Below are 228,040 nucleotides of genomic sequence, written 5' to 3'. Positions count from 1 at the left end.
AGAGTGCCGCTGCTGGCGGCGATCCTGGCGGTCATGCGCCGCGGGGCCCACTTCCTGCCGGTCGACCCCACCCACCCGGCGGGCCGGGTGGCCGGACTCCTCCGGGACGCGCAGCCGCGCCTCATCGTGACGGACACCGACGGCAGCGGCTGCCTCGCCCCGTCCGACCACTCGCGGGCGCTGTTGCTGGACACCCTGCCGGCGGTGACCGGCACCGACGACGCCCCGGCCGGCGTGAGGCCGGAGGACCTCGCCTACCTGATCCACACCTCCGGCTCGACGGGCCGCCCCAAAGGGGTGCCGATCACGCACGCCTCCCTCCTGAACTATCTGCGGTGGGCTTCACACCACTACGGCACCGACCGCGGCGGCGGCACCCTCGTCCACTCCTCGATCGCCGTCGACATGACGATCACCAGCCTGTTCCTGCCGCTCCTGAGCGGGGGAACGGTCACCCTGCTGCCCTCCGACGAGCCCCACGCACTGGCCGAGGCCGTGTCCCGCGCGCACGCGCTCAGCCCGCTGAAAGTCACGCCCAGCGGCCTGAGGCTCCTGACCACGCTCCTTCCCGGCCGGCGGATCGCGCACGCCGTCCGGCACCTCGTCGTGGGCGGCGAGCAGCTGACCGCCGCCGCGTTGGAAGGACTCGCCCCCGACGCGGCCGGACTCACCGTCACCAACGAGTACGGACCCACCGAGGCCACCGTCGGCTGCTGTGCCCACACCATCCGGATCGGCGACGTCGTCCCGGAGGTCGTCCCCATCGGGCGTCCCATCTGGAACACCGCGATCGAACTGCGCAACCCCGGCGGCGCCGCCGCCCTGCCCGGCACCGCCGGGGAGATCGTGGTCTCCGGGGCGGGCGTCGCGACCGGCTACCTCGATCGCCCGGAGGAGACCGCGGCCCGCTTCACGGCCGATCCGTCCGGCGGCGGGCACGCCTACCGCACCGGCGACCTGGCGGTCCTGCGCGACGACGGGACCCTGGAGATGCTCGGGCGGATCGACCGGCAGGTGAAGGTCCACGGATACCGGGTCGAGCCGGGCGAGATCGAAGGCGTCCTCACCGGTGACCCCCGCATCGCCGCCGCGGCCGTGATCCCGGTGTCCTCCCGGGAGGTGACCACCCTCAGCGCCTTCCTCGTCCCCGCCGACCCCGCCGACGGGCCGGCGCTGCCTGAGTGGGCCAGGTCGCTGGCCGGGACACGCCTGCCGTTCTACGCCCGCCCCGACACCTTCCACGTCCTGCCCGAGCTGCCGGTGCAGGGCAACGGCAAGGTCGACCGCCAGCGCCTGGCCGCGCTGTCCCGCGACACCGCCGGCGCCGGGCCGCTCGATCCGGGTGACCCGCACGTCACCACCCTCGCCCGCCTGTGGCGGCAGGTCCTCGGCTCCCCGCCGCCGGGCATGGAGGCCAACTTCTTCACCGAGGGCGGCGACTCGGTCAAGGCCGTCCTGCTGACCACCCACGCGCGGCGCGCCGGCCTGCTGCTCGGCGTGCACGACATCATGGAAGGACGCGTCTTCCGCCGCATCTGCGCGGCGGCGCGCACCGGGCGGTCCGGCGGCGGACCCGTCCGGTACGGGCCGATCCCGCTGACGCCGAACCAGGCGGGTTTCTTCGCCACCCGCCCGGCGCAGCCGCGGCGCTGGAGCCTGCGCTGGATCACCGAGACGCCCGGCGACGTCGACACCGGCCGCCTGCGGTCGGCCCTGGAGACCACGGTCCACCGGCATCCCGCGCTGTGGTCCGTCTTCACCCACACCGGGCGGGGCTGGTCCGGCCGGCTGGTCCCGCCCGCACCGGCGCAGGTCCACGTCCTCGACCTGGCGGACACGCCGCCGGCCGCCCGCGACGGCGCCGTACGGGACTTCCTGGCACGGAGGGAACAGGAGCTCGATCTCGACTCGGCCGTCTTCCGCCTGTGCCTGATCCGGAACGACGGCACCCGCCGGGACCGCGTCGTCTGGATCGTCCACCACCTGGTGGCCGACGTGGTGTCGCTCCAGATCCTCACCGACGACCTGTGGCACGCCTACGCCCGTCCCACCGGCGACCCGGCAGGCCCGACGTCCGACGGCTACCCGGACCTACTGGACGAGGCCGGCCGCCCCGCCGTGGTCTTCCCCGCCGAGCACCGGGCGACCGGCGCGCCGCGCACCCTCGCGACCAGCCTGGACGCGTCCATCCGGGAGCTCCTGCTCGCCGCGCAACGCGCCGAGCCCCGCCGGGGCGTCGCCGCGCTCGCGGCCGCCCTGCTCACCGCGCTGGCCGACGTCCGCCCCGACCTGCCCACCGTCGTCTGCGTGGAGGGCCACGGCCGGGACCTGCCCGGCGGCGACCGGGCGTCCGTGGTGGGGTGGCTCACCACCTTCCACTCGCTGGTCGCCGACCGCGCGCTGCTGACCGACCCGCAGGCGCTCATCGCCTCCCTGCACCGCCGGCTCGGCCACGACACGCGGCGTGACGGGCCGCTTCCCCCGGTGGCGCTGAACTACCTGGGCGAGCTTCCCGGCGGCGCCGACCCCGGCCTCACGCCGGAGACCGGACCGGAGAGCGGAGCGGAGACCGGACCGGAGAGCGGGGCGGACGAACCCATCCTGTTCCCCCTGGAGGTCATCTGCTGGACACGGCCCGGCAGCCTGGAGGTGAGGTGGCGCCACTGCCCGTCCTGGGTGGCCGAGGCGACCGTCGCCCGCCTCGCGGAGGCCTTCGCTCGCCGGCTCGTCCTCATGCTCGCCGACCCCGTCCCGCCCGCACGCGGCACCGTGCGGCACCCGGGCAGCCTCGACCCCGCAGACCTGCGGCGGATCACCGCCATCTTTGAGGGATCATGACCGGACAGACCATCACCGCCCTCTACCCGGCGACGCCCGCGCAGCAGGGGTTCCTCCTCGGCACGCTCACCAGCCCGGACGACGGCCTGTTCGTCGAGCAGGCGGCCTTCCCCTTACGCGGCGTCCTCGACCTCGCCCGCCTCCGGCACGCCTGCGCCACGATGATCGCCGACCACGAGATCCTGCGCACGGGCTTCGCCTGGGACCTGGCGGCCGACCCGCAGCAGGTGGTGCTCGACCGGGCCGAGGTGACCATCGACATGGTGGACGGCACCGGGCTGGACCCCGGCCGCCAGGAGGAAAACCTCCGTGAACTCCTGCGCACGCAGCGGCGTGAACCCTTCGACCTGACCCGGCCACCGCTGCTGCGCCTGGCCGTGCACCGGCTGGCCTCCGCCCACCACCAGCTCGTGTGGACCCACCACCACGGCATCCTGGACGGCTGGGCCCACCTGATGCTCGTGCGGGAGCTGCTGCTGCGCTACAACACGGGCGCCGCGTCCGACCCGGACCCGCAGCCGTTCGGCCGCTACGCCCTCTGGCTCGCCGAGCGGCCCGGCGACCACCAGCGGGCACACTGGCGCGAACACCTCGACGGCTACGTCCCCCCGCCGCCGCTCGCGTCGCGGCCCGCTCCCGCCGAGCGGTTCGGGCAGCACGGCGTCACCCTGCCCGGCGACGAGGCCGCGGCCCTGCGCTCCTTCGCCCGCGCACGCGGCGTCACCCCCGCGGCGGCGCTCCTCGCGTGCTGGGGCGTCATCGCGGCGCGTCAGCGTGGCCGTGACGACATCGCCGTCGGCGTCACCGTCTCCGGGCGCTCCCATCCGTTTCCCGGCGCCGCGACCCTCGCCGGGCCGCTCGCGACGACCGTCCCCCTCCGCCTGGCCCGCCCGCCGCACGGCCGCGCGGGCGACTGGATCGGCCACGTCCAGGACCTGCTCGCCCGCGCCGACCGCGACAGCGCCTGCTCCACCGCCGACATCCACGCCTGGGCCGGACTGCCCGAGGACCGCGCGCTGTACGACAGCGTCGTCTCCATCGCCGACTACCCGCACCCGGACCCGGGCGACGGCCGCCCGCACCCGCCCGGCGCCCTCCGGCTCGACCCCACGGGCATCCGCTCCGACGGGGGCCGTACGCGGCACCCCCTCGTGCTCGTCGTTGAGACCTTCGCCGGTCTGCGCCTGCGCCTGGTCAACGACCGCTCCCGGGTCGACGACACCCACGCGCGTGCCACGCTGGCCTGCCTGCGCAGGATGCTGAGCCTGCTCCGGCCGGAGACCGACCCTCCGATCGCGGACCTGGCCGCGCAGACCGCCGGCCTCGCCGCCTTCGACACACGGTCACCGGAGCCCCCGCCGTCCCCGTCCCCGCAGTCCCCGCCGTCCCCGTCCCCGCAGTCCCCGCCGTCCCCGTCCCCGCAGTCCCCGCCGTCCCCGTCCCCGCAGTTCCCGCTGTCCCCGCCGTCGCCGCCGAGTCCGTCTCCCGGGCCGGCGACCGGTGCCGTCACCGGCGACGGCACGCTCCCGCAGGTCGTGACCGACGCGTTCGCCGCCGTCCTGGGACGCCCGGTGAGCGCCGACACCGACTTCCTGGCGGCCGGCGGGCACTCCCTGCTGGCCCTGCGCCTCATCGCCCGGCTGCGTGCGGCGCTCGCCGTCGACCTCACCCTCGGCGACCTGCTCAGGTCGAGCACCCCGCGGACGCTGTCCTCGCGGGTGCGGGAGCTCCTGCTGACCGACGCCGCACCCCCCGACCCGCTTCCGCCGCTGACCCCCGGCCCCGGCGAGACGGACCGGCCGTTCCCGCTGACCGGCATCCAGCAGGCGTACTGGGCCGGCCGCGACGACGGCTTCGACCTCGGCGGCGTCGACTCCCACCTGTACACCGAGGCCGACATCCCCGGCCTCGACCTCGAACGCCTCGCCGCCGTCTGGCGGGCCCTCATCGACCGCCACGCCATGCTCCGCGCCGTGATCACCGAGGACGGCAGGCAGCGGATCCTGCCGAGCGTCCCGCCCTACCGGATCCGCACCTTCGACCTGCGGACCGCGGCCGACGCCGACGCCCGGCTCGCCGGCATCCGCGAACGCCTGTCCCACGCCCGCCGCGACACCGCCGTCTGGCCGCTGTTCACCGTCGAGGCGGCCCTGCTGCCCGGTGGCGTCACCCGCCTGTTCCTGAGCTTCGACCTCCTCATCGGCGACGCGCTGAGCTGGCAGATCCTGTACCGCGAAGCCCACCGCCTCTACCGCGACCCCGGCGTCCGGCTCCCCGCCCTGCCCCTCACCTTCGCCGACTACGTGGCCCACCTGCCCGCCGTCACGGCCGGCGGCCGTTACGACCGCGACCGCCGCTACTGGCGCGGACGTCTGGCCGACCTGCCCGCGCCGCCCGCGCTGCCGGTCGTCCCGAGAATGCGGTCCGCGGCCCGCCCCCGTTTCACCCGCCTGCAGGCCACCCTGCCCGGCGCCGACCTCGGCGCGCTGCGCGACGTGGCCGCCGCCCACGGCAGCACCCTCTCGACCCTGTTGCTGGCCGCGTTCGGCGAAACCCTCGGCCGCTTCACCAACACCACCGCCTTCCTGGTCAACGTCACCGTCTACAACCGGCTCGACGTGCACCCGCGGATCAACGCCGTCGTCGGCGACTTCACCTCGACCGTGCTGACCGCCGTGGACCTGACCGGGCCCACGTTCGCCGACCGGCTGCGCACCCTGCAACGCCGGCTCTGGGACGACCTCGACCACAGCCTCTACAGCGGTGTGGAGGTGCTGCGCGACCTGCGGGAGAGGACCGCGGACTCCACCGCGGCGGCCGCACCCGTCGTGTTCACCAGCACCCTCGACCTCGAAACCCCCGCCGACGAAGCGCCGGACCCCTTTCCCGGCACCATCGGGTACGGGATCGGGCAGACCCCGCAGGTCCTGTTCGACTACCAGACCTACGAAGTGGCCGGGCGGCTGGTCGTCAACTTCGACACCGTCGCCGGGCTGCTGCCCGAAGGCTTCGTCCAGGACATGCTCGACGACCACACGGCCGGCCTGCGCGCCTTGATCGACCACGCCGACGCCCCGCAGCGTCCTCGCCTGACCGTCCCGCCGGCCCCGCCGCCGCTGCCACCGCCGCTCGGCGGCGAACGCCTGCTGCACGAGCCCTTCCTGGAACAGGCCCGCCGGCACCCCGGCAGGACCGCCGTCGTGTCCGACGGGCGGCGCGTCACCTACGCCGAACTGCGCGAACGAGCCCGGCTCCTGGCGGCCCGCATCGCGGCGGCGCACCCCGGCGGCGAGCTCGTCGCGCTGCTCTGCGAACCCGGCCCCGACCAGGCGGCCGCCGCGCTCGGCGTACTGATCGCCGGCCACGCCTTCGTGCCGGTCGATCCGGCCTGGCCACGGCAGCGGGTCCTCGAACTCCTCTCCGCCGCCGGTGCGTCGGTGGTGGTGACCCAGCGGGCGGTGGCGGCCCGTACCGGCGTCCCCGACGGCGTCCACGTGATCCTGGCCGATGAGGAGGAACACCCCGGCACCGGGCCGGCGGCGCCTGCGCATCGGCCGCGGACCGCCGGCGACCTGGCCTACGTGATCTACACCTCGGGGTCCACCGGCCGGCCCAAGGGCGTCATGATCCCCCACCGGGGAGCCCTGAACACGATCCTCGACGTCAACCAGCGGTTCGGCGTCGGCCCTGACGACACACTGCTGGCCGTTTCCCCGTTCACCTTCGACCTGGCGGTCTACGACCTGTTCGGCGCGCTCGCGGCCGGGGCCACCGTCGTCGTCCCCACCCGCGACCAGCGCACCGACCCCTCCGCCTGGATCAGGCTGGCCCGCGACGAGAACGTCACGGTGTGGAACTCGGTGCCGGTGCTGATGGAGCTCCTCCTGGACGCCCTGCCCGACGGCGACGCCCTCCCGGGGAACCTGCGCCTCTGCCTGCTCAGCGGCGACTGGATCCCGCTGGAGCTGCCCGGACGCGTCCGCGCGCGGGCCCGCGACTGCCGGGTGATCAGCCTCGGCGGCGCGACCGAAGGCTCGATCTGGTCGATCCTCCACGAGGTGGAGCACGTGGACCCCGGCTGGGCGAGCATCCCCTACGGCACCCCGATGACCGGTCAGAGCGTGGAGATCCTCGACGACCGGCTCCTGCCGTGCCCGGTGTGGACGCCGGGGCAGATCCACATCGGCGGCCACGGCACCGCGCTGGGCTACTGGGACGCCCCCGACCTCACCCGGGAGGCGTTCGTCTTCGACGGCCGCACCGGCCGGCGGCTGTACCGGACGGGCGACTGGGGGCGCCGGCGGGCGGACGGCGAACTGGAGTTCCTCGGCCGCCGCGACGCCCAGGTCAAGATCGGCGGGTACCGGGTCGAACTGCGCGAGGTCGAGGCCGCCCTGGCCGCGATCGCCGGGGTCGACCAGGCCGCGGTGGTCGTCACCGGTGAACGCGCCGACCGGCGTCTCGCGGGTTTCGTCGTCACCTCCCGCCCCGTCCCCGGCATCCGCACCGAACTCGCCCGGCTCCTGCCCGGCCACATGCTTCCCGCGACCCTCGTCGCCCTCCCGGAGCTGCCGCTCAACTCCACCAGCAAGATCGACCGGGCGGCGCTGGCCCGGACCGCCGCCGCCACCGCCGCCACCGCCGTCGCGGACGCCGGCACCACCACGGACGCCGCCACGGACCCCACGGACACCGGCACGGACGCCGCCATGCCGCCGGAGGCCGCCACTCCGGAAACCACCACGGCCGAGCCCCGGCCCCGGACCTGGGAACGGCGGCTGCTGGACGCTCTGGAAGACCTCCTCCCCGGTCGTCCCGGCCTCGACGACGACCTGCTGGCCCTGGGGCTGACCTCCGTCGACGTCATCCGCCTGGCCAACGCCGTGCAGAGACACAGCGGCCGCAGGCCCGACCTCGCCGCGTTCTACGACGCCCCGACGCTGCGCACCATCGTCGAGCAGGCCGGGCCCGCCGCCGTCCCGGCCCCCGGCGGAAGCCCGGCCACCCCCTGGACCGGCTGGACACCGCTCACCGACCCCGACGACCGGGCGGCCTTCCGCTCCACCCGGCCCGCCTACCCGCCGGCCCCGGCCACCCGCGTCCTGCCGGGCAACCCGCCGCGGCGCATGGCCGCCCGTGCCCGGCGGGCCACCCCGCGATCCTTCACCGGCGAGACGGTGCCCGCGACCGCCCTCGCCGACCTCCTCGACAGCATGCGCCGCACCGACGCCGGCGGCCGGCCCGCCTTCCTCTACCCGTCCGCGGGCGGCCTCTACGCCACCCAGGTCCACGTCCACCTGCGTCCCGGCCGGGTCGAAGGCATCACCGGCGGCCTGTACACCTACCACCCCGACGCCCACGACCTGATCCTCCAGGTCCCCGACGTCGACCTGGACACCGGCATCCACGTGGGGCCCGTCAACCGGCCGGTGGCCCGCACTGCGGCGTTCACCCTGTTCCTGACGACCGATCCCGCCGACTCCGCCCCCCTCTACGGTGCCGAGGCCGAACCCCTGGCCCTGCTCACCGCCGGTTACATGGGGCAGTTGCTCTGCCAGACCGCGGTGACCGCCGGACTGGGGCTGTGCCCGGTGCACGGGATCGACTTCGACGCGGTGCGCTGGCTGTTCCCGCACGGCGACCGCCTCGTCCTGCTGCACACCCTCCTCGGCGGCGTGCCCGCCCGGTCCGGCCCGCCGCCGGTGTTCCCGGAGGACAGCGCATGAGCGGCCACCGCCCCGGCCCGAACCCCACGGTGATCGTGGAGGCGGCACCCCTGTCCCCGGGGCAGGAGCGCCTCATCGACGCCGAGTTCGCCCTGGCCGACGGCACCTGGCCGGCCCCGGGCGACACGACGCGGCTGCGGCCGATCGACACCGGCGCCGTCCTGGTCGACGGGCCGCTGGACGCCGGGGCCCTCCAGCGTGCGGTCAGCGCGCTCGTCGTCCGGCAGTCGGCGCTGCGCACCACCTTCCGGCAGCTGCCGGACGCCACCCCGGTGCAACTCGTCGCCGCCCGCATCCCCGACCGCGTGACCCGCAGCGCGATCACCGCCCCGCCGGGCACCCCGCCCGGCGCCGGCGAACTGCTGCGCCAGCCGCCGGCCATGGACCTCGACCCCCGGCGCGGCCCCCTCTTCCGCGTCCACCTCGTCGAACTCGGCACCGACCGGCACGTCGTCCTCCTGCAGATCCACCATCTGGTGAGCGACGGCTGGTCCATCGGCGTGCTCTACCGCGAGCTGTCGGCGCTCTACGACGCCGCGGTGCTCGACCGGCCCGCCGGCCTGCCCGCGCTGCCCCGCAGCTTCGCCGACGTCTGCCGCCGGATGCGCCGCGAGCGCGGCGGCCCCGAGGAGCAGCGGCAACTGCGCTTCTGGCGGGAGCGGCTGACCGGGCCGTGGCCCGCGATGACCTTCACCGAACGTCCCGCACCACCGGCGGAGGCGCTGACGCCCGTCGACGTCGAACGGGTCCACATCCCGGCCGCGCTGGTCCGGGACCTGCGCGAGACCGCCCGCGGTGGTCTCGCGGGCCCCTTCCTCGCCGCTCTCGCGCTCGTCCTGCACCACCGGACGGCCGCCGCGGACATCCGGATCGGCATGATGATCGCAAACCGGGCACGCCCGGACGTGGAGCACCTGATCGGCTACTTCGTGAACACCGCCGTCATCCGGCTGCGGATCGACCCGGCGTCGACGGCGGCGCGACTGGTCGCGGAGGCCGGCGTCGCGGTCACCGAGGCGATCGAGCATCAGGCCCTCCCGATCCAGGACCTCCGGGAGGACCTGTGCGAACACGCCGGTCTCGGCTCGGATCCCCTGTACCAGGTGACCGTCGCGCTCAACACGATGCGTCCCGAGTCGCTCACGCTGACCGGCGCGCACTGCCAGGACATCGAGGCGGAGGACCTCGGTCCCCGGCTCGCGCCGACCGGCATCGAACAGCGCTGGGTGCTCGACGAGCGGGCAGGAGCACTGGTGGGGACGCTCACGTACAAGACCGGGACCTTCACCGAGACGGAGATCAAGGACTGCCTGGGTGACCTCGACCGCGTGCTGCGCGCGATCACCGACCCCGGCGCCACCGTTGCCGACATCATGAGATCGGCCATGTCCGGGCCGGGGGAGCACCGGTGACGGCTGGCCGTCCGGCGGCCCGGCGGACTCCGGAGACGGACGTGGCCCTGCTGATGGCCGCCTACGGCCTGGACGTCCTGCGGGCACGGCCGTTGGCCGGCGGCGTGGAGAACTCACACGTGCGGGTGGAGACGCAGGCCGGGCCGGTCGTGCTGACGGTGCTGCGCAAGAGGTCCCCGGAGTCGGCCCGGCAGTACGCCCGCCTCCTGCGGCACCTGTTCCTGACCGGTGCCCCGGTGCCGCGGATACACGCCTCACGCGACGGCGACTGGGTGACCTCCCACCTGGGGTCGCCGGCCATCGTCTGCGACTTCGTCGAAGGCCGCACGCTGCCCCGGCTTCCGCCGCCCGGCCTCGTCGAGCAGGCGGGCATGCTCCTGGGGCGGGTCCACCGCACCGCGGCCGGGTTCCGCAGCCCGCTGCGTCCGCACCTGCGCCTCGGTGACGCCGAGGCCGATCTCCTGGAATCGCTGCCGGACGGCGCCTTCAGCCGGTGGGCGACCGCCACGCTGCGGGCCACCCGGTACGCGATGGAGCACCCGGGCCCCCGCGTGCCCGTCCACGCCGACCTGTTCCCGGACAACATCATCCTCAAGGACGACGGCACCCTGGTCTTCATCGACTGGGAGGACGGCTCGCTGGACGTCCCCGAGGTGGACGTGGGGATGGCCGTGCTGGGCCTGTGCTGCCGCCGGAGCCTGTCCGTGCGGCGGGCCCGGTGCCTGCTGCGCGGCTACCGCGCCGGCCGCGAGGCCGAGCCGGACACCCGCCTGATCCGGGACGCCGCCCGTCACGCGGCGGTGATCGTCGCGCTGCGCCGCTGCCTGTGGCGGCGTGAGGGCCGCCTCCCCGCGGACCCGCTCCGTTCGCCCGCCGTCATGCACGGGATCGAGCGGTCCGTGACGGAACGCTGGCGGCAGGTCGAGCCGTGAGCGGCCGGGGGAGGGCCTCCCGCGGGCGTCCCGGCACCCGCGGAGCACCGCCCCGCCCGCCGTCGAGGCGCACCGTCCCCACCCCTGCGGCAGAGAGCGACAGCCATGCAGCGTGATGAAGTCCTCGTCATCGTCCCCCCCAACTCCAACACCGTCATCACCGGGCGGCTGCTGACCGTGACCCGGCCCGAGGAGCACAGCGACTGGTCGGACTTCCTGTGCCTGGGAGCGCTGTCCCTGGTGTCCGCCCTCAAGGAGAACGCGGCGTTGAAGCCGCTCTACGTGGACGGCACCGTCGTCGCGCTGGACGACGTGCTGCGCTACATCACCGACAACGCCGGTCGCATCCTGGCGGTCTGCCTCGGCGTGCTGACCGCCAACTACGAGGCGGGCCTGCTCATCGCGCGGCACGCCAAGGACGCCGACCCGCGCATCACCACCGTCGTCGGCAACGACCATTTCAGCGCGCTGCCGCGCACCTGCATGGACGCCGCCCCCTGCCTCGACTACGGGTTCGTCGGCAACGAGGTCGTGGGTCCCTTCACCCGCCTGATCGCGGCCCTGAGGGAGCGGGCGGAGGTGGACCCCGCGGCCTACCCGGGCCTGGTGCACCGCGACGGGGGCGGAGTGCGCGTCACGGCGCCGTACCGCGAGCCCGTCTTCGCGAACTACGACTACACCCTGGTGGACCACGGCTTCCCGCAGACCCCGCTGTACACCAAGCACTTCCAGACGCGCATCGCACCGCGAATCCGGGAGCTGCTCGGCCGGAGCGTCACCGCCGGCGTCCCCGTGGAGATCGGGCGGGGCTGCGTGAAGTTCGCGGGCGACGACGCGTGCAGCTTCTGCTCCATCCAGCCCGGTCACCTGTGGCGGAACCAGCTCTCCCCGGCGCAGGCGTGGTCCGCCCTGGAGGCCGCCTGGACGAGCGGCCACGACTACCTGTACCTGACCGCCGACGAGCTGCCGCTGACGTTCGCGACGCTGCTGTCCGGCATGTCCCGCGACGTTCCCGGCTGGTGGTCCGCCCTGTCGCCGGAGGAACGGCCCGTCCTGGTGGGCTACGGCCGCGCCGACGGCATCGCCGACGCCCGCAGGACGGCGCTGCTCACCTCGCTCGGCGTCCGCCAGATCATGATCGGTATGGACGCGGGCACACCGCTCTCCCTGGCGGCGATGAACAAGCCGGTCGGCGGACGGCGCCGCGACGTGCTGGCGGAGGCCGAGCGGCTGTACCGCCTCAACTCCGACGCCATCACCGTCGCCCGCGACCACGGCCTGCTCATCCGCGCCGGTTTCGTCGTCGGCCACCTCGGCATGACGAAGGAGCTGCTGGCGGAGAACGTGGAGCGGATCCTGGCCCTCATCACCGAGGGGGGCAGGAGCGGCGTCTTCTCCGCGGTCGACGTGGAGGTGCTGTCACCGCAGCCCGGCGCGCGTGACTACACCTATCTCACCTCTCCCGCGGCGGCCAGGCAGGCGGCCGACCGGCTGGGGCTGAGCGTCGCCGACGACCGCACCCTCACCGAGGTCGCGCGCACCTGGCTCCGGCGGGACGTCGTCTCGCCGGAGGACGCCATGCGGGACTACACCCGTGCCCTGATGCCCGACCTCACTTTCGACGACCTGGCCGGGGCCCGCGCGGCGATCCGTGCCCACGCCAAGCGGTGCGGCGTCGTCATCGGAGAGTGACCCCCACCGGCGGAGACCCCCAGGAGCCCCCATGCGACTGACCCCAGCGGAGAACGACCGGCTGCTGCTCTACCTGGCCACGCTGCTCGCCCGGGAACGACTGGCCAGAGGGGTGCGGCTGAACGTCCCCGAGGCCACGGCGATGATCGCTCATGCCGCCTGCGAGGCCGCGCGGGACGGAGCCCGGCTCGCCGAGGCCGTCGCCGCCGCCCGCGGCGTGCTCACCGTGGACGACGTCATGCCCGAGGTCCCCGGCATCCTGACCGAGGTGCAGGTCGAGGCGGTCTTCGCGGACGGCACGAAACTCATCGTCGTCACCGACCCCATCCCCGGCGCCGGTGACGCCGCCCGTGAGGCACCCGGGGCCGTCCTGCCGGCGGCCGGTCCGCGGCCGGAGCCCACCGGCCAGGTGCGCCTGAGTGTCACCAACACCTCCGGCGTGCCCGTCAGCGTCACCTCTCACTTCCACTTCTTCGAGACGAACCGGGCACTGGCCTTCGACCGCGCCGCCGCCTACGGCCACCGCCTGGCCCTGCCGGTGGGCACGACCGTCTGCTTCGACCCCGGAAGCACCCGGACCGTGGAGCTGACGCCGCTGGGCGGCGACCGCCGGGCGATCGGTTTCGCAGGACTGGTCGACGGCCCGCTCGACGCCCCGGGTGCACGGGAGGCCGCCCTGGCCCGTGCCCGTGCCGCCGGTTATCTCTTCGCACCCCAGGAAGGCACCCCATGAGCGACGCTCTCCGGTACGCGCGACTGCACGGCCCCACCACCGGCGACCGGGTCCGCCTGGCGGACACGGGGCTGGTCATCCGGGTCGAGTCCGACGCGCAGCGCTCCGGCGAGGAGTTCGTGACCGGTTACGGCAAGACCGCCCGGGACGGCATGCACCTGCAGGCCGAGCCCACCCCGGCCACCTGCGACGTGATCGTCAGCAACGTCGTCCTGATCGACCCTCTCCTCGGCGTCCGCAAGGCGTCCATCGGCATCAGGGACGGCCGCGTCCACGCCGTCGGCCGCGCCGGCAACCCCGACACCCTCGACGGCGTCGACGTCGTCGCCGGAACCGGGACCACCGTCATCGCCGGTGAAGGTCTCATCGCCACGCCCGGCGTCGTCGACACCCACGTCCACCTGGTCTCCCCGCGGATCATGAACGCCGCGCTGGCGGCCGGCGTGACCACCGTGGTCAGCCAGAACTTCGGGCCGACCTGGGGCTGCGGGGTCACCAGTCCGGTCGAGTCGCGGCACGCGTTCCGCGCCTTCGACGCCTGGCCCGTCAACATCGCCATCCTGGCCCGCGGCTCGACGTCCCACCCCGGGACCCTCGTCCGAGCCCTGGCCGAGGGGGGAGCGTCCGGGTTCAAGGTCCACGAGGACATGGGTGCGCACGCGCGTGCCCTCGACACCGCCCTGACCGTGGCCGACGAGCACGACGTCCAGGTGGCGCTGCACAGCGACACCCTCAACGAGGCCCTCTTCGTCCAGGACACCCTCGCCGTCGCCGGCGGCCGGACCCTGCACGCCTTCCACGTCGAAGGATGCGGCGGCGGCCACGCGCCGGACGTCCTGCGGCTGGCGGGGGTGCCGAACATCATCGGGTCCTCCACCAACCCCGGGCTGCCCTTCACCCGCGACACGATGGACGAGCACCTGCACATGATCGCGACGGTCCACCGGCTCGACCCCGGCGATCCAGGGGCCCTGCGGCTCGCGCACGACCGGATCCGCGCCGGGACGCTGGGGGCCGAGGACGTCCTGCACGACCTCGGAGTCATCCCGATCACCTCCTCCGACTCGCAGGCCATGGGACGGATCGGGGAAACCGTCCGCCGTACCTTCGCCGTCGCCGCCAAGATGAAGGCCGGCGACGCCGAACCCGGCGGCGACGACAACGAACGGGTGCTGCGCTACATCGCCAAGCTCACCATCAACCCGGCCCTCGCCCACGGGATGGCCCACGAGATCGGGGCGCTCACCCCCGGCCGCCTGGCCGACATCGTCCTGTGGGACCCGCGCTACTTCGGTGCCAAACCCCAGCTCGTCCTCAAGGCCGGCTATCCCGCCTACGGCGTGACCGGAGACCCCAACGCCTCCACCGAGACCAGCGAGCCCCTCGTCCTCGGACCGCAGTTCGGGGCGTACGGCGAGACGGCGGCCGACCTCTCGGTCGCCTTCGTCAGCCGGGCCGCGCACGACGGCGGCGACGGCATCCCGACGCGCCGGCGTCGCGTGGCCGTCCGCGGCACCCGCGCCGTCGGTCTGGCCGACATGATCCGCAACGACCGGCGGGGATCGGTCCGGGTGGACGCCGCCACCGGAGCCGTGACACTCGACGGTTCCCCCATCAGCTCCGTGCCCGCCGAGCGCACCCCGCTGAGCCAGCTGTACTTCCTGTGACCCGAGAACCCGTCAGTGAGCCGTGACCCGAGAACCCGTCAGCGAAGGAACGTGCATGACCCGTACCAGCCCGGCCGGTGAGATCCTCCGCAGAGGCCACGCGACGATTCCCCTCACGGCGGCGGAGGCCGGCGTTCTCGCCACGTTGCGGGCCGAGGCCGCCCGGTTCTTCACCCTGGACGAGGCGGTCAAACGCCGTCACGGCAGCGATGACTTCAACTTCGGCTTCCGCCCCTTCGGCCGCCAGTACTCGGTCAGCCCCGACCGGCCGGACATGAACGAGTCCTTCACCTACTGGGCGGACGCTCCGGGCACCGTCCCCAACGGGGAGGACATCGCGCCGTTCCTCACCGCCCTCGGCGCGTACTGGGCGGTCGCCGCCCGGGCCGCCGACGACATCCTCACCGGGCTGGCCGCCCACTACGGTCATCCGGAACCCGCGCTGGACTTCCGCGACTCCTCCTACCTGGAGGTCAACTGGTATCTCCGGGACGACGAGCGGGACCTGCTGCAGGACCGCCACGAGGACGGCCACCTGCTCACGCTGGCCAACTCGGACGGGCCCGGCCTGGAGACGGAGTCCGCCGGCCGGATGCGGCCCGTCGCGGTCCCGGACGGGCACCTGCTGGCGATGCCGGGGAGCCTGCTGACGTCGATGACCGACGGCCAGGTGCGGCCGTTGTACCACCAGGTCCGCAACCACCGGCTCCGGCGGCGCGTCACCGTGCTCTTCCTAGTCAATCCGCGGTTCGACCGGCCGGTCCGCCCGTACGTCACCGGTCGCTCGGGGGAGGTGGACATCGCCGCGATGGCGCGCACCGGCGGATCGATGTTCGGGCTGCCTCCCGCGCCGATCCTGAAAGCCTCTCCGCGGCGGTGACGGGTCCGGATTCCCGGGCGGTCGTGGTCCTCGATCCGCTTCCCCAAGCTGCGCAAGGCGGCCCGCACGATGGCCTCGGTGATGGAGGTGCTGATCGCCGCGCCGGAGTGAGGAGCCCTATGTTTTCCGGACACCGGAGTAAATGAACTCTATCAAGCCGCCGTACTGTTCGCGAGCCATTCGTCGAGCACCTCAACGGGAGGCCGGTATTCCAACGCCGAATGCAGCCTCCGAGAATTGTAGAAGCCCTCAATGTACTGAATGACAGCACGTCGCGCTTCCGCACGAGTGGCGAACGACCGGTGATGAACCAGTTCCGTCTTCAGCTTCCCGAAGAACGACTCGGCCATCGCGTTATCGAAACATACCCCGGTCCTGCCGACCGACCCCCGGATCCCATGCTTCTCGAGCACCTGGCCGAACTCGGCCGAAGTATATTGACTTCCCCGATCGGAGTGGAAGACCGCACCGGCCGGAGGCGGAACACGCCGCACAGCCATCTCGATCGCCGCACACACCAATGCCGCCGGATACCGCACATCGATCGACCATCCGATAACCGATTTGGAGAAGCAGTCGATGACCGTGGCCAAAAACAACGGTCCCTCGCCGGTGTCGATCTGCGTGATGTCGCCGACCATCTTGGCTCCGGGCACCGGCGCGGTGAAGTCCCGCCCGAGCAGGTCGGCGATCGGACCGGCCTGCGCATCGGCGACGGTGAGCCCCCGGCGCCGCTTGACCTGTACGGGTACCAGCCCCATCTGCCGCATGAGCCGGCGCACCAGCTCGTCGTCGACCGCCCGGCCCGACCGCAGCAGCTCGGCGTGCACCCGCCGGTAGCCGTAGGTGCGGCCCGAGTCGTCGAATATCTCTGCGATCCTTTCCATGAGCTCGTACCGGCGCCTTTCGGCGGCCGACGGCGGACGGTCCTTCCATTCGTAGTATCCCGAGGTGGACACGTGAAGAAGGCGGCACATCATGGCCACGGGAAAATCGGCCTCCTCCGCGAGGACGAGCGCGTACCGCTCGCTTACCGCTGCTCTTTCGCGAAGAAGGCGGCACATTTTTTTAGGAGGGCATTCTCCTGCTCCAGTTCGGCGATCCGGCGTTCCATCTCGCGGACCCGCGCCCGTTCCGCGGCGTCCCGCGCCTGCTCGGTGTTGCCGGACCGGCGGCGCTTTTCCTTGGCCACCCAGTTCCGGATGGTTTCCCGGGAGGCTCCGAAGTCTTTCGCGGCCTGCCCGATCGATATCTGATCATCCAGGACGGCTCTGACGACTTCGTCCTTGAACTCCTGGGAGTAGTTCTTTCCCGCCACGCGCTCTTTCCTTCCAGACCTGTCAGCACCCTACTGGGCACCGTGTCCGGAAGACGTGGAGCACCTCACGGCGAGTACCGCACATGGCCGGGCACCCGGCCGGGCACATGGACGGGCCCACCGCCGGGCACCCGGTCGCCGGTGAACGTCCAGCGGCAGGGCTCCAACGCCTTCCAGGCCACCCAGGCCACCACCCCTGGCGGTAGAACCCCTTTCGCCCCCGGCGACCACATGGTGCTGACGCTGGAGAACGTCACCCTCGCCGCCACCGCCGGGCTGGCCGTGCTGGCGGTGACCGAGAAGGCCGGCAGAACCAAGACCGGGGGCCTGAGCACCAGCCACGCGGCGGTGGCGCTGGCGAAGACCGCGCCACAGGAGCTCCCGGCGCCGCACAGCTTCCATCCGGACAAGGCCATGGTGAACCCCGGTGACACGCTCACGCTGAGCTGGCAGGGGTCCACCGGCTTCCGCTACGCGATCATGTACCCGGGCGCGCCGCAGTTCGTCCCCGTCTCCGGGGGCAGTTGGTCACCGCCCACCGTCCCGAAGCGGGCCACCACCTACATCCTCAGGGCCACCGACCCCACCACGCAGCAACAGCACTTCCTCACCACGACCGTTCAGGTGCGCGATCTCGAACTCGACACGCTCACCGCCACCACCGAGATCAAGACCCCCAGGGTTCAGGGGACCACGACCAACTGGGGCCTCACCATCACCGGCACAGGGGCGGAGATCTCCGACAGCTCCGGCGTGAAGGGGACGTTGACGGCCGGCAAGGCCGTGTTCGACGGCGTGCTCACCGGGTATGTGGAGGGGCCCAACAGCGGTGAGGGAGTCATCACCTTCCCCCAGGGCGGGGTGAAAGTCTGGAGCACAGGCGGTTCCAACGATCCGGGCACCCTGTACGTCAGTGGCGTCAGGACCGATTACGTGAGCGGGCCTAATGACGGTGATGGAGACATCAGGTTCCTCCCGGGCGGAATGAAAGTCTGGAGCGCACTCGGCTCCAACGATCCGGGCACCCTGTACGTCAGTGGCGTCAGGACCGATTACGTGAGCGGGCCTAATGACGGTGATGGAGACATCAGGTTCCTCCCGGGCGGAATGAAAGTCTGGAGCGCACTCGGCTCCAACGATCCGGGCACCCTGTACGTCAGCGGTATCAGGACCGATTACGTGAGCGGGCCTAATGACGGTGATGGAGACATCAGGTTCCTCCCGGGCGGAATGAAAGTCTGGAGCGCACTCGGCTCCAACGATCCGGGCACCCTGTACGCCCGCAACGTCAACGGAGTGGCCTCAGGACGGAGCACCCCTAGGTATGGCTGGAGGCCGACAGGAGGGTATTACTACGACATCACCGTCGATACCTCCGCGGCCGGGTTCACCAGCTGCCCCATTTACCTCATCGCTCTCGGAGGTGACTTTTACGGCGAGCATGACCTCCGCACCACTGCCATCTACAACGCCACTGCCACCGGCTTCAGGGTTGTCCTCAGATGGCGCGACGGCGTACCCATGACGCTCGACGAGGCCGAGCGGCTCGGCTGGCACATCGACTGGGTCGGCTACGAAACTTCCTGACTTCACCACCGCTCGGGCAAACAACCCCTGCATACGACATGGTCCCGGAGGATGCTCCGGGACCATGTCGTCGTGGAGCTGGTGCAGGTAAGGCGCGTTGATCACCAGTGCCCTGGCAAGCGCGTCGCGTCTGGCCCGCTCCAGCGGCTCGTGCGCCCCCTCACCGGACCCAGGAGGGGAGAACCGCCCCGGCCGCGACCGACGGTGATCATGGACATGGGACGCCGTCGGCCAAAAATGGCACCGGCGGCGAGCCCTCCCGGGGTGGAGGAACGGCGAAACAGCGGTGGCGGCGGTAAGCCGCTCCATCCGCGAAAGGCCTGTGCGCGGCGACGGCGGGCAGGAGTGAGCGTCAGTGCCTCGCCTGATCGACGTGGCGCGGCCGGGTGAGGGGGTTGCTCGCGGCCCTGATGTATGCCGACGACCCGCAGCCGGTGAGCGCGGCCGAAGGCGCTGTCGGGCGCCTGGGATCAGGCGATGGTGAGCGGCCCGTCGACCAGGTACGCCGCCAGCGGACCGGTCATCTGGTCCCGTGCCGGCGGATGCGAGTCCAGCCCATTGGCGTAGGTGGCGAGGTGGCCGACCTCTTCCGAGGCCGTGGAGTCGAGGTGGCCGAGCAGGTCGACCGCGCGGGACCACCCGGGAGAGGCTGTCCTGCACGCATTACCGGGCGTACAGCGAGTCGGCGAGCGTCGACTCGTCCGGGCTGCCGTCGTCGATCCGGCGGGCGACGCTCTCCGCGGCCGACATCGCGCCCTCGACCTCCACCAGCAGCCCGACCCGCTCCGACTCGGGCACCCGGTCGTCGAGCGGCACCCGCTCGACCAGCGCGCTGACCGCCCCGAGATAGCTGCCGGTCATCGCCCTCGACAAGCATCGACCTCTGGTCATCGTCGGTGGTGGCCAGACCGACCAGGATGGCCATCGACACGTGGTGCAAGGCGGTGGCCACGGCCGGCGACGGTGTCCTGCTGCCCAGCGCGCGCTGCACTCGCAGAGCGTCCAGGGCGGTGGCTCCCCGCCCACCCGGCGCGACAGTCGGGCCGGCATGCTGACCGCAGCACGCATTCCACCTTCAGCCGAACCGTTCAACCGATCACGCCAAGATCACGAAAGATCGAGGCTAACAGGCAAAGAAGGCCAGGTCGCTACCGCCAATTTCTGTACTCAGCCTCCTCGAAGGCCTGTCAAGCGGACGGATGCCTGGCATAACCGGCCTCGGGGAACATCGGTACAGCCGTCGGCGCTGAGAACGATCATGGTTGTTCGGGTCCTCCACTCGGGAAGCTGCGACGGGATCCCGAGCAACCCCGCGTAGTAATCACCACGGCCTGTGACCGGCGTTCGGTGTGGAATTCGGCGCGGGCGGCCCCGGGGTTTCCATGACCGCCCTCCGGAGCTTGTGCGTGCAAATCACAAATCGACGGCGGTGCTAAGAACGGATTTTGTTTCCAGGTCGAATGCCAAGTAATCTCGCCTCACTGACGCGTCGTGATGTTGCTCGTGCGAATTGCACATCGGTGTCACCGGTGATAGCGGCGGTTGCAAAGCGTGAGGAGATGGTGTGACCGGGCGCGAGGGGCCGGCGATGACGCCGGAGTGCACATCGAGCGGTTCGACGCGCTGATCACGGCGGCTCGGGACCCGAAGATCACCATCCGGGTCAACGTGATGGTTTCCCGTTTCATCTCCGATTCTTCGCCCTTCACCATGCGACGAAAGGTTCCCCGGATGTCAACCTCCACCGACGGATCGCAGGCGAGCGCGGCCGGTATCTACAACTACATGCTCGGCGGAACGGAAAACTCCGCCGCCGACCGGGCGGCCGTCGCCATGCTCACCTCCATGTTTCCGAGCGTGCGCGACGTCTCCCGTGCCAACCGCGGATTCCTCCTCCGGGCGGTGCGCGAAATGGCCAACGCCGGCATCACCCAGTTCTTGGACCTCGGGAGCGGTCTGCCTGTCGCCCCGAACGTCCACGACGTCGCACGCGAGATCCAGCCCGGTGCCCGGGTGGTCTACGTCGACAACGCCCCCGCGGTGGTCGCGTACAACCGGGCGACGGTCGACGGGCCCGGGGTGGTGACGATCGCCGGCGACCTCACCGACCCGAAGTCGATCCTCGACGACCCCCGGGTGCGAGCCACCCTCGACTTCGACCGGCCGATCGGCCTGATCACCGTCGCGGTCCTGCACTTCGTGCCGGAAGACGCGCGTCCTCTCCTTGCCACCCTACGCGGTGCTCTCGCGCCCGGCAGCTACCTGGCTCTGACGCATGCGTGCTCGGACACGATGCCGCCGGAAGAGGCGGCTGCCGGGCTCGCGATCTACCAGCGGACCAGCAACCCGGTGAATCTCCGCACCCGCGCCGAGATCCACGACCTGTTCGACGGGTTCGAGATCCAGGACCCCGGGGTCGTCCTGGTCGCCGACTGGCGTCCCGTCGCCGGCGACATCTACCCCGAGCGTGCCCATGAGTCTCTCGGTGGTCTTGGCAGGCTCCTGCCGTGAGCGTGGGGGCGGACACGGAAATCGGCATCGACAGCCCTTTCCGGTGCCGCCGTGGCCGCCCCTACAGTCGGAGGTAGTGGAACTCGTACTCGCCCATGTCCGAAGCGCCGGCCACCGCGCGTATCCGCCGGTTGCCGGTCGGCTCCATCGGGCCGCGACCCCGGCGGAAAGGAATCTCCATGAACCACGACCCGGCCGCACCCGGCGCCTATTCCGGAGACGACGGCGCGCAGCATGTGTCCATGTCCCCGTTCCTTCGGGACCGGCTCGACGCCGCCACCACCGCGGCCCGCGCCGAGTTGATCAGCGTCAGTGAGAAGAGGGCCGGCCTGCTGCTGTCGTGGGCGGGCATCGCCTACGGCGCGATGGTCACTCTCATCCTCACCGGCCCGGCCCGCTTCCCGGGAATCGGGCGCTTCGGCGTCATCGTGGCGCTGATCCTGCTGTCCGTGGCGGTCCTGCTGATCCTGATCACCATCCGCCCGCTGTCTGCCGAACGCGGCGGGCAGAGGATCCTCTCCTACGCCGATGAGCCCACACCCCAGGCCCTGATCGCGCGGATGAACGCCGAGACCAAGGACTATGAGCTGTTCCTGGCCACCGACGCCTTGAAGTTCGCCCGGGTCGCGCGGGCCAAACACCGCCATCTGCGCTGGTCCGTCGACCTGATCGTCACCGGCATCACGATCATGACGGTCACGGTCTTCCTGGAGCGCCTGCTCTGACAACACCGGGACGGCCCTTTGTCCGGGCTCGTTTCCCCAGTCCGGGTCCAGCCTGTATGACGGGAAGCCGGCCATGAGCCGATCTCGAAACGACGCCGACGGCCCTCCGCCCGCCGGGTCGCGCGTGGGCCTCTGCCGCCGGCGGGCGGTCTTGGACGATCCGCTTCGTCCGCGACACCGTGAAACGCCGCACCGAGGGAGGCACACATAAAATCCCGGCCCCGATGCTTTTGGAGAAACCTGGACCAGGTATTTTTGGTGCAATTTTCGGACCCAATCTTTATGTTCGCCCCGTCGTTGCAACAAAATGAGACAGATATGGTAAAACGCAAGGTCGGGAGGCATCTGAAAAGTTCAGATCCGTGAATATGGCCAACTGGGCGTGGGTACGGTGCGTATGGCTCTTACGAAACGGTGCGCGCACCGCAAACGCTGAAAAGGGGAAGCCATATGACGACGACCACGGAGCGCCCTGCACCCACCGAGGCACCCGAGCGCGAGGGCGGAGAACGGGCCCTCGGAGCGCTTCTGCTCGCCGCGCTCATGCGTCGCCGCGAGGAGGGCGAGGAGAGTGGTATCGAGCACCCGCTTCTGCTCGCGGCGCTCATGCGCCGCCGCGAAGGGGGTGAGGAGAGCATCATCGAGCACCCGCTCCTGCTCGCCGCGCTCATGCGCCGCCGCGAGGAGAGTGAGGAGAGTGGTATCGAGCACCCGCTTCTGCTCGCGGCGCTCATGCGCCGCCGGAGGCAACGCGGTCGGAGTCTGGTCGACCATCCCCTCATGCTCGCCGCGCTCATGCGCCGCCGCGAGGAGGGCGAGGAGAGCATCATCGAGCACCCGCTCCTGCTCGCCGCCCTCGCGGGCCGGTAGCGGCCACAGGCAAGGACATCGTCCCTCGGCCGCCGGCGAAACCAGCGGTTGGGGGACGGTTCACATCAACCGCAAAGGAGCACACACCGTGGTGACGGAGGACGCTGACAAACCAGCCGGACATGAGCCGGTGGAGTCATTGATCGACGACCTCATCCGCGACATATTCAGCGAGGCCGGCCAGTCCACGAAGGCCCGCGCGCGCGGCGGAGACCCCATGGCGACCCTGATCGAAACGGCCATCGCGTCGGCGCCGCGCACAACGCCGATGGCATCGATCGTCGAAAAACTCCTGGTCACCCAGGCCCTCGCGTCCGCCTTGGCCGATGCTCTGGCGCCCGCGCTGGCAGAGGCGCTGGCTCCTGAGATCATGAAGGCTTTGGAGCACTATCCCGCCGGGGAGCGAACCAGCGGTGAGACGGCCTCGGCGAGCAGGCAGGCCCAGCCAAGAGGCGGTAGAAGAAAGGCGTGAAGAACATTCATCGTGCGAGGTCTGGAACTCCTGGAAGGCCCTGCGCATGGAGGCCGTCGGCGCCATGGCGGACGCGCGCCACGGCACTCGTCCCGTCCGGGAAGGGGCCTTCGAAGAAAGGGAGCCGGCGGTTGATCCGTCGGCTCCCGTTCAGGCGGTGCTACCACCACCACCTCCTACGCCAACCGCATCCGCCGCCGCAGCCGCCCCACCTGCGACGCCAGCCGCAGCCTCCGCCCCAGCCCCAGTCGTGGTTGGTCGGGAAGAGCTTCGTGAAAGTCATGATTCCCCCTTGCCGACTTGCCGAGCCCCCTTGGTTGCGAGTCCTTCCGTACTCATCAATCCCGACATTAGCATCTAGAACATGACAAACAGCGAAATAAACTACCCCTTGCGCATGTTTTAACCCGCCATTCCCTGGGGGAGCGTAAACGCGACATCGGTAAAGCCTGACCCACCTCCACTGCACACTTCCTTCAGTTCGGGGGGCCGAGTTCACGTTCAGCACCGCATGTCGTCGAGGTCTTGGAGGCCGCGTGCCCGGAGGCGCGGCGTATTTGGACGAAGTCCGTGACGACATTGCGGCGTTCACCGCTTTCCCCGAGACCGTGTGGTGTCGAACGTGGAGCGGCACCCCTCAAGAGCGGCTGAACAAGGATCCGCCGCCTGGCCGACGTGGTGGGCATCTTCCCCAGCCGGGAGGTGATCGAGCTTGGCCGGGCATGGCCGTCATCGGCCGCCGGCGGTGACGCCGGTCAGGAGCGAAGGGGTGGACCGGACACCCGTCCCCGACCGTCAACCTACCGTCGTCGCACCGGGGTCTCCGCTGGATCGCGCCGCCACCCGCCCGGTGACATGGCGCCGGCCTGCCGGTTCAGCGGGGCAGCGGCAAGATCTCCCGCCGGGATATCCGGATCCCCAGCGGGAACAGGGACCTCATGCGGGATAGGGGTGAACCGTCGGCGAAAGCGCTACCGTCGGCGAAGGCGCTGCGGACGCCACGCGCCGCGGGAGCGGCCGGGATCCTGGCCGCCCTGCTGCTGGGCGGCGCCATGATCCTGGTGCGCAGGGCGATACCCGAGCACCCGCTCGGGGCGACCGCCTACCTCGCCGACATCTCCGGCCACAACGCCCTGCGGCTGGCGCTGATCCTGCTGCCGTTCGGAGGGGTCTTCTTCCTGTGGTTCATGGGCGCGCTGCGCGACTGCATCGGCGTGCGGGAGGACAGGTTCTTCGCGACGGTGTTCCTCGGCGCCGGCCTGCTGTATGTGGCGATCCTCTTCGTCTTCGGCGCGACGGCCAGAGCCTTCGTGGTCACGATCGACGCGATGAAGGGCACGATCCCACCGGCCGGACTGTCGCACTACGGGCGTTACCTCACGATCACCCTGCTCACCGAGTACGCACCACGCATGGCGGGCGTGTTCACGCTGACCACCACGACCATCGTGGCCCGCCTCGGCCTGTTCCCCCGCTGGCTGGTCCTGGCCGGTTACCTCGTCGGGCTGGTGCAGTTGCTGCTCGTCAGCAGGGTCGCCTGGTCGGAGATCGTCTTTCCCGTCTGGGTCATGGTCGTCGGCTTCGTGCTGCTCACCCTGCCGGCCGATCGCATCGATGCCCGGAACACGCCCGAACGATGACCTCTCTTCGCCGGTGTCGTCTCACGCCCGTACCACGGCGGGGACGTCGGAAGACTGACAGGGCTGGTCGGAGCCTTGCCCGCAAGCGGAGCCCGACTTCCGGGGAAGCCGGCCAGGCAGCCGCGGTGGTCGTGTCCGGACGGCGCCGGGCCGTTCGTCAATCCGTGAGGTCACCGAGCCAGCGCAGGGCACTCAGCGAGGGCAGGAAGCAGTACTCGCCGCCGCGTGTGACGACGAACCGCGGCAGCGAGAGCAGGCGCCGCCGTAGCGGCCGGCGGGGGATGGTGAAGTCAGCGGGGCCGTCACCGGATCCGACGATGGGATCTGCCGCGTCGCCCGCGCCGAAGAAGACGCCGTCGTTCATCCATTCGGACTGGACGAACTCGAACTGCCGCCCCAGGTGCGCGCCGATGAAGGCGAACATCAGCCCGCGGTCGGCCCCGTCGTCCTCCAGGACGCCGTCGGGCAGCGGCGGGCCGTAGACGGTGCCGCGTCTGATCATCCGGTGCAGCCTCGGCACGCCGGCCACCGCCGCGTCCCGGGGGTTGCCCCGGCGGATGTGGCTGCCGCCGGGGGTGAGGAATCCCGCCGGGTCGTCCTGCCGGTAGAGGAAGCTGTTGCGATACGGGTCGGCGTCGAGGCCGGGATCGTCGCGGTCCGGGCTGAGGGCCAGGGGTGCGCCGCTGCGCCAGCGGCCCATGATCTTCGCCGCCAGCAGTTCCTCGTCCGCCGGATCGGTGGCGTTGTCGCGCAGGTAGCGGCGGAAGGCGCCGACGCGCTGGTGGAGTTTCCTGAACGCCGCGTAGCTGCCGTTGCGTCCTAGCACCTCGGGCTGGGTGTTCTGGACGCCGCCGAGCTCGTCGGGGTAGCCGAGCACGAATTCGCCGGCCTTGAGCGGGGCCTCCAGCGTGTTGGATCCGGCGATGCCGCTGCCCTCGACGGCCGGGTGGCTGATGCCGTCGCGGTAGCCGAACGGTTCGGTCTCGGTGGGCAGCGCGTGGCAGTCCTGCCGCCAGATCGCCGTCACCCCGGGCAGTGCGTGGTAGGCCGGACGGGCACGGTCGATGGCCGCCTGCAGACGGGCGTTGTCGGGGGCGAGGGCCACCAGCACCACGTGGACGTCGGGCATGCCGAGCGGGGACTCCCAATGCTCCGGTGCGCTGTCGCCGACGTCGCCCAGCGCCGTGGCCCGCGCGGCCATGCCTTGGCGGAACTCCCAGGCGAACGTCTCCAGCGACTCCTGCGGCACTCCGAGCGCTCTGAGGCCGTGGTAGGTGAGCGCGACGCTGACCCAGGTCTCGCCCAGCGGGCTGGTCGTGTCGGCGGCCGAGGTGACCACCGCGCTGACGCGCCGCATCAGCTCCCGCCCGTGATGACGGTCGTCGACGCGGAACAGGAGGTAGGTCGCCGCGTACGGTGTCGGCCGCGGGCTGAGAACCCCGCGCTGGATGTCGTCGAGCTCCAGCTTGACCTGAGTGTCGTCGCTCACCTGAACCCCCGGGTGCTACTTCGCTGAGATGATGTTGTTCCAGAAGATGCGCAGGCTCTCGTCGATCCCGAACAGAGAGCTGAAGATCGTGGTGTCGGCGAAGATCACATCCCCGGCCCGGTCCCCGCCCGGGGGCATCCACAGGAACATGTTGAACTCGGTGTTGCCGGCCTCGGTGAACGGGTGCGGCGGCCGGGACATGTCGATCGGCTGCCGGCCCAGCACATGGACGACGTCGGGGTCGTCGGTGGTCACGGCGTAGTGGGGCAGGTGCATGTGGAAGTTGAAGCCGGACACGCCGTCCAGCCACCCCTTGGTGTCCAGGTCCCTGGCGATCGACAGCGGGGCGCTCCCGCCCTCCGCTGTCACCGCGGGACGCAGGCCGTAACGGTTCTCCACCGGTATGCCCAGCCCCGCCATCAGCGACCGGGTGTACCTGCCGAAGCGCTGCCGGCGGGGCACCAGCGCGTCCCCGTGATGGCGGTACTCCGCATCGCGCACCGCCAGGTCGTCCGAGGCGCCGACGTCGTGGTGCGGCCCCAGGGCCAGGCAGGTTCCCTCACGGGTGAGCCAGTCGCGCACCGCCTCGATCTCGCCGGGAGTGGCGTCCTGCCCGGTGATCATGTGGTCCAGTCCCCACACGAACAGGGTGTCGGTGTCGGCCAGCACCCGCTCGTCCAGGGGGGTGTGGAACCCGGCCTGGTCGACGCGCTGGTAGACGGGCACGACGTGCCCGGTGCTCTCCTGGACGAACTGCTGGAAGGGCAGCCAGCCCCAGAAGAACAGCTCCAGCCCGCCCGCGATGCCCTGCTGGAACCGCAGCGGATCGGACCATTTCGGGTCCTCGTAGGCCGGCCAGGCCACGCGCCGCACCTCGGTCATCGTGGAGAACCGGTCGTCGAGTTCGGCCACGTTCCTGCCGGCCTCGGCCGGATAGCTCCAGGCGACGTAGATGCTCAGCCGCCGCCGGCCGGGAGTGTACGGGCGTGGGATGTGGTGCTGGTTGTAGGTGCGCGCGGTTGGGGACGCGCTCATCTGGCTCATCTCGTCTCCGATCGGCGGCGAAGCACGCGGGTGGTGTCCCGGCCTCACTGCATCTGGTCGAGCATCTCCGACAGGGCGTTCTTGATCCGCAGCGCCTTCTTGATCTCGTCGGCGGTGACGTACGGATACTCGCCGTACTCGATGAAGCTCGGGCAGTGGTGATCGCGGACGAATCTGACGAACGCTTCGGGGTTGGTCCTCCAGTCTTCGGGGAACCCTTCGAGGTTCTCGAACGCCGTGCTGACTCCCGCTTTGGTGAACAGTGCGACGGCGTCCTCGGTGTACTTGTCGAAGTCGGTGTCGAAGATCCCCTGATACATGAACCGTGTGTCGTCGTCGAAGAGCACCCAGCGCAGGTAGTGCAGCTTCAGCGGCGCCAGGAGATACGGATCGCCCTCCAGTGCCCTGGCCAGCGTGGAGCCGTACTCGCGCATGGCGCCGGCCCGGCCGGGTTTGACGTCGGCGACGATGGTGAACCCGTAACACGCCGGAGTCTTCGGAAAGACGGGGCCGTACTTGCCCTGTTCCAGGTGGTCGGTCTCCTTGGGCAGGACGACCGCCTGCGGTCTGATCTCCATGTCGGCTTCCCCCTTTTTTTCACCCGGTCAGGGGGGAAACGGGCCGAAGGCCGCCTGACCTCAGGATTATCCCACGTCTCGATGCCGGAGAACGGGCGAGGGGGACAAGCGGGCCGGCGTGTTGACTCAACGCTTCGCCTCAGCCCGCGAGGCCATCCCGGCGAACACCCCGTAGGCGGTGACCTGCTCACCGGACAGAGACTCGACCGGCCTCTTGCCCTACCTATCGAATATCAATATATTTCTATCGTTGTTCGATCGAAGGGGAGATGATGGGGAAGCTGACAGTGCTCGCGCTGCGCGCCGTGCTCGTGGCGCTGCTCGCCGGCTCGGTGTTCGTGCAGGTGGTGATGGTGCCGTTGCTGGCCGTCGACCTGGAGGAGCTCGGCGCGGAGTTCGCGTACCTGCGCACCCCGTTCCTGGTGATCACGGTCCTGGGCGTCGTGGCGGTCCAGGTCGTCCTGGTCTGCGTGTGGCGGCTGGTGACCATGGTGCGCCGCGGAACGGTGTTCTCCCACGCCGCCTTCCGGTACGTGCACATCGTGATCGGCGCGATCGTGGCGGCCGCCGTCCTGGTGTTCGCGCTCGGCTTCATCCTGGCGCCGGGCGACCCCGTCCCCCCGGGCGTGGTCCTCCTGATAGGCGGGGGCGGCCTGGCGATCCTGGGGGTAGCGCTCGTCGTGCTCGTGCTGCGGATGCTGCTCGCCCAGGCCGTCGCGCGCGACGTCGAGGCGGCGCGGATGCGGGCCGAGCTGGAAGAGGTGATCTGATGCCGATCACCGTCGACATCGACGTGATGCTGGCCAAGCGGAAGATGTCCGTGGGTGAGCTCGCGGACCGCGTCGGGATCACCCCCGCCAACCTGGCGGTGCTCAAGAACGGTCGTGCCAAGGCGGTGCGCTTCACGACGCTCGCCGCGCTCTGTGAGGTGCTCGAGTGCCAGCCGGGAGACCTGCTGCGCTGGGAGGCCGGGGACGCCGCGGACGGGTGAGGGGCGGGCATCCCGCGGTGCCGCGAGGAGCGGAAGGGCGGGACTTCCAGGTCGGCTGGGTGGCTGGGCCGTGCCTGATGGATCGGGGGTGTGGGCTTGTCTGCCTTGCCGGGCGAGTGGTGCCCGTTTCTCCACTTCTTTCCGGTTCGCAGGTTGATTCCCACGATCCGGGCCGCCTCGCGCGTACTGAAGCCCTGATCCATGAGCCGGAAGTATTCCTCCCGCTCACGGACCAGGGCTCGTGGCCCCTGCGGTCTTCGGTCCTTCCGGATCTCGAAGTCCATCGCACCCCTTCATGCTGGGGTGTTGCGACGAACACTAGAACGGAAGATGACGGCGGGGGCTTTTGCGTATATCGGTTAGGCAGCGACCTGCGAAGTGATCGGCGCGCGGGCGGCGAAGTCCGCGACCCGGGACTGTAGATCGGCGATCTCGGGGGTGTGGTAGCGGGTCGCAGCGGACAGAAGGGTGTTGATCCTGGACGCTACGAGAGCCGACTGCAGACCGGCACTCTCCATGGCCTGGTGACCCACAGCGGCGGCTCGTTCCAGTTCACCCTCGTCGAGCAATGCGGCAGCCAGGCCGATCCGGTCCATCGCCCGCACCCGGTCGAACCCCGGCCTGCGCAGCCGTAGCGCGGCTTCAAAGTGAGGGCTGGCGGGGTGCCCGCGATGGCCAAGATGAGCGAGATCGCGGGCGCTGACGGCGCGGGCGCCGGCGTGCTCGGCAGCGTCGAAGTAAGCGACCCACTCGGGCCTATCCGTGACCTGAGCGAGAAGCTCATCGGCGTGGTCGAGGTGACGGGCAGCGTCGCGGGGCTGCCCCAGGCCCGCGTGGACGCGACCGGTCTGGGACTGCACGAGCGCCTGCACCGCTACCTGACCGTCGCGCTGGGCACGGGCTGCTGCGAGGTCAAGCAACGCGAGCGCGTCACGCAAACGACCGAAGTAGATCATCTGATGTGACATTCGGGTGACGATCTCTGCACTGCGACCGGGGATGCCCGCTTCGTTGGCGGCGTAGATGGCGTAGGACCAATATCGCTGCGCGACGGCGTAATGGCCGGCGTCGTGACTGGTCCACCCGGCAAGCGCGGCCAGGTCAGCGGTGGCGGCGAAGACACGATGGCGAAGGCCGTCCGGGACGCCAGCCTGGATACGGCGGGTGACCTCGGCGAGCTGGCCGATGATCGAGGTGCGGTACAGGGCGCCGCCGTGCGCGGACTCCAAGCGCGCGAAAACAGCGGTGACTTCCTCCAGGGCGGCGACGGTGTCGGCGCCGAAGCCACCCTGCCGGCGGCTGAGCGGACCGCCAACCGTGTCGAGCAGGTGTGAGGTGGTGGCGATCAGCGGAGTTCCGACAACGAGTTTGAGGACTTCACGGCGATCGAACATCAACAGGTCCATCCGAGTCCATCGGGCCAAGGTCTCCGCGGCGGGTTCTCTCAGCAGTGGTAGCTCGATTTTATCCAGGGGTAAAGCGACGGCCATCAAACCAAGATCACCGGGTGTCAGGGGGCGGCGTAGTTCATCGGACAGTACCTGCGCGAGCAGTTCAGGTACCGGGGGGCGGGGCTGCTCCCCGTTCAACCACCGCCGCACCCGCGTAGTGTCTGGGGAGATCTGCCGGTGTCCACGATGTTTGGCGAGCACCCCGACCCTGCGACTGACCTCCCCGAGGGATAAGCCGCTGGCTTGGACCCACGCCTGTAGTTGGAGGTTCACGGCGTTCTCGGCCATCGGTGCTCCTCAGCCGTAGTGACTCAGGATGAGATTTTCGCCACTTTCCGCGACCCTCACGCTACTGGCCCGGACCCCCGTTCGCAGCGGATTCTTTACCCGCGGCAGAGTAATTGGCTACCGGGAACGCTCTGGGGTCAGCCATCCGCGGTCTGCCGCTCTTACTCACGCTGCGCGGTCACGCAAACGGCCGTTCCCTGAAGGGTTCCTGCCATGGACACTCCCCTATCCGATCTTCATCGGATGCCTGATCCCCATCTGGACTGCCTTGATGGGGCTCGCGTGCTCGTCACCGGCGGCGGAGGGCTCGTCGGTAGCCGTATCGTGCGGCTGCTCGCCGGCGTCGGCGCCGAACCGGTGGTGCTGGACCGTATGGACGCCTACCCGTACCCGGTCCGCGACCTGTTCGGCCTGAGCGAGACGGACATGGTCCTGGGTGACGTCCGCGACGCGGCCACCGTCCGCACACTGACCACGGACGCGGACTACGTGATCCACGCCGCCGCGTACGCCGACGTGGCCGCCTGCACCAGACGGCCGGAAGTCGCGTTCGCCGCCAACGTCGCCGGCACGCAGACCGTCCTACAGGAGGTCCTGGCCGCCCCTGCGGTCAGACGGCTGGTGTTCATCTCCTCCGCGTCGGTCTACGGAGATCCGGCCCGCGCCGGCGGCGCCGCCGAGTTCACCGAAGACCAGCCCACGCATCCGATCTCGGTGTACGCCAACAGCAAGCTGTGGGGTGAGCACCAGGTCCGGCTCATGCTCACCGGCGCCGCCACCGAGTACACGGTGCTGCGGTACTTCTCCGTCTACGGCGACCCGCAGGTGCCCAAGCCGGGCTCCCACTCATGGATGGTCGCCTGCCTGGCCATGCGCGCCCACCTGGGGATGCCACTTCAGCTGAACGGCGGCGGACACCAGGTGCGGGACATGGTGCACGTGGACGACATCGCCCGCGCCACCGTGCTGGCACTGATCGCGGAGCGGGCCGCCAGCGAGACCATCAACGTCGGCAGCGGCATCGCGACGTCCGTCCGCCAGATCGCGGAACGCGTCGCCACCCACTACCCGTCGGCGCAGCTGATCGACACCCCTCGTCCGGAGGGCGACCCGCTCGGCGGTTACGCCTCGACCACCCGCAGCCAGGATCTGCTCGGCTGGCAGCCGCGCATCACCGTGGATGACGGTATCGACCGGTACGTGAACTGGCTGCAGGCCACACCGGAGGCGATTCCGCCGTGGCTCGGGGCTGGCACGGTCGCGGACGTCGCCTGACAGCCCTTATCGCTCACCCTCGGCCTCCGCCGTGGTGGTCCCGCACGGCGGAGGCGACCATCCCTGTCCCCGGCTTGACGATCACCGACATTGGGAGGGCACCTTGACCTCGCGACTGCTCAAGGACCTCGCCGCGCAGGGGCTCCTGCCGGCCCATCAGGTCATGGATCAGGCCACGCTCACCTGGATCGTCCGGCATCGCCCCGCCGTGGGAGTCCCCCCGGCCGTCCTGCCGCACCGGCCTGTCCTGCTGATGCCGGAGGTCACCTGGTTCGCGAACACGGAACTCGCCGATTCCATCCACGGCATCGGGCATGGCGCTCGTGTCTGCGTGCTCGCGTCGCTGCTCGCCCAAGAACACGAGCTGAGCCGCGTTCACACCACAGCCCTGTGCGTGGCCGCGGCGGTGCACGACTGCCGGCGGCACGACGACCACGCCGACCCCGGGCATGGAAAGCGGGCCGCTCACTGGCTCACGAGCAACGGCGACACCATCATGGCTGCGCTCGGCCAGCGCTTACCCGCGTACGCCGTGGCGTGGGCAGCTACAGCCATCGGCCTGCACGACATCTCCTACGAGGCATTCACGCCGGCGGACACCCGCGCTTACGAACGGGTCCCGCTGCTGATCGACCTGTTGAAGGGCGCCGACTGTTTGGACCGCTACCGATTGCCGTTGCAGCGCTGGTGGCCCGACCTGTCACACCTGCGTGTTCCCATCCCCGGTTGGCTCCAGCCGGTCGCCTTCGACCTCATGGCCCGCAGCGCGCAGGCCCGCCTCAACGGTGTCGCGCACCACGAAGCACTCACCCACGCCCTGCAGACCTTCACCTTCGGACAGTAGGACCACCATGTACGCCACCGAATGGGACTACGCCCACACCGACTACACCACCCCCACCGTGTGGCCCGGCCCGGCCGGACTCGTCGACAGCGAGTCCGACTGGCGCCACCACCTCCAGTTCGAGACGCCCAACGGCTGGCTGCTGGGACAGAACTCCATGCTGGCGACACTGGCCAGCGGACAGCCGATCTACCTGATGCACGTCACCCCGGCCCTGGACGCGATCCGCGCCAGCGGGCAGTTGTGCGCCTCCGCCGGCTGCCTGGTGGGGGCGCTCTACTGCGCTTTGCTCACCAAAGAGCCCGCCGGTCTGCGCCCCCACAACCTGGGCTCCTACCTGCTGGAGACCAAACCCGACACCCGCCCCCTGGTCATCGAGATCATCCCGGGTGCTCCGGTGCCCGCCAAAGGGCTCGACTACCTGCGACTGGGCGGTATCCACCTGCGTACGTACTTCACCCACCGCGGCGTCCTCACCGACGACGAGGACGCTCGTCTTCGGCAGGCGGCGGTGGCACGGATACACGCGGCGGCTGGCTTCCTCGACGTCCTGCTGGCCAACGCCTGCGGCCAGCGCACGCCGGACGCCGAGTTCATCAACCACCTCGCCTCCGCCGTACCGAACCTCCCGTTCCTGGGCTACCTGTACTTCGAGGTGGTGTCGGAGTACCTGATGCTCCACTCGACGAGCCCCGAAACCAAGGCGTCGGTACCTGTCAAACCTGTTGAGACATCAAGCCACGTTCGGTGTCTGTGCTGAGGCCGCGGCTTCGCCGACTTCAAGACCCGTCGACGGCTTGTTGATCCACACCCGGGAGGGCAGCGGAGGCGGACTCGGCCGCCGACCACGGAACCGCTCGGGATGCGCCAGGAACGCCGCGTTCAGGGTCGCTGCTCGCCGGGCCTGGATCTCGAGTGCCGAGCCGTCGTGCACCGACCCCGGGGTGTGCATCCCGATCCCGGAATGGCGGTGCTCGGTGTTGTAGTACCGGAAGAACTGCCCGCAGAAGACGTTCGCGTCCTCGATGGACCCGAACCCGCCCGGGAACGCCGGACAGAACTTGAGCGTCTTGAACTGCGCTTCGGAATACGGGTTGTCGTTGGACACACGCGGCCGGGAATGGGACTGGTCGATGCCCAGCAGCGCCAGCAGCCCGGAGACGGTGTTCGACGTCATCGCGGTGCCGCGGTCGGCGTGGATCGCCTCCGGCGCGATCCCGTCGTTGGCGGCGATCGCGTGCTCGATGAACTCCTTGGCGAGAACGCCGGTCTCGGTGGGCCAGATCTCCCACCAGATGACTTTCCGCGAGAAGATGTCGAGGATGACGTACAGCAGGTAATAGACCCCGCGCGTCGGGCCTTTCAGTTTCGTGATGTCCCATGACCACACCTGGTTCGGGCCGTCGGCGGTCAGCTCGGGTTTCTTGCGGGCCGGGTGGACGGCCTGGGCACGGCGCTCACCCGAGGTGCCGCGCATCCGCAGCAACCGGTACATGGTGGCCTGCGAGCACAGGTAGACGCCCTCGTCCAGCAGGGTGGCCCACACCTGGCCCGGGGACTTGTCGGCGAAGCGGGGCGAGTCCAGCACCGCCAGCGCCTGGGCGCGCTCCTGCTCGGTCAACTCGGCCGGGTGGTGAAACGGTCGGCGCGGCCCCAGCCGGGGCGGGGCGGGGTTGCGGTGCCGATGCAGCGTGGCCCGGGATGTGCCGAAGACCGCACATGCTCTAGCCGTACCGAGCGACTTCTCCAGATCGGGGAAGTATTCATCGAGGACCCGGTTCAGCTCTTGTCGGAGTCCGCGCTGCTTGAGATGTCCTGCAGCAGCGCGAATGCTTTTCCCGCGATGTCCAGGGCCGTTCTGGTCTTTCCGAGTTCGCCGGCGAGTTTCTCGTTGCGGGCTTCGAGCTTGGCAGCCTCGGCCTTGAGCTTCTTGTTCTCGGCCCGCAGCAGGGTCATCTCCTCGGCCTCGGCGCTGCGGGCCGGTTTTCCCGTCGAGGCGGCCAGGGTGCCGTTTTCGGCCTGCTTGCGCCAGTGCTCGATGTGGGAGTGGTACAGCCGTTCCTTGCGCAGCAGGGCGCCGCGCTCGGCGCTGCCCTCGGGCAGGGCGTCGAAGGCCGCCAGGATCCGCGCCTTGTAGGCCTTGGTGAAGGTGCGCCGCTTGGGCCGGCCCGGCTGCTGTTCGGTCACGCGACCATCCTGCCCGGTCATGGCGGTCTGGTCGGCGAGGGTCATCGTCACTGTCTTGATCGTCCTGTCTCGCCCTGCTTCACATCAGAAGGACTCATGCGTCCCCTGTCTCACAGGAGACTGACAGAGAGGGCGTACGCCGAGGTCTCCGGGGAGATGAACAACCGCCTCTACAAACGGCTGGCGTTCTCAGCCGTTGCCAGCATGGGCCGCCTGTTCAACCCGGCGCTTTTCGGCCCGGACCATAACTGGCTGGTGTACCTCATCCGGCAGGTCGAGCCCGGCTTGGCATCCAGCGTGGCCGCCTACGTGCGGCGCCGCCTGTCGCACCTGTTCGCCTGCCTCGCGCTCGCTCCTTCCCAGGACGCGGCAGCCGTGACGTTCCAGGGCTGCGACTTCAACACGCTCACCGCGATCGCACCTCACCTGCTCGGACAGGGCCTTTTCCGGGAGATGCGCAGTAGCGGACGCTACCCGCAGTTGTTCGCCGTCTTTGAGCAGTCCAAGGCCCTAGAGGTGTACAGCTACTGGGGCACCCACAAGATCCCGACTCCGTTCAACGGAACTCTCCCGAAGGGGGAGATCGGCGTTAACCCGGCGGCCTACCCGGTGGCCGGGGCACGAGTGTGGGTGGCGGAGACCTGCGAGCGGGGCCTACTCCACCCGACGGAACACCTCGACGTGGTCTTCGTTCCGCGTCTCACCGACCTGCACATGACCGCCCTGGGCAAGGCCGCTTTCTCCCGCAACCGCTGAATGACTGTGGTCCCGACCGGGCGGCGGTCCCTAAGCCCCAGCCGCCCTCACCCTCACAATCCCAACCACCTTGGAAAGGATCTCCATTGCATATCGTCCTGCTCGGCGGTGCCGGCTACCTCGGCACCGCCGCCACCCGCCACCTGACCGCTCTCGGCCACCACGTCACCGCCGTCGACGGCCTGATCTACCAGCGCGACGACGACCCTCACCGTCTGCTGCCCACCGTCACGAACTTCGTCCACGCCGATCTGCGTGACCCTGCGGCGCTACGCCGCGCGATGACCGGCGCGGACGCGGTCGTGCACCTCGGCGGCCTGGTGGGTGAACCCGCCTGCGCCGTCGATGAGCGGTTGGCCGTCGAGCTCAACTACGCCTCCCCCGTCATCGCAGCCGAGGCCGTAGCCACCGCCGGCATCGCCCACTACGTGCTGTTCTCCTCGTGCAGCGTCTACGGCAGCCGTGACGGCACTGTCGATGAGGACACCGCCCCCAACCCGCTGGGCATCTACGCCCGCACCAAGATCCTGGCCGAGCAGCGCCTGGGCACCCTGCTGGAGGGCCGCGCCGACCTGACGGTGCTGCGGCTGGCGACGGTGCACGGCCGTTCCCCGCGTCAACGCCTGGACTCGGTCGTCAACCGCATGACCGCGCAGGCCGTCGCGACCGGCCGGATCCCGCTCAACGGCGGATCGCAGCGGCGCCCGCTGGTGCATGTCACCGACGTCGCCGAGATCCTCGCCGCCGTTCTCAACACTCCCGCGGGGCAACGGACCTTCAACGTGGGCTCCGACCGGGAGAACTTCACCATCGCGGAGATCGCCGAAACCGTCGAACGGATGGTGCCCGGGTCGCGGATCGACCGCGGCCTTGAGCGGGACGAGGCGGACGCGCGTGACTACCGGACGTCCTTCGCCCGGCTCGCAGCTGCTTTCCCCGGCTCATGCCCGACCCGGCTGCGTGACGGTGTGCGTGAGATCGCCGAAGCGGTGACGGCCAAGGAACTGGGAGACCCGGACCTGCCCGAGTACGACAACTACCGGGGCTTGGTGGCCTCCCGCGACGCGGGGCACATCAGCGTGCTGCGGTCCGCCGCATGCGAACGTCTGCACGCCGAGTACATGTCCGCTGATTGGAGCGCGCAGTGACCCAGTTCATTGACACGCCGCCCCTGCCGTGGAACCGCCCGTCGATCGGGGCCGAAGAGATCGCCGAGGTCGTCGACACCCTCGCTTCCGGATGGCTGACCCACGGCCCCAAGGCGACCCGATTCGAGCAAGCTGTGCGCGACGCACTCGGCGTCGAGGACACCTTCGCGGTGTCCTCCTGCACCGCGGCCCTCCACCTCGCCGCCCTCGCCGCCGGCATCAGCCCCGGTGACGAGGTGATCACCCCGAGCCTGACCTTCTGCGCTGCCCCGAACGTGTTGACGCAGGTCGGAGCCCGACCGGTGTTCGTCGATGTTGAACCGGTCACCTTCAACGTCTGCCCGAAAGCCGCTGAAGCGGCGATCACCGACCGCACGAAGGCGATCGTCGTCATGCACTACGGCGGGCACCCCTGCGACCTACGCGCGTTCCGCAAGCTGGCCGACGAGCACGGGCTCCTGCTGATCGAGGACGCCGCCCATGCCCTGCACGCCAGCCGCGACGGGCAACGCGCCGGCAGCGTCGGTGACCTCGCGGTCTTCAGCTTCTACGCGAACAAGGTCATGACGACCGGTGAGGGCGGCATGCTGGCCGGGCGGAGCGAACTCGTCCAGCGGGCCCGCCTGCTGGGACGGCACGGCATCGACTCGTCGGTGTGGCAGCGGCACGGCACCCGCAGCACCGCCGACTACGAGGTGGTCGTCCCCGGCCTGAAGTACGTGATGCCCGACGTCACAGCAGCCATCGGCCTCCAGCAGTTCGCCAAGCTACCGGCCTTCACTGCCCGCCGCGCCGAGATCGCCGCCACCTACACTCAGGCCCTGACCGGTCTGCCCGGCCTGGCCACGCCGACCGTCCTGCCCGGCGTTGAGCACGGCTGGTTCCTCTACTCGATCTTCGTTGATCCGGACAGCGCACCGCTCACTCGCGACGAAACTGCCCACCGCCTGCTGGCCGACCATGGGATCGCGACGAGCAGGCACTTTAAGCCTGTCCACACCTTGCAGCTCTACGACGGTGCCGTCACGCACCCGCTGCCGGTCACCGAGACCGCTACGGCCCGTCAGCTCTCCCTGCCCTGCTACCCCAGCATGACCTCCCAGGACGTGGATCGAGTCGTCACCGCCATCCACGCTCTGTGGAACCGCTGACTGCGGGGGTGCCTGCTTGTGAGCTGCGCAGTTCGCAAGCAGGCACCACGCCGAATGTCATTTGAGAGACGTTACGCCGATGCGACGCTAGGGTGAACCGGGCACAACAAGACCGCCTCGCCCGTCCCTCCAGCAGGTGGCGCCGCTCTGCGCGCCGAGCGCTTCACCGTCCGGGAGACGTGATGACTCCGACGATCATCGACGTGGTGGTCCTCACCATGAACGACCGGCCCGCCGAGTTCCGACAGGCGATGGCGTCCCTCCTCGCCCAGCGGGACGTTGAGTTACGCGTGGTCATCGTGGGCAATGGGGTCGAGCCGGACCATGTGCCAGCTGGTGTGCGCACCGTTACCCTTCCCGCCAACGTAGGTATCCCTGAAGGCCGCAACGTCGGCGCTGAAGCTCTAGCCGGATCAGGCTGTGGCGAGTTCGTGTTCTTCTTCGACAACGACGCCATCTTGCCCGCCGACGACGTCCTGGCCCGGCTCGTCACCGAAGCCCGCAGCCGTCCAGAAGCCGCCTACGTGCAGCCGCGCATCGCCGACCCCGGCACCGGGGTTACCTTGCGCCGCTGGGTACCGCGGCTACGCGCCGGAGACGCCACCCGGCCCGGCACCATCACCGTCATGGCCGAGGGAGTGGTCCTCGTACGTCGTGCTGACTACGAGGCGGCTGGAGGTTGGCCCGGCCACTTCTTCCTCTTCCACGAAGGCATCGACTTGTCCTGGCGGCTGTGGGACCTGGGGCGCACCGGCTGGTACGCGCCCGACATTGTCATCAACCATCCGGCTAGTAACCCCGCCCGGCACGCCGGCTACTACCGCCTGGTCGCCCGCAACCGCGTCTGGATTGCCTACCGTCGCCTGCCCGCCCCCCTGATCCCCCTGTACCTGGCGGTCTGGACGGCGCTCAGCCTCGTCCGAATCCGCTCCCGCGCGAACCTCGCTGTCTGGTTCGCCGGTCTGCGCGAAGGCTTCAAGGGTGGGCACGGCCAGCGCCGTCCGATGTCCTGGGCCACCGTGCTGCGGTTGACCCGTGCTGGCCGCCCTCCGATCGTTTGAACGTTTTGGGAAGGCCAGGGGGATTCATGCACAGCACACCCGACGTCACGCACCTGTACACGGCCCCCGATGAGGAGCTCGTCGCGATCCTGGCGGCGGCCGACGCTGCGGACATCGCCATGCACTGCCCTGGGGGAGCCAGAGCACCGCACCTGACCCGGCCGGCATCCGGTACGTGCGAGGTGCTGCTGCTGGGGGCGCTGGGGTGCCGGTATGGGATGCTCTCCGGTGGCGCCGGCGGCCACCTGGTCCGCACCGCCGCCACTACCGTGCTCGTCGATCCCGGCCCAGCCGCCCTGGGCATGATGCTCCAGCTCACCGAGCACGGGCTGTTCTCTTGGTCGGAGCTGGACGCCATCGCGGTCACGCATCTGCATCCGGACCACTACGCAGGCCTGATCCCGTGCCTGGAGGGCATGGTCAGCTACGCGGCCACCGGCGACCGCAAACTGTTACTGGCCAACCCCACCGCAACCGAGCGGTTCGCCGCGTTCTCCCCCTACCACCTGGGCCCGGGCGGGTTGGTGGACTTGGTCACGCTCGCGCACCCGGCGACCGACGGCCGCGGCAGAACCTCGGTCAGGGTCGGCGACATCACTCTCCACGCGGTACCGGCGTTGCACACCGAGGAAGCCGGACGAACCCGCTCGGCGATCGGCCTGATCTACGAGAGCACGGCCGGGCACATCTGGTACACCTCCGACACCAACCTCACCGATGCCCTGCTGGGGCAGGTGGCGGCGATTTGCCCGACCCCGACCATGGTGATCGCCCACGCCGATGCGTCCAACATCGACCAGACACCGGGCCGAACTGAAGCCTGCCACCTGGAGACCCGGGACGTGCCTATCATCGCCGCGGCCCTACAGTCTCCCTACGTGCTCATCCAACACTACGACGCCGCCTACTCCGCCACCGAGTACCGCATCGCTCAGGCGGTGTGGCTCCAGCGGCAGCTTGACCGAAGCGACCTCCCCACGCGGGTCTTACCGTCGGCCAGCGGCCTGCGCCTGACGCTGGCTGTCGAGGGGATCATCGACTACAGCATCGTTCTGGGCAGCGACGCGGCATCCGCCGTTGCCGACTACCTCCAGAAGCAGGCACGTCTCTGAACAAATCGCCTCGTATATATCCGGCCCACGCAGCGTTGGTTAGGACGGTCTGAACTGGCCCCACCCGGACGGGGTGAATTCCAGCGATCTTCGCAACACGGGGTCAATCGACTGTTGCGACGAGCTTAGCGAAGAGCTCGGTGGGGGTCTGCCAGTCGAGGATCTTGCGGGGGCGGTTGTTGAGTTCAGCAGCGACAGCGGCCAACTGCTCGGGGCTGTGGGCGGACAGGTCGGTGCCCTTGGGGAAGTACTGGCGCAGCAGGCCGTTGGTGTTCTCGTTGGAACCACGCTGCCACGGGCTGGCCGGGTTGCAGAAGTAGACGGGGATGTCGGTGGCCGTCGTGAAGCTTTGGTAGGCGGCGTCGTAGTGCTGGATGAGCACGTAGGGAGACTGTAGGGCCGCGGCGATGATAGGCACGTCCCGGGTCTCCAGGTGGCAGGCTTCAGTTCGGCCCGGTGTCTGGTCGATGTTGGACGCATCGGCGTGGGCGATCACCATGGTCGGGGTCGGGCAAATCGCCGCCACCTGCCCCAGCAGCGCCTTGTGAGGTGCTGCTGGATGAAGTCCCGCAGCTCGGCGTTGTGGCCGATCTTGCCGTGCTTGGGCCGGGCCCGGCGCCGCTCGGCACGCCGCTGGGCGTGAAACGGCTGGTAGGCGAAGCCGCCCCTGGGCATGGGCCGCCCGGTTGCGGCGGATCTCCCGGCTCACGGTCGACGGGCTACGGCCCAGCTCGGCGGCGACGGCCCGGATGGAGGCGCCCTCACGGATCCGGTCGGCGATGTGAACGCGCTCGTTCTCGTTCAGGTATCGCGAAGAGCGGAAGGGCGGGACTTCCAGGTCGGCTGGGTGGCTGGGCCGTGCCTGATGGATCGGGGGTGTGGGCTTGCCTGCCTTGCCGGGCGAGTGGTGCCCGTTTCTCCACTTCTTTCCGGTTCGCAGGTTGATTCCCATGATCCGGGCCGCCTCGCGCGTACTGAAGCCCTGATCCATGAGCCGGAAGTATTCCTCCCGCTCACGGACCAGGGCTCGTGGCCCCTGCGGTCTTCGGTCCTTCCGGATCTCGAAGTCCATCGCACCCCTTCATGCTGGGGTGTTGCGACGAACACTAGAACGGAAGACGACGGCGGGGGCCTTCTCATGGGCTGTGCCGATAGCGGTCAGGGTGTCCGGACAAGGGAGAAGGTGACGTCGTCGAAGTCGAGGCGGGTGAAGCCGTCGGTGTAGAACCCGACCTTGCCGGAGGGGTTGTGCGTCGGGTTCTCACCCTCGATGACGAGTTCGTCGTCGACGTGGACGCTGATGGACGGGCCTCGGACGACCATCCGGAGGTTGTGAACCGTGTCCGGTCGCAGGCCCCGCTCCGCCGGCAGGACGACCTGGCGCAACGTCCGCCATTGCGAGTCGTACAGGGTCCAGGTCGGTCCCGACGCCGTGTGCCGGTAGCGGACGTAGCCGCCGGGGGTCGGGCCCTGGCGGTCGTACATGAGCAGGACGGCGCCGTCAGGCACCTGAGCGGGAGTCTTCAGCCGGTAGGTCAGCGCGTAGTCGGTGAAGGTGCGGTCGAGCAGCCCGTTGGCACCCTTGACCAGGCGGTACCAGTGGTTGCCGGTGCCGTCGTCGACGATGCTGCGGTTGGAGTCGACGGGCCAGCCGTTGCCGCCGGACTCGAAATCGGTGCGGTGCATGACGCCGTCACCCTCGCTCACGGTGACGGTGACCGTGTCGGTGAGCTTCGGGTCGGCGTTCGCGACGACCGAGACGGTGGTCTTGCCCGGCGCCAGCGCGGTGATCGATCCGGAGCCGTCGACGGTGGCGATCGAGGTGTCGCCGCTGGTGTACGTCACCGCCCGGTTCGTCGCGTTCCACGGAACCGGTTCGGCGGGGAAGGACACGGTCCTGCCCAGCGGCACGGTGAGCTCGTCGTCGGGAAGGTGGAGGCCCGTCAGCTCGATCTCGCCGGGTCCGTGCGGCAGCCCGACCTTGCCCTGGGTGCCGATCCGGCCGAACGGAACGGCCTTGAAGCCGGGAATGCGTTTGAAGACCTCGGCGTCCGCCGTCAGGGAGAAGTCTCCGGCCTTCCAGTCGACGAATCCGGGGTTCTGGTCCGCGACCCAGTTGCCGGCGTAGTTGAGCAGGTTCTTGACGTCCCGCGCACCGTGCTCGTTCACGCCGGGGCCCCTTTTGAGCTCGGGGTTCCAGACGAGGTTGTTCTCGAAGAAGTTCTTCGCGGGGTAGTAGTGGTTCTCCTCGAAGAAGGTCAGCAGTTCGGGGTACTTCCTGGCGTACGGCGTGCCGACGAACCCGTTGTTCTCCTCGAACAGCTTCTTCCAGGCCGGCATGTAGTGCTTGTCGACCGTGTTGCCCGGCTGGTCGCCCATCCACATCTCGTAGTTGTCGTAAGGGACGTGAGTGTCGACGAAGATGTTGTTCCTGGCTTTGATGCGGTCACCGGAGCCGCTCTTGATGGCGTCGTTGCCCATCCGGTAGAAGACGTTCTCGTCGATGGTCAGGCCCATCGTGAGGTTGTCGGGGTAGACGCCCTCGACGCCGGCCCGCCCTTCGCCGATGTGGTGGAAGTAGTTGCGCCGGATCACGGTGCCCCGCTCGTGCGGCGTCATGCCGGCGTTCATGTAGATGGCGCCGAGGTCCTGGAAGGTCTGGCAGATGTCGTAGATGTCGTTGTACTCGATCAGATGATCGTTCCCGTGGACGATGATGCCGGGATGCGGCGCGTCGTGGATCTCGTTGCCGCGGGCCTGGTTCCCCACGCCGTCGAACATCACGCCGGGGTTGTACGCCTTGTGGTAGTAGGCGAAGTCGTGGATGTGTGAGTTCTCCACGCGGTTGCGGCCCGGCGCCAGGGTCTTGTCGTCGCCGCCGTTGAGGACGACGCCCACGCCGCCGACGTGCCGGATGGTGGAGGACACCACGGCATGGTTGCGGCCTTTCGACTTGTCCGGAATGCCGTCATAGACGTAGCGGCCCGCCGAGTTGATGTACACGCCGCCGTCGGCGAAGTTCTGGATGTCGCTCCGCTCGATGGTGACGTCGCTGCCGCCGAGGATGACGGCGGGCAGGCTCCGCCCGTATTCCATCACCAGTTCCCGGAAGGAGACGTGTGAGGCGTTGGCGGTCCGGATCATCGGCTCCTTGAGCATGGTGACCGTGACATCGCCCTGCTTGCCGCGGAAGGCGGCGTTGGGCACCAGGTACAGCACGCCCTTCTTCCGGTCGATGTAGTACTCGCCCGGGGCGTCGAGTTCCTCCAGGAGGTTCTCGGCGAAATGGAAGTCCGGATACCAGGTCTTCATGAGACCGGACATCTCGCCGTACCGCAGGGTGATCCTCTTGGCCTGGGTGTCGATCGACGCGATCTTGTTGTACGACCATTCCCAGCTGTGACCGAAGATGCCGTCCAGCCAGATGTCCTCGGCCTGGGTCCAGTGCCGCGGCCGGTCGTGGGTGTAGCCGAACGTCCCTCCGCGATTCTGCAGGTCGGGGTCCTTCACGGTGGGGCCGGCATCGACGATCTGGCCCATCTGGACCGTGCCGCCGTTCGGCCACCGGGCGAGGGTCATGCCCTGGCCCGCCACGTACAGCTCCATGGGGGGAACGAGGCTGACGTCGTTGGCCTTCCAGTAGCCGTGGCGGCTGAGCTGCCCGTAGTCGGTGATGCCCAGGGCCGCCAGGTCGACCTGGCGGACCTTGCCGCGCGCCGGCTCGTCGACGATGCGCCGCAGCACGGCGTCGTCGGTCACCGCGGTGAAGCTGTCGTGATCCAACTGCCGTCCGCCGGTGAGTCGTGCCGTCTCACCGGGGTAGGAGCGGTAGACGATCGGCGCCTTCGCCGTACCGGAGTCCTGCTGGTCGAGGGTGAAGGACGCACTACGTTCGTAGGTCCCTTCCCGCAGGTAGACGGTCACGCCTTTGGGAGGCAGACCCCGGCGGGCCTTCAGCTTCCTGATCGCGTCCCTGGCCCCTTCGAGGGTGCGAAGGGGGCGACCTTTCGTCCCGTTGTTCGAGTCGTTCCCGTCAGGCGCGACGTAGAGCGCCGTTCCGGGGTGCCGTGACGCGGTCTCGGCCTGCGCCACGGCGGGTATCGCCGCGAAGAGAAGGCAAGCCACCAATGTGGCTCGCAGCCGTCGTTTCATGGAGACGATTCCCGCCTTTCCGGGTTGGGGGGAGGGATGAGCCATGCGGGAGGTCGCCGTTCGGCGCCTCAGCCCTTGAGGGCACCGGCCGTCGAACCGCAGGTGAGCGTTTCCGCGCTCATCGCCGCGGCGCGGAGGTGGCGGCGCCGGCTGCCGGTGGCAGGGGGGCAGGGTGGTCGGATTCGGGACTCGGTGCGAGCGGCCGCACGCGGTCCGTGCTCAGCCCTGCGAGTCCCACCACTGATCCAGCTTCGCCGCGACGTCACCGGCCGAGGCGCCGGTGAACAGGGACTGGATCCGTGTGTTCAGCTCCTCGGGGTAGCCCTGAACCGGCTGGCGCTCGCCCTGCTTGACGATCACGGACGGGGCCTCGTCGAGAATCGCTTGCCCATCGCCTCCTCGAACTGGGGGATGGTGCGGATCTTCTTGGCGTCCAGGCCGGCCTCGGCGAACGCCTTCCTGTTGTAGAAGACCAGCGACTGGATCTGCTCGCCGACGCCGACGACGTAGTGCTTGCCGCCGATGGCGTAGTCCTCGAACAGGGGTGTCCCGGCTGCCCACGCCTGGCCGGACAGGTCGACGAAGAGCTCGGCCGTCTCCGGGGTGGGCACCACGTGCTGCGCGATGTCGGGCGGGTCGCCCGTGGCCAGGTCCTGCCGCAGCTTGGCTTCGGCCTTGATCGTGCCGGTGAGCTCCAGTTGTACCGCCACCCCCGGGTTCTTGGCCTCGTAGATGTCGAACAGCTTGTTCCAGAACTGTTCGGTGAGGTTGGGGGTGATGTTGACGATCATGCGCAGCGTGGTCCTCCCGGATGCGCCGCCTGTATCGCCGCCGCACGCCGACGTCGCCGTCAACGCGACGGCCGTCGCCGCGGCCGCCAGTAATCGCCACCTGTCCATGTGCCTCTTTTTCGTTCTTCGATGGGGTCGTCGCTCTCGGATTCCCCGGTCCGTACCGGCTCGGGCCTCGCCGTCGGGCAGGGGGCGGTGGTCCGGCCACCCGTCGCCGGCGTCGGATGGCCGTCGTGTGAAGTCCTGCTCGTCGTGATGAGCCGGTGCCCCGCCGGCGATCGAAATGCCACCGGACCAGGCGTGAAAGCTGATCACTAAACGCCTATCGATAGGTGATGTTATTTCGCCTGTCTCACTAGTTCAAGAGTCATTCAGTGCGGACCTGTGCCGTGACGTCAGGCCCGCCCCCTCACCCGGTCGCCTATCCGCGCGGGGCGTACATGATGACCGCCACCCCGGCCAGGCAGATCACGGCGCCGATCACGTCCCAGCGGTCCGGGCGGAATCCGTCCACGACGATTCCCCACGCCAGGGACCCGGCGACGAACACCCCGCCGTAGGCGGCCAGGATCCGGCCGAAGTGCGCGTCCGGCTGGAAGGTGGCGGCGAACCCGTAGGCGGCCAGGGCGAGGATCCCGGCGGCGATCCACGCCGGGCCGCGGTGCTCGCGCCAGCCCTGCCACACCAGCCAGGCGCCGCCGATCTCGAACACGGCGGCCAGGGCGAACAACACCAGCGAACGGACGATCGTCATGGCTGGTAGTGCAGCACATGCCACCGGCCGGGTCGCCGCCGGGCCGCCACCGGGCCGGGGCCACGGCGCGCCGGCGCCCGTTCACGGCCGCGTCTCCGAAGGGCGAAGGTCCCCGCCGAGGCCCCGCCGGAACCCCGAGGACCTGCCGTAGCCCTGAGGCCCCGCCGGAACCCCGAGGCCCCGCCGGAACCCCGAGGCCCCGGCGGAGGCCCGGGGTCCGGGTCAGGGACGGGTGCGCGGCCGGGTACGGGCGGGCGGGAGCGGTACCGGCGTGGCTCCGGGGACGACCGTGTTGGAGACGGTGCCGACGCCCTCGACGGTGAGGGTGACGGTGTCGCCCGGCTTCAGCGGCGGCGGGTCCTGGCGGCCGCGCAGGCCCCACAGCTCGGCGAGGCAGCCGCCGTTGCCGCAGGTGCCGGAGCCGAGCACGTCGCCGGGCAGCACCCGGGTGCCCCGGGAGGCGTAGGCGACCAGTTCCTCGAACGGCCAGCCCATGTTGGACAGCAGGTCCCGGCCCACCTCGACTCCGTTGACCTCGGCGGTCAGCGCGAGCCGCAGGAAGCCGTCGGCGTCGCGGTAGGGTTCCAGCTCGTCGGCGGTGACCAGCCACGGGCCGAGGGTGGTGGCGGAGTCCTTGCCCTTGCAGGGGCCGAGGCCGACCTGCATCTCCCTGGACTGCAGGTCGCGGGCCGACCAGTCGTTGAAGATCGTGTAGCCGAAGATGTGGTCGCGGGCCTGTCCGGGGGAGAGGTCGCGGCCCTCGCGGCCGATGACCGCGGCCACCTCGAGTTCGAAGTCCAGGACGTTGGAGCCGGGCGGTACCGGGACGTCGTCGTGGGCGCCGATCATCGCGTGGGGGTTGGCGAAGTAGAAGGTCGGCGCGTCGTACCAGGCGCCGGGGACGCCCGCCGCGCCGCTCACGCTGCGCCGGACGCCCTCGACGTGTTCCTCGAAGGTGACGAAGTCGCGGACCGAGGGCGGCTCGATCGGCGGGAGCAGCCGCACCCCGGCCAGTGATACGGCCGCTCCGGTGGCCGGGACGGAACCGGTGCGGACGACGTCGAGGAGCTCGGTCCCCTCCGGGAAGGGCAGGACCGAGTCGCCGTCGACGATGCCGCAGCGGCGCAGATTCCGGTGCCGGTAGGTGGCCAGACGCATGATGCTCTCCGGAGGGCTGGGGTCAGACCGGCGGGGCGACGAACACGCCGCGGTCGACGTCGTTGAACGACTCCTTGGCGACCAGTTCGTTCATCGGGTTGGCGGTGCCCCACTGGTCGGTGACGTCGGGCTGGGAGAAGTCGTGGACGTGCGGGTGCCAGGTGTCCTCGTCCAGTTCCTCCAGCTCGGTGGTGTACTCCACGGTGTTGCCGTGCGGGTCGAGGAAGTAGGCGAAGGTGTTGTCCCCGGCGAGGTGACGGCCGGGACCCCAGATCATCCGCGTACCGGAGCGCAGCAGCCGCCCGGTGCCGTACATGTACTCGTCCAGGCCGCGCAGTTCGAAGCTGATGTGGTGCAGCGAGGCGTGCGGGCCGCGGGCGATGGCCACGCTGTGGTGCTGCGGGTTGCAGCGCATGAAGTGCATGACCCGGCCCATCCGCGGGTGGGCGAGGGTGTCGGACAGCGCGAAACCCAGGTGGGTCTCGTACCAGGTGCGGGTGGCGTCGATGTCGGGGGAGTTGAGCACGACGTGGGAGAGCCGCACCGGGACCGACTCCTTGGGCTCCAGCCTGCGGTGGACGCGGACGGCGACGTCGGCGGAGACCTCGACGGTGCGGCCGTCGAGGTCGAAGAAGCGGAAGCCGTACCCGCCGCCGGGGGTGTCGATCCTCCCCGGCTCGGAGATCAGCCGGACCCGCGCCGCGCGCAGCCGCTCGGCCAGGGCGTCGACGTCGGCGGGGGTGGCCGCGCCGAAGGCGACCAGGTCGAGCCGCTTCTCCTCGGCCTGGCGCAACCGGATGACGTACTGCTCGGGTGAGCCCTCGGCGGCCAGGAACGAGATCCCGGTGTCGGAGGCGACCTCGGTCAGGCCCCAGACGCCGGAGTAGAACTCCCGTTGCCTGGCGTGGTCGGGCACGGCCAGGTCGACGTGGCGCAGGTGGGTGATGAGACGGTCGGGCACGGCGGGTGCTCCTTACAGGTCGAAGAGGGCGGCGGCGTTGCGTCCGCGGATCGCGTCGAAGGCGTCCGGATCGAGCCCGGCGGCGCGCAGCCGGTCCACGGGGTCGGTGACGCCCATGTCGAAGGGATGGTCGGAGCCGAGCACCACCCGGGAGGGCCCGGCGACCTCGACGAGAGCGCGCAGGGCGGCGGGCTCGTAGACGAGGGAGTCGAACCAGACGCGTCGCAGGTAGGCGCTGGGCGGTTCGGCGCAGCCGCGCGCTTCGGGCCGTACCCGCCAGCCGTGGTCGGCCCGGCCCAGGTAGGTGGGCAGGTAGCCGCCGCCGTGCGCAGCCAGGACCTTCAGCGCGGGGTGGCGGTCCAGCACCCCGGAGAAGATCAGGTGGGAGAGGGCGACGGCGTTCTCGGCCGGTTGCCCGACGATGTTGGACAGGTAGAAGCGGTCCAGCCGCTCGTCCAGGGTGCACCCGAACGGGTGCAGGAAGACCACCGCGCCGGTGCGGGCCGCGTGGGCCCAGAAGGGCTCGTAGGCCCGGTCCGACAGCTCCCGGCCGGGGGCGTGCGAGGAGATCTCCACACCTTTGAGCCCCAGGCCGAGGGCGTGGTCCAGCAGCCTCACCATCAGCGGGGGGTGCTGGAGCGGGACCAGGCCGAGGCCGTGGAGCCGGTCGGGGGCCTGCGCGCAGTGCTCGGCCACGCCCTCGCCCGCCAGCCGGCAGACCTGCTCGGCGAGCTCCTCGCCGGCCCAGTAGTGGTAGTGCGAGGGCGACGGGCTGACGATCTGGACGTCCACCCCGGCGGCGTCCATGTCGGCCAGCCGCGCCGGCACCCGGGTGAGCCGGGGGACGCGCTCGCCGACCATCCGGCCGGAGACCGCCAGGGACTCGGGCCCGTTGCGGCGCGCGTCCAGCTCCCGGTGCGCGTCCAGTCCGGGCTGCCCGGCCACGGCCTGCTCGACCCGCGGCAGGATCACGTGCGCGTGCACGTCGACGGTCCGTACGGGTGCGCCGTCCGCGGGTGTGGCGTTCGGGAGCGCGATGCTCATGGGCGTTCCGTCTCTCATGGGTGCTGCGTCACCATCGCGGCGGTGCGGCCCATCAGGCCGGGCACGTCGGCGCCCGGTACGGGGTTCAGCTGCCAGTCGGCCAGTTGCAGGGACGCCTCCACCACGGCCCTGACCCGCTCGTACCGGCGGTCGGTGAAGGCGTCGAACAGCGACCGGTCGAGCCGGTCGGCGGCCAGCAGCAGTTCGGCGAGGACGGCGGCGTCCTCCAGGCACTGGGCGGCCCCCTGGGCCAGGGTGGGCGGGCAGGCGTGCGCGGCGTCACCGATCAGGACGGTGCGGCCGCGGTTCCAGGGGCGGTCCACCAGCAGCGACTCGAACCAGGTGTAGTTGATCCGGCCCGGGTCGGTGATGTCCGCGCGGATCTCGTCCCAGGTTCCGCCGTAGCCCTGCGCGAGGGCCAGCATGTGGGCGGGTTTGTCGGCGTCGGCGACCGACTCGCGGGGCCGGGCCCTCTCCACCAGGTAGGCGTACATGCTCTGCGGGCCGGTCGGGCAGTATCCGGCGATGAAGCACGGGCCGCCGTAGATCAGGTCGGTGCGTTCGACGTGCTCGGGGCGGCGGGTGTGGACGCGCCAGATGCCCATGCCGGTCGGGCGGGGGGCGACGTCGACGCCGATCATCCCGCGGACCTTCGAGCGGATGCCGTCGGCGCCGACGACCAGGTCGTAGGTGCCGGAGGTCCCGTCGGACAGCTCCGCCCGCACGCCGTCGCCGGTGTCGGTGAGGGCGTTCACGGTCAGGCCGAGCCTGATCCGGGCCCCGGCGTCGCGTACGGCGTCGGCGAGGATCGCGGCCAGCTCGGGACGGTTCATGCCGAGCGTCGCCGGCAGGTCGGGGCCGCCGGTGCGGGCGTCGGGGATCTCGGCGATGAGGTCTCCGCCGGGGGTGCGGAGCCCGAGGGAGTCGAAGGCGAAGCCCGCGGCGCCGACCCGGTCCCAGACGCCGAGGTCGCGCAGCACCCGCAGCGCGTTGCCCTGCAGCGTGATGCCCGAGCCGAGCGCGGTGAGCTCCGGCTTGATCTCCGCGATGTCCACGGCGACGCCGCCGCGGGCGAGCAGGATCGCCAGGGCCGATCCGGCGGTGCCGCCGCCGACGATGAGGACGTTCCCTACTGCTGCCATGGCGGCCTCACTTGATGGCGATGGGGTTGACGGGGGAGCCGACCGCGCCGGTGACGGGCAGCGGGGCGGCGGTCAGGAAGAACTCGTGGACGCCGTCGGCGGCGCAGTGCCCGGCGAGGGCGTCCAGGTCCCACATCTCGCCGATGAGCAGGCCGATGTGCGGGATGACCACCTGGTGCAGCGGCTGGAAGGCGTGGTCGAACTCGTTGGGCCGCACCTCGAAGCCCCAGGTGTCGGTGGCGACGGCGGCGATCTCGGTGCGGTGCAGCCAGCCGGCGGTGGTGAAGGACAGGCCGGGGGCCGGGCCGCCGGCGTAGTCGCCCCAGCCGTCGCGGCGGGCCCGGGTGAGCTGCCCGGTGCGCACGCACACGATGTCGCCGCGGCCGACCGTGACGCCGTGCGCTCGCGCGGTGGCGGTCAGGTGCTCCTCGGTGATGGCGAAGCCGTCCGGCAGTTCTCCGCCGTCCCCGACGACGCGGCCGACGTCGAGCAGGACGCCGCGGCCCGCGACGGACGCGGCCAGGTGTTCGATGCCGGTGACCAGGTCGCCGGCGGAGGTGACGACCTGGTCGGCGGGGCGGCCGTTCCAGGCCCTGCCGTGGTCGAAGATGTGGCCCAGGCCGTCCCACTGGGTGGAGCACTGCAGCGGCATGGCGATGACGTCGTCCGCGCCGCCGAATCCGTGCGGGAACCCCTGGCCGCCGTGGACGGCGTCCAGGCCGGTGTCGGTCATGGTGTGCACCGGGTTGGTGCGGCGGCGCCAGCCCTTCTGCGGCCCGTCGGCGTCGAAACGCTGGGAGAGCGAGAAGGACACGCCGTGCCGGACGAGTGCCGCGCCTTCGCGGCGCTTGGCCTCGTCGATGAAGTTGACGGTTCCCAGCACGTCGTCGTCCCCCCAGCGGCCCCAGTTGGAGCAGCGGGCGGCGGCCTCGGCGATGGCCCCCTCGGGGTCGGTGCGGTCGGGCATCACGCGTCCCCCCGCGGGACCGGCCGCGCGGACTCGGCCACGCACCGGTTGCGCTGGAGGCCCAGGCCGGTGATCGTCCCCTCCATCACGTCGCCCGGCTCCAGCAGCCGGCCCCAGTGCATGCCGTTGCCGGCCGGGCTGCCGGTGAGCACGAGATCGCCGGGGAGCAGTTCCACGGTCTGCGAGACGTAGGAGACCAGCCGCGCCACGTCGAAGATCATGTCCTTGGTGGACTCGTCCTGCATGATCTCGCCGTTGAGCCTCAACGTCACCTGCAGGTCGCCGGGGTCGGCGACGAAGGCGGACGGCACCAGGTAGGGGCCGAGCGGGGTGAACGTCGGGGCGTTCTTGGCCCGCAGCCAGTCGGTGCCGATCTCCGGCATGTCACGGCGGAACACCAGCTCGCGGGCCGTGAGGTCGTTGGCGATGGTGTAGGCGGCGACGTGGTCCGCTGCGCGCTCGACCGGCACACGGAAGGCCGGACGGCCGATCACCGCCGCCAGCTCCAGCTCCCAGTCCGGCTTGGCGCACCAGGCCGGGATCACCACGTCGTCGTAGGGGCCGGTGACCGCCGACGGCAGGCCGACGAACACGTACGGCTGGTCCTCGGCCGCGCGGCGGTCCATCATCGCCGCGACCTCGGCCCGCACCTGTTCGGCGGGGCGGCCGCCCTCGGGCTCGTGTGCCACCGCCAGGTCGATGACGTGGGTGCGGTAGTTGGCGCCGGACTGCAGGATCTGCCGGGGCTCGACCGGGGCGTGCACCCGCAGGCCGGCCGACGGCAGCCACCGGCCGTCCGCCGACCCCCCGGCGGCGTGCAGCAGCGGCAGCGCGTCGTCCCAGCGCTCCAGCAGCGTGCGGGTGGTGAGCCCGCCGTCGTCCGGCGGCGCGCCGAGCGCGGGGACGGTGCGCAAGTCCAGGACGCGATCGCCGGTGACCAGGCCGGGAAAGGCGGGGCCGTTCCCGGAGGAGAAGGTGCCGAGCGCGAACGGACCGGCCAGGGGGGGATATGTTTCCACGAGGTTTCCTCCCGGTGTGGTGGCCCTAACCCTGGGCCATCAGAGAGGATCTGGGAAATCGATTCCTCGGATTAAAATCATCCACTGCACAGATAGCGTGGGGGAACGCGTGAACCTCGCCAGCCTGGACCTCAACCTGGTCGTCGCCCTGCGAGCGCTGCTGGAGGAGCGCAACGTCACCCGGGCCGGCGCGCGGATCGGGCTCAGTCAGCCGGCGACCAGCGCCGCACTGGCCAGGCTCCGCCACCACTTCTCCGACGAGCTGCTGGTCAGGAAGGGCAACCGCTACGAGCTGACTCCTCTGGGCACCGCGTTGCAGGTGCCCGCGACGAACGCCTGCGCCATGCTGGAGCGGCTGTTCACCAGCCGGGCGGACTTCCACCCGGCCACCGAGCAGCGTGACTTCGTCCTGCTCGCCTCCGACTACGCGATCGCGGTGTTCGGCGCCGAACTCGCCCGGATCCTGCACGCCGAGGCGCCCGGCGTCCGGCTGCACTTCCGGCACGTGGACCCCGGGATCGTGGAGGCCACCGGCACGGTGCTCAGCGGCGTCGACGGCGTGCTGATGCCGCACGGCGTGATCAGCGGGTTCCCCGCGGTGGAGCTGTACCGCGACGAGTGGGTCTGCCTGGTCGCCGCCGACCACCCCGGCATCGGCGACCGCATCACCCTGGACGACCTCGCCCGGCTGCCCTGGGTGGTCTACCAGCGGACGTTCGACGCGCCGGTCACCCGGCAGCTGAGCATGCTGGGCCTGGAACCGCGGGTGGAGGTGTCCGTGCAGAACTTCCACCTGCTGCCCAACCTGGTGGCCGGAACCGGCAGGGTCGCCCTGATCCAGCGGCGCCTGGCCCGGCTGCTGCGCGGGCTCGCGCCGGTCCGCGTGCTGCCCTGCCCTTTCGAGGCCATGCCCCTCCAGGAGGCCCTGTGGTGGCATCCCGTGCACAGCCAGGACGCGGCGCACATCTGGCTGCGCGAGATGGCGGCCCGGGTGGCGAACAAGATCATTGAACCTGATGGCAGCCGGGACGCCTCGGTGTAGCCGCGTCAGTGGACTCCCGGTCCAAGCCCTGTGACGGGGTTCGAAAGGGTACGGATCATGCTGTGCACGCCCACGCCTGGAGGTGGGAGAGCGATACAACACCATCCACGTGATGGATTCACCCATCTTGATTATCTATTTGTCAAATCCAAAGGGATCCTCCAGAGTGAGGTGAGTCACAAGGGCCGGTCGCCGGGAGAAGCCTCCCCTCCTCCGGTCACTCCTCAGCTCGGATGCTTCCCGGTCACCCGTCCACGCCGCCGGCTCTGAGCCCTGACCTGCGCACGAAAGGAGACTGGTGATGAACGCGCTTCCCGCATGCTCTTCCGGTGAGGCGGATCCGCTCTCCGGAGAGCTCCTTCCGGCCACCACGGATTCCGCGGCGGGCGCCTGCTCCGGGCACGATGATCCCGTGAGCGGCGGGCGTCCGGTCACCTCACCTGCGCGCCACCGGGTGGCTCCGCACCGGATCCGTGGCAGGAGCGCCCGGACGGCCTGCCCGGAAACCGGCATGCGCGATCTCCGGATCGGCCGCTTCCGACCCGGACCCGCGGCGGGGTCCGCGCACGCGCATCCCCTGGCTGAGATCGCCGTCGTCACGGCGGGCGAAGCGGTCCACCGCATGCCTGCCGGACCGCGCCGAGTCAGGCCGGGCAGCGTCATCCTCCTGCCCGCCGGCACGCGGCACGCCTATGAGGAGCGCGATCGGCTGGAGCTGTACGGCTGTGGCCTGCGGCCCGGCCTGCTCCTGCGCGAGCTGGCCTGGATCAGGGAGGATCCGCTTCTGTGCCGGCTGTTCGGCGACGGTGACGGGCACGATGGGCCGTGCCGGGCGGAATCGGATGTTCCCCCATTCGGCCCGCGTGCAACGGTCCCGGGCCGCCGGGAGCCGGTTCTCGACCCTCGGGCGCTGGCCGACTGCGTCGCGCATCTCGACATCCTGCGCGAGCTGGCCACCGAATCCGCGACCACTCATCGCGCCGATCTCGTCGGGCGGCTCCTGTTGTTCCTCAGCGCGCTCACCCGCGCCGGGACCGGTCCGCACAGCACGGCCGAACCGGTGCTTCCCCCTGCGGTGACCGAGGTCATCCGGCTGATGAAGAGCGATCTCGGACATGGCTGGTCGCTCGGAGAACTGGCCGACGCGTCCTTCCTGACCCCGGGCTACCTGATACGCCTGTTCAAGGCGAGCGTCGGCATGCCGCCCATCGCCTACCTCACGCACCTGCGGGCCGAGACCGCGGCGATGCTGCTCACGCAGACCGACCACCCGATCTCCCGCGTCGGGCACCTGGTCGGCTGGCCGGACCAGAACCACTTCGCCCGCCGCTTCAGGGCACACTTCGGCATGAGCGCCACGAGCTTCCGCGAGAGCTGCGCCCGCTGACCCGGACGCGGGTTTGCGGAGCACCGGCACGAGGCCGCCTCTTCGAGATCCGGATCCTGAACGCTTCCCCGGCCGTCAACCGCGTCGCGTCCGCCGGCACCGCGATGCCCGTGCCGGCCTGGGCGGCATCGGCGACGTTTCAACCAGGTAGAACGGCGACCGGAGCCGGCACACACCGTAGGGAAATCCACGGGATGAATGGCTGGTATCAGAAAGTTCCGTCTTCCGCATACGGGGTCCAATGCCCACAGTGATGTGTGCCACATCCCCCGTAACTTAGCGAGGCCGCATGTCCCCGCCGGTCACCTCCCGCCAGGCAGGATTCCCCCAGCTCGTCCTGCTGCTCGTCGGCAGCTGCATGCCTGTGCTCGGCGCCGTCCTGCTGTCACCGGTTCTGCCCCGGATGAGCCAACACTTCGCCACCACACCGGGCGCCGACGTCCTGGTCCCGGTGATCCTGACCATCCCCGCGCTGTTCATCGCGCTCGGCGCGCCCTTCGCCGGCGCCATCGCCGACAGGTTCGACCGCAAGCGACTGCTGATCGTCACCATGGTCGCCTACTCGATCTTCGGCACCGCTCCCCTCTACCTGGACTCGATCCAGGCCATTTTGATCAGCCGCATGCTGGTCGGCATATGCGAAGCGGCCATCATGACATGCTGCACCACCCTGATCGCCGACTACTGGTCCGGTCCACGTCGCATCCGCTACCTGGGCCTGCAGACTCTGGTCACCACAATCGCCGCGACCGTCTTCTTCGCGCTCGGCGGCCTGCTCGGAGCCGACGGCTGGCGCACGCCCTTCTGGCTGTACGGCGCCGCCGCGCTGGCCGCGATCCCCATGGGGATCTTCCTGTGGCAGCCCGCCGTAGCACGGCACGAAACGCGGCAGCCATGGCCCTGGCGCATCATGGCCGTCCCCAGCCTGGTGACCGTGGGCGGAGGCGTCGTCTTCTACACGTTGATCGTCCAGCTCGCCTTCGTCCTGGACGGTGTGGGTGTCACCGATACCGCTGCCATCGGCGGTATCACCGCGTTGATGTCGCTGGCGACCGCCGCCGGCGCCGGGCTGTTCGCCAAGGTCGCCACTCATGGAGCGAAGGTGCTGCTCGTCGTGGAGTTCGTCCTCTCCGGGCTTGGCCTGCTCCTGATCTTCGCCACCGAGGCTGTCCCTGTGATCGTGGTGGGGTCCGTGCTCACCGGCTTCGCCACCGGTCTGCTGCTGCCGACCCTGGTCACCTGGGCGGTCAACAGGCTGCCGTTCGCGCAGCGCGGCCGCGGTACCGGCCTGTGGACCGCCGCCCTGTTCCTCGGGGAGTTCCTATCCCCCCTGCTCGTCAGCGCACTGACCGCGGCGACCGGAGGGCTCGGCACGTCGCTGGCCATCATCGGCGTGGCGACGCTGGTACTGGCCGGTCTCGTCGCCACGCTCCTGGCCGTCCCGACGTCGCCGCTCAACACCGTCCCGGCCGAATAGATACAACGACGAGCACGTCGCCCACCTGCACTCGGTGATCGAGGCCAGGCTCCCTACGGCCTCGATCGCCGGCGGATCGTCGAAGCGCTTCATGGATGCGGTCAGGGAGATCCGGAGGCTCCCTGCCGCCTTCCGTCGCCTCTCCAGCGCCATGGGGGTCAACAGTCCACCGAGACGCATCACCAGGGTTCTCGACATCCGCTGTCGGCAGGATCGTCGCCGTCGATGTCAATTCCGTGCTGCAAGAGGTTCATCTCGGCCTATCTCCATGTTCACCCGGCGGTTGATGATCCGTGCAGAGTGCGAAACCTGGCGGAAACCCCCAGATGCCGGTTTCGTGGTTATCCCTGCCGGGGCCCACGGCCCCTTTCAGCTCCGGAGGACCAGGTGCACCACCGAACACGACGCGGGAGACGGATCGCGCTCGCCCTCTGCCTCGCCGTCCCCGCCACCGTCCTGCACGTCACGACGGCGTCGACCGCCGCGTCGACCGCAGCCCCACCCGCCTGCCCGTGGATGGACACGGCCAAGTCCGCCGACGCGCGCGCACGCGCGCTGCTCGACGCCTCCACCCTGGAGCAGAAGATGCGCTGGCTGGTGGAGCAGCCCGCAGCGGAACCGCAGCGGACGGAATTCCCCGACGGCGTCGTCTATCCCGCGCAGGTCGCCTGCACCCCCACCCTCACCTACACCGACGGGCCTTTCGGGATTCGCGGCGACACCGGGGTGACCGCCTTCCCGGCGCCCATCGCACAGGCGGCGAGCTGGAACACGGCCCTGAGCACCGCCAAAGGCCGGACGCTCGCCGACGAGGCGTTCCGCAAACGACGCAACGTTCTCCTCGGCCCGAGCATCGCCGGCGGGCGCACGCCGCTCAACGGCCGCACCTCCGAGTACCTCGGCGAGGACCCCCTGCTGAGCGGCACTCTCGCCGCGGCCGAGATCCAGGGCATCCAGAAGGGCAGCCCGCAGGCCCCGGTGCTGTCCGTCCTCAAACACTTCGTCGGCAACGAACAGGAGACCGACCGCACGCTCAGCTCGTCGAACATCGACGAGAGGACGCTCCACGAGATCTACAACCTCCCCTTCGAGATCGCCGTGAGGAAAGGCTCGCCCGGCGGGGTGATGTGCGCCTACAACCAGGTCAACGGCGTCCACTCGTGCGAGAACCCGACCCTGTTGACCGATCACCTGCACAAGGAGATGGGGTTCGGCGGCTTCGTCGTCTCCGACTTCTGGGCGGTCACCTCAACCGCCCCGTCCCTGCGCGCCGGCCTCGACCAGGAACTGAACAAACCGTCCTTCTGGACACCGGAGAAGCTCAAGGCCGCGCTCGCGGCCGGTCAGATCACCGCGGTCCAGATCGACACCGCCGCCTTCCGCGTCGTGCGGGCACTGATCACCGCGGGGCTCTTCGACCGGCCCTTGCCCACCACGGCGACCGCCGACGTGTCCACACCTGCCAACCAGGCCGTGGCGCGCCAGGTGGCCGAAGAGGGCAGCGTCCTGCTGAAGAATGAGGACGCCGCCCTCCCGCTCGGTGGACGTGGGCAGACGATCGCGGTGATCGGCCCGACCGCCTCACGCAACCCGACGAACGGCGTCAGCGCGAGCACCGTCTGCTCGGCCACCTGGTTCCTGCCGCCGGGCGGGACCTACGTCGACTGTCCGGCACCCGTCGCGCCGCTCGACGCGATCACTGCACGGGCGGCCCGAGACGGCAGCCGCGTCGTCTTCGACGACGGAAGCGACCCGGCCAAGGCGGCCAGGACCGCAGCGGACGCGGACGTGGCCGTCGTCTTCGGCTACTACACCGAGGGCGAGTTCACCGACCTGGCCGACCTGTCGCTGGACGGCGACGGCGACGCGCTCATCTCGGCCGTGGCCGCGGCCAACCCGCGCACCGTCGCCGTCCTGGAGACGGGCGGGCCGGTCCTGATGCCGTGGGTGGACGAGGTCGAGGCCGTCCTGCAGGCGTGGTATCCCGGTGTCCAGCAGGGCAACGCGATCACCGCCCTGCTGTGGGGCGACGTCAACCCCTCGGGCAAGCTGCCGCAGACCTTCCCCGCCTCACTGGAAGATCTGCCGACCGCCGGATCCCCCCGGCGGTACCCCGGAGTGCTGCCCGGCGGCGGCACGGAGCGGCCCGAGGGCGACCAGAGCATCCGGCAGGTGGACTACTCCGAAGGCCTCAAGGTGGGCTACCGCTGGTACGACGACCAGGGCATCGAGCCGCTGTTCCCCTTCGGGCACGGGCTGTCGTACACCACGTTCTCCTACAGCACGCTCAGCGTCACCCCGCCTTTGCCGGACGGGCGTCGGCCGATCAAGGTCAGGTTCCAGGTGACCAACACGGGAACGCGCTCCGGTACCGAGGTGGCCCAGGTTTACCTGGGACTCCCGGCCCGGGCCGGCGAGCCGCCGCAGCGGCTGGCCGGGTGGACCCGGGTGAGCCTGGCGCCGGGCGCCTCCCGGATGGTGGAGGTCGTCCTGGACCCGGCGGCGCCGAATCGCCCGCTGTCCTACTGGGACGCGGCGGCGGACCGGTGGGTCACGCCGTCCGGACAGTACACGGTACGGATCGGCACCTCCTCGCGGGGCATCTCGCTCACCGGTACGTTCCGCATCTCCTGAGCCGGGTGACCGGGCGGCCCGGAGTTCCGGAAGCGGGTGGAGCGGCTCAGCGCCGCTCCACCCGCTTCCCGACGTCGACGAGGACCTCGCGCAGCCAGCGGTGCCCGGCGTCGGCCTGGTTGACCGTGTGGTACCAGAACGCCTCGATCACCGGCACCGCCTCGTACGGGCAGGGCAGCACCTGGAAGTCGGCCAGCCCCTCCAGGCGCCGGGCCAGCCGCTCCTGGATCAGTGCGATGCGCCGGGTGCCGGGGACGAGGAACGGCAGCGACTGGAAGTTCTCCACGACGACCTCGACCCGCGGCTCCACGCCGAGCATGGTGAGCTGCCGGGCGGCCGAGGCGATGCCCGTCGGACTGTGGAAGGTCACCGCCCACGGGAGCTCCCGCAGGTGGTCCATGGTGATGCCGCGGCGCAGTTCGGGGTGGTCCCGGTCGGCGATGATGACCCACCGGTCGGTGTAGACGTCCACCGCCGGATGGGTGGAGATGAAGCCGTGCGGCATCAGCAGCCCGTCGACCGAGCGCAGGGTGGTGTCGATGTCGTCGACCCGCGGGATGTTGATCTGCAGGAAGCGCAGGCGGACGCCGGGGGCCTCGCGCTCCAGGGTGCGCGTGAGCTCTCCGCCGATGAGGGCCAGCGCGTAGTCGGAGCTGACCAGGACGAACTCGCGGTCGGAGGTGGCCGGGTCGAAGTCGGGCTTGGCGGAGAAGACCCGGTCGACGACGTTGACCGCGAGCGCCGTGGCGTCGACGAGCGAGGCGGCGAGCGGTGTGAGCTCGAAGCCGTTGCCGACGCGCAGGAGCAGTTCGTCGTCGAAGTGTCGCCGCAGGCGGGCCAGGGCGGCGCTGGTGGCGGGCTGGCTGAGCCCGATCCGCTGACCGGCGCGGGTGACGTTGCGTTCCTCCAGCAGCGCGTGCAGCGTGACCAGCAGATTCAGGTCCAGGTCTTTCAGGCCCACAGACCCTCCCGAATTCACAGAATGAATGGGTCCGTGCAGCTTATCTGTTTCTCAAATCCATCACAGTGCTCCACAGCGAGCGCGGTCGTCTGAGAGGCGGCGGAGGCCGGTCAGCAACGTGCTTCTCATCTCACTCGGGACGTTCTCCGGGTGTGATGACATCTCTCCATCCGGAGAGAGATCAAATGATGAGGCGCCACGTTCGCCCGGGACGTCACCGGCCACTGGAAAGCCGATCCGCCACAGCTCGATCTGCTACAGCAGACCGGCTCGCACGTCGAGCGCGCGGCTGAGCGCCATCCCGGTGATCTGCAGCGACCGGACCAATGACCAGGCGTGCTCATCGTTGGGCACCACCAAGCCGAGGGCGGCGACCACACGCCCGGCCACCCGCACCGGTACGGAGATCCCGGTGGCGTTCGGGCGGATGTGACCCGGGCAGAAGGCGAATCCGTTCCGGCGTACCTCGGCGAGGGCCGTGCGCAGGGCTCGCTGGTCGGTGATCGTATGCGGGGTGTAGGTCTGCAGCGGTCCGCGCAGCACCCGGTCCCTGACGTCGGCTGGCGCATGCGCCAACAGGACCAGGCCCGCTGATGAGGCGTGCAGCGGTAGTCGCCCGCCGATCTGGGTGACGGTGACGACCGCGCCGGGTGCGATGAGTCGCTCGATGAACAGCACCTCCTCGCCATCGAGGATGCCGAGCTGCGCGGAGTGGCCGACCACGCCGTGCAGGTCGCCCATGAACTGCATCGCGGTCTCCCGCAGCGTGCGCATCGGCGAGGCCCGCTGGGCCAGCTCCCACAGCCGGTTCCCGATCCGCACCCGGCGCTGTTCGTCCCGGGCCAGCAGCCCGTGCCGGGTCAGCTCTTCCACCAGGCGGACGGCGGTGGCCAGCGGCAGCGCGGCCCTGCGGCTGATCTGGCTCACCGTCAGCACCGGCTCCTGAGGGCTGAACGCCTCAAGGATGCGCACGGCGCGTGTCAGCACCGACTCGCCGCTGGATGACCTGGCCATGTCTCACATCATCGCTGGTCACCGACCGTTCTGGCACGGCGTCGTCCATTGAATGGATGCACCGTGGAAGGGCGTCGGTAACCGGCTCATCATCGACTGCTAACCCACCCCCCGAAAGGCCGGTTAGATGCACTCTCCTCCCGCGGTGCTGCGTGCCCGCATAGACGAGGCCCCGATGTCGCGCCTGCAATGGTCAGCGATCGCCGTATGCGTCCTGCTGAACGTGCTGGACGGCTTCGACGTCCTGGTCATGTCCTTCACCTCCGCCGCGGTGTCGGCCGAGTGGTCCCTGTCGGGCTCGCAACTGGGACTGCTGCTCAGCGCGGGCCTGGTCGGAATGGCGCTGGGGTCGCTGTTGCTGGCGCCGCTGGCCGACCGGATCGGCCGACGCGCGCTGATCCTGGCCTGCCTGGGGGTGGCCGCGGCCGGGATGCTGCTCTCGGCCGTCAGCCAGAACGCCGTCCAGTTGGGCCTGCTGCGCGTCCTCACCGGCATCGGCATCGGCGGCATCCTGGCCAGCAGTAACGTCATCGCCGCCGAGTACGCCAACCGGCGCTGGCGCGGTCTGGCCGTCAGTCTCAACTCCACCGGCTACGCCGTCGGCGCCACGGCGGGCGGCGTCATCGCGGTGGCGTTGCAGGACTCCTCGGGGTGGCGGTCGGTGTTCGCCTTCGGCGGCGTCGCCACTGCTCTGCTCGTCGGCGCGGTGCTGTGGCGGCTGCCCGAATCTCTGGACTTCCTGCTCACCCAGCGCTCGCCGCGCGCGCTCGACCGGTTGAACGCCCTGCTGGCCATGATGAGCCAGCCCGCACTGGGATCGATGCCCGAGCAGTCGGCCACCGCCGAACCCGTGCCCCGGATCCGGCAGATCCTCTCCCGCACCCAGCGCCGTAACACCCTGCTGGTCTGGGCGGGCTTCTTCACCGTCATGTTCGGCTTCTACTTCGTCACGAGCTGGACCCCCAAACTGCTGGTGGAGGCCGGGATGTCGGCCACCCAGGGCATCACCGGGGGCGTGCTGCTCAACCTCGGCGGCATCTTCGGCACCACCCTGCTCGGCCTGCTGGCCGCCCGATTCGCCCTCAAACACGTACTGCTCGGCTACGCGCTCGCCACGGCGGCGCTGCTGGCCGCGTTCGTGCCCGCCACCTCGGCGTACGCCCTGGTCCTCACGCTGGGCGTACTGATCGGACTGTTCGTCAACGGCTGCGTCGCCGGCCTGTACGCCCTGACCCCCTCCATCTACCCGCCCGAGGTGCGCGCGACCGGCGTCGGCTGGGGCATCGGTGTCGGCAGGATCGGCGCGATCGTGTCCCCACTGGTGGCCGGGTGGCTGCTGGACGCCGGATGGGGACCCGGGCTGCTCTACCTGCTGGTGGCCGTGGTCCTGGTCACCGGCGGGCTGGCGGTGCGCGCCTTCCGCATCCCGACCGAGGAGAACCGATGACCTCGCTGGACCTGAGAATCGCGACGAAGACGCAGGTGGCCGATGGCGTAGTGGCCCTGACCCTGGAGCACCCGCACGGCGGGCGGCTGCCGGACTGGACGCCCGGCGCGCACATCGACCTCATCCTGCCGAACGGGTTGACCCGCCAGTACTCGCTGTGCGGCGACCGCTGGGACCCGCACACCTATCGGATCGGCGTGCTGCGCGAGCTGGACGGCCGGGGCGGATCGGCCTACGTCCACGACGTGCTGGCCGAGGGCGACACGGTCGCGATCGGCGGACCGCGCAACAACTTCCCCCTCGCGCCGTCCGAGCGGTACCTGTTCATCGCCGGCGGCATCGGCGTCACGCCGCTGCTGCCCATGATCTACCAGGCCGAACTGCTGGACGCGGACTGGCACCTGCTGTACGGCGGGCGGACCCGGGCGTCGATGGCGTTCACCGGCGAGCTGGCCCGCTACGGCGAGCGGGTCACCCTCGCCCCGCAGGACGAATGCGGTCTGCTCGACCTGCCCGATCGGCTACCGCAGGGCACCAGGGTCTACTGCTGCGGTCCTGCGGGGTTGCTGGAGGCGCTGGAGCGACGGGCCGCGGACTGGCCCGCCGGATCGCTGCGCACCGAACGGTTCGTGGCCAAGGACCTGGGCACACCCGCCCGCGACGAGCCGTTCGAGGTGGAGTTGCGCCGTTCGGGGTTGTCGGTGACGGTCGCCCCCGGCCAGTCCGTCCTGCAAGCGATCAATGATGCCGGGGTTGGCGTGCTGTCCTCCTGCCGGCACGGCCTGTGCGGCACCTGCGAGACCGGCGTGCTGGAGGGAGAGCCGGACCACCGCGACGCGCTGCTGGACGACGCCGAGCGGGCGGCTGGGGACTGCATGTTCGTCTGCGTCTCCCGCTCCCGCTCCGACCGCCTTGTCCTCGACCTGTGAAGGATCCCGCCATGACCACCCTGCCCGTGCTGGACGCAGATCCGTTCGCCCATGACGTGCTGGAAGATCCCGTACCACTGCACACCGCCCTGCTGGCGGCCGGCCCGGTGGTCCACCTGCCCCGCTACGACGTCTACGCCCTCGCCCGCCACGAGCACGTGCACGCCGCGCTGGCCGACTGGCAGAGCTTCCCGTCCGGGGCCGGGGTGGGACTGAGCAACTTCCGCCATGAGAAGCCGTGGCGCCCGCCCAGTCTGCTGCTGGAGGCCGACCCGCCCCGGCATGACGCCCCGCGTGCCGTCCTGACCAGGATTCTCGGCCCGCGAGCACTGCGCAGGCTGCGCGAGCGATGGTCCGCCGAGGCCGAGGACCTGGTGGAGAAGGTACTGGCCGAGCACGAATTCGACGCGGTCACGTCGCTCGCCGAGGCCTTCCCGCTGCGAGTGTTCCCCGACGCGGTCGGCATCCCCCGCGAGGGCCGGGAGAACCTGCTGCCCTACGGTGACCACCTCTTCAACGCCTTCGGCCCGGCCAACGACCTGGTGGCCAAGGGCGATCCCCGGGTGAGCGAGCTGACGGCCTGGGTCGACGCCCAGTGCCGGCGCGAGGTTCTGGCCGATGGCGGATTCGGCGCGCAGATCTGGGCGGCGGCGGATCGCGGCGACATCACCTGCGAGCAGGCGCCGCTGGTCGTGCGCTCCCTGTTGTCGGCCGGGGTCGACACTACCGTGCACGGCCTGGCCGCCGTGCTGTACGCCTTCGCCACCCATCCCGAGCAGTGGAGGCGACTGCGCGAGGACCCCGGCCTGGCGCGGGTCGCGTTCGACGAGGCCGTGCGCTGGCAATCGCCCGTACAGACCTTCTTCCGCACCGCGGACCGTGACGTCCCGATCGGCAATGAGATCATCCCCGAGGGCAAGAAGATCCTGATGTTCCTCGCCGCGGCCAACCGCGATCCGCGCCGCTGGGACGACCCCGACGCCTTCGACCTGTCCCGTGACCCCTCCGGGCACGTCGGCTTCGGCATGGGCATCCACCAGTGCGTCGGCCAGCACGTCGCCCGCCTGGAGGCCGAGGCACTGCTGATCGCGCTGGCACGCCGCGTCGACCGCTTCGAGCTCGCCGGGACGCCCCGGCGCCACCACAACAACACCCTGCGCGCCTGGGAATCGCTCCCCATCCGCGTCCACCTGGAACAGAGGATCCGATGACATACAAAGCTCAGGCAGTGATCGCCCGCGCCAAGGGCGGACCGGTGTCCGTCGAGACCATCCTGATACCCGCCCCGGGTCCAGGTGAGGCGGTGGTCACCGTGCAGGCGTGCGGGGTCTGCCACACCGACCTGCACTACCGCGAGGGCGGGATCAACGACGACTTCCCGTTCCTGCTCGGCCACGAGGCCGCCGGGGTGGTCGAGGCGGTCGGCGAGGGCGTCACCGAGGTCGCCCCCGGCGACTTCGTGATCCTGAACTGGCGGGCGGTGTGCGGCCGGTGCCGCGCCTGCCTGCGCGGGCGCCCGTGGTACTGCTTCAACACCCACAACGCCACGCAGAAGATGACCCTGGAGGACGGCACCGAGCTGTCTGCGGCGCTGGGCATCGGTGCGTTCGCCGAGAAGACCCTGGTCGCGGCCGGACAGTGCACCAAGGTCGACCAGGCGGCGGCCGCGACGGTGGCCGGGCTGCTGGGCTGCGGGGTGATGGCGGGCATCGGCGCGGCGATCAACACCGGCGGCGTGACCCGCGGCGACAGTGTGGCCGTGATCGGCTGCGGCGGGGTCGGTGACGCGGCGATCCTGGGGGCGTCGCTGGCCGGCGCCTCGAAGATCATCGCGGTGGACGTGGACGACCGCAAGCTCGGCTGGGCCACGGACTTCGGCGCCACCCACACGGTCAACTCCCGCCAGAGCGATCCGGTGGAGGCGATCCGGGAGCTGACCGGTGGGTTCGGCGCGGACGTGGTCATCGAGGCGGTCGGCCGCCCGGAGACCTACAAGCAGGCCTTCTACGCCCGCGACCTGGCCGGGACCGTGGTGCTGGTCGGCGTGCCCACCCCGGAGATGACGCTGGAGCTGCCGCTGCTGGACGTCTTCGGCCGCGGCGGCGCGCTGAAGTCCTCCTGGTACGGCGACTGCCTGCCCAGCCGCGACTTCCCGATGCTCATCGACCTGTACCTGCAGGGCCGCCTGGATCTGGACCGGTTCGTCTCCGAGACGATCGGCCTGGGCGACGTCGAGGACGCCTTCGCCAAGATGCACCGCGGCGAGGTGCTGCGCTCGGTGGTGGTCCTGTGAGCACCGGAGCCGTCGCCGGCGGTCCTGCGGCGGGTACCCGAATCGACCGTACCGTCACCTCCGGCACCTTCAGTCTGGACGGCCAGACCTTCGACGTCGACAACAACGCCTGGGTCCTCGGCGACGACACCGAGCGCGTGGTCTTCGACGCCCGCACGACGTGGCGGCCGTCACCGAGCTGATCGCGGGCCGGAGGGGCGGTCCTCGACGCGTTCGGTGACCGGATGGTGAGCGTCCTGGTACGGCTCGGCGGCTGTCATGCCGGTGGTGTCTCCTGCTCTCGGTGTTCTCGGGTCCGCCTCAGGCGCCTTCGACGACCGGGTTCGCGGCGTCGTCCGGCTGCGGGCTCGGCGGGCCGAAGAAGGCGGGCCGCTCGGCGACCGGGTCGTCGGCGGCGTCGCGGAAGGCGCACTCGAAGTGGTGGCGTCCCGCGCCGATCTCGATCGGCCGGTCGGGCTCGGCGGGCAGGACGACCGTGGCCGTCGCCCCCGCGGGGACGGCGATCTCGACGCGGAGGCGACCGCCGGCGCGTTCCCAGCGCACCTCCGCCTTCCCGTACGGGGTCAGGTGCGTGGCGCGGGCGTGGCGCAGGCCCCCGCCGGGCACCGGACGCACCAGGATGCGCCGGTATCCGGGGGCGGCGGGGGCCAGCCCGGCGACGGTGCGGTGCAGCCAGTCGGCGACCGCGCCGAGCGCGTAGTGGTTGAAGGAGGTCATGTCGCCGGGGTTGACCGAACCGTCGGGCAGCAGGCTGTCCCAGCGCTCCCAGACCGTGGTGGCCCCCATGGTCACCGGGTAGAGCCAGGACGGGCACTCGCGCTGCATGAGCAGGTGGTAGGCGTCGTCGGGGGCACCGGCGGCGACCAGGGCGTCGCAGATCAGCGGGGTGCCGACGAAACCGGTGCCGATACGGTGGCCGCTCTCGCGGACGAGCTCGACCAGGCGCCGGCCCGCCCGGTCGCGGCGGTCGGCCCCGGCGACGAGGTCGAACCGCAGGGCGAGCGCGTAGGCGGTCTGGGAGTCGCCGACCAGGCGGCCGGAGGGCGAGACGTACTCGGCGTCGAAGGCGGCGCGCACCCGGTCGGCGAGGTCGCCGTAACGCCGACGCCCCTCCTCGTCGCCCAGCACGGCGGCGGCCCGCGACAGCAGGCGGGCCGAACGGGCCAGGTAGGCGGTGGCGACGAGGGCACGGTCGGTGCGCGCCTCGAAGGGGCGGTCCGGGGGAGCGGCGGGGTCGAGCCAGTCGCCCAGCTGGAAGCCCTCGTTCCACAGGTGGCCGTCCCCGGCACGCCCGGCGCACTGGTCCACCCAGGCCCTCATGCTCGGGTACTGCCTGCGCAGCGGCTCCGGGTCGCCGTAGCGCTCGTACAGCGTCCACGGCACGATGACGGCCGCGTCGCCCCACGCGGCGACGGGCTCGATCGGGAACAGCAGCTGGATCCACGGCACGTAGACCGGGACCGTGCCGAGCTCGGCCTGCTCGGCCGCCAGGTCGGCCAGCCAGGATCCCAGCATGCCCGCGCAGCCGTACAGGAACGCCGCGGTGGGGGCGAAGACCTGGATGTCGCCGGTCCAGCCCAGCCGCTCGTCACGCTGCGGGCAGTCGGTGGGGAGGTCGACGAAGTTGCCGCGCATGCTCCACAGCACGTTGTCGTGCAGCCGGTTCAGGGCGTCGTCGGAGCTGTCGAACCAGCCGGTCCGCTCCATGTCGGTGTGGCAGACGACCGCCCGCACGTCGGCCGGGTCCAGCTCGCCGGGCCAGCCGTCGATCTCGGCGTAGCGGAAGCCGTGGATGGTGAAACGCGGCTCCCACTCCTCGACGTCGCCGCCGCGCAAGGTGTAGGCGTCGACGGAGTGGGCGGCGCGCAGCGGCCGCACGCACAGCTCCCCGTCCTGGAGGACCTCCGCGTGGCGCAGGGTGACGGTGCGGCCCGCCTCGCCGCGGACCCGGATGCGCAACCGCCCGGCGATGTTCTGCCCGAAGTCGAGGATCGTCCGCCCGGAGGGGGAGGTGAGCACCTCGGCGGGGCCGAGTGTCTCCACCCGGCGTACCGGCTCACCGGTGGGTGCCACGAGCAGGGCCGGGTCGTGGGGCAGCGGGTCGGCGGGCAGCCAGCCGCCGTCGTCGAAGCCCGGGGCCGACCAGCCGTGGCGTTCCAGCCGGGCGTCGTGGCGTTCGCCCTCGTACAGGCCGGTGGCGGTGACGGGACCGGACGCGCAGCGCCAGTTCTCGTCGGTGACCACCAGGTCGGTCGTGCCGTCGGCGTAGGTGATCTCCAGTTGGGCGATCAGGGCGGTGCGGTCGCCGTACAGCCGGGTCCTGCCGCCCTCGAAGCCGACCTTGCCGCGGAACCAGCCGTCGGCCAGGGTGGCGCCGAGGGCGTTGCCGCCCTCGGCCAGCAGGCCGGTGACGTCGTGGGTGCGGTAGCGCAACCGGTGGGAGTAGCTGCTCCAGCCGGGGGCGAGCACGTCGTCGCCGACCACGCGGCCGTTGAGTTCGATCTCGTACAGGCCGTGCGCGGTGACGTAGAGACGGGCCCTGGACACCGGGGAACGCACGGTGAACTCGCGCCGCAGCAGCAGCGCCGGGCCGTCGGGCGGGCCCAGCAGCTCCGCCAGCGGCGCGACCGCGGCCGCCCGCCAGTCGGCCGCCTCCAGCAGCCCCGTCTCCACCCAGGACCAGGGGCTCCAGTCGCTGGCCGAGCCGTCACGTCCGTGCACGCGCACCCGTGCCCCGCGCCGCTCGCGTGAGGCCAGCGCCGTTCCCGGCCAGCCGACCAGTGCCGACTGCCCGGATTCGATCGGGCCGGTCGCGGTCCCGTCGCTGAGTTCGATCTCGTACGCCCGCTGGACCCAGCCGAGCAGGCCGGTGCCGACCGTCCACGACAGGCGCGGGGAGGGTTCGCCGATGCCCAGGGGGTGGCGGTGGTGCTCGTAGCGGGGTGCGGCGACGTTGAGGAAAGTCACGGGCGCGGTGCTCCTTGCGCTCAGCCCTTGACGGCGCCGGCGGTCATGCCGGCGACGATCTTGCGGTTGAAGAAGACGAAGGCCAGCAGCGGCGGGATGGTGATCAGGACGATGTCCATGAAGAGCAGGTTCCACTGCGTGCTGTACTGGCTCTGGAAGTTGTAGAGGGTGACCTGCACGGTGGCGTTCTCGTCGCCGGGCAGGAAGTACAACGGGTTGACGAAGTCGTTGAAGATCGCCACCGACTGGGTCAGGATCACGGTGATCGTCACCGGCTTGAGCAGCGGGAAGATCACCCTGAAGAACAGGGTGAACCCGCCGCAGCCGTCGAGCATCGCGGCCTCGTCCAGGTCGCGCGGGATGGCCGCGACGAACGCGCGGAACAGCAGCACCGCGTACGACAGGCCGAAGGCGACCTCGACCAGGATGAGCCCGGGCAGCGTCTTGAACAGTCCCAGCGCCTGCAGCAGCCAGATGGTCGGCACGACGGCGGGCGGGATGATCAGCCCGGACAGCACCAGGAAGTTGGCCAGCGCGCCGATCCTCCCGGCCCGGCGCTGCAGGACGTAGCCGGCCATCGCCGCGAACACCACGATCAGGGCCACCGACGCCACGGTGAGGATCGTGCTGTTGACATAGGCGCGCAGCAGCACGTAGTCCCGTGCCGAGATCACCTCGACGAGGTTCTCCACGACCGGCCAGCTGGTCGGCCAGGAGAAGTCCAGGTCGGCGGCCTGCTTGTCGTCCTTGACGGCCGTCAGCAGCATGAAGGAGAAGGGGACGAGGAAGACGACGGCGGCCACGACGAACGCGGCGGCCTCGGCGCTGGCCCTGCGCAGGCCTCCCACGGAGCCTCTCGCCGGACCTTTCACGGGGCGGCCTCTCACGGGGCGACCTGCCTTCTGCCCAGGAACCAGTTGAGCGGGATCACGATGGCGGTGACGACGACGAACAGCAGCACGTTGCCCGCGGTGGACAGGCCGAAGAAGCCGGCCTGGTACTGCTTGTAGATGATCGAGGCGATGACGTCGCTGGTGAAGCCGGGACCGCCGCGGGTCATCGTCCAGATGAGGTCGAACGAGCGCAGGCCCCCGATGAACGACAGGATGATCACCGAGTAGGTCGCCGGCCAGGACAGCGGCAGCGTGACGTGCCGGAACCGGTGCCAGGCGCCGCCGCCGTCCACCGCGACGGCCTGGTAGTAGTCCTGCGGGATGGACAGGATGCCGGCGATGTAGATGACGGTGGCCAGGCCCACGCCCTTCCACACGTCCACCAGCGCCACCGACAGCAGCGCGGTGCTCGCGTCGCCGAGCCAGTCCGGGCCGGAGATCCCCACCAGGGCCAGGACCTTGTCGACCAGGCCGGTGTCGGGCTTGAGCAGCACGCTGAAGGTGATGCCGACCGCGACCGTGGAGACCAGCACCGGGAAGAACACCACCGAGCGCAGGAAAGCGCGCAGCCGCAGCTTCGAGGTCAGCAGCACGCCCAGGCCCAGCCCGATCACGACCTTCAGTCCGCTGGTGACCACCGCGTAGACGACGGTGTTGCGGAAGCCGATGCTCAGGTTCTGCTCGGCCAGGAAGTCGCGGAAGTTGTCCAGGCCCACGAACTCGCTGTCGAACAGCGTCCAGCGGGTCAGCGCGAAGTAGAAGGCCATCACCGTCGGGATCAGGAAGATCACGGTGTAGACGACGGCGGCCGGCAGGTAGAGGGCGTACGGGTAGGCGGGACCGGTCCTCCGCCGGACGCCGCGGGGGTGCGCGCGCCGCGCCGGGAGGCCGGCCACCGTGGCGGCGCGGGAACCGGCCTCCCCGGTGTCCGGCCGGTGCCTGGTCACCACCCTTCGAGTCCCAGCTGCTTGGCCTGCTTGGCCACGTCCTTGTCGTACTGGGCCGCGCCTTCGGCGGGCGGGGTCAGGCCGGAGCCGACCGCGACGGTGATCTGCTCCAGGGCCGGGCCCTTGACGGGGGACAGGAACTCCAGCGCGGGCGTCGTGGCACCCTTGTCGATGTAGGCCTGCAGGTCCTTGGCCACCTGGATGGCGTCGTCCGGGAGCTCGGCACCCTCGACCCGGTACGGCCCGGCGGGCTGGACGACCTTGCCGACCGCCTCGGCCGCGGCGGGCGAGGCGACGAAGGCCAGGAACTTCTTGGCGGCCTCCAGCTTCTCGGTGCTCTTGGCGATGTAGATGCCCGGCGGCTCCCAGACGGTGGCGCCGTGCCTGGCCGGGTCGGTGCCCGGGACGCCGAAGAAGCCGATGTCGGTGGCGACCTGGGGGGTGTCCTTCAGCATGGGCGGCAGCATGGCGCTGAGCATCGGGTAGTGCGCACCCGTGCCCTCCACCAGCATCTTGAGCCCTTCCTCGGCGGTGGCCGAGCCGAAGCCCTTGTTGGCGTAGCCCTTGGTGTGCACCTCGGCCAGGTGCTCGAAGCCCGCCAGGGCGGCCGGGGTGGCGGCGAACTTCGCCTTGTTGGCCGTGTAGTCCCGCGCGAAGTCCGGCACCTGGGCCTGGACGTTGTGGAAGTCGCCGAGCACGAACAGCTGCGAGGTCCAGGTGTCCTTGAAGGTGGTGATCACCGGGGTGATCCCGGCGGCCTTGACCTTCTCGTTGTTGGCCATGAACTCGGCCCAGGTCGTGGGCGTCTTCAGGCCGAGCGTGTCGTAGACCTTGCGGTTGTACAGGATGCCGCCGCCCATGCCGGCGCCGGCCGGCACGCCGTAGACCTTGCCGCCCTGGCTGACCACCGGCAGGAAGTCCTTGTGCACGTTCGCCAGCACCGGGTCGCCGGTGAGGTCGACCATGGTCTGGGCCGGGTTGAGCGTCTGGAGCAGCGACCCGGAGTTGTACCAGAACACATCCGACATGTCGCCTGTCGAGAGCCTGGTCTTGACGATGTTGTCGCCCTCGGTGCCTCCCGGCCGCGTCTCCACCTCGACCTTGACGGTGGAGTCGGTCTTCATGAAGGCGTCGGCGAGCGCCTTGGCCCCGTCGAGGGTCAGCTTGTCCTTGTCCACGAGGAAGGACAGGGTGACCGGGCCGCCGGCGGCGGGCTCGGCCGAGCCGCCGCCGCAGGCGGTCAGCAGGAGGGACGCCGAGATCAGCGTCAGCGATGCCTTGAGTCTCACTTCATCTCCCTGGGGTTCTGCGTGGACTGGCTGGACGGCCGCAGCGGCGAAGGCCGCGCACGTGAGCCGCCGAACCCCCGAACGCCTCCCGCCGGGAGGAACCCGCACGGCGTTCCGTGCGGTCCCGACGGTGGAACGTTTTAATCGGCTGCGCGAGCCAGCAGTCCGGCACCGGATGTTTCCGGCAGGTTTCTCAGTGCTTGCAGTGGATGGTGCCCTCTGGAGGGGCAGGGCGGATAGGCCGCTATTCGCCAGTCGGTAGCACGAAATTAACCTCGGCTGGTGAGGCGGGGGAGGGGTAGGGTGCGCGCATGCATGACGATCCGGTGGCGGAGGCGGAGGGTCTGCTCTACTTCACCGACGGCTCACTCGCCTACGCCGGCCGCTACCTCCACCAAGGCTCCTTCCACACGCACACCCACAGCTTCGTCGAGGTGGCGGTGGTCACCGGTGGCGGCGCCGTCCACCACACGACGACGGGGCGGGAACCGCTGGGCCGCGGCGACGTCGTCCTGCTGCGGCCCGGCGCCTGGCACGGGTACGAGGAGTGCGACCGGCTGGAGCTGTACAACTGCTGCTTCAGCGTCGAGCTGCTGCACCGGGAGCTCGCCTGGAGCAGGGAGGACGCGCTGCTGGGATACCTGCTGTGGACCGGCCCGTACTCGATGGGCCGCAGGGGGACGCTTTCCCTCAGGCTCTCCGGCGACGCCCTGGACGCGTGTCTGACCCACCTGGACGGGCTGGAGCGGCTGCGCGCGCTTCCGGTCTCCCACCACCGCGGCGACATCATCGGCCACCTGTCGGTGTTCCTCGGCAACCTCGCGCGGGCCGCCGCGGAGACGAGGCAGGACGCCGAGGAACCGGCCGGGCCCGCGCATCCGGCCGTCGTGCGGGCGATGCGGCTGATGGAGGGCAGGGTGGCCCACGACTGGACGCTGACGGAGCTCGCCGGCCACCTGCACCTGACGCCGGGATACCTGGTGCGCCTGTTCAAGGCCGCGACCGGGCTGCCGCCGATGGCCTACCTGGCCAGGCAGCGGGTGGAGGTCGCCGCGACCCTGCTGCTGCTCGGCGAGGAGCCGATCGCCCAGATCGGCGAGCAGGTGGGCTGGGGGGATCCGAACTACTTCGCCAGGAGGTTCAAGGCCCACTTCGGAATGAACCCCTCCAGCTACCGCAGGAAGTTCACCCACAGGTCCGTCACGATATCCGGCGAGCTCCGCCGCGAACCCCGGCCTGCGGGACTGCCTTACGTGATCGGCGGGTGACCGCCTCCCTACCTGGACATGATTATGTAGATCGGTCTATTCTTCTGTCATGGCGGTCAAGGGAGATCGAACCCGGGCACGGCTGATCGACGCCGCGTGCTCGCTGGTCGAGGCGCGGGGCTACTTCGGCGCGGGGCTCAACGAGATGCTCCAGGCGGGCGGGGCCCCCCGGGGTTCGCTGTACCACCATTTCCCCGGCGGCAAGGATCAGCTGATCGCGGAGGCCCTCGCCGTCTCCGGCCGGGAGATCGAGGACCTGATCAGGAACGTGGCCGAAGGCGTCCCCGACACCGGGGCCCTGGTCGAGGCGGTGCTGGACGCGCTGGCCGACCGGATGCAGGAGGCCGGGTACGCCAAGGGCTGCCCGATCACCACGGTCGCCCTGGAGACGGCGGCCACCAACGACTCGTTGCAGCGGGTCTGCGCGGACGTCTACGACGGCTGGCAGCGGGCGCTCGTCGACCGCCTGGTCGCCGACGGCCACGCGCCGGGCCACGCCGAGGATCTGGCCTGCTCCCTGCTCGCCCTGATCGAGGGGGCACTCGTGCTGGCCCGCGCCGGACGCAGCCGGACGCCGATCGAGCGGGCACGGCGTTCGGTGAGGGCACTGCTCGGCACCTGACGGGCCGCACGGCCCCGTTCCGGCCAGTACGGGAAGACGGCCCCGGCGCGCGATCGTCGCGGTGACCGGCACCCCGTTCCGGCCGGAACGGGGAAGACCCTCGCGTCCGCCGGTTCGCCTGCGCCAAGAATATGTAGATCGATCTATTAGGAGAAGACAGTGATCGAGGAACCCCAGACCCTGGTCGCCGGTGCGACCGGACTCATCGGCCGGTGGCTGACGGCGGAACTGCTCACCCGGGGACGGCCGGTCGCGGTGACCGTCCGGGGCGGACCCGCCCGCGGCGCCGACCTGCGCGCCTGGCTGCGCGGACACGGCGTCGACGATCAGGCGCTCACCGTCGTCCCGGCCGACATCACCCGCCCCGGGCTCGGACTCACCCCGGGCGAGGAGGACCGGCTCCGTTCCGTGCGGGACGTGTTCAACGCCGCCGCGCTGTTCCGCTTCGGCCTGGGCCGCGACGAGGCCCGGCGGGCCAACGTCGACGGCGCGGTGAACGTGGTGCGCTGGGCCGGTGCCCGGCCACGCCTGCGGCGCCTGGTCCACATCTCCGGATACCGCGTCGGGGCCGAGACGCTCCCCTACCCCGCCCCCGAGGACCGGCTGGCCGAGGTGTACCGGCGTCACGGCGCGTACGAGGGGTCGAAGCGCGAGGGGGACGCGGCGGTCCGGACCGTCGCGGCGCGGGAAGGGATTCCGCTGACCGTGGTCAATCCCGCCACCGTGATCGGGCACTCGGTCACCGGTGAGGCCGGGCAGTACCTCGGGCTGGCCGACATGGTCCGGCGACTGTGGACGGGACGGCTCCCGGTGCTCGCCGGCACCCGGCGTACGTTCGTCCCTGTGGTCACCGTCGACCACCTCGCCCGCTTCCTGGCCGCCGTCCCCGAGCACGACCATGAGCCCTACCGCGCGCACTGGGTGCTGGACGACGCCACTCCCCACCTGCCCGACCTGGTCACGCTCCTGGCGCGGCACCTGGGCGTGCGCGCGCCGCGCGCGGTCGTGCCGGTCGGCCTGGTGCGACGGCTGCCCCGCGCGCTCACCGGGGTCGACCCCGAGACGCTGACCTTCCTGTCCGAAGACCGCTACGACACCTCGTCGGCCGACGCGCTGGCCGACGCCGCCGGGCTCAGCCACCCGCCGGTGGACGACGCTCTGCGCCGCTGGGCCGACCGGCTCGTCGCCGAACGGTTCGGCGACACCCGGCCGCCCCTGAGCGGAGGATTCCACCCGGTCGCCGGCGCCCCGGCCTATCTCGCCGGTGATCGCCTCTCTCCGGGGTACGTCCTGCTCCACGGCCTGCCGCTGACCGCCGAAACCTGGCAGGGCGTGCTGGGCGAGCTGGACGGCACGGCCCTGGTGGCCGACCTGCCCGGCCTCGGCCGCTCCGCCCGTTCCACGGCCGGCCCGGCGGACTGGCTCGCCGGGCTGCTCACGCCCCTGCGGACCCGGCCGGTGCTCATCGCGCACTCGGCGGCCACCGCGCCCGCCCTGCGCTACGCGCACGCCCACCCCGGACGGCTCGCCGCCCTGGTCCTCGTCTCGCCCTACTTCCTCCAGCGGCGCCCCCGCCGGCACCTGCGCACACCGGCGCTGGTCGGCCCCCTGCTGCGGACCGCGCCGGCCCGGCGGCTCGGCACGGCGCTGCTCGGCCCCGGCGTCACCGACGTCGCCGCGCTGCGCGCCGTGGACGACGCGGTCGCGCAGTTGCGGCGGCCGGGTGTCGCGCGGCGCACCGCGCGATGGCTCCACCGTGCGCAACACCCGGCCGAACGCGCCGAACTGAGGGCACTGACGGCCACCTGCCCCGTACCGGTCCACCTCGTCACCGGCGAGCGCGCCCCGCTCATCAACGGCATACCCGGCGTCCCGGTGACCGTTGTCCCCGGAGCCGGCCACCACCCGCAGCTCACCCATCCCGCGCACGTGGCCGCCGCCGCGAGGACCGGCGTCCGGACCGGCTGAGCCCGTGTCGATCTGTCTCCTGTGGGCTCGGGGTGAGGTGGCGGTGGCCGGCTCGGCGAGGTCGAAGACCTGTGGGGCGGCCTCGCCGGAGCGGAAGACGGGACTCGCCCGGATCGACCGGCGAACCGCACCGCCGGCACCGTCACGGCAGGCGGGTGTGTTCGGCTCGGCTGGTGGCGATGCGCTGAGTCGCGAGCGCGCGGGCCCGCTCGTCGTCGTGGCCGGTGAGCCGGGCGAGGATCGCCGCGAGCGGCCTGATCTGACCGTACCCGCCCCAGTGGCCCTCGGGAATCTCGGTGGGGAACACCCAGATCCGGCCGGGGTCGCGTGGCCAGGCACCGTTCTCGGCGTCCAGGATCGCCTCGGTGACGTCGGCGACGACGCCCGCCCGTTTCTCCTCGTCGAGCTGTCCCTCGGGTACGGACGGGACGACCTTGTAGCGCGGTGCCTCTGCGAGCGCTCCACCGACGTAGACGGCGGCCGGACGGTGTACGAACACCCAGGAGACGGACCTGGTCACCGGATCGGCGGGGTCGAATCCCTCGTGGCGGATCAGGATCTCGGTGATCCGGTTCACCAGGGCCGCTTCGGCTTCTTGCCGGAGCGCGCCGTCGGGGATGTACACGTCGAGCATGGGCATGGCCCGTCCTCCTGATTTTATTTTTTAAACTCAGAGCGGTGAACCTACGGAGGCTGAGTAGAGATTGTCAACTTAGGTGGGTACGATCGAGCGGTGCGGACGCAACGTATCGACCCGGTGAACTGTTCGGTGGCACGTGCCCTGGCGGTGGTGGGGGAACGCTGGTCGCTGCTGATCGTGCGTGAGGCGCTGGACGGCGCGCGCCGCTTCGGGGAGTTCCGGGCCCGCCTCGGTATCGCGAGCAACCTCCTGTCCGCCCGGCTCGACACCCTCGTGGCGGCGGGAGTGATGCGGCGCGTCCCCTACCGGGAACCGGGTGACCGGCAGCGCTTGGAGTACCGGCTCACCGACCGGGGGCTCGATCTGCGGCCCACGCTGGTCGCGTTGCTGGAATGGGGTGACAAGCACCTCGCCGACGCGCAAGGGCCGTCGGTCATCGTCCGGCACCGGCCCACCGATGACCGGACCACCTGCGGGGAGCCGGTCAGGGTCACTCTCGAATGCGCCGCGGGGCACACCCGCCTGCCGCCGGAAGCGATCTACCGTGCGCCTGGCCCGGGTGCCCGCTTCCGTGACGGCGCCTGACCGGGCGCGGATCCTCAGCGGGTCCGCCACGGGAGGACCGGGGCAGGTGGTCGTCCATGCCGGGTTCGCCGCGCCCGGACAACGTGCTCAGTCGCTGACGTACCGGTGATGGGTGGTAAGCCGTCCCTCGTCGTCCAGGATGTGGAAGGCGAGCGCGGGCGGCTGGTCGAGGTGGACGTGGTGCCCGGGGTGGGCTCGGTGCTCCCAGGGGAGCCGGAGGGTGGAGACGACTCCCGGCGCCACCAGCAGCGGCCGTCCGGCGAAGGTGGTCGCCGCCGAGGTGTGGGCGTGCCCGCACAGGAAGGCCGTGAGGTTGGGGTGGCGGTCCGCGATCGCGGCGAGCCGTTCCGCTCCGAACTGGCGGATGCCGTCGATGAAGGGGACGTGCAGCGGGACCGGCGGGTGGTGGAAGCCGACCAGGACGGGCACCCCGGCCGGGGCTCGGACCAGGATGTCCTCCAGCCACGCCAGCGTCTCGTCCGCGAGGAAGCCCTTGTCCTCGCCCGGCACGGAGGAGTCGCACAGGGCGACGACGAAGCCGGCCGCGTGGTGTGCCTGGTTGATCGGGGCCGTCGTCGCCGGCTGCCCGAGCAGATGCTGCCGGAACGCGGCGCGCTCGTCGTGGTTGCCGGGGCAGATCACGACCGGATGCCGGGAGGTCAGCAGCTGGCGGGCCTGTTCGTACTCGGCCGGTAGGGCGTTGTCGGTGATGTCACCGGTGACCAGGACGGCGTCCAGGTCGTAGGGGAGGTCCTCGAGGTAGTCCATGACAGCCCGGGTGCGCCTGATGCTGCGCTGCCCGCTGTCGATGTGGGTGTCGCTGAGGTGGGCGATCACGATCATCGGAGGGTCCCTTCGGTCCGGTGGCGGGATGTGAGCCAGGACGGCCGGACGGCGTCTGGCGGGACGTGGGGCTGCTGGAGCGGAGCGGCGCGACCGTGGGCCGGTTGGGCGGGGACGGTGTTCAGGTTGCGAGCAGGGCGGCCAGGTCGGCGGGCACGGGCATCGGCCGGGTGAGGCCGACGCGGGCGCGGCCGGTGTTGCCTTCGGGGTAACGGCCCAGAGCCGAGCCGGGCGCGGCGACGATGATCCGGATCACCTGGCCGAGGGCTTCACGCCGGTCGCGCCGGGCCACCGCCAGGGCGAACATCGCGATGTGGTTGGCCGTGTGCGGCCAGGGCCAGGGCTGCGACAGGATGTGGGCCCGTTCCAGGTGGCGCCACCGGGCGGCGAGGTCGGCGGCGGTGCGGGCGGCGGCCATCTCCGTGGCGTAGGCGGCACGCACGGCCGCCGGCATGGTGCGGCGCTTCACCGCGTGTTCTCCCCGGTCCTCATGCTCGGTGCGGTCTGTTCGTCCCGGCAGCAGGCGTCGGCGCAGCCCGGCGCGCAACCGCAGCCGGTCGCCGGTTTCCCGCCGGCGGCGGGCAGAGCGCAGTCGTCGCACTGTTCACCCTTCCACGCCTCGATACCTTCGCGTACGGCGACGGCGGCGATGACCAGGGCGGCGATCGGGTCGGCCCACGACCAGCCGAACGCGGCGTTGAGCGCCAGGCCGGCCAGCAGCACCGCCGACAGGTAGGTGCACAGCATCGTCTGGGTGGAGTCGGCCACCACGGTGGCCGAGCCGAGCTCGCGGCCGGTGCGTCGCTTGGCCGCGACCAGCAGCGGCATCACCACCACCGAGACCGCGGCCAGGGCGATGCCGGCGGGGGAGGACGCGGCTTCGCCGCCGGCCGACAGCGAGCGTACGGCGTCGATGCTCACCCAGGCGGCCAGCGCGAAGAACGAGACCGCGATCAGGCGCAGCGCCGTGCGCTCGCGATCCTCCGGGACACGGGAGCGGAACTGCCAGATGACCACGGCGGCCGAGGAGACTTCGATGAAGGAGTCCAGCCCGAAGCCGAGCAGCGCGGCCGAGGAGGCCGCGGCTCCGGCGGTGAGCGCGACGACGCCTTCGAGCAGGTTGTATCCGGCGGTGGCGTAGGCCAGGTGCAGGCTGCGCCGACCCAGCGCCGCGCGCCGCTCGGCGGTCAGGACGGGGGGCGTCATGCGATCACCGGGGGTTCGGTCGCCGGGACGGCGGGGCCGGAGACCGGGCACAGGGCGACCGCGTGGCCGGTGGCGGCCAGCAGGGCCTCGGTGGCGGCGAGCATGTCCATCAGTTCCGGGCGGGTCAGGGTGTAGAACGACTGGCGTCCCTCGGCGCGGTAGTCGACCAGGCCGCAGTCACGCAGGCACGCCAGGTGCTTGGACACCGTGGACTGGGCCAGGCCGAGCTCGGCGGTCAGGTCCACCACCCGGGCCTCACCACGCGCCAGGCGGGCCACGATGCGCAACCGGGTCTCGTCGGACAGGGAGTGGAACAGCGCGGCCGCCGGAGTGATGCCGGCGGCGATGTCGGCTTGGACGCACCGCCCGCCACTATTCATCGCCATATGGCGATGATAGTCATGCTGGGCGATTATTTTCCAGTGCCGGAAGCCGGCCTCATCCGGCGGGCCGGTCCATCAACGCTCGGCGGATGCGGGGGTGGGGGATCACGGTTCCCGGCCGGGCGTCGGTGCGGGGGTGGGCGGCAGGTGAACGGTCATGATCAGGTGGCAGGTTTCGGTGCCCGCTCCGCGGTAGGTGTGGGGGGCGTCGCCGTTGAACGTGGCGGTATGGCCGGCCCCGAGGGAGTGTTCGGTGCCGTCGACGACGAGGGTCATCCGGCCGGAGGTGACGCTGACGGTCTCGACGACCCCGGCCTGGTGGGGGTGGCTGGGGTAGTCCTCGCCGGGCTCCAGTCGCCAGCGCCACACTTCGACGGGGCCGGGGGTGGAGGTCGTCAGCATGAGCCGGGCCTCGCTGCCCCGCTCGCCGGTCCACAGGGGTGCGACGGTGTCGGCGGCGACGATGCGGACGCGGCCTTCGGGCGGTCCCTGCATGAGGTCGGACACCGAGACGCCGAGGGTGTCGGCGAGCCGGACCAGGGTGGCGAGGTTGGGGTTGCCCTGGGCTTTCTCCAGGGCGACGAGGGCCCCCTTGCTGACCTGGGCACGTCGGCCCAGCTCCTCCAGGGACAGGCCGGCGCGCTGCCGGGCCGCTCGGACGTTGTTCGCCACCGTCCGTAGGGCCGCGGTCGGTTCTGTCATGTGATCACCCTCCCACCTGGAACGGTCTGTTGCACCGACCGGTCGTTCGATTGGCCTCTTCCGGTCGTTCTGGCATACATTGTAGTCGTTTCATTGTACTTTCAGGGAGGTGCCGTGATCGCTCTGCTGCTGGCTCTGGGCAGCTCGCTCGCCTATGGATGCGCTGATTTCCTCGGCGGGCTGGGTGCGCGGAAGGCCCATGTGCTGCGCACGGTGATGGTCGCGGCTCCGGCCAGTCTGGTGGTCGAACTGCTGCTATGGCCGCTGCTGGGAGCCTCCTTCAGCGCCGGGGCGGTCGGCTGGGGTGCCGCCTCGGGTGTCGCCTCGGCCGCCGCGTTCGCCCTGCTCTACCGCACCCTGGCGATCGGTCCGATGAACGTGCTGTCGCCCGTGACCGCGCTGGTGTCCGCCGCACTGCCCGTCGGTGTGGGGCTGGTGCAGGGCGAGCACCTGGCCGCCGCCGGGCTGATCGGCCTGCCGCTCGCGCTGGTGGCGGTGGTGCTGGTCAGCGCCGGTCCCGGCGTGCGCTCAGCGCGGCCTTCGCGGGCCGCGCTGCTGCTGGCGTCCGGTGCGGGCACCGCCATCGCCCTCCAGCTCGTCTTCCTGCACCAGGCGCCGTCCGACAGCGGGGTGGCTCCGCTGATCGTGGGCCGGGCGGTCGCCTCGGCCGTCACCCTGGCCGCGGCCGGGCTGATGCACCGCAAGCTGGGCTCCGAGCGGCCCGCATACGCGCTGTCGGCGGCCGCGGGCGTGCTGGACTCGGTGGCGAACCTGCTGTTCCTGCTCGCCGCCCGCAGCGGGGACCTCACCGTCGTCGCCGTGATCACCGCCCTCTACCCGGCCGGCACGGTCCTGCTCGCCCGTGGCGTGCTCGCCGAACGCATCGGCCGTGGCCAGCTCGTCGGCCTGGGCACCGCCGCCGTCGCCGTCAGCCTCCTCGCCCTGACCTGAGCAGGCCCGTAATCCACCGCACCGCCGAACACTCAAGGAGACCAGCATGTTCATCCAGCCCTGGGACGTCGGCCTGGACGACGCCGAATGGCGGACCTGGATCGCCGAAGGCCACGATTTCGGACAGCTGAGCGTCAACGGCCTGCCCGGCCACCCGCCCATCGCCGTCCCCACCCATTTCACCTGTGACCGGGACCACCTGCTGATCCACCTCGCCCGGCCCAACCCGGTCTGGAAGGCGATCGAGCACGATCCGAACGTCATCTTCACCGTCATCGGCGACTACGCCTTCGTCCCCGGCCCCTGGCGCGCCAAGGCCGGCACCCCGCCCCACGACGGCGTCCCCACCAGCTACTACACGGCCGTCCAGTTCACCTGCCGTGCCCACATCATCGACGACCCCGAGGCCAAGGCCGAGCTGCTGCGCCGCCAGCTCGCCCACTTCCAGCCCGACGGCGACCACGCCCCGGTCGCCGTCGACCAGCCCCCCTACGGCCGGATGCTGCCCGGCATCCGCGGTCTGCGCCTGGAGGTCACCGACGTGCTGGCCAAGTTCAAATACGACGACCACAAGTCCGTCGGGCACCGCGCCGCCGTCGCCGACCACCTCACCGAACGCGGCCAGGGCCTCGACGTGTCCACCGCGCGCCAGCAGCGCCGCCGCCTGGACCGCATCGGCCTCTGGAAGTCCTGACCCGCGACCGTGCTCGTCCCCCCGCCGCGGCCACCGGATCGCTGCCGGGCCGTCCGGTGCCCGGCACGGACGAGGCCCTGGAAGCGGTGCGGATTGGCGGCATCTCACCGCCGATCGCGCTCGGCCTGCTGCTGACAGGGGCGTCCGAGCGCGCCGTTCTCGATCGGGCGGGTGAGGCGGACGGCTCACCCGCGGCGACGATCGTCCGGGTCGTCGTGCCGGTGACGACCCGGGCGATCGAAGCCCTCTGCCCACTCTTCCGGCTCGGCCCGGTGGCCGGTGCCCGGAACCGTTCCCGAACCTCCGGCCGGTCCTACGGCCGTCGCGCCACCAGGAGCAGCCGGGGGCTGCCGAACCGGAACGGCGTGCCGTCGGCGTCGCCGTACAGCTCGACGCCGGTGAACCCGGCCTCGGTGACCAGCCGGACGACCTCCGCCGCGGTGTAGACGTGCTGCACGGAGGTCCCGCGGTGCTCCTGTGTGCCCCGGCGGAAGGTGAAGGAGGTGAGCCAGCGGCTGTTCACCGCGTCGTACTCGTTGACCGAGACGGCCTCGACTCCGCCGAACGTCATCGGCGGCTCCTCCAGCGCCAGGTTCGGCAGCAGCGACTCGGCCACGAATCCGTAGTCCAGGATGAGCGTGCCTCCTGGCACGACGATCCCGGCGAGGCCCGCGAGGAACCGCTGTGTGCCGGCGTGCTCCAGGTAGCCGAAGGCGTTGCCCATGCACATCGCCGCGTCGGCCCGGACGTCGGTGGGAAGCGTGCGCATGTCGCCCCGGCGCAGGTCGAGGTCGAGCCGTTCGCCCGCGGCGACGGCGCGGGCATGGGCGACGGCCTCGGCCGAGACGTCCAGGCCGGTGACCCGGCAGCCGCGCCGGGCGAGTTCGAGGGCGTGCCGGCCGCTGCCGCAGGCCACGTCCAGCACCCGGGAACCGGGACGGAGCCCGGCCAGGCGGATGACGAAACCGACCTCGGCGGCGGTCATCTCCTCGGGTACGGCCGCGCGCCAGAAAGCGTTGGGCAGTTCAGTGAAGAAGTCCGCGTACCACGCGGACAGGGAGTCGTGCGACATTCCATGTGCTCCGGATCAGGTGCGCGGCAACCGGTGCCACGCGGACGAGAGGATCTCTGTGAGACCGGGGCACAACGAACGGGAGCGTTCACACGCACCGCGCCGGCCGTTGGAACGGCCGTCTCGTCATCCGCCCCGGAGTGACCGGGCGGTGACCATGGCATCGCCTTCTCATGATCGGCCGGGCCTGACCCGGCGGGAGCAAGTACGGCCAGCGTACGATCCACCCCGGGGCTTTTCAACGGGATAACCGGCCGTTCTCCGCCCGGGGGACGCGGTGGTGCCGGTTGTCGGTGCCCGGGTGCCTGAGCGGCCCCCGGACCGTGGCCGGATGTGCTCACCTCTGCGGGCGGGAGGCGGCACGGTGCCAGGCGGCGTCGCGCAGCAGGCGCAGCCCGTTGAGGGCGACGATGACGGTGGAGCCCTCGTGCCCGGCCACGCCGAGCGGCAGCGGCAGGTCGCCGAACAGGTCCCAGGTGACCAGGACGGCGATGAAGGCGGCGGCGATGACGAGGTTGGCGATCACGAGGCGGCGGGCGCGCCGGGCCAGCGCGAGGACGGCGGGGACGGTGCCCAGTTCGTCACGGGTGATGACCGCGTCGGCGGTGTCCAGGGCCAGGTCGGACCCGGCGCGACCCATCGCGATGCCGACGTGCGCGGTCGCCAGGGCGGGGGCGTCGTTGACGCCGTCGCCGACCAGTGCCACCCGTGCGCCGCGGCGCTGCAGGTCGGTCACGGCGCTCACCTTGTCCTCGGGAAGCAACTCGGCGCGCACGTCGTCGATGCGGGCCCGGTGCGCCAGCCGGGCGGCGGCCGGCGCGTTGTCGCCGGTCAGCAGCACGGGCGCGGCACCGGTCAGCGTGGTCAGGCGGTCGACGGTGTCGGCGGCGCCGGGACGGATCCGATCCGCCAGTGCCAGCACGCCGGCCGGTGTGCCGCCGATGCGGACCACGACAGCGGTGTACCCGCCGCTCTGCAGGCCGGCGACCACCTCGTGTGCGGTCCGGTCGCGGTCGGGGTGCAGGAGGTGGGCCGGGCCCGCCACCTCGACGAGCAGGCCGTCGACGCGGGCGCGCACGCCCCGGCCGGGCTCGGAGCCGAACTCGTCCACCGGCGCGATCGCCAGGCCGGCCGTGCGGGCGGCCTGCACCACGGCGCGGCCCAGAGGATGCTCCGACGGCTGCTCGGCGGCTGCCGCCAGCGCCAGCAGCCGCTCCTCGGTGAGGTCCGCGGCACCGGGCAGCAGGTGGATCTCGGCCAGGTGCGGACGCCCCTCGGTCAGCGTGCCGGTCTTGTCGAAGGCCACCTGGGTGACGGTGCCGAGCCGTTCCATCACGACCGCGGACTTGACCAGTACCCCGTGCCGGCCTGCGGTGGCGATCGCGGCCAGCAGCGGCGGCATGGTGGCCAGGACCACCGCGCACGGCGAGGCGACGATCATGAAGGTCATCGCGCGCAGCAGGCTGTCCCGCACGTCCACGCCCCACAGCAGCGGCAGCGTGAACAGCGCCACCGTGGCGGCGACCATGACGACGGAGTAGCGCTGCTCGACCTTCTCGATGAACAACTGTGTGCGTGCCTTGGTGGCGCTGGCCTGTTCCACCAGGGCCACGATCCGGGCGATCACGCTCTCGCCGGCCGGGCGTGTCACCCGCACGTGCAGCGCGCCGGTGCCGTTCAGGGTTCCCGCGAACACCTCGTCGCCGGCCTGCTTGTCGACCGGCAGGCCCTCGCCGGTGATGCTCGCCTGGTCGACGTCACCGTGCCCGGCGATGACGCGGCCGTCGGCCCCGATCCGCTCTCCCGGGCGTACCAGGATCACCTCGCCGACCTGCAGCGTGGACGCCTCCACCACCTCCTCCGTCATCTGGTCGCCGTCGGAGCCGATCCGGGTGGCCCGTGCGGGGGCCAGGTCCAGCAGCGCGCGTACCGAGTCGGCGGTGCGCTTGGTGGCCACAGCCTCCAGCGCGCCGGAGGTGGCGAAGATCACGATCAGCAGCGCACCGTCGAAGACCTGCCCGATCGCGGCGGCGCCGATCGCCGCGGTGACCATCAGCAGGTCCACGTCCAGTGTCCGTTCGCGTAGCGCCTGTAGCCCGGCGAGTCCCGGCTCCCAGCCGCCGGCGGCGTAGCAGGCCAGATACAGGCCCCACCACAGCCACGGCGGAGCCCCGGCCAACTGGCAGAGGCCGCCGGCGGCGAACAGCGCGGTGGCGGCCGTCGCCCAGCGCACCTCGGGCAACGACCACATGTCCGACCACCGCCAGGTCACGCCCCGCGCCGCCGGGGCGGTCGCGGTCTCGGGTCCGGGGGGCGGAGGGGTTCTCAGCTCGGTCACCGAAGCATCGTATATGCGCATTCACGCAGATACGCAAGTAGCGGGTCTCGGGGCTATGCTGTCGCCATGCACAGCTCGCTGCCCGACTTCGAGATGCCCAACGAGGAGCAGGTGCACCTGGCGGCCGAGTCGTTCCGGTTGCTGTCCGACCCCACCCGCATCAAGATCCTCTGGGCGTTGCTGCAGGGCGAGTCGTCCGTCGCCTGCCTGGCCGAGCTCGCCGACGCCGCCCCCACCGCGGTCAGCCAGCACCTGGCCAAACTCCGCCTCGCCGGGCTGGTCAAGGGTCGGCGCGAGGGCACGTTCGTCTACTACAGCGCCGCCGACGAGCACGTACGCCGGCTGCTCACCCAGGGCCTCTATCACGCCGACCACATCGACCGGGGCGACTCGTCCACCGCCCCTGGCCAGGTGAACGGCACCCACCCCGCCCGCGACGCCTCCTGAGCGCCGGAGGGCTCGGGGGAGGTCCGGGGGCGGGGATCTCTTCCTGTCGTCAGGGAGTGTTCTCGCGGCGGACCCTCATCGGCAGGATGCCATCATGTAATAAATCTACATTGTAAAGGAACTGTCCGAATTTCGAACACCACTTCCGGAAAGACCAGCAGCTGATCGACGAAGACAACCCCGAGGCGTCCGAGTAGGGTCACCCCGTCCATGCGGGTGCGCACCATTGGGAGAGGGGATCAGCCGCTCTGTGCTCGGGTGTCCAGGCCGGTGTCCACGGTCATGGTCCCGGCCGCGAGACCAGGACCATGACCCGCTGACTCGCGGGCGGGAGTCGACGAGTTCCGTAGTGGTCGGTCAGCGCAGGTTCTTCTGCATCACGTCCCACTCGGTGCCGCACAGCCCGCAGCCGGGGCCGACGAACCAGGCTTTGGCGGCGGTGTCGCCTTTGAGCTGCCACTTGAGCCAGGCGGAGCCTACCCGGCCGAACTCGCCGCCGTTCGGCTGGGAGAAGGTGCCCATGTGGCCGACGTCGAGGTTGCCCATGAAGGCGGGCAGGCCGGCGGGGAGGCGGTTCCAGTCGTCCATGGCGTTGGGGTGGGCGATGTCGTCCGGGCCGCCGATGACATAGATGATCGGGGCGTGGAGCCGGGCGAGCTGGTAGTTGTCGGAGTCGTCGAGCATGCCGCTGTTGAAGATGCCCGTGGTGGTGACCCGCGGGTCGTCGGACACCTCGTAGGCCTCGAGACCGCCACAGGACTGCCCCATCACCGCGATCTTCGTGGTGTCGATCCTGCCTCGGTACTTGCTGGTGTACCGGGTGTTCTCGGCGATGGCCCAGTCGATGGCCTCGGTGAGCATCTCGGGATCGGTCTGGCCGAAGCCGCCGGGCCGGCCGTTGGCGATGACCAGGAAGCCGTGTGAGGCGAACTCCTTGAGGATGTTCTCGAACCAGGTCCCGTCGGCGCGGCACGCCCCGTTGCCCCACACCACGATCGGGAGCTTGAGCCCGGCGGGGATCGTCTGGGGCCGGTAGATGGTGTGGTCGCGCAGCCTGATGGTGGTCTCGTAGTCGGCGGGGTAGGGGCCCGAACCGCCGACGGCGGCGTGGACGGGGCCGGCCGGCAGGTGGAGCAGAGCACCGGCCAGGACGAAGGCGGCACCTGCGGTGACCGTCCGCCGGATGAGCCGTCTGAGGTTCATGGGGTCTCCTCGATGGGGCGGGGGGTGGATCCGGGGGGAGAGGTTTCTCCGGGCGTGTCGCCCGCCGGAGCGGGGCTCTCATTGGACAGATCAGGCGTCGCCCGTAATGGAAATATAGAAAGACGAGCGGGGCCCCTCAACGGACCGGTCGTGAGACCGGTGATATCACCGATACCACCGACGATGTCTCCGCGATGGCCGGGGACGCCAGGCGGGGTCACACGGCCTGCGAGACACGCCGCTGAAATGCTGCATGTTCGTCATCGATCGTGAATATGTATGTCATCCGTAAACTGGGCTTATGACGAGTACGAGTGCGGTGACCGCCGGCCCGGGTGATGGCTCCGAGGGGGAGTTCAGGCTGCCGCGGACGCAGAGTGGCCCTCAGCCGCAGCATCTGCTCGTCACCCTGCTCGGGGACTACTGGCACGGCCGGACGGAGCATTTGCCGTCGGCCGCGCTCGTCGCGTTGCTCGGGGAGTTCGGCATCTCGCCGGCCGCCGCCCGTGCGGCGCTGAGCCGGTTGGCGCGCAGAGGCGTACTGGAGTCGTCGAGGACGGGCAGGCGGACCGGTTACGGGTTCACGAGCCGGGCGTCGGCGGCGGCGCTGCTCGACCAGGGGATGCGGCGCGTCGTGTCGTTCGGGGCCGTCTCACGTCCCTGGGACGGGCAGTGGCGCATGGTGATCTTCTCGGTGCCGGAGGAACGGCGCGACGTCCGGCACGCGGCCCGCGCGCGGCTGCGGTGGCTCGGTTTCGCGCCACTGTACGACGGTGTCTGGATCTCCCCCCGTGACGCGGGGGGAGAGGCCGCGCAGGCTCTGGCCGGACTGGGGGTGCGCAACTACGTCGTCATGACCGCGCAGGTCCTGCCGGGGGCTCCCCAGGGTGCCGCCCCGATCGAGGCGTGGGATCTCGACGAGGTCCGGTCGCGTTACGACGGGTTCGTGACCGCCTGGGGACCGTGGCTGGGGCGTGCGCGAGAAGGCGCCGTCGGCGCGGCGGAGGCCCTGGCGGCCCGTACCGAGCTCATGTACGCCTGGCTGCACTTCCCCAGCCTCGACCCCGAACTTCCCGCGGAACTGCTTGCGGCGGACTGGCCGCGCGAGCGCGCCTACGCGATCTTCGCCGAACTGTACGACTGCCTGGGGCCGCTCGCCGAGATACGCGTGCGGCAGGTGGTCGCGCGCTTCTCCCCGGAGCTGGCCCCGCTCGTCCGGCACCACACGCATCGGGGAAGGCGACCGGCCCGGCCCGCGGCGCCGTGAGACGCGGGAGGTCCCAGGCCGTCAGCCGGTCCGGTGGGAAAGTCTCCGTGATCTCCGGGGGAGCCCGGTGTGAGAAACTTTACCGATCTTGGAGTCGAGTTGTGGAGTCGTCCATGCGTCCCCGTGTCATCGCCTGCCTTCCGGTGCTGCTGCTCTCCCTGAGCGCCTGTGGGGGGAGCCCCGAGCTGAAGACCGCGCCTGCCGCTGCGGGGGCGGGGGCCCCGGCGGCGTCCGTCTCCTCGGCGCCGCCCGTGTACGGGAAGTCCGCGCCGTGGACGAACGTACAGGTGGCCTGGTCCTCACCCAAGCGAGTGTTCACCGGATCCGGCGCCGCGTGCGGCAAGATCCGGCTGCCCCAGGGCACCAAGGCGTCGATCAAAGTCGTCGCGGGTCGTGTCTCCTGCGGAACGGCTCTGCGGGTCTTCCGTACCTACTACCGCCCGAGCACTCCCAAGCAGGGCAGCGGCGCGGCCGCGGTCGTCGCCGGATGGTACTGCTCCAGCGCCTCGGCCGCGGAGGCGAGCGCCGGCGGCCGGCTCTCCACGTGCCAGAAGGGCGGGGTGAGAATCGTGGCGAACGCCGTCCGGTGACCACCGGTCGTCCGTCACCGGTGGTCACCGGACGGGTGGTGCGTCGGCCGTAGCCGGCCGGGGGAGGTGACCCGCCGACGAAGCACTACTGGGCGGGGGTCACGATCTGGATCAGGTTCCCGCAGGTGTCGTCGAAGACCGCCATGGTCACCGGCCCCGCCGTCATCGGCTCCTGCGTGAACGTCACCCCCAGCCCACGCAGCCGCTCGTACTCCGCCTGTGCGTCCGCCACCTGGAACGAGGCGGCCGGGATGCCGTCGGCGACCAGCCCATCCTTGTACGGCTTGACCGCGGGGTGCCCGTCCGGTTCCAGGAGCAGCTCCGTGCCCTCGGGGTCCTCCGGTGAGACGACCGTCAACCATCGGGCCTCGCCCATCGGGATGTCGTGTTTCTTGGCGAAGCCGAGCACCCCGGTGTAGAAGTCGAGGGCCTTCTGCTGGTCGTCCACGAACACGCTGGTGACGTAGATCTTCACGGCGCTTGTCCTTTCCTGGTGACCGGCCACCGCTCGAGGATGGCGGCCAGGGGAGTGGTGTCGAGGTGGTGGAACTTGTATCGCCCCTGCCTGCGCGTCGTGATCAGCCCGGCCTCCTCCAGCACCGCCAGATGCTGGGACACGGCCTGCCGGGTCAGGCTCAGCTGATGTCGACTCGTCAGGCGGACACAGATCTCGAACAGGGTCTGGCCGTCTTGCTCGGTCAGCTCGTCGAGAATGATCCGCCGGGTGGGGTCGGCGAGGGCCTTGAAGACATCGCCCATACGGCAATGATAGGCAAGTCTTCACTTGCCTGTCAATGCGGCGATGTCGCCTTACCGCCCCAGGGCCCGGCGTCGCATCGGCGGGGCGGGGGCGTGTTCGTCGGAGACTTCGCCCCCCTCCCCGCCGGAGGTGCGCTCCGCGCCTCCGGCGGGGAGCCGGTGAAACCACCATGATCATTAAGGGTGGATCACGCGCGGGGGAAGAAGCCGTAGTCGAGCTGCTCGGCGAGGAGGGTCATGCGTTCGACGGTGCGGGCGTTGATCAGCGGCCCGGCGTCGACGTAGCGGAAGGGGGTCGCCGTGCCGAGCCGCATCACCTCCTGCTTCGCTTCGTGATCATCCGAGATGACGAGGACGTCGCTGACCGTCGTGTCGAAGTCGGGCCTGTCGAAGGTGTTCCACCAGACGTTCTTGAAGGCGCCGACCACGCGCGTCCGGGGCAGTGCCTCGGCGATCTGCTCGGCACTGCTGACATCCCAGGGGGTGGTGAAGTCGGAGTAGTCGGCGTTGAACGGGTTGGTGATGTCGATGAGGATCTTCCCCTCCAGGGTCGGGCCGAGCCGCTCCAGCAGGGCGAGCAGGCCGTCTCGCATGAAGATCGCAGGCAGGACGATCGGCGCGGCCAGGGCCTGGTCGTAATCTCCGGCGGTCAGTGTCTTCAGGCCCAGATCGGCGACCAGTGAACGAGCCTTCTCAAGGTCACGTGAGCCGAGGGTCACCTCGTGCCCGGCCCTGGCGTACATCGCCGCCAGGCGTGAGCCCATTCGCCCCGTCCCAAGGATTCCTACCTTCATCGCTTGCTTCCTCCGGTGGTCGATGTCGTCGGCATGGTCGAGCGGAGCCGCGGCGGCGGTCCGCCTGTCCGACGCTGGAGGATGCTATATCGCAATATTTAAATATTCAATCCTGTGTTAGGGTGTGAACGTGAATCCGGATGAGCAGTGGACGGCCGCCGCGCTTCGAGCCCTGTCCAACGATGCGCGGCTGGACATCATGCGCTGGTTGAAAGATCCGACTGCGCACTTCACCCCGCAGTCCGTGGGTTCGTTCGAGGTCGAGGGGGTGTGCGCCTCGACGATCCAGGAGCGCCTGGGGCTCGCCCAGCCGACCGTGTCGGCCCATCTGCGGACGCTGCACCAGGCAGGGCTCGTCGTCCGTACCAAGGTCGGCGCATGGCAGTTCTACAAGCGTGACGAACAGGCTGTCCGGCGCCTCCTCGACACGCTTGCAGCGGAGTTGTAGCGCCGCCCGCCCGATCTCGCCGCTCCGGCCGGTCTTCCCCCGAGTCCGCGTGGGAGGGCTCCGGCCGTCCCCATCGACCCGGAGCCGCGCCGACGGGATTTCCGGCCTGCGCCGGGCTCCGGCCGCGGCGCAGGCCGGGAATCCCGGTCCCCGCCGATCGCCCCGCTGCCGGTGTCCCGCGGGTGCTCGCCGGCGTCACGGACGCCTCGGCCCGCCGCCCTTGCGGTAGAGAATGAGGAGGACGACCGCGACCAGCGGCTGGAGGATGTCGGTGGGGATCGTCCAGACGTTGTTGGGCGCCGTGTTGCCGTGCGCGGCCCACTGCATGATGTGGCCGGCGGCGTCGCCCCAGTAGAGGATGGCGACGGCGATGACCGCGGCGGTCATGAACGACCCCCTGTTCCAGATGCTCAGCAGGCCGATGGTGCCGATCGCGATGTCGGCCCACCCGACCTCCCACTGGAACGGGCTGTGCGCGAACCCGATGCTGTCGGCGATCTGCGGCGCGTACGGGCCGATGTGCGTCAGCCCGCCGAAGGCCGACAGCGCGCCGCCCCCGGCCACGAACCACAGCAGCCAGATCTCGACCACGCGGTACCGGGTGCGCCGCGCCGGCGCCCGGTCGACGAGCGTGTGCACCAGTGCGGCGGCCACCAGCCCCAGGAAGGCGACGACAACGAAGACCATGGCAGCAGGGTAGGGACAACCCCGGTGATCGGATCGCAGGTCGCGGGGCGTGTCCCGGATCAGTTGGCCGCGTGGGAGGGTCCGGATCAGGGGCTGGGAATCGGTGCTGAGCTGGAGCGGCGGGGAAGGGGCCTCCTGACGTGACCGAGGGCATGCGCGTCACGAGGCGGTGACATCCCCATGCCCCGGACGGCCTGCGGATGGGCCGGCCGCGGTCACCCGCCCGCTCCCGCTCGCTCCCGGGCGGGTGACCGCGGCTCAGCGGCGAGTGATCGGGAGCTGCAGCTCGGTGACCCAGTTCTCCTGCGGATCCGGTTCGGCCACGAGGTAGAACTCGCGACACACCTCGTCCGGCCCGTAGCCCTGTTCGGCGGTCCACTGGTGGAGCGCCTCCCAGGTGCCGCCGATGGTGGCCATCGAGCCGCGGTGGACGGTCGTCGCGGCCGATTCGACGGCCGGGAGCTCGACGACCTCGAAACCGTCCCCGGAGACGACGTCCGGGCCGACGGGGAACCCGGCGGTCACGATCACCCCGGAGCCGTCGCCGGCCGTGTCCGCCCCGTAGGTGGCGACCGACGTCGGCCCGACGTGCACGCCGGCGTCGGCGACACTGCGGTACAACCGGTCGAACAGCGGCCCGATGACCGGGGAGATGGCGGCCGGCCCGAAGCCTCCCGCGGTCGCCGTGGCGCGGGCGACGCGCAGGGGCGGCAGCGACTTGACCTCGACCGTGAGTGCGGCGAGTCGCCGGCTCTGTTCGGACATGGGTGATTCTCCTTCGAGTTGTCGAAGACGGGCATCGAGGCGGCGCAGGCACGCGGTCTCACGCTCGATCTGCGCCGCGAGCTCCGCTCGCCTGGCGGCCAGCAGCTCGTACAGCTCCTCGCCGTCGACCTCGCCGCGGACGACCCGCGTGATGGCCTCGAGCCGCAACCCGAGGTCCTTGAGCGCCAGGATGTGGTCGAGCGCGGCGAACTGCGAGTCGTCGTAGAAGCGGTACCCGCTTGACGGGTCGACCCGCGCCGGGGTCAGCAGGCCGATGCTGTCGTAGTGCCTGAGCATCCGGATCGACACTCTGCCGATCGATGCGAACTCTCCAATGGATAGCATGACGTCCCCCACGATGCCGTCTCACACAGTGTGAGGGTCAAACCCCCCACTTTCAGGCCGGTCCGAGCTGCCGGGTGATCGTCGGGTCTGTGATCGCCGTGTCGTCGGCCAGGAGGAACGCCTTCGAAAGGATCACCGACAAGGTGCCTCCGTCGTCCTCGAACGGCAGGAACATCGATCCGGCCGCGTGCCCGTTCGCCGGGACGATGCACAGGTAGGCGTCGTTGGGCTCCATCAGAATGTTCGTCGACCCTAGATGGATCTTGTATGTTTTCAGGTCACCCCGTACAAGAAGGAATCTGTCGGTCAGTTCCGTCCGGGAGGCGATCTTCAATTTCGGCAGCAGCCGCGCCAGCACCTCGCGCCGGGTCTTGGCCGTCTGCGTCAGCTCGCCGAAGCCGTGGGAGCGCCAATGGTGTTCGTGGCCGATCGGCGCCTGGTCGTCGCGGGCGACCGAGGCCACGCCCACGGCGAGGTCGGCCTCGCGGAGGATTTCCGACAGCACCAGCGGCGGCAGGTCGGCCATCGACGCCGGTTGCCCGTCGCGGTGGAAGGTGATGCCCTCGGTGGCGCACAGCATGGTGGTCTCGGCCTCGGGGGCGGGGACGATGTGCATGGCCCAGTGCGCCTGCCAGCCCGCCAGATCGCGCACCACCTCGCCCTGGTCGCCGCCGCCCCCGTAGTCCCAGTCGCCGATCGACCGGCCGGTCCAGCCGCGCTGGCCCAGCAGGGTCCGGGCTTGGCCGTAGCGCAGAATGTGACCGGCGAAACGGTTGGAGAAGGTGCCGGTCCGCTCCTCGGCGGGGGCGGCAGGTAGAGCTCGCGGAAGACCTGCTTGAACGGCTGGCGTACATCGTTCTCGAGGAGATGGTCGCGCCATGCCGCCACCTCGTCGGCGGTCGCGTGGATCGGGTACCACAGGCCTGCCACGGTATCGGGGGCAGGACGGTGGCCGGCCAGTTCCCAGCCGTCGGCGGTCTTGACCGGCAGGGCCGCCGGGCCGCCGGCGATCTGCCAGACCAGGGTGCGGGCGTAGGGGCCGGTGACGGGATGGTCGAGGAGCGGACCGGCACCTTCGCCTGAATTCTGGACAGCGGGACGATCACGTCGGGGCCGCCCTTGCGGGCCAGGACGCCGACGGCGGCGTTGGTGACGGGTTCGCAGCGGCACGTGGAGCCCATCCCGTTGCTGCCGGTGCCGCAGGTCATCGCGACGTCGGTGACGAGCGAGGTCACCCAGCGCTCGTCGATGACCTGGCAGGTCCACAGGATGCCGCGTACCACGACGATGGTGTGCTCCTTGAGGAAGACCTTGTCCCGCCACTCCTCGTCGTCATGGCGGACGACCCGGTCTCCGCCCCGGTAGGCCACCAGCCGTGTGAGCAGCTCACGGACCAGGGCGATCGCACCGGGGGTGAGCATCCGCGCGGCGTTCCTGAGCCACCGGACGCTGGGCCTGGTCGAGCGGGCGGTGTTCCAGTGGCGGAACAGCGGCAGCACCTCGACCAGGCGCGGGCCGTACTCCTCGGCCGGCATGCGGGCGAAGTGGTCGGTGTCTCCGATCGCAGCACCCGGACGCCGCGGAGTGAGATCGGGCAACACAAAGGCAGACAAACAGTGCTTTCCATGACGCGCTGACATGTTTCTTACCGACACCCCTTTAGGTCAGAGGCGAGCTCCTGGTGACGGTGCTGCAGGAAGGCGCGCTCGGTCGCGTTCTGCGTGCGGACCGCCGCCGCCTCGTAAGCCCGCGCCGCCTCCGCACCGCGGCCCAGGCGACGCAGCAGGTCGGCGCGGATGGCGTGGTACAGGTGGTAGCGGTCCATGGCCCGCTCCGCGGCCAGGGCGTCGACCAGGAGCAGCGCGGCCTGTGGCCCCTCGACCTCGGCGACGGCGACCGCGCGGTTGAGCGCCACGACAGGGTTCGGGTTCTGGGCCAGGAGCAGGTCGTACAGCTGCAGGATTTGCCGCCAGTCGGTGGCGGCGGCGTTCGGGGCGTCGCTGTGGACGGCGTTGATCGCCGCCTGGACTTGGTACGGGCCAGGGCGGCCGCGTCGCAGGCACGCCCGTACCAGGACTCGGCCCTCGGTGATGAGGTCGTGGTCCCAGCGGGTGCGGTCCTGGTCGGCCAGCGGCATCAGGTGGCCGTCCGGGCCGGTACGGGCGGCCCGCCGGGACTCGGTGAGCAGCAGGAGCGCCAGCAGCCCCAGGACCTCCGGTTCGTCGGGCATGAGCTCGGCCAGTAGCCGGGCCAGGCGGATCGCCTCGGTGCACAGGTCCTCGCGGCCCAACCGCTCGCCCGAACTGGCCGTGTGCCCCTCGGTGAAGATCAGGTAGACCACGGCCAGCACCGAGCGCAGACGCTCCGGCAGGTCGGCCTCACGGGGGAGGCGGTAAGGGATCCGAGCGTCGCGAATCTTGTTCTTGGCCCGGACCAGCCGCTGGGCCATCGTCGGCTCGGGCACCAGGAACGCGTGCGCGATCTGCGCCGTGGTGAGCCCGCCCAGCAACCGCAGCGTCAGCGCGACGCGGGCGGCGGGGGCCAGTGCCGGATGGCAGCAGATGAACAGCAGGCGCAGCTGGTCGTCGCGCACGGGCCCCTCCTCGGCCGGTTCGTCACGGGTGTTCAGCAGGACGGCCTGGGCATACCGGTCGTCGCGCGAGGCCTCCCGGCGGTGGCGGTCGACGGCCCGGTTGACGGCAGTGGTGATGATCCAGCCCGCCGGGCTCGGCGGTGCCCCTTCGACCGGCCAGCGTCGCAGCGCCGCGGCGAACGCCTCCTGGACCGCCTCCTCAGCGGTGTCGATCTCACCGAAACGGCGGACCAGGACGGCGACGGCACGGCCGTACTCCTCGCGGAAGACACGCTCGATCTCCGCGGTGGACGGGCTCGACGCGCCGGGCGTCATCGCGGCCCCCACCGGTACGGTGCCGGCGGTCGCGGGTGCGACCACCGGCGTCCGGGGAAGGCGGCCTCGCAACGGATGCACGTGTGATCCCTACGCCAGGTGGTCATCCGGCTCCCCTTGGAACGGGCGCACCTCCACCGGAAGCGTGGTCACCCGGGCGAGCTTGCCTCCCCACTCCAGTGCGGCGTCCAGGTCGGGTGCCGCGATGATGGACATGCCGCCGACGTGCTCCTTGCCCTCGGCGTACGGGCCGTCGGTGATGAGCACCTCCTCGTCGCGGACCCGCACCACGGTGGCCGTGGCCGGGTCGTGCAGCCCGCCGGCGAAGACCCACGCGCCGGCGGCCCGCAGTTCGTCGTTGAAGGCCTTCACGTTCCGCATGATCGGTTCCAGGACCTCGGGCGCGGGCGGGCCGCCGTCGGGCTGCTGGATGCTGAGCAGGTAGTGCTTCATCTTCCGGGCCTCCTTGATGTGTCGAACGTCGCGGCCGGCGTTCGCCGGCCTCTCACCCTCTATACGAACGGCCTTGCGCCGGATCGACACGGTACGCTGAGAAAGCCTGCGGGTCGTGATCATGCGCGGGTACCGCTCACGCCCCGGGGGGAGCCCCAGTGGAAGCCGAGAGCGTCGGTGATGATTGGGGCAGGGCTGCCTCGGACGTGCTGGCGGATGGCGGCTCCGCGGGCGGGAAGGGTCAGGACGCCGAGGACGTGACGTGCGTTCTGTCGCGGTCGCCGCCCTCTAACCGCTGTTGCGCGGGCTGACCGATTGGGTCACCGGCAGCCGCGTCGTACGGTGGGAGGAGGCCATGGCCGCAGTACCGGTCGGACATGTACGTGCGGTGACCGCGTACCGTTCCGCGATGACCGCGGCGGATCCGATTGTGCTCGCCGGAGACCACCTGGGCTTTCCCTGGACGGACTCGGCCGCTTTCAATGGCCGGTAGGCCGCCGACCGGCTGCTCGCCCACGGCCTTCTCCCAGGAGGCCGACCGGCTCAGCCGCCCTGGCTCAAGACCTGCTAGGAGCTTTCTAGGAGGCGGCTAGGAGTCGGCTGAAAAGGCCTTGATCTCATGGCGAGAGAGGAACGACTGGGCGGCCTGCCGACGTTGCGGAACGTCTTGTTCGTGGTGCACGTCGGCATTGCTTGAGAGCCACGGCGGAATCAACGTCCTAGTCCGGCCCAAGAAAACGCCAACCCCCCCTGCCATAGTGGTACCCATGAGGGCAAAGGCAAACAAAACCATGATGCGGTCTAACGTCAGGCGTATAGTCGCGGTGGCCGTCGTCGCCACTGCGGGAGTCGTCTGCTCGATCGCCCCGGCCGCAGCCATGGGCGAAAGTCGGGTGACTGTTTGGAATTTCAACTCGATCGGCCCCGGGGCAACCGCGGATGTCAGTAAGGACTGTCCGTCGGGGGCTCCGTACGTCGTCGGCGTGACCGCCGAAGGATCGGGCCAGGGAATGGAAAAGGAACCAGACGGCGACCCCATCGCGACCACGAGGGTCAAAATCGAAGCGATCACCTTGGCGAACTATCCGGCGAGCTCGTCCATCAAATTCTCCAACACCACCAAGGGTGATGAGAACCCGGTGGTCAAGGTCTCGATGAAGATCACCCTAGAATGCTCGAACGTTAATCCGGGAAAGTTCCCGAAGAAGATCACCGTTTTGACCGTCGCACGCACGCCGCAACCTCCCGGCGATAACAGGTACGGGCCCAGACTAACGGTGAGGACCTATTGCCCTGGTGGCACCCGCATCGACGATGGGGCCTGGGCGGAATACGACTGGAACTTCGCATACCTCGTGAACGGATCGGTGGCCTTCACGGATCGTGACGTGAGGTCGTCCTTCGACGGACATGGCGGCAAGTCCACCGAGATCAAGCAGTTCGCGGAATGCCTATTTAATTAACGCGAAGACAAAGACCTCTAAAGGGGCCCCGGCAGTGATCGCTGCAAAAGCAACGGAAATGCTGGTCAGAGCCTCGGCGGACGGTCTTCCAGGGCCAACCTTGGAAGGGCTTCTGACCTGCGTATCCGTTGGAAATTTCACCGATACTACCGGGACTTCGACCTCAAGCGCGGCCAGATGCACCCCTACCACATCCCCGGCGACCGCGGCCGGCCCGTCGTCGCCCCGCCGCTTGCCGCCGTGGTGGTGGGCCTTTCCTGAATACCGCAGATCGATGCTGTCGCCTTTGACGCTGGTGGTCTTCTCGCGGCAGCGGTCGGTGCGATGATGGTGCCATCCAAGATCAGGTGGGGTAGTCCCTGGGTTTGGGCGTGGCGCAGGCACTGGTGCAGGTCGGGTGCCTGATCGACCAGGATCTCGATGGCCTCGTCCAGGTAGCGGTAGGCGGTGGCACGGGAGATGTGGTGGTCGCGGGCCAGGGCGGTGGGGTTGGTGCGGTCGTGAAACCAGTGCAGGACCAGGACAGCTTGGCCGAAGCAGGTCAGTGCCCGGGTGTCGGCGCGGGTGCCGCGCCGACGGCGTTCGGCGGCCAGGAGGGTGGCGACATGGCGAACCAGGTCCCGGGAGACGTCGAGCGTGGCACGATAGGTGATCACGTGGAGCTTTCCGGTTGAGGATCTTGTGGTGAGACCTCTTCTGCCGGGGGCTCCACGCTCATTTCAGGGACATCGCGACCTATCCCGGTTCGTGCGCGTCAATGACGCTTGGCGGCATAACACCGCAGATGCTTGACCTGTTCTCGCTGAGATCACCTCACTCTTCACCATTCAACTTTCTCGTCATCTCGCCATGGTGAATCGTTCACCTGTCATACACCGAATCGCATTCTGGTGGCGATTGTATGCGCGATTAGAAGAGACGCCATATGAGCGTCCCGACTTGGAACGAGGAAGAATGCCTTCTACCGGTAGCAACCGTAACGGCGCCGCTTACGCGCATCGTGGAACAGCGGCCGCTACCAGCCGGTGGAACTTCGACGCGTAGGCACATACCGGCGGCGCTCTCGCGTGAGGCGAGCTGAATCGTGCGGCAGGAAGACCTGATGACTACGGCCTCGTCGGCCAGTGGATCGCACCTGCATCTTTCATCTTTCCAAACGCCCCACGACAACCAACCGGCGGAACCGGCCGCGTGGTCGCAGTTGGTCCTCACCCCATCCGGCATCATCCTCCGCCGGTTCAGACAGCCGATGTCCCGACCCCATCGGTGACCGCAACCCGCCGATCCCCGGACGGGCTTCCCCATCGCCGGTAGCCGCCGACCCTGTGTGTTCCGGCGACGCGCGGCGCATCCGGCGCATCGCACCTCAGCATCTTTGCTCGGTCCTATCCGCGAATCACGGAGCTGCGATTCTCGTGACAACTTCCCATTCCCGTGGCCCGCTGGGTCGCCCTGCCTCCTCCTGCCCTTCACCCCCCCGGTGGCGGCAGCCCGATGTGACCGACACGGCTTCCGGCAGGCCGCCAGTGGGCCGCCCGCTCGTACACGTGGAGGGACAGTGCCGGTGATCGGCAGGAAGATCCGAAGAAGGGGCAGGGTCGTGACGTCCCTGCTCGTCACCCTGTGCCTGCTTCTTCAGGTCGGCTTTCAGCCGGCGGCGAGCGCCGCGACCACGGTCACGCTGAACTTCGCGATGCCCGAGGGGTTCGATCGGGCCGAACTGACCGCGTGGGCGAACGAGTTCAACAACCGCAACGACCTCCTCAGCGAGACCATCCAGGAGGAGATCGCGGCGCATCCCGCCAACTTCCCTGGGGCGCGTGACCTGGAACCGCGCGAGTTCGACGGCGCCTTCACCGTGACGTCCACCGGCGTGTCGGTCACGGTGGAATCGGACGTGCACACCAGCAACCTGTCCTGGTGGGAGGAGGCGCTGATGTGGGTCAGCGTCACCGCCGGTGGACTCGTGTTCCGGGTGGTGTGCGTCATCGGCCTGGTCCCCGCGATGCCGGCGACTCCGAGCCTCGCCAAGGGGATTTGCGCTAGCCTGCAGGTGATCATCAGCAAGGGCATCGTCCTGTTGATCACGGTTCTCGAAGACGGGCCGGCAAGGGACTGGGCCTTCTGGGAGAGGGCGCTGGGATCCCTCATCGTCGACGCCGTCTCCGCGTTGGTCTGGGAGGTCTGGCTCGGCCCGTTCGCCATGAGCAAGGTCGAGAGCGGCTACTCGCTCAGCTCCGCCTTCGAGAAGATCCGCGACGGGTTCCTGTCGGTCGCGAACACGATCGAACGCTGGTGGGGCTCATCGGCCGGCTTCTTCAGGACGCTGGCCAATGTGGTGGGCGGACGCGGCCCCGGGACCGCGGAAAGTCTGCTCGAGCTGGCCACCGCACGAGGTTGGATGCCCCGCACGGCCAACCTGCGGGTGATGCCGATGGGCGATTCGATCACCGTGGGCTACGGAGGGATCGGCGACAGCACCGAGAAATACGTCGGTTACCGGCGCGAACTGCTGAGCGGGTTGCAGACGGCCGGCCACTCGGTGGACTTCGTCGGCTCCCAGGACTCGGGCGCGGGCTCCATCTCCGACTCCGACCACGAAGGCCACGGCGGCTGGCGGATCGACCAGATCGACGACATCGCCGAATGCACCGTACGCCGCAACCGGCCCAACGTCGTCCTGCTGCACATCGGGACCAACGACATGAACCGGAACTTCGACGTCGGGAACGCCCACCATCGGCTCGCCGCCCTGATCCGCAAGATCACCAATGCCGCTCCGGAGACCACGGTACTGGTCAGCGGGCTCGTACCGTCGCAGGACGACGCGATCAACGCGCGGATCGCCGCGTATAACTCCCGGATCCCGGACATGGCCAGGAATCTCGCCGCCGAGGGCCGGCGCGTGCGGGCCCTCAGCATGGGCGCCGTCACCGAGGCCGATCTGAGGGACAAGCTCCACCCCGGCCAGCGCGGCTACGACAAGATGGGGAGAGTCTTCCACAGCGCGATCAGCGCGGCGCTCCGTGAGCGTGTCATCGCCAGCCCGGTCGCCGGCAACCCGTCGGCGTGCCAGATGCCCCAGCCCGCCGACCCCGCCGAAGGCTGGAACGCCGTCGAGCAGATCTCCGCGGGATACGGCTACCTCCGTGACTGGGTGCGGTTCGCCGACATGGACGGTGACAACCGGGACGACTACGTGGTCCTCCAGGACCTGGGGCAGGTCCGAGCCTGGTTGAACGGCGGCGACGGCCGCAGCTGGACATGGAAGGGCGAGCTCAACGCCGGCTACGGCTACCCCCGTGACTGGGTGCGGTTCGCCGACATGGACGGCGACAACCGGGACGACTACGTGGTCCTCCAGGACCTGGGGCAGGTCCGAGCCTGGTTGAACAACGGCGTCGGCCAGAGCTGGACATGGAAGGGCGAACTCGCGGGCTATGGCTACCCGCGCGACTGGGTGCGCTTGGAGGATGTCAACGGCGACGGCCTCGACGACTACGTGGTCATCCAGGACCGCGGCGAGCTCCGGGCCTGGATCAACAACGGCCCGGGCAAGGGCTTCACGTGGCAGGGCGAGATCAACCCCGGCTACGGCTACCCCCGCGACTGGGTCCGCCTGGAGGACATCAACGCCGACAAGAAGGTCGACTACCTCGTCGTCCAGGACAACGGACAGGTCCGCGCCTGGCTCAACGACCTCGGCGGCAAGGGGTGGGTCTGGCAGGGCGCCATCATCGGCGACGTCGGAGTCGACCGGAACAACGTGAGACTCGCCGACGTCAACGGCGACCGGAAGGCCGACTACCTCGGGATCGGCCCCCTGGGCCAGATCGGCGCCTGGTTCAACGACCGCTACCCCGGTGGCCCCACCCCCGGCAACCCGGCGCCGGTCGACCCCGGCCCCCCGCCCGCCAGTCCCGGGGAGGGCTGGAACCACATCGTCCAGATCTCCGCGGGCTACAGCTATCCGCGTGACTGGGTGCGCTTCGCCGACATGAACGGCGACAACCGGGACGACTACGTCATCCTCCAGGACCTGGGCCAGGTCCGGGCCTGGCAGAACGACGGCACCGGTCAGAGCTGGACATGGAAGGGCGAACTCAACCCCGGCTACGGCTACCCCCGCGACTGGGTCCGCCTGGCCGACATGAACGGCGACAACCGGGACGACTACGTCATCCTCCAGGACCTGGGCCAGGTCCGGGCCTGGCAGAACGACGGCGACGGCCAGAGCTGGACATGGAAGGGCGAACTCAACCCGGGCTACGGCTACCCCCGTGACTGGGTGCGCTTGGAGGATGTCAACGGCGACGGCCTCGACGACTACCTGGTCCTCCAGGACGAGGGCGAGCTCCGCGCCTGGATCAACAACGGCCCCGGCAAGGGCTGGACGTGGAAGGGTGAGATCAACCCGGGCTACGGCTATCCGCGCGACTGGGTGCGCCTGGAGGACGTCAACGGCGACCGGAAGGTCGACTACCTCGTCGTCCAGGACAACGGACAGGTCCGCGCCTGGCTCAACGACCTCGGCGGCAAGGGATGGATCTGGCAGGGCCAGATCATCGGCGACGTCGGAGTCGACCGCGACAATGTGCGGCTCCACGACGTCAACGGCGACCGGAAGGCCGACTACCTCGGGATCGGCCCCCTGGGCCAGATCGGCGCCTGGTTCAACGACCGCTACCCCGGCACCCCGGACAACCCACCGCCCGCGGCCCCCATCCCACCCGACGGGTGGCCTCCGCTCTGCGTCGCCAACCGCTGCCCGTGACGCCTGCCTGAACGACCGCCAACCGGCCCGTGAGGAGGCCGACCACCTCCTCACGGGCCTCTCCGCAGCACGAAGAACGGCGAGAGGCCACGGCCCTTCCGCCCTCGCCGTCACGCCACCTGATCACGGCCCGCAATAGCGCATCTTGGACGAGGCGCATCGTTAGCGCTTGACTTTCACGCGTGGAAAACGTCATCGGAGTACCGAAATCTTCGGCCCTTGATTGCCGCGGAATACACGCGATCTGATTACCGGTCACGGCTACGACATGGCTGGCAGCCAATTGATTCCGGATCTCTGATCTTGTTCTTTAACCTCCGGATTGTTGTAGGGCGGCGAAGGTGCGGCCGCGTTTGATGGTCTTTCCCACGTCGTAGTGGGGTGCGGGGCGGCGATTGGGGATCGCGGGTGGACGTCCTGGGCCGGGCCGAGCGGGTTTGGGTGCACCGGCCGGTTGAGCGAGTGCAGGGTGCAGGTTCCGAAACCCGCGTCGGACCCGGGCGGGAGTGAGCTGGCCCCGTGCAGCCGCCTTCTCCCACGGGTGACGCAGGTCCTCGGTCAGACGGCGAGCCAGGCGCAGCTGGGTGTGAACGATGATGAGCAGCCAGGTTGTCAATCCCCTGAAAGCGTGGAGACGGTCCTATGCCACAGCGGCCCTCACCAGGGCCGATGACACTTGCCTCTTCTCGATCACCTGACGCTCGAATGTGACCGGCGGCAGCCCGTCGTTGGGGTGCCACCGGAATACGGCTGATATGGGCCGCCGAACCGCAGGGACTTCTCAGACACAGGTTTTCGGACGGCGTTTGCGCAGGCGGGCTCGCCGTCCGAGAACGCGTATGTTTCTGGACGGCGAGCGGCTGGCCTGGTAACGCCACAGGTCAGAGACCCGGCGGCCCGTTTCTGCCGTATTCGTGAACCGCCGCATATTGCATCAGATGCGAATTGGCGACGCCTTGCGCCCGATGGCTCGAACTCGACGAAGGGGCTGCTGTGTGCGCGTTTCGGCCGACTGCACTCTACCCATCCGAGCGCGGTCTGAGACAAGTGAGATGGATGGGAACCATACGCTGGCCTGGGACGCTAGACAGCCGTTCGCGTTGGATGCGAAACATTCGCATCCAACGCGAACGACGGAGAGTGACGGTGCCGAGGACGAACGACCGGCCCGGGTGCCGCTCGGCTGCAGCTGGCCGATGGGGTGGCATTGCTGCACCCCCAGGAGCAGGTGTTCGAAGCGATGGTGGACGGCTGGCGCAATCAGCAGCCGGCCAGGAATCTCGCCCTCTCGACGATCGACAAACGGACCGGCCGCCTTGGCGTCTTTCTCCGGCATGCCGAGGCATTCCCGTGGCAGCGGACGGCCCAGCACGCCGACGAATGGTTCGCCGACCTGCGCTCGGTGCACGGCTGCGCGCACTCGACGCTGCGCTCCTACCAGGACGCACTGCGTTCCTTCTGCCAGTACGTCATCGATCCGGCCTACGGCTGGGCAGAGGTCTGCCAGGAGCGCTTCGGCACGCATCCGATCCAGATCGTGCATGAGGGCAACTCCGCGACCCATGTCCAAGAAGTCGAGTCCCGGCCCAAGAAGCGGGCCTTCACCATCGATGAGCTGCAGGACTTCTTCGACTACGCCGACGAGCAGGTGACCACGGCCCGCGACCGGGGCCGCAAGGGCTGGCTGCCGGCCCCGGGACGCCACCTTGTTCAAGGTCGCCTACCGCGAGGCCCTCGGCCTGGATCCTGGCCTGGACTTCCATGGGCTGCGCCGTTCCTATGTCACCCACCTCATCGAGGCGGGCCGCGATCCGATGTTCGTCCAGTTCCAGTGCGGTCACGAGCACGCCAGCACCACGTCTCTCTACACCTGCGTCTCCTCCGACTTCCGCACCCGCACCCTGCGCCGGGCCTTGGATGAGACCCTGGCCGCCGCTCTCGAACCGCCCAGAAGGAAGACACGATGAAACGCCAGGTCAGCTACCGATGGCGGCTGTGCGAGGTCATGGCAGCCCACGGCATGTTCACCATCAGCGACCTCGTCCCACTGCTGGTCGAGCGCGGCATCGACCTGTCGGTCTCCCAGATCCACCGGCTGGCCACCGGCGTCCCGGAGCGCCTCTCACTTCCCGTTCTCGCCGCGCTCTGCGACATCTTCACCTGCACCCCGACCGACCTGATCGCCACCAAAGCCGAGAACGCCGTCGTTCGCAAGACCGCCACCGACGATGGGTCGGTCAACCTCAATGCACAGCGTCCTCCCGCCCGCAGACCGGCACCTGATGCTGTTCCAGCGGTGGCTGCGCGACACCCTCAACCAGATCACCGAACCCGATCGCCGGCAGATGGTGGCCAGATTCGCTACCTGGCGCTGCCTCCGCCGACTCCGGCGGTTCGCCGAAAAGAAACCGATCACCGAGAAGCAAACCCAGCAGGCCCGAGGTGAGATCCTGCAGGCCATTGCGTTCCTGAGCTGGATGGACCAGCGCGGCCGCACTCTCGCCACCTGCGGCCAGACCGACATCGACAGCTGGTATGCGGGTGCCTACACCGCCCGACGCCTTACCCACGCCTTCTCAGGTGGGCCATGCGGACCAAGCTCCTGCCCCGGCTGGCACTCCCGCACCACCCCACCACCAACCCCGCGCCCATCAGCCGGCAGCAGCGCCTGGCCGCCCTGCGCCGTCTCCTCGACGACGAACAGATCCCCCTGCTCACCCGGACCGCCGCCGTCATAGTGCTGCTCTATGCCCAGCCTTTGACTCGGATCCTGCGCCTGACGATCGATGATGTCCTTCATCACGACGGCCAGGTCAGCCTCCGCCTCGGGGACCCACCCACACCCGTCCCAGAGCCCTTCGCCACCCTGCTACTGGACCATCTCGGCCAGCGCCTCAACCTGACGACCGCGACCAATCAGAACTCCCGCCGGCTCTTCCCGGGCCGCCGCGGCGGCCAGCCCATGACCACCGACGCCATCGAACAACGACTGCGAACCCACCAGATCGTCACCCTCAACAGCCGGGCCGCCGCACTGCGGCACCTCGTTCTTCAGGCACCGGCACCGGTCATCGCCCGGATGCTCGGCTACACCGACCAGCAGACCAGACGCATCGCTACCGCCGCCGGCAGCCCCTGGAGCCGCTACGCCCCAGGCGACGACCACTCCCGTGACGACCACGAGCTCCACCACAGCCAAATAGGCGACAGTTGATTACGCGAGGTCGCCAGAGTGGCACCCCAGTCCGGGGGGCGTCAGGTCCGGGCCGGTGGCCAGACGCGCATCCGGCAGCCGCCGACCGGGCACAGCAGCGCCGGGTCGGCCTGGTCGACGGGGACGGCGCGGCCGGGGTCGAGGCGTCCGCCGCGGCGGGCGGTGGTCAGCGCGCAGGCGGCCTCGGAGACTCCGGCGTGCCGGACGACGGCGCGGTGCAGCCGGTCCAGGCGGGTCATGGGTCCGGCGTCGGCGGCGAGCGGCGGGGTGACGACGGGCCGGCCGCGGTCGCCGGGGATGCGGTAGGGGTGCATCTGGCCGCGCTTGAGGTCGGTCACGGCGTCACCGGGGGCCGGTCAGCTCGGCCAGGCGGGCGCGTGCGCCGGCCAGGAACCTCCAGGGTCTGGGGGGCGTCGGGCAGCTCGGTCAGCATCCGCTCATACAGCTCGACCTTGCGGCGGGCCAGGCCGATCTCCAGCATCCGGCACCGGTAGGGGTCGGTGGGCCGGTCGTTCCCGGTGAGCGGGCCGGCGGCCACTCGCCGTCCGGGCCCTCTGACCAGCGCGGACGCTCTACTTTGCGTCTGGTGACACCGGCCTGGGCGCCGGGCCCCAATGGCTGTTCCTGGGTTCCCCACCCCCGGTGGACAAGGCCTGTTCCTCCTCCAAGGCCGATTGTGCTCCGCCGCCACCGCCGGGCAAAGGAACGTTTGCCGGAGATGGGCCGCCTTGACGGCCGAACCGTCCCGGCCACGGGTCGGCAGGGGTAGGGCTCATACCGGTTGTGACAGCGACCGGGAGGTGACAGACATGCGAGCAACGCTCATGTACGGGGCGGGTGATGTGCGGATCGAGACGGTCCCGGACCCGGTGCTGCGGGAGCCGACCGACGCACTGGTACGGGTGGTGCGGGCCTGCGTCTGCGGGTCGGACCTGCACCCGTACCACACCATGCCGGCCACGACCGAGGGCACTCCGATGGGCCACGAGTTCGTCGGCGTCGTGGAGGAGACCGGCCCCGAGGTCACCACCGTGAGCAGGGGCGATCTGGTGATCGCACCGTTCGCGTGGTCGGACGGCACGTGCGAGTTCTGCCGGGAAGGCTTGCAGACCTCCTGCCTGCACGGCGGTTTCTGGGGTGCGGACGGGATCGGCGGGGGCCAGGCCGAGGCCGTCCGCGTCCCCCTGGCGGACGGGACGCTGGTCAAGGCGCCCGTCGGCGAGGACTCCGAACTCCTCCCCGGCCTGCTGACCCTGTCGGACGTGTACGGCACGGGCTATCACGCCGCCAAGAGCGCGGGCGTCGGCCCCGGCGATTCGGTCGTGGTGATCGGCGACGGCGCGGTCGGCCTGCTGGCGGTGCTGTCGGCCAGGCAGCTGGGCGCCGAGCAGATCATCCTGATGGGCCGCCACAAGGACCGTACCGGCCTGGGGGTGGAGTTCGGCGCCACCGACGTGATCGCCGAACGCGGGGACGAGGGGATCGCGAAGGTCCGCGAGCTGACCGGCGGTCACGGCGCGGCCAAAGTGCTGGAGGCGGTCGGCCACATGCCCGCCTACACCCAGGCCGTCGGCGTGGTCCGGCCCGGCGGGGTGATCTCCCGGGTCGGGGTGCCGCAGTACGACGACGCCCCGGTCGGATTCACCACCCTGTTCGGCCCGAACATCACCCTGACCGGCGGGCCGGCCCCGGCCCGCGCCTACATCGAGCGGCTGATGCCGGGTGTGCTGGACGGGACCGTCCAGCCCGGCAGGGTCTTCGACCGCACCATCGGCCTGGAGCAGGTGTCCGACGGCTACCGCGCCATGGACCGGCGCGAATCCCTCAAGGTCCTCATCCGGCCGTAGGAGCCGTACCGGGCCCGTGCCGCTGTTCTCAGGGTGCCCCGACGCTGTGGTTCGGCGCGGCGTGTCACCCACCCCGTGCGACGCCCCCGTCCGGCAGGGGGTCGGGGCGGTGATCCCCGAGTCCGCAGACCGGACCGGCGTCGTTCGTCGCGATCGGTCCTGGAGTGAGGGGGAGCAGGTGATCCGTCCACTCCGGCGGCTCCGTGGATCGGATCTGCTGGACCAGGCAGAGTACCTTCAACACTAAAGGACAACAGTAAAATTTTTTAGTATTCTCCTGATGTGTCAGATGGTCGCGCGGAGGTGGTTCGCATGTCGCTACAGATGGCCCTGCTCACTTTGATCAGTTCCGGAGGCCCGCGCAGCGGCTACGACCTCAACCGCGACTTCGAGGGCATCCTGAAGTTCGTCTGGCACGCCAAGCCCACCCAGGTCTATCCCGAGCTGCGGCGGCTGGCCGCCGAAGGACTCATCCGGGAGCAGGCCGAGGGCTCCCGGGGACGGCGCCCCTACGAGATCACCGAAGAGGGACTGCGCGTGCTCCGCGACTGGCTGACGACCACCTCGGCAGACCACTCCCAGCGCAACGAGACGGTGCTGCGCTCCTTCGCCCTGTGGCTCGTCCACCCCGAGGAGGCCCAGGCATTCCTGCGTGAGGAGATGGAGTACCACCGGGCGAGGCTGCGCGGAATGCGGGCCACGAAGAAGGGTCTCGACCCCGGCCGACCCGCTGATCGCGCGGCCCTGCTGGGTGTCGAAGCCGGAATCCGGCGGCTGGAGGCGATGGTCTCCTGGGCCGAGTGGGCGATCGACACCGTGGCGGACTGGCCCGCGGACACCGGCGACGCGCTCAGTGGGAGCGGAGCGGGCTGACGCCCGCCGCGACATCGCCCCCGGTTCCCCCCTTTTCCCTCCTCCCGGCACAGGAAGCCGCGAGCAGGCCCCGACAAGGAAGCAGAGCGACCATGAACACCGCCACCACCGCGGAGCAGACCCTCACCCTCGCCGACGGCCGGCGGATGGGATACACCGTCCTCGGTGACCCCTCCGGACGACCGTGCCTGCTCGTTCACGGCTACTCCTCCTCCCGCTGGGTGGCGGGATGGACCCTGCCCGACACTCTGCTGTACCGGCACGGCGTGCGCCTGGTCTCCGTCGACCGGCCGGGCTACGGCCGGTCGACGCCGCATCCGGACGCGGGATTCACCGCCTGGGCATGCGACGCCGCCGAACTCATCGCCCACCTCGGCTTCGGCCGCGTCGCCGTCATCGGCGTGTCCATGGGGGCCGGTCCCGCTCTGGCACTCGGCGCCGCCCATCCCGACCTCGTCACCGCCACGACCGTCCTGAGCGGTATGGCGCCGGTCGAGCCCGGAGAGCGATGGGCCCCCGCCAGCCGCGGGGACGCTCTCTACTGGCGCCTGGCCCGACGTGCTCCCCGGGTGCTGCGCCGGCTGTGCTCGCTCTCCGCCGTGATGACGGCCGCCGCCGCCCGCGGTGACACCGACAGACTCATCGCCCGTGTCCAGCGCGGTCTCCCCCCTGCCGACCGGGCGGTCTTTCGCGAACTGCTCGACGGTGCCGACAGCGGCGCGCGGGCCGCCTTCCTCGCCGACGTGCGGGAGAGCACCCGGCAGGGTGGGGCGGCCATGGCCGACGACCTGCGGCGGTACCTACGGCCCTGGGACTTCGATCCCGCCGACGTCGCCGGGCCCGTGCGCCTGTGGCACGGGCTCGACGACCCCAAGGTCCCGGTCGCGCTGGCCCGCCGGTTGGCGGACCGGCTCCCCGACGCGACGGCGACGTTCGTGCCCGGCGGCCATCTGGCTCCCTTCTCCCACCGCGACGAGATCATCGCTCCGCTGGGAGCGGCCGGGAGCCCGTCCGAGGACCGGTGAGCGGGACGCCCGGTGTCGTGGCGCGGGTCGTCGAGTCGGTGACCGCCCAGGCCCCCTGGACGGTCACCGGCGGATCAGGAGGACGACGGTTCGAGGACGAAGACCGGAATGTCGCGATCGGTCCTCTTGCGGTACTCCTCGTAGTCGGGCCAGGTCTGCACGGCCATGGCCCACCACTTCTCGCGCTCCTCGCCCTCGACGCGGCGTGCGACGTAGTCGCGGGCGACCGCGCCGTCCTGCAACGAGACGTGCGGGTCGGCCACGATGTTGTGGTACCAGAAGGGGTTCGTGGGCGCTCCTCCCTGGGAGGCGACGACGGCGTAGCGGGTGCCGTCGGTGATCCGCATCAGCGGCGTCTTACGGATCTTCCCGGATCTGGCGCCCCTGGTCGTGAGGATGACGACGGGGCGGTCCTGCAGGGTGTCGCCCTCCGCGCCGCCGGTGCGTTCGTAGAGCTCCACCTGCTCGGCAACGAAGCCGACCGGGCTGGGTTCGTACTCGCCGGTGAGTGGCATCGCGACTCCTCGGGCCGTGGGTGGTCAGTGTGCCCAGCATCGCACGGCGCCGCGGAGGGTTGTCTTCACGGCGACGGTGCCCCGGTGAGGCGGAGGCTGAGCTGCCAGAGCCGCGTTCTGACGTCCTGCCGGTAGGCGGTGGGGTGGGCACGGGCCTCCCGGGTGCGGTCGAAGAAACGGCCCGTGATGCCGGAGAGGTCGGCAGAGCCGACCAACCGCCAGGTCGCTTCGGTGCCGGCCTCAAGGGTGTCGACGCTGTGGTCGAGCGCGGCCAGCACGATTTTGGTGGGCATGTACGTGGCCGGATGCAGGCTGTTGACGGTGATGCGCTCGCCGCGTAGGCGTTCGGCCAGCTCGAACCCGGCGATGATCTGGGCGAGCTTGCTCTGCCGGTACGCCCTCACGGGGGTGTGGCCGTGTTCGAGCATGACGTCGTCGAAGTCGATCGGGTGCTGGCCGATGGAGGCGACGTTGACGATCCGGGCGTGCGGCGCGCGGCGCAGGAGCGGCAGCAGCCGCAGGGTGAGGTCGAATCCGGCGAGGTGGTTGACGGCGAAACGCAGTTCGTGGCCGTCGGCGCTGAGCCGCCGATGCTGGTCTCCCGGTCCTCCGAACCCGGTTCCGGCGTTGTTGACGAGCACGTCGAGCCGGTCGGTGACCGATGCCACCTCGCGGGCGAGGCGGCGGACCTGCGCGAGCTCGGACAGGTCCGCGCAGACGGTCACCGGCGGCGGGCAGTCGTGCCGACGGCAGACTTCCAGCGCGGCGCGGCGGAGCCTGCCGGGGTCGCGTCCGTGCAGGAGGAGACGGGTGCCGTCGGCCGCGAGCCGGTGGGCCAGGGCAAGGCCCAGCCCGTCGGTAGCACCGGTGATCATGACGGTCGGCGCCGGCGTCATTCCGGATCACCCGCGGCAGGGGCGGGCACGGGCGTCAGCGGGAGGTGCGGGACGTCAGGCGGGTCGAAGCCGAACAGCCGGCCGTAGAAACCGAGCTCGGCCTCCAGCGCGGCGGCGATGGTCGCGGGACGGCTGAAGATGTGCCCTTCACCGGCGAAGGTGAGCAGCTTGTGGGGAACCCGCTCCGCGGTCAGCGCGCGCGCCACCGCGTGCGCCTGCTCCAGCGGGACGACCGGGTCGTCCTGGCCGTGCAGCAGAAGCACCGGCCGGGTGACCGCGCCGAGGTGGGACAGGGGCGACCGGTCCAGGTAGGCGGCCCGATCCCCGGGCAGCCGCCCGATGAGCCCTTCGAGGTAGCGGGACTCGAAATCGTGCGTACGCCGCGCGAAGTTGCCGAGGTCGGCGACGCCGGCATAGGAGACTCCTCCGACGAACGGCGAGTCGGGCCGCGCCAGCGCCAGCAGCACGGTGAGCCCGCCCGCGCTGATGCCGCGGATGGCGATGCGCGACACCCTGCGGCGCTCGAGCAGGTCATGGGCGACGGCGATGCAGTCCGTGACGTCGGCGTCGCCCCACCGTCCGCGAAGTGCCGTGCGGTAGCGGCGTCCGTGACCGCTCGATCCGGTGTAGTCCACGGCGACGAAGGCGAGACCGCGGCTGGTGAAATAGGCGACCTCGCCCTGGTAGTGCTGCGGGAAGGACGCGGTGGGGCCGCCGTGAACCCACATGACGGCCGGTGGCGCGGCGTGGTCGGGCAGCCGGTGCCGCGGCGCGGTCGGCGGGTGGAAGTGCACCGGCACGTCCGCGGTGCCGGTGCGGACGGTGAGACGGCGCGGCCGTGGCGTCCAGGCGGGATCGGGCTGGGGCGGCGCCGTGAGGACGGTCCAGGCACCGGTCGCGGTGTCGACGCCGACGAGGGACGGCGCGCGGTCGTCCGCGGCGGCCACCCCGACGACGGTGTCACCGTCGGCGTCCAGCCAGGGCAGCCAGGTCGTGAACGGGCACTCGATGGGGGTCGCGGTGCCGTCCGGGGCGAGCAGGTACGGCCGGCCGCCGCCCACCACGAACGTGCGACCCTCGGGCAGGGAGACGTGGTTGCGGAAGCCCAGTTGCCACAGGGGGACACCGCACTCCCGCGGCGCCGGCCACATCGGTGCGGGCTCGCCGGCGGTGAGCGGGCGGGTGACCGGCACCGCGGCGAGGTTCCACCACCCCGACCGGTCGGTCGCAACGCACACCGTGTCGTCGTCCATCCACGACGGTGCGAGGACCGACTCCTCCGGGCCGCCCGGTCCCGCCGTCACGGCGTGGAGGGCGGGGCGCCCCTGGTCGAACGTCAGCGCCGCCGTCCGCAGCATGGTCCCGTCCCAGGGCATCCGCGGATGGTCCCAGGTCAGGAACGCGATGCGCCGTCCGTCCGGTGAGACCGCCGGGGCCGCGACGAAATCCGACCCGGTCCACAGGTCCACGACCGCACCGGATCCGTCCAGCGCGACCGCGACCAGCGCGTGCGTCACCCGGTCGCGGTGACGCTCGGCGACGCACACGATCCACCCGGTGCCGGGCAGCGCGGCCGGTTGCGCGTACCGGTCGGCCAGGCCGCTGTCCGCCGTCAGGGGAGCGGCCACGCCGTCGTCCACCCGGTACAGGCGCTGGTCGGCGAAGTCGCTGGTCACCAGGGTCTCCCCGATGACCGTCCAGCACTGCCCGCCGTACTCGTGCAGACGGGTACGGGCGTCGATCCGGTGGGGAAGCATCTCGCGTGCCGGGCCCTCGCGGTCGCGGCGGAACACGCTCATCCGGCCGGTGCCGTCGGGCGTGGTCTGGGCCCACCACACCGTGTCCCCCCGGTCGCGGACGACGACGCCGCCGTAACGGACCTGCCCCGTGGCAACGGCCGCCGCGGTGAGCGGGCTGGGCCACGCCCCCGGCGGCATGGCGGGCCGGGCCGTGCGGGGTGCGCGGGCCGGCCGGGACGCGGCGGCGTCAGCGGGCCGCGAGGGCATCGATCTCGACCCGGAAATCGGGGCTGACCAGGCCCTGGACGAACACCAGCGAGCACGCCGGCGGCCGTGAGGTGTCGATGTACCTGTCCCGTACGCGGCGGAAGGCGGCGAGGTCGGCGCGGTCGGTCAGATACACGGTCAGCTTCACCACGTCGCGCATGCCGACGCCGGCGGCGGCGAGCGCGGTGGCGAGGTTCGTGAAGACCTGGGTGATCTGCCGCTCGGCGTCGCCCGCACCCACCAGGTTCCCGTCCCGGTCCAGTGGCACCTGCCCGGACACCAGGACGCCGGGCCCGTCGTGGACGACCACATGACTGTATCCGTTGGTGGGAGGGAGCCCGTCCGGCCGGAGGTGGTGTTGTCTCATTCGTATCCGTCCTTGTTGTGTTCGCGTTGGTTTCCGGTGCGGCATCCGGCCGTGTCCGCGGCCCGCGGCATCACGGGCGTCCGGGCCGCCGCCCGCTCAGCCGGCGGCCTCGAGGCGTTCGACGCCGACCGTGCGGCAGTCCATCTCGTATTCCAGGCCGGCGACCGGGGGCCGCGCCGGATGCCACGTCACACCGCGGTGCGGTGCGAACTCCGCCACCGGGCCGGCCAGCACCGCGTGGACGTCGTGCACGGAGTAGACCTGCACGACCTGCGGCACCGCGCCGCCCACACCGAGGCCGGCCATCCGGCCGCCCAGCTGCCCGAGCACGAATCGTGCCTTCTCCAGCAGCCCTTCGCCCGTCACGTCACCCGGGGCGACGACATGGTCATGGTAGTTGCCCAGACCTTCGGGGACCTCGGCGCTGCCGGACACGACGAAGTCGGCGACCCGGCCGCCGCCGGGTTCGGCGAAGCAGAAGGCATGCAGGCTCGGCTCGCGGACCAGGCCCGGGGCCGGGCACACGTTGGTGCGGGCGACCGGGCTGTCGTCACCGTGCGGCGCGACGCCGGCCGCCGCCAGGGCGGCCACGTACCGGCTGTTGAACGCGGTGAACTCCGCTTCGGTGAACGGGGCCGGTGTCCGCAGTTCGCAGGCGCACAGCGCCGCCGCCGGCCGGCCCGCGGCCCGGATGATCTCCGTCGCCCGGCGCACCCCCTCCTCCAGCGGCATCGGCGTGGAGAACTGGATCCGGGTCAGACGGTGGCCGCTCGTCGCGACCACACCCCCGGAGTACTGCCTGACACCGCGCAGAAAGGCGTAGCCGAACGGGGTCGGCACGAGATCGAACACGACGCATCCTCACACATCAGCGGCGGCGGAAGGAGCCGTGCCCGGCCCGCCGCACCGGGTTGCCCATCAGCTTCGCATTCTCGATTCCGATGAGCTACGACAAGTTGTGGTAGGTTCATTGCGAATTTTTCGCAAGCTCAAGGGGTGTGCCGGTGCACGCGATGGAATCGGCGGCGCTCCGTTACTTCCGCGAAGTCGCCGCCACGGGTTCGGTGACGCGTGCCGGCGCGAATCTGTTCGTCGCACCCAGCGCGGTCAGCCGTCAGATCCGCCTGCTGGAAGACGACCTCGGCGTTCCGCTGTTCACCCGCGGCGCCCGCGGAATGACCCTGACCGCCGCCGGGCACCACGTCCTGGAGTTCGCGACGCACACCCGGCAGCGCGCCGCCGACCTCCGCGCGGAACTCGACGCCGACCGGCACGGTGTGCGCGGACACGTCGTCATCGCCACCGTCGAAGGGCCGCTGAGCCGATACATCCCGGACGCGCTCGCCGCGCTGGCCCCCACCCACCCCGACGTCCGCATCGACGTCCGGGTCGCCGGCTCCCACGACGTCGGCGCCGCGGTCGCGGAGGGGAGCGCGCACCTCGGGTTCGTCTTCGGGCCCCCGACACGCTCGGACATCGTCACGCTGAGAGACCAGCCGCTGCCGCTGTCCCTCATGGTCCGCCCCGGCCACCCGCTCGCCGGCAGGCCGGCATGCTCACTGCGCGACCTCGGCGATCACCCTGTCGCCCTGCCCGGACAGCACTTCGGGATCAGACAGGAGGTGGACCGCGCCTGCGCCGAGACCGGCACCCACCTCAGGATCAACTACGAGGCGAACTCGCTCGCCCTGCTGCGGGACATCGCGGTACGCACGGGGACGGCGATCTTCATGACCGCCGAGGACACCGCCCCCGAACTGGCGCGGGGGACGCTGGTCCGCGTCCCCCTCACCGACCGGCGACTGACCGCGACCCGCCTGACCCTGGTGAAAGGGCTCACCCCCTACAGCTCACCCGCCACGAGGATCGTCGGCGACGCACTGCTCGCGGCCATGAACGGCTCCCGATGAAGGCGGGGACGCGCATTCAGGAGCGCGGTCGCCTCACCCAGATCGGGCCCGGTGGGAGCGGCGGCGGGCGGTCGAGCCGCGCACGACGAGCCTGACCGGCAAGGTCGTCGACCGACCGGCCAGAGAGGCGGAGCCGCCCCGCCACGCCAGCAGGGCCTTGACGGCGGTCCGTCCCTGGGCACGCAGCGGAGCGGCCACGGTCGTCAGCGGGGGTGTCACGATCCGGGCGGGGAAGATGTCGTCGAACCCGATCACGCTGACGTCGCCGGGGACGCGGACCCCGCCGGCCTGCAGGGCGAGCACCAGGCCGATCGCGAGCTGGTCGTTGTAGGCGACGACGGCGGTCGGCGGGTCACACAGGAGCGCGTTCGCCGCTTCCCAGCCGTCGGCCAGGGTGGGGGCGAAGGGGCCCAGCCGCCGCACCCGCTGCCCCAGCTCGGCGGCGGCCTCGCGCAGGCATCGCCAGCGCATGCCGTTCGCCCAGGAGGCGTCCGGCCCCGCGACGTAGGTCAGTTTCCGATGGCCGCGTTCGTACAGGTGCTCGGCGGTCAGGCGCATGCCCCGGAGGTTGTCGTGCACGATGCTCGGCACGTCCGTCACGTGGCGGTTGAGGAGGGCCACGGGACGCTGTTTGGCCGCCACGCGGATGGCCGAGTCCGACATCCGCGTGCCTGCCAGCACGACGCCTTCGACACCGGGCAGTGCGCGTTCCAGGCTGTCACGCTCCAGCCGGTCGGACTCCTGGGCGTCGATGAGCAGCAGCACGTACCCGGCTTCGGCCGCGGCGGACTCGGCGCCGCGGATGATCTCGGCGTAGACGGGGTTGGTCACGTCGGAGACGACGAGCGCGAGCATGGAGGTACGGCCCGTCGGCGGCGCGGACGCGAGAGGATCGACCCGGTAGCCGAGCTCGGCGGCGACCCGCCGGATGCGTGCCGCGGTGTCGGCGTTGACCCGGCCCGGCCGGGAGAACGCCCGCGAGACCGTCGAGGTGGCCACGCCGGCCGCCCTGGCCACGTCGTAGATCGTGGGCGGCTTGTCAGGCCCGGGCATCGGTGCTTCCGGTCCCGGCGAGCGCGGGGACGGCGGCGGCCAGGAATTCCCGGATCGCGGACTCAAGCTGTACCGAGTCGCGGTCGAAGAGCCACTGGGCCTGCAGGCCGTTGATGAGCGCGATGGTCATCGTCGCGAGCGTCTCCGGATCACTGGCCGAGTGCAGCTCTCCGCGTTCGGCCAGGGCACGGAAGGCCATGGCGAAGAAACGGCGGAGCATGCGGTAGCGCTCGGCGTAGTAGGCGTGCGCCGGGTGGCCGGGAGAGGTGGCCTCACCCGACAGGACGCAGTGCAGCTCCATCAGCCCGGGTTGCAGCTCGTTGTCCACGATGACGGCGAGCATGCCCCGGAGGGTCTCGACGGGGTTGGAGTCCGGGTCGAGGGCGTGCGCCGATTCGAGGTACTCACTGCCGCGTTCGTCGCGCAGTTCGAGCACCGCCGCGAGCAGTTCCTCCTTGCTGGAGAAGTGGTGCAGCAGCCCGGTGTAGCTGATGCCGGCGCGCTTGGCGACATCCTTCATGGTCGCGCCGTAGAAACCGGTCTGCCCGAAGGCGTCCACGCAGGCTTCGACGATCCGTCGCCGGATCGCCGCCGTCTTGGCGTAGGGCCCCCGGCTGGTGCTCTGAGTCACGGCTTCCTCCGGCGGGAATGAAACTAGTGCCACCATTCGTGTTTCACGTTAGCGCACGACCGGCCGGAGAACTCCCCGAGGGCACGGCGACCGCGCCGCACCGGGCGACGCCGGCGGCGACCGGCGGGTCAACGGGCGGCGGCGATCTGGGCGGCCAGGTGACCGGCCCCGTAGCCGTTGTCGATGTTGACCACCGCGACGCCGGGCGTGCACGCGGTGAGCATTCCCAGCAGGGGAGCCAGCCCGCCGAAGGCGGCGCCGTACCCGACGGACGTCGGCACGGCCACCACGGGGACGGCGACCAGCCCGGCCACCACGCTGGGCAGCGCGCCGTCCATGCCGGCGGCCACCACCACGACGTGGGCGGACCGCAGCACGTCGAGCAGACCGAGTACGCGGTGGAGCCCCGCCACGCCGACGTCCACGACCAGGTCGCTCTCCCGGCCGAGGTAGCGGGCGGTCAGCTCGGCCTCGCGGGCGACGGGCAGGTCGGAGGTGCCGGCCGCCAGCACCAGCACCCGCCCGCCGGTGGGCTCGGGCGGGGCCGGTGGCCAGGCCAGCAGGCGGGCCTCCGGCTCGTGCCGGGCGTCGGGCAGCTCGGCCAGGACCGCCCGCGCGTGTTCGGGCCCGGCGCGGGTGAACAGCGTCACGGCCCGGTGCCTCCGGCGGAGCTCGGCGGCGATGGCGCGGACCTGCTCCGCGCTCTTGCCCGCGCAGTACACCGCCTCCGGGTAGCCGCGGCGGGCCGCCCGGTCGTGGTCGAGCCGGGCGAAGGACGCGGGCGGCTGCCAGTCAGCCATTGCGGACCTCCACCAGCGGCAGTGTGAAGGCACCCGACTGGATGCCGGCCAGGTCCACGGCGACCATCCGGAACCCGGCCCGCCGTACCGCCGTGAGCACCCGCTCACGCAGTTCGCCCGCCAGCCGCGGGATCTCGGTGACGGGCACCTCGATCCTGGCGACCTTGCCGTGGTGGCGCACCCGGCAGTCACCGAAGCCCAGCTCGCGTAGCGCCCGCTCGGCCCGTTCCACCTGGGCCAGCTTCTCCGGTGTGACCTCACAGAAGTGCGGGATGCGCGAGGCCAGGCAGGGGGAGGCGGGTTTGTCCGCGCAGGGCAGTTCCAGTGCGGCGGCGAGCCGGCGGACCGCCGCCTTGTCCAGGCCCGCGTCGGCGAGCGGTCGCAGCACACCGTGACCGGTGGCGGCCCGGCTTCCGGGGCGGTCGGGACGGCGCACGTCGTCGGCGTTCTCGCCGTAGGCGACCGCGGACAGCCCCAGCTCCGCCGCGGAGATCCGGGAGAACAACTCGTCCTTGCAGTGGAAACAGCGATCGGGGCCGTTGGCGCGGTAGGCGGGCAGGTCCGCCTCCCGGGTGGTCACCTCGACCACCGGCGCGCCGATGCGCGCGGCCACGCGGTGGGCGGCCGCGCGCTCGTCGGCGGCGAGACTCGGGGAGATCCCGAGGACCGCCACGACCCGGCCGGCGCCGAGCTCCCGTACGGCCAGCGCCAGGAGCACCGAGGAGTCCACGCCTCCGGAGAAGGCCACGCCGAGCCGTCCCGGCGTGCGCAGCAGCATCGCGACGCGGTCGGCGAGCTCGGCGTCAGGGCCGGTGAGTGGCGGAAGCATGCGTCCTGCGATCCATCGGGCGGCCAGGGACGAGTCCTGCCGTCCGGGCGGCCGCCACGGCGGCGTCCAGGACCGTCCGGACCGGCAGGTCCCCGCGTGCGGCGAGCCGGGCGGCGGGATCGAACTCCGGGGTGGCCTGAACGATCATGCCGTCCCGGTGCCCCACCTTGATCGGGAGCTGTTCGCCGAGCACCTCCACGTGCACCCAGCAGCGTTCCAGCGCGCTCTTGCGCACGGCCCGCTCGCGCACGCCGAGCGTGGTGGTCAGCCGGAAGACCGCATCCCGCAGCGCCGCGGCCCGGGGAACGGGCGTCAGCACGCAGAGGGTGTGGGCGGGCCGCCCCTTCTTCATCAGGATCGGCACCAGCCACGCGTCCGACGCTCCCGCCTCCAGCAGCGCGGCCAGCACACCCGGCCAGAGCCGCGGGTCCAGGTCGTCGACGTTGGCCTCCAGGACCACGGCGTCGCCCGCGACCTCGCCGCAGGGCGTTCCCACCAGTACCCGGACCACGTTGGGCCGTTGCGGCGTGTCCCTGCCGCCCGCCCCCACCCCGGTGCTCTCCAGCCGCATCGGCGGCAGGGGCGAGCACTCCCGGGCCAGCGTGGTCACCAGCGCCATCCCGGTCGGGGTGGCCAGCTCGCCCTGACCGCCGGCGACGACCTGCCAGCCCGCGGCCAGTTCCGCCACGGCGGGGACGGTGCCCGGCGCGCTCGGCGGTCACCCGCAGGCGGACGGCGCGGAGACCGGCGCGGGTCACCGGCTCCGTGGTCAGCCGCACCTCGCCCGGGACCACGGCCGCGACCGCGGCGCGGACCACGTCCAGGTCGGCGCCCGCGTCCAGCAGGGCGGCCAGGAGCATGTCGCCGGCGACCCCGGCCGAGGCGTCGATCCAGGCCAGCCTCATGCGCGCAACCGGTAGAGGACCTCGCCCGCCTGGGGCACCACCAGTGTCTCGGGGTCGGCGGCCAGCGCGTCCAGGTCCACCCCGGCCGGGTCGAGGTAGCCGAGACCGGCCCGCCGCACCACCTGCTCGGGGATCGCGGTGGCCAGGGTGACCTCGACCCGGCAGCGTTCACCGTGCCCGGCGTCCCAGGTGCCCGCGCCGCGCAGGTGGGTGGAGTGGGCCAGCACGCCCCAGTGCAGGTGCTTGAAACGGTCCCACTGCTTGGTGAAGTAGTCGCGGCAGTGGTAGCCGATCTCCTCGATCTCCGGGTGCATCGCGGAGATCGTCGTCACGTGGGGTGCGTAGAGGATGACCTCGCCGCCGTCGGCGACCACCGGCTCCAGTTTGTAGAAGCCCTTGGCCGCCGTCCACATGTCGTCGTACTTCGCCGGGATCAGCGAGACGACCCGCTTCACCGGCCTGTCCAGGTAGCGGACGTGCGCCTGCGAGGAGACCTCGGCCGCCGCCGCCCAGGCCGCCTCGGGCGTGCCGTACGCCATGGAGTGCAGCTCGTCGGAGCCGGAGCGGACCACGACACAGAACGCCAGCCGCCGGGTGGGGATGAGCGAGGAGGCCTCGTCGATGAGAGCGCGGACCGGGGTGATGCCGCGGGTGCCGATGATCTCGGAGCTGGTGATCAGCGCTCCCAGCCAGTGCGACAGGTCGATGATGTCGGCTCCGGCGACCCCGGGGAAGAAGTACTTGTTGCCGCCGGAGAAGCCGACCACCTCGTGCGGGAAGACCGGGCCGACCACCAGGGCGACGTCGTGCTCCACCACGGCCCGGTTGAGGCGCACGTCCACCTCCTGCCGCAGCAGGCCGCCGGAGAGTTCGGCGACGCGGCCGGCGCCGATCGCGCCGACGGAGGCGAAGGTGGACGGCTCCCACCACTCGTGGTTCACGGCGTGCAGCCCGGGGATGAGCTCGGTGCGGCTCATCGGGGCGTGCGTGCCCAGCGCGATCAGCACGGTCAGGCGCGAGACGCGGTCGTGCAGGGCGTCCCGGACCGCCGAGAGCAGCAGGGGGAGCGGGCAACTGCGGGTGCCGTCGGGGACCACCACGCAGACGCTGCGGCCGTCGAGATCTTCGGTGGCGAGTCGTCCGGCCACGAAGCTCCTCACCTGTCGCTCGGTGAGGACGGCTCGCGGGCCGCCGATCTGTGGGGTCATGGCGGCAGCCGACCACGCCGGGGCCCGGGGTGGCAAGTCCGTGAGGCAACTCATGGCAAACGCTTGCCGTCTCCTCCCGGCACCGCTGACCATGCCCTCCATGTCCCTTCGCCTCCATCCCGACCGGCTGCTGCCCGCGGACCCGCGGGTGCGTGCCGTCGCCCGGCGCCTCTACGCGGCCGTGGAGAAGCTGCCGATCCTGTCCCCGCACGGCCACGTGGACCCCCGGCTGCTGGTGGACGACGAGCCGTTCGGCGACCCGGCCGCTCTGCTGATCTCCCCCGACCACTACGTCACCCGGCTGCTGCACGCCTGCGGCGTCCCGCTGGGGGAGCCGGGCGTGGGCCGGGGACCGCTGCCCGAGGCCGACGCCCGCCACGCATGGCGGCGGCTCTGCGAGCACTGGGCGGTCTTCGGCGGCACACCGGTCCGGTACTGGCTGGAGGCCGAGCTCGCCGGCGTCTTCGGGGTCACCGAGCGGCCGTCGGCGGGCAGCGCCGACCGGATCTACGACCGGATCGCCGCCCGCCTGGCCGAGCCGGCCTACCGGCCGCGGGCGTTGTTCGAGCGTTTCGGCATCGAGGTGCTGGCCACCACCGACGACCCCTGTGACGACCTGGCCGCGCACCGGACGCTGGCCGCCGACCCCGGCTGGACGGCGCGGGTCGTGCCCACCTTCCGGCCCGACCGCTATCTGGAGCCCGGCCGGGAGGGCTGGGCCGGGGCGGTGGCCCGGCTGGGAGAGGTCGCCGGCACCGACACCTCCGGCTACGACGGATACCTCCGCGCGCTGGAGGCCAGGCGCCGCCACTTCATCGAGCACGGTGCCACCTCCGCCGACCACAGCCACGCCGACGTCCGCACCGACCCGCTGCCGCGGGACGAGGCCGCCCGGATCTACCGCGCCGCGCTGGCCGGCACGGCGGGCCCGGCGGAGACCACCGCGTTCCGCCGCCACATGCTGCTGGAGACGGCCCGCATGTCGGCCGAGGACGGCCTAGTCATGACGCTGCACCCGGCGGTGCGCCGCGGCCACCACACGCCCACCCACCGCCGGTACGGACCCGACACCGGCCATGACATCCCGATCCGCGCCGAGTTCACCGACGCGCTGCGTCCCCTGCTGGAGCGGTACGGCACGGCCGAGGGGTTCCAGCTGGTCCTGTTCACCCTGGACGAGACCGTCTTCTCCCGGGAGATCGCTCCGCTGGCCGGGTTCTATCCCTCGGTCTACGCGGGTGCACCGTGGTGGTTCCTGGACGCCCCCGACGCCATCCGCCGCTTCCGGCGGGCCGTCACCGAGACGGCGGGTTTCTCCCGCACCTCCGGCTTCGTCGACGACACCCGCGCCTTCTGCTCGATCCCGGCGCGGCACGACATGTCCCGCCGGCTGGACTGCGGTTTCCTGGCCGAACTCGTCGCCGAGCACCGGCTGGAGGAGGACGAGGCGGCGCGGATCGCCGTGGAGCTGGTGACGGTCAATCCGCGCAGGGCGTTCAAGCTGTGAGGCGGGACCGGCCCGCCGCCCCGGTGCGCATCCTCCATCTGGGGCTGGGCGGCTTCTTCCGCTCCCACCATGCCTGGTACACCCATCGCGCACCCGACGCCGACCGGTGGGGGATCGCCGCCTTCAGCCGCCGCAGCGGTGACCTGGCCGCCCGGCTCGCGGCCCAGGACGGGCTCTACACCCTCCTCACCCGCGCACCCGACCGCGACCGGTTCGAGGTGATCGGCTCGCTCGTCGACGCCCACCCGGGCGGCGACCATGGCGCGTGGCTGGACCACTGGCGCAGGCCCGAGCTGGCGGTGGTCACGCTCACCGTGACCGAGGCGGGCTACACGCGCCTTCCCGGCGGCGGGCTGGACACGGACCTGCCGGACGTCCGCGCCGACATCGCCGCGCTTCGCGCGGATCCCGGAGCCGCCACCGTCACCGCGGCGGGCCGGCTGCTGTCCGGGCTGGCGGTACGGCGGCGCGCCGGAGGCGGCCCCGTGGCGATCGTCTCCTGCGACAACCTGCCGGACAACGGCCGGGTGATCGCACGGGTGATCGCGGAACTGGCCGAAGAGGCCGGCGTGCCCGTGCCGGAGGTCTCCTGTGTGACCACCATGGTGGATCGGATCACGCCCTACCCCACCGAGGAGGACGTCGCCGCGGTGGCCGCCGCCACCGGCCGCTCCGACGCCGCCCCGGTGGTCGCCGAGCCCTTCTCCGAATGGGTGCTGTGCGGTGAGTTCCCGGCGGGCAGGCCCGCCTGGCAAGAGGTTGGGTGCGCGTTTCGTCGCGGATACGACGCCGTATGAGGAACGCAAGCTGTGGCTGCTCAACGGCGGGCACTCGCTGCTGGCCTACGCCGGTTCGCTGCGCGGGCACACGACCGTCGCCGAGGCCGTCGCCGACCCGGCCTGCCGTTCCTGGCTGGCGCAGTGGTGGCGGGAGGCCTCCCGCCATCTCGGGTTCGCCGAGGCGGAGCTGGCCGCCTACCGTGCCACACTGGTCGAGCGCTTCGCCAACCCCCGGATCCGGCACACGCTGGCGAAGATCGCCGAGGACGGCTCGCAGAAGCTGCCCGTTCGCGTGCTGCCCGTGCTGCGCGCCGAGCGCGAGAACGGGAGGCTGCCCGCCGGTGCCGTCCGGGTGCTCGCCGCCTGGGTGCTGCATCTGCGCGGCCGGGGCACGCCCGTGCGCGACGGGACGGCGCCGCCCGCGGCCGGGACGCTGCGCGAGGCCGCGCGCACCGTGCTCGCCGGTCTCGACCCGGCGCTCGCGCACGACGTCCCCCTGGTGGACGCGGTCGCGGCACAGGCACGGGAGTTGCGGTGAAGGGCGGCCCCTGAAGGGCGTCGCCGGCGGCCCCGACGCCGCCACGACCGGCCGCCCCCGTGTTCGCGTCCGCCGCCGAGAGGGCCGCGCTCTCCTGTCCGGTGAAGGACCCGGACCGCACCCGGCCCGGCGAGCCCGTTCTTCTCGCCGGGCCGGGCGGACGACCACGGTGATGCCTTCGCCGCCCGGTCATCCTCCGGTCACCGGAACGGCGGGACACCTCGCGGTCACGCCTGCGCGGTCACCTCGATGGCGGCGGCGGGGCAGACCGCGGCGGCCTCGCGGACCAGGGCGTGCTGGTCCGCAGCGGGCTCCGGATCGAGCAGGATGACGATGCCGTCGTCGTCGCGCTGGTCGAACACCTCAGGTGCGATCAGCACGCACTGGCCGGCGCCGCAGCACTTGTCCTCGTCGACGATGATTTTCATCCGGGATTCCTTTCTGTCAGTCCGGTGAGGCGCTGCCGCGTCACCAGCGGACCGGTACGGTGCGCAGGCCGCCGACGGCCAGTCCCTCCACGCGTTCCAGTTCCTCCGCCGGCACGGCCAGCTCCAGGGTCGGGAGCTTGCGCAGCAGCACTTCGAGTACGACCTGCAGCTCGGTGCGGGCCAGCGCCTGGCCCAGGCAGGAGTGGGCACCGGCGCCGAAGGCCAGGTGCGGGTTCGGGCTGCGGCTCAGGTCCATCTCGGCTGCGGCGTCGAAGGCGCTCTCGTCGCGGTTGGCGGCGGCCATGCTGCAGATCACCGTGGTGCCCTTGGGCAGGACCGTGCCGCTGACCTCGATCTCCTCGGTCAGATAGCGCGGCAGGCCGAAGCCCGCGTTGGCGTCGAAGCGCAGCGCCTCCTCCACCGTCGCGCGGATCAGCGACGGGTCGGCCAGCAGCCGCTCCCAGCGGGTGCGGTCGGCCAGCAGCATGGAGACCATCTTGCCGATCATGTTGGCGGTGGTCTCGTGCCCGGCGACCAGCAGCGACATGCCGGTGACCAGGAGCTGCATGTCGTCCAGCCCGCCGTCCTCGGGGCCGCCGGCCGCGATCAGCTCGCTGAGCAGGTCGTCGCCGGGCTCGGCGCGCTTGGCGGCGAGGTGGTCGGACATGTACTGGAAGAACTCGGCCAGGGCGGCGTCGATCTCGGCTTTGCCGTAGCGGGTGAGGTTGAGCAGGGCATCGGACCAGTAGGAGAACCGGTCACGGTCGGCGGCGGGCACACCGAGCATGTCGCAGATGACGTAGACCGGCAGCGGGAAGCCCAGGCTCGCCTTGAGGTCGCCGGGTGCGCCGCGCTCGACCATGTCGTCGATGAGGTCCTCGGCCATCCGGGCCATCACGGGCCGCAGGGCGGTCATGCGCTTGGCGGTGAACCACCTGCCGACCAGGCGCCGCCAGTGCTGGTGCTCCTCCCCGCTGTCGGGGATGATCGCCGCCAGGTCGCTGCTGAACAGTCCGCCGTCCTCGGTGGCCGACAGCCGGGCCGCGTCGGGTGCGTTGAGCAGCCGGGTGAAGCGCGGGTCGGCCAGCACCTGCTTGACGTCCTGGTAGCGGGTCAGCAGCGTCGCCTGGTCGCCGCTGGGCAGTGTCACGTGGGCGACCGGGCACGTGCCGCGCAGTTCGGCCCATTCCGCGGGCGGCTCCAGGGCCGCGTCGCTGGGGATCGGGTAGTTCAGGACCTGCTCGTTGACACTCATTCGGCGTCTCCTGGGTAATGGATGGCCGCCTGCCGCCCAGGCAGGCGATCGGCTGCTCCCGGGCCGTGTGCGGGCGCCGGGGTGGGGTGCTCTGTCAGGTGGTCAGGGCCTGCTGCCGCAGGAGGCGTGCCTGCTTGGGCATGTTCCAGCCGAGCACGCCGGTGACCCGGCCGTTCTCGCGGTAGAGCGCGGCGAAACGGTGCTGTTCCGGATCGCCTTCGGCGATGGTCACCTCGGCCGACGGCGACGGCAGGCCGTGAGCCTGGATCTTGACGTCGTACTGGTCGGTCCAGAAGTACGGGATCGGCGTGTACGGACGGTCGGCGCCGAGGATGTTGGCCGCCACCGCCTGGGCCTGCTCGGTGGCGTTGGTGCGGTTCTCCAGGCGCAGCCGCCTGCCGAGGCCCTCGTGGGCGAAGGAGGCCACGTCCCCGACGGCGTAGACGCCCTCGGCGGCACGGCAGCGGGAGTCGCACTCCACCCCGTCGCCCAGGCTGAGCCCGCTGTCCCGCAACCAGCCGGTCGCCGGGCGGGAGCCGACGGCCACCACGACGACGTCGGCGGGCAGGAGCTCGCCGGTGGCCAGCCGCACCCCGGTGACCCGGCCTCCGGCGCCGGTCAGGGCGTCGACCGCGACGCCCAGCCGCAGCCGGACCCCGCGCTCGGCGTGCGTCCGGGTGAGCATCGCGCCGACCACGTCACCGAGCTGGTCGCTCAGCAGGGCGGCCCCCAGTCCGGCGAGCGTGACCTGCCGGCCCATGGTGCGGACGGTGGCGGCGATCTCCGCCCCCAGCACGCCCTCACCCACGACCACGAGCCGGGTGCCGTCGCTCAGGCCGGCGCGCAGGGCGAGCGCGTCGTCCAGGCCGCGCAGCGTGTGCACGCCCGCCAGACCGTCCTGTCCCGGCAGCCGGCGGGCGGTCAGGCCGGTGGCGACGACCACGGCGTCAGCACGCAGCACCCGCCCGGTGGCGGTGGTCACCGCGCGGGCCGCCGCGTCCAGGGCGACGGCGGGCTCGCCCCGCACGAACTCGGCGTCCAGGGCCTCCAGCTGCGCCTGGCTGCGGAGCCCGGCACGGGCCGGTTCCCAGGCGCCGGCCAGGACCTGCTTCGACAGCGGTGGCCGGTCGTAGGGGAGATGGGGTTCGGCGTCCAGCAGCGTCAGGTGCCCCCGGTAGCCGTGCCGCCGCAGCGCCTCCGCCGTGCTCAGCCCGGCGGCCGACGCGCCGACGATCAGAACGCGTCCGGGCGGGGTCACGAGGCGTCGCCCGGGTGGAGGGCGGCGGCTCGGCCTGCACGTGTCCGCATGTGTCGAGATCCCTTCGTTGTTCGGCCCACACATTAGCCTACAGGTGTAAGAAAACCTACAAATGTCGTCATTCGGTATGCTCAGGTGTGGCCACCACCAGAGACAGCAACACCCCATCGGGCGACCGGCGCGTGCGCCGCACTCGATCAGCCCTGGCGCGCGCGCTGATCCGGCTGGTCGAGGAGCGGGATCTGTCCCGGGTCAGCGTCTCCGACGTCGCCGAAGGCGCCGAAGTGAGCCGCTCGGCCTTCTACGACCACTACCGGGACGTCCACGAGCTGGCCGAGGACGCCTGCACCGCGATGATCGACGGTCTGATCGAGTCCCTGCCCGCCCCCGCCCCCGACTCGGCGGATCTGCCGCAGGAGGCGATCGAGGCACTGGCGGCGTTCTTCGCCAGCCTCGCCGGGCACGCCGGGCTGTATCGCGCGCTGCTGGGGCCGCAGGGCAGCGCGCGCGTCGTCGACCACACGCGCCGCCGCATCGCCGAGGCCGTCCACGACCACATGGCCCGGGTCGACGCCGGAGATCTGCCACAGGACGTCCCGCGCGACGTCACGGCCGCGTTCATCGCCGGTGCGCTCATCGGCGTGGCCGTCGACTGGCTCCAGCGCGGGTGCCCGCAGACCCCGGCCGGGATGGCCGCGGCGACTTGGCCGCTCCTGAGCGCGCACTACCGCGTCAACGCGCGCGGCTAGGGCCGCGATCGGCCGCCGGCTCCGTGCGCGGCGTCCGGCTTCGTGATCGGCCGCCGGCTTCGTGTGCGGCGTCCGGCCCTGTGCGCGGCCCGCCGCCCGCGGACCTCGTCACGCGCATCTCAAATTAGTAATGCGATTCGATTTTCGTGCTAGCGTGACGCCGGCGCCGACTTCATGGTCTCGAGCAAGGAACTCAACCATGCCTCAACTCCTCCCCGGCTTCCTCTGGGGTGCGGCGACCGCGCCGCACCAGGTGGAAGGCAACAACGTCAACAGCGACTGGTGGGCCCTGGAGCAGCAGATGCCCGGGATGCAGCGCAGCGGCGACGCGATCGACAGCTACCATCGCTACGCCGAGGACATGCGCCTGCTGGCCGAGGCCGGTCTGAACACCTACCGCTTCGGCATCGAATGGGCCCGCGTCGAACCGTCCCCGGGACACTTCTCCCTGGCCGAGCTCGCCCACTATCGCAGGATGATCGACACCGCTCTGGAGCTGGGGCTCACGCCGGTCATCACCCTGCACCACTTCACCCACCCGCGGTGGTTCGCCGAGGCCGGGGGATGGATGGGCGACCAGGCCGTCGAGCGCTTCCGGGCCTACGTCCGGAAGGTGACGGGCATCCTCACAAGGCCCGCAAGTCCGGGGAGGTCACCGCCTACCGCCATTACTGGAAACTGTGCGTGATCGTCATGGTGCGGGACGGCCTGCTTGATGGTGCGGGCGTACTCCATCGCCTGAGTGAACACCGGTCGCGTTGCCGGGGAGCATGCGCAGGATCAAGTCGACGGCGTTCTCCGAGTGGACTCCTGGAGTCAGGACTTCCTGTAGGAGCAGGCCGCGGATCGCGGCAATGGCGACGGTGGCCATGGTCAGCGCTTCCCCGGTGTCGTGCCCTTCGCGTTCCGCGAGTGAGGCCAGCATCTTGGTCAGGTCGTCGAGCGAGTCGATGAACTCACGGAAGTCCTCCGGCCTGTACGCGGCCAGTCCTGCGACGTGGAAGAAGCCGCGGACACGCGACAACTGCTCCGGGCGGGTGTAGGTCCGCCAGATCGCCACGACGAAGTTGGCGAAGGTGCCCTGCTGGGCGGCTGCGAAAAGGGCCTCGTTGTCACGAGATCGCTGTGCCTTGAGCATGGCCGCCAGGACGCCCGAGAGTGACCCGAAGTGGTATCGCAGGAGGGCGTGGCTGGTCTCGGTCCGGGCGGCGATCTCGCGGAGCGACACCTCCGGTGAGGGAAGGGCCTCGTCGAAGGCGTCGAGGAGCCGGGCCAGGAGGCGCTCGCGTGCGTCGCCTTTGCGTTCCGTGGTTGACAGGATCACTCCCACAGTTTATCCATTGGAAAAGATTGCTGGCGGCGCCGTGTTGCTTCGTACATGGTCGCAGTCAGCTCGCGACGGCGGAGGGAACGACTCGTGGGACGTTTGCAGGTGGTCGGCGCGGCGGTCGCCGACGGGACGGGGCATGACCCCATAGACGTCGACGTCACCGTCGAAGACGGGCGGATCACCCAGCTCGGGGCCTCCAGCGACGAACCCGGCGAGCGGCTCGACGCCGGGGGACTGACGATGACGCCCGGCCTGATCGACGCGCACGTTCACCTGGGCCTGTCGAGCCCGATCCAGCCGCAGTTCTCGTTCCAGATCAGTGCCGCCGAGATCGCGGCGGACATCTTCGCCACGGCCGGCGCAGCGCTCGACGCCGGCTTCACGACCGTCCGGGACACCGGTGGGATCGACGGCGGCGTCGTCACCACGATCGCGAAGGGCAAGGTCAGGGGACCACGCGTCCTGTCGTGCGGACCTGTGCAGTGCCAGATCGGTGGGCACGGCTACTACGGAGCCGACTGGGAACCCACCGAGCTGTGGAGCGGCCATCACCTTCCGGGTCTGTGCGCACTGTCCATGATGTCGGGCAACGCGGACGAGCTGCGAGGCAACGTACGCGAGGCCTTCCGCCGCGGAGCCTCCTTCCTGAAGCTCTGTGTGACCGGGGGAGTGGTCAGCGCTCACGACCAGCTGACCGACACCCAGTTCACCGTGGAGGAGATCGCCGTCGCTGTGCAGGAAGCCGCGGCACGGAGCACTTACGTGACGGTTCACGCCCACAACAACGAGGGCATTCGGAACGCGGTCGAGGCCGGGGCGCGCTGTGTCGAGCACGGCACCGACCTCGATGAGCCCACGGCCACCTTGATGGCCACGCGCGGGGTCGCCCTTGTGCCCACGTTCGCCGTCGTCGAGCGACTGCTGCATGACCCCGCGGAAGTCGGCCTCGGCGAGTCGGTCCGCGATCGTGTGCTGGGTGTCCGTGAGCGGATGACCGAGGCGCTCGCTGCCGCCAAGGAGGCCGGAGTGCGGATCGGGCTGGGTTCCGATCTCATCGGTCCGGCTCAGGACCGCCGAGGTGAAGAGCTCAAGTTGCGCGCGGAGCTGGAGACGCCGATGGAAGCTCTCGTGGCGGCCACGAAGACCAACGCCGAGATCCTGGGCCTGTCGGACCAGGTGGGGGTCATCGCTCCCGGCATGCAGGCAGACCTTGTGCTCTGGAACGGCAACCCGCTCGAAGATCCGAAGCTCTTCGCCGACCCCGCCAACGCCGTCCTCGTCGTCCAGGCCGGACGCGTGGTGAAGGACCTGCGATGAGCGCCATGTGGCAGGGCTGCCTCGCCCACACCGACTACTTCGAGCTGCGTTCCAGCGGTGGGTACGACTACGGCGTCTGGGTCACCACGCCACCGGGCTACGACCCCGCCACGACGCCGGCGCCCGCGGTGTACGTGCTCGACGGCAATTGGGCCGTGGGCATGACGGCTCCGCTCATCATCACCCAGCTGGACCCCATGCAGCAGATCCAGCCCTATATCCAGGTCAGCGTCGGTTACGCGGGCGAGGAAGCACAGCACTGGGCACGGCTGCGCAACAGAGACCTCGTGCCACCCGGCGAGCCCATCGCCCAGGAGTTCTTGGATGCCGTGGAGAAGGGATTCCAAGCGGGTGTGATGACGCGCGAGGAAGCCGACGCCTACCTCGCCGAGTTGAGCGACACCCACGCCGATGCGTTCCTGAGCTTCCTCACCGCGGAACTGCACCCGCGGATCGAACGCGACTACGGCACAGCCGCGAGCGGTCACGGCCTTTACGGCTACTCCTACGGCGGACTTTTCAGCCTCTACACCTGGCTCTCCGGCAGCACGCTCTTCGAGAGCGTCGGAGCGGGAAGCCCCGGCGTCGTCAGTACGGACAGTCAGGTCTTCGCCCAGCTCGAAGAGATGGGGGACAGCCGGCATGCGGCCAGGCTGCACGTGACCTTCAACGTCCGAGAGCTTCTCGGCGACCTGGCCGTCTACCAGAGCATCACGAAGAACACGGCCGCCCTCCTGCACCGTCTCACCTCGCGCAGCGGAGCCGTCACCAGCGCGATCCTGGACGAAACGCACGTGACCGGCCTGCAGGCCTCGTTCCTCAGTTATCTCAGGACCTGCCGTGCCCGGTAAGCGCACGGATGTCGTGGTGATCGGGTCGGGAGTGATCGGCGCGTCGGTCGCCTTGGAACTCGCCCGCCGTGGCTGGCAGGTGACGGCGGTCGACAAGACCGGGGGAGCCGGCCACGGCTCCACGAGTGCGTCCAGCGCGGTGGTGCGGTTCAACTTCTCCACCGCCGCGGGCGTCGCCACCGCCTGGGAGGCGCACTTCGGCTGGAGGTCGTGGGCGGAGCACCTTGGCCGCGATGTCGGGCCGTTGGCTCGGTACGTACGGTGCGGGATGGCGATGCTGGACGTGGACGTGGCTCCTCGGTCGGTGTACCTGCCGCTGTTCCAGAACGCGGGTATCCCGTTCGAGGAGTGGACGAGTGCGGACCTGTCGGAGCGGATCCCGGGTATCGACGTCGGCAGGTACTGGCCACCGAAACGTATCGACGACGACGAGTTCTGGGCCGAGACCGAAACCACGCTGGGTGCCGTGTACACACCTGATGCGGGGTTCGTGAACGATCCGCAACTGGCGGCGCAGAATCTGGCCGCCGCCGCGCGGGCACACAGTGCCGAGTTCCGGTTCCATGCGTCGGTGCGCGGGATCGAACGGGCCCATGGCCGGGTCACCGCGGTGACACTCGCGGACGGGAGCAGGATCCCCTGCGGCGTGGTGGTCAACGCCGCAGGCCCATGGTCGACCCGCATCAACGAGTTGGCCTCGGTCGGATCCGACTTCACCGTGGGATGCCGGCCGTTACGGCAGGAGGTCGCGCACGTCGCGGCCCCCGTGGGGTTCGGCGCCGACAACCGCGCCGGGATCTGCGTCGCGGACATGGACCTGGGTGTCTACCTGCGCGGTGAGGCCGGCGGGGGACTGCTGGTCGGTGGTACGGAACCGGAATGCGACCCGCTGCAGTGGGTGGACGACCCGGATGCCGTCACTGCGCATGCGACGACGGCGGTGTTCCAGGCCCAGGTGACGAGGGCTGCGCGACGGCTACCGGCGTTGGAGATACCGAATCGGGCTCGCGGGGTCGTGGGAGTCTACGACGTCGCCGACGACTGGACGCCGATCTACGACCGTACGGAGCTGGACGGGTTCTACGTCGCCATGGGGACGAGCGGTAACCAGTTCAAGAACGCGCCGGTCGTCGGCAAGTTCCTCGCCGCGATCATCGAACAGACCGAGAACGGCGTAGATCACGACGAACGGCCGGTGCGATTCGTCGGCGAGCACACCGGCCTGGCCATAGACCTTTCGGCGTTCTCCCGCAAGCGTCCCCGCGGCACCGAGAACTCGGGCACAGTCCTGGGCTGATGCGCCTTCTTGGCATCTCGTCCACTGATGTCATCCGCCTGGGAGTCGTCGGCTGAATCCGTACGGTGTCGGTTGTGGCGCGTCCAGGACCGTCCGCAGTGGAGATCCACCTCATGCAGACGATGGTCGCCGACCAGCAGATCGGACCTCTGGCCGCGCCGACGTCATCGACGCCCGGGGGTGGCTGCGGCGGGTCCGTCAGCGGGATCGCACCGCCGGGCAAGCGGTGGCGAACCGTCACGGCGGGGTAGGGGTTCGGCCGCTTTCCTGTCACCGTGCGTTCACCGAGCGCACAGTGATCACAGCTAGCGTTGCGGGCTTGGATTCTCTGTGATCGGAGCAACGAGTGAACGTCGTGTCCCGGCTCCTGAAGATCTGCGGCATCATCGCGATGATCCTGGGAAGCGTCTGGTTCGTGCTGTCTTGCGGGACGTCACTTTCCGGCGACATGTGCGGCGCACGCTCCATCAGACCCGGCATGGTCTGCGTGGACGAGGCCGGACGCGAGCGCACCTACGAACAGATGATCACGGCCAAGGAAGGCGGGCCGGCGCAGATGACGGTCGGTGGGGCGATCTTCGCAGGTGGTGTGGTGCTCAACGTCCTCAGCGGAGTCATGTCGCGCCGAGCCCGAGCAGGCCGGCGGCAGGCGACGTAGGCGGGCTGAAGGCGGTCGGCCGCCCCTCGTCCCAGGGGAGCACCGCGAGGGCTTCCTCCGCACAGGCTCCGCCGGACCCGCACAGCCGGAACCCGGCGCTGTGCCCGGTTCGGAGCCCGCGGGGCGGCCGAGGGCTGGAGACACCGGCTGCGGTGGCCGGCCGCTCGCGGTGGGGGCACGGACGGCGCTGCGGCAGTCCACCGGGTGCGTTCTCGCCGGCTGTCATCGACCGAGCTTGCCCGCCCTGTCCAGCAGGTAGTGCTGTTCGGGCAGGCTCGTGGTGTGCCGGGCCGCCAGCAGGTAGTTCTCGCGCGCGGCGGTGTACTCGCCGGCCAGCTCCTGCAGGTGGGCACGCACGGCGTGGAGGCGGTGGTGCCGGGCGATCCGGGGGTCGCCGTCCAGGGTTTCCAGCAGTTCGAGCCCGGCCCTGGGGCCGCGGGTCATCGCGACCGCGACGGCGTGGTTGAGCGTGACCATCGGGTTCGGCGCGATCCGGGTGAGGATTCCGTACAGGATGCGGATCTGTTCCCAGTCGGTGTCCTCGGCCCGCGGCGCCTGGACGTGCAGCGCGGCGATCGCCGCCTGGAGCTGGTAGGGGCCGAGGGGGGATGCGGATATGGCGCCGGTGACCAGCGCGGTGCCCTCTTCGGCCATGGCGGCGTCCCACCGGCTCCGGTCCTGCTCGGCCAGTGGTATCAGGGTGCCGTCCGGGCCGGTGCGGGCCGCGCGGCGGGCGTCGGTCAGCAGCATCAGCGCCAGCAGCGCGGCGACCTCACCGTCATCCGGCAAGGACCGGTGCACCATACGGGTGAGCCGGATCGCCTCCGCGGTGAGTTCGCCGCGGTGCAGGTCGGGTCCGGAGCCGGCGGTGTAGCCCTCGTTGAAGATCAGGTAGAGCACGTGCAGGACGGCGTCCAACCGGCCGGCCCACTCCTGGGCGGTCGGCGTCTCGAACGAGGCGCCGACGGCTTTGATCCGTTGCTTGGCGCGGCTGATCCGCGGCGCCATGGTGGCCTCCGGCGTGAGGAACGCCCGTGCCACCTCGGCGGTGGTGAGGCCGCCGACGGCGCGCAGCGTGAGGGCCACCTGGGAGGCGGGCGTCAGCGCCGGGTGGCAGCACAGGAACAGTAGCGTGAGGGTGTCGTCGTGGTCGCCGACGCTTTCGTCGCCGGGAGCCGGTGCGAGGCCGGCGTCCGGCGCCTGCCGTACCGCCGCGGTGACCTCCCGGCGGCGGCGGGCCTGCTCGCTGCGTACCTGGTCGACCAGGCGGCGAGAGGCGACGGTCACCAGCCAGGACCGCGGGCTTTCCGGGACGCCCTCGGCGGGCCACCGCATCGCGGCCGCGAGCAACGCCTCCTGTACCGCGTCCTCGCACTCCTCGAACCCGCCGTACCGGTGCAGGAGCACGCCGAGGACCTGCGGCGCCTGTTCACGCAGCAGGTCCCCGAGGCGTTCGGACGCGCTCACATCTCCATCCCGGCCGAGTCCATCAGCGGCCGCAGTTCCACGCCGCCGACCTGACCGTTCGAGATCAGGGTGGCCAGTTCCACGGCGCGCTCCCGGCTCTCGCAGTCCACCACGTACTGGCCGGCGACATGGTCCGAGGTCTGCAGGTACGGGCCCTCGGTCACCGTCACCACACCGCCCCTCACCCTGATGACGGCGCTGATGGAGGGATCGGCGAGCGCGTGGGCACTGATCAGCTCCCCGGTCTGCCCGGCCGCGGCCAGGAACTCCTCGTGATCGGGCCCTTGCCCCGGCAGGCCCGCCGCGTTCAGGTAGAGATTCAGCAGGAACTTCACAGCGTGCTCAGTCTTCTGCCGTGCCTGCGTAGACCACCGGCCGCACCTCGATGCCCAGGCCCTCGACACCGGCGTCCGGAATGAGCGCGGCCAGTTCCAGGGCACGCTCCCTGCTGTCACACTCCACCAGGTAGTAGCCGCCGAGGTACTCCTTGGCCTCAAGGTAGGGCCCGTCCGTCACCGCCGGCATGCCGCCCCGGACCTTGACCACGGCGCTCCGCGACGGGGCGGCCAGCGCGACGGTGCCGATCATCTCCCCGGACTTCCTGACGGTCTCCATGAACACGCCGTGGCCGCTCATCACCTCGTTGCGCTCCTCCTCGGTCAACGCGTCCCAGATCTGCGGGTTGTTGTGCATGATCAACAAGAATTTCACGTCGTCTCCTCCGTTGCTCGGACGGCATCCCTGAGGCGCCGGTTCACCATGGAGTCGACGCCGGTACCGCATTCTTGCGGTGCCGGACCGCAAGAATCTCCCCACTGTTCCGACTACCTCCCCGAAGGGGCGCCTGACCTGGGCGTCCCGTCAAAGGTCACTTGTCGACTCCCCAAGGAGGACGCATGTCGCAGCTGTTGAGGGTGCACTGCTTCAACGTGTCGCGGGACGGATTCGGTGCCGGTGAGGGGCAGAGCCTGGAGCGGCCCTTCGGCCACGCGGCCCCCGCCCCCCTCTGGTCCTGGGCGGGCGCCACCGCCAGTTGGGTGAACCGCACTGAGCCCGGCGGCACCCGCGGCCTGGACGACTACATGACCCGGGACCACACCCGCAACATAGGAGCGGAGATCATGGGGCGTAACAAGTTCGGTCCCCAGCGTGGCCCCTGGGAGAACCACGAGTGGAAGGGATGGTGGGGAGGCAACCCGCCGTTCCGCACACCGGTCTTCGTGCTCACCCACCACGAACGCCCGTCCTTCACCCTGGCCGACACCACCTTCCACTTCCTCAACGCGACAGCGGCCGAGGCTCTGGCATGCGCGAAGCAGGCCGCGGACGGCCGGGACGTGCGCCTCGGCGGGGGAGTCGCCACCATCCGCGAGTTCGTCGAGGCCGGCCTGGTCGACACGATGCACATCGCCGTCGCGCCGGTCGACCTGGGCCGAGGCGAACGACTGTGGGGGAGCCCCACCGACCTGCTCGACCGCTTCCACCTCGAGACGGTACCGAGCCCCAGCGGAGTCACCCACCTGCTGTTCTGGAGACGCTGACCGCCCGGTGGGTGGGGTGGTGGCGGACAAGCGCGAGCCGGGGGCCAAGCCGGACGCTGAGGGCTCGGGTCGATGCGGATCATCCACCCTGAGGCCGACGAGGCTGAGATGCCGCGAGCGGAGCGTCAAGTTATAAATCTACATTGTAAAGGCGGTGCCTTGTGAAAAAATGAAAAAGTACAAAACGGACTAAAGACTCAAAAAGGAAAACAGGCGGCGGTTGCGTTATGGCCGTAAGCGGTGATGCGGCTGTCGGCCTCGGGCCGGCAGCCGCATGTCGCAGGTGGCGTCCGGATGAGGGGCCGCCGGTGGAGGCATGACGCCCAGGCCTCCCGGGCGGAATGCCGGGGGGTGTCCCGGTGCCCGGTGGTGGTGCCGTGTTCGGGGGGCGGGTCAGTTGTGGGGTTGGTCGCCGAAGAGCAGGGAATCCAGTCCTCTGCGCACGCCCGCGGTCTCGCGCACGCGGCGGATCGCCAGGAGTGTCCCGGCGACGTAGGGGGCGGGGTCGGTGCCGGGGTCGTGGCGCATGACCAGGCGTTCGCCCGGCCCTCCGAATACGATCTCGGTGGTGACCACGAAACTGGGCAGCCGGACCGAGTGGATGCGGCTTCCGGCGATCTCGGCGCCACGGGCCTCGACCGGGCCGTGCAGGTCGGCGAGTGGGAGGGCGGGGCGGGGGATGCGGACGGCGCCGAGGGTCTCGGCCAGTTCCCGGGAGGTTCCGCTGGGTACGTCGGGTTTGGTGTCGCTGGCGTAGTCGATGATCTCCCAGTGGTGCAGGTGTTCGGCGGCCAGGGCGGCGGCGCGGCGCAGAATGGTGGCCATGATGGAGAAGTTGCCGGCGGCGATCACGCCGACGTTGTGGTCGCGGGCGAGTCGGTCGAGGTCCTCGTAGTCGGTCGCGGTCAGGCCGCTGGAGCCGATCACGACGTTGACGCCGGCTTGGACGGCGGTCCAGACGTTGTCTTTGACGGCGGCGGCGCTGGTGTAGTCGACGAGGACGTCCACTGGGGCTGCCTGGAGTGCTTCGGTCACCGAGGCGTGTACCGAGCCGTCGCTGTTGGTCCCTGTGGTGTCCGCCAGTGTCTTTCCGGCCGCTGAGCGTGACACTCCGGCGGTCAGTGTCAGGTCGTCGGCTTGGTCGATGGCGGTGACGATCGGGGGTGCGGTCCATCCGGTGATACCGGCGAAGCAGACGTTGATCATGTTCTCACTGTATGGGGATCAAGTGGGTCGGCGTTGGTGGTTCCGGTGTGGATGTGGCCGTGTTGCTGGGGGTTTCGGGCTGGTCGGCAGCACGGTGTGCACGTGTCCGGGGTGGGGGTGCCCGAATGGGTGTGTGATCGGTGCGCGTGTGTGGGCTCAGCCTGACACGTGGGTGTCTGTCAACCCAGTCTGACGGCCTGTTTGAGGAAGACGATGCCGTCGATCGTGTCGAGCTGGGCCGGGTCCAGTGGGAAATAGGCGAAGTCGCGGGAGGTGCGGGGGGCGGGCTTCGTGATGGTCTGGGCCAGGCGGTGGGCGTCGATGAGGGAGTGGTCCCACGGGAGGGTGGAGAGGATGCCCTCGACGGTGTCCGGGGGCGGGGTGTCGTCGCCGGTCGTGCCGAGGGCTGAGGCCAGGAAGGCGTACCGGTCGCCCAGGCGTGTCTGGGTGATCGCTCCTGCGCTCCACCACTCCAGCAGTTGGTCGCCGAGTGGCATGAGGCTTTTGTTCCGCTGCAGGTGGAGGTTGTGGGCGAAGACCAGGGCCGGGCCGTGCTCGGCGACGGCATGTAGGTTGGCGGCCATCATCGCGTCCCGCAGGGCTGACAGTCGGGCCCACCGTGCCGGGGACGGGTCGGCCATGCAGTGGTGGTAGCGGAGCAGGCCGGTGGCGGTGCGTCCGTAGAGTGCGGCCCGTTCCCTGTCCGTCGTGCTCAGCCGTGGTGCTTGGGTGTCGAGCAGCGCCATCAGGTCGTCGGTCAGTAGTCGCAGCCGTTGTGCGTCGGTGGACTGGCCGATCGACTGGGATGGGTCCATGATCGTGGCTTCGTTGGACCATCGGTCGTCCGGTCCCAGGAGTGCGTCGAGGGTCTCCATGGTGCAGGGGAGCGGGTCGTTGAGGAGGGTGTGGAGGGCGGTGAGCGCCTGGCGTGGGCTCGCCGCCCAGTACTCCAGGGGGCCGTCGAATCCGAAGAACCGGAGTTTTTCGTCGTGTTGCTCGTTGTACGCGCGCATCCAGCGTACGAGTTCGCGGTTGGCGGGGGAGGCGCCGAAGTTGTGGCTGAAGCCGTGTCGCATGACGTCGTCGAGGGTGCCTGTTCCTGCTGTGATGTAGTCGTCCACCGTGAGGCCCTTGAGGCAGTCGCTCTCGATGGTGAACGACCGGTAGCCCTCGTGTTCGACCAGATGCCGGAAGATCTCGTTGCGTAGTTCGCCCAGTTCTTCCACGAAGTGTCTGGCTTCGCCCAGGCCGAGGAGCAGGGGTTCGGTGGGCAGTGACCGCAGGAACGCTGAGACTGCCGCGGCGTCGAGTGGCCGGGCCGTGTCCTTGATGTCCATGCCTTCAACGGTATCGTTGAACATTCGGTGTAAACTTTTTCCGGGAAATCCCGTTTTTGTCGCGATGGACTTTCAATCGGTGATGCATCCATGAGGCCGGTGGACCTGGCGCGTGAGCACGGCCTGTCCACCCAGGCGATCAGGAATTACGAGGACGCCGGCATCCTGCCTGCCGCCGAACGCACCGTTCACGGTTATCGCGCCTATACGCCGCTGCACGCGCAGGCCCTGCGCGCGTTCCTGGCTCTTGTGCCCGGGCACGGTCACCGGACGGCCGCGTCGATCATGCGGGCGGTCAACCGGGGTGCCGTCGAGGACGCGCTGCGGTTCATCGATGAGAGCCACGGTCAGCTGCTCGGTGACCGTGGCGTCCTCCGGGCCGTCGAGGCCGCGCTCGGTGATCTGGCGCCTGTGCCGCAGGAGCGCGGCGAGACGTTCATCGGTCCTCTGGCCGGGAGGCTTGGTGTCCGCCCGGCCACCCTGCGCAAGTGGGAGAAGGCAGGGTTGGTCCGGCCGCGCCGTGATCCGCGGACGGGCTATCGGGTCTACAGTGCGGCCGATGTGCGGGACGTCCTGCTGGCGCATCAGCTCAGGCGGGGTGGTTACCTGCTGGAGCAGATCGCTCCGTTGATCGCTCAGGTCCGTTTGGCCGGTGGTGTCGTCCCGCTGGAGTCGGCGCTGCGTGATTGGCGTGCTCGTCTGTCGGCCAGGAGTCGCGCCATGCTCGCGGGCGCTGCCGCGTTGGAGGCATACCTGGGCTGCCGACCGGTTTCGCCCGGGGGCGGGTCGGGTGCCGCCGTCCGTCGTTGCGGCCCTGAACTCCTGTAGCTTCCGTGGCCGGGTCGCGGTCATGACGAGGCTGGTGCTGATGTGCCGGACGTCAGAGCCGCCTGTACGATGCGGATCGCCTCGCCTGTGTCGATGCCGACGCTGGCGATCACGGCCGCGTAGTCGGCGGCGGCCCGGCGGGCCCGTTCCCGGCCCTCCTCGCCGGCGGCCGACACGAATGAGCCTGCCCGTCCGCGTGTCTCGATCAGTCCTGCCTCCTCCAGTTCCCGGTAGGCCCGGCCGACCGTGTTGACGGCCAGGCCGAGGTCGGCTGCGAGGTTGCGGATGGTCGGCAGCCGGGCGCCCACGGTCAGCGTGCGGTCCTGGATCTGCCGGGCGAGCTGGGCTCGCAGTTGTTCGAACGGCGGTACCGGCGAGGCCGCGTCGATGACGATCATCGGGTGCTCATGGCCCGTCGGGCCACCGTCGTGCTCGACGGCGTCCTGGCACGGAGTGCGATGTACGCGGCCAGGCCCAGGATCAGGTAGGCGACCGCGGCGGCGCTCAACCAGCCGGGTGCGGTGCCGAACAGCAGCACCATGGGCAGCGACCACTGTACGCTCGGCGTGGTGAGGTCGCGGGCGTCCTCGACGCGCATGATGACGTCGGCGGTCAGCGACTCCTCGTCCTCCGCCACGACCGGGTACCGCAGCAGGTGGCGCAGCTGCATGGCGTTGATGGCTGTCACGCCGAGCAGGCCGATCAGCAGGATGACGGCCAGTTGCCGCACGGTGGGGTCGGGAATGGTCAGGGCGCTTGCGGCCAGTGCCATCGCGCCGGTGAACGTGGCGACCGCGAAGACGGCGTACGGCCGGCCGAGCACGGTCCGCCAGCCGGGGTGGATCAGATGGGCGGCCCTGCGGGACAGCGTGGCGCCTGCTCGCTGGTCGACGCGTCGCACCCACCGGTCGAGCAGCGACTGTGCCAGCAGCAGTCCGGCTACCAGTGCGGTCAGGGCCAGCAGCGGTAGCGGGCGGTGCGGCTGGGAGCCGCCGAAGGCGGAAGTGGCGGCGAGCGCGCTCGCGATGATCAGTACGGCCAGGATGACCTGAGCGGCGAGGCGGGCGCGTTCCCGGACCGCCAGCCGGTTGGCCAGCAGCGGGGTGGGGCGGGTGTAGGTCAGGTCGTGCCGGGCCAGCCAGGCGCCCGCCAGTCGCAGGTCGGTCGCGCGAGCCGGCGGGTCGGTGTCCGGTAGCGGTTCGCGGGTCATAGCGCCTCCTTTGTCGCAAACTTTGTAGCAACATGGTGCGTCATGCCTTGCGACAAAGTCAACGCCCTGCGGGCTCTCGCCGTCCCGGTGGCGCGAGCCCCGCCTCGGCGGTGTCCTTTGGCGTACTCCGGCCGTTCCCCTTTGCCGCGAGGCGGTGGAGGGTGGTGGGCGGTGGCCGGGGTGGAGCGAGCTCGAGCTGAATTGATCACATGTGACTCATGGTGATTTTCTTATCACTATTGGTGGTGGTGCTGTGGTGGTGTGTGGCATGACTATGGCGGCGCGGCCTGCGCGTCATCCACGAAGCTCACCATCGCAAAGGACACAGTCATGACCTCTACAGCACCGGACGTGGTCCGGCTCAAGTTGGGACGGACGTTCGACACCATGGACGTCAACGGCGACGGCTACGTGGACTGGTCGGATTACCAGCAGCTTACTGACCGGTACATCAGTGTCTTCGGCCTCGGCAGGAACGATCCCCGGGCCGGCGGAATCCAGGCGTTCTACCAGATGTACTGGCAGGAGCTGCTCCGGCACGCGCAGCCGAACGGGCAGAGGCTCTCGAGGGATGCCTTCATCGAGGCCCACCGTCTCGCGAGCGTCGACACCAGCCGGCTCAACATCGTCGAGGGTTGCGGCCATGCGATCTTCGACTGTATGGACACCGACGGCGACAACGAGATCAGCAGGGAGGAGTTCGAGAACCTTCTGAGGAAGGTCTGGAAGATCTCCCAGCCTGACGCGATCGAGACCTTCCGCAGGCTGGATCTCGACGGGGACGGCCGCGTCTCGCGGCAGGAGTTCATCCGGGCGGCGCACGAGTACTTCTACTCGAACGACCCGGATGCACCAGGCAGCCTCCTCTTCGGGCACCTCTGACCGTATCTGCCCCACCCGGCGGGACGAGCGCCGTTGACAGCAGGCGGCACGCTGCTGTGGCGGCACGCCCGCGATCCCGTCCGGGTGGGTGCCGGAGGCCGCACGGCCGGCCGGGCACCGTCCCGCCGAACATGGCCGTCCCGCTGGGGCGGCAAGAGCCTCGCCGACGTGCGGGAGGACCCGGACGGTCCGGCTTCGGGGGCGTCGGCCATGTTCACGATCCTCTCGTAAACATTTCGCACAATTAGGCGATCGCCTTCTCGTATGAGGCTGCGCCGCGACCAGCCCAGATTGCGCCTGGTCGGCATGGACGCGGTGGGCTCGGCGATCTTCGGCCAGCCCGTCCGGCGCGGCCGGTGCGCGGGCTGGGCAGCGGCATCCATCCGCGTGACGTCGCCCATATCGCATTCGACGAGATGCAGCGGCGGGGGCAGCTGTCGGATGCCTCGCCGGACGCGCCGCAGGAGGCACCGCTTGCGGAACCAGGCGACGACGTCCGGGCCAAGCCGGCCGGAGGCGCCGGTCGCTGAGGCCGTACACCTTCAGGGTGGCACTCACTTTCTCGGCGGCCTTCTGCGAGTGCCGTTAACCACCGTGTCACCAGCCGCCAAACCTGCTCCGGGCTGGGCCGTGTGAGAGGACGAGGCGGGACAGCGGGAGGCGCAACCGCTGGCGATGATGCGGTGACTGGCCAACGAACCGATACCGGCGCGGTCGCACAGCCCCGGAGATGACGGCGGTATCTCCCTTGGCGGGCTTTTGGCGATCGCGTCGCCCGCCGTCGCATGCGGGCGGTCCCAGCCTGCGCTTTAGCTATTCCGTGTTGCTAAGTACCGGTAGTCAGTGTTACTTTGTACCGGTAGTCAGCGTCACCGAGTAGCCGAAAAGGGGTGTTCCGTGGGCAAGCAGCTGACGGAGATGCTCAAGGGAACGCTGGAGGGCATCGTCCTGGCGACCCTGTCCGACCGGGCCGCCTACGGCTACGAGATCACCGCTTGGCTGCGCGAGCAGGGCTTCTCCGACATCGCCGAGGGCACCATCTACGCGCTGCTGGTCAGGATCGAGCAGCGCGGCCTCGTCGACGTGGAGAAGGTCCCCTCCGAGAAGGGGCCGCCGCGCAAGGTGTACTCCCTGAACGTGCAGGGGCAGGCGTACCTCGAAGAATTCTGGAAGACCTGGAGCTTCCTTTCAGAACGGCTCGATCAGCTCCGCAAAGGAGGCAGATGACCATGTCCGACGCTGAAAAGGGTGGCTTCCTCGCAAAGGTGATCGGCCCCAAGCGGCGGTGGCGGGAGTACCAGGCACGCGTGAGACGGCTTCCGCCGAACCAGCGCACGGCGGTCGAAGCGATCGAGCGGTACCTGATGCACTTCGTGCCGACCGACGGCGACAGCAGTGCGTCGATGTTCGAAGACCTGGCTGACCTGTTCGAGCAGGCCGCCGCGGATGGGACACCGATCCGTGGGATCGTCGGGGACGACCCGGTGGAGTTCGCCGAGGCGTTCGTCAAGAACTACTCCGATGGCGGCTACGCCCCGGCCCGGGAGCGCAAGCGGCTGATTGCCGACATCGCGCGCTCCGCCGGCGAAGACACCGCAGAAGACGACAAGACCCTCTGATAACGACACAGCACATCACGCCCCGGGGCCGTCGACAGGGCACCGTTTTCGTCGGCTGTCCGCGCTGAGCGGCCACGGGGTCATGTACGGCCGGCTACTTCTCGCCGCGTGTCAGCGGCGGCGTCGGCCCGGTGACGGTCCGATATCGGCGCGGCCGGCGATGGTGGATGCCATGAACGGTTCGGCGACTACGCCCTCGGGGCTGCGAACCGGCCACGCCGACCTCGCTCCCGGCCCTCGTGCGTCGCCGACGGCTGCCCATGAGCGCCACGCCGAGACGGGGCTCACAAGACCGAACACTGTGGATCGAACACTGTAGGTAAGGACACTCATGATGGAACAAGGCAACCGTGGCTTCTCCGCGGCAGGGCTGCGCAGACTGCGCGAGGTGCTGGAACGGCATGTCGGGTCCGGGCGGATTCCCGGGCTGGTCGCCCTGTTCAGCCAGGGCGGTGCGACGCACGCCGAAGCGTTCGGGACGATACGCCGTGACAATGGCGCGCTGAGGCGCCGACACACCATCTTCCGGCCGGTGGCGGTCACAGCGCTGGCGGCCGGGCTGCTGGCCGGGACGACCGCACCCGCGGTGGCCACGGCGGGTGCGGCCGCCGCGGACAGCAGCGCGGCCGTGTCGAGGGCCATCGCCGGGCGCGATCGCCCGGAGCTGCAGAAGGCCGTCCAGGCGTTCATTGATGCCGGTTTCCTCGGTGTGCAGGTGCGCGTGAGCGATGAGCGGGGCGAGTGGGCCGGCAGCGCCGGGCAGCGCAAGCTGGCCGCGAGCGCGAAGCCGCCGACGAACGGGCATTTCCGGGTGGGCAGCGTCACCAAGACCTTCGTCGCGACCGTGGTGCTGCAGCTGGTGGCCGAGGGCGAGATCGGGCTGGACGCCCCGGTGGCCGGCCACCTGCCCGAGTTCGGACTGGACCGGCGAATCACGGTGCGAATGCTGCTGCAGCACACCAGCGGATTGTTCAACTACACCGGCGACCTCGACCCCGACGGGACATGGGTGCCCGGTCTCCCCGCGACGGGCAAGGAGTGGCTGGACAACCGGTTCCACTCCTACCGGCCACAGGAGCTGGTGCGGTTCGCGCTGTCCAAGCCGGCGAAGTTCGCGCCGGGGACGGACTGGAGCTACTCCAACACCAACTACACGCTGGCCAGGCTGCTGATCGAGAAGGTCACCGGCCGCTCGTTCGACGCCGAGTTGAAGCGGCGGATCCTGCGGCCGCTCGACCTGAAGGGCACCGTGGTGCCGGGCAACCGGGCACAGCTGCCCAGGCCGTACGCCCACGGTTACTTCCGCTACCAGGACGCCGGCCAGTGGAAGGTGGCCGACGTCTCCCGCCAGAACCCCTCCCTGCTGGCAGGCGCCGGTGACATGATCTCGACCACCAAGGATCTCCACACGTTCTTCTCCGCGCTGAACGGCGGCAAGCTCCTGCCGGCCGAACTGCTGGTCGAGATGCGCACGCCGCACCCGAAGAGCGACCCCCTCTACGGCCGCTACGGCCTGGGGATGTTCGTGCAGGACCTGGGCCCGGCCTGCGGCACCGTGCTCAACCACAACGGCAGCCCTCCGGCGGGCTACGCGGCGCTGATGTACAGCTCGCCCGACGGCGGCAAGACCCTGACCGCCTCGCTGACCGCCGGCGACGCCGCACTCGACCTCACCACTTATCCGAAGCTGCTGGACGGGCTCGTCAAGGCGGCGTTCTGCGGCGGGCAGGCCGCAAGCTGACCAGGCCGTGCCGGCGGCAGTGGCCGTCGGCACGATGCCGGTGACAGCTCCGGCGCGCGCCACGACATGGCCACCGCCCGGCCGTCAGGCCCGGGGAGCACCCGAACCCCTGGGACTTTTGGCCTGAAGGCTCACCGCACACCACGCCCCCGTCCGGCACGTCCGGCGGGGTCTGTTCACGCGGCTGATGGACACGGGGGTCAGTCCCCTGGATCGACCCGACCCATCCGGCCCGACGAACGGCCCGGTGTCAGCGGCTCCACCGCTCAGAAATCCTCCGCCACGTCGTCGGTTCTGGTAGCCCCTCGCCACCCGCGGAAGGATTGACGACCATGACCGATGCCAGACTGCCAGGCGACGACGGGGCCGCGTTCATCGCGGCGGCCCGCTCGAACGACGCAGCACAGTTCGCGTTCATCACGGAGCGCTACCGGCGTGAGCTGCAGGTGCACTGCTACCGGATGCTCGCGAACTACGAGGACGCCCAGGACATGACGCAGGAGACGTTCCTGCGGGCGTGGAACAAGCGGGAGTCGTTCAAGGGCCACGCTGCGCTGCGGACCTGGCTGTACCGGATCGCGACGAACGCCTGCCTCGACTTCCTGGACAAGCGCAACGACCGCACACCCGTGCCCGCCGGGCTGCCGGACGCGGACTCGGAGGTGCGCTACCTGCAGCCCTACCCGGACCGGATGCTCCCGGAGGACCCGCAGGAGTCGGTGGTGGCGCGGGAGACGATCGAGCTGGCGTTCATCGTCGCCGTCCAGCACCTGCCGCCGCGGCAGCGGGCGGTGTTCATCCTGCGCGACGTCCTCGGCTGGCCGGCGTCGAAGGCCGCCAACGCCCTCGAGCTGACCGTCGCTTCGGTGACCAGCGCACTGCAGCGGGCGCGCGTGACGATGCGCGGGCAGGTGCCCGACCGCCGCCTCGACTGGCGGAGCCCTGCCACGCACGAGCTGTCGGATGACGAGCGCGGCGTGGTGAAGTCGTACATGGACGCCCATGAGCGCAACGACCTCGACGGGCTGATGGCCCTGCTGCGCGACGACCTGCGCTTCGCGATGCTGCCCGAGCCGGGCACCTTGACCGTCACGGCCAAGGACGCGGTGGACGGCTGGGTCTCCGGTGGGCTCTTCCAGCACGGCCACGACGACTGGCGCTGCATCGCCACGACGGTCAACCGCATGCCTGCCGCCGTGCTGTACCTCCGTACCCCCGACGACCCGGAACACCGTTTGTTCACCATCGCGGTCCTGCACATCGTCGACGGGAAGATCGCCGAGCTCACCGGATTCGACGCCACCGACAAACCATGGCTGGGCCTGCCCGCGACGTTGTGATCAGACAAGTCCCCATCGCCGACGAGTCCAGCGCACGGGCCGGCGTCACCGTCGTCCTCATCTTCAGCGAGTCGGTCAACAGCTCACTCGGAACACAAGGAAGGGCCGGGGAAAGGTTCCCTCATCGCCGAGAGTCACCGTGAGCACGCCAGGAAGGATTTCGACCTGGCCTTACGAGCCGAGCATTTGGCCCGTGCTCATCGCCTCGTCTCGTATCGGGTCAGCACCACGCCGCCGGGAAATGTCCGCGTCTCGACCAGGTTCAGGTTCACCCAGCTGTCCAGCGCGGTGAAGAACGGCGTGCCGCCGCCCACCAGGACCGGCACGGTGACCAGCGCGTACTCGTCGATCAGCCCGGCCCGCATGGCCGCCCCGGCGAGCGTCGCACCGCCGATGTCCATCGGGCCGCCGTCCTCGGCCCTGAGCCGGGCGATCTCGGCGACCGCGTCGCCGGTGACCAGGCGGGTGTTCCAGTCGACCTTGTCGATCGTCGATGAGAACACCACCTTCGGCATGTCCCGCCAGAGGCGCGCGAACTCGATCTCCGCCGGGGTAGCGTTGGGCTGCTGGTCGCCGGTCGGCCAGTGGGAGCTCATCGTTTCCCACAACTTGCGCCCGTACAGTGACAGATCGCTTGCCCGCATCTGGTCGTACCACCACTGGAACAGCTCGGCGCTCGGCGATGAGTCCGGCCCCTCCCCCCCACTCCAGCCGATGTCGTCGCCGATCGCGGCGATGTAGCCGTCCAGGGTCACGTTCATTCCGAAGATCAGTTTCCGCATCGTGCCAGCCTCTCGTGAGTCGATCTCACACGTACAGACGGGCGCGGCACGGAAACCTAATCGGTGCACCATCTGCGGTGGTCGCTTAACGCCGGATTTCTCGCGGATGTTCTTCACGGTCCTTAGAGGCGTCTGGCCTCACGCTCGGCGGCGCGGGCCTCGCGGTGGCGCCGCAGGTGCCCCAGGCCGACACCGAGGTTGTAGAGGCTGCGTGCGTGCCCGTCGGGCGATTCGACATGCCGGCGGTAAAGGGCGACGGCCTCGTTCAAGGGGACCAGGGCATCCTCGAACCGGCTGAGCGCCAGGAGGCGCCAGCCGAGGTTGTTCAGGGACGAGGCGAGCTGCGGCAGGCGCCTGGCGTCGGACGTCGCCGGAGCTCGGTGGATGCGCACGGCACGGTCGGCGAGGCCATCGTTAAGATCGGGCGTTCGTCCGCCAAGGTGCGGGAATCCGCACCACCATCGTGGCCGCCACGCTTTAAGGGGCCAATGATCTTCAACGGCCCGTCACACGGACGTCCGCAGACTCTCCCGTGGGTGCCGATGACGGAGCGGCCGGGACGGACTGTCGCATCCGATCGTCACCGGGCACGGAGTGTCGCCGAGGAGCAGGCGATGGGTTTTCAGTCATCGCCTTGAGCCGTACTCAAGTCTGGCCCTTCAGATCCGCTCCAGAAGCCCGAATCACCATGGGTGTTCTCACCGACGACAGGGAGAACGTCATGACGCAGGACACGATCGCGCTGGTCACCGGGGCGAACAAGGGCATCGGTTACGAGGTCGCCAGGCTGCTGGGCGAGGCGGGTACCGTCGTACTGGTCGGCGCCCGCTCGGCCGAACGCGGTGCCGAGGCCGTCACCCGGCTCACCGGCCTGGGGGTCGAGGCCGCCATCTGAGGCTGGACGTCACCGATCAGGCCGACATCGACGCCGCGGCCAAGTGGATCGAGACCACGTACGGCCGGTTGGACGTGCTGGTCAACAACGCGGGCGTCGAAGGTCTCCCCACGATGGTGTCCGGCCTGCTCATCGGCACGGCCATGGACCAGGGCTTCCTGGCCGCGAACCCCGGCAGCCGGGCTGGGCTGGCTCGGCCTGCTGGGCGTGACGATGATCGTCAAAGCCGCCGCCCCCCAGCTGATGCTCCCGTGCCTGGCGGCGGTGATCGAGCCTCTGCGCGACGATCTGATCACCGCGGTGGTCACCGCCACCGTCACCCGTGCCACCACCACGGACACGCCCCCGGACACCGCCGCCGTCACCCGCCTCACCGGTCAGGTCGAGACCGTCCGCGACCTGCTCTCGGCGCTCCTGCGTAGCACCCGCCAGTTCGGCGTCTCCCTGATCGCCGCCCTGGCCGGCCTCCTGCTGCTGTCCCCGGTGGCCGCCGCCATCGTCGCCGTTCCCGTGGTGGTGGCGCTGCTGGTGTTCGTGCGGTTGTTGCGCGCCCTGGTCACCCGCCAGCGCGCGTTGGTCCTGACGGCTGAGACGCTCACGGCCCGGGTCACCCCGATCCTGGCCGGTACGCGTGACGTCGCCGCCTGCGGCGCGCACCACCAGGCCCACGCCACCGTACGTGAGGCCGTCGCCGCCCAGTCGGCCGCGACCACAGCCCTGGCCCGCGCCGGGACCGGCCGCCGCCTCGTCGTCGCGCTCGGCGCGCATCTCCCGTTACTGATGTTGCTGCTCACCGCGCGCTCACTGGTCCAGGACGGCCGGTTGACCGCCGGCGAGGTCGTGGGCGCGATGACCTATCTGGCGACCGGACTTGAGCCCGCCATGCGCGCGCTCACCGGTGTCGCCGGCGGCTGGGGCGTGGCACTCGCGGTCACCCTGCGCAGGCTCTCCGAGACGACGACCACCCCCGCCGTCACCTCACCGACCAGGCCTGCCATCGTCACCCCCACCGGTTACCGTCTCCAGGCCGAAGGTCTCGGCTTCGCCTACGACGCCGGGGCCGTACCGGTCGTGCACGATCTGACCTTCACCGTCGAACCCGGCGAACATCTCGTCGTCGCGGGTCCCAGCGGCATCGGCAAGTCCACCCTGTCGCTGCTGCTGGCCGGCCTGCGCCCGCCCACCGCGGGCCGCGTACGGCTCGGCGGCGTGCCCTTGGACGAGTTGATGGTCAGGACACCGCCCAGGCGCGCGAACTCGGCCTGCCGGCCGCGCAGCCGCGCGCCGAGCGCGTCGGCCCATCTGCCGCCGCCGTCGTCGCTGACCGTCGCCGCAGGCCGCTGGGGCTCATGGTGAGGGCGAGCGAGAGCGCGCGGACCCCTGGCTGCAGCTCCATCTCCCGCAGCCCGTCGTCGATCGTCCCGCAGGCGACTCGCCCGACATGTCCGGGGAGAGGTTCCTTGGGCAGGGCCCACACCCCTGTCCTGACTCCGGTCTGCGCCGACCACATGGTGAGATGCTCCTCCAATTCCCGTGCGGACACGGACGGGACGTCCAGGAGCGCTTCGTCATGTGACATGAATGTCCTCTGTTCACTGTGGTGGTTCAGGCCCGCCAACCGCCGTCGACGGTCAGGTTGACCGCGTTCACGGCGGGGTTGTCCAGCAGGAACGCCGCCGCGTCGACCACGTCGGCCATCGCCGGGACGCGGCCGGTGAGCGTACGCTGCGCGATCGCGTCGAGCAGCGCGCCCCCGTTCGCCCAGAACGGGGTGTCGGCCACCGCGCCCGGGTGGATCGCGTTGACCCGCGTCGGCGCCAGTTCCGCCGCCAGCGTGGCCACCATGCCGACGATCCCGGCGTTGACGATGGACACGGTCGTGGAGCCGGGGTACGGCCGTTCCCGCGCGGCCCCGCCGAACAGCAGGACCGAGGCGTCCGCGGACAGGCGCGGCGCCAGCACGCGCACCACCTCGGTGTAGCCGACCAGCTTCAACGTCGTGAGACGGTTCGCCCGCTCGTGGTCGTAGTCGGCGACGGTGTTCTGGTCGCGTTCCACGGCGACCAGGGCCAGCCGGTCCACTTCGCCCACGTCGGCGAGCGCGGCGGCCAGCGTGCCCGGCTCGGCCAGGTCCAGTCCGATCCCGCGTGCGGGGATCGGCCCGTCGAGCCCGGCGGCGGCCTCGGCAGCCCCGTCGGCCCGGCGGCCGGTCAGCACGACCGCGCGGCCCCGCCGTACGAAGTGCCGCGCCAGCTCCAGCCCGATCCCGCTGGTACCCCCGACGATCAGTACGTCACCCATTCCGTCCTCCAACCTTGTCGAGGTCGAAGCTAGGAGGCGGGCTTGGGCGGAACTTGGGAGGCGCTTGCTGCCGAGCCGGAGCACGTAGTTCCAGAATCACCCAAGACCTGTGGAAACGATGGCGGCATTGCTGACACCCATTTGCCAGAGAAGGAGAGGAACGATGCAGGTCGCCTCACACCCGGACGTACCGCAGATCATGTTGCCCGGACAGGCAGCCGCGGTGCCCGGCCCGCTCGACATGACGAACATGTACCTGGCGCACTACGGCTTCCGCCGCGACCTGGGATGCCTGCTCACCGCCGTCGGCCGGGTGCGCCGCGAGGACCGCGCGCGGGTCTCGGCGCTGCGCGCGCACTTGGACTGGGTTCTGTACGCGCTGCACCACCACCACACCTCCGAGGACGAGTTCGTCTGGCTCCGGCTGCGTGAGCGTGTGCCGGAGGCGATCGACCTGATCGACGCGCTGGAGGCCGAGCACGAGGCGGCCAACCGGTGGATCCAGGAGAGCACGGACGCCTTCCGCTCGTTCGACCTCGGTCCGTCGGAGCCGGGGCGGGAGCGGCTGATGACCGCTCTACGGTCGCTGGCCGACGTTCTGGGCGCGCACCTGGCGCACGAGGAGATCGACGGGCTCCCGCTCATGATGGCCTATATCACGCCGGAGGAGGACGCCCGGATGCACCAGGTGATCCTCAGGCGGTACGGGCCGCGCGGCGTGCTCAAGCTGCTCGGCTGGATCACCTTCGCCTTGCCGGCCGATGTCGAGGAACACCTGCGCCGGACCTCGCCCGCCCGGCTGCGCCTGCTGAGTGGCCTGGTCAAGCGGCGGTGCCGGCGGCGCATGGCCTATCTGTGGGGCTGATCCCCGGCCAGGTCCGCCTTGATCATCGCGATCAGGGCGTCAGCTCCCAACATCGACATGTCCAGGTGCTCGGCCGTGGTGGCCGTGAGCGGCTCCTCGGCCGCGGCCATGTCACCGCTGTTGACCACGATCCCCAGCCGCAGCCCGCCTCCTCGGTCCAGCGCTGCCGGGCTTCGTCATAGAATGCCGTTTCCGCATCAAGGCTCGTCATCATCTGGGTGAACAGTGGGATTCCGAGCCCGCCAGGAGCTCGTGGCCGTGCGCGGGAAGATCGCCCTGTGCGGGGCCGCACGCCGCCGTCGCTGTGGCGGAGACGACCCTCAGAGCCGGGCGGGGCCAACTCCGGAGCCGATGCAGCGCTCGGCGTCCACGGTGATCCTCATGGGTCAGGAGTCCCAGGTGACGGGCAGGCTCTTCACTCCGAAGATGTCGGCGGTCTCGGGACGCAGGCCGACCTCCTCGGCCGGTACGCCCAGGCGCAGGGTGGGGAAGCGGTCGATCAGCGCGAGGAACGCGACCCGCATCTCGACGCGGGCCAGTTGCTGACCCAGGCACTGGTGGATGCCGTGGCCGAAGGCCAGGTGCCCGCCGCTCTGCCTGCGCAGGTCGAGCGTGTGGGGGTCGGGGAAGCGCTCGGGGTCGCGGTTGGCGGTGTTGAGGGACAGGATGACCGTCGTACCGGCCTCGATGGTCTGGCCGCCCAGCTCGACGTCCTCCAGTGTGACCCTGTGGAACTGCTTGGCGACGCTCAGATAGCGCAGCAGCTCCTCCACGGCCCGGTCGGCGAGTGCGGGATCGGCGCGCAGCGCGGTCAGCTGCGCCGGGTTGCGCAGCAACGCGAAGGTGCCCAGCGCCAGCATGTTCGCGGTGGTGTCGAGCCCGGCCGCCAGCAGGATCAGGGCGACACCCCGCAGCTCCTCGTCGGTCAGATCGCTGTCGGTGAGGTCGCTGAGCACGTCGTCGGTGGGGTTGGCGCGCTTGGCGGCCACCAGTTCCGCGAGGTAGTGCTGGGTCGCGGTGTAGGCCGCCATCAGGTCCTCGTCGCTCGTCTCCCCGTTCATGAACTTGTCGATGTTCTCCTGGAAGGAGCCCCGGTCCTCATACGGCACCCCCAGCAGCTCACAGATCACGATGGCGGGGATGGGCTTGGCGAACGCGGTCACCAGGTCCGCCGGCGGCCCGGCCTTCTCCATGGCGTCCAGGTGGTCGGCGGTGATCTGTTCGACGCGCTCGGTGAGCAGGCGCATCCGCCGTACGGTGAACTTGCCCACCAGCGGTTTGCGGTAGCGGCCGTGCTGGGGCTCGTCCATGAGGAGGAACTCGCCGGGCGGCGCCGGGGGGACTTCGATGTCGCCGTAGTCGATCAGCGGGTGGTGGCGCATGAGCTCCTTGCGTGAGCTGAACCGCGAGTCGGCCAGGACCGCCCTGGCCAGGTCGTATCCGGTGATCAGCCAGCCCTGGTGTCCGTCGGGGAAGGGGAGGCGGCTGATCGGGCCGTGCCGGCGGGCGTCGGTCAGCTCTGCCGGCGGGTCGAAGGGGCAGCCGGGCTGACGCGCCGTCGGCAGGGTTGTGACGGTGTGGGGGGTCTCACCCATGGCCGTTCCTCGTTTCACGATAGTACGTGTTTTATGCAGCTCGAAAGCTACGTTGCATTCAGAAAAGTGTCAATCGGCGACGAGTGTTTTCCCAGGTAAACAGCTGCAAATTGGTGCAATGACGCTGAGCTGGAATGCAACGATGCGTTGCAATGAATGGCGGGGAAGGCAATACTGGCGACATGCCAGGAGGACGACTGACCCAGCAGGACCGTCAGCGCATCGCGGCCGGGCTCGCCGACGGGCTCTCCTACGCCGAGATCGCCAGGCGGCTCGACCGGCCGACCTCGACGATCAGCCGGGAGATCGCACGCAACGGCGGCCCCGGCGGCTACCGGCCCCAGCAGGCGCACCGGGCGACGGCCCGGCGGGCACGGCGGGGCACACCGGCACCCCCGCGCGCGGCCGGACCGCCGGGCGGCGCGATGGAAGAGGAGATCATCGAGATGGCGATCAGGACGGGGCTGCCGAGGATGACGGCGCGCGTGCACCTCGACCTGCTGCTGTCCGAGGACGGCAGGCGCACCGCGGCCGAGCTGACCCGCAGGCTGAAAGTCAGCCCGGCCTCCGTCTCCGTGGCCGTGAACTACCTGGTCCAGCACGGGTATGTCCGGCGCGAGCGTGATCCGCAGCGGCGTCGCGACATCTACGTGGTCGACGACGACGCCTGGTACCACTCGATCGTGATCAGCTCGCGGCGGACGCTCGAGTCGGCGCGGGCCGCGATGGCGGCGGCGGAGACGTCCGGGCTCGACAGGCCCGTGGGGCGGCGGCTGGCCAGGGGAGGGGCGTTCCTGGAGCGGGTCAGCCTGGACATGATGGAATCGGCCGACCGCTGGCGCACCCTTCTGGCGTGACGGGGTCTCAGCCGTGTCCGGCGGCCAGGGCGAGGGGCGGCAGTGCCGTGGTGGTCGGCGCGCCGTCGCCCTGGCACCGGTCGTCGTTGCCGGAGCGTACCGATCGGGCCGGCTTCGGCCCCGGACACAGTCACGGGGCCGAAGCCGGGGGCGTCCCCCGGGACGTCACCGGGTTTGACGCGCGGCCTGGGACCCGCCGGTCTTCGCCGTGCTCTCGACCATGGGCCGGCAGGGCGGCGTCTGGAAGGCCACGCCGTCCAGGAAGTTGCCGAACGTCGGGCTGCCCCCCGCGGCCGAGACCGACTCGAAGGCGAATCGCGTGGTGGTCTGTCCCGGAGGCACGACGTACACCCCGGTGTAGTGGCCCCAGGCGGTGTTGCCGTCGGAGATGTCCGGGGAGGAGGCCCCGGTCGGGGTCTGGGCCGTGGTCGCGCCCGGGGCGCCGATGAGCACCCGCATCACGTCGGTGCCCAGGCGGCCCCGGTGATACAGCGACCAGGTCATCGGTGTTCCCGGAACGGTGGGCACGTCCTGGTAGAGCGTGGAGACCTGGTTGGCGTTGAGTTCGGCGAACTGCCGGCCGTCGGCTGCCGGGATCCCGTTCGCGCCGCTGGGCCAGAACTCCAGCTTGCGGTCGGTGGCGGTGGTGTGCCAGCCGACGGCGGGGTTGGTGGAGGCGTCGGGGATGTTCCAGTCGATCGTGGTCACGGGCGGTGTCTCGAAGCTGCCGTTGACCAGGTTGACCGGTTCGTAGGCGCAGGTGACGGTGACGGTGACCGTGGCGGTGCTGGTCCCGCAGGCGGTGGTGATGGTGTAGGTGAAGGTGTCGGTGCCGGCCAGGCCTGCGGCGGGTGTGTAGACCACGGTGTTGCCGGAGATCGTCGCGGTGCCGTTGGCGGGCTGGGTGACGCTGCTGATCGTCGGTGCGGTCGCGGTGTCGTTGGCCAGGACGGGCACGCGGACGGCGGTGTCCTGCGAAGTGGCGGCGGTGTCGTCGGCGGCCGTGGTGGGCGAGATGGACTGCCCGCTGACGATCCGGATCGGCGGGGCGGGCGTGTTGTTTCCGAGCTGGCCCGGAGCGGCCAGGACGCTGCTGATCCCGGTCGGCCGGATGGTCATGCTCCGCCCGATGGTGCCCTGCCGGACCCGGAAGGTGATGACCTTCGCGGGCGGGTCGGTCTTGGTGCCCGGCGAGGTGATCGACAGGGTGCTGCCGTTGATGACGCCGGCCCCGGACTCGCTGACCACATCGGCGTTGGCCAGCAGGGACGACAGGTCCCACCTGGTGGTGTAGGTCCTGACCAGGAGCGGCCACCGGGCCGTGCGGTGCGTCAGGGTGAGGGTGAAGGTACTGCCCGGCGCGATCTGCCCGCCCCACAGGGACGGGGAGGTGTTGACCGTGATCGACCCGTTGCCCAGCCTCATGCCGAGCACGTTCTTCCAGTAGTAGTCGACAGGGTAGGTCGTCTGTCCCCGCCGGACACACGGCGCGGCGGCGGCGCGCGTGGCGGCCTGCCGCACACCGTCGGCGGCGTGCGCGGCGCCGTCCGCCGTCGCCGGTGTCCCCGATGCGGCCAGCAACGCCGTCAGGGCACAGGCCAGCGCGGTGAGCGCGGATCTGGGTCGTCGTGACATCGACACTGAACTCCACTTCGTCGTGAGAGAGGTCTCCGTAGATCACTTCACGATGAAGTTACTCTCAGTGATCGCTCCGGTGCGTCAGGTGCCGGACCGTGTGACCTCGTGTCGCACCCGCCGCCCGCCGGTCGCTCGCCCCCGTCCCGCATTGCCCGCGATGGGGGGCGGCGTGCGCCTATCGGGGTGAAGCGGAGCACCGGCCGACTTCACGTTCCCGCGACTGCCGCGTTCCGGAAGGGGGTTCGCGAGCCCGGCTCCGAGCTGGGACGGGCCATGAAGATCAATCTCACCGCTGACGGCTGCACCATCACTCTCCCGGATCAGCAGGCCAAGCGGACTTCGGCTCGACTGTCGGCGAGCCGTGGAGCCGCCATAGACTCGGAGAGTCGGGGGACCCGGGGATCCGGGCCGGGGAGCGTCACCCGGAGGACACCATGCGGCAGACAAGACTGGCCGGAGAAACGGCGGAGTACCTCGCCGCCCGCGAGGAACTGCGCCTGGCCGAGATCGACCTCATGCGCCACCGCGAGCGGATCGCCGCCCAGCGGCGGGCGCTCCCGCAGGGGCCGCCCGTCGACGACTACGTCTTCATCGAGGGCCCCGCCGACCTCGGCGCGGGCGACGCGCCGGCCCGCGAGGTCTCACTCAGCGGGCTCTTCACCGCGCCGGACCGCCCACTGGTCGTCTACCACCTCATGTACGGCAAGCTGCAGACCGACCCGTGCCCCATGTGCACCCTGTGGATCGACGGCTTCAACGGCATCGCCCACCACATCGCCCAGAACGCCGACTTCGCCGTCGCCGCGGCCGCCGGCCTGTCCGCCCTGCGGCGGCACGCCCGCGACCGCGGCTGGGACCGGCTGCGACTGCTGAGCTGCGGCGACAGCACCTTCAAGTACGACCTCGGCAGCGAGGACGAGGACGGCGAACAAGACTCCACCATCTCCGTCTTCACCCGCGACGGCGACGGCGCGGTCCGCCACTTCTACTCCGCCCACCCCCGCATGGCCGACGACGTCGACCAGCGCGGCATCGACCTCCTCGCCCCCGTCTGGCATCTCCTCGACCTCACCCCTCACGGCCGGGGCGACTGGTTCCCCAGTCTCCGCTACTGACCTCCGGCCGCCGGCGGTGCCCGGCCGCCGGCCTGCCGGTGCGATACGGACTCATTCGCTTGCCGCCGGTGTCATGGAGATGTCCCAGAACTCGGCGTAGCGGCCGCCGCGGCGCAGCAGCTCGTCGTGGCTGCCTTCCTCCACGATCCGGCCGCCGTCGAGGAAGACGACGCGGTCGGCGCGCTGGACGGTCCGCATGCGATGGGCGACCATGACCACTGTGCGGCCCGCCATGAGGCGCTCGATGCCCTCGTGGACGGCCGCCTCGTTGACCGGGTCGAGTGCGGAGGTCACCTCGTCGAGCAGGATGACGGGGGCGTTCTTCAGCAGCGCCCGGGCGATCGAGACGCGCTGGCGTTCGCCGCCCGACAGCATGGCGCCGCCTTCGCCGACGTCTGCCTCCCAGCCGCCGGGCAGTCGCTCGATCACCTCGTCCAGCCGCGCCGCGGTCGCCGCGGCCCGCACCTCGGCGTCATCGGCGTCGGGGCGGCCGAGGCGCACGTTCTCCTCGATCGTGCCTACGAAAAGGTAGACGTCCTGGAAGACGATGGCGATCTGCGCCATCAACACCTCCGTGTCGATCGCGCGCACGTCCACACCGCCCACGCGTACCGCGCCGGCGTCCACGTCGTAGAACCGCGCGAGCAGCTGCAGCAGGGTGCTCTTGCCCGCGCCTGACGGCCCGACGACGGCGAGCCGCTGTCCTTCCGGCACGGACAGTGACACGTTGTCGAACACCGTGCGGTCGCCGTGCTTGAAGGTGACGGACTCGAACTCCAGGTCGTGGCTCACCGGCTGGATCGGCTCGGCTGCTTCCGGCAGCGGCTCGGTGCGCAGGACCGTGTCGAGCCTGTCCAGCTCGCTTCGTGCGCCGCGGAGCTTGCCGCTCATGTCCGACAGCGACAGCAGCGGGTCGGCGCAGCGGGCCGCGAGCACCAGGATCGTCAGGATCTCCGCCGCGCCGATGTTCCCGCCGAGCACGAGGTAGGCGCCCAGCGCCAGCAGCACCGTGAAGATCGCCTGCACCGTGAGCGTCAGGCCCACCGCGCCGGGCAGCGTCGCCAGCACGGTACGGCGGGACGCGCGCTGGACCTCCCGCAGCGAGTCGTCGAGCAGTGTGAAGCGTTCGCCGGTCCGGCCACCGGCCCGCAGTACCGGCTGGGCCTGGAGGAATTCAATGACCCGCCCGGTGGCCTCCTTGTCGCGTTCGTGGCGCTCGGCGTCGGCGGCGGCCGTCGAGCGCGCCGTCCATGCCTGGATGACCGCCACGACGGGTGCGGCGATCAGCGCGGCCAGGCCCAGTCGCCAGTCGAAGGCGAGCATCACGGCGACGATCGTCAGCGGAGTCACCAGAGCGGAGATGAACGGCGACAGCAGATGCGCCGCCACGCCCATCGCCTGCAGGAGGCCGCGACCGGCCATGACGGACACCTCGCCGCCCCGGCCGGCGCTGTACCAGCCGATGGGCAGCCGGGCCAGATGCTCGCCGAGCCGGTGGTACATGCCGCGCAACATCGTGGTGCCGACGCGCATGCCGGACAGATCGCTGACGTAGCGTAGTGCGGCGTAGGCCGCGACCGCGGCCCCGAACGCGATCAGCCAGGGCCCGGCGTCCGCGGGTGTGTCTGCGAGCAGGGCCCGCAGCACCGGGACCAGCAGGGCGTAGAGCAGGCCTTCGACCACCGCGGTGGTCGTCATCAGGGCCACGGTGCGACGCACCGCCCGGGCGTACTCGTCTCCGAGCACGCCCAGCAGCATTCGGATCATCGGGGCTCGTCTCCTTGCCGTACGGCACCGTGGGGTGCGATCTCGCCGGTGATCGCGGTGCGGTGGGATCGCCAGAACGCGGCGAACTTCCCGTCCTGTTCCAGCAGGTCGGCGGGCTTGCCGTGCTCGACGATCGACCCGTTCTCCAGCACCACGACGGTGTCGGCGTCGGCGACGGTCTCCAGGCGGTGGGCGATGACCAGGATCGTGCGGTCGCCGTCCAGCGTCGCCAGCGCCCGGCGCACCGCCTGCTCGGTCTGCGGGTCGGCGAAGGAGGTCGCCTCGTCGAGCACCAGAACCGGCGCGTCGGCCAGCAGCGCGCGGGCGAGTGAGACGCGCTGGGCCTCGCCGCCCGACAGTTCGGCCTCCTCCCCGAGGATCGTGTCGTATCCGCGTGGCAGCCCGAGGACGCGGTCGTGGATGCCGGCCAGCCGGGCGGCGCGGATCACCTCGTCGCGGTCGGCGCGCGGGACCGCGAGCGCGATGTTGTCCGCGACCGACGCGCGCAGCAGGCGGACGTCCTGGAAGACGAAGGAGACCGTTCGGTAGAGCTCCCGGCTGCCGATCTCGCGCAGGTCGACACCGCCCAACAGGACCGAGCCGTGGGTCGGGTCGAAGAAGCGCGGCAGCAGCCGGACCAGCGTGGACTTGCCGCTTCCCGACGGCCCGACGATCGCGGTGACCGTCCCCGGTTCGAGCACCAGGTCGATGCCGCGCAGCACCTCGCGATCGTCTTCGTAGCCGAAGCGGACGCCACGCAGCTCCACCCGGTGGCCCTGCGGCGTGACCGGCTGGGCGGGCTCGGGCAGCGCCCGCACGTCGAGCACTTCCTTGATCCGGCGGACGGCACGGCCGGCTGCCGTCATGTCGTCGAAACCGTGGCCGAGGGCTGCCACCGGGGCGGTCAGCTCCAGCCCCAGCAGCAGGAAGGGCAGCAGGTCGGCCGGGGCCAGAGAGCCGGACGTGATCAGGGCCGCACCGCCGATCAGCACGACCAGCAGCACGAACGGCGGCGACAGCGCCAGCTGCATCCCGGCGGCGACGAGGGACATGCCGCGCACCCACGTGAAGAAGATGCCGACGAAGTCGTCGGCGGCCGTGAGGAAGGCGCGGTGAGCGCGCTCGGATCCGCCGAACGCCTTGACCACCGCGATGCCCTGCACGAACTCGACGACGGAGCTCACGATCCGCCCCATGGCCGCGTCGAACTCCTCCTGCTCGCGCGCGCGGGCGGGAAGCATCAGCAGCGGGACCAGCGCGACGGCCATCGCCACCGGGATCAGCGTGATCAGCGTGAGCCACCAGTCGATCGTGAACAAGTAGACCAGCGACGCCGGCGGCACCACGAACGCGGCGACGAGCTCGCCGGGGGCGTGGGCGATGAACGGGTGCACGGCGCTCACGTCCTCCCCCACCACCTTCGCCAGCTCGCCGGTCCGGCGCCGGGAGAACCAGCCGATCGGCACGTGCCCCAGCCGCGCGGCCAACTGCCGGCGCAACGCCAGCTGCACCTGGCCGTCGAGGACATGCCCGAGGCCGGACGCCGCCGCCGTGAACAGCAGCCGGACGAACAAGCCGGCCGCACCCGTGATCACGACCATCCAGACATGGCCCCGATCGGCGGGACCGGGCGACAACAGGATGCGTCCCAGTTCGGCGACCGCCAGCAGCGGCGCCAGACCCGCGACCGCGCCGATCACCTGCAGGACGACGACGGCGGCGAAACTCCGCAGATGCGGCCGCAGCAGTCGCGTCATGGTCCGGCCCGCCGCTGGATCGGCGTCTCCATCGGCGTCTTTCGTCGGTGGCGCGGGCCGCTTTCTCGCCTGGGCGAGGTCCGTGGCGTTCATCACTCTCCCGTCTTCATCGATCTGTCCTCACGACCAGGCCCGCGGCCGGGCCGATGATCGCGTTCCGGGTCGGCTCGCCGGCTGCGTCGATCACCCCGGAGCCCTGTGATCCACGGGGGGTGATGACGTGGAACACCGACCGGCGGGCCGGAACCCGTCAGGTGGCCAGAGCCTCTCGGAGGAACTCGGCGATCTCCGCCCGCGCGGCCTTCGCCTGCGGCACCACGCCCGGCATGCTCAGGAACGCGTGCGTCGCTCCGGGGTACTCGGTGAGCCGCGCGGGCGTCCCGGCCGTCCGCAGCCGTTCGGCGTAACAGCGGCCGTGATCGGCCACCGGGTCGACGGTCGGCACCACCACGAGCGCCGGGGCCAGCCCGCCCAGGTCGTCGGCGTGAAGGGGCGACACCGTACGAGGATCCGTTCCCGGTGGAACGGCGAGCCGCTGGAACAGCCGCATCTGCGGCATGGTGAGGGTCGGGCTGTTGGCGTACCGGCGCATCGAGGCGTGGTCGAACCCCGCCGGGGTCAGGTCGACGGCGGGGTTGACCAGCACCTGCGCCCGCAGGAGCGGGCCGGACTCCCGGGCCCGGATCGCGGCCAGGGCGGCGACCATCGAGCCGGTGCTCTCGCCGAAGACGGCGGTCCGTGCCGGGTCGATTCCCCACTGCGCGGCGTGCGCCACCACGTGCTGCAGCACGTCCCAGCCGTCGTCGACGGCCGCCGACAGCGGGGTCTCCGGGTCGAGGAGGCGGTGCTCGACCGAGACGACGACCGCGGGCAGCCGCGCGGAGAGGTGGCTGTTGACCCAGTCGCTCTGCACCGCCGTGCCCACGAACCCGCCTCCGTGCACGTGCAGCACGAGCGGCAGGCCGGTCCGGCCGGCGTCCCCGCCGCCGCTTCCGGCCGAGGGCCGGTACACCCGGACCCGGAGCCCGCGGCCGGGCAGCGCGACCTCCTGCCACCGGATGGTGGCGCCGCGATCGGGAAACCCCGTGATGAGCCGCGCCAGAGGGGACGCCCGCTTACGGTTCACCGCCTCGCGGAGGGCGACCAGTTCCCCGGCCGTCATCGCCGGCCAGTCCGGCTCCCTGCCCAGGGCGTGCAGCAGCCGGATGCCCAGCGGCGGCCGCTCCGTACCGGTGACCTCGCTCATGTGTCCTCCTCGCCCGACATTTTCGCTACCTTAGGTATCGATACTAACGGTAGCGCAATACGTTATCGTGTGGGCATGACCCGAGCGACCGCATCCGCCAGACCACCCGGTCGTCCGCGTTCCGGCCTCAACGCCGTGGTCTTCGCCGCGACGCTGAGCACGGTCCACGAGCTCGGCTACGCGCGCGCCACCGTCGACCGCATCGCCGCCGCGGCCGGCGTCGCGAAGACGACGATCTACCGTCGCTGGCCCTCGAAGGGCGAGTTGATCGTGGACTGCCTGCTCGACGCGTTCGGCCCGGTGCCGCTGGAGGGTGCTAGTCGAGCCGAGCTCATGTCCTCGGCCATCCACTGGATCGCGGCGAAGATCGGCGAGCCCGGGGTGGGCGACGCGTTCGCGGGCGTGTTCAGTGACGCCGTCAGCGATCCGGCCCTGCGCGAGGTGCTGTCCACGCGGTTCCAGGACCCGTACCGGCTCGCGCTCCAGGACGCGCTCGGCGAGCCGGAGAACCGGGTCCTGTTCTTCATCGACGTCGTCGTCGGAACTTTGCTCCACCGGATGGGCATGACCGGCGAGCCGATGGTCGATGCCGACGTCGCCGCGCTGGTCGAGATGGTTGTGCCGTGCTTCGCCGACGACGGCGCTCCGACCTAGACCTGCCGCCCTGTCAGCGTGCCGCCCTGTCAGCGTGCCGCCGTGGCGCGTGGCGGTGTCAACACCTCTGGTCCCCGGCGCGTGGCCCAAGCGGTCCTGCGTGAACACGGGGTGGCGCCGGCGTCGCCCGGCGAGGTCGTCGGCTACTCCATCATGCTCGAGACGTGGATACCGGCGGATGTCACGCGGGATGTTCGCGGCCGGAGGACGGCCAGATGCCGCGTAGCGGACGCATGCCCTCCTCGACGTAGTCGGCGATGGGGCGGGTGCCGCCGTCGAGGTACCACTGCTCAAGCGCGGCGAAGTAGCCGAAGACGAGGGCGTTCGTGATCACGCGGGCCTGCGTCTCGGTCAGCTCGCCGGTCGCCGCGATCAACGGTGCGATCCGCCCGCTTGCGCGGTCGAGATTGGCGCAGACGGCCTCGCGGACCGATGGCTCGGCGAAGAAGTAACGGACCCTGCGCCACGGGCTCTTCCCAGTCTGCGGGCCTTCGCCCGTGTTTTCGGGACCGGATGTGCTCTGCGGTGCGGATTCGTAGGCGCGGACGGCTCGGAGCAGGCTGCCGACGGGATCGTCGGGGGCCAGGAAGTCCTTGAGTGCCTCCGGGCTCATCCTGTCGAACTCGTCGGCGACCACGATCCCTTCCTTGGTGCCGAAGTAGCGGTACACCGAGGACGGCGACACCTCGGCCGCGGCCGCGATCTCCTCGATCGTGACCGCGCCGAACCCTCTCTCGTCGAACAGATCGAGAGCGCGTTCCTGGATGGTGCGCATGGCCTTGAGCCGCCAGCGCTGGCGAAGCCCGCTCATGCGGTCAGAGTAGCAGGAAGCCGAACGCTGAAGCGTGTGACTGTCACATAGACATTGACTGTCTGAAATCAGAGATATTAGAGTCACTTCCTGTAGAGAGTGACTGTCTGAACGGGTGCGGCAAGCGAACGATCTCGCCCCGTCCGGGCACACACCGTCGCGGGCCCGGCAACGCCCACGGGCATTCCCCGGGCTCTCACCCATCCACTCACCTGAGGACTCATGGCATGACGACGCCGAAGCGCGGACCGCGCAACCGGACCTCACTGGCGATGATGTACGTCGGGGCGGGGCTCACCGTGATCGCCGCCCTCTTTCCGTTCGTCGACCGATCCACCACGACCGTCCTGGCGGACCACATCAAGGCGAGCTATCCGGCCTACCAGCCGGGTGCGATCGACGCCGCCGTCGCGGCGTACCTGGCGGTCCTGTCCACGATCGGGGTGATGGGACTCCTCGGCTGGGCCGGCGCGATCTGGGCGGTCCGAGCCGGTATGCGCTGGGCTCCCCGGCTGGCGGGCGGGCTGCTCGCGATCGCGATCTGCGTCGCGATCGCCGCACTGGCCGTCCGGGACACCTCCGGTGACGTCGGCCTCGCGCCGCTGCTGGGCTGGCTGCTGGTCCTTCCGTGCGTTCCCGGTCTCGTCGCGGTCGCGCTGTGGAGAAGGGCGGCATGACCGAAGGTCCCACGGAGACGTGGAGCATCGGCCGTGCCGTTGTCCGCGGGCTCGCGGCACTCAAGCGCACGATGTACCGACGAGGGCGGCCGAACGCGCTCATGCGGCTCATGAACCGGCTCGACGTCCTGGTGTACGGGGCCCGGCGGCTCTCACCGCGCCAAGGTGCCGTGTTGAAGGTGACCGGGCGCCGCAGCGGCGACATCACCTCGGTTCCGGTCGCGGTCGCGGCCTGCCGCGGCGCCGAGTTCCTCGTGTCGATGCTCGGGCCGGATGCGAACTGGGTGCTGAACGTTCAGGCCGCGGGCGGTAGGGCCGTGCTCCGCCGTCGGGGTCGCGAGACTCCGATCCTGCTCGAGGAGATCCCGCCCGAGCACCGCGCCGAGATCCTGCGCCGCTACCTCGCCGCCGCGCCTGGCGCGAGGCCGCACCTGGGGCTGGGGCCGACGGCCCCCTTGCCGGAGTTCCACCGGATCGCGCCTCGTCATCCGGTCTTCCGAATCCGTGAGTGCCCTGCGGGTGAGTAGTTTCCGGGCATGCGGCTGATCGGTCCCCGCGATCAGGACCGACTGTGACATCGTCCGGGTCGGACTTCCGACTCCCAACACGGGGATCGCCACCGCGAATCACATTGACCGTATCGCTGGGCCGGGGTTTGCACGGGGAGAAAATACTTCATCATTCTGCTTCTCTTCCGTGACATGCGCTCATATGGCGAAAGAGCGTATCGCGTCCGGGGAGATCGCCTTAAGAGCAGACCAATGGGGGAGCGGCCCCAACCACACCGACTTCAACATGATTTGATCATTTCGGTGGTGGCTGACTAGGGTTAGGCGCCTTTGTTGGGATTTTCGGATCCTGTCCGCTCGCGCTTCGGCTACGCCAACCAGAGCGGCGAGATGAGTTTCATGGACGGCCTGGGCGGCACCGAACTGCCGGACCTGTCGCTCAACGGCCGCAAGGGGCACTACCGCATCCGCCTGCACCTGGCCTGGTTTCCCTGGAAGGGCGAGGAGTACGGCACCCAGCGGCTGCTGATCATGGCGTACCCCGGACTGGGCGACAAGGTCGTCACCTACCGCAGACCGCCGAAGCGACGTTGACGAAGCCGGCGCGAAGGGCATTCGAGGGTCGTCATCCCTGGCCGGCACGCTTCAGGAGAGGACCGGCGTGCAGGCGGGCACCGATTCGCCGGTGGTGAGTCGTATACGCATACCGAAATGCACGCACAGCCGAACTGGGCTTTCAGTTTGAATGCAGGCGCACGGATGGCGAGGTCCGGCGCGAAGGTATTCGAGCCACAGGTCAACCGCGGCGTGATTCCAAGGCTCGAAGGTCGCGCAGGACGTAGCGGCGGTGTTCGATCTCCTCCTCCATCACGACGGTCAGGGCTTCGCCCACGGAGGGCGAGGGCTCGTCCCACGCGAAGGGGAGGGTGCCCGGGCAGCGGCTCCGGAGCCGCTCCTCGGTGAGGTGGTCGAGGATGTCGCGCACGAGTGCCGCCCGCTCCAGCCGGATCGAGAGGACTTCCGCGTACGCCGGGCGGGCCCCGGGGTCGAGGCCGAGCTCCCGCAGGGCCTCGGCCGGGTGGTCGCTGGGCGGGAGGGCGAGCCGGTGGTAGGGGGCCGGGGTGCCGAGGATCAGCTGCGAGGCCCACAGATCGGTGGCGAAGACGAGATGGCGAAGGGTCTCCACCAGGGACCACTCGTCATCCACCCGTTCGTGCAGGAGCGGCTCGGGGAGGCGTTCGGCCCGGGTGAGGGTGTCCGACCAGAGCGTTTCGATCGTCCGCCACGCCTCGCGATGGTCGGCGACCGTCTTCATCTGTCGTACGAGGACCCGCTCGGGATGGCGGCGGTCGAGTTCGGCCGCCACGTATCCGGTCACGTCGATGCCGTTGACGAGGAAGTTCTCGATCTCGCCGGATACGGAGACGTCGACCAGGACCGAGGAGATGATCTTGACCTGGCGCATGTCGCAGTCGCGGAACCTCGCCCCGGTGAGGTCGGCGCCGGTGAAGGAGGAGCCCCGCAGATCCCGCGCATCGAGTGACGCCATCGGATCATTATCCCGGTGGCCGCCGGTCGCGTCGAGGAAGCGCCTGCTCGCGCGTGCCGCCGGCGTGTCCCGCGAACTGGGGATACACGGGGCGACCGGGCGAAGCCACGCTGATCTGATGCGACTGAACCCGCGGACCCTCCGGCAGATCGACTCTCCCTTCGACGCGGCCTACTCGCTCCTGGAGGGACGCTGCAAGAAACGTGAACTGCTCGACCTGGCGCAGGGGGCCCCGCCGTACCCGGCCGCGCCGGCGGTGGTCGAGCACGTGGCGGCGGTCGCCCGGGAGGCGAACGGCGGGGCGTACGTGGAGATCGCCGGGTTGCCGCAGTTGCGGCAGGCGTTCGCGGACGAACTCTCCCAGGCCTACGGCGGGAGGATCAGCGAGGGGAACGTCGTGGTGACCGCCGGGTGCAACCAGGCGTTCTGCCTGATCGCGTCAGCGCTGGCGGAGGCGGGGGACGAGATCGTCCTGACGACGCCCTTCTACCCCAACCATGACATGTGGCTGCGGCTGACCGGGATCAGGCCGGTATACCTGGAGCCCGGCCCGGATCTGGTGCCGGCCGTGGAACGTGCCGAAGCGCTGGTCACCCCGCGGACACGGGCGATCGTGCTGATCACCCCGGGGAATCCGAGCGGGATGACGCTCGATCCGGAGGTGATCGCGGAGTTCGCGGAGTTCGCCGCGCGCCGGGGGATCGCCCTGATCCTGGATGAGACCTACCGGTCCTTCCGCGACACCGAGGAGCCCGCGCACAAGCTCTTCTCCGATCCCGGGTGGGACGAGACCGTGGTGAGCCTGCACAGCTTCTCCAAGGATTTCGCGCTGCCCGGTTACCGGGTGGGGGCCGTGGTCGCCTCGCCGTCGGTCAACCGCGAGGTGCTGAAGCTGCTCGACTGCGTGGCGATCTGCGCTCCGCGGATCGGGCAGGAAGCGGCCTGGGCCGGGCTGACCGGAGCCCGGCAGTGGCGGCGTGAGCGAGCCGGGGAGCTCGCCGCCAACCGTCGCGGGTTCGCCGAGGCGATGGCCGGGCGTCCCGGAGGGTTCGAACTCGTCTCCGTGGGCGGGTTCTTCGGCTGGATGCGGCATCCGTTCGCCGGGCGGCCCACCGGAGAGGTCGTCCGCGACCTCGCGATCCACCTCGACACGCTGGTCATCCCGGGGACGGCCTTCCTGCCCGGCGACCAGGGCATGATCCGGGTGAGCGTCGGCAACCTGGAGGGTGAGGCGTTCGCGGACCTCTCCGACCGGTTGGCGGCGCTGCGGGCCCTCTAAGCTGCGGGCCCTCCAAGGCGCGGACCCTCTAAGGTGCGGGCCCTCCAAGGTGCGGGCCCTCCAAGGTGCGGGCCCTCCAAGGTGCGGGCCCTCTAAGGCGCGGACCCTCTAAGGGAAGTCGATCCGCATCACGACACGCCTGGGCGTGGGCTTGGCCACCTCGCGGAACCCGGCGTCGGCGAAGATGCCGCGGCTGCCCACGTGAAGCTCACCCCAGGGGATGTCCTGCCCTTCCGCCGTCAGCATCGGGTACCCCTCGAGCGCGCGGGCCCCGCCCTTGCGCGCGAAGTCGACCGAGGCGCGGGCCAGGGCCCGGCTGACGCCCTGCCGGCGGAAGCCGGCCCTGGTGACGAAGCAGGTCACGGCCCATACGCCGGGGTCGGACGGGTCCTCCTCACGCCCCAGCCAGGGGACCTTGGTGTCCAGCAGCCGCGGATACTCGGTGCGCGGCTCGACCGCGCACCAGCCGACGGGCTCACCGTCGAGGAAGCCGACCAGGCCGCTGGTCGTGCCGGAGTCCGGTTGCCCGCAGTCGGCCTGCTGGCGCAGCCGGTGGGTGCGGTCGGCGAGGGTGTGGCTCAGCCACTGGGCGTGACGGATCTTGTAGCGCTGGCATTGGCACTTGGCGGCCTCACCGCGCTTGCCGAAGACCGTCTGCAGGTCTTCCCAGCTCACTTCGTTGGCGGGTAGAGCTACGATCATCGCCCGCGGTCCTTCCCCTCGGCCAGGGTCTCGAGGCTCAGTGTCCCGAAGCACTCTAGCGGGCCGTCTCCCGCCCCTGGCGTCCCCTAAAGCTGGGAGCCGCTTTCGGCTGGATCGTCGGCGACGATGTGCACATGTCCTCGGCTAATCGGTTCAGCTGGTTGAGTTTCGATGTCTCCTCCACCATGCCCACGGGCTGGCGCGAGGAGATCGAGAAGGTCGCCCGAAACGACCGGATCATCAAACGCCTGGTCCCGCCGCACTCCACCTCCCGGGAAGGTTCCGAGGTGGAGTCCCTGCAGATCATGACGGTCCGTGGTCCCCTCATGTGGGATCGCCTGCCATGGTTGATCGACCTCTATCAGGGTTACTTCCGTGAGCTGTACGAAGGGGCGACCGGCCAGAGGATCTACCCGACCGAGGACCGGCGGTACGCGGTCGTCATGAACGTGCAGGAAGGCACCGACCGCTACGAGTGCCATGTGGACACCAACCCGGTCGAGGCGCTGCTCTACGTCACCGATCACCCCCGGGGCACCGGCGGGGAGCTCGTGGTGGCCAACGACGAGCGGGCCCGGTCGGTCGAGGAGGTCGACGAGGACTGCTCGATCCTCTACCCGGTGGCCGGGCACCTGGTCTTCTTCGACGCGCGGCGCTTCCCGCACTACGTGCGCCGGCTGCGGGAACCGGGCTTGCGCATGGCGGTCGGTATGAACTACTACACCGACGAGTGCCCGGAGACGACGCGGCCGCAGGACCTCAACGAGTACCTGTACGGGCGGCTGTAGCCGTCATGCGAGACAAGCGCGGCCGGCTGTGGCGGGTGGCACGGTGGGGGCTGTGCCTGGTGCTGGTCCTCGCCCTCACCGGCGCGGCGCTGGCCGTGTGGGCGGTGCGCCGCGCGTTCCCGGAGTACGGGGGCACGCTGACCCTGCCGGGCCTGTCCGCTCCGGTGACCGTCCACCGCGACGGGTACGGCGTGCCGCAGATCCACGCGCGCACCGAGACGGACCTGTTCAAGGCCCAGGGGTACGTCACCGCGCAGGATCGCTTCTGGGAGATGGACTACCGCCGCCACCTCACCTCCGGCCGCCTGTCGGAGCTGTTCGGCGGCTCGCAGGTGGGCACCGACGCGTTCTTCCGCACGCTGGGCTGGCGGCAGGTGGCCGAGCAGGAGTGGCGGCTCATCTCGCCGGAGGCCCGCGGCCACCTGCAGGCCTACGCCGACGGGGTCAACGCCTGGATCGCCGACAACGGCGGCCCCGCGGCGACGGGGGACAAGAGCCTGGAGTACACGGTCCTCGGCCTGCAGAACGGCGGGTACACCGTGGCCCCGTGGGACCCGGTCGACTCCATCGCGTGGCTGAAGGCGATGGCGTGGGACCTGCGCAGCAATCTGAGCGCCGAGGTCGGACGCGCCTCCCTGCTCGCGCACGGGCTCACCCGCGAGGAGATCGCCCAGCTGTTCCCGGCCTACCCGTACGACAGGAACCGCCCGATCGTCGACGACGGCACGTCCGGGGTCACCGCCACGTCCGCGGCCGTCCCGCCGCGGCGCGTGTTGCGGGAGGCGGGTCCCGCACTGGCCGCGCTGAGGGCCCTGCCGAACCTGCCCGGCCTGCTGAGTTCGAGCGGCGCCGGGGTGGGCTCGAACTCCTGGGTGGTCGGCGGCGCGCTGACCGCTTCGGGCAAGCCGCTGCTGGCCAACGACCCGCACCTGAGCCCTTCCCAGCCGAACATCTGGTACCAGGTCGGGCTGCGCTGCGAGTGCCGGTTGAACGTCCAGGGGTTCTCTCTGGCCGGCCTGCCGGGCGTGATGATCGGGCACAACGACCGGGTCGCCTGGGGCCTGACCAACCTCGCACCCGACGTCACCGATCTCTACCTGGAGAAGATCGACGGCGACCGGTACTTCGACGGCACCGCCTGGCGTGACCTCACCATCCGGCAGGAGGTCATCACGGTGGCCGGCGGCGCCGCCGTACCCCTCACGGTGCGCTCCACCAAGCACGGGCCGCTGCTGTCGGACCGGTCGGCGGAGCTGTTCGGGATCGCGCGCCACCAGGCCGCGCCGGGCCCCACGCCCAGCCTCGACACGGAGGCTCCCGGCGTGCCCGCCGCGGCCGCTCCGGGGCCGTACGGTGTGGCGTTGCGCTGGACCGCGCTCACCCCCGGACGCACCGTCGAGGCGGTCTTCGCGCTCAACCGGGCGGCGAACTGGAAGGAGTTCCGTGCCGCGGCGGCCCTGTTCGAGGTGCCCTCCCAGAACCTGATCTATGCCGACGTGGACGGCAACATCGGCTATCAGGCCCCGGGCCGGGTGCCGGTCAGGGGCAAGGGCAACGGCCAGTGGCCGGTCCCCGGCTGGGATCCCGCCTACGACTGGACGGGCTATGTCCCGTTCGCGGAACTTCCCCGGCAGTTCAACCCGCCCGGCGGCGTGATCGTCACCGCCAACCAGGCGGTGACCGGACCGGACCGCGGCCCTTTCCTCACCGGCGACTGGTCCTACGGTTACCGCAGCCAGCGGGTGCTCGACATGATCGCCGAGCGTGCGAGCCGCGGAAAGCTCGACCTGGAGGACATGCGGGAGATGCAGTTCGACGACCGCAACGGCTTCGCGCCGGAGCTGGTGCCGTCACTGCTGGCCGCCGAGGGCGTCACGACCGCGGCGGCCCGGGCCAGGGAGCTGCTGCGGGGCTGGAACTTCCGGCAGCCCGCCGACTCGGCCGCCGCGGCCTTCTACAACGCCTCCCTGCGGCACCTGCTGCTGCGCACCTTCGACGAGGTGCCCGACGGCCAGAAGCCGGCCAGCGGCGACGGTTCGTGGGAGATCCTCCGGCCGCTGCTGGGCAAGCCGTCCTCGCCGTGGTGGGACGACAGGACGACGCCCGGGGTCGAGTCGATGAACGACATGCTCGTGGCCGCCATGGACGCGGCGGCGTCGGAGCTGACCGACCTGCTCGGAGAGGAACCGGACGAGTGGCGATGGGGTGATCTCCACACCCTGACGGTGCGGAACGCGACCTTCGGCCAGTCGGGCATCGCGCCGGTCGAGTGGCTCTTCAACCTGGCTCCGGTGGCGGCGGCAGGTGGCACGGACCTCGTCAACGCCACGGGCTGGACGCCGGAGCAGGGTTACGAGGTCGACTTCGTGCCGTCCATGCGGATGATCGTGGACATGGCGGACATGGACGGCTCGGCCTGGGTCCAGCTCTCCGGCAACTCCGGACACGCCTTCCATCCCCATTACGGGGACCAGCTGGAGCTGTGGCGCACCGGTCGTACGGCGCCGATGCCCTGGTCGGCGGAGCGGATCAGGGCCGGGGCGGAGCACACCCTGACGCTGGTCCCGTGACGGTGGTGAGCGCCGGCCCGTTCCGCACGGCGAAGGCGCCGGCCGCTCACCCGTGACGACCGGCCCGGGGCACGACCGGCCCGGCGACGAACCGGCCGGCCCCGCCGTCGATCGGAGGCGATCCCGGCCCGGGTGGGTCGTCGAACGCCGCCGTCACCGCGGCGGGGAGAAGCTACCCGATCATGCCGGGAGGACTCGGGCCGGTCCCGGATACCCGCCGCGGCGGTTCCACTCCCGGGGATAGCCCACGGAGACCTCCATGAACGGCACTCCGTCGTGCCAGGTGGTCCTGGGGATGTGCAGGTGACCGTAGACGACCGCCGCCGCGCGGAACCGGCGATGCCAGTCCGCGGTGCGTTCCGTGCCGCACCACTGCGCGAACTGCGGGTACCGCAGGACCCTGGTCGGTTCCCGTACCAGCGGGTAGTGGTTCACCAGGACGGTGGGGATCCGGGGGTCCAGCTCCTGGAGGCGCCGCTCGGTCTCGGTGACCCGCGCCTCGCACCAGGACTCCAGGCTGGGGTACGGGTCGGGGTGCAGCAGCACCTCGTCGGTGCAGACCACGCCGGATTCGTAGGCGAGGGCCAGCGCCTCCTCCTTGGTCGACGTGCCGTCCGGGCGGAAGCTGTAGTCGTACAGCAGGAACAGCGGCGCGACCGTGACCGGCCCGCCGCTTCCCTCCCAGATCGGGTAGGGGTCCTCGGGCGTGAGGACGTCCAGCTCCCCGCACATCTTGACCAGCTCCCGGTAGCGCTCCTCGCCCCGGGCCGCCGACGGGTCGCCCGAGGTCGTCCACAGCTCGTGGTTGCCGGGAGCCCAGATCACCTTGGCGAACCTCTCGCTGAGCCGCTCCAGGGCCCACCGGATGTCGCTCATCCGCTCGGCGACGTCTCCGGCGACGATCAGCCAGTCACAGGGGGAGCTGGGGACGACGCGGTCGAGCAGCCGCCGGTTCTCCGCGTGGCTCACATGCAGGTCGCTGATCGCCAGCAGGTTGTTCACGCGGGCGTCACCCGAGCAGCAGGCGGCTGATGCCGGAGAGCCCGGCGGTCAGCTCGGCCGCGGTGCCGCCGAAGCCCAGCCGGGCGTGAGCGGTGTAGGAGTCGCCGAAGCATCTCCCGGGCACGAGCAGGACCCGTTCCTCTTCGGCGAGGCGGCGGCAGAGCCCGGTCACGTCGGGGTGGCCGGGGAACTCGATGAACGTGGTCACCCCGCCGGCCGGCGGGTAGGCCCGGACCAGATCGGGCAGCTCGCCGGCCCAGTGCAGCACGGTCTTCAGGTTGGCCCTGGCGTGCTCGCGCTGGAGCGAGACGATGCGGTCGGCGTTCCTGACCGCCTTCTCCGCGAAGAACTCCAGCACCGGCGACACGTAGAGGGCGATGTAGTCGCGCAGCACCGCCATCCTGCTCAGCAGCTCGGGCGGCGCCAGACACCATCCCACGCGCAGACCGGCCAGGCCGTAGCTCTTGGAGAAGGTGCCGAACGCGATGCACTTGCCGTACGACCCGAAGGGCAGCGGGAGGGGGTCGGCCGAGTAGGTCAGCTCGCCGAAGGCGTGGTCCCACACCAGCCAGGCGCCCGCCTCCTCGGCTATCTCGATCAGTTCCCGCTGCTGCTGCGGGGTGATGGAGACGCCGGTGGGGTTGTGCGGGAAGTTCACCACGATCATCCGGGGCCGGCTCGCCGCCAGTCGCCTGAGCGCATCCAGGTCCACGGCGAAGTCGTCGTGCCGGTTCAGCGGCCAGCGGGTGATGCGGCAGCCCATGCCGGCGGCGATGTCGTACAGCTGCTGATAGGCGGGGTCGACCACGATCACTTCGTCGCCGGGGACGAGGACGGTGTGCATCACGATGTAGATCGCCTCGCTGGAACCGTGAGTGACCATCACGGGGTCCACGTCGCCCCCCGTCCACCGGTCGGCGAGAGCTTTTCTCAAACCTCTTCCACCGAAACTCTCGCTGTCGTGGAATACCATTGGCCCGAGCTCGGAGAGCTCGAATTCACAGATGGCCGCCAGCTCACCCATGGTCAGGTCCCGCACACCACTGCTGCCAATGTCATGGTCGACGTTGTGATAGTAGCGGCGCATCCATTCTTCGAGTTCGGCGATGGCGAATTCCATGGTCTCATCCTCTCTTCATACGGCTAGCTCGCCCGTGTGAGGAGGGCCGCCCGGGTGAGTTCGGCTTTGTTTCCCACCCCGAGTTTCGTCCTGATCCGCTTGACGTAGGTGTCGACGGTGTGGGGGCTGATGCCCAGCTTGGTGGCGATCTGGCCGTGGGTCAGGCCGCGCGAGATCTGGTGGAGCACCTGCTCCTCCCGTCCGGACAGGGGCACGCCGGCCGTCTTGGGCCGGTCGGACGGGGATTGGCGGTCCTTTCCTCGCGGGAACTCCCGGTTCCCGGCGGCGACGGCCCAGACCGCGGAGACCAGGTTCTCGGCCGATTCCCGTTTGCTGATGGCGCCGCGGGCCCCGGCGCGCATGTACGGATCGAGGTCCACGTGATCGTCGTGGAGCACGAGAACACCGGCGCGTCCGGAGAGTTTCCTGATGTAGGAGAGGCCGTCGTCGGGTGACAGGGCGTTGATGTCGATCAATGCCACGTCGGCGGTCCAGGTGAGTTGTTCATCGGCGACTCTGAATGCGAGGGTCACGGTCATTCCGGCGTTTTTCAGCGTCTGTACGAGGCCGACCAGGAAAATCGGTGAATCGATGACGGCGGCGACCCTGATCATCGGAGGCTCCCATGCTTTGCTTGATCGTTCCCGTTGAATGGTGCGATGCTCCATTGGAAGGTCGCTGGTCCGGGGCGGCTCTATCACGCGTCAATCATTACTATATTCGTCGATCGATGCAACAGTCGTCACCATGGATAAAAATGTCGTGACGCCGCGTTATTTGCGGATGTCAGAGGGCTGTCAGACCTTTTCGGAAAGGCTGCTCGGTGAAATCTGTTCGTCAGGAATTTGGTCGGGGAGTTCGTTTTCCAGATGGCGCAGCCGCGGATGGAGTGCGGCGGCCGTCACGGAGAGTACGATCAGCCCGCCTGTGATCATGATGAGCAGGGCGATACCCCGGCCGGGTCCGTCGCCGATGAGCACGGTGAGACCGGGGGAGGCGACCGCGTCACGACCGACCAGCGGCTCGAAGACCCGTTCGGCCAGCACGCCCGCCGTGCAGTAGGCGATGAGCTGGGGGATCGAGATGACCATGTTCTGCAGGGCACCGACCCGGCCCAGCATCCCCGGCTCCACCTTGGCCTGCCAGATGCTCTGGTTGGTGCTGAGGAAGGCCGCGAGGGCCCCCATGAAGAGGAAGGCGGCTACGGCGATCATGGCGACGTTCGGTCGTAACGAGCCGATGACCGTGGCCGCCGCGAGCACCAGCGACAGCCCGAGAAGCCCTCGGACACGGCGTTTCGGCCCGCCCCATACGCTCACCAGCGCGCTGGAGGCGAGCATGCCGAGCCCGCCGATCGTCAGGACCAGGCCGAGCGCGTCCGACGAGGCGAAGGACAGCACGAGCGGGGTGAGCAGCAGGTCGACGAAGCCCGCGCTGAAGTTCACCGCGCCGAAGAAGATCATGAGGGCGAGCAGGCCCCGCCGGGCGGTGACATAACGCCATGCCGCCCGGAACTCCACCCGTGCCTCGTCCGCCTTCTCGCCCGGCCCCTCCTGCGGCTGCCGCGGCCTGGGGCCGGGCACACGCACGGCGAGCAGGGTGATCAGAGCCAGGCCGAAGGAAAGGCCGTCGATGAGCACGATGCCTTCGATGCCGATGACCAGCAGCAGGAAGCCCGCGGAGACCGGGGCCAGCAGCTCGCTCACCGCCAGGGCGAACATCCGCATGCCGTTGGCCCGGCCCAGATGGTTCTTGGGTGCCAGCTGTGGCACCAGCGCGCCGAAGGCGGGCCCCTCGAACGCCGACAGCAAGGACAGGCCGGCGACGGCGACGTAGACGTGCCAGATGGCGAAGGAATCGGTGAACAGCAGCAGCGCCAGGGTCAGAGTGATCGCCATGGCGCCGGTGTTGCTCAGCAGGAGAGCCCGTTTGGACCCCCACCGGTCCACGAACGACCCGGCCATCGGGGAGGCCAGGATGGCGGGCAGGAGGCCGATGGCGAAGACGGAGCCGAGCTGGATGGCCGAGCCGGTCTGCTGGTAGACGTAGACCCCGAGAGCGAAGCCGCCGAGGTTGGTGCCGATCATCGAAGCGAACTGGCCGATCCAGACCACCACGAAGGTACGCATTCCTGTCATGGCTGCCCCCTTCCTGTTCCGAGGTCCGAACCGATCGTCTCGATGACCAGGCGGTCGCCCTCGCGGTCGAAGAAATGTCCGCCCGGGATCGGAGTGAGGTCGAAACGGGCCGTGGTCTCCGCCTTCCAGCCGATCATGCGATCAGGGGGCGCCTCGGGGTCCTGCGAGCCGGCGAACGCGTGGATCGGCAGGTCGAGCGGCGTCGCGGGGCGGAAGCCGTGCGTGCTCAGCACGGTCAGGTCGGCGTCGAGCGTGCCCAGCAGGACGGCGAGCAGCTGGGGCTCGGCCAGCACTTCGGCGGGGGTGCCGCCCATCTCACGGACATAACCCTCCAGACCGTCCTCCCGGTCCTCCCACGACCAGGTCCCGTCATCCAGGCAGGGAGCGGCGCTGGCCGCCACGTAGAGCGCGCGAGGCCGGGGCAGGGCCCGCTCACGCAGCGCGTGGGCGAGGGCCCAGGCCACCCGGGCCCCCATGCTGGTGCCGTACAGCGCGAACGGCCGGGCGAACAGCGGCCCGGCGGCCGTGATGAGGTCGTCGAGCAGCGGTTTCATCCGGCGGTACGGCGGTTCGCCGAACCGGTCGGCCCGCCCGGGTAACTGGACCGCGACGATGTCGATGCCCGGGGCCGCCAGCTGGGTCCAGTGGCGGAACATGCCCGCGCCGGCGCCGCCGCTGTGGAAGCACAAGAGCTGGACGCCGCCGGGCGCCGGCCGGCCGAAGCGTTTGAGCCAGCGGCGGTCCCCGTTCAGCGCTTGGCTCTGAGGCCCGTGCACAACACCTCCAGCAGATCGGGGGAGCCTTCCAGGAAGCGGTAGTGCCGGCCCTCCAGGAGCACCGATGTCGTCTCGCCGCACGCGCTCCAGCCGCCCATGGTCGAGTACGGGATCTCGTCGTCCTCGGTCCAGCCGATCGCGGTGATCGGGCCGGGCAGCCGGAGCGGATCGGGCACCAGGTAGCGCTTGTTGACCTCGACGTCGGAGCGGAGCACCTCGACGTACAGCTCGATCAGTTCGGGGGCGGGCTTGCCTCCCAGTTCGCTGATCAGCTTCTCCAGCTCGGCGCCGAGCTCGGCGTCGTCCATCGTGAGGAAGCGGCCGGCCGGGCCGTCCTGGGGGGCGACCTCGGAGGACACGTAGAGGTTGGCCGGCGCGGGCCTGCCGGTGCGCACCAGTTCGGCCGACACCTCGTAGGCGGCCAGGGCCGAGCCGCAGTGACCGAAGAAGGCGAACGGAACGTCGAGGTAGGGTTCGAGCGCGTCCGCCATGCTCTCGGCCAGCTCCTGATAGCTGTGGTAGGTGGGCTCGGCGAAGCGCGTCTCGTGCCCGGGCAGCTCGACCGGCAGGAACTCCACGCCCTCTCGCCGCCGCGGCCACCTGCGGTACATGCTGGCCCCGCAGCCCGAGTACGGGATCAGGAAGACCCGCCCGGTCGCCGAGGCCGACGGCGTGGACGGCAGCCACTTGTCGCGCTGCCTCTGCTGGGACATGGACGTGCCTCCGGAGGTTCGTGTCAGGCGGTACCGCGGGCCGTTTTGGCGGCGATGGGCAGGTGCTTGTAGCCGGAGATGAAATTGGAGTGCATCCGGGAGGGCTCGCCCGCCGGCTCGAAGTCGGTGAACCGGGTGAGCAGCTCGGTGAACAGGATGCGCAGGGTGACCCGGGCCAGCGTGTGGCCGACGCAGTAGTGCGGGCCGATCCCGAAGGCGAGGTGCTTGTTGGGCCTGCGGCGCAGGTCGAACCGCCCGGCGTCGGGGAAGACCTCCTCGTCGCGGTTGGCCGCGCCGAGCCAGGTGACCACCGCGTCACCCGCCTTGATCTTCGTGCCGCGCACCTCGGTGTCCCTGACGGCGTACCGCATGAAGTGGCTGACCGGCGAGGCGAGACGCAGGGCCTCCTCCACCGCGGAGGGGGTGGCCGCCATGTCGGCCGCCCACGCCTCCAGCAACCCGTCGCCGATGTGCTCGGACATGACGTAGTTGGGCGAGTGGGGAGTGGTGACCACCGCGCCGAGCAGGACGCTGTAGCAGTTGGACATGACCTCCCCCGGCGACATGGTCCGCCCGTCCACCTCGGTGGTGATCAGGACGCTGATCAGGTCGTCGCCGAGGTTCCTGCGGCGCTCGTGGTAGATGTCCTGGAAGTAGGCGAACAGTTCACGGTGGGCCAGGTCGAGCGTCTCCCTGGGGCCGCCGGGCATCGCGTACTCGGGGTCGTCCGGCGCGATCGAGGCGTTGAGCAGCCGCTCCAGCCGGGGCCAGTCGGAGCGCGGCAGGCGCATCATCTCCCCGCCCACCGCGACCGGCAGCATCAGCATGGCCTGGGCGAAGTCGAACGGGCCGCCGTCGGCGAGCGGGGCGATGACTTCCAGGATCAGGTCGCGGATCAGCTCGTGCTGACGCTCGGCCGCCTTGATGGACAGGGCCTTCTGCAGGCGGGCCCGCATGATCGTGTGGCGTGGGGGATCGGTCGCCGCGATCTGCCTGCCCCCCGCCGGGTCCTCCACCCCGATGATGTTCAGCAACGTTCCCCGCTCGGAGGTGAACGTGGCCGCGTCACGCAGCACGCGGTCGGCGTCGTGGTACTTCAGCACCGACCAGAATCCGTTCCGCTCGTCGGCCTGCTGCCATTCGAGGTGTCCCAGCTCCCGCATGTCGCCCCAGCGTCCGCGGAAGCCGAGAGTGGTGTAGAGCATCGGGTCGGCCAGCCCCCCGACCGGGCATCCCGTCGCGTCGTTACCGGGTTCCCGCATTCGTTGCCTCTCTATCGGCGCCGGATGCCGCACCCCGGCGCCGCAACTCCTCCGCGAGGTCCGCGATGGTGGGCCGCAGGAACAGGGTGCGGGCCGGCAGCTTGACGTCGAAGTGATGGTGCAGTTCGGCGAGCAGTTCGGCGGCGAGCAGCGAGTGGCCGCCGAGCTCGAAGAAGTTGTCCTCAACCCCGATCGGCTCGACGTCCAGCGCGTCGCTCCAGATCGTGACCAGGAGTTCCTCGGTCGGGTCGCGCGGCTCGACGTAGTCGTTCCACACGTTGCGAGGGATCTTGGTGGGCAGCGCAGAACGATCCACTTTGCCGTTCGGGTTCAGCGGGATGTCCTGCAGCACGATGACCGCCCGCGGCACGAGGTGCGCCGGGAACACCTCCTGCAGCCGCTCCCGGAGCGTCACGCCGAACGTGCCGAAGTCGGCCGGATCCACCTGCTGCCCGACCGCCACGTAGGCGAGCAGGCTGGTGTCGCCGGCCCCGTCGGTGTAGGTCAGGGCCGCGGCCTGCTCCACCTCCGGCTGGGCCGCGAGTTCCACCTCGACGGTGCTCAGCTCGACCCGGTATCCGCGGATCTTGACCTGGCGGTCCGCCCGGCCGAGGAAGTCCAGCGTGCCGTCCTCGGACCAGCGTGCCAGGTCCCCGGTGCGATACATCCGGCTGCCGGGAGGGGCCGCCGGATCGCAGTCGGCGACGAACTTCTCGGCGGTCGCGCCGGGCCGGTTGAGGTAGCCGGTGGCGACGCCGTGGCCGCCGACCCACAGCTCGCCGACCTCGCCCGGCGGGACCGGCAGCAACCGGTCGTCGAGGACGGCGGCGGTGCTGCCGTCGATCGGCACGCCGATCGGCACCCGCGGGGCGGTGCTGATCCGGCTGGTCGTCCAGCAGGTGCTGAAGGTGGTGTTCTCGGTGGGCCCGTAGCCGTTGGTGAAGACCATGCCGGGGTAGGCGGACATGACCCGCTGCACGTGCGCGGGGGACAGGACGTCGCCGCCGGCCAGGAGATGCCGGACACCGGCCAGGCCGTCGAGGTGATGCGTGACGATCTTGTGGAACAGGCCGGTGGTGAGCCAGAGAACCGTCACTTTCTCGGCCCGGACGGTCGCCACGATCTCCTCCAGATCGGCGTGCCCGGTCGGGGCGAGGGCGAGGCGGCACCCCTTCACCAGGGGCATCCAGATCTCGAAGGTGGAGACGTCGAAACCGACCCGGGTCAGCTGCAGGAAGACGTCGTCGTCGCGGACCTCGATCCAGGTGGGCCGGTGGATCAGCCGCCAGATGGCGTGGTGGGAGACCACCACCCCCTTGGGCTCGCCGGTCGAGCCGGAGGTGTAGCAGACGTAGGCCGGTGTGTCCGGATGCAAGGGCCGACCGGCCCCGCCGGCCGGTTCCGTCCCGCCGGACTCCGCCAGGGCGGCCATGTCACGGTCCAGGGGCAGCACGTGGGCCACTTCCGGTGCGTGATCGAGGAAGTCCACGCCGACGACGGCGAACCGGGTTCGGGCGTCCCGCACGATCCGGGAACGCTGCGCGTGCGGTTCGGCGGGGTCGAGGTAGAGGTAGGCGCCGCCGGCCTTGAGGATCGCCGTCAGGGTGACGATGAGGTCCGGGGTGCGGCCGAGGACGACGGCGACCACCGCCCCTCCGCGGACCCCGGCCTCGCGCAGCCGTATCGCCAGGGCGTCGGCGGCGCGGTCGAGCTGGCGATAGGTGAGGGTGGTGCCCGCGAAGCCGACCGCGATCCGGTCCGGCGTGCGGGCGGCCTGCGCGGCCACCATCTCGTGCACGCACTGCGGGACACCCGCCGCGGGCATGGCCGTGGTCATCATCGCTGGCCGAGGGCGGTGCGGCTGGCGCTACGCGGGTTGTCATCGGACCGGTTCATGGCACTCCTTCGCGACACGCTGACCCGCCACAAAGCTATAGATTTCCCTCTCCTCGTTACCGTCCCGACTTCACGGGACATTTCCATAAACGCCGCGCAGCCTACGGTTGCCGAGTGACTGATGAGCTGAGTCGGATCGCGGCCCTGTCTCCCCAGAAGCGGGAACTGCTCGAGCGCAGGCTCGCCGAGTTGGCGACGGCACGGGCGTCGGCGCACGACGACGGGACCGGGGACCGGATCGGGCCGCGCGACCGCTCCGTGCCCACGCCGCTGGGGATCGCGCAGCAACGGGAATGGGCGGTCGAGCGCTTCCGCGGGGCCAACAACATCACCGGGGCCTTCCGGATCGAGGGAGAGCTGGATCTGGACCTGCTCAGCCTGGTCCTCACCGAGGTGGTGGAGCGGCACGAGGTGCTCAGGTCCACCTTCGACATCGACGCGGGCGGCACGCCGGTCCAGACGGTGCACGAGGCGGGCCGGGTGCCGATCCCGGTCGTCGACCTGTCCGGGCTCGCGCCGGGCGAGCAGTCCGCCGAGCTACGCCGGCGCTGCCTGGCGGAGGTCTCGCGCCGCTTCGACCCCAAGGACCCGCTACGGCTCCGGATCACCATGTTCCACTTGGCCGAGCACACCACGGTCGCCCTGTTCGCCACCGACCACGCCGCCTCGGACGCGTGGTCCCTGTCGATCATCGTCCAGGAGGTCGCGCAGCTCTACCAGGCCCGCCGCGGCCTCGGTGCGGCGCCGCCGGCGCCGCAGATCCAGTTCGGCGACTTCGCCGCCTGGCAGCGGGGCCGCCACGACGAGCAGCGGATCTCCGAGGAGGTGAAGTACTGGCGGGAGGTGATGGACGGCGTCCCCACCGGATCGGCGCTGCAGACGGACCGGCCCTACCCGGCCCGGCCCACCTTCGCCGGCGACGTGGTCTCGGTGCACCTCTCGCCCGAGCTCAGCACCGAGCTGCGCCGCTTCCTCGAACGAGAGGGCGCCTCGCTGGGCACGGTCATGCTCGCGGCCTGCTCGGTGCTGCTGCACCGGCACCTGGAGCAGGACGATCTCGTCGTCGGCTCCCTGGTCTCCGGCCGCACCCGGGTCGAGACCGAGCGGCTCATCGGCTGTTTCGCCAACCCGCTGCCGCTGCGCATGCGGCTCGGTCCCGGGCACACGCTGCGCGAGGTGGTGCGCCAGGCCCGCGACACGGTCTCCGACGCGCTCAACCATCAGGACGTGCCGTTCGACCGGCTGATCGAGGCGCTGGGCCTGGGCCGCGAGGCGTCGCAGACGTCGCTGAGCGGCATGTGGCTCAACGTGCTCACCATTCCGGACACCGTGCTGGAGCTGCCGGGACTGCGCCTCACCCCGGAGCCGATGGAGCTCGGCCTGGCCTCGGTCGACCTGACCATCGCGGTCATCCCGAAGGCCGACCGCCTGGAGCTCCAGTGGCAGTACATGACCGAGCTCTTCGACGCGGGCACCGTGGAGCTTCTGGCCGACCAGCTCCACGCGATCGTGCGTCAGATCGTCGCCGCACCGGACCGGCCGGTGGAGGCCGTGGACCTGGGCGACCCCGAGGCCACGGCTGACACGGCCGCCACGGCCGCCACGGCGGAGACGGCGGGCACGGCTGCCGCGACCGCCGCGGCGGGCATCGGAGCGGCCGTGGCACCGCCGGGCCCGACCTTCGTCGAGCACTTCCGTCAGCGGGTCGCCCTCGCCCCCTACTCGCCGGCGGTCATCTGTGACGGCGCGCCGACCAGCTACGCCGAGCTCGACCGGGAGGCCGAGCGCCTCGCCCGGCACCTCGCCGCGCGGGGCGTGGGCAAGGGCACGCGGGTCGGCATCCTGGTGGAGCGCTCGCCGCGGCTGCCCGTGGCGATCCTCGGCACCCTCATGGCGGGGGCGGCCTACGTCCCCGTGGACCCCACCTACCCGGCCGAGCGCATCGCCTTCATGCTGGCCGACGCGGAGGTCGGGGCTCTGGTCACCCAGCGGAGCCTGCCGGCCGATCCCGGCTGGGCCGAGCAGGTGGTCTACCTCGACGAGCCGCTGGACCACCCGCCGGGGGGAACCGGCGGCGAGCTGCCCGCACCCGACCCGTCCTCCCCGGCCTACGTGATCTACACCTCGGGATCGACGGGCCGGCCCAAGGGGACCGTGATCGAACACCGGTCCCTGGCGGTGTTCGCGCGTGACATCGTGGACCGGCTCGGTCTCGGTTCCGGCGACCGGTTCCTGCAGTTCGCGTCGGCCGGCTTCGACGTGCACGTCGAGGAGCTGTTCCCGACCTGGCTGGCCGGCGGCGCGGTGGTCATCCCCACCCAGCACTTCATCGGCGGGCAGGCCGACCTCGCCGATCTGATCGAGCGGGAGCGGATGACGGTCATCGAGCTGCCCACCGCCTACTGGCACGAGTGGGTTCGCGAACTCGACCGGCGCGGGCGGGACCTGCCGCCCTGCCTGCGGCTGGTGATCATCGGCGGCGAACGGGTCCTGCCGGAGCGCCTGGCCATGTGGCGGCGGCTCGGGGTGCCGTTGATGCACGTCTACGGCCTGACCGAGACCACGGTCAGCTCCACCTTCTTCCGCCTGGACCCGGCCGACCCGGACTACGACTGGCCCAACCTGCCGATCGGCACCCCGCTGCCCTCAGCCGAGCTGCACATCCTGGACAGCCGGCTGCGGCCGGTGCCCCGAGGCGGCACCGGCGAGCTGTACATCGGCGGTGTCAGCGTGGCCCGCGGCTACCTCGGCCGCCCGGGCCTGACCGCTCAGCGCTTCGTCGCCGATCCCGCACGCCCCGGTCGGCGGATGTACCGTACGGGCGACCTGATCCGGCGACGCGCCGACGGAACGCTGGAGTTCATCTCCCGCGTCGACACGCAGATCAAGATCCGCGGGTTCCGGGTGGAGCCGACGGAGATCGAGTCGACGCTGAGCGAGCACCCCGCGGTCGCCGGGACGGTCGTGACGGTCCATGAGCCGTCGCCCGGCGACCGGCGGCTGGTGGCCTACGTCGTGCGGCGCCCGGAGCCCGCGGCGAGCCACGGCGACCTGCGCCGCTTCCTGGAGCAGACGCTGCCGCCGTACATGGTGCCCTCGCTCTTCGTCGACATCGACGAGCTGCCCCTCAACCACAACGGCAAGATCGACAGAGACCGGCTGCCCGCGCCGGACGGCGGCCGGCCCGAGCTGGCCGAGGAGTTCCTCGCTCCCCGCACGCCGCTGGAGAAGCGCCTGGCCGCCATCGTGGCGGCGGTCGTCGCGGTCGACGAGATCGGGGTCAACGACAACTTCTTCGAGATCGGCGGTGACTCCATCCTGGCGATCCAGGTGGTGGCGCGGGCTCAGGAGGCCGGCATCCGGCTGGAGCCGTACGACCTGTTCGCCAATCCGACCGTCGGACTCCTGGCGCAGGTGGCCGTGGCCGGGGTCGTCGTGGACGCCGAGCAGGGTGACGTGACCGGGCCGGTCCACCTGGTGGCCGGGCAGCAGTGGTTCGCGTCGGCAGGCCTGGAGGACCCCCACCACTGGAACACCTCGGCGGTGCTGAAGTTGAGCGACCGGGTGGAGCCCGACCGGGTACGCCAGGCCGCGGAGCGGCTGGTCGTCCACCACGACGGGCTGCGGCAGCGCTTCCTGCTGGCCCGCGAGCGGACAAGGGTGCGGATCGCGCCGCGCGGCGACGCGGTCCCGGTGGACGTCCACGACCTGTCCGGCCTCGGCGAGGACGAGCGGGTCCGCCGGATGCGGGAGCTCACCGATGACATGCAGACCGGACTGGACCTGGCGGTCGGCCCGCTGCTGCGCCTGGCGCTGGTGAGGTCCGGCCCCGAGCGGCCGGACCGGCTCGTCCTGACCGTCCACCGGCTGACGGCGGACCCGGCCTCCGTGCGGATCCTTCTGGAGGATCTCGCCACCCTGCTGGCCGGTGGGGACCTTCCGGCCAAGACCACGTCCTGGCAGTCCTGGACCCGCCGGCTCAGCCGGCACGCCGGCACGCCGGCCGTCCAGTCGCAGCGGGACTACTGGTCGGCGCTGCTGGCCGAGCCCGTCGGACGCCTGCGTTACGACACGGCCGCGGAGGCCGCCGTGCCGGAGCCGGGCACGGTCTCCTCCGAGCGGACCGTGCTCGCCACGCTCGACGCCGAGGCCACCGGCGACCTGGCACGGGTCCCGCACGGGATCACGGCGGCGCTGCTGACGGCTCTCGGCCGTACCCTCAGCGCTTGGACCGGGGCCGAGCGGCACCTGGTGGACCTCGAACGGCACGACCGCGAGCCGATCTTCGACGATGTGGACCTGACCAGGACCGTGGGCTGGTTCAGCCGAATCCATCCGGTGGTGCTCGACGGCGCCTCGGCGCCGGAGGCCGCGCCGCTGGGCGGCATCGGCTGGCAGCTGCTGCACCACGGGTCCGACCCGCTGCCGGCGTCGCCGGCCGAACTCCTCTTCTCCTACGCAGGCCCGGTGGACCAGCCGATGAACCACACGGCGAGCCCACGCGGGCGGAGGCCGTATCCGGTGGAGGTGAGGGCGTCGATCGTCGCGGGCGGCCTGGTGGTCCAGTGGTGCTACAGCGAGGATCTGCACGAGAGCCAGACCATCCGGGACCTGGCCGACCGCTACCTCGCGGAGCTGCGAGAGCTGATCGGCGCGGGGCCGGCCCCGGCGGACTTCCCGCTGGCGCGCGTGGCTCCCGAGCAGTTGGAGAAGCTGATCAGCAGACTGGGTGCACCCAGCTGAGCGGGTCGGGGCGGCGGCCGTACTGGATGCCCAGCAGCTCTTCGCGCAGGCGCAGGGTGACCGGGCCGGGGCGGCCGTCGCCGACCAGCCACTGTTTGGCGACGCCGCGCACCGTGCCGACCGGAGCCATCACGGCGGCCGTGCCGCAGGCGAACGCCTCGGTCATGACGCCGCTCTCGCACTCCTTGCGCCACTGGCCGATGGAGATCCTGCCCTCCTCGGCCTCGATGCCGAGACGGGGTGCCAGCGTGAGCAGCGAGTCGCGGGTGACGCCGGGCAGCAGGGTGCCGGTGAGCGACGGGGTCATGACGCGCTCGCCGTACCCGAAGAACAGGTTCATGCCGCCCATCTCCTCCACCCACCGGCGTTCGGTGGAATCCAGCCAGACCACCTGGTCGCAGCCCTGCTCGACGGCCTGACGTGAGGCGGCGTACGCGCCGGCGTAGTTCCCGCCCGCCTTGGCGAAGCCGGTGCCGCCGGGGGCCGCGCGTGAGTAGTCCTCCGACAGCCAGACGGTCAGCGCGCGCGGGGTCCCGCCGCCGAAGTACGCGGTGGCGGGGGAGGCGATGACGCAGAACAGGTAGCTGGTGGACGGCTGGGTGAAGGCCAGGGTCCGCTGAGTGGCGATCATGAAGGGCCGCAGGTAGAGGCTTTCCCCGAAGGTGGACGGCACCCAGGCGCGGTCCTGGGAGACGAGCAGTTCCAGTGCCCGGACGAAGGTCTCGACCGGTATCTCGGGCATCTCCATGCGCCGTGCCGACCTGTTGAACCGTTCGGCGTTCGCCTCCGGCCGGAACAGGGCGATCGTCCCGTCGCTCTGGCGATAGGCCTTCATGCCCTCGAAGAACTCCTGGCCGTAGTGGAACACCAGGGTGGCCGGGTCGAGCGTGAACGACCCGTAGGGCTCCAGCCGCCCGTCATGCCAGCCGCCGGCCGCCGACCAGCGCATGGTGATCATGTGGTCGGTGAAGTGCTGCCCGAATCCCGGCGTGGCGAGGATCTCCGCTCGCTCGGCGTCCGGCAGGGGACGGTCGCTCACGCGGATATCGAAATCGATCATTGGGACACCGTCCTTGTCGCGAGGTCGTGCGGAGATCTGACGCGAGGTGGCGCAGGGCTCATCCACGGGGCCGGGAACGGCGCAGCACCCTGCAGGGCAGGGAGGCGAACCCGCGCTGGTGGGGGGAGTGCACCCGGCGGGCACCGGCCGTGTCGAGCTCGTAGTCCTCCACCAGGCGACCGATCTCGTCCAGCGCGATCTCCATCTCGAGATTGGCGAGCGCGGAACCGAGACAGTGGTGCGGGCCCAGACCGTAACTGATCATCTTCCGGGTGTCGCGGTCGAGGTCATAGCGATCCGGGTCCGGGAAAGCCCGTTCGTCGCGGTTGGCCGACGCGGGCAGGAGTGCCACGCGGGCCCCCACCGGCAGCGTGGTGCCGTGGATGGTCGTCTCGGCGGTGACCAGACGCGCGGTCATCTGGCTCGCCGAGTCGTAGCGCAGCGTCTCGCTGTACCAGTCGGCGGCGCGGCCGTCCAGGCCCTTGCGCCGGGCCTCGGGGTGGAGCCAGCCCTGGTACCAGGCGTTGCCGATCGTCTTGCCCGTGGACTCGTTGCCGGCGCCGATCATGACGAACAGGAAGCCGACGATCTGCGAGTCGGTGAGCCGGGCCCCGTCGACCTCCGCCTCGATCATGACGGAGGTCAGGTCGTCCCCGGGGTGGCGGCGCAGGTCGCCGACGAACGCGGCCAGGTAGGCGGCGAGGCGGAGGGCCGCGGCCACCGAGTTCGGGCCGCGCTCGTCCACCCCGTCCTCGCGCTGGTTCATCTGGTCGGTGTCGGCGCGGATCTGGTCCCAGTCCGCCTGCGGGATGCCGAGCATTTCGCACAGGACGTCGTTGGGCAGGGCGGCGGCGTAGTCGGCGGCGAAGTCGAAGCGGGTCAGGTCCCGCAGCGGCTCCAGCCGCTCGCGGGCCAGCTCCCGGATCCGGGGTTCCAGGGCGGCGATCCGGCGCGGGGTGAACGCGCTGGACACCAGGCCGCGGTGCACTCCGTGCGAAGGCGGGTCCATGGCCAGGAAGAAGCTGGTCTTCGGCGCGTGCGCACCCCAGAGCTCCGGCTCCAGCGAGATGCCGTACCGGTTGGAGAACAGCCCCGGGTTGCGCAGCGCGGCCTGGACGTCGGCGTGCCGGGACAGTGCCCAGAAGTCACGCTCGTCGTTGCGGTACAGCGGTGCGTGATCGCGCATCCACGCGTAGATGGGATAGGGATCCTCATGCACGCGGTAGTCGAATGGGTCATATTTCACCGCAGCTCCCGATACGCCTCTGCCAGCATCCGCGCTCCGGTCTCGACCGTCCTGTACGGCCGCGCCAGGGAGAGACGGATGTAGCGAAGACCCTCCTCGGGGTCGGCCCAGTGGAAGGGTGCGCACGGCAGCACGTGGACGCCCTTGGCCAGCATGGCCTTGTGCAGCAGGGAGGAGTCGGGGCCGTCGGCGGGCAGCCCGATCCGCGCGACGCTGATCTGCGAGGCGGGATCGGCCAGCCGCAGCCCCACCGGCTCGACGGCCTGCGCGACCACCGCCCGGTTGCGCTCCACCAGCTCCCTGGCGCGTTCGTAGCCGCCGTCACTCCAGTCGACGGCCAGTTCCCTGACCAGCTGGAGCACGACAGGCGAGGCGGCGAGCAGCGACTCGGAGAAGGCCCGCATGATGGGCAGGACCGTCCGCTCGCTGTAGGCCAGCAGCCCGATCTTGAGCTCGTGGGTGGGCCAGAGCTTTCCGGTGTCCTCGATGACGATCCAGTCCGCGCCGGCCTCGTCGAGCACCGCGTAGGTGTCGTACTGCGCCTCGCGCACCTGGCCGCGGAAGCTGGCGTCGATGATGACCGTCTGCCCGTGCCGTACGGCGTGCTCGGCGAGCGAGCGCAGGTGGCCTTCGGGCGTGATCAGACCCGTCGGGTTGTTCGGGTGGGTCACCACGATGGCGCTGACCGGAGGCCCCGGCCAGTCCTGGTCCAGCAGCGCGGCCTCCGACAACGGCACCAGCGACAGGCCGCGGGTGACCATGAGGTCGGCGATGTTGTCGAAGGTGGGATGCAGCACCGCGACGGTGGCGCCACTGGGCAGGGCCCTGGCCACGATGTCGGTCGCCAGCGTCGAGGAATAGCAGCTGAGGATCCTGCCGGTGCCCACCGGCGCGCTGTGCTGGCCGATCGCCCGCAGGAAGACCTCGTGCGCCTCATGTTCGATGTCGGGGAAGGGACGACGGCAGGCCTCGGTGAACATCTCGGGGATGCGGGCGACGATGGCGGCCTGCTTCTCGGTGAGAACCAGTCGCGCGTGGCCGTCGGTCAGGTTGAGGCCGCCGTCGAGGTCGGTCAGCGCGTCGACTTCAAGGATGGTTAGGTTGGCGAGCTGGCTCATGGGGAAACCGTAGGCTTGGGGGCCGACCCGCTACCTGTCCCATCTACTGGGGACCGTTCCGCGGCCCGGATCGCCGCCGCCACCGCCCGCAGCGGGCTGGTGAGCAGGTCGGCGACCGCCGGCCTGGTCTCGAACCGCTCCTCGCACGCCTCCAGGAGCCGGAAGGCCCGGATCGAGTCCCCGCCCAGGAGGGTGAAGGTGTCGAGCACGCTGACCGGTCCCACGTCCAGGACCCGTCCGTAGATCTCGGCCAGGGCGGCCTCTGTCTCGTCGGCCGGTGGCACGATCTCGCGGTCCCGCGGACGTGACGGGAAGCTGAGGAGGGCCTCCCGGTCGATCTTGCCGTTGACCGTCGCGGGGATGCGCGGGACCGCCACGACACGTGCGGGCACCATGTGGCCGGGGAGCGTCGCGGCCGCGTGGGCCAGGATCGCCCCGGTGTCGAGCTCCGCCTCATGGGGGACGACGAAGGCGAGGAGCCGGAGCGGTTCGCCGTGCGCGATGACCGCGCAGTCGGCGACCGCCGGATGCGCGGCGAGCACCGCCTCGACCTCCCCTGGCTCCACCCGCAGCCCCCGGATCTTGATCTGCCGGTCGATCCGGCCCAGGTGCTCCAGCACGCCGTCGTCCCGTCGGCGGCAGAGGTCGCCGGTGCGGTAGAGCCTCGATCCCGGCGGCCCGTAGGGGTCGGCGACGAAGCGCTCCGCGGTGCGTCCCGGCGCCCGCCAGTAGGCCAGGGCCAGGCCGGGGTCGCCGCCGATGTAGGCCTCGCCCGGCGTCCCGGCGGGCACGGGTTCGAGGTTCTCGTCCAGGACGAGCAGCCGGAAGTTCGCGGCCGGACGGCCCAGCGGGACGGGCCTGCCCGGAGCGTGGGGCAGGACCATGTCGGTGACGTTGCCCGCCTCCGTGGGCCCGTAGCAGTTCACCAGGGTCGCCTGCGGCAACGTGGTGTGGAAGGTGTCGCGGATGCGGGGGGTGACCGGCTCGCCGCCGCAGAAGGCCCAGCGCAGGGCCGCGGCGTGGGCGGGCCGCACCTCCTCCAGGAAGGGGGCCATCATGGTGGGTGGCAGGAAGAGGGTCGACACCGCGTGTTCCTCGACCAGCCGGGCCAGGTGGCGCGGGTCCTGGTGGCCGCCGGGACGGCAGACCACCAGCCGTCCGCCGTGGTAGAACGGCCAGAAGATCTCCCAGACGGAGACGTCGAAGCCGGGGGAGGTCTTGAATACGGCGGTGTCCCCCGGCCGGAAGGGGTAGCGCGACTGCATCCACTCCAGGTGCGTGAGCGCTCCGTCCGAGGGGTAGGCGACGCCCTTGGGCAGGCCCGTCGTCCCGGAGGTGTAGAGGATGTGCAGCAGGTCGGCGGGGGAGCCTTCCACCGTCGGGTTGCCGGCGGGCTGGGAGGCCCAGCGCGCGCGGTCGGCCCGCAGGTCGTGGACGCTCCAGGGGCCCGCGGGGATCCGGTCGCGGCAGACCGCGTCGGTCATGACGTGCAGCGGCCCGGCGTCTTCCAGCATGTAGGCCAGCCGCGCGTCCGGCAGGTCGGCGTCGAGGGGCACGTAGGCGGCGCCGGTCTTGACCGCGGCGTGGATCGCGACGATCTGGTCGACGCTCCGCTCCAGGCAGATGCCGATGCGGGTGCCCCGGCCCGCGCCGCGCTCGATCAGGAAGCGCGCGATCCGGTTGGTCTCCTCGTTCAGCTCCCGGTAGGTGAGGGTGAGGCCGTCCTCGTCCAGCACGGCGACGGCGTCCGGAGTGCGCTCGGCCTGCTCCTCCACGGGCCGGGTCAGCGGCCGGTGGAGGAGCGAGGGCAGGCTGAGGGGGACGTCGGGGCGGCCGGCCGCACCGGCCAGCAGGCGGGTGTAGGTCCGTGCCCAGCTCTCGGCGCCGGTCGCGGTCTCGACGTACAGACGCAGGCCGTCATCGGACAGCAGGACGGTCACGTCCGCGGGTTCGGCCGACCGGGTGGTGTCGCGGCCGGCGTCCATCCGGGCCACGGCGGCCCTGAGGCTGAGGGCGGGGTCCACCGGCCCCGCCGTGCCCGGCACGACCTCCTCCAGGTCGCCGCGGATCACCCGGACCTTGCGGGGGGCCGCGAGCCGGTCCGCCAGCACCGCCGCGCAGACGGTGAAGGGGGCGAGATCGTCCGTGCCGGCGGTCCTGGCCAGGCCGTCGAGCACACTGACGGTGCTCGGCGCGATGGCGATGGGTCCGACACACTTCTGCGGGGAATTCTGGCTGTCGATCAAGGTTGCTCCTCACCTCTGTCGCGACTAGTGAAGGAAGACGCCGTCGGCGGTTTCAAGGGCGGTGCCTGTCCCACGTTCACCGGACAAACTGGCTAAACCGGGGATTTGTGACTAGTTCCGGTGACTCCAGAACCCTCGCGGACGTCTATAGCTTCGTTGCGGAAGCCGCAGACGCCACCTGAGGAGCCTCGCTTGGCCGTTTCCTTCGCCTTCGAAGCCGTCCGGGAACGCGCCAGGACCGACGGTGACGCCTGCGCGGTCGAGGACATGGCGGACGGGTCGACGCTGAGTTACTCCGCGCTGATCAGCAGGGTGGAGGAGACGGCCGATCGGCTCCGGAGCGCCGGGGTGGGACCGGAACAGCCGGTCGCGGTCCTGCTCGGACGCTCGGCCGAGACGGTCGTCGCCATGCTGGCGGTGCTGGCCGTGGGCGGCGCCTACTGCCCGATCGACCCCGCCTCGCCGCCCGCCCGCCTGGAGGCGCTGGCCCGCAGGCTCGGGGCCCTGGTGACGATCTCACGCGAAGGGGTCACCTCCTCCGGAGGCCAGAAGGCGCCCGCCGCGAAGCCGTTCTCACCGGCCGCGCCGGCCTACGTGCTGCACACCTCCGGTTCGACCGGTGTGCCCAAAGGGGTCGCCATGCCCTACCGCGGGCTGGACCGGTTGATCCGCTGGCAGATCGCCGACGGCGAGCCGGGCCTGCGCACGCTGCACTTCACCGCGACCTCCTTCGACGTGACCTTCCAGGAAGTGCTGTCCACGCTCGCGACCGGCGGCTGCCTGGTCATCGCCCCCGAGGAGACCCGCCGGGACTCGCGCGCGCTCCTGGACACCATCGTGAACCGGCGGATCCAGCGGCTGTTCCTCCCCTACGTCGCCCTCCAGCTGCTGGCCGAGACCTCCGTGCGCACCGGGGTGGTACCGGACTCCCTGGAGCACGTCGTCACGGCCGGGGAACGCCTGCTGATCACACCGGCGATCCGGGACTTCTTCACCGCGCTCGGCGACTGCCGCCTCGACAACCACTTCGGGCCGACGGAGGCGCACCTGGTCACCAGCCTGACGTTGCCCGGCGACCCCGCGGCCTGGCCGGCGCTTCCCGCGATCGGCACGCCGGTGGACGGCGTGGTGTGCCGGGTCCTCGACGACCGGCTCCAGGACGTGCCCCACGGCGAGGTCGGTGAGCTGTACGTCGAGGGCGACTGCCTGGCCCGCGGCTACCACCGGGCGCCGGCGGCCACGGCGGAACGGTTCGTCGCCTCCCCGTGGGGGAGCGGGCGGATGTACCGCACCGGTGATCTCGTGCGCCGCTCCGACGACGGGACCCACCACTTCGTCGGCCGCTCCGACGACCAGCTCAAGATCCGTGGATTCCGGGTCGAACCCGGCGAGGTGGAACACGCCCTGGTCGGCCACCCCCGCGTGGTGGCCGCGGCGGTCGGGCTCCGGGAGGTGCTGGGCGGCATCTCGGTGCTGGTCGCCTACGTCCAGGCCGAGGGCCCGCTGTCACCGCGCGAGGTCATCGACCACGTCCGGGGACTGCTGCCGGAGTACATGATCCCGTCGCGGGTCGTGGCCGTCGAATCCATGCCGCGCACCACGTCCGGCAAGATCGACAGAGCGGCGCTGGCGGAGCTGCCGCTGCCCGAGCTCACGGTCGAGCCTGCAGAAGACCTCCCCCGGCTCATCACCGACCTCTGGGTCCGGGTCCTGGGCCACGACGACTTCGCGCAGGACGACGACTTCTTCGAGGTCGGCGGCGACTCGCTGCTGGCCACCTGGGTGGTCGCCGAGCTCAGCCAGGTGATCGGCCGGCCGGTCGAGCTCTCCGTCCTGCTGGACGCCAGCACGGTCGAGGACCTCGCCGCCGCACTGGGCACCGACGGCCCGGTCACCGCCGCGGAACGGCACTCCTCCCAGATCGTCACGATACGGCAGGGCCCGAGCGCACGCAGCCTCTACCTGGTGCACCCTCTCGGCGGTGAACTGCTCGGCTACCGGGAACTCGCCCGCGCCTCGCAGGCTCCGGTGCGCATCCTCGGCATCGGCTGGGCCGGGAAACCGCCGGCGTTCGGGCTCTCGCTGTCCGAGATCGCGGCAACGCACGTCGAACAGCTCCGCACGATCCAGCCCGACGGGCCCTACCTGCTGGCCGGGTGGTCCTTCGGCGGCGTCCTCGCCTACGAGATCGCGCAGCAGCTCACCGCCGCGGGCGCCGCCGTCGACTTCCTCGGCCTGCTCGACGCCAACCCGGTCATCGACCCCATCACCGGCCTGCCCATCGCCCGGACGCCGTTCCTCGGCCTGCTGGAGGAGGTCGTGGCCAGGCTGGACGACCGGGCCGGCGCCGGGCTGGAGGAGCTGACCTCGGGCGAGACCTGGATCCAGCTCATGGGAACGCCCGTCAGCGAGGGGGCCTCCAGCGACTACCTGCGTGCCGCCCTCGACACCGCGAGGGCCTGCATGGCGGCGGCGGCGGCCTACCGGCCGCGGCCCTACGCCGGTCCCGTCCACCTGTTCCAGGCGTCCGGCTCCCAGTCCTCAGGCGCAGATGCCGTGCGGCAGGCGGAGGCGGTCGCGGCGCTGCGCGAACTCTGCACCGGACCCTTCACCGTCATCCCCGTGCCGGGCGATCACTGGGGGATCATGCGAGCCGAACACGTCAGTCGGACGGCCAAGGAGCTGGACGCCGCGCTGGAACGCCAGGGGAGTGCACACAATGAATCTTGAAGCCGACCGCGCCGCCTTCGCGGAGCAGGGCTACATCGGGCCCTTCACGCTCTGGGAACCGGAGGAGATGAAGGCGTGGTGGAAGGTCCAGCGCAAGGCACTGCTGGACCCGGAGAACAACGCGCGCAAGGCCTTCGACAACCCGGTCAACTACGACAGGCATCTCGACATCCCGGGGCTGAGCTCGCTCATCACCGAGCCGGCGATCGTCCGGCGGATGCAGGCGCTCATCGGCTCGGACATCCTCTGCTGGCGCACCGAGTTCTTCCCCAAGAACCCCGGTGACACCGGCACCGGCTGGCACCAGGTCGAGACCTACGCCATCGGCGAGGCGAGCAAGGGGATGCTGGAGGCGACCGATCGCGTCCCCGGGACGCCCATGGAGCTGACCGCGTGGGTGGCCTTCACCGAGGCGACCAGGGAGAACGGCTGCATGAAGGTCATCCCGGGCAGCCACCGGCAATGGCGCTACGACGAGACCGCGCCGATGAAGTGGAACGACGCGGCCAAGGACAACTCCTTCTTCGGCTACAACTACAACGACATCAAGATCGACAAGGATTGGGACCCGGACCAGGAGCACGTCCGCCACCTGGAGATGCGGCCCGGCCAGTTCATCATCTTCACCGCCCGCTGCATCCACGGGTCCAATCCCAACACCAGCAACCGGCAGCGCATGGGTTTCGCCATCCGCACCGTCCCCACCCATGTCCGCGTCTACGGCGGCATGACGGAGTTCGAGGAGTTCGGCCACCGGTTCCAGCTCGACCGGCACGGCTGCGTGCTGGTCGCCGGCAAGGACGAGCACGGGCTCAACCGGGTGCTCGGCGAGAACTTCTGGGGCGAGCCGTTCACCCCGCTCGACCGGCTGGAGAGGACGGTCTGATGCGCACGCAGTACGTGAGCACCCTGGAGCTGGACGAGGCCCGGCTCGCCAAGGACCTGGAACAGGCCCTGACGTTCAAGTTCTCCGAGGCCTACAGCAACTACCTCATCGGCGGCCCGTGGAAGAGCGCCATGCTCTGGGCCACCGGCGGCGACGAGGGCGACGGCCTGCTCACCAACTACCAATACGACCGGCGCCCGACCTTCACCGAGTACGGGCAGCAACTGCCGTACGTCCAGGAGATCATCACGTCCGTGGCCAACACCGCCAGGCTGACCTTCGTCCGGCTGGCGGTGTTCTCCAGGAGCGTCATCGTCCCGCACCGCGACTACATCGAGCTCGCCGAGATCCCGGAGGATTCGCGCTCGGCACACCGGCTGCACATCCCGCTCGCCACCCACGAGGACTGCTACTTCAGCGAGGACAACGTGGTCTACCGGATGCGGGCCGGGGAGGTGTGGCACTTCGACGCCTCGCAGATCCACTCGGTGGCCTCCTTCTCCGGCGAGCCGCGGATCCACCTCATCTTCGACTTCGCGGACCGGCCCGAGGACGGACCGATCCTGGCCATTCCCGACGAGGGAGACGGGACGATCGACGCCGGCCGGATCGTCCACCGGCCCCCGCTTCCCGACGCGGAACGCTCGTCCCTGGCGCTGCTGTCACAAGTGCTGACCATGGACACCTTCAATGAGGTCTTCAGCATCGTCGTCAAGACGCATTTCCGGCGCGACGGAGGAGCCGGCTTCGTCTGGGACACCATGATCGACCTCGCTCGCGGCAGCGCGGACCCCGCCGTGCTCACGCACGCCACGGAGCTGCGTCAGTACTTCACATTGGATCGACCCTCAGGGAGTGGGCAAGCATGACCGCGACACTGTCCCTCAACGACCAGCTCGCCGAGAGCGCCGTCTACCACGCCTTTCGCGATCATCGGTTCTTCGCGGCCGTGGAGACGGCGGATCTGACCAAGGAGCAGGCCGCCGTCCTCATCGAGCAGTGGTGGCACCCGCTGCACTATTTCCCGACGTTCCTGGCCCGCTGCGTGGCGGTCCTGCCCGACATCGCCTCCAAGAGCGCCATCGCGCGGATCCTCAACCAGGAGGCCGGCGGCGGCCGGGTCGAGCGGGCCCACGAAGTGATCTACGCCGACTCGATGGACAAGTGCGGGTTCGACCGGGAACGGGTCACCGGGACCGAGCCGTTCGAGGAGACCGCCGCCCTGGTCGAGGGCTACCGCCGCGCCTCGGAGAAGCGGGAGAGCGCCATCGGCTTCATCTTCGCCACCGAGACCACCGACCTGCTCATGGTGTCGAGCATCGGCAAGGCCATCGCGCGGGTCACCGGCGTCACCGACAACGAGTGGGTCGCCATCCACGTCGAGCAGGAGCCGGACCACGTGGAGGAGGCGAACCACACGCTGATGGCGGACTACAGCCCCGAGCAGGCCAAGGAGGTCTTCGAGGCGGCCGACGAGATGTGGCGGCTGTGGACGCGCTTCTTCGACCGGCTCTCGACGGAGACCGGTCTCGGAGCGTGAGCCGTGCAAGACGTTCGCGCCACGTATCTTCGCTTCCCGTCATGGACGCAGCACTTCTGGACCTGGCAGACCGGTAAGGCGCTGCCCGGACAGCAGCCGTTGCTGCGTCACACGTGGGCCTCGTACCTGGCCGTGACCCTGACGCTGTTCTTCGCCGGCCTCGCGGTCTCGACCGTCGCCGTGGCCACGATGCATCCGTACTGGGTCGCCGCCCTTCTGGGCGGCTGGGTCCTCACGGTGGCCGGCGCCCGCATGATGGTCCTGGTCATCGCGCACCAGGCGTTGCACCGGCGGTTCTCGGGCCGGGCGGCCGGCGACCGGTTCTGGGGCGAGGCCGTCACGGTTCTGAGCGTCTTCCACACCTTCGGCGACTTCAAGGAGGAGCACTTCGACAACCACCACCGGCGGGAGGTCTTCGCGACCGAGGTGGACCCGCCGGTGCAGTTCCTGGCCGCCCTCGGATTCCGGCCCGGGATGTCCCGGGCCCAGCTCTGGCGGCGCGCGTGGACGGTCTTCCTCTCGCCGGTCTTCTACTGGAAGGGATTCGCCGGCCGGATCGCCAGCAACCTGCGGGGCGGCCACCTGCGGCGGGCGGTCTTCGCGCTCTGGTTCGGCTGGTGGCTGTCGCTACCGTTCTGGTTCCCCAACGGCCTGCTGGTGCTGCTGCTCGCGTTCGTCGTCCCGGTCATCGCGTTCGCCCAGCTGAGCGCGTTGCTGGACCGGCTCGGCGAGCACGAGTGGCTGGCGCCGCGCAAGGCCGAGTACGGTCACCGCTTCTACACCGCGGCCAACACCTCCGCCCGCTTCTGCGGCGGGCCCGTGCCGGCCAAGGGTGACGGGTTGTGGGCGTGGATCCGCTGGAGTGCGCTGACCCTCTGCTACCACCTGCCGTCACGGCTGCTCGTGGTCGTGGGCGACCTGCCCAACCACGACTACCACCACCGCTATCCCGCCACGCCGGACTGGACCATCGCGGCCTACGCGCGGCAGCGGGACATCGACAACGGGCCGGAAGGCCCGCCGTACCAGGAGGTGTGGGGGATGGGCCAGGCCATCGACCGCGTCTTCCGCACCTGGGAGGAGCTCCCCGCGCATGCGGTTCCACGTGGTTGACACCTTCGCGGACGAAAGCTTCGCCGGGAACCCGGCCGCGGTCGTGGTCGCGGAGGCGTTCCCGGCGGAGGCCGCGATGCAGCGGGAGGCGCACCGGATCGGCCTGCCGACGACGGCCTTCGTGGTCCCGGCCGTCGCGCCGGAGGAGTATCGGGTGCGCTGGTTCACCCCGTACAAGGAGATCAACCTCTGCGGCCACGCCACCATCGCCAGTGCCCGCCATCTGTTCGACCGGGACACCGGTCTCAAACGGCTCACCTTCGTCTCCGACAACGGTGTCCTGCGCGCCGAGCGCGACGGCGACCTGGTGGCCATCGAGCTGCAGGCGGTGCCACCGGCGCCGTGCGAGCCGCCCGCCGGGCTGCTGGAGGCGCTGGGCACCGCCGCGGCGCGCTGCGCGGTCTCCAGCGACGACATCCTGGTCGAGGTGGAATCGGCGCAGGCCGTGGCCGCCGTCCGGCCCGACTTCGCGGCGCTGGCCGCCCAGCCGTTCCGCGGTCACATCGTGACCGCGCGGGCCTCGTCCGACGTGGACTTCGTGTCGCGGACCTTCTTCCCGGCCCTCGGCGTGAACGAGGACCAGGTGTGCGTCAGCGCGCACTGCAAGCTCGCGCCGTACTGGGCCGAACGGCTGGGCCGTACCCGGCTCACCGCGCTGCAGCTCTCCCAACGTGGCGGACGTCTGGAGATGACGCTGGCCGGCGAGCGCGTGCGCGTGCTCGGTACGGCGGTGCCCCGGTAGCGGCGTGTCCGGTTCCATCCCGTTCCACAACCCGTCGAAGGAGACCCTGGCATGAACCCGTTCGACAATCCCGATGGTGCCTTCCTGGTGCTGGTCAACGACGAGGAACAGCACTCGCTCTGGCCGGGCCACCTCACCGTGCCCGCGGGCTGGCGCGTGGTCCACGGTGAGGACTCCCGTGAGGCGTGCCTGGAGTACGTGGAGCGGAACTGGACCGATCTGCGCCCGTTGAGCGCGCGCTGACATGACGGTCTGGCTGGAACGTGAACCCTCGCCCAGTGCGGCCGGACGGGTGTTCTGCCTCCCGCACGCGGGATGCGGCACCGGCGTGTTCGGCGCCTGGCCGCAGGAGCGGAACTCCGTGGAGTTCCTGCCGGTGGAGCTGCCGGGCAGGCTGAGCCGCTTCGACGACCCGATGCCTGACACGTTCCAGGACCTGGCCGACGCCATGATCACCGGCCTGTGGCCGTACCTGGATGTACCCTTCGCCCTGTTCGGGCACTGCTGGTCGGCCTACGCGGCGTACGAGGTCGCCGTCCGGCTGGAGCGGGCCGGCCGGCCTCCCGCGCGCCTGTTCGTCTCCTCGCAGCTGGCACCGCAGGACGGGCCCGTGGGGCGGATGCTGACCATGAGCGACGCCGAGCTCCGGGCAGAGCTGGAGGAGTCCATCCGGGAGCAGGGCAACACGCCGCACCCCGAGCTGGTCGCCATCTATCTCAGGATCCTCCGCGCGGACGTCGAGGTGAGCCGGCGCTACCTCGTGCCGGATCCGGTACGGCTCGCGTGCCCGATCACCGCCATCGGCTGGAGCGAGGACGCCGAGGTGAGACCCGAGGAGATGAAGGGGTGGGCCGGCTGCGGCGACACCGCCTTCCTGGTCTTCCCCGGGCGGCACCACCGGTTCCAGGACGCTCCGGCCGAGCTCCTGGAGACCCTGCAGAGCGGTTTGAGAGGGGAGTAGGGCATGGGCGACGTCGAGGACATCTACGAACTCTCACCGCTCCAACAGGGCATGCTGCTGCACAGCACGCATGACGGCGCCGCCGACATGTACCTCAGCCAGCACATGTACGAGGTGGAAGGGCCACTCGACTACCAGGCCCTGGAGCGGACCTGGAACGCCGTCCTCATGGCGCATCCCTCGCTGCGCACGTCCTTCCACTGGGAAGGGCTCGACAAGCCCCTCCAGGTCGTCCACCGGGACGTGACGCTGCCCGTGCACCGGCACGACTGGACGCACCTGGACGCCGCACAGCAGCGCGAACGCCTCGAACGGCTGCACGCCGAGGACCGGGCGGCCGGGTTCGACCTGACGGCCGCGCCGCTGCAGCGCCTCCACCTGGTCCGGCTCGGGGAGGACCGGCACAGCCTGACGTGGACCTACCACCACCTCCTGCTGGACGGCTGGTCGGTGGCGGTCGTCATGACCGAGGTCATGGCTCGCTCCGGCGGGGGGCCCACCCCACCGGACCCGCCGCCCTACCGCGACTACATCGCGTGGCTGCAGCGGCAGGACCCGGAGGCGACCAAGGACTTCTGGACGCGCACACTCGCCGGCGTCACCCCCAGCCGCCTGGCCCCGCTGCGGCCCTGGGATCCGCGGCGCGGCACCGGGGAGGTCAGCCGCCGGACGGTGGATCTGCCCGAGCGGATCGGCCGGGGGCTGAGGGAGGCGGCGGCCCGCCACCGCGTCACGTTCGGGACATTGGTGCAGGCGGCGTGGGCCGTGGTGCTGCGGCGCTACACCGGCCGCTCCGACGTCGTCTTCGGCTCCACCAGCTCCGGCAGGCCCGCCGAGCTGCCCCAGGTCGAGCGGATGGTCGGGCTGTTCGCCAACACGCTGCCGGTGCGGGTGAGCGTTCCGGACGACGGCGACGTCGGCGCGTGGCTGCGCGACATCCAGGATCGATACGCGCAGATGCGCCGGTACGAGTACACGCCGCTGGCCGACATCAAGACGTGGGCGGGTACGCCGGGCCGCGCGCTCTTCGAGAGCCTGGTCGTCCTGGAGAACGCCGCCCTGGCGGTCGGCTCCGCCGGAGCCGGGCAACCGGGGCGGCCCGCGTTCCGCCGGGACGCCCTGTACGACAAGATCAGCTTCCCGCTGACCCTGACGGTCGCGCCGCAACCGGTCTCCGAGCTGCAGGTGCTGATCCACCGCGAACGCTTCGACGAGGGCTTCGTCGACGACGTCCTGGCGCGCCTGCACGCCGTCTTCGAGGCGATGGCGAGCGCCGATCGCCTTTCGGTCGTGGTCGCGGCGGCCGGTCCCGACGCCGTCGCGCCGCTCGCCCCCGTCGCCTCCGAGGCGCCGGCCGAGCCGCTCAGCGCGGAGGCCGCGCGGCTGGAGGAGAAGGTCGCGGAGGTCTTCCGCGAGGTCCTCGGCGTGCCGGACGTCGATCCCACCGCGAGCTTCTTCGGCCTGGGGGGCGACTCCTTCGCCGCGGTCCGGGTGGTCAGCCGCATCGACGGGGCGAGCGTCGGCATGCTCGCGACCCATCCCAGCGTCCGGGGGCTGGCCCGGGCACTCCTCGATTCCGGCGGGCCGGACACGGCGCCGGACGACGAGCTGGACGAGAAGATCGCCGAGCTGGAACGCCGGCTGGCCGGCGAACGCGCGAAGCGGGCGGCGCTGAACGCCGGTCCCGTCCCGGTTCCCCGCGACGGCGCGCTGGCCTGCACCTTCCAGCAGGAGGCGGTCTGGTTCATGAACCAGTACGACCCCGCCTCGACCGTGTACCACATCCCGTTCCCGCTGCGGATCCGCGGCCGCCTGGACGTCGAGGCGCTGGAGAGGGCCCTGCAGCGCCTCGTGACGCGGCACGAGGCGCTGCGCACCAGGTTCCTGAACCAGGACGGGGTGCCGCGCCAGGTGATCGACCCGCCGCCGGCCGTACGCCTGGAGCCGATCGACCTTCCAGCCGACCACGTCGAGCGGTGGGCCGCCGACGAGTGCGCCAGGCCGTTCGACCTGGCGCAGGGGCCGGTGTTCCGGTACGCGCTGGCCCGGATCGCCCCGGACGAGCACGCGCTGGTGCTGGTCTTCCACCACATCGTGGCCGACGGCTGGTCGGCCGCCGTGCTCGGCGGCGAACTGTCGGCCCTGTACGCGGCCGGAGGCGAGGCGGACCTGGAGCCGCTGCCGGTGCAGCCGGCCGACTACGCCGCCTGGCAGCGCCGCCGGCTGCGCGGGGCCGAGCTGGAGCACCGGCTCGGCTACTGGCGGGAGACCTTGGCCGACCTGCCCGTCGTGTCCTTCCCCGCCGACCGGCCGCGTCCCGACCGGCCCACCGGCCGCGGCGACACCATCGCGCGGCAGACGCCCGACGAGTTGAGCGCCGCGGTGCGCGCCTGCGCGCGAGAACACCGGGTCTCCCTGCTGGCGGTGCTGCAGGCCGCGCTGCTGGTCGTGCTGCACCGCTACACCGGGCAGCGCGACCTGCCGATCGGTTCCATCTTCTCGGGCCGGACCCGGGCCGACATCGAGGGCCTGGTCGGATTCTTCGGCAACACCCTGGTCCTGCGGACCCCCCTCGACGGCGACCCCACCTTCGGTGAGCTGGTCCGCCGCTGCCACGACACCATCCTGAACGCCACCGCGCACCAGGACGTGCCGTTCAACCTGGTCGTCGACGCGTTGCGGCCGGAGCGGGCCGCCGGACGCAATCCGCTGTTCCAGATCGGCCTCACCCTCCTGCCGCGCGACATCGGCGCGGCCGACCTCGTGCTCGGCGAGGTGAGCATCGAGCCCATCGTCGTTCCCGAGCGCTACGCCCTCTACGACATCTCCGTCGACGTCTCGGACTCGCCCGACGGGACCCTCCCGTTGTCGGTCGAGTACTCCACCGACCTGTTCGACGCCGACCGGATCGATCGGTTCATCGACCACTACCTCACCGCGCTCGGTGAAGCCGTCGCCGCACCCGGTGCCCGCGTCGGCGACATCGAGATCCTGACGGCCGCGGAACGCGACCGGGTGCTCCGCGACACCGACCTGCTGGCGCGGCACCCGGGTGGGGGCGAGGTGGCCCTGGTCGACGGCGACGGCATCCGGTGGACGCACCGGCAGCTCGACGCGGCGGCCGGCCGGCTCGCCAACCGGCTGCGGCGGGCCGGTGTCGGCTCCGGCGACCGGGTCGCCCTCTGCCTGCCACCCGGCGCGGACCTCGTCACCGCCCTGCTGGCCGTGTGGAAGACGGGAGGGCAGGCCGTCCAGGTCGCCCCGGGAGAGCCGGTGCCCGGCCTGGTCCTGACCCATGCCGAGCATGCCGGGAGCTTCGGCTCCGCGCTCGCGCTGGACACCGAGCGGGTCTCGCTCGCCGCCGAGCCGGCCGGAGCACCCGCCGCGGCCGAGGTGCCCCACCTGCCGCCGGTCACCGAGACCGAACGCCGGCTCGCCGCCACGGTGGCCGACCTGCTCGGCGTCGAGCAGGTCGGCGTCGGCGGCGACCTCTTCGGCCTGGGCGGCAACTCGCTTCACGCCACCCGGCTCATCGCCCGCATCCGCGGTGCCTTCGGCGTCGAGGTGCCGGTCCGCGACCTGTTCGCCAACCCTTCGCTGCGAGAGCTCGCCGCCAGAATCGAGGAGGATGCGCGTGGAGTGCCGCACTGAGCGGTCGGACACCTACAGCGTTTCGATCGAGGCCCCGCCGGAGTTCGTCTGGCGGGTCGTGGCCAACGTCGAGGACTGGCCCCGGTTCTCGCCCTTCGCCCTCGCCGTGAAACGGACGTCGGAGACGACCTACGACGTCACGGGTCCGCAGGGCCCTGTCGTGCTCTCCAGCCTCTTCCACCGGGAGTTGCTCCTGCTGGACCACAGGGTGATCCTCCCGGACGGTACCGAGATCTTCATCCCGTACCGGGTCACCGCCAATCATCGGGGCAGTGAGTTGATCATGACGAACGTGAAGTCGCCGGGTGACTCCGCCGAGGAGTACGCCGAGCAGCTCCAGTGGATGCGGACCGAGCTGGACGGGGCCAAGAAGTATGTGGAGGAGCTGTACCGTGCATGAGCTCACGCTGACGCCGCAGGACGGAGCGCAGCTGGCGCCGCTGCTCACCGAGATCGCCAAGATGTACGACACCATCGAGGACGCCGAACTGATCCGGCAGGCCAGGGTGCTGGCCAGGTCCCTGCCGACACGTCTTGTGGAGTTCCTGGAGGACTTCCGCCTCGGCGAGCCCTCCGCCCTGTGCGTGCTGTCCGGCCTGGCGGTGGACGAGGAACTGCTCGGGCCCACCCCCGAGCACTGGCGCGACAGCCAGTACGGCTCGCCGTCCTTCACCCAGGAGATCTTCTTCCTGCTGTGCGCGTCCGTCCTGGGCGACGTCTTCGGCTGGGCGACCCAGCAGGACGGCCGGATCATGCACGACGTGCTCCCGATCAAGGGGCACGAGAACTACGAGATCGGCTCCAACAGCCTGCAGCACCTCTCCTGGCACACCGAGGACGCCTTCCACCCGTGCCGCGGCGACTACGTGGCGCTCATGTGCCTGAAGAATCCGGACGCGGTGGAGACGACGGTCTGCGACGCCGGCGACCTCGACTGGTCCTCGCTCGACGTCGCGGCGCTGTTCGAGCCGGAGTTCACCCAGATGCCGGACAACTCCCACCAGCCGCAGAACGCCCGGCAGTCCACCGGGGATCCGGTGGTGGACCGGCTCCGGATCCGGAGCTTCGAGCTCATCCAGTCGTGGAACGACGACCCGGTGAAGCGGCCGATCCTCTTCGGCGACAGCCTCGACCCGTACATGGCGCTCGACCCCTACCACATGAAGACCGACGGCTGGCCGGAGCGTTCGCTGCGCGCCTTCGAAGCCCTGTGCGCGGAGATCGAGGCCAAGATGCGCAGCGTCCGCCTGCGGCCGGGAGACCTGGTGTTCATCGACAACTTCCGCGCCGTGCACGGCCGTAAGTCGTTCCGGCCGCGCTACGACGGTTCGGACCGGTGGCTCAAGCGGCTCAACATCACCCGCAACCTCCGCGGCTCGCGCGGGTGGCGGCCGGCGGCCGACCACCGCGTCATCTACTGAGCGGATCTGCTCAGGGCCCGGTGATCCACCTTTCCCGAGGGTGACAGCGGCAGCGTGGCCAGCCGCTCGAACCTGGTGGGCAGCATGTGGGAGGGCAGGACCCGCGCGCACTCGGCCCGGGCCCGCCCCGGGTCGAACGTGTCATCGGCCGCGACGTAGGCCACCAGCAGCTCGCCCACGGCGTCGTCGGTCTCCAGCAGCACCGCCGCGTCCCGCACGCCGGCGCAGGAGCGCAGGACGATCTCGATCTCCGGCAGCTCGATGCGCATCCCGCGCAGCTTCACCTGGCGGTCGATCCGGCTGAGGTACTGCAACTCCCCGCCCGGCACCCGCCGGGCCAGGTCCCCGGAGCGGTAGTGGCGCACCCCGTCCACCACGACGAAGCGTTCGGCGGTCAGGTCGTCGCGGCCCAGGTAGCCCGCGGCCACGCCGGCTCCGGACACCCAGATCTCGCCCACCTCGCCGGCCGGCACCTCCGACCCGTCCGGGTCGCGCAGCGTGATGCCCAGGCTGGGCAGGGGCCTGCCGATCGGCGAGGGGTTGGCCCCGCGCAAGGTGACCGGGTCGAGTTCCTTGAAGGTCGCGTGCACGGTCGTCTCGGTGATGCCGTACATGTTGACCGCGACGGGTCCGGTGCCGGGAGGCAGTGCCGCCAGGAAGCGCGCGGTGGCGTCGAGGTCGACGGCGTCGCCGCCGAAGATGAGGTAGCGCAGCGGCAGCGGCGGGCACCCCTCGTCCTCGTGCGCCTCGGCCAGCATGCGGAAGACCGAGGGGACCTGGTTCAGCACGGTGACCCGCTCGCGGATCAGCAGGCCGATGAGCTCGCCCGGATCGAGGGAGGCGTCCTCGTCCACGACGACCACCGTGCCGCCGGTGGCCAGCGGACCCCACATCTCCCACACCGACAGGTCGAAGTTGACCGAGTGGAACAGGGCCCATCGGTCGTCCGGGCCCACGTCGAAGAGCGGCAGCGCGGCGTCGAGCAGGCTGAGCACGTTGCCGTGGGTCACCACGCAGCCCTTGGGCCGCCCGGTGGAGCCGGAGGTGTAGATCACATAGGCCGTGTCGCCCGCCTCCAGGTCCGGCGGGACGGTCGCGGGCGGGTGGCCCCGGACCGGCACGGAGTCGCCCACGACGTGGGAGATCCGGCACTCCTCGGTTATCAGGCGCAGGCGTTCGGCCGGGTAGCGTGGATCGAGCGGCACGTAGGCCGCCCCGGCCAGCATGATGCCGAGCACGGCCACCGCGACGTCGACGGATCGGGCCACACGCAGGCCGACGAGCTCGCCCCTGCTCACACCGCGACGTCTGAGCTCGGCCGCCAGGCTCCCGGCCGCGTCGGCCAGCTCGCGGTACGACAGGGTCTGCGGGCCGCAGGTGACCGCCGGCCTCTCCGGATGCTCAGCGCGGGTCGCCAGGAACAGGGCGGGCAACGATGTCATGGCTCGACGCTTTCGGTGAGGATCTCCAGGTACTCGGCCAGCAGGCCGCGGATGGTGGCCGCGGTGAACAGGTCGGTGTTGTACTCCAGCAGCACCGCGATCCGCTCCGGCGCGTCCGGCCCCGAGACCAGGCCCAGGCGCTGTCCGGCGTGCGGGATGACCACCACGTTCAGGTCGAACTTCGAGGAACGGTTGTGGGCGTTCAGCACCTCGACGTCGAGGCCGGGAACCAGCAGGGACGGCATCGGCGTGTCGAGGAAGTTGAACATCACCTGGAAAAGCGGGGTGTGGCTGAGGCTGCGCGGGGGACGCAGGCTCTCCACCAGCTTCTCGAACGGCATGTCCTGATGGGCGTAGGCTTCCAGGCAGACCTCCCGCACCCGGTCCAGCACCTCGGGGAAGCCGGGACGGCCGGAGAGGTCGACGCGCAGCAGGACCGTGTTGATGATCATCCCGAGCAGGTTCTCCAGTTCGGGACGCTGCCGGTTGGCGATGCCGCTGCCGACCACGATGTCCTCCTGCCCGCTGCGTTCGCGCAGCAGCAGGGCGAAGGCCGCGAACATCGTCATGAACAGGGTGGCGTCGTGGTCCCGGCCGTACTCGCGCAGCCGCCGGGCGAGCGACCCCTCGATGAAGAGGGTCTCCTCGCCGCCGCGTGAACCCAGCACCTCGGGGCGGGGCCGGTCGCCGGGCACCGACAGCAGCGGCGGCGCGCCGCGCAGCCGTTCCCGCCAGAAGTCGAGCAGGGATCGCAGCCGCTCGCCCTGGAAGGTCCGCCGCTGCCAGGCGGCGAAGTCGGCGTACTGGACGGGCAGCTCGGGCAGGCGGGGCGGCCGGCCGGTGGCATGGGCCTCGTAGAGCTCCAGGAAGTCGCGGAGGAACACTCCCTGGGCCCACCCGTCGTGGACCATGTGGTGCTCCACCACGACCAGGACGTGGTCATCGGCCGCCAGGCGGACCAGCGTGACCCGCAGCAGGGGCCCCTTCGCCAGGTCGAAGGGTTCCTGACCGGCTGTGAGGATGAACTCCTGGAGCAGGTCCTCACTGCCGTCGACGACGGTCAGCGGGATTCCGCGCGGTTCGCCGATCTCCTGGAAGGGCTCGCCGTCGACCTCGGGGAAGGTCGTCCGCAGGATCTCGTGCCGGACTTCGAGATCGTCCAGGGTCCTGGCGATCGCCGCCACGTCGAGCCGTCCCCGCAGGCGGAGGGCACGCGGCACGTTGTAGGTGGTGCTCTCCGGGTCGAGCTGCTGCAGGAACCAGATCCGCTCCTGGACGAACGAGAGCGGCAGCGGCCGGTCCCGCGGGGCGGGTGGCACCCGCCGGGACAGGGCCTGCGGCGCGTGGCGGATCCGGTCCGCCAGGTCGGCCAGGACAGGGGTCTCGAACACCGCCCGGAGCGGCAGGTCACGGCCGAGGACGTCGTTCACCCGCGCCAGCATCTTGGTCGCGGACAGGGAGTGTCCCCCCACCGCGAAGAAGTCGTCGGTCCTGCCGACCTCCTCCACGTCGAGCACCTCGCGCCAGATCTCCGCCAGCGCGCGCTCCTGCGGTGTGCGGAACGGCTCCTGCACGCTCGGCCGCCGCGGTGCCGTCACCCGGGGCAGCGCGCTGAGATCTATCTTGCCGTTGAGGGTGCGCGGCAGCGCGGGCAGCGGCACATACCGGGCCGGGACCATGTAGCCGGGCAGCACGGCGTGCAGCGCCGTCCGCAGTTCGTCGGCCACGCACGTCTCCGGCACCACGTAGGCGAGCAAGGACTTGCCGTCGCGCACCACGGCGGCGTCGGTGACGCCGTCCAGCCCGCGCAGCGCCGCCTCGACCTCGCCCGGCTCCACGCGGTAACCGCTCAGCTTGATCTGCCGGTCGGAGCGGGCCACGAAGACCAGCGTGCCGTCGGACAGGTGACGCACCAGGTCACCGGTGCGGTAGAGCCGCCCGCCGGGGGGGCCGAAGGGATCCGCGACGAACCGCTCGGCGGTCAGGCCGGGGCGGTTCAGGTAGCCGTGGGCCAGTCCGGCGCCGCCGAGATACAGCTCACCGGTCAGACCGGCGGGCACGGGCCGGCACGCGGTGTCGAGCACGTAGGCGCGGACCCCCGCCAGCGGCCGGCCGATGGGGACCTCGCGGCCTGGCCGATCGAGCTCGTGGGCGGTCGCGACGACGGTCGCCTCGGTGGGCCCGTAGGTGTTGACCAGCCGGACGCGTCCGCCGACCGTGGCGTGCCAGGCCGCCACCCGCTCCGGCAGCGCCTTCTCGCCGCCGATGATGACGAGCCGGACCGTGGCGGGCAGCGTCTCCGGTGTCTCCGGTGTCTCCGGTGTGTCCGGTGTGTCCAGCGCGTCGACGAGCTCGTGCCAGAACGCCGTCGGCAGGTCGAGCACGGTCACTCCCTGTGCCGCGCAGGCGGCCAGGAACGTGCCCGGGTCGGCCAGCATCCGGTCCGTGCGCAGGACCAGGCGCGCGCCACGGGTGAGGGTGGGATAGATCTCCTCGACGCTGGCGTCGAATCCGATCGAGGCGAACTGCAGCACCCGATCGTCCGGGCCGATGCCGTACAGCTCGGCGGCCTGCCGGGTGAAGGCCGACAGCGCTCGGTGCGGGACCTCCACCCCTTTCGGCGTCCCGCTCGTGCCCGAGGTGTAGACGACGTAGGCCGGGTCGTCCAGCGCGGGCGGCGGCAGCGCCGTGACCGGGCGGTTGAGGATCTCCGGCCGATCCGCGTCCAGCAGGACCAGCGGAGCGGTGACGCCCCGGAGCTTGTCGGCGAGTGCCTCCTGGCTCACCACGGCGTCCACACCGGCGTCGGCGAAGACGGCGGCGACGCGGTCGGCGGGGCTCAGCGGATCGATCGGCACGTACGCCGCGCCGGCCCGGCCGCTGGCGAGCATCGCCACGACCATGCCGGAGCCGCGTTCCAGGCAGATGCCGACCCGGCCACGGGAGCCGACGCCCTTGGCGCGCAGCAGGTGCGCGAGCCGGTTGGCGTGCTGGTCCAGCTCCAGGTAGGACAGCGACTCGCCGCCCGCCACGATGGCCGTCGCATGCGGTGAGCGGAGCGTCTGCTCCTCGACGAGCCGGGACACCGGGAGTTCGGCCTCCGGCGCGGGCCCGCCGGTGCTCCACCCGCCGAGCAGGAGGGTGCGCTCCTCGGCGCCGGCACGCGGGACCGAGCCCAGCGCGGCGCCGGGCTCGGCGACCACGGCCTCGAGCAGGGCCGTGAAGTGCCGGACGAACCGATCCGCCGCGTCCTCGTCGAAGGCGTCGGTCCGGAAGCGGAGGCAGCCGTGGATGTCGCCGTCGAGCGCGGTGAGCGACAGCTCCAGATCCATGGCGCACTCGCCCAGGCTGACCGGGAGCGACTCGGCCCGCAGCCCGCCGAACGGGCGCCGGACGCCGGCGTGACCGAGCAGCAGCGCCGGGAAGGCCGTGACGTCGGCGGCGGTCGGCTGGTTGAAGACGAACATCGTCCGGAACCGGGCCGCGTCGCGGTGCTCCTGGCGCTCCAGCGCGCCGATCACCTGGGTCCTGGTCTGGGCCAGCAGCTCGCGGAAGGTGTCGCGGGCATGACTGCGGATCGGCACCGGGTTCATGAAGTGACCGACGACGCCGGCCAGGTGAGGCTGCGTGCGGGCCGCGAAGGGGACGCCGACCGCCAGGTCGTCCTGGCCGGTGAGCCGGTGCAGCAGCGCCTGGTGGGCGGCGAGCAGGAAGACGCTGGGCGTCACCCCTTCCGCCGCCGCGCGGCGTACCAGTCCGGCGGTCAGCGGCGCGCCGATCCTGAACCTGCGGGTCCCGCCCGGACCGCTGAGCGAGGGCCGGTCCCCGCGACCCGCCTGCTCCTCCCGCCGGGACGGCACGCCGGCCGGACCGGCGTCCAGGGCGGGCAACCCGGCCGCCGGGCCACCGGTCTCCTCGCCGTACAGCGCCTCCAGTTCCCGGCCGAGGACCATCGTGGACCAGAAGTCGGTCACGATGTGATGCGCGGCGAACAGCAGCACGTGCGTGTCGTCGGTGAGCCGGTAGAGGTGCAGCCGGGCCGGCGGGCCGCAGGCGAGGTCGAACGGCCGGTTCGCGTCGGCCTCGATCCGGGCCTCCAGCTCCGCCTCCCCGAGCTCTGACACCGAGAAGGACTCCGGGGCGGCCGGCCGGACGACCGGCACGGGCTCGCCGTCCCGTTCGGCGAAGACGGTCCGCAGCGCCGGATGCCGCCGCAGGAGGCGGTCGTGGGCCCGACGCAACGCCTCCGCGTCGAGCAGCCCGTCCAGCCGGAACGCGGCCGCCGTGGTGTAGGCCGTGCTCTCCGGTTCGAGCCGGTGCAGCAACCACAGGTCCCGCTGCCCCTGCGACATCCGGGGGGTCGCCGGTGCCCCGGAGTCCCCACCGGCGACCGGCCCGCCGGCCGGTTCCGGGAGCGGGAGATCGGTGACGAGGGAGGCGACGTCGGCCAGGGAGGCGCCGCCGAGGAGGTCGCCCAGCGGGAGCCGCACCCCCAGCTCGGCCTGGACCCGCTGGGTCAGCTCCTGGGCGGCGAGTGAGTCCATGCCCAGGGCCAGCAGGGGAAGTTCGCGGGCGATGTCGGAGGCGGGCAGCCCGCAGACGGCGGCGGCCTGCTCGCGCAGGTAGGTCTCCATGTCGGCCGAGCTGCGGCCGATCTCGGGCAGCTCCCCGGCCAGCAGCAGGTCCCGGCAGACCCGCCGGCGTACCTTGCCGCTGGTGGTCTTGGGCAGGCAGCCGGCCGGGATCAGCACCACCAGCCCGATGTGCAGGCCGTGTTCCCCGGCCACCAGGGTCCTGATCGCCCGCGCCACCTCCGCGACGTCAACGTCGCCGGCGTCGCGGACGATCTCGTGCACGATCGCGGGCTCGTCGTGCTCCACGGTGAACGCCGCCCCGCAGCCCGGCCGCAGGAGGGGATGGGCCCGCTCGGCGGTGGCCTCCAGGTCCTGCGGGTAGTGGTTGCGGCCCCTGACGATGATCAGGTCCTTGAGCCGGCCCGTGATGGTCAGCTCGCCGCCGGCGAGCCTCCCCAGGTCCCCGGTCCTCAGGTACGGCCCGCCGCCGTCCGCGAGCTCGGCCTGGAACACCTCCCGGTTCTCCTCCGGCCGGTTCCAGTACCCGCCGGCCACGCTCGGCCCGCGCAACCACACCTCGCCCTCGTGCCCGGCGGGGCACGGCCTTGCGGTCACCGGATCGACGATCCGCACCTCCTGGCCGGCGCCGCCCCGCCCGCAGCCGACCGGACCCTCCCCGGAACCTTCCCCGGAGACGGGGGCGAATCCGCCGCTCACGATGAGCGTGGCCTCGGCCAGGCCGTAGCACGGGAAGAACGCCTCGGGACGGAAACCCGCGGGTGCGAACGCCTCGGCGAAGCGCGCCAGGGTGGCGCGCCGGATCGGCTCGGCCCCGTTGAAGGCCACGCGCCACGCGCTGAGGTCGAGCTGTTCCCGCTGCTCCGGCGTGGTCTTCCTGACGCACAGGTCGTAGGCGAAGTTCGGCCCGCCGCTCAACGTCAGCTCCAGCCGCGACATCGCCTCCAGCCAGCTCGCCGGACGCCGCAGGAAGTCGACCGGGGACATCAGCCACATGGGGAACCCGGCGAACAGCGGCTGCAGGAGCCCGCCGATGAGGCCCATGTCGTGGTACGGCGGCAACCAGCTCAGCCCGCGCATGGCCGCGTCGGTGCCGAAGAGCTCCTGAACGAGCCCCGAGTTGTGCAGCAGGTTGCCGTGGGTGAGCATCACACCCTTCGGCTCGGCGGTGGAGCCCGAGGTGTACTGCAGCAGGGCCAGCGCGGAGGCGTCGGCTCCAGGGCCGGCCCATTCCCCCTCGTCGTCCGGCGCGGTGTCGGTCGCGATCCAGGCCAGGTCCCCCAGGGGCAGGTCGCCGGCCAGGGGGAGCAGGGCCGCGACGGTCAGCAGCGCGGCGGGCCGCGCGTCGGCCACGATCGTCAGCAGGCGGGGCAGCGTCCGGTCCAGCCGCAGCGGGTCGGGGGGGAACGTGGGCACCGCCACCGCACCGGCGTACATGCAGCCGAGGAAGGAGGTGAGGAAGTCCTCACCGGGCGGGTAGAGGAGCAGCACCCGGTCGGCCGGGCCGACTCCGGCGCGCCGGAGCTCACCGGCGATCGCCCGGGCCCGCCGGTCCAGGTGGGCGTAGGTCACCGGCCGCTCACCGCCGGGGTGCTCACCCAGGAACACGAAGCCGACGCGCTCCGGTTGACGCCTGGCCCGCCAGCGCAGTAGCTCGGCCAGGGTGGTCGCGTCGGCGGCGGTCGGGAAGTCAGGAAGATCGCGTCGCATCGTACCTCCGGATCACGAACGTACCGAGGGCACTGCGGGCTGAGATGTCACATGAAGTGGGGCGTCGCCCCGCCGGAACGGCCTGCCTACCCTGTGGCCATGGCACACTCGCCCCGTACCCCCGATGAGGAGGCGGTCGCCGCGATCTGGCGCGATGCCCTGGGATGCCCGGATCTGGGGATCTTCGACGACTTCTTCGAGCTGGGCGGTCACTCGCTGCTCGTCCCCAAGGTCGTGGCGCGTATCCGCAAGACGCTGGGCCTCCAGATCCAGATCAAGGAGTTCTACGCCTCGCCCACGATCGCCGCGGTGGCGGCGGGAGCACGGCCGGTGCCCGGGACACGTGCCATCGGACGGCGGCCCGCGGACGCCGACCCGGTGCTCTCCTTCGAACAGGAGCGTCTCTGGCTGGAGGACCAGGTACGGCCGGGAGCGGCCTACAACGTCCACGGCCGGAGGTTGCTGACCGGCCCGCTCGACCTCCCCGCGCTGGAGGCGAGCATCCGCGCGATCCTGCTCCGCCACGAGACGCTGCGCACCCGGTTCCCGGTGGTGAACGACCGGCCGACCCAGGTCGTGGACGCGCTCGGCGACGACTGGGCCCTCGATTTCGCCGACCTCACCGGTGAGCGGGGAGACCCGCGCGAGACCGCTCATCTGCTGGCGGACCTGCAGGCGGCGACGCCCTTCGACCTGGCCACCGGCCCACTCTTCCGCTGCGCGCTGCTCCGGCTGGCCGAGACCGAGCACCTGCTCTCGGTCACGATGCACCACATCGTCTCCGACGCCTGGTCGGTCGGCCTCCTCGTCCGTGAACTGTCGGCGCTCTACGAGGCCGGCGGCGACGCCGACCGCGCCGGGCTGGCCGAACTCCCGATCCAGTACCGCGACTACGCGCTCTGGCAGCGCGAGTCCCTGAGCGGGGCGGCGCTGCGGCGGGAGGTCGGCTACTGGAGCGAGCGCCTGGCCGACCCGCCGCCCCCGCTCGCCCTGCCCACCCGCAGGAGCCTGGCCCCGCTGCGCACCTCTCCCGGCCACCACCTGGAGCTGGCTCTGCCGAAGTCGCTGACCGCGGCGATGCACGACCTGTGCCGCCGCTACGGCGTGACCATGTTCATGACGATGATGGCGGGACTGACCGCCGTCCTGTCACGCTGGTGCGGCCAGCGGGACATGGTGATCGGCGTGCCGGTGGCGGGACGCGCCGCCGAGGGCACGGACGGGCTGATCGGCTTCTTCGTCAACACCTTGCCCTTCAGGATCGACCTGTCCGGCGACCCGAGCTTCGCCGACCTCCTCGGCCGGTCCAGGCAGGTCGCGCTGGAGGGGCTGGCGCACGCGGACGCTCCCTTCGACGTCATCGTCAAGGAGCTCCAGGTCCCGCGCGACCCTCGTCGCTCCCCGCTCTTCCAGGTCCTCCTCAACATGATCGACAGCCCGGAGCCGGAACGGATCGGCGGCGTCGACGTCAAGCCGCTGGAATCGATCACGCTTCCCAGCAAGTTCGATCTCACCATGACCGCCCAGGAGGTCGACGAAGCACTCCGGATCTTCCTCGACTTCAACGCCGACCGCTACGACCCGGAGATGATGCGCACCCTGCTCACCCACCTCCAGGCCGTGCTGGAAGCCGCGGTCGCGGATCCGGGGAGGAACATCCTGGACCACCCGCTCACCGACGGCCACGACGAGCTCCCGCCCGGCGGCCCTCCGCCGGAGGAGACGGCGCCGCCCTGGCCGCGGACCGGAACGGCGGTGCGGGACGACCTGGGGGAGTGGAGCTACCCGTGGCTGGCTCAGGCGGCCGGCCGGGTCGCCGAGACACTGGCCGGACGGGCACCGGCCCACTACGGGGTGGTGCGCAGACGGTCGGCCGCGTTCGTGGCCGCGGTTCTGGGGTGCGCGGAGGCGGGCGTGCCGTTCACAGTGATCGAGGACGCCGGCTCGGTGCCCGTTCACTTCCTCGGGGTGGACACGGTGGTGGACGTGAGCCCGGCCGGCGACGCGCCGGACACCACGCTCGACCTCAGCTCGCTCATCGGCGGAGCCGGCGGTGAGCAGGAGGCGGCGGGCCGGCCCGTCCTGCCCGGACCGGCGGCCCCCCACGCCGACCTCACCCCCGGCGACCGCTTCGCCGTGCTGTCCACGCTGCCCGGCCACCTGATCTCGGCCGTCTCCAGTGCGCTGCGCGCCGGCGGGACCCTGGTGCTGCGGGAATCCGCCGGGAACCTGCCGGACTGGCTGCGGGAAGAGGAGATCACCGTCGCCTACCTGACGCCGCCGATCCTGCGAGCCCTGGCGGGCGAGCGGCTGCCCGCTCTGCGCTACGCCTTCATCGAGAACTCAGGCGACCTGCTGGCCTGCGACATCGCCACGCTGCGCCGCCTGGCACCGGGCTGCCGGGCCGTCGGCGTGCACCGCCTCGGCCGTGACGGGCGGCCCGCAGCCGCCTACCCGGTTCCGGAGGACTGGGCAGAGGAGTCCGCGCCGACGGTCGTCCCCCTGGGCACCGGCCCCGCCGTACGGCTCAGCCTCGCCGGCGGCGGGCCGGCCGCCACCGGCGAGGTCGCCGAGCTCTGCGTCGGGACCGGCCGCACCGGCGACCTCGCGCGCCGCTGGAGCGACGGCACGCTGGAATTCGTCGCCCGCAGCGGAGAGAACCCGGGCGATGATCTGAGGGACGTCGTGGCCGTCCTGCGCGAACTGCCGGAGGTCCGTGACGCGCTGGTGACCGAGCAGGTCATGGACGACGGCAGCCTCGCGCTGGTCGGCTACGTGACGGGACCCGACCCCGAGCAGGACACCGTCAAGATCACCCAGTATCTGCGCAACCGGCTGCCCGACCGTCTGATCCCCGGGCACCTGCTCCTGCTGGAGAGCCTGCCGCTAACCCCGGACGGCGGCTACGACCTCGCCGCGCTTCCCCAGCATGCCTCCGACGGCCCGCCCGCCGACACCTACGTGGCCCCCCGCACACCGATCGAGCGTCGCCTGACCGAGATCTTCGAGGAACTGCTCCAAGCCGAACGGGTCGGCGTCCACGACACCTTCTTCGAGCTGAACGGCTTCTCCCTGCTGGCCACCCAGCTCACCGCCAGGATCAGGGAGTCCTTCGTCATCGAGCTCTCCCTCCGCCAGGTCTTCGAGGCACCCACGGTGGAGGAACTGGCGCGACTGGTCCTGCGGGCTCAAGGCGAGCAGTACGGAGCGGCCGAGTTCGCCGCCCTGCTGGATGAGATCGAGACCTGATGAGCGAGCATCACGTGCCGCTGGGCGGCACCGGCTGGTTCGTGTGGCGCGACGTCGCGCTGCGCGGCGCCGGATTCCCCGCCGGGAGGTTCCTGGAGATCTGCGACGACGAGCTCGCCGCCGCCGCCGACTCCGGAGCGGGCTACGAGGAGGCCTACGCCGAGGCCGCCGAGCGCCTGTCCGCCGCCATGGGCCGGATCGCGGTGGACGGCGCCTTCCGCGAGGCGGTGGCGTGGCAGAGCCCGCAGGTGGTCCGCTTCACCCTGGACAAGGTGGCGGCGGGCGAGCCCCGCGCCACGCGCGGCGGTCGCCGCCATGAGCTGACCATCGCGACCTACCTGCAGCGTTACTGCCTCAAGAACGACACGGTGGGATTCTTCGGTCCGTTCGGCTGGGCCCGGCTGGTGCCGGAGGACACGGGGATCGTCGTGGACCCCGGGACGGGGTTCCTGTCCCGGCGCACCACCTATTTCGAGGACTGGGCGATCAGCACGCTCGCCGAGACGCTGGCCGCCCTGCCCGAGGTGTGGTTCTGGCTGCGTCCCCGGCGCGCGCTGTCGGCGTCGCTCACCGGCAGGCTGTTGCGCCGGCCGTTCGGCAGGCCGGTGACGCTGACGGTCGCGGAACTGCGGGTCCTGGCGCTGTGCGACGGACACCGGACCGTGCGGGAGATCGTCGGTGACCCGCCGGCCCCGGCCACGGTGGCGGCCCTGTTGCGGCTGCGCGAGGTCGGCGCGGTCCGGATCGACCTGTCCGGCCCGCTGGAGCCCTGGCCGGAGCGGACGCTGGCGGCACGGATCGAGGCGATCGCCGATCCGTCGGTCCGCGACCGGATCAGGCGGCCACTGGAGGAGCTGACAGCGGCGCGGGACGGTGTGGCCGCCGCCGCGGGGGACGCCGACAGGCTGATGAAGGCCCAGCGGGAGCTCGCCGACACCTTCGAGCGGCTCACCGGCCGGGAGGCCGGCCGCCGCTCGGGCGGACTGTACGCCGGCCGGACGCTGGTCTACGAGGACACCGTCCGCTCGGCCGAGGTCCAGGTGGGTTCCCGGGCGCTCGCCGCTCTGGCCGCACCGCTGGGTTTGCTGCTGGACAGTGCGCTGTGGCTCGTCAACACGGTCGGTGGCCGCTACGGTGCCCTGGCGCGTCAGATCTTCGACCGGGAGACCGCGAGGACCGGCCGCGCGGACATGCCGCTGCTCCAGCTCCTGACCTCCCTCATGCCGGAACTCGGGCAGCTCACCCTCAGCCCGGAATCGGAGATCGTCGACGAGGTGGTGGCGGAGTTCCAGGAGAAGTGGGCCAGGATCCTCAGCCTGCCGTCAGCGGACGTCCGGGAGCACCGGGTCTCGGTCGCCGGCATCGCCGATCGGGTCGCCCTCGAGTTCCCGGTGGGGTCGCCCCGGTGGAGCGGCGCCCGCTGGTTCTCCCCGGACCTCATGGTGATCGCCACCGACGCCGAAGCCCTGGCGCGCGGCGAGGCCGGCTACGTGCTCGGCGAACTGCACTGCGCGGCCAACACCATCGAGAACAGGTCCTTCGTCAGCCAGCACCCCGATCCCGGCCGGCTGCGTGAGGCGACGGCGGCCAGCCACCCGGACGGCCGGCTGCTGATCGTTCCCCGGGCGGACTCGCCGCTGACGACCTCGCGCATGTCCCGGGCCACCGAACTCATGCTGCCGGGCAACGCCTACCTGAGCATCGGGGGGGAGGCGGCCGAACCCCCGCCCGGCATCACCATGCACTCCATCCTGGACTACTCCGTGACACGAGAAGGCGAGGTCCTCGTCGTACGGCACCGCGAGGAGGACCGGACCCACCCGTTCCTGGAAGCCGCCGGAGACCTGCTGACCGCTCTGACGACCAACGCGTTCCGCCCTCTCGGCCCGTCACGGCACCGGCCGCGCGTCACCGTCGACCGGCTGGTCATGAGCCGCGAGGCCTGGACGTTCCCGGCCGCCGAGCCCACCTGGGCCGCCCTCAAGGACGAACGCTCGCGTTACGCCGCCGCGCGGCTCTGGCGATCCCGGCACGGGCTGCCCGAACGGGGCTTCATCCGGGTGCCGAGCGAGAAGAAGCCGCTGGCGGTGGACTTCCGCAGCCTGCCCATGGTGAACCTCATGGCCAAACTGATCCGTCGTACCGCCGAAGCGGGCTCCGGCGAGATCACCGTCACCGAGATGCTGCCCGACCTGGACCACCTCTGGTTGCGGGACGCCGACGGCGAGCTCTACACCGCCGAACTACGTCTGATAGCGGTCAGACCCGGTGCGTCACGTCCCCGGAACACGGGGTCGCGTGTTTCCTGACCAGCGGTGAGCACAGTCGTTATGCTTGCCGTTCATGACTGATGTGGACGAGCACGGTCGCCCCGAGCCGCCTATCGCGGGTGACGAGACGGCGACCCTCCTGGGATTCCTCGACTACCAGCGCGCGACGCTGGCGTGGAAGTGCCGGGGCCTCGACAGCGCGGGGCTGACGGCGAAGGTCGGCGCCTCGTCGATGACGCTGGGCGGGCTGCTCAAGCATCTGGCGTACGTGGAGGACGACTGGTTCTCCTACCGGTTGCACGGGCGAGACCGATCCGCGCCGTGGAACACCGTGGATTGGCGCGCCGACAAGGACTGGGAGTGGAACTCCGCCGCCGACGACTCCCCGGAGGAGTTGTTCGCGCTGTGGGAGAAGGCCGTGGACCACTCCCGCGAGGCGGTCGCCGAGGCGCTGGACGACGACGGCCTGAGCCGTCCGGCCCGACGGCCCTGGGCCGGCGGTGAGACGCCGTCCCTGCGGTGGATCGTGGTCCACATGATCGAGGAGTACGCGCGTCACAACGGTCACGCCGACCTCCTCCGGGAGTCGGTGGACGGGCAGACCGGGGAGTGACGCCCGGCGGCCCCTCATGGCGCGCAGCCTCCGGCTCCCGGTGATCGGCGACGCCTTGCGCTCCCTGCGGGGCAGCACCAGGTCCGTCCGAGAACGGGAACGGGACATCGCCCACGGCCGGCACGTATATGCCTGGGCCGGGTACCGATCCGGCCCTGACGGGTGTCCGGCCGCGTCCGCAGGGTCCTGGCCCGCCGCTCCCTTACCGGCCCAACGGAGATCACCTACTACGTCTGCTACGCGCTCGCCCGCACCCCCTTGGACGAGCCGTTCGACCTCCCGTCAGCTGTGCCCCGGCGAAGACGTGGGCGTGTGGATCACGCCTGTGCGGCGCGTTGCGCACCCGTCACGGCGGAAGTGCCGAGGTCGGACTTGGGCAGCGGCCGTCCGGCGGCAACGGCGCCGGACCAGGTCGCGGTGTCGGCGACGGCGGCGAAGTTGGAGTTGAACAGTGCCAGCAGGGTGGTGTGGACCGTCTTCGCGTCGGCGAAACCGGCCTCGTTCGCGATGTTGATCGCGCCGGTGGCGTCGGAGAGGACTTCGGCGGCCAGGCCGTGGGTCTCGGCCTCCGCGGCGGAGGCCAGCACGCAGTTGTTGGTCATGTAGCCGACGAGGGTGATGGTGTCGATCTGGCGATCCCGCAGCCAGGCGAGGAGGTCGGTGCCGGCGAACACGGTGCCGTACTGCTTGACGACCGACTTCCACTCGTCCGTGCGGCGGCTTTCGACCTCCGGGTGCAGACGGAACCCGGGCCGGGTGGGGTTGAACACGGGTGCGTCCTCGCCCATCGTGTGCTGCACCGCGACGACGGGAACACCTGCGGCGGTGGCCGCGTCGATCGCGTGCGTGATCTGCGGCAGCGACTCGGCGTGGGGCGGATACTGGATCTCCAGCGGGCCGCCGCCGAAGTATTCCTGCTGCACGTCGATGAGGATGAGTGCCCGGCGAGGGGTGGTCATGGTCTGTGCTCCTTGATCTCGTTGCCGCCGTCTTCGCAGGCGACGCATCGAGTCTGCGGGCGGTGAACCGCATTGACCATTGGCACGCGTGCAGCTTTACGATGGATTCGTGCCAACGTCCGACGATGCTCTGCGGATCGCCGTCTACGCCTTCGACGGCGTCACGATGTTCCACCTCTCTGTACCGCAACTCGTCTTCGACGAGGTCGCCCGGCAGGGCCTGGGCGACTGGGAGACGATGCTCTTCTCGGATCGCGCGGGGTCGATTCGTACCGCCGAGGGATACACACTCGGCGAGGTGCGTGGGCCTACGGCGGCTGAAGGGGCCGATGTCGTGGTCGTCCCCTCCTGGTTCGAGGACGGTCGTACTGCCGGACCGGCGCTTCGACGAGTTCTGACAAGGGCTCACAGCCGCGGCGCGACGGTCGCCGGGCTGTGCCTGGGGGCCTTCGCCGTCGCCGACGCAGGCCTGCTGTCCCGGCGCGCGGCCGTCACGCACTGGCAGGCCGTCGACATGCTCGCCGCCCGGCATCCTGATGTCGACACGGACGCCTCCGTGCTGTACATCGATCACGGTGACGTGTTGACCTCGGCCGGGACGGCGTCGGCGATCGACGCATGCCTGCACCTCGTCCGCAGCAGGCTCGGTGCGGCGGCGGCCAACCGGGTGGCTCGCAGTCTCGTGGTGGCCCCGCACCGTGAGGGCGGGCAGGCACAGTACATCGAACGGCCCCTGCCCCCGCGCTCCTGCGACGACCCGATCACCGGAGCGTTGGAGTGGGCTCTGCGGCACCTGGCGGAACCCCTCACGGTCGAGCGGCTGGCCGCCGTCGCGCACATGAGCCGGCGCACCTTCATCCGAGCGTTCCAGGCATCCACCGGCGTCACCCCGGCCGTCTGGGTCAAGCGTCAGCGCCTCGACGAGGCCCGTCGGCTGCTGGAGTCGACGGAACTGTCGATCGATCAGGTCGCCGCCACATGTGGCTTCGGCAGCAGTGTCACGCTGCGGCAGAGCTTCGCCGCGGCCTTCGACACCTCGCCGTCGGAGTACCGCCGGCGGTTCGACACCCGCACCGCAGGCAGGCGGGCCGGAGATCCGCGCCCGTAGTGCTCGAACGGCTCTGCCCTGGCCGGACTCCTCCCGTTCAGGCACCGGGGCATCGCCGAGGTGGTCGGTGAAGACCCGCACGCCGTGCCGGGCGGCCCTGAGGGTCGCGCAGGCGCCGTGCACCGGGCCTTGCTTGGATTTCGTCACGGCGGATCAGTGGCCGGCCGACCCGCTGGGCGATCCGGCGCGCCAGGGTGATCTTGCCTGAGCCCGGCGGCCCGCTCACCACCAGTAACGTGCCGTTCTTGGTGGGGCTGTGTTTCATCCGTCAGCGCGAATAGCCGGGCAGCTCAAGAAGCAGCGCGTTAGCGATCGCCATCAGACCGTCGCCTCGGCCTGCGAAGCCAAGTCCCTCAGGTGTAGCGGCGCCGAGAAATACCGGGGCGCCTAGCGCAGCGGCCAGGACCTTCTGCGCTTCTTGCCTGCGGGGGCCCAGTTTGGGCCGCTCGCCGATCAGCTGAACTGAGACGTTGCCGACCTCGAAACCGGCCGAGCGGACCAGATGGGCGGTTTCGGTCAGCAACAGGGTCGGGGAAGCGCCTTCCCACTCCGGCGTGGCGGTGTCGAAGTGGGTTCCGAGGTCGCCGAGGTCCGCCGCGGTGAGAAGCGCGTTGCATACGGCATGGACCACGACATCGCCGTCCGGTTCGCCGGCCAGCCCTACGGACTCGTCCGGCCAATCAAGTCCGGCTAGCCTCATCGGCCGGTCTTTCATGAACGGATGGATGTCCACTCCCGTCCCAATTCGCGGCATTCGAAATGAATTATTCGGGGAATCGGCAGGTGACGACACTTGAAAACCCCTCTCGTGTGGAGTGCGGTCGGCTGGAGCGCAGAGATTACATCGACCCGCATGATCACGGTCGTGCGAAGTGATGCGGCCTTTTCGGAGAACGTGCATGGTGGAAGTCACCCCGCCACAGCAAGGCGGTGCCTTCGCAGGCCAGACGGTAGGCGGTGTCGGCTTTCATACGGTCGTCCGCGCCGATGACCCGGCGGGGAGACCTCGGCTCCGCCTCACCTGGAACGACAGCGGCACACCTGCAAGGGCTCCCTGATGGCCTCCGGCGATGTGGACGCCGACGGGTTGGATCGCGGTGAACCTGCCGTCCGCCGCGACCACGGTGCCCGTGTTGAAGCCTGGAGCGCGGCCAGGCGAGGAAGCAGAGCACCTCGGCGATCTCCTCGGGCTGGGCCCCCGGCCGAGTGGCTGAGCATGGGCGGGGTCATGTCCGCGTGACGGACGCGAGGAGCGCCAGCTTGTCGGCACTGTCGGTGCCGGGGTCCGGGTGGAGGACGACGAGCGTCTGGCCTGTCGCGCCGCTGACGCCCAGTCTCTCCCGATTCAGCCACAGGCCACCGACCTGGGGGTGGTCGATGTGCTTGGGTGTGCCTTCGCACGTGTTCACGTCGTGGCGGGCCCAGAGCCTGCTGAAGCGAGGACTGGCGAGGGAGAGCTCGCCGACGAGTTCGATGAATCGGGGATCGTCCGTGTCGGTGCCGACGGACTCGCGGAAGCCGGCGACCATGCCCTGCGCGGCGTCCTCCCAGTCTGGGTAGAGGGCCTGCTCGGCGGGGTCGAGGAACACGTCCCGCAGGCGGTTGCCCCCCGCCACGAGTCGCGGCGACAGAGCGCTCGCCAGCGCGTTGGCGGCGAGGACGTCGAAGTAGCGACCCTCCACGTACGCGGGGAGCGGAAGGGTGACGACGAGCTTGGCGACGCCCGGAGGGACGCTCTCCTTCCGGGGCCGCCGTCGCCGCCGGGGTTTTCCCGCCCCGAGGCGTAGCAGGTGGGCCGTTGCGTCGTCGTCGAGCCGCAGCACGCGGGCGAGGGACTCCAGGACCTGCGCAGAGGGGTTGCGGTCGCGGCCCTGCTCCAGGCGCAGGTAGTAGTCGGCGCTGATGCCGGCGAGCATCGCGACCTCCTCCCGGCGCAGGCCCGACACGCGCCGTACGCCCACGGAGGGGATACCGGCCTGTTCAGGAGTGACGAGCTCCCGGCGGGCGCGTACGTAATCGCCGAGAAGGTTGAATTCGTCGCTCACGTCCCCACGGTAATTCGCACACCTTCGTGCGTGCCTGGTCCTGTCACCCCCAGGATCGCGGGGGCTCTGGCTCCATCAGAGGGTGAGCGGAAACCTCATTTCCGGGACGAACACCGGCGAAATCAGCCGGCGGTTCCCTTCCGTGAGCAAGGAGCTACACCATGTCAACATATTTGCTGGTACACGGGGCCTGGCACAGCGGGCAATGCTGGGAGCGGGTGGTCCCGTTGCTGGTATCGGCCGGGCATCGGGTGGTCGCGCCGTCGTTGACCGGCTTCGGCGACAAAGCGCACCTGCTCGGCCCCGAGGTAGGGCTGGACACGCACGTCGACGACATCGTCAGGCTGATCACCGCGGAGGACCTCACCGAGGTGATCCTGGTGGGCCACAGCTACGCCGGGCTGGTCATCTCGTCGGCCGCCAACCGAATCCCGGACCGGATCGCCCATCTGGTCTATCTCGACGCGATGGTCCCTGAGGACGGCGAGAGCGCGGTGGATGTGCATCCCGTGACCCAGGCCCTCATCGACCGCGCCGCGGAGGCCGAGATCGGCTGGCGGATCCCGCCGATGCCCGAGTTGCCGCCGCCCCTGGGCCTGTTCGGCGTCACCGACCCGGCGGACGTGGCGTGGTTGCGGGCGATGTTGTCGGATCAGCCGGTGCTCTGCTTGCGGCAACCGGTCCGGCTGGACAACCCGGTCGTGCGCACGATTCCGCGGACGCACATTCACTGCGTCGCCGGCGTACCGGAGGGCATCGAGCGGCGGCCCGTCCCAGCGATACAGCCCAACGGCAGCCCGGCACAGGTGTGGGAACTGGAGACGGGCCACGACTGCATGATCACCATGCCGGCCGAACTCACCGAACTGCTGCTCAAGTCGGGTAAGCGACAGTTCTTGAGGTGAGGGCGATGGATCCTCCTCGCCCCGCGCGCTCACCGCCTGCGAACTGCGTCCTCTCCCGTTCGGCAGGTCGATCACCACATACCGAAGTGCCTTCACTCACCGTGAAGGTTCCGTCGCGGGAGTGATGGGACAGTGGCCGGCCCGGATGGCGGCGGACCATACCGGACCGGATCGCCACTCCCACCGGCCGGCTAGCGCTCCTTGAGGCGCTGCGCTTCCTTGCGCACCTCGGCCTGAACCGACCGCTCGCGCTTCAGCCACTCGGGGTCCTCCGCCTTGATGGCGTCGATCTCGGCGGTGGTGAGCGGCCCGGTGATGCCGCCCCTGGCCAGGCCCGAGTTGGAGACGCCCAGCTTCACGGCGACGACCTGCCTGGGGTGCGGCCCGTTGCGCCGCAGCTCGGTCAGCCAGGCCGGCGGAGTGGCCTGCAGCGCGTTCAGCTCATCCCTGGAGACGACTCCCTCCTGGAACTCGGGGGGAGTGGCCGAAAGGAGCACACCCAGCTTCTTGGCCGCGGTCGCGGGCTTCATCGTCTGAGTGGTCTTGAGCTTGGTCATGGTGTCAAGGGTATGGCGCGAAGCCGCTTCCCCTGACATCGGTACCCTGAGGAGGTGACTGACAGGGAGTTCCGGCTGGCTTACGTGCCCGGGGTGACGCCCGCCAAATGGGCGGGCGTCTGGGCCGAGCGTGTGCCCGACGTGCCACTCACCCTGGTCTCCGTAGCCGCCGCCGAAGTGGTGAAATTCCTGCGCGACGGCGGCGCCGACGCCGGGTTCGTGCGGCTGCCCGTGGACCGCGAAGGGCTCAGCGTGATCCCTCTCTATGTCGAGACCACCGTGGTCGTGGTGCCGAAGGATCACCTGGTGGCCGCCGCCGCCGAGGTGACCGTCGCCGATCTCGCCGACGACGAGGTGTTCCGTCCGATGGACGACACCCTTGAGTGGACGGCCCTGCCGGGGCTGCCGGCTTTCACACGTCCGGACACGACGGCGGAGGCGATCGAACTGGTGGCGGCGGGGGCCGGGCTGCTGCTGGTCCCGCAGTCGCTGGCACGCCTGTATCACCGCAGGGATCTGACCTACCGGCCGGTTGTGGAGACGCCGCAGTCGCAGATCGCGCTGGCCTGGCCCACGGAGGCGACGACCGATCTGGTGGAGGACTTCATCGGCATCGTCCGTGGGCGTACGGCGAACAGCTCGCGGGGCCGTACCCCCGAGCCTGCCCCGGGGAAGGCGCGGAAGCAGCCGCGGGGTCCCGCTCCGGGCGGGTCGGGTCGCCGGGGCACGCAGGCCGGCCGGGGCAGGAAGGGCCACCGGCCCCGCTGAACCGTCGTTGGGCAGGCGGAAGCCGGGGCGGTTCAAGATCGGATGGTGCGTCGAACGGCGAAGGGTTCCGGCGCGGCGGCTGGTTCCGCGGCACGGCCTAGGATCGGGCCATGCCCTTGACCGCGAACGACGTCGACCGGTTCGAGGCCTTCAGGCCGCGCCTGGAGGCCATCGCCTACCGCCTCCTCGGCTCCGCCGGGGAGGCCGAGGACGCCGTGCAGGAGACGTTCCTGCGCTGGCAGGCCGCCGACGTCGACCGCGTCGAGGTCCTCGAGGCCTGGCTGACGAAGGTCCTCACCAACCTGTGCCTCAACCAGCTCACCTCCGCGCGGGCACGCCGCGAGACCTACGTGGGCCAGTGGCTTCCCGAGCCACTGCTCGCCGGTGACCCGATGCTCGGCCCGGCCGAAACCGCCGAGCAGCGTGAATCGGTCTCATACGCGGTCCTCACCCTCATGGAGCGCCTGTCTCCCAACGAGCGGGCGGTGTACGTGCTGCGGGAGGCGTTCGGCTACCCGCACCGGGAGATCGCCGAGATCCTCGGCATCAGCGAGGCCGCCAGCCAGCAGATCTTCCACCGCGCCAAGAAGCACGTCGCGGACGGCAAGGCCCGGACCGGGATCGACGAGGCCGCCACCCGGCGGATCATCGAGGAGTTCCTGGCGGCCGCCACCAGTGGCCGGGTCGAACCGCTCGTGCGCCTGCTCACCGAGGACGCCGTCTCGATCGCAGACGGCGGCGGGAAGGTCCCGGCCCGCGTCAAGCCGTTCGAGGGTGCCGTCGCGGTCGCGAAGTTCCTGCGGGGCCTGTTCAAACCCAGCCAGGCCAAGCACGCCGTGGTCGGTGGCGTGCCCGAGGTCTACGCCTGCACCGCCAACGGCGACCCCGCGGTCGTGGCCGTCGTGGACGGCCGGGTCGTCGGCGTCATGTGCCTGGAGGTCACAGCCGAGGGCATCGCCGCGTTCCGCAACCAGGTCAACCCCGACAAACTCGAACGCGCGACCGCGCGCTGGGCGGCCGCTGACCACGGGGAGCCCCTGTTCAACGCTTCCTGATCGCCGTGTGAGGTGCTTCACATCGCGTTCCTGTCAGGAAACGGCGGGCCGCCCGGTTCAAAGGGCGAACCCGCACAAGACAGGAGCCAGGGAATGCAGCACCGCATCGTCGTCCTCGGAGCCGGATACGCCGGAGCCATCGCCGCCGGCCGCCTCGCCAGGCGGCTCCGCCGCGAGGACGTCGCCATCACCCTCGTCAACGCCGAGCCCGACTTCGTCGAACGCGTCCGCATGCACCAGCTGGCGGCCGGCCAGGACCTCAGGCCCCGGCCGTTCAGCGAGATGTTCGCGGGCACCGGCGTCGGACTGAGGGTCGCGAAGGTCACCGGTGTCGACGTCGACCGCAGGACCGTCGCCGTCGTCGACGCGAACGGCGCCGGAGAACTCGTCTACGACACGCTCGTCTACGCCCTCGGCAGCGGCTGGGACACCACCCAGGGCGTTCCCGGGGTCGCCGAGCACGCCTATGAGATCGCCGGCCGTCCCGGAGCACTCCGGTTGCGCGAGCGCCTGGCCCGCCTCGACGCCGGGGAGACCGTGGTCGTCGTCGGCGGCGGACTCACCGGCTTGGAGGCCGTGACCGAGATCGCCGAGGCCCGCCCGGACCTCGACGTCGCCCTCGCAGCCCGCGGCGGTCTCGGCGACTGGCTCTCGCCCAAGGGCCGTGAGCACCTGCGGAAGGTCTTCGCCAAGCTCAGGATCACCGTGCACGAGCACACCGCCGTCACAGGTGTCGAAGCCGAGCGCGTCGCCACAGCCGACGGCAAGGCCATCCCGGCCGCGGTCACCGTGTGGACCACCGGCTTCGCGGTCCACCCGATCGCGCGGGCGACCGCCCTGAAGGTCACCGGCACCGGCCAGATCGTGGTCGACGGGACCATGCGCTCGGTCTCGCACCCGGACGTGTACGCCGTCGGCGACGCGGCCATGGTGATGGGTCCCGGCGGCAAGCCGCTGCGGATGTCGTGCGCCTCGGGAACTCCGACCGCGTGGCAGGCCGCCGACGCGATCGCGGCACGCCTGACCGGCGGGAAGATCCCGAACACAGCGATCCGCTACTTCAACCAGTGCGTCTCACTGGGCCGCAAGGAGGGCTTGATCCAGTACGTCACCGCCGACGACCGCGCCGTGCAGGCGGTCCTGACCGGACGGCTCGCCGCCGTCTACAAGGAACTGGTCTGCAAGGGCGCCGCCTGGAGCGTCGCCAACCCGACACTCGGGCTGCCGACCCGGCGCCGCCGCGTCACGCGGGAGCGGGCCGCGGCGGGTTCGGCCGTCAAGGCGCCGGCGTAGAGCACGAGGCGAAGGACGGCACCCGCACCACGACCGTCGTCACCGATGTCGGACCGGTGGAGATCACCGTGCCCGCGGGACCGGGACGCCGGCTTCAAGCCGGAGATCGTCCGTAAGCGGCGGCGGAGCGGGCTGGGAAACCAGGCGGGTCTCCACGATCGTCTCGCGGATCACCTCTCGCACCGGCCCGGTGCGCACGAGGCCGGTCAGGACTCGTCGAGGCGCCACAGCGCGGGCCGGTCGAGGCTGTCCTTCCACAGCGAGCCCAGCGCGTAGACGCCGTCGGGGCCCCGCACCAGGTCGTTCACGCTGACGTCCTGCCCGTCCCCGACGGGCAGGGGCTGCCTGGTCCAGGCTCCGCCGCGTAGCCGCCACATCATGCTCTCATCGGTGACCGCCCACAGCCCGCCCGAACCGTCGGCGACGGCGTCGATGAAGCCGCCCTCGAAGCCCTCCGCGCGGAAGGGGCCGAAGGTGCAGGTCCACTGCCCTTTCCGATGCCGGAGGGCGATCGGCCGACCGGCATCGGTGTCTTCGTTGTCCGCCTTGTCGTGGGTGCCGAATGCGCCGAAGCCGAGCACCCAGAACTCGTCCTTGCCGGTGACGGCGACCGCCTGCGGGTAGAAGGCGCCTTCCTGGGAGTCGTGGATGGCCCCGGTCGTGTCGATCCGCACGTCGAAGCGGACCTGGCCGGGGACTCCGTCGCGGATCCGCACCGCCGTCGAGCCTTCGAAGGGCAGCGCCCAGACCTCACCGCCGGTTTCGGTCATCGAGTAACGCACGTTCTCCGGCGCTTCGTCGGCCTGCTCGGTCGGGAGCTTCACGCGGGTCCAGGTGTCGCCGTCCCGGCGCACGGCGGTCGTGCCGTACGACACCCAGCCGCCGGCGGCGCCGTCGGGTCGCTGGACGGCGAGGTCGACTCGCTGCCAGGTCTCGTTCTTCCACAGTCCCACCGTCCGCTGACCGGAGGCCGGCCCGACGGCCCACAGGACGCCGTCGGTGCCGACAGCGAGAGCCTCCACGGCGGTCATGCCCTGAGGCAGCGGCACGGTCTTCCACTCGGTTCCCGACCAGCGGACCGGTAGTCTCTTCACCTTGGACTGCTCGTAGGACGGGGACAGGTGGTTGAGCGCCCACAGCGAGCCATCGGCTGCGATCACGCCGTCCGCGAGCGCGCCCTTGGAGTCGCCTTCGCCGACCAGCTTCCAGGTCGTCGGGACGGTGGTGGCACGAAACTGATCGGTAGTCCTCGGCGGTTCCGAGCAGTCGGTCTCGGCCGCCACGACCGGCGCCGCGCTCGGGCGGGCGAGCGGAACGACGCTGGGAGCGGCGGCGGGCGCGCTCGTCGTGGGCGTCGCGGTCGGCGCCGCCTGGGGACGCTCCGGCGCCGGAGTGACGCACGCGCCGCAGACCAGCGCGACTGTCAGAGCCATGGCCGATCTCATTTGCCGCATGAAGGACATCTTCCTATGCGGTGAAGCCTCGATGCGCCTTATCTCCCCAGGCGCACCTCGTTCGGCCCTACCCGCTTCGCCCTCGTGCGGGGCCGGCCTCGGCCGTGGTTCACGGCAGGAAGATCGTGCCCATGCCGAGCAGGGCACAGATACCGAGGATGCGCAGCATCGGCCACTTGAAGACGAACGTCATGACGAGCGCGACCACGGTGATCACCGCGGAGATAGGGCTGAGTGTGCCGAGCTCGGGAAGCCGGATGCTGAACGGGCCGCCTTCCCAGGTGAAGGTACGCCCGAACAGGGTGTGCTCGGCGAAGTAGAGGGCCAGGTTGGCGATGACACCGACCACCGAGGCGGTGATGCCGGTCAGGGCGGCGCTGATGGCGGTGTTGTGGCGCAGCCGCTCCACGTACGGGGCACCGAGGAAGATGAACAGGAAGCACGGCACGAACGTGACCCAGGTGGTCAGCAGCGCGCCGAGCAGTGCGCCGGCCCACGGGGCCAGGGTGCCCGGGTCGCGGTAGGCGCCGAGGAACGCGACGAACTGCACCACCATGATCAGCGGTCCCGGGGTGGTCTCGGCCAGGGCCAGGCCGCGCACCATCTCGCCGGGGGTCAGCCAGGCGTAGGTCTCCACGGCGCGCTGGGCGACGAAAGCGAGCACGGCGTAGGCGCCGCCGAAGGTGACCAGCGCCGTGCCGGAGAAGAACAAGCCCTGGGTGGTGAACACGCTGTCGGCGCCGAGCAACAGCGCCACCACGGCCACCGGCAGCCACCAGGCGACCAGGCCGACGGCGAGGATCGTGCCCGCCGAGCGCCGGCTCGGCTGGGCGTGGTGCAGGGCATCGTCGGAGATCAGTGGTGCGGGCCCGTCGTCACCGCCGTGCCCGTTGCCCTTCGTGAAGACCTGGGGAGCCAGCCGGTGCACGGTCCACCCGACGAGCGCGGCGACGGCGATGACGACGGGGAACGGCACTGCGAACAGCGCGAGCGCGGCGAAGGCGGCCACCGCGACGGCGACGAACAGCGGGTGGGTGAGGGAGCGCCTGGCGACCCGGATGACCGCCTGGGCGACGATGGCCAGCACCGCCGGGGCGATCCCGGCGAACAGCGCGGTCACCACGGTGGTGTCCTGCCAGATGACGTAGACGGCCGACAGGGCCAGCAGCGCCAGCATGCCGGGCAGGACGAACAACGTGCCGGCGACCAGGCCGCCGCGGGTGCCGTTGAGCAGCCAGCCGACGTAGATGGCCAGTTGCTGAGCCTCCGGGCCGGGCAGGAGCATGCAGTAGTTCAGGGCGTGGTTGAAACGCTGCTGGCCGATCCAGCGTTTCTCCTCCACCAGGGTGCGCTGCATGACGGCGATCTGCCCGGCCGGGCCGCCGAAGGTCTGCAACGAGATCAGGAACCAGGCGCGCACGGCTTGGCGGAACGGGATCACATCACGGGTGGCTTCGATCGTCATGACGGCCTTTCAGGGGGTGGGCAGGCGGACGGAGCGGAAGATCCGCCACAGGGTCAGGTCGTAGGCGGTCTTGGCGGCTCCGGCGATCATGAACGGCAGCGCCAGGCCGAGGGGCAGGATGAATCCGGCCAGGGCGGGCCCGGCCGGCCGGGTGAGGTAGCGGGCGGTGTTGGTGACGGCGGCGGCCGCGGTCCGCTCCTCTACGGGGACCAGGGTCATCACGTACGCCTGCCGGGTGGGCACGTCCATCTGCGACAGGCAGGCGCGCGCCAGCAGCAGCGCGATCGCGCCACCCAGGCCGGGCGCGAACGGCACGGCGGCCAGGAGCAGGTTGGACGGGATGTGGGTGAACACCATCGTGCGCAGCAGCCCGACCCGGGCCGCCACCACCGGGGCGGCCAGCAGGGACGCGGTCTGCAGTACCCCGATCACGGCGAAGGTGATGCCGATGGCCTGCGTGGTGGCGCCGTGGCGCAGGCTCAGCCAGTAGCCGATGTAGGCCTGCACCACGAAGCCTCCGGCGAGGCTGTCCACCGCGAACAGCGCGGCCAGCCGGGCCACCGGGCCGCGGGAGCGGGTCAGCATGCGGGGCCGCGGCGACCCCGGCGACACGGCGGGCGCCTCGACGCTCGCGGGCAACCGGGCGGCCAGCACCATGCCGGCCGTCCCCACGACGGCCAGGACACCGCCGAGCAGCCGCCGATCCGGCGGCAGCGCACCCAGCAGCGCACCGGCCGTCCCGGCGACGGCGGCGACCGCGTTGTACAGGCCGAAGCCGCGCACCACCTCCCGCTGC

The 228,040-nt window shown here is 70.7% G+C and carries 203 protein-coding genes and 6 pseudogenes (2 of these 209 running past the window's edge); 101 read left to right on the top strand and 108 right to left on the bottom strand.

All coding sequences use genetic code 11. From position 1 onward, the window contains the following. The 8 genes from F4562_RS01785 to F4562_RS01750 all read left to right on the top strand — a co-directional run. On the top strand, window positions 1-2,838 hold the 3' portion of the coding sequence (locus F4562_RS01785; protein ID WP_184540454.1) for a non-ribosomal peptide synthetase. The gene continues 1,476 nt to the left of window position 1, outside the view; only the last 2,838 of its 4,314 coding nucleotides appear in the window; its start codon lies off the left edge, out of view; the stop codon is at window positions 2,836-2,838. Beyond that, complete coding sequence (locus F4562_RS01780; RefSeq protein ID WP_184540452.1) at window positions 2,835-8,564, top strand: non-ribosomal peptide synthetase; 5,730 nt, start codon at window positions 2,835-2,837, stop codon at window positions 8,562-8,564. The genes F4562_RS01785 and F4562_RS01780 overlap by 4 nt, the downstream gene beginning before the upstream one ends. After that, window positions 8,561-9,976: a condensation domain-containing protein gene (locus F4562_RS01775; RefSeq protein WP_184540450.1), complete on the top strand. Its 1,416-nt coding sequence runs from the start codon at window positions 8,561-8,563 to the stop codon at window positions 9,974-9,976. Before F4562_RS01780 ends, F4562_RS01775 begins: the two co-directional genes overlap by 4 nt. Next, window positions 9,973-10,908 carry a phosphotransferase gene (locus F4562_RS01770; RefSeq protein WP_184540448.1) on the top strand — a complete coding sequence of 312 codons (936 nt, stop codon included), beginning with the start codon at window positions 9,973-9,975 and terminating at the stop codon, window positions 10,906-10,908. Before F4562_RS01775 ends, F4562_RS01770 begins: the two co-directional genes overlap by 4 nt. Window positions 10,909-11,013: 105 nt before the next feature. Continuing rightward, complete coding sequence (locus tag F4562_RS01765) at window positions 11,014-12,600, top strand: B12-binding domain-containing radical SAM protein (RefSeq protein ID WP_184540446.1); 1,587 nt, start codon at window positions 11,014-11,016, stop codon at window positions 12,598-12,600. 31 nt (window positions 12,601-12,631) lie between these two features. Next, window positions 12,632-13,333: an urease subunit gamma gene (gene ureA / locus F4562_RS01760; RefSeq protein WP_184540444.1), complete on the top strand. Its 702-nt coding sequence runs from the start codon at window positions 12,632-12,634 to the stop codon at window positions 13,331-13,333. Beyond that, window positions 13,330-15,000 (top strand): urease subunit alpha, encoded by a 1,671-nt coding sequence (locus F4562_RS01755; protein WP_184540441.1) that lies wholly within the window; start codon window positions 13,330-13,332, stop codon window positions 14,998-15,000. Before ureA ends, F4562_RS01755 begins: the two co-directional genes overlap by 4 nt. Before the next feature lie 55 nt (window positions 15,001-15,055). Then, entirely contained in the window at window positions 15,056-15,880 is an 825-nt protein-coding gene (locus F4562_RS01750; RefSeq protein WP_184540439.1) for an isopenicillin N synthase family oxygenase, read from the top strand. 152 nt (window positions 15,881-16,032) lie between these two features. On the opposite strand, the gene F4562_RS01745 is transcribed toward F4562_RS01750, so the two are convergent. Both F4562_RS01745 and F4562_RS01740 read right to left on the bottom strand, forming a co-directional pair. Further along, window positions 16,033-16,944 carry an IS3 family transposase gene (locus F4562_RS01745; RefSeq protein ID WP_184540437.1) on the bottom strand — a complete coding sequence of 304 codons (912 nt, stop codon included), beginning with the start codon at window positions 16,942-16,944 and terminating at the stop codon, window positions 16,033-16,035. Beyond that, entirely contained in the window at window positions 16,911-17,198 is a 288-nt protein-coding gene (locus F4562_RS01740; protein ID WP_184540435.1) for a transposase, read from the bottom strand. The genes F4562_RS01745 and F4562_RS01740 overlap by 34 nt, the downstream gene beginning before the upstream one ends. A gap of 141 nt (window positions 17,199-17,339) precedes the next feature. On the opposite strand from F4562_RS01740, the gene F4562_RS01735 reads away from it, so the two are divergent. Beyond that, a complete protein-coding gene (locus tag F4562_RS01735; protein ID WP_184854756.1) occupies window positions 17,340-18,785 on the top strand; it encodes a hypothetical protein in 1,446 nt (481 codons plus the stop codon). A 663-nt stretch (window positions 18,786-19,448) separates the two neighbouring features. On the opposite strand, the gene F4562_RS01730 is transcribed toward F4562_RS01735, so the two are convergent. Then, window positions 19,449-19,658, bottom strand: coding sequence for a hypothetical protein (locus tag F4562_RS01730; RefSeq protein WP_184540429.1), 210 nt, complete (start codon window positions 19,656-19,658; stop codon window positions 19,449-19,451). 858 nt (window positions 19,659-20,516) lie between these two features. On the opposite strand from F4562_RS01730, the gene F4562_RS01725 reads away from it, so the two are divergent. The 4 genes from F4562_RS01725 to F4562_RS01710 all read left to right on the top strand — a co-directional run bounded on the left by F4562_RS01725 (window position 20,517) and on the right by F4562_RS01710 (window position 23,363). Then, a complete protein-coding gene (locus F4562_RS01725; RefSeq protein ID WP_184540427.1) occupies window positions 20,517-21,296 on the top strand; it encodes an SAM-dependent methyltransferase in 780 nt (259 codons plus the stop codon). Window positions 21,297-21,475: 179 nt separating this feature from the next. Continuing rightward, window positions 21,476-22,021 carry a Pycsar system effector family protein gene (locus tag F4562_RS01720; protein WP_184540425.1) on the top strand — a complete coding sequence of 182 codons (546 nt, stop codon included), beginning with the start codon at window positions 21,476-21,478 and terminating at the stop codon, window positions 22,019-22,021. 450 nt (window positions 22,022-22,471) lie between these two features. Then, complete coding sequence (locus F4562_RS01715) at window positions 22,472-22,891, top strand: hypothetical protein (RefSeq protein ID WP_184540423.1); 420 nt, start codon at window positions 22,472-22,474, stop codon at window positions 22,889-22,891. An 88-nt stretch (window positions 22,892-22,979) separates the two neighbouring features. After that, on the top strand, window positions 22,980-23,363 hold the full coding sequence (locus F4562_RS01710) for a hypothetical protein (protein ID WP_184540421.1): 384 nt from the start codon (window positions 22,980-22,982) through the stop codon (window positions 23,361-23,363). 160 nt (window positions 23,364-23,523) lie between these two features. Here F4562_RS01710 and F4562_RS35620 read toward each other — a convergent pair whose 3' ends face one another. Continuing rightward, window positions 23,524-23,646, bottom strand: a complete 123-nt coding sequence (locus tag F4562_RS35620; RefSeq protein WP_260315881.1) for a hypothetical protein — start codon at window positions 23,644-23,646, stop codon at window positions 23,524-23,526. 354 nt (window positions 23,647-24,000) lie between these two features. Continuing rightward, window positions 24,001-24,204: pseudogene (locus F4562_RS36610) on the bottom strand (hypothetical protein); the annotation flags it as partial. A gap of 97 nt (window positions 24,205-24,301) precedes the next feature. On the opposite strand from F4562_RS36610, the gene F4562_RS01700 reads away from it, so the two are divergent. Beyond that, complete coding sequence (locus F4562_RS01700; protein WP_184540419.1) at window positions 24,302-25,003, top strand: hypothetical protein; 702 nt, start codon at window positions 24,302-24,304, stop codon at window positions 25,001-25,003. 157 nt (window positions 25,004-25,160) lie between these two features. Here the strand turns inward: F4562_RS01700 and F4562_RS01695 are convergent, their stop codons facing one another. The 3 genes from F4562_RS01695 to F4562_RS01685 are packed head-to-tail and all read right to left on the bottom strand — an operon-like array spanning window position 25,161 to window position 28,114. After that, window positions 25,161-26,492 carry a Dyp-type peroxidase gene (locus tag F4562_RS01695; RefSeq protein WP_184540417.1) on the bottom strand — a complete coding sequence of 444 codons (1,332 nt, stop codon included), beginning with the start codon at window positions 26,490-26,492 and terminating at the stop codon, window positions 25,161-25,163. A gap of 15 nt (window positions 26,493-26,507) precedes the next feature. Beyond that, window positions 26,508-27,527, bottom strand: coding sequence for a hypothetical protein (locus F4562_RS01690; RefSeq protein ID WP_184540415.1), 1,020 nt, complete (start codon window positions 27,525-27,527; stop codon window positions 26,508-26,510). 53 nt (window positions 27,528-27,580) lie between these two features. Then, a complete protein-coding gene (locus F4562_RS01685) occupies window positions 27,581-28,114 on the bottom strand; it encodes a hypothetical protein (RefSeq protein WP_184540413.1) in 534 nt (177 codons plus the stop codon). Between the two features lie 272 nt (window positions 28,115-28,386). Here F4562_RS01685 and F4562_RS01680 point away from each other — a divergent pair, with 272 nt between their 5' ends. After that, a complete protein-coding gene (locus F4562_RS01680) occupies window positions 28,387-28,884 on the top strand; it encodes a DUF2975 domain-containing protein (protein ID WP_184540411.1) in 498 nt (165 codons plus the stop codon). Next, window positions 28,884-29,105, top strand: a complete 222-nt coding sequence (locus F4562_RS01675) for a helix-turn-helix domain-containing protein (protein WP_184540409.1) — start codon at window positions 28,884-28,886, stop codon at window positions 29,103-29,105. Before F4562_RS01680 ends, F4562_RS01675 begins: the two co-directional genes overlap by 1 nt. A 62-nt stretch (window positions 29,106-29,167) precedes the next feature. On the opposite strand, the pseudogene F4562_RS36785 reads toward F4562_RS01675, so the two are convergent. Next, window positions 29,168-29,389, bottom strand: a pseudogene (locus tag F4562_RS36785) (helix-turn-helix domain-containing protein); the annotation flags it as partial. 75 nt (window positions 29,390-29,464) lie between these two features. Then, window positions 29,465-30,844 (bottom strand): NsdA family TPR-like regulatory protein, encoded by a 1,380-nt coding sequence (locus tag F4562_RS01670; protein ID WP_184540407.1) that lies wholly within the window; start codon window positions 30,842-30,844, stop codon window positions 29,465-29,467. 243 nt (window positions 30,845-31,087) lie between these two features. Here F4562_RS01670 and F4562_RS01665 point away from each other — a divergent pair, with 243 nt between their 5' ends. From F4562_RS01665 to F4562_RS01655, 3 genes are all read left to right on the top strand, one after another. Continuing rightward, window positions 31,088-32,119 (top strand): NAD-dependent epimerase/dehydratase family protein, encoded by a 1,032-nt coding sequence (locus tag F4562_RS01665; RefSeq protein WP_184540406.1) that lies wholly within the window; start codon window positions 31,088-31,090, stop codon window positions 32,117-32,119. A 103-nt stretch (window positions 32,120-32,222) separates the two neighbouring features. After that, on the top strand, window positions 32,223-32,963 hold the full coding sequence (locus F4562_RS01660) for a hypothetical protein (RefSeq protein WP_184540404.1): 741 nt from the start codon (window positions 32,223-32,225) through the stop codon (window positions 32,961-32,963). A gap of 7 nt (window positions 32,964-32,970) precedes the next feature. Beyond that, a complete protein-coding gene (locus F4562_RS01655; protein WP_184540403.1) occupies window positions 32,971-33,723 on the top strand; it encodes a hypothetical protein in 753 nt (250 codons plus the stop codon). Here the strand turns inward: F4562_RS01655 and F4562_RS01650 are convergent. Then, window positions 33,697-34,794, bottom strand: coding sequence for an IS3 family transposase (locus tag F4562_RS01650; RefSeq protein ID WP_311733927.1), 1,098 nt, complete (start codon window positions 34,792-34,794; stop codon window positions 33,697-33,699). The genes F4562_RS01655 and F4562_RS01650 overlap by 27 nt on opposite strands. Continuing rightward, a complete protein-coding gene (locus tag F4562_RS36175; RefSeq protein WP_311733908.1) occupies window positions 34,743-35,201 on the bottom strand; it encodes a hypothetical protein in 459 nt (152 codons plus the stop codon). Before F4562_RS36175 ends, F4562_RS01650 begins: the two co-directional genes overlap by 52 nt. 45 nt (window positions 35,202-35,246) lie before the next feature. On the opposite strand from F4562_RS36175, the gene F4562_RS01645 reads away from it, so the two are divergent. From F4562_RS01645 to F4562_RS01625, 5 genes are all read left to right on the top strand, one after another. Beyond that, a complete protein-coding gene (locus F4562_RS01645) occupies window positions 35,247-35,906 on the top strand; it encodes a hypothetical protein (protein ID WP_184546394.1) in 660 nt (219 codons plus the stop codon). Between the two features lie 86 nt (window positions 35,907-35,992). After that, window positions 35,993-37,054: an NAD-dependent epimerase/dehydratase family protein gene (locus tag F4562_RS01640; RefSeq protein ID WP_184546392.1), complete on the top strand. Its 1,062-nt coding sequence runs from the start codon at window positions 35,993-35,995 to the stop codon at window positions 37,052-37,054. Continuing rightward, complete coding sequence (locus F4562_RS01635) at window positions 37,051-38,205, top strand: DegT/DnrJ/EryC1/StrS family aminotransferase (protein WP_184546390.1); 1,155 nt, start codon at window positions 37,051-37,053, stop codon at window positions 38,203-38,205. Before F4562_RS01640 ends, F4562_RS01635 begins: the two co-directional genes overlap by 4 nt. A 182-nt stretch (window positions 38,206-38,387) precedes the next feature. Beyond that, window positions 38,388-39,266, top strand: coding sequence for a glycosyltransferase family 2 protein (locus F4562_RS01630; protein WP_184546388.1), 879 nt, complete (start codon window positions 38,388-38,390; stop codon window positions 39,264-39,266). Between the two features lie 26 nt (window positions 39,267-39,292). Continuing rightward, window positions 39,293-40,378 carry an MBL fold metallo-hydrolase gene (locus tag F4562_RS01625; RefSeq protein WP_184854755.1) on the top strand — a complete coding sequence of 362 codons (1,086 nt, stop codon included), beginning with the start codon at window positions 39,293-39,295 and terminating at the stop codon, window positions 40,376-40,378. Window positions 40,379-40,481: 103 nt separating this feature from the next. Here F4562_RS01625 and F4562_RS34495 read toward each other — a convergent pair. From F4562_RS34495 to F4562_RS01570, 12 genes and pseudogenes are all read right to left on the bottom strand, one after another. Then, window positions 40,482-40,724 (bottom strand): annotated as a pseudogene (locus tag F4562_RS34495) (IS30 family transposase); the annotation flags it as partial. 390 nt (window positions 40,725-41,114) lie between these two features. Beyond that, window positions 41,115-41,330: pseudogene (locus F4562_RS34490) on the bottom strand (IS30 family transposase); the annotation flags it as partial. A gap of 206 nt (window positions 41,331-41,536) precedes the next feature. Continuing rightward, window positions 41,537-44,470: an Ig-like domain-containing protein gene (locus F4562_RS01615; RefSeq protein ID WP_221207700.1), complete on the bottom strand. Its 2,934-nt coding sequence runs from the start codon at window positions 44,468-44,470 to the stop codon at window positions 41,537-41,539. 279 nt (window positions 44,471-44,749) lie between these two features. Next, window positions 44,750-44,890 carry a hypothetical protein gene (locus F4562_RS01610; RefSeq protein ID WP_184546379.1) on the bottom strand — a complete coding sequence of 47 codons (141 nt, stop codon included), beginning with the start codon at window positions 44,888-44,890 and terminating at the stop codon, window positions 44,750-44,752. After that, window positions 44,887-45,321 (bottom strand): extracellular solute-binding protein, encoded by a 435-nt coding sequence (locus F4562_RS01605; RefSeq protein ID WP_184546377.1) that lies wholly within the window; start codon window positions 45,319-45,321, stop codon window positions 44,887-44,889. The genes F4562_RS01610 and F4562_RS01605 overlap by 4 nt, the downstream gene beginning before the upstream one ends. Before the next feature lie 421 nt (window positions 45,322-45,742). Further along, window positions 45,743-46,075 carry a YnfA family protein gene (locus F4562_RS01600; protein ID WP_184546374.1) on the bottom strand — a complete coding sequence of 111 codons (333 nt, stop codon included), beginning with the start codon at window positions 46,073-46,075 and terminating at the stop codon, window positions 45,743-45,745. Window positions 46,076-46,297: 222 nt separating this feature from the next. Then, window positions 46,298-47,233, bottom strand: coding sequence for a fumarylacetoacetate hydrolase family protein (locus tag F4562_RS01595; protein WP_184546372.1), 936 nt, complete (start codon window positions 47,231-47,233; stop codon window positions 46,298-46,300). A 22-nt stretch (window positions 47,234-47,255) separates the two neighbouring features. Continuing rightward, window positions 47,256-48,194 (bottom strand): VOC family protein, encoded by a 939-nt coding sequence (locus F4562_RS01590; protein WP_184546370.1) that lies wholly within the window; start codon window positions 48,192-48,194, stop codon window positions 47,256-47,258. Between the two features lie 12 nt (window positions 48,195-48,206). Then, window positions 48,207-49,238, bottom strand: a complete 1,032-nt coding sequence (locus tag F4562_RS01585; RefSeq protein WP_184546369.1) for an amidohydrolase family protein — start codon at window positions 49,236-49,238, stop codon at window positions 48,207-48,209. A gap of 14 nt (window positions 49,239-49,252) precedes the next feature. Further along, entirely contained in the window at window positions 49,253-50,380 is a 1,128-nt protein-coding gene (locus tag F4562_RS01580; protein WP_184546367.1) for an FAD-dependent monooxygenase, read from the bottom strand. Window positions 50,381-50,387: 7 nt separating this feature from the next. Continuing rightward, window positions 50,388-51,347, bottom strand: coding sequence for a cyclase family protein (locus F4562_RS01575; RefSeq protein WP_221207699.1), 960 nt, complete (start codon window positions 51,345-51,347; stop codon window positions 50,388-50,390). Continuing rightward, complete coding sequence (locus F4562_RS01570) at window positions 51,347-52,366, bottom strand: fumarylacetoacetate hydrolase family protein (RefSeq protein ID WP_184546362.1); 1,020 nt, start codon at window positions 52,364-52,366, stop codon at window positions 51,347-51,349. The genes F4562_RS01575 and F4562_RS01570 overlap by 1 nt, the downstream gene beginning before the upstream one ends. A gap of 109 nt (window positions 52,367-52,475) precedes the next feature. Here F4562_RS01570 and F4562_RS01565 point away from each other — a divergent pair, with 109 nt between their 5' ends. The 4 genes from F4562_RS01565 (at window position 52,476) to F4562_RS01550 (ending at window position 58,906) form a co-directional block, all read left to right on the top strand. Next, the gene (locus F4562_RS01565; RefSeq protein WP_184546360.1) at window positions 52,476-53,408 is read left to right on the top strand and encodes a LysR family transcriptional regulator; all 933 of its coding nucleotides are present in this window, start codon (window positions 52,476-52,478) and stop codon (window positions 53,406-53,408) included. A gap of 511 nt (window positions 53,409-53,919) precedes the next feature. After that, a complete protein-coding gene (locus F4562_RS01560) occupies window positions 53,920-54,795 on the top strand; it encodes an AraC family transcriptional regulator (protein WP_184546358.1) in 876 nt (291 codons plus the stop codon). 289 nt (window positions 54,796-55,084) lie between these two features. Beyond that, on the top strand, window positions 55,085-56,272 hold the full coding sequence (locus F4562_RS01555) for an MFS transporter (RefSeq protein ID WP_184546356.1): 1,188 nt from the start codon (window positions 55,085-55,087) through the stop codon (window positions 56,270-56,272). A 387-nt stretch (window positions 56,273-56,659) separates the two neighbouring features. Beyond that, on the top strand, window positions 56,660-58,906 hold the full coding sequence (locus F4562_RS01550) for a beta-glucosidase (protein ID WP_221207698.1): 2,247 nt from the start codon (window positions 56,660-56,662) through the stop codon (window positions 58,904-58,906). A gap of 46 nt (window positions 58,907-58,952) precedes the next feature. Here the strand turns inward: F4562_RS01550 and F4562_RS01545 are convergent, their stop codons facing one another. After that, complete coding sequence (locus tag F4562_RS01545) at window positions 58,953-59,867, bottom strand: LysR family transcriptional regulator (protein ID WP_184546354.1); 915 nt, start codon at window positions 59,865-59,867, stop codon at window positions 58,953-58,955. Window positions 59,868-60,122: 255 nt separating this feature from the next. Continuing rightward, a complete protein-coding gene (locus F4562_RS01540) occupies window positions 60,123-60,881 on the bottom strand; it encodes an IclR family transcriptional regulator (RefSeq protein WP_184546352.1) in 759 nt (252 codons plus the stop codon). A 127-nt stretch (window positions 60,882-61,008) separates the two neighbouring features. On the opposite strand from F4562_RS01540, the gene F4562_RS01535 reads away from it, so the two are divergent. The 5 genes from F4562_RS01535 to F4562_RS01515 are packed head-to-tail and all read left to right on the top strand — an operon-like array spanning window position 61,009 to window position 65,732. Beyond that, the gene (locus tag F4562_RS01535; protein ID WP_184546350.1) at window positions 61,009-62,328 is read left to right on the top strand and encodes an MFS transporter; all 1,320 of its coding nucleotides are present in this window, start codon (window positions 61,009-61,011) and stop codon (window positions 62,326-62,328) included. Next, window positions 62,325-63,257: a PDR/VanB family oxidoreductase gene (locus tag F4562_RS01530; RefSeq protein WP_184546349.1), complete on the top strand. Its 933-nt coding sequence runs from the start codon at window positions 62,325-62,327 to the stop codon at window positions 63,255-63,257. The genes F4562_RS01535 and F4562_RS01530 overlap by 4 nt, the downstream gene beginning before the upstream one ends. A gap of 11 nt (window positions 63,258-63,268) precedes the next feature. Continuing rightward, window positions 63,269-64,468, top strand: a complete 1,200-nt coding sequence (locus F4562_RS01525; protein ID WP_184546348.1) for a cytochrome P450 — start codon at window positions 63,269-63,271, stop codon at window positions 64,466-64,468. Then, window positions 64,465-65,550: an S-(hydroxymethyl)mycothiol dehydrogenase gene (locus F4562_RS01520; RefSeq protein WP_184546347.1), complete on the top strand. Its 1,086-nt coding sequence runs from the start codon at window positions 64,465-64,467 to the stop codon at window positions 65,548-65,550. Before F4562_RS01525 ends, F4562_RS01520 begins: the two co-directional genes overlap by 4 nt. Continuing rightward, on the top strand, window positions 65,547-65,732 hold the full coding sequence (locus F4562_RS01515; RefSeq protein WP_221207697.1) for a hypothetical protein: 186 nt from the start codon (window positions 65,547-65,549) through the stop codon (window positions 65,730-65,732). Before F4562_RS01520 ends, F4562_RS01515 begins: the two co-directional genes overlap by 4 nt. A 118-nt stretch (window positions 65,733-65,850) precedes the next feature. On the opposite strand, the gene F4562_RS01510 is transcribed toward F4562_RS01515, so the two are convergent. The 4 genes from F4562_RS01510 to F4562_RS01495 are packed head-to-tail and all read right to left on the bottom strand — an operon-like array spanning window position 65,851 to window position 71,646. Continuing rightward, on the bottom strand, window positions 65,851-68,517 hold the full coding sequence (locus F4562_RS01510; protein ID WP_184546346.1) for a glycoside hydrolase family 78 protein: 2,667 nt from the start codon (window positions 68,515-68,517) through the stop codon (window positions 65,851-65,853). 20 nt (window positions 68,518-68,537) lie between these two features. Then, a complete protein-coding gene (locus F4562_RS01505) occupies window positions 68,538-69,365 on the bottom strand; it encodes a carbohydrate ABC transporter permease (protein ID WP_221207696.1) in 828 nt (275 codons plus the stop codon). 35 nt (window positions 69,366-69,400) lie between these two features. Then, a complete protein-coding gene (locus tag F4562_RS01500) occupies window positions 69,401-70,357 on the bottom strand; it encodes a carbohydrate ABC transporter permease (protein ID WP_221207695.1) in 957 nt (318 codons plus the stop codon). Further along, window positions 70,354-71,646: an ABC transporter substrate-binding protein gene (locus F4562_RS01495; RefSeq protein ID WP_184546345.1), complete on the bottom strand. Its 1,293-nt coding sequence runs from the start codon at window positions 71,644-71,646 to the stop codon at window positions 70,354-70,356. Before F4562_RS01495 ends, F4562_RS01500 begins: the two co-directional genes overlap by 4 nt. Window positions 71,647-71,957: 311 nt before the next feature. Between F4562_RS01495 and F4562_RS01490 the strand changes: the two genes are divergently transcribed. The 3 genes from F4562_RS01490 (at window position 71,958) to F4562_RS01480 (ending at window position 75,504) form a co-directional block, all read left to right on the top strand. Beyond that, the gene (locus F4562_RS01490; RefSeq protein ID WP_184546344.1) at window positions 71,958-72,914 is read left to right on the top strand and encodes an AraC family transcriptional regulator; all 957 of its coding nucleotides are present in this window, start codon (window positions 71,958-71,960) and stop codon (window positions 72,912-72,914) included. A 49-nt stretch (window positions 72,915-72,963) separates the two neighbouring features. Continuing rightward, entirely contained in the window at window positions 72,964-73,536 is a 573-nt protein-coding gene (locus F4562_RS01485; protein ID WP_184546343.1) for a TetR/AcrR family transcriptional regulator, read from the top strand. 159 nt (window positions 73,537-73,695) lie between these two features. Then, the gene (locus F4562_RS01480) at window positions 73,696-75,504 is read left to right on the top strand and encodes an alpha/beta fold hydrolase (protein ID WP_311734218.1); all 1,809 of its coding nucleotides are present in this window, start codon (window positions 73,696-73,698) and stop codon (window positions 75,502-75,504) included. A gap of 142 nt (window positions 75,505-75,646) precedes the next feature. Here F4562_RS01480 and F4562_RS01475 read toward each other — a convergent pair whose 3' ends face one another. Further along, the gene (locus F4562_RS01475) at window positions 75,647-76,144 is read right to left on the bottom strand and encodes a tautomerase family protein (protein ID WP_184546342.1); all 498 of its coding nucleotides are present in this window, start codon (window positions 76,142-76,144) and stop codon (window positions 75,647-75,649) included. A 93-nt stretch (window positions 76,145-76,237) separates the two neighbouring features. Between F4562_RS01475 and F4562_RS01470 the strand changes: the two genes are divergently transcribed. Beyond that, the gene (locus F4562_RS01470) at window positions 76,238-76,729 is read left to right on the top strand and encodes a winged helix-turn-helix transcriptional regulator (protein ID WP_184546340.1); all 492 of its coding nucleotides are present in this window, start codon (window positions 76,238-76,240) and stop codon (window positions 76,727-76,729) included. An 87-nt stretch (window positions 76,730-76,816) separates the two neighbouring features. Here the strand turns inward: F4562_RS01470 and F4562_RS01465 are convergent, their stop codons facing one another. The 5 genes from F4562_RS01465 to F4562_RS01445 all read right to left on the bottom strand — a co-directional run bounded on the left by F4562_RS01465 (window position 76,817) and on the right by F4562_RS01445 (window position 79,863). Next, window positions 76,817-77,572, bottom strand: a complete 756-nt coding sequence (locus tag F4562_RS01465) for a metallophosphoesterase (RefSeq protein WP_184546339.1) — start codon at window positions 77,570-77,572, stop codon at window positions 76,817-76,819. A 121-nt stretch (window positions 77,573-77,693) separates the two neighbouring features. Then, a complete protein-coding gene (locus F4562_RS01460; protein ID WP_311734217.1) occupies window positions 77,694-78,041 on the bottom strand; it encodes a DUF3703 domain-containing protein in 348 nt (115 codons plus the stop codon). Then, a complete protein-coding gene (locus F4562_RS01455) occupies window positions 78,038-78,778 on the bottom strand; it encodes a cation efflux transmembrane domain-containing protein (protein WP_184546337.1) in 741 nt (246 codons plus the stop codon). Before F4562_RS01455 ends, F4562_RS01460 begins: the two co-directional genes overlap by 4 nt. Next, the gene (locus tag F4562_RS01450; protein WP_184546335.1) at window positions 78,775-79,164 is read right to left on the bottom strand and encodes an ArsR/SmtB family transcription factor; all 390 of its coding nucleotides are present in this window, start codon (window positions 79,162-79,164) and stop codon (window positions 78,775-78,777) included. The genes F4562_RS01455 and F4562_RS01450 overlap by 4 nt, the downstream gene beginning before the upstream one ends. 102 nt (window positions 79,165-79,266) lie before the next feature. Next, window positions 79,267-79,863: a helix-turn-helix domain-containing protein gene (locus F4562_RS01445; RefSeq protein ID WP_184546333.1), complete on the bottom strand. Its 597-nt coding sequence runs from the start codon at window positions 79,861-79,863 to the stop codon at window positions 79,267-79,269. Between the two features lie 114 nt (window positions 79,864-79,977). Between F4562_RS01445 and F4562_RS01440 the strand changes: the two genes are divergently transcribed. Together F4562_RS01440 and F4562_RS01435 are read left to right on the top strand one after the other, a co-directional pair. Continuing rightward, window positions 79,978-80,814, top strand: a complete 837-nt coding sequence (locus F4562_RS01440) for an EamA family transporter (RefSeq protein WP_184546331.1) — start codon at window positions 79,978-79,980, stop codon at window positions 80,812-80,814. Between the two features lie 46 nt (window positions 80,815-80,860). Further along, entirely contained in the window at window positions 80,861-81,508 is a 648-nt protein-coding gene (locus F4562_RS01435) for an FMN-binding negative transcriptional regulator (RefSeq protein ID WP_184546329.1), read from the top strand. A 313-nt stretch (window positions 81,509-81,821) separates the two neighbouring features. Here F4562_RS01435 and F4562_RS01430 read toward each other — a convergent pair whose 3' ends face one another. Both F4562_RS01430 and F4562_RS01425 read right to left on the bottom strand, forming a co-directional pair. Then, entirely contained in the window at window positions 81,822-82,580 is a 759-nt protein-coding gene (locus F4562_RS01430) for a class I SAM-dependent methyltransferase (protein ID WP_184546327.1), read from the bottom strand. A 337-nt stretch (window positions 82,581-82,917) separates the two neighbouring features. Beyond that, window positions 82,918-84,918 (bottom strand): heavy metal translocating P-type ATPase, encoded by a 2,001-nt coding sequence (locus F4562_RS01425; protein ID WP_311734216.1) that lies wholly within the window; start codon window positions 84,916-84,918, stop codon window positions 82,918-82,920. A gap of 66 nt (window positions 84,919-84,984) precedes the next feature. Here F4562_RS01425 and F4562_RS01420 point away from each other — a divergent pair, with 66 nt between their 5' ends. Continuing rightward, the gene (locus F4562_RS01420; RefSeq protein ID WP_221207693.1) at window positions 84,985-85,365 is read left to right on the top strand and encodes an ArsR/SmtB family transcription factor; all 381 of its coding nucleotides are present in this window, start codon (window positions 84,985-84,987) and stop codon (window positions 85,363-85,365) included. 357 nt (window positions 85,366-85,722) lie between these two features. Here the strand turns inward: F4562_RS01420 and F4562_RS01415 are convergent, their stop codons facing one another. Further along, window positions 85,723-86,568 (bottom strand): poly(ethylene terephthalate) hydrolase family protein, encoded by an 846-nt coding sequence (locus tag F4562_RS01415; protein ID WP_184546323.1) that lies wholly within the window; start codon window positions 86,566-86,568, stop codon window positions 85,723-85,725. Window positions 86,569-86,869: 301 nt separating this feature from the next. Here F4562_RS01415 and F4562_RS01410 point away from each other — a divergent pair, with 301 nt between their 5' ends. Both F4562_RS01410 and F4562_RS01405 read left to right on the top strand, forming a co-directional pair. Beyond that, complete coding sequence (locus F4562_RS01410) at window positions 86,870-87,835, top strand: PaaX family transcriptional regulator (RefSeq protein WP_184546321.1); 966 nt, start codon at window positions 86,870-86,872, stop codon at window positions 87,833-87,835. Between the two features lie 113 nt (window positions 87,836-87,948). Beyond that, entirely contained in the window at window positions 87,949-88,425 is a 477-nt protein-coding gene (locus tag F4562_RS01405; protein WP_184546318.1) for a hypothetical protein, read from the top strand. 85 nt (window positions 88,426-88,510) lie between these two features. Here the strand turns inward: F4562_RS01405 and F4562_RS01400 are convergent, their stop codons facing one another. The 3 genes from F4562_RS01400 to F4562_RS01390 form a co-directional block, all read right to left on the bottom strand. Then, window positions 88,511-88,900 carry a VOC family protein gene (locus F4562_RS01400; protein WP_184546316.1) on the bottom strand — a complete coding sequence of 130 codons (390 nt, stop codon included), beginning with the start codon at window positions 88,898-88,900 and terminating at the stop codon, window positions 88,511-88,513. Further along, the gene (locus F4562_RS01395) at window positions 88,897-89,184 is read right to left on the bottom strand and encodes an ArsR/SmtB family transcription factor (RefSeq protein ID WP_184546314.1); all 288 of its coding nucleotides are present in this window, start codon (window positions 89,182-89,184) and stop codon (window positions 88,897-88,899) included. Before F4562_RS01395 ends, F4562_RS01400 begins: the two co-directional genes overlap by 4 nt. Window positions 89,185-89,372: 188 nt before the next feature. Continuing rightward, the gene (locus F4562_RS01390; protein ID WP_184546312.1) at window positions 89,373-89,978 is read right to left on the bottom strand and encodes an NADPH-dependent F420 reductase; all 606 of its coding nucleotides are present in this window, start codon (window positions 89,976-89,978) and stop codon (window positions 89,373-89,375) included. A gap of 130 nt (window positions 89,979-90,108) precedes the next feature. Between F4562_RS01390 and F4562_RS01385 the strand changes: the two genes are divergently transcribed. Beyond that, window positions 90,109-90,426 (top strand): ArsR/SmtB family transcription factor, encoded by a 318-nt coding sequence (locus tag F4562_RS01385; RefSeq protein ID WP_311734215.1) that lies wholly within the window; start codon window positions 90,109-90,111, stop codon window positions 90,424-90,426. A 195-nt stretch (window positions 90,427-90,621) separates the two neighbouring features. On the opposite strand, the gene F4562_RS01380 is transcribed toward F4562_RS01385, so the two are convergent. From F4562_RS01380 to F4562_RS36605, 4 genes are all read right to left on the bottom strand, one after another. Next, the gene (locus tag F4562_RS01380; RefSeq protein ID WP_184546310.1) at window positions 90,622-91,113 is read right to left on the bottom strand and encodes a DUF6790 family protein; all 492 of its coding nucleotides are present in this window, start codon (window positions 91,111-91,113) and stop codon (window positions 90,622-90,624) included. 258 nt (window positions 91,114-91,371) lie between these two features. Beyond that, a complete protein-coding gene (locus F4562_RS01375) occupies window positions 91,372-92,223 on the bottom strand; it encodes a MerR family transcriptional regulator (RefSeq protein ID WP_184546308.1) in 852 nt (283 codons plus the stop codon). Between the two features lie 52 nt (window positions 92,224-92,275). Next, entirely contained in the window at window positions 92,276-92,686 is a 411-nt protein-coding gene (locus F4562_RS36780) for a DUF7737 domain-containing protein (protein ID WP_446459033.1), read from the bottom strand. After that, on the bottom strand, window positions 92,608-93,393 hold the full coding sequence (locus F4562_RS36605) for a DUF4132 domain-containing protein (protein ID WP_375782493.1): 786 nt from the start codon (window positions 93,391-93,393) through the stop codon (window positions 92,608-92,610). The genes F4562_RS36780 and F4562_RS36605 overlap by 79 nt, the downstream gene beginning before the upstream one ends. Between F4562_RS36605 and F4562_RS34480 the strand changes: the two genes are divergently transcribed. Further along, the gene (locus tag F4562_RS34480) at window positions 93,373-93,588 is read left to right on the top strand and encodes a hypothetical protein (protein WP_246473324.1); all 216 of its coding nucleotides are present in this window, start codon (window positions 93,373-93,375) and stop codon (window positions 93,586-93,588) included. The two genes, F4562_RS36605 and F4562_RS34480, sit on opposite strands and share 21 nt — an antisense overlap. Window positions 93,589-93,868: 280 nt before the next feature. Here the strand turns inward: F4562_RS34480 and F4562_RS01360 are convergent, their stop codons facing one another. Both F4562_RS01360 and F4562_RS01355 read right to left on the bottom strand, forming a co-directional pair. Next, window positions 93,869-95,212 carry a sigma-70 family RNA polymerase sigma factor gene (locus F4562_RS01360; protein ID WP_311734214.1) on the bottom strand — a complete coding sequence of 448 codons (1,344 nt, stop codon included), beginning with the start codon at window positions 95,210-95,212 and terminating at the stop codon, window positions 93,869-93,871. A 9-nt stretch (window positions 95,213-95,221) separates the two neighbouring features. Then, window positions 95,222-95,584 (bottom strand): YciI family protein, encoded by a 363-nt coding sequence (locus F4562_RS01355; RefSeq protein WP_184546304.1) that lies wholly within the window; start codon window positions 95,582-95,584, stop codon window positions 95,222-95,224. A gap of 824 nt (window positions 95,585-96,408) precedes the next feature. Here F4562_RS01355 and F4562_RS01350 point away from each other — a divergent pair. Beyond that, window positions 96,409-97,047: a hypothetical protein gene (locus tag F4562_RS01350; RefSeq protein ID WP_184546301.1), complete on the top strand. Its 639-nt coding sequence runs from the start codon at window positions 96,409-96,411 to the stop codon at window positions 97,045-97,047. 185 nt (window positions 97,048-97,232) lie between these two features. Here F4562_RS01350 and F4562_RS01345 read toward each other — a convergent pair whose 3' ends face one another. Further along, the gene (locus tag F4562_RS01345) at window positions 97,233-97,703 is read right to left on the bottom strand and encodes a hypothetical protein (RefSeq protein ID WP_184546299.1); all 471 of its coding nucleotides are present in this window, start codon (window positions 97,701-97,703) and stop codon (window positions 97,233-97,235) included. A gap of 944 nt (window positions 97,704-98,647) precedes the next feature. Between F4562_RS01345 and F4562_RS01340 the strand changes: the two genes are divergently transcribed. The 4 genes from F4562_RS01340 to F4562_RS01325 all read left to right on the top strand — a co-directional run bounded on the left by F4562_RS01340 (window position 98,648) and on the right by F4562_RS01325 (window position 105,035). Further along, window positions 98,648-101,821 carry an FG-GAP-like repeat-containing protein gene (locus tag F4562_RS01340; RefSeq protein WP_184546297.1) on the top strand — a complete coding sequence of 1,058 codons (3,174 nt, stop codon included), beginning with the start codon at window positions 98,648-98,650 and terminating at the stop codon, window positions 101,819-101,821. A 1,706-nt stretch (window positions 101,822-103,527) separates the two neighbouring features. Then, a complete protein-coding gene (locus F4562_RS34050) occupies window positions 103,528-103,788 on the top strand; it encodes a tyrosine-type recombinase/integrase (protein WP_221207692.1) in 261 nt (86 codons plus the stop codon). Beyond that, a complete protein-coding gene (locus F4562_RS34045; protein WP_221207691.1) occupies window positions 103,785-104,267 on the top strand; it encodes a helix-turn-helix domain-containing protein in 483 nt (160 codons plus the stop codon). Before F4562_RS34050 ends, F4562_RS34045 begins: the two co-directional genes overlap by 4 nt. 141 nt (window positions 104,268-104,408) lie before the next feature. Next, the gene (locus F4562_RS01325; protein WP_184546295.1) at window positions 104,409-105,035 is read left to right on the top strand and encodes a site-specific integrase; all 627 of its coding nucleotides are present in this window, start codon (window positions 104,409-104,411) and stop codon (window positions 105,033-105,035) included. A 41-nt stretch (window positions 105,036-105,076) separates the two neighbouring features. On the opposite strand, the gene F4562_RS01320 is transcribed toward F4562_RS01325, so the two are convergent. Then, window positions 105,077-105,373: a hypothetical protein gene (locus tag F4562_RS01320; RefSeq protein WP_184546294.1), complete on the bottom strand. Its 297-nt coding sequence runs from the start codon at window positions 105,371-105,373 to the stop codon at window positions 105,077-105,079. Next, window positions 105,370-105,573: a hypothetical protein gene (locus F4562_RS01315; protein ID WP_184546292.1), complete on the bottom strand. Its 204-nt coding sequence runs from the start codon at window positions 105,571-105,573 to the stop codon at window positions 105,370-105,372. The genes F4562_RS01320 and F4562_RS01315 overlap by 4 nt, the downstream gene beginning before the upstream one ends. 271 nt (window positions 105,574-105,844) lie before the next feature. Between F4562_RS01315 and F4562_RS01310 the strand changes: the two genes are divergently transcribed. From F4562_RS01310 to F4562_RS01300, 3 genes are all read left to right on the top strand, one after another. After that, window positions 105,845-106,882, top strand: coding sequence for a zinc-dependent alcohol dehydrogenase family protein (locus F4562_RS01310; RefSeq protein ID WP_184546290.1), 1,038 nt, complete (start codon window positions 105,845-105,847; stop codon window positions 106,880-106,882). Between the two features lie 312 nt (window positions 106,883-107,194). Then, window positions 107,195-107,755: a PadR family transcriptional regulator gene (locus F4562_RS01305; protein ID WP_184546287.1), complete on the top strand. Its 561-nt coding sequence runs from the start codon at window positions 107,195-107,197 to the stop codon at window positions 107,753-107,755. 92 nt (window positions 107,756-107,847) lie between these two features. Further along, complete coding sequence (locus F4562_RS01300) at window positions 107,848-108,780, top strand: alpha/beta fold hydrolase (protein WP_184546285.1); 933 nt, start codon at window positions 107,848-107,850, stop codon at window positions 108,778-108,780. 74 nt (window positions 108,781-108,854) lie between these two features. On the opposite strand, the gene F4562_RS01295 is transcribed toward F4562_RS01300, so the two are convergent. From F4562_RS01295 to cnbZ, 5 genes are all read right to left on the bottom strand, one after another. Beyond that, complete coding sequence (locus tag F4562_RS01295; RefSeq protein WP_184546283.1) at window positions 108,855-109,295, bottom strand: nitroreductase family deazaflavin-dependent oxidoreductase; 441 nt, start codon at window positions 109,293-109,295, stop codon at window positions 108,855-108,857. A gap of 65 nt (window positions 109,296-109,360) precedes the next feature. Next, window positions 109,361-110,191: an SDR family NAD(P)-dependent oxidoreductase gene (locus tag F4562_RS01290; RefSeq protein WP_184546281.1), complete on the bottom strand. Its 831-nt coding sequence runs from the start codon at window positions 110,189-110,191 to the stop codon at window positions 109,361-109,363. Beyond that, window positions 110,188-112,197, bottom strand: a complete 2,010-nt coding sequence (locus tag F4562_RS01285) for a S9 family peptidase (protein ID WP_184546279.1) — start codon at window positions 112,195-112,197, stop codon at window positions 110,188-110,190. Before F4562_RS01285 ends, F4562_RS01290 begins: the two co-directional genes overlap by 4 nt. Beyond that, window positions 112,178-112,564, bottom strand: coding sequence for a RidA family protein (locus F4562_RS01280; RefSeq protein WP_184546277.1), 387 nt, complete (start codon window positions 112,562-112,564; stop codon window positions 112,178-112,180). The genes F4562_RS01285 and F4562_RS01280 overlap by 20 nt, the downstream gene beginning before the upstream one ends. Window positions 112,565-112,660: 96 nt before the next feature. Continuing rightward, window positions 112,661-113,416 carry a 2-amino-5-chloromuconate deaminase CnbZ gene (gene cnbZ / locus F4562_RS01275; RefSeq protein WP_184546275.1) on the bottom strand — a complete coding sequence of 252 codons (756 nt, stop codon included), beginning with the start codon at window positions 113,414-113,416 and terminating at the stop codon, window positions 112,661-112,663. 161 nt (window positions 113,417-113,577) lie between these two features. Here cnbZ and F4562_RS01270 point away from each other — a divergent pair, with 161 nt between their 5' ends. Continuing rightward, on the top strand, window positions 113,578-114,474 hold the full coding sequence (locus F4562_RS01270; protein ID WP_246473666.1) for a LysR family transcriptional regulator: 897 nt from the start codon (window positions 113,578-113,580) through the stop codon (window positions 114,472-114,474). A gap of 33 nt (window positions 114,475-114,507) precedes the next feature. Here F4562_RS01270 and F4562_RS01265 read toward each other — a convergent pair whose 3' ends face one another. From F4562_RS01265 to F4562_RS01240, 7 genes and pseudogenes are all read right to left on the bottom strand, one after another. Further along, window positions 114,508-115,527: a LacI family DNA-binding transcriptional regulator gene (locus tag F4562_RS01265; RefSeq protein WP_184546271.1), complete on the bottom strand. Its 1,020-nt coding sequence runs from the start codon at window positions 115,525-115,527 to the stop codon at window positions 114,508-114,510. Continuing rightward, the gene (locus F4562_RS01260) at window positions 115,514-116,158 is read right to left on the bottom strand and encodes a TetR/AcrR family transcriptional regulator (protein ID WP_184546269.1); all 645 of its coding nucleotides are present in this window, start codon (window positions 116,156-116,158) and stop codon (window positions 115,514-115,516) included. Before F4562_RS01260 ends, F4562_RS01265 begins: the two co-directional genes overlap by 14 nt. A 128-nt stretch (window positions 116,159-116,286) precedes the next feature. Then, a complete protein-coding gene (gene larB, locus F4562_RS01255; RefSeq protein ID WP_184546267.1) occupies window positions 116,287-116,958 on the bottom strand; it encodes a nickel pincer cofactor biosynthesis protein LarB in 672 nt (223 codons plus the stop codon). Continuing rightward, on the bottom strand, window positions 116,951-117,787 hold the full coding sequence (gene larE / locus F4562_RS01250; protein ID WP_184546265.1) for an ATP-dependent sacrificial sulfur transferase LarE: 837 nt from the start codon (window positions 117,785-117,787) through the stop codon (window positions 116,951-116,953). Before larE ends, larB begins: the two co-directional genes overlap by 8 nt. Beyond that, the gene (larC2, locus tag F4562_RS01245) at window positions 117,762-118,475 is read right to left on the bottom strand and encodes a nickel pincer cofactor biosynthesis protein LarC2 (RefSeq protein ID WP_221207690.1); all 714 of its coding nucleotides are present in this window, start codon (window positions 118,473-118,475) and stop codon (window positions 117,762-117,764) included. The genes larE and larC2 overlap by 26 nt, the downstream gene beginning before the upstream one ends. A gap of 70 nt (window positions 118,476-118,545) precedes the next feature. Then, window positions 118,546-118,647: pseudogene (locus F4562_RS36600) on the bottom strand (hypothetical protein); the annotation flags it as partial. A gap of 41 nt (window positions 118,648-118,688) precedes the next feature. Further along, window positions 118,689-119,900 carry a lactate racemase domain-containing protein gene (locus F4562_RS01240; protein ID WP_184546263.1) on the bottom strand — a complete coding sequence of 404 codons (1,212 nt, stop codon included), beginning with the start codon at window positions 119,898-119,900 and terminating at the stop codon, window positions 118,689-118,691. Between the two features lie 100 nt (window positions 119,901-120,000). On the opposite strand from F4562_RS01240, the gene uxaC reads away from it, so the two are divergent. From uxaC to F4562_RS34465, 3 genes are read left to right on the top strand one after another with little or no spacing between them, the layout of a single operon-like run. Continuing rightward, window positions 120,001-121,407 carry a glucuronate isomerase gene (uxaC, locus tag F4562_RS01235; RefSeq protein WP_221207689.1) on the top strand — a complete coding sequence of 469 codons (1,407 nt, stop codon included), beginning with the start codon at window positions 120,001-120,003 and terminating at the stop codon, window positions 121,405-121,407. After that, a complete protein-coding gene (locus tag F4562_RS34470; RefSeq protein ID WP_311734213.1) occupies window positions 121,404-122,204 on the top strand; it encodes a mannitol dehydrogenase family protein in 801 nt (266 codons plus the stop codon). The genes uxaC and F4562_RS34470 overlap by 4 nt, the downstream gene beginning before the upstream one ends. After that, on the top strand, window positions 122,167-122,724 hold the full coding sequence (locus tag F4562_RS34465) for a mannitol dehydrogenase family protein (RefSeq protein WP_246473322.1): 558 nt from the start codon (window positions 122,167-122,169) through the stop codon (window positions 122,722-122,724). Before F4562_RS34470 ends, F4562_RS34465 begins: the two co-directional genes overlap by 38 nt. Before the next feature lie 227 nt (window positions 122,725-122,951). Here the strand turns inward: F4562_RS34465 and F4562_RS01225 are convergent, their stop codons facing one another. The 3 genes from F4562_RS01225 to F4562_RS01215 all read right to left on the bottom strand — a co-directional run bounded on the left by F4562_RS01225 (window position 122,952) and on the right by F4562_RS01215 (window position 125,665). Next, on the bottom strand, window positions 122,952-123,152 hold the full coding sequence (locus F4562_RS01225) for a ferredoxin (protein WP_184546261.1): 201 nt from the start codon (window positions 123,150-123,152) through the stop codon (window positions 122,952-122,954). Window positions 123,153-123,192: 40 nt separating this feature from the next. Continuing rightward, complete coding sequence (locus F4562_RS01220; protein ID WP_184546259.1) at window positions 123,193-124,407, bottom strand: cytochrome P450; 1,215 nt, start codon at window positions 124,405-124,407, stop codon at window positions 123,193-123,195. A gap of 94 nt (window positions 124,408-124,501) precedes the next feature. Then, window positions 124,502-125,665: an NAD(P)/FAD-dependent oxidoreductase gene (locus F4562_RS01215; RefSeq protein WP_311734212.1), complete on the bottom strand. Its 1,164-nt coding sequence runs from the start codon at window positions 125,663-125,665 to the stop codon at window positions 124,502-124,504. 137 nt (window positions 125,666-125,802) lie between these two features. Between F4562_RS01215 and F4562_RS01210 the strand changes: the two genes are divergently transcribed. Continuing rightward, window positions 125,803-126,414 (top strand): TetR/AcrR family transcriptional regulator, encoded by a 612-nt coding sequence (locus tag F4562_RS01210; RefSeq protein WP_184546255.1) that lies wholly within the window; start codon window positions 125,803-125,805, stop codon window positions 126,412-126,414. A gap of 199 nt (window positions 126,415-126,613) precedes the next feature. Next, window positions 126,614-127,102: a family 1 glycosylhydrolase gene (locus F4562_RS01205; protein WP_221207688.1), complete on the top strand. Its 489-nt coding sequence runs from the start codon at window positions 126,614-126,616 to the stop codon at window positions 127,100-127,102. Window positions 127,103-127,105: 3 nt separating this feature from the next. Here the strand turns inward: F4562_RS01205 and F4562_RS01200 are convergent, their stop codons facing one another. Further along, a complete protein-coding gene (locus F4562_RS01200; protein WP_221207687.1) occupies window positions 127,106-127,738 on the bottom strand; it encodes a TetR/AcrR family transcriptional regulator in 633 nt (210 codons plus the stop codon). A gap of 93 nt (window positions 127,739-127,831) precedes the next feature. Between F4562_RS01200 and F4562_RS01195 the strand changes: the two genes are divergently transcribed. The 4 genes from F4562_RS01195 to F4562_RS01180 all read left to right on the top strand — a co-directional run bounded on the left by F4562_RS01195 (window position 127,832) and on the right by F4562_RS01180 (window position 131,867). Then, on the top strand, window positions 127,832-129,061 hold the full coding sequence (locus F4562_RS01195) for a metal-dependent hydrolase family protein (RefSeq protein ID WP_184546253.1): 1,230 nt from the start codon (window positions 127,832-127,834) through the stop codon (window positions 129,059-129,061). After that, on the top strand, window positions 129,058-129,912 hold the full coding sequence (locus F4562_RS01190; protein WP_184546251.1) for an alpha/beta hydrolase: 855 nt from the start codon (window positions 129,058-129,060) through the stop codon (window positions 129,910-129,912). The genes F4562_RS01195 and F4562_RS01190 overlap by 4 nt, the downstream gene beginning before the upstream one ends. Next, the gene (locus F4562_RS01185) at window positions 129,902-131,209 is read left to right on the top strand and encodes an NAD(P)/FAD-dependent oxidoreductase (protein WP_184546249.1); all 1,308 of its coding nucleotides are present in this window, start codon (window positions 129,902-129,904) and stop codon (window positions 131,207-131,209) included. The genes F4562_RS01190 and F4562_RS01185 overlap by 11 nt, the downstream gene beginning before the upstream one ends. Window positions 131,210-131,555: 346 nt before the next feature. After that, the gene (locus F4562_RS01180; protein WP_184546247.1) at window positions 131,556-131,867 is read left to right on the top strand and encodes a hypothetical protein; all 312 of its coding nucleotides are present in this window, start codon (window positions 131,556-131,558) and stop codon (window positions 131,865-131,867) included. A 222-nt stretch (window positions 131,868-132,089) separates the two neighbouring features. Here F4562_RS01180 and F4562_RS01175 read toward each other — a convergent pair whose 3' ends face one another. The 3 genes from F4562_RS01175 to F4562_RS01165 are packed head-to-tail and all read right to left on the bottom strand — an operon-like array spanning window position 132,090 to window position 134,045. Next, the gene (locus tag F4562_RS01175) at window positions 132,090-133,334 is read right to left on the bottom strand and encodes an RNA polymerase sigma factor (RefSeq protein ID WP_184546245.1); all 1,245 of its coding nucleotides are present in this window, start codon (window positions 133,332-133,334) and stop codon (window positions 132,090-132,092) included. After that, a complete protein-coding gene (locus F4562_RS01170; protein WP_184546243.1) occupies window positions 133,331-133,669 on the bottom strand; it encodes a YciI family protein in 339 nt (112 codons plus the stop codon). Before F4562_RS01170 ends, F4562_RS01175 begins: the two co-directional genes overlap by 4 nt. A gap of 7 nt (window positions 133,670-133,676) precedes the next feature. Then, a complete protein-coding gene (locus F4562_RS01165; RefSeq protein ID WP_184546241.1) occupies window positions 133,677-134,045 on the bottom strand; it encodes a YciI family protein in 369 nt (122 codons plus the stop codon). A 185-nt stretch (window positions 134,046-134,230) separates the two neighbouring features. On the opposite strand from F4562_RS01165, the gene F4562_RS01160 reads away from it, so the two are divergent. Then, a complete protein-coding gene (locus tag F4562_RS01160; protein WP_184546239.1) occupies window positions 134,231-134,875 on the top strand; it encodes a dihydrofolate reductase family protein in 645 nt (214 codons plus the stop codon). Between the two features lie 393 nt (window positions 134,876-135,268). On the opposite strand, the gene dapB is transcribed toward F4562_RS01160, so the two are convergent. Continuing rightward, the gene (gene dapB / locus F4562_RS01155; RefSeq protein WP_184546237.1) at window positions 135,269-136,081 is read right to left on the bottom strand and encodes a 4-hydroxy-tetrahydrodipicolinate reductase; all 813 of its coding nucleotides are present in this window, start codon (window positions 136,079-136,081) and stop codon (window positions 135,269-135,271) included. A 179-nt stretch (window positions 136,082-136,260) separates the two neighbouring features. After that, window positions 136,261-137,418, bottom strand: coding sequence for an erythromycin esterase family protein (locus F4562_RS01150; protein ID WP_246473321.1), 1,158 nt, complete (start codon window positions 137,416-137,418; stop codon window positions 136,261-136,263). A 90-nt stretch (window positions 137,419-137,508) separates the two neighbouring features. Here F4562_RS01150 and F4562_RS01145 point away from each other — a divergent pair, with 90 nt between their 5' ends. Then, complete coding sequence (locus F4562_RS01145; RefSeq protein WP_184546233.1) at window positions 137,509-138,246, top strand: TioE family transcriptional regulator; 738 nt, start codon at window positions 137,509-137,511, stop codon at window positions 138,244-138,246. A gap of 20 nt (window positions 138,247-138,266) precedes the next feature. On the opposite strand, the gene F4562_RS01140 is transcribed toward F4562_RS01145, so the two are convergent. Together F4562_RS01140 and F4562_RS01135 are read right to left on the bottom strand one after the other, a co-directional pair. Next, on the bottom strand, window positions 138,267-138,644 hold the full coding sequence (locus F4562_RS01140) for a GntR family transcriptional regulator (protein WP_184546231.1): 378 nt from the start codon (window positions 138,642-138,644) through the stop codon (window positions 138,267-138,269). Continuing rightward, window positions 138,641-139,456, bottom strand: coding sequence for a hypothetical protein (locus F4562_RS01135; RefSeq protein WP_184546229.1), 816 nt, complete (start codon window positions 139,454-139,456; stop codon window positions 138,641-138,643). The genes F4562_RS01140 and F4562_RS01135 overlap by 4 nt, the downstream gene beginning before the upstream one ends. A gap of 330 nt (window positions 139,457-139,786) precedes the next feature. On the opposite strand from F4562_RS01135, the gene F4562_RS01130 reads away from it, so the two are divergent. From F4562_RS01130 to F4562_RS01110, 5 genes are all read left to right on the top strand, one after another. After that, window positions 139,787-140,338, top strand: a complete 552-nt coding sequence (locus F4562_RS01130; RefSeq protein WP_184546227.1) for an EF-hand domain-containing protein — start codon at window positions 139,787-139,789, stop codon at window positions 140,336-140,338. A gap of 897 nt (window positions 140,339-141,235) precedes the next feature. Further along, entirely contained in the window at window positions 141,236-141,565 is a 330-nt protein-coding gene (locus F4562_RS01125) for a PadR family transcriptional regulator (RefSeq protein WP_184546226.1), read from the top strand. Then, a complete protein-coding gene (locus F4562_RS01120) occupies window positions 141,562-141,957 on the top strand; it encodes a DUF1048 domain-containing protein (protein ID WP_246473320.1) in 396 nt (131 codons plus the stop codon). The genes F4562_RS01125 and F4562_RS01120 overlap by 4 nt, the downstream gene beginning before the upstream one ends. 334 nt (window positions 141,958-142,291) lie before the next feature. Further along, window positions 142,292-143,698 carry a serine hydrolase domain-containing protein gene (locus F4562_RS01115; RefSeq protein WP_184546224.1) on the top strand — a complete coding sequence of 469 codons (1,407 nt, stop codon included), beginning with the start codon at window positions 142,292-142,294 and terminating at the stop codon, window positions 143,696-143,698. Window positions 143,699-144,030: 332 nt separating this feature from the next. Beyond that, on the top strand, window positions 144,031-145,038 hold the full coding sequence (locus F4562_RS01110; RefSeq protein ID WP_184546222.1) for an RNA polymerase subunit sigma-70: 1,008 nt from the start codon (window positions 144,031-144,033) through the stop codon (window positions 145,036-145,038). 197 nt (window positions 145,039-145,235) lie between these two features. Here F4562_RS01110 and F4562_RS01105 read toward each other — a convergent pair whose 3' ends face one another. Both F4562_RS01105 and F4562_RS01100 read right to left on the bottom strand, forming a co-directional pair. Beyond that, window positions 145,236-145,820 carry a dihydrofolate reductase family protein gene (locus F4562_RS01105; protein ID WP_184546220.1) on the bottom strand — a complete coding sequence of 195 codons (585 nt, stop codon included), beginning with the start codon at window positions 145,818-145,820 and terminating at the stop codon, window positions 145,236-145,238. A gap of 122 nt (window positions 145,821-145,942) precedes the next feature. Beyond that, window positions 145,943-146,212 carry a tetratricopeptide repeat protein gene (locus F4562_RS01100; RefSeq protein ID WP_184546218.1) on the bottom strand — a complete coding sequence of 90 codons (270 nt, stop codon included), beginning with the start codon at window positions 146,210-146,212 and terminating at the stop codon, window positions 145,943-145,945. A gap of 296 nt (window positions 146,213-146,508) precedes the next feature. On the opposite strand from F4562_RS01100, the pseudogene F4562_RS34460 reads away from it, so the two are divergent. Next, a pseudogene (locus F4562_RS34460) lies at window positions 146,509-146,768 on the top strand (SDR family NAD(P)-dependent oxidoreductase); the annotation flags it as partial. On the opposite strand, the gene F4562_RS36595 reads toward F4562_RS34460, so the two are convergent. Beyond that, window positions 146,732-146,860, bottom strand: a complete 129-nt coding sequence (locus F4562_RS36595) for a hypothetical protein (RefSeq protein WP_375782494.1) — start codon at window positions 146,858-146,860, stop codon at window positions 146,732-146,734. The pseudogene F4562_RS34460 and the gene F4562_RS36595 overlap by 37 nt on opposite strands. Before the next feature lie 68 nt (window positions 146,861-146,928). On the opposite strand from F4562_RS36595, the gene F4562_RS34455 reads away from it, so the two are divergent. Further along, complete coding sequence (locus F4562_RS34455; RefSeq protein ID WP_246473319.1) at window positions 146,929-148,071, top strand: ATP-binding cassette domain-containing protein; 1,143 nt, start codon at window positions 146,929-146,931, stop codon at window positions 148,069-148,071. Between the two features lie 249 nt (window positions 148,072-148,320). Here the strand turns inward: F4562_RS34455 and F4562_RS01090 are convergent, their stop codons facing one another. Continuing rightward, complete coding sequence (locus F4562_RS01090) at window positions 148,321-149,016, bottom strand: SDR family oxidoreductase (RefSeq protein WP_184546216.1); 696 nt, start codon at window positions 149,014-149,016, stop codon at window positions 148,321-148,323. A 163-nt stretch (window positions 149,017-149,179) separates the two neighbouring features. Between F4562_RS01090 and F4562_RS01085 the strand changes: the two genes are divergently transcribed. After that, window positions 149,180-149,881 carry a hemerythrin domain-containing protein gene (locus F4562_RS01085; RefSeq protein WP_184546214.1) on the top strand — a complete coding sequence of 234 codons (702 nt, stop codon included), beginning with the start codon at window positions 149,180-149,182 and terminating at the stop codon, window positions 149,879-149,881. Here F4562_RS01085 and F4562_RS01080 read toward each other — a convergent pair. Both F4562_RS01080 and F4562_RS01075 read right to left on the bottom strand, forming a co-directional pair. Beyond that, window positions 149,866-150,009 (bottom strand): hypothetical protein, encoded by a 144-nt coding sequence (locus F4562_RS01080; RefSeq protein WP_184546212.1) that lies wholly within the window; start codon window positions 150,007-150,009, stop codon window positions 149,866-149,868. The genes F4562_RS01085 and F4562_RS01080 overlap by 16 nt on opposite strands. A gap of 258 nt (window positions 150,010-150,267) precedes the next feature. Beyond that, a complete protein-coding gene (locus F4562_RS01075) occupies window positions 150,268-151,476 on the bottom strand; it encodes a cytochrome P450 (RefSeq protein WP_184546210.1) in 1,209 nt (402 codons plus the stop codon). Window positions 151,477-151,658: 182 nt separating this feature from the next. On the opposite strand from F4562_RS01075, the gene F4562_RS36590 reads away from it, so the two are divergent. After that, window positions 151,659-152,333, top strand: a complete 675-nt coding sequence (locus tag F4562_RS36590; RefSeq protein ID WP_184546208.1) for a GbsR/MarR family transcriptional regulator — start codon at window positions 151,659-151,661, stop codon at window positions 152,331-152,333. A 165-nt stretch (window positions 152,334-152,498) separates the two neighbouring features. Here the strand turns inward: F4562_RS36590 and F4562_RS34035 are convergent, their stop codons facing one another. Next, window positions 152,499-153,968: an Ig-like domain-containing protein gene (locus tag F4562_RS34035; protein WP_221207685.1), complete on the bottom strand. Its 1,470-nt coding sequence runs from the start codon at window positions 153,966-153,968 to the stop codon at window positions 152,499-152,501. Window positions 153,969-154,405: 437 nt separating this feature from the next. On the opposite strand from F4562_RS34035, the gene F4562_RS01060 reads away from it, so the two are divergent. After that, window positions 154,406-155,086: a DUF899 family protein gene (locus F4562_RS01060; protein WP_184546206.1), complete on the top strand. Its 681-nt coding sequence runs from the start codon at window positions 154,406-154,408 to the stop codon at window positions 155,084-155,086. 51 nt (window positions 155,087-155,137) lie between these two features. On the opposite strand, the gene F4562_RS01055 is transcribed toward F4562_RS01060, so the two are convergent. From F4562_RS01055 to F4562_RS01045, 3 genes are all read right to left on the bottom strand, one after another. Continuing rightward, the gene (locus tag F4562_RS01055) at window positions 155,138-156,853 is read right to left on the bottom strand and encodes an ABC transporter ATP-binding protein (RefSeq protein ID WP_184546204.1); all 1,716 of its coding nucleotides are present in this window, start codon (window positions 156,851-156,853) and stop codon (window positions 155,138-155,140) included. Continuing rightward, window positions 156,850-158,703, bottom strand: coding sequence for an ABC transporter ATP-binding protein (locus F4562_RS01050; RefSeq protein WP_184546202.1), 1,854 nt, complete (start codon window positions 158,701-158,703; stop codon window positions 156,850-156,852). The genes F4562_RS01055 and F4562_RS01050 overlap by 4 nt, the downstream gene beginning before the upstream one ends. Before the next feature lie 157 nt (window positions 158,704-158,860). Beyond that, window positions 158,861-159,856 (bottom strand): alpha/beta hydrolase, encoded by a 996-nt coding sequence (locus F4562_RS01045; RefSeq protein ID WP_184546200.1) that lies wholly within the window; start codon window positions 159,854-159,856, stop codon window positions 158,861-158,863. 75 nt (window positions 159,857-159,931) lie between these two features. On the opposite strand from F4562_RS01045, the gene F4562_RS01040 reads away from it, so the two are divergent. Then, window positions 159,932-160,510, top strand: a complete 579-nt coding sequence (locus F4562_RS01040; RefSeq protein WP_184546198.1) for a TetR/AcrR family transcriptional regulator — start codon at window positions 159,932-159,934, stop codon at window positions 160,508-160,510. A gap of 181 nt (window positions 160,511-160,691) precedes the next feature. Here F4562_RS01040 and F4562_RS01035 read toward each other — a convergent pair whose 3' ends face one another. Next, a complete protein-coding gene (locus F4562_RS01035; RefSeq protein WP_184546196.1) occupies window positions 160,692-161,321 on the bottom strand; it encodes a TetR/AcrR family transcriptional regulator in 630 nt (209 codons plus the stop codon). Between the two features lie 227 nt (window positions 161,322-161,548). Between F4562_RS01035 and F4562_RS01030 the strand changes: the two genes are divergently transcribed. The 3 genes from F4562_RS01030 to F4562_RS01020 all read left to right on the top strand — a co-directional run bounded on the left by F4562_RS01030 (window position 161,549) and on the right by F4562_RS01020 (window position 163,101). Beyond that, complete coding sequence (locus F4562_RS01030; RefSeq protein ID WP_184546194.1) at window positions 161,549-161,998, top strand: hypothetical protein; 450 nt, start codon at window positions 161,549-161,551, stop codon at window positions 161,996-161,998. Further along, window positions 161,995-162,525, top strand: a complete 531-nt coding sequence (locus tag F4562_RS01025; protein ID WP_221207684.1) for a nitroreductase/quinone reductase family protein — start codon at window positions 161,995-161,997, stop codon at window positions 162,523-162,525. Before F4562_RS01030 ends, F4562_RS01025 begins: the two co-directional genes overlap by 4 nt. Window positions 162,526-162,840: 315 nt before the next feature. Then, complete coding sequence (locus F4562_RS01020) at window positions 162,841-163,101, top strand: hypothetical protein (protein WP_184546192.1); 261 nt, start codon at window positions 162,841-162,843, stop codon at window positions 163,099-163,101. Between the two features lie 202 nt (window positions 163,102-163,303). Here the strand turns inward: F4562_RS01020 and F4562_RS01015 are convergent, their stop codons facing one another. Beyond that, window positions 163,304-164,056, bottom strand: a complete 753-nt coding sequence (locus F4562_RS01015) for a DinB family protein (protein WP_184546190.1) — start codon at window positions 164,054-164,056, stop codon at window positions 163,304-163,306. Window positions 164,057-164,174: 118 nt separating this feature from the next. Between F4562_RS01015 and F4562_RS01010 the strand changes: the two genes are divergently transcribed. Continuing rightward, window positions 164,175-165,335 carry an aminotransferase gene (locus tag F4562_RS01010; protein ID WP_184546188.1) on the top strand — a complete coding sequence of 387 codons (1,161 nt, stop codon included), beginning with the start codon at window positions 164,175-164,177 and terminating at the stop codon, window positions 165,333-165,335. Between the two features lie 108 nt (window positions 165,336-165,443). Here the strand turns inward: F4562_RS01010 and F4562_RS01005 are convergent, their stop codons facing one another. Then, window positions 165,444-166,037, bottom strand: coding sequence for a GNAT family N-acetyltransferase (locus F4562_RS01005; RefSeq protein WP_184546185.1), 594 nt, complete (start codon window positions 166,035-166,037; stop codon window positions 165,444-165,446). A 134-nt stretch (window positions 166,038-166,171) separates the two neighbouring features. Here F4562_RS01005 and F4562_RS01000 point away from each other — a divergent pair, with 134 nt between their 5' ends. Together F4562_RS01000 and F4562_RS00995 are read left to right on the top strand one after the other, a co-directional pair. Next, on the top strand, window positions 166,172-166,825 hold the full coding sequence (locus F4562_RS01000) for a 2OG-Fe(II) oxygenase (RefSeq protein WP_184854754.1): 654 nt from the start codon (window positions 166,172-166,174) through the stop codon (window positions 166,823-166,825). A gap of 5 nt (window positions 166,826-166,830) precedes the next feature. Further along, window positions 166,831-169,395, top strand: a complete 2,565-nt coding sequence (locus F4562_RS00995; protein WP_184546181.1) for a penicillin acylase family protein — start codon at window positions 166,831-166,833, stop codon at window positions 169,393-169,395. A 180-nt stretch (window positions 169,396-169,575) separates the two neighbouring features. On the opposite strand, the gene F4562_RS00990 is transcribed toward F4562_RS00995, so the two are convergent. The 8 genes from F4562_RS00990 to F4562_RS00955 form a co-directional block, all read right to left on the bottom strand. Further along, entirely contained in the window at window positions 169,576-170,397 is an 822-nt protein-coding gene (locus tag F4562_RS00990; RefSeq protein WP_184546179.1) for a metallophosphoesterase family protein, read from the bottom strand. Between the two features lie 7 nt (window positions 170,398-170,404). Beyond that, window positions 170,405-171,517, bottom strand: coding sequence for a capreomycidine synthase (vioD, locus tag F4562_RS00985; RefSeq protein ID WP_184546177.1), 1,113 nt, complete (start codon window positions 171,515-171,517; stop codon window positions 170,405-170,407). A 23-nt stretch (window positions 171,518-171,540) separates the two neighbouring features. Continuing rightward, entirely contained in the window at window positions 171,541-172,131 is a 591-nt protein-coding gene (locus tag F4562_RS00980; RefSeq protein WP_184546175.1) for a response regulator transcription factor, read from the bottom strand. A 183-nt stretch (window positions 172,132-172,314) separates the two neighbouring features. Then, the gene (locus tag F4562_RS00975; protein ID WP_221207683.1) at window positions 172,315-173,655 is read right to left on the bottom strand and encodes an MFS transporter; all 1,341 of its coding nucleotides are present in this window, start codon (window positions 173,653-173,655) and stop codon (window positions 172,315-172,317) included. After that, window positions 173,652-174,431 carry a thioesterase II family protein gene (locus F4562_RS00970; protein WP_221207682.1) on the bottom strand — a complete coding sequence of 260 codons (780 nt, stop codon included), beginning with the start codon at window positions 174,429-174,431 and terminating at the stop codon, window positions 173,652-173,654. Before F4562_RS00970 ends, F4562_RS00975 begins: the two co-directional genes overlap by 4 nt. Continuing rightward, complete coding sequence (locus tag F4562_RS00965; RefSeq protein ID WP_184546173.1) at window positions 174,404-175,144, bottom strand: thioesterase II family protein; 741 nt, start codon at window positions 175,142-175,144, stop codon at window positions 174,404-174,406. The genes F4562_RS00970 and F4562_RS00965 overlap by 28 nt, the downstream gene beginning before the upstream one ends. 23 nt (window positions 175,145-175,167) lie before the next feature. Further along, the gene (locus F4562_RS00960; protein WP_184546171.1) at window positions 175,168-176,406 is read right to left on the bottom strand and encodes a cytochrome P450; all 1,239 of its coding nucleotides are present in this window, start codon (window positions 176,404-176,406) and stop codon (window positions 175,168-175,170) included. Continuing rightward, the gene (locus F4562_RS00955) at window positions 176,390-178,231 is read right to left on the bottom strand and encodes a non-ribosomal peptide synthetase (protein ID WP_221207681.1); all 1,842 of its coding nucleotides are present in this window, start codon (window positions 178,229-178,231) and stop codon (window positions 176,390-176,392) included. Before F4562_RS00955 ends, F4562_RS00960 begins: the two co-directional genes overlap by 17 nt. 185 nt (window positions 178,232-178,416) lie before the next feature. Here F4562_RS00955 and F4562_RS00950 point away from each other — a divergent pair, with 185 nt between their 5' ends. Next, window positions 178,417-183,045: a non-ribosomal peptide synthetase gene (locus F4562_RS00950; RefSeq protein WP_184546170.1), complete on the top strand. Its 4,629-nt coding sequence runs from the start codon at window positions 178,417-178,419 to the stop codon at window positions 183,043-183,045. Here F4562_RS00950 and F4562_RS00945 read toward each other — a convergent pair. Genes F4562_RS00945 through F4562_RS00930 form a run of 4 tightly spaced genes read right to left on the bottom strand, consistent with a single transcriptional unit; the run spans window position 183,020 to window position 188,715 of the window. Then, complete coding sequence (locus F4562_RS00945) at window positions 183,020-184,105, bottom strand: branched-chain amino acid aminotransferase (RefSeq protein ID WP_184546168.1); 1,086 nt, start codon at window positions 184,103-184,105, stop codon at window positions 183,020-183,022. The two genes, F4562_RS00950 and F4562_RS00945, sit on opposite strands and share 26 nt — an antisense overlap. 58 nt (window positions 184,106-184,163) lie before the next feature. After that, window positions 184,164-185,351, bottom strand: a complete 1,188-nt coding sequence (locus F4562_RS00940) for a cytochrome P450 (protein WP_311734211.1) — start codon at window positions 185,349-185,351, stop codon at window positions 184,164-184,166. Continuing rightward, window positions 185,348-186,469: an aminotransferase class I/II-fold pyridoxal phosphate-dependent enzyme gene (locus tag F4562_RS00935; RefSeq protein WP_184546166.1), complete on the bottom strand. Its 1,122-nt coding sequence runs from the start codon at window positions 186,467-186,469 to the stop codon at window positions 185,348-185,350. The genes F4562_RS00940 and F4562_RS00935 overlap by 4 nt, the downstream gene beginning before the upstream one ends. Beyond that, the gene (locus F4562_RS00930) at window positions 186,466-188,715 is read right to left on the bottom strand and encodes a non-ribosomal peptide synthetase (protein WP_221207680.1); all 2,250 of its coding nucleotides are present in this window, start codon (window positions 188,713-188,715) and stop codon (window positions 186,466-186,468) included. Before F4562_RS00930 ends, F4562_RS00935 begins: the two co-directional genes overlap by 4 nt. Window positions 188,716-188,907: 192 nt before the next feature. On the opposite strand from F4562_RS00930, the gene F4562_RS00925 reads away from it, so the two are divergent. The 11 genes from F4562_RS00925 to vioC are packed head-to-tail and all read left to right on the top strand — an operon-like array spanning window position 188,908 to window position 201,759. Further along, on the top strand, window positions 188,908-191,445 hold the full coding sequence (locus tag F4562_RS00925; RefSeq protein WP_221207679.1) for an amino acid adenylation domain-containing protein: 2,538 nt from the start codon (window positions 188,908-188,910) through the stop codon (window positions 191,443-191,445). Beyond that, on the top strand, window positions 191,435-192,331 hold the full coding sequence (locus F4562_RS00920; protein ID WP_184546164.1) for a chlorinating enzyme: 897 nt from the start codon (window positions 191,435-191,437) through the stop codon (window positions 192,329-192,331). Before F4562_RS00925 ends, F4562_RS00920 begins: the two co-directional genes overlap by 11 nt. Beyond that, complete coding sequence (locus tag F4562_RS00915) at window positions 192,331-193,200, top strand: aspartyl/asparaginyl beta-hydroxylase domain-containing protein (protein ID WP_184546162.1); 870 nt, start codon at window positions 192,331-192,333, stop codon at window positions 193,198-193,200. The genes F4562_RS00920 and F4562_RS00915 overlap by 1 nt, the downstream gene beginning before the upstream one ends. Then, the gene (locus tag F4562_RS00910; protein ID WP_184546161.1) at window positions 193,197-193,871 is read left to right on the top strand and encodes an iron-containing redox enzyme family protein; all 675 of its coding nucleotides are present in this window, start codon (window positions 193,197-193,199) and stop codon (window positions 193,869-193,871) included. Before F4562_RS00915 ends, F4562_RS00910 begins: the two co-directional genes overlap by 4 nt. Before the next feature lie 3 nt (window positions 193,872-193,874). Then, a complete protein-coding gene (locus F4562_RS00905) occupies window positions 193,875-194,984 on the top strand; it encodes a fatty acid desaturase (RefSeq protein WP_184546159.1) in 1,110 nt (369 codons plus the stop codon). Continuing rightward, on the top strand, window positions 194,965-195,726 hold the full coding sequence (locus F4562_RS00900) for a PhzF family protein (RefSeq protein WP_184546157.1): 762 nt from the start codon (window positions 194,965-194,967) through the stop codon (window positions 195,724-195,726). Before F4562_RS00905 ends, F4562_RS00900 begins: the two co-directional genes overlap by 20 nt. Window positions 195,727-195,777: 51 nt before the next feature. Next, complete coding sequence (locus tag F4562_RS00895; RefSeq protein ID WP_184546155.1) at window positions 195,778-195,969, top strand: MbtH family protein; 192 nt, start codon at window positions 195,778-195,780, stop codon at window positions 195,967-195,969. Between the two features lies 1 nt (window position 195,970). Continuing rightward, window positions 195,971-196,687: a thioesterase II family protein gene (locus F4562_RS00890; protein WP_184546153.1), complete on the top strand. Its 717-nt coding sequence runs from the start codon at window positions 195,971-195,973 to the stop codon at window positions 196,685-196,687. 3 nt (window positions 196,688-196,690) lie between these two features. After that, a complete protein-coding gene (locus F4562_RS00885; protein ID WP_184546151.1) occupies window positions 196,691-200,338 on the top strand; it encodes a condensation domain-containing protein in 3,648 nt (1,215 codons plus the stop codon). Continuing rightward, the gene (locus F4562_RS00880; RefSeq protein ID WP_184546149.1) at window positions 200,322-200,738 is read left to right on the top strand and encodes an SRPBCC family protein; all 417 of its coding nucleotides are present in this window, start codon (window positions 200,322-200,324) and stop codon (window positions 200,736-200,738) included. Before F4562_RS00885 ends, F4562_RS00880 begins: the two co-directional genes overlap by 17 nt. After that, window positions 200,731-201,759 (top strand): arginine beta-hydroxylase, Fe(II)/alpha-ketoglutarate-dependent, encoded by a 1,029-nt coding sequence (gene vioC, locus F4562_RS00875; RefSeq protein WP_184546147.1) that lies wholly within the window; start codon window positions 200,731-200,733, stop codon window positions 201,757-201,759. The genes F4562_RS00880 and vioC overlap by 8 nt, the downstream gene beginning before the upstream one ends. Here the strand turns inward: vioC and F4562_RS00870 are convergent. Beyond that, window positions 201,753-203,201, bottom strand: a complete 1,449-nt coding sequence (locus tag F4562_RS00870; RefSeq protein WP_184546145.1) for an amino acid adenylation domain-containing protein — start codon at window positions 203,199-203,201, stop codon at window positions 201,753-201,755. The genes vioC and F4562_RS00870 overlap by 7 nt on opposite strands. Continuing rightward, window positions 203,198-209,503, bottom strand: coding sequence for a non-ribosomal peptide synthetase (locus tag F4562_RS00865; protein WP_184546143.1), 6,306 nt, complete (start codon window positions 209,501-209,503; stop codon window positions 203,198-203,200). The genes F4562_RS00870 and F4562_RS00865 overlap by 4 nt, the downstream gene beginning before the upstream one ends. Before the next feature lie 99 nt (window positions 209,504-209,602). Between F4562_RS00865 and F4562_RS00860 the strand changes: the two genes are divergently transcribed. Genes F4562_RS00860 through F4562_RS00850 form a run of 3 tightly spaced genes read left to right on the top strand, consistent with a single transcriptional unit; the run spans window position 209,603 to window position 215,635 of the window. After that, window positions 209,603-212,752: a condensation domain-containing protein gene (locus tag F4562_RS00860; RefSeq protein ID WP_184546141.1), complete on the top strand. Its 3,150-nt coding sequence runs from the start codon at window positions 209,603-209,605 to the stop codon at window positions 212,750-212,752. Then, window positions 212,752-215,061: a lantibiotic dehydratase gene (locus F4562_RS00855; RefSeq protein ID WP_184546139.1), complete on the top strand. Its 2,310-nt coding sequence runs from the start codon at window positions 212,752-212,754 to the stop codon at window positions 215,059-215,061. The genes F4562_RS00860 and F4562_RS00855 overlap by 1 nt, the downstream gene beginning before the upstream one ends. Before the next feature lie 34 nt (window positions 215,062-215,095). Further along, window positions 215,096-215,635, top strand: a complete 540-nt coding sequence (locus tag F4562_RS00850) for a DinB family protein (RefSeq protein WP_184546137.1) — start codon at window positions 215,096-215,098, stop codon at window positions 215,633-215,635. Between the two features lie 317 nt (window positions 215,636-215,952). Here F4562_RS00850 and F4562_RS00845 read toward each other — a convergent pair whose 3' ends face one another. Then, window positions 215,953-216,594, bottom strand: a complete 642-nt coding sequence (locus F4562_RS00845; protein WP_184546135.1) for an isochorismatase family protein — start codon at window positions 216,592-216,594, stop codon at window positions 215,953-215,955. Between the two features lie 109 nt (window positions 216,595-216,703). On the opposite strand from F4562_RS00845, the gene F4562_RS00840 reads away from it, so the two are divergent. Then, on the top strand, window positions 216,704-217,702 hold the full coding sequence (locus F4562_RS00840; RefSeq protein WP_311734210.1) for a GlxA family transcriptional regulator: 999 nt from the start codon (window positions 216,704-216,706) through the stop codon (window positions 217,700-217,702). A gap of 268 nt (window positions 217,703-217,970) precedes the next feature. Here the strand turns inward: F4562_RS00840 and ispF are convergent, their stop codons facing one another. Beyond that, window positions 217,971-218,456, bottom strand: coding sequence for a 2-C-methyl-D-erythritol 2,4-cyclodiphosphate synthase (gene ispF, locus F4562_RS00835; protein WP_184546133.1), 486 nt, complete (start codon window positions 218,454-218,456; stop codon window positions 217,971-217,973). Window positions 218,457-218,928: 472 nt separating this feature from the next. Further along, complete coding sequence (locus tag F4562_RS00830; protein ID WP_184546131.1) at window positions 218,929-219,747, bottom strand: helix-turn-helix transcriptional regulator; 819 nt, start codon at window positions 219,745-219,747, stop codon at window positions 218,929-218,931. Between the two features lie 161 nt (window positions 219,748-219,908). Here F4562_RS00830 and F4562_RS00825 point away from each other — a divergent pair, with 161 nt between their 5' ends. Further along, on the top strand, window positions 219,909-220,652 hold the full coding sequence (locus F4562_RS00825; protein ID WP_184546129.1) for an alpha/beta fold hydrolase: 744 nt from the start codon (window positions 219,909-219,911) through the stop codon (window positions 220,650-220,652). Window positions 220,653-220,843: 191 nt separating this feature from the next. Here the strand turns inward: F4562_RS00825 and F4562_RS00820 are convergent, their stop codons facing one another. Further along, entirely contained in the window at window positions 220,844-221,209 is a 366-nt protein-coding gene (locus F4562_RS00820; RefSeq protein ID WP_184546127.1) for a DUF5997 family protein, read from the bottom strand. Between the two features lie 54 nt (window positions 221,210-221,263). On the opposite strand from F4562_RS00820, the gene F4562_RS00815 reads away from it, so the two are divergent. The 3 genes from F4562_RS00815 to F4562_RS00805 all read left to right on the top strand — a co-directional run bounded on the left by F4562_RS00815 (window position 221,264) and on the right by F4562_RS00805 (window position 224,325). Continuing rightward, complete coding sequence (locus tag F4562_RS00815) at window positions 221,264-221,977, top strand: LysR substrate-binding domain-containing protein (protein WP_311734209.1); 714 nt, start codon at window positions 221,264-221,266, stop codon at window positions 221,975-221,977. 110 nt (window positions 221,978-222,087) lie between these two features. Continuing rightward, on the top strand, window positions 222,088-223,032 hold the full coding sequence (locus F4562_RS00810; RefSeq protein WP_184546125.1) for an RNA polymerase sigma-70 factor: 945 nt from the start codon (window positions 222,088-222,090) through the stop codon (window positions 223,030-223,032). Between the two features lie 93 nt (window positions 223,033-223,125). Beyond that, entirely contained in the window at window positions 223,126-224,325 is a 1,200-nt protein-coding gene (locus F4562_RS00805) for an NAD(P)/FAD-dependent oxidoreductase (protein ID WP_184546123.1), read from the top strand. Window positions 224,326-224,531: 206 nt separating this feature from the next. Here F4562_RS00805 and F4562_RS00800 read toward each other — a convergent pair whose 3' ends face one another. From F4562_RS00800 to F4562_RS00790, 3 genes are all read right to left on the bottom strand, one after another. Continuing rightward, on the bottom strand, window positions 224,532-225,758 hold the full coding sequence (locus F4562_RS00800; protein ID WP_184546121.1) for a hypothetical protein: 1,227 nt from the start codon (window positions 225,756-225,758) through the stop codon (window positions 224,532-224,534). A 130-nt stretch (window positions 225,759-225,888) separates the two neighbouring features. Continuing rightward, the gene (chrA, locus tag F4562_RS00795; RefSeq protein ID WP_184546119.1) at window positions 225,889-227,244 is read right to left on the bottom strand and encodes a chromate efflux transporter; all 1,356 of its coding nucleotides are present in this window, start codon (window positions 227,242-227,244) and stop codon (window positions 225,889-225,891) included. Between the two features lie 9 nt (window positions 227,245-227,253). After that, on the bottom strand, window positions 227,254-228,040 hold the 3' portion of the coding sequence (locus F4562_RS00790) for an MFS transporter (protein ID WP_184546117.1). The gene runs 389 nt beyond the window's last position; only the last 787 of its 1,176 coding nucleotides appear in the window; its start codon lies beyond the right edge, outside the window — the gene reads right to left on this strand; it ends in the stop codon at window positions 227,254-227,256.

The organism is Streptosporangium becharense (genome assembly GCF_014204985.1).
GTDB classification, from domain to species: Bacteria; Actinomycetota; Actinomycetes; order Streptosporangiales; family Streptosporangiaceae; genus Streptosporangium; species Streptosporangium becharense.
This window is presented reverse-complemented; position numbering and strand designations above follow the sequence as displayed.

What these genes read in the sequence shown, in the direction of transcription:
- F4562_RS01780 (WP_184540452.1), top strand. Translation starts at nt 2,835, where the DNA reads ATGACCGGACAGACCATCACCGCCCTCTACCCGGCGACGCCCGCGCAG.
- F4562_RS01775 (WP_184540450.1), top strand. Translation starts at nt 8,561, where the DNA reads ATGAGCGGCCACCGCCCCGGCCCGAACCCCACGGTGATCGTGGAGGCG.
- F4562_RS01765 (WP_184540446.1), top strand. Translation starts at nt 11,014, where the DNA reads ATGCAGCGTGATGAAGTCCTCGTCATCGTCCCCCCCAACTCCAACACC.
- ureA (WP_184540444.1), top strand. Translation starts at nt 12,632, where the DNA reads ATGCGACTGACCCCAGCGGAGAACGACCGGCTGCTGCTCTACCTGGCC.
- F4562_RS01755 (WP_184540441.1), top strand. Translation starts at nt 13,330, where the DNA reads ATGAGCGACGCTCTCCGGTACGCGCGACTGCACGGCCCCACCACCGGC.
- F4562_RS01750 (WP_184540439.1), top strand. Translation starts at nt 15,056, where the DNA reads ATGACCCGTACCAGCCCGGCCGGTGAGATCCTCCGCAGAGGCCACGCG.
- F4562_RS01745 (WP_184540437.1), bottom strand. Translation starts at nt 16,944, where the DNA reads ATGTGCCGCCTTCTTCGCGAAAGAGCAGCGGTAAGCGAGCGGTACGCG.
- F4562_RS01725 (WP_184540427.1), top strand. Translation starts at nt 20,517, where the DNA reads ATGTCAACCTCCACCGACGGATCGCAGGCGAGCGCGGCCGGTATCTAC.
- F4562_RS01720 (WP_184540425.1), top strand. Translation starts at nt 21,476, where the DNA reads ATGAACCACGACCCGGCCGCACCCGGCGCCTATTCCGGAGACGACGGC.
- F4562_RS01715 (WP_184540423.1), top strand. Translation starts at nt 22,472, where the DNA reads ATGACGACGACCACGGAGCGCCCTGCACCCACCGAGGCACCCGAGCGC.
- F4562_RS35620 (WP_260315881.1), bottom strand. Translation starts at nt 23,646, where the DNA reads ATGACTTTCACGAAGCTCTTCCCGACCAACCACGACTGGGGCTGGGGC.
- F4562_RS01700 (WP_184540419.1), top strand. Translation starts at nt 24,302, where the DNA reads ATGCGGGATAGGGGTGAACCGTCGGCGAAAGCGCTACCGTCGGCGAAG.
- F4562_RS01690 (WP_184540415.1), bottom strand. Translation starts at nt 27,527, where the DNA reads ATGAGCGCGTCCCCAACCGCGCGCACCTACAACCAGCACCACATCCCA.
- F4562_RS01685 (WP_184540413.1), bottom strand. Translation starts at nt 28,114, where the DNA reads ATGGAGATCAGACCGCAGGCGGTCGTCCTGCCCAAGGAGACCGACCAC.
- F4562_RS01680 (WP_184540411.1), top strand. Translation starts at nt 28,387, where the DNA reads ATGGGGAAGCTGACAGTGCTCGCGCTGCGCGCCGTGCTCGTGGCGCTG.
- F4562_RS01675 (WP_184540409.1), top strand. Translation starts at nt 28,884, where the DNA reads ATGCCGATCACCGTCGACATCGACGTGATGCTGGCCAAGCGGAAGATG.
- F4562_RS01670 (WP_184540407.1), bottom strand. Translation starts at nt 30,844, where the DNA reads ATGGCCGAGAACGCCGTGAACCTCCAACTACAGGCGTGGGTCCAAGCC.
- F4562_RS01665 (WP_184540406.1), top strand. Translation starts at nt 31,088, where the DNA reads ATGCCTGATCCCCATCTGGACTGCCTTGATGGGGCTCGCGTGCTCGTC.
- F4562_RS01655 (WP_184540403.1), top strand. Translation starts at nt 32,971, where the DNA reads ATGTACGCCACCGAATGGGACTACGCCCACACCGACTACACCACCCCC.
- F4562_RS01645 (WP_184546394.1), top strand. Translation starts at nt 35,247, where the DNA reads ATGCGTCCCCTGTCTCACAGGAGACTGACAGAGAGGGCGTACGCCGAG.
- F4562_RS01630 (WP_184546388.1), top strand. Translation starts at nt 38,388, where the DNA reads ATGACTCCGACGATCATCGACGTGGTGGTCCTCACCATGAACGACCGG.
- F4562_RS01625 (WP_184854755.1), top strand. Translation starts at nt 39,293, where the DNA reads ATGCACAGCACACCCGACGTCACGCACCTGTACACGGCCCCCGATGAG.
- F4562_RS01605 (WP_184546377.1), bottom strand. Translation starts at nt 45,321, where the DNA reads ATGATCGTCAACATCACCCCCAACCTCACCGAACAGTTCTGGAACAAG.
- F4562_RS01600 (WP_184546374.1), bottom strand. Translation starts at nt 46,075, where the DNA reads ATGACGATCGTCCGTTCGCTGGTGTTGTTCGCCCTGGCCGCCGTGTTC.
- F4562_RS01595 (WP_184546372.1), bottom strand. Translation starts at nt 47,233, where the DNA reads ATGCGTCTGGCCACCTACCGGCACCGGAATCTGCGCCGCTGCGGCATC.
- F4562_RS01585 (WP_184546369.1), bottom strand. Translation starts at nt 49,238, where the DNA reads ATGAGCATCGCGCTCCCGAACGCCACACCCGCGGACGGCGCACCCGTA.
- F4562_RS01580 (WP_184546367.1), bottom strand. Translation starts at nt 50,380, where the DNA reads ATGGCAGCAGTAGGGAACGTCCTCATCGTCGGCGGCGGCACCGCCGGA.
- F4562_RS01575 (WP_221207699.1), bottom strand. Translation starts at nt 51,347, where the DNA reads ATGCCCGACCGCACCGACCCCGAGGGGGCCATCGCCGAGGCCGCCGCC.
- F4562_RS01560 (WP_184546358.1), top strand. Translation starts at nt 53,920, where the DNA reads ATGCGCGATCTCCGGATCGGCCGCTTCCGACCCGGACCCGCGGCGGGG.
- F4562_RS01555 (WP_184546356.1), top strand. Translation starts at nt 55,085, where the DNA reads ATGTCCCCGCCGGTCACCTCCCGCCAGGCAGGATTCCCCCAGCTCGTC.
- F4562_RS01540 (WP_184546352.1), bottom strand. Translation starts at nt 60,881, where the DNA reads ATGGCCAGGTCATCCAGCGGCGAGTCGGTGCTGACACGCGCCGTGCGC.
- F4562_RS01535 (WP_184546350.1), top strand. Translation starts at nt 61,009, where the DNA reads ATGCACTCTCCTCCCGCGGTGCTGCGTGCCCGCATAGACGAGGCCCCG.
- F4562_RS01530 (WP_184546349.1), top strand. Translation starts at nt 62,325, where the DNA reads ATGACCTCGCTGGACCTGAGAATCGCGACGAAGACGCAGGTGGCCGAT.
- F4562_RS01525 (WP_184546348.1), top strand. Translation starts at nt 63,269, where the DNA reads ATGACCACCCTGCCCGTGCTGGACGCAGATCCGTTCGCCCATGACGTG.
- F4562_RS01520 (WP_184546347.1), top strand. Translation starts at nt 64,465, where the DNA reads ATGACATACAAAGCTCAGGCAGTGATCGCCCGCGCCAAGGGCGGACCG.
- F4562_RS01490 (WP_184546344.1), top strand. Translation starts at nt 71,958, where the DNA reads ATGCATGACGATCCGGTGGCGGAGGCGGAGGGTCTGCTCTACTTCACC.
- F4562_RS01485 (WP_184546343.1), top strand. Translation starts at nt 72,964, where the DNA reads ATGGCGGTCAAGGGAGATCGAACCCGGGCACGGCTGATCGACGCCGCG.
- F4562_RS01475 (WP_184546342.1), bottom strand. Translation starts at nt 76,144, where the DNA reads ATGCCCATGCTCGACGTGTACATCCCCGACGGCGCGCTCCGGCAAGAA.
- F4562_RS01465 (WP_184546339.1), bottom strand. Translation starts at nt 77,572, where the DNA reads ATGATCGTGATCGCCCACCTCAGCGACACCCACATCGACAGCGGGCAG.
- F4562_RS01455 (WP_184546337.1), bottom strand. Translation starts at nt 78,778, where the DNA reads ATGACGCCCCCCGTCCTGACCGCCGAGCGGCGCGCGGCGCTGGGTCGG.
- F4562_RS01450 (WP_184546335.1), bottom strand. Translation starts at nt 79,164, where the DNA reads ATGGCGATGAATAGTGGCGGGCGGTGCGTCCAAGCCGACATCGCCGCC.
- F4562_RS01445 (WP_184546333.1), bottom strand. Translation starts at nt 79,863, where the DNA reads ATGACAGAACCGACCGCGGCCCTACGGACGGTGGCGAACAACGTCCGA.
- F4562_RS01435 (WP_184546329.1), top strand. Translation starts at nt 80,861, where the DNA reads ATGTTCATCCAGCCCTGGGACGTCGGCCTGGACGACGCCGAATGGCGG.
- F4562_RS01430 (WP_184546327.1), bottom strand. Translation starts at nt 82,580, where the DNA reads ATGTCGCACGACTCCCTGTCCGCGTGGTACGCGGACTTCTTCACTGAA.
- F4562_RS01420 (WP_221207693.1), top strand. Translation starts at nt 84,985, where the DNA reads ATGCACAGCTCGCTGCCCGACTTCGAGATGCCCAACGAGGAGCAGGTG.
- F4562_RS01415 (WP_184546323.1), bottom strand. Translation starts at nt 86,568, where the DNA reads ATGAACCTCAGACGGCTCATCCGGCGGACGGTCACCGCAGGTGCCGCC.
- F4562_RS01410 (WP_184546321.1), top strand. Translation starts at nt 86,870, where the DNA reads ATGACGAGTACGAGTGCGGTGACCGCCGGCCCGGGTGATGGCTCCGAG.
- F4562_RS01405 (WP_184546318.1), top strand. Translation starts at nt 87,949, where the DNA reads ATGCGTCCCCGTGTCATCGCCTGCCTTCCGGTGCTGCTGCTCTCCCTG.
- F4562_RS01395 (WP_184546314.1), bottom strand. Translation starts at nt 89,184, where the DNA reads ATGGGCGATGTCTTCAAGGCCCTCGCCGACCCCACCCGGCGGATCATT.
- F4562_RS01390 (WP_184546312.1), bottom strand. Translation starts at nt 89,978, where the DNA reads ATGAAGGTAGGAATCCTTGGGACGGGGCGAATGGGCTCACGCCTGGCG.
- F4562_RS01380 (WP_184546310.1), bottom strand. Translation starts at nt 91,113, where the DNA reads ATGGTCTTCGTTGTCGTCGCCTTCCTGGGGCTGGTGGCCGCCGCACTG.
- F4562_RS01375 (WP_184546308.1), bottom strand. Translation starts at nt 92,223, where the DNA reads ATGCTATCCATTGGAGAGTTCGCATCGATCGGCAGAGTGTCGATCCGG.
- F4562_RS01355 (WP_184546304.1), bottom strand. Translation starts at nt 95,584, where the DNA reads ATGAAGCACTACCTGCTCAGCATCCAGCAGCCCGACGGCGGCCCGCCC.
- F4562_RS34045 (WP_221207691.1), top strand. Translation starts at nt 103,785, where the DNA reads ATGAAACGCCAGGTCAGCTACCGATGGCGGCTGTGCGAGGTCATGGCA.
- F4562_RS01325 (WP_184546295.1), top strand. Translation starts at nt 104,409, where the DNA reads ATGCGGACCAAGCTCCTGCCCCGGCTGGCACTCCCGCACCACCCCACC.
- F4562_RS01310 (WP_184546290.1), top strand. Translation starts at nt 105,845, where the DNA reads ATGCGAGCAACGCTCATGTACGGGGCGGGTGATGTGCGGATCGAGACG.
- F4562_RS01305 (WP_184546287.1), top strand. Translation starts at nt 107,195, where the DNA reads ATGTCGCTACAGATGGCCCTGCTCACTTTGATCAGTTCCGGAGGCCCG.
- F4562_RS01300 (WP_184546285.1), top strand. Translation starts at nt 107,848, where the DNA reads ATGAACACCGCCACCACCGCGGAGCAGACCCTCACCCTCGCCGACGGC.
- F4562_RS01295 (WP_184546283.1), bottom strand. Translation starts at nt 109,295, where the DNA reads ATGCCACTCACCGGCGAGTACGAACCCAGCCCGGTCGGCTTCGTTGCC.
- F4562_RS01290 (WP_184546281.1), bottom strand. Translation starts at nt 110,191, where the DNA reads ATGACGCCGGCGCCGACCGTCATGATCACCGGTGCTACCGACGGGCTG.
- F4562_RS01285 (WP_184546279.1), bottom strand. Translation starts at nt 112,197, where the DNA reads ATGCCCTCGCGGCCCGCTGACGCCGCCGCGTCCCGGCCGGCCCGCGCA.
- F4562_RS01280 (WP_184546277.1), bottom strand. Translation starts at nt 112,564, where the DNA reads ATGAGACAACACCACCTCCGGCCGGACGGGCTCCCTCCCACCAACGGA.
- F4562_RS01270 (WP_246473666.1), top strand. Translation starts at nt 113,578, where the DNA reads ATGGAATCGGCGGCGCTCCGTTACTTCCGCGAAGTCGCCGCCACGGGT.
- F4562_RS01265 (WP_184546271.1), bottom strand. Translation starts at nt 115,527, where the DNA reads ATGCCCGGGCCTGACAAGCCGCCCACGATCTACGACGTGGCCAGGGCG.
- larB (WP_184546267.1), bottom strand. Translation starts at nt 116,958, where the DNA reads ATGGCTGACTGGCAGCCGCCCGCGTCCTTCGCCCGGCTCGACCACGAC.
- larE (WP_184546265.1), bottom strand. Translation starts at nt 117,787, where the DNA reads ATGCTTCCGCCACTCACCGGCCCTGACGCCGAGCTCGCCGACCGCGTC.
- F4562_RS01240 (WP_184546263.1), bottom strand. Translation starts at nt 119,900, where the DNA reads ATGACCCCACAGATCGGCGGCCCGCGAGCCGTCCTCACCGAGCGACAG.
- uxaC (WP_221207689.1), top strand. Translation starts at nt 120,001, where the DNA reads ATGTCCCTTCGCCTCCATCCCGACCGGCTGCTGCCCGCGGACCCGCGG.
- F4562_RS01225 (WP_184546261.1), bottom strand. Translation starts at nt 123,152, where the DNA reads ATGAAAATCATCGTCGACGAGGACAAGTGCTGCGGCGCCGGCCAGTGC.
- F4562_RS01220 (WP_184546259.1), bottom strand. Translation starts at nt 124,407, where the DNA reads ATGAGTGTCAACGAGCAGGTCCTGAACTACCCGATCCCCAGCGACGCG.
- F4562_RS01205 (WP_221207688.1), top strand. Translation starts at nt 126,614, where the DNA reads ATGCCTCAACTCCTCCCCGGCTTCCTCTGGGGTGCGGCGACCGCGCCG.
- F4562_RS01190 (WP_184546251.1), top strand. Translation starts at nt 129,058, where the DNA reads ATGAGCGCCATGTGGCAGGGCTGCCTCGCCCACACCGACTACTTCGAG.
- F4562_RS01160 (WP_184546239.1), top strand. Translation starts at nt 134,231, where the DNA reads ATGTCGCAGCTGTTGAGGGTGCACTGCTTCAACGTGTCGCGGGACGGA.
- dapB (WP_184546237.1), bottom strand. Translation starts at nt 136,081, where the DNA reads ATGATCAACGTCTGCTTCGCCGGTATCACCGGATGGACCGCACCCCCG.
- F4562_RS01150 (WP_246473321.1), bottom strand. Translation starts at nt 137,418, where the DNA reads ATGGACATCAAGGACACGGCCCGGCCACTCGACGCCGCGGCAGTCTCA.
- F4562_RS01145 (WP_184546233.1), top strand. Translation starts at nt 137,509, where the DNA reads ATGAGGCCGGTGGACCTGGCGCGTGAGCACGGCCTGTCCACCCAGGCG.
- F4562_RS01140 (WP_184546231.1), bottom strand. Translation starts at nt 138,644, where the DNA reads ATGATCGTCATCGACGCGGCCTCGCCGGTACCGCCGTTCGAACAACTG.
- F4562_RS01135 (WP_184546229.1), bottom strand. Translation starts at nt 139,456, where the DNA reads ATGACCCGCGAACCGCTACCGGACACCGACCCGCCGGCTCGCGCGACC.
- F4562_RS01130 (WP_184546227.1), top strand. Translation starts at nt 139,787, where the DNA reads ATGACCTCTACAGCACCGGACGTGGTCCGGCTCAAGTTGGGACGGACG.
- F4562_RS01120 (WP_246473320.1), top strand. Translation starts at nt 141,562, where the DNA reads ATGACCATGTCCGACGCTGAAAAGGGTGGCTTCCTCGCAAAGGTGATC.
- F4562_RS01115 (WP_184546224.1), top strand. Translation starts at nt 142,292, where the DNA reads ATGGAACAAGGCAACCGTGGCTTCTCCGCGGCAGGGCTGCGCAGACTG.
- F4562_RS01110 (WP_184546222.1), top strand. Translation starts at nt 144,031, where the DNA reads ATGACCGATGCCAGACTGCCAGGCGACGACGGGGCCGCGTTCATCGCG.
- F4562_RS01105 (WP_184546220.1), bottom strand. Translation starts at nt 145,820, where the DNA reads ATGCGGAAACTGATCTTCGGAATGAACGTGACCCTGGACGGCTACATC.
- F4562_RS36595 (WP_375782494.1), bottom strand. Translation starts at nt 146,860, where the DNA reads ATGGCCGTGCCGATGAGCAGGCCGGACACCATCGTGGGGAGACCTTCG.
- F4562_RS34455 (WP_246473319.1), top strand. Translation starts at nt 146,929, where the DNA reads ATGATCGTCAAAGCCGCCGCCCCCCAGCTGATGCTCCCGTGCCTGGCG.
- F4562_RS01090 (WP_184546216.1), bottom strand. Translation starts at nt 149,016, where the DNA reads ATGGGTGACGTACTGATCGTCGGGGGTACCAGCGGGATCGGGCTGGAG.
- F4562_RS01085 (WP_184546214.1), top strand. Translation starts at nt 149,180, where the DNA reads ATGCAGGTCGCCTCACACCCGGACGTACCGCAGATCATGTTGCCCGGA.
- F4562_RS01075 (WP_184546210.1), bottom strand. Translation starts at nt 151,476, where the DNA reads ATGGGTGAGACCCCCCACACCGTCACAACCCTGCCGACGGCGCGTCAG.
- F4562_RS36590 (WP_184546208.1), top strand. Translation starts at nt 151,659, where the DNA reads ATGCCAGGAGGACGACTGACCCAGCAGGACCGTCAGCGCATCGCGGCC.
- F4562_RS34035 (WP_221207685.1), bottom strand. Translation starts at nt 153,968, where the DNA reads ATGTCACGACGACCCAGATCCGCGCTCACCGCGCTGGCCTGTGCCCTG.
- F4562_RS01060 (WP_184546206.1), top strand. Translation starts at nt 154,406, where the DNA reads ATGCGGCAGACAAGACTGGCCGGAGAAACGGCGGAGTACCTCGCCGCC.
- F4562_RS01055 (WP_184546204.1), bottom strand. Translation starts at nt 156,853, where the DNA reads ATGATCCGAATGCTGCTGGGCGTGCTCGGAGACGAGTACGCCCGGGCG.
- F4562_RS01050 (WP_184546202.1), bottom strand. Translation starts at nt 158,703, where the DNA reads ATGAACGCCACGGACCTCGCCCAGGCGAGAAAGCGGCCCGCGCCACCG.
- F4562_RS01045 (WP_184546200.1), bottom strand. Translation starts at nt 159,856, where the DNA reads ATGAGCGAGGTCACCGGTACGGAGCGGCCGCCGCTGGGCATCCGGCTG.
- F4562_RS01040 (WP_184546198.1), top strand. Translation starts at nt 159,932, where the DNA reads ATGACCCGAGCGACCGCATCCGCCAGACCACCCGGTCGTCCGCGTTCC.
- F4562_RS01035 (WP_184546196.1), bottom strand. Translation starts at nt 161,321, where the DNA reads ATGAGCGGGCTTCGCCAGCGCTGGCGGCTCAAGGCCATGCGCACCATC.
- F4562_RS01030 (WP_184546194.1), top strand. Translation starts at nt 161,549, where the DNA reads ATGACGACGCCGAAGCGCGGACCGCGCAACCGGACCTCACTGGCGATG.
- F4562_RS01025 (WP_221207684.1), top strand. Translation starts at nt 161,995, where the DNA reads ATGACCGAAGGTCCCACGGAGACGTGGAGCATCGGCCGTGCCGTTGTC.
- F4562_RS01015 (WP_184546190.1), bottom strand. Translation starts at nt 164,056, where the DNA reads ATGGCGTCACTCGATGCGCGGGATCTGCGGGGCTCCTCCTTCACCGGC.
- F4562_RS01010 (WP_184546188.1), top strand. Translation starts at nt 164,175, where the DNA reads ATGCGACTGAACCCGCGGACCCTCCGGCAGATCGACTCTCCCTTCGAC.
- F4562_RS01005 (WP_184546185.1), bottom strand. Translation starts at nt 166,037, where the DNA reads ATGATCGTAGCTCTACCCGCCAACGAAGTGAGCTGGGAAGACCTGCAG.
- F4562_RS01000 (WP_184854754.1), top strand. Translation starts at nt 166,172, where the DNA reads ATGTCCTCGGCTAATCGGTTCAGCTGGTTGAGTTTCGATGTCTCCTCC.
- F4562_RS00995 (WP_184546181.1), top strand. Translation starts at nt 166,831, where the DNA reads ATGCGAGACAAGCGCGGCCGGCTGTGGCGGGTGGCACGGTGGGGGCTG.
- vioD (WP_184546177.1), bottom strand. Translation starts at nt 171,517, where the DNA reads ATGGAATTCGCCATCGCCGAACTCGAAGAATGGATGCGCCGCTACTAT.
- F4562_RS00980 (WP_184546175.1), bottom strand. Translation starts at nt 172,131, where the DNA reads ATGATCAGGGTCGCCGCCGTCATCGATTCACCGATTTTCCTGGTCGGC.
- F4562_RS00975 (WP_221207683.1), bottom strand. Translation starts at nt 173,655, where the DNA reads ATGACAGGAATGCGTACCTTCGTGGTGGTCTGGATCGGCCAGTTCGCT.
- F4562_RS00965 (WP_184546173.1), bottom strand. Translation starts at nt 175,144, where the DNA reads ATGTCCCAGCAGAGGCAGCGCGACAAGTGGCTGCCGTCCACGCCGTCG.
- F4562_RS00960 (WP_184546171.1), bottom strand. Translation starts at nt 176,406, where the DNA reads ATGCGGGAACCCGGTAACGACGCGACGGGATGCCCGGTCGGGGGGCTG.
- F4562_RS00955 (WP_221207681.1), bottom strand. Translation starts at nt 178,231, where the DNA reads ATGCCCGCGGCGGGTGTCCCGCAGTGCGTGCACGAGATGGTGGCCGCG.
- F4562_RS00945 (WP_184546168.1), bottom strand. Translation starts at nt 184,105, where the DNA reads ATGATCGATTTCGATATCCGCGTGAGCGACCGTCCCCTGCCGGACGCC.
- F4562_RS00935 (WP_184546166.1), bottom strand. Translation starts at nt 186,469, where the DNA reads ATGAGCCAGCTCGCCAACCTAACCATCCTTGAAGTCGACGCGCTGACC.
- F4562_RS00920 (WP_184546164.1), top strand. Translation starts at nt 191,435, where the DNA reads ATGAATCTTGAAGCCGACCGCGCCGCCTTCGCGGAGCAGGGCTACATC.
- F4562_RS00915 (WP_184546162.1), top strand. Translation starts at nt 192,331, where the DNA reads ATGCGCACGCAGTACGTGAGCACCCTGGAGCTGGACGAGGCCCGGCTC.
- F4562_RS00910 (WP_184546161.1), top strand. Translation starts at nt 193,197, where the DNA reads ATGACCGCGACACTGTCCCTCAACGACCAGCTCGCCGAGAGCGCCGTC.
- F4562_RS00900 (WP_184546157.1), top strand. Translation starts at nt 194,965, where the DNA reads ATGCGGTTCCACGTGGTTGACACCTTCGCGGACGAAAGCTTCGCCGGG.
- F4562_RS00895 (WP_184546155.1), top strand. Translation starts at nt 195,778, where the DNA reads ATGAACCCGTTCGACAATCCCGATGGTGCCTTCCTGGTGCTGGTCAAC.
- F4562_RS00890 (WP_184546153.1), top strand. Translation starts at nt 195,971, where the DNA reads ATGACGGTCTGGCTGGAACGTGAACCCTCGCCCAGTGCGGCCGGACGG.
- F4562_RS00885 (WP_184546151.1), top strand. Translation starts at nt 196,691, where the DNA reads ATGGGCGACGTCGAGGACATCTACGAACTCTCACCGCTCCAACAGGGC.
- F4562_RS00870 (WP_184546145.1), bottom strand. Translation starts at nt 203,201, where the DNA reads ATGACATCGTTGCCCGCCCTGTTCCTGGCGACCCGCGCTGAGCATCCG.
- F4562_RS00865 (WP_184546143.1), bottom strand. Translation starts at nt 209,503, where the DNA reads ATGCGACGCGATCTTCCTGACTTCCCGACCGCCGCCGACGCGACCACC.
- F4562_RS00860 (WP_184546141.1), top strand. Translation starts at nt 209,603, where the DNA reads ATGGCACACTCGCCCCGTACCCCCGATGAGGAGGCGGTCGCCGCGATC.
- F4562_RS00855 (WP_184546139.1), top strand. Translation starts at nt 212,752, where the DNA reads ATGAGCGAGCATCACGTGCCGCTGGGCGGCACCGGCTGGTTCGTGTGG.
- F4562_RS00850 (WP_184546137.1), top strand. Translation starts at nt 215,096, where the DNA reads ATGACTGATGTGGACGAGCACGGTCGCCCCGAGCCGCCTATCGCGGGT.
- F4562_RS00845 (WP_184546135.1), bottom strand. Translation starts at nt 216,594, where the DNA reads ATGACCACCCCTCGCCGGGCACTCATCCTCATCGACGTGCAGCAGGAA.
- ispF (WP_184546133.1), bottom strand. Translation starts at nt 218,456, where the DNA reads ATGCCGCGAATTGGGACGGGAGTGGACATCCATCCGTTCATGAAAGAC.
- F4562_RS00825 (WP_184546129.1), top strand. Translation starts at nt 219,909, where the DNA reads ATGTCAACATATTTGCTGGTACACGGGGCCTGGCACAGCGGGCAATGC.
- F4562_RS00820 (WP_184546127.1), bottom strand. Translation starts at nt 221,209, where the DNA reads ATGACCAAGCTCAAGACCACTCAGACGATGAAGCCCGCGACCGCGGCC.
- F4562_RS00810 (WP_184546125.1), top strand. Translation starts at nt 222,088, where the DNA reads ATGCCCTTGACCGCGAACGACGTCGACCGGTTCGAGGCCTTCAGGCCG.
- F4562_RS00805 (WP_184546123.1), top strand. Translation starts at nt 223,126, where the DNA reads ATGCAGCACCGCATCGTCGTCCTCGGAGCCGGATACGCCGGAGCCATC.
- F4562_RS00800 (WP_184546121.1), bottom strand. Translation starts at nt 225,758, where the DNA reads ATGGCTCTGACAGTCGCGCTGGTCTGCGGCGCGTGCGTCACTCCGGCG.
- chrA (WP_184546119.1), bottom strand. Translation starts at nt 227,244, where the DNA reads ATGACGATCGAAGCCACCCGTGATGTGATCCCGTTCCGCCAAGCCGTG.